This is a genomic window from Microbacterium martis, from assembly GCF_047246685.1.
In the GTDB taxonomy this organism is placed as follows: domain Bacteria; phylum Actinomycetota; class Actinomycetes; order Actinomycetales; family Microbacteriaceae; genus Microbacterium.
Genome location: NZ_JBFOKT010000002.1, coordinates 123,168 through 348,130 on the forward strand (window position 1 = coordinate 123,168; position 224,963 = coordinate 348,130).

The following is a 224,963-nucleotide window of genomic DNA, read 5'->3' on the forward strand; positions in this document are numbered from 1 at the left end:
GGGATCGAAGGCCGTGCCCAGCCAGTGCAGCACGACCGGTGCGCTCGCCGATTCGAGCACCGCGCGGTACACGTGCCGGTAGTCGTCGGCGCCGTCCGCGGCGCGCGCCAGGTGGCGCGACGCCATCAGCACCGGCGCAGCGCCCTGCTCCTCGGCGAAGTGCAGCTGCTCCCGGTAGGCGTCGATCACCTTCCCGAGCCCGACCCGCGGCTCGTCGAGGTGATCGGTGTTCACCCCCACCACGAGCGCACCGCCGGCCTCTCGGGCGACCTCGGCGCTGCGGGCGATGAGCTCGCGCGTGGCCGCGGCGTCGAGCCCCATGTTCCGCTGCGCGGTGTCCATGGCATCGGCGACGCCGAGACCCCACGAGTAGACGTTGCGACGGAACGCGAGGGTCGCGTCCCAGTCGATGTCGGCCGGCCGGCCCGGAGTGTTGTCGGCGTGCGTCTTCGGAACGACATGCGCAGCGGCGTACGCGACACGACTGCGCAGAGCGGATGCCGGACGCGCGAACGATCCGCCCGCGTGCAGCGCAGCATCCGTCACGGTCCCGTCGGCGGCGAGGAGTCGGAGAGTGCTCATGGGTCAGTCCAGGCTCAGCGTGGCGAGGGCGACCTTGCGGCCCTCGGCGCTGGAGGTGAGGCCGGCCTCGGCGAACTGCACGCCGCGCGCACCGGCGAGCAGGTCGAACGGGTAGTCGGTGCCGAGCACGTACGAGGTGAGGTACTCCTCCCACTGCTGGCGGAAGCCATTGCGGAACACGTCGTTGGTCGGCACGTCCTGCCAGTCGGCGTCGTAGTCGTGGGTGTCTTCGAGATCGGGGTTCCACACGGGCTTCGGCGTCGCGTTGCGCGACTGGATCTTGGCTCCGAACAGCCCGACGACCGCCGATCCGTGCGTGCCGTCGACCTGGAACTCCACGAGCTCGTCGCGGTTCACACGCACGGTCCAGCTCGAGTTGATCTCGGCGATGACGCCCCCCTCGATCTCGAAGATGCCGTAGGCCGCGTCCTCCGCGGTGGCGGCGTACTTCTCGCCGTTCTCGTCCCAGCGTTCGGGGATATGGGTCGCGGCCTGCGCGTAGACGCTCCGCACCTCGCCGAAGAGGTTCTCGAGCACGTAGTTCCAGTGCGGGAACATGTCGCTGATGATGCCGCCGCCGTCTTCGGCTCGGTAGTTCCAGCTCGGGCGCTGCGCGCGCTGCCAGTCGCCCTCGAACACCCAATAGCCGAATTCGCCGCGCACCGACAGGATGCGGCCGAAGAAGCCGGAGTCGATGAGGCGCTTGAGCTTCTGCAGACCCGGCAGGTAGAGCTTGTCGTGCACGACGCCGGTCTTGACGCCGGCGCTCCGCGCCAGACGCGCGAGTTCGAGCGCCTCGTCGAGCGATTCGGCGGTGGGCTTCTCGGTGTAGACGGCCTTGCCGGCGGCGATCGCCTTGCGGATCGCGGCGGCGCGCGCGCGGGTCACGAGGAAGTCGGCGTAGATCTCCCACTGCGGGTCGGCGAGGGCGGCGTCGAGGTCGGTCGTCCAGTCGTCGATGCCGTGGGCCGCGGCCAGCTCGGCGAGCTTGGCCTCGCTGCGGCCGACGAGGAGCGGCTTGACGGTGACGCGCGAGCCGTCGGGCAGCTCGACGCCGCCCTCGTCGCGGATGGCGAGGATTGACCGCACGAGGTGCTGCCGGTAGCCCATGCGCCCGGAGACGCCGTTCATGATGATCCCGATCTCCCGGGTGGGGGTCTGCGTCATGGCAGGTCCGTTCTCTCGAAGTGCCGCTCGATTGGAAAGCGCTTTCCGAGATGATGGCACGCGTCGGTGGATGCCGCAAGTCGGCCGATCTCAGCCGCGCCCGAGAGCGGCTACAGGCGGGAACTCGCCAGGGCCGCGCCGGCGGCGAGGGTCTCGAGCTTCGCGTAGACGATGTCGGGATCGACCGCTCCGAAGCCCGCGAAGGTCGAGAACCCGCAGTCGGTGCCCGCGATCACGCGGTCGGCGCCGACGAGCGCGGTGAAGGGCTCGATCCGCTGCGCGACCACCTCGGGGTGCTCGATGAAGTTCGTCGTCGAGTCGACGACGCCCGGGATCAGCACGAGGTCGTCGGGCAGCAGCCGCGCGAGGTCGCGAAAGGCCTGCCAGTCGTGCTGATGGCGCGGGTTCGACGTCTCGAAGAGCAGTCCGCGCGGCTTCGCCTTGACCAGGACGGGCAGGATCGTGCGCATCTCGACGTCGCGGTGATGCGGGCCCTCGTAGTTGCCCCAGCACACGTGCATGCGCACCCGATCGGCGGGGATGTTGCGCAGCGCATGGTTCAGCACCTCGACGTGTCGCTCGATGAGCACGAGGTACTCCTCGTCGGTGCGGTCCTTGAACATCATGTGCCGCCCGAGCCCCAGGTCGGGACTGTCGAGCTGCAGGATGAGCCCCGCCGCCACGATCGCCTCGTACTCCGGTCGCATCGCCTCGGCCAGCGCCTCGAGATAGGCATCGGGGTCGCCGTAGTGGCGGTCGGGCTGGAACAGCGCGATCACGCCCGGCGACGCGGCGTTCATGAACGCCCCCGTCGGGTCGTGCCGTTCCACGGCGGACTGCAGGTGCCGCAGGTCGGACTCGAGCGGAGCGAGCGTCTTCGGCGCGATCGGCCCGACGCAGCACGGACGCCGGTACGTCGGTGTTCCGCCGCTGCTCGCCTGACGCCGGAGGAACCCCGGATACTCCTCGAGGTCGGACGGGGGCGTGCGGGGGCTGTCGCCGTCGAAACCCGTGATGCGGTCTTTCACGTAGGTCGCGTACGAGATCTTCGACATCTCGCCGTCGGAGACGAGGTCGATGCCGGCGGCGACCTGCCGTGCCACGCAGGCGTCGACGGCGTCGCCGATGACGGCGTCGAATCGCTCGGCGTCGACGACGTCGCCGCGCTCCTGCGCGAACACCAGGTCGGTGACGGCGGTGCTGCGCGGCAGCGAGCCCACGTGGGTGGTGAGGATGCGTTCGGCCATCATCGCAGTCTGACATACGCATGCACGTGCGACCAGACGTGCCTGAGCGGCCGCAGCGGGTCGGTCAGTGCGATTCGGCCCGATCGGCCGAGAACAGCTCGGTGATCATGTCGTACCCCGCGCCCCGGGCGAACACGTCGCTGTCGGCGGTGACGATCACGAACGAGGGCGTGGCGCCGTCGCCGTAGGCGTATTCGCGGTCGAGGGTGCGCCGGCAGCTCTCCTCGAACCCCGCCTGGCGCACCTCGGGCGACAGCACCAGCACGACGACCTCGGGACCGAACATCTTGACGGCGTTGGCGATCGCGATGCCGAGCTGCCCGCCGCCCTCCTCCAGCACCTCGCGCGCCGCGGGATCGCGGAGGTCGGGGGCGAGCCCGCGACGCTCGAGCTCGCGCCCCATCCCCCACGCGCTGCTCCACGTCTCCAGGCATCCGGCCCCGCCGCAGTGGCACGGGCGGCCGTCGGTGCGGTCGCCGAGCGCCGAGTGCGCGAATCCGCCGGCCGCGCCGCGGAACCCCCGGTGGATGCGCCCGCGCACCAGGATGGATGCCCCGAGACTCGCGCCGACGCTGACCACGATCACGTCGCGCTCGGCGAGGCCCTCGTCGAGGAGCACGAGCCCTGCGGTGAACCCGTTCACGAGGCTGTCGACCACGACGCGCCCGCCGCTGCGATCGACGACCATCCGCGCGAACGGCACGTCCTGCCAGCCGAGGGCGCCGCTGTGACGGACGACCCCGCGCCCGCGGTCGACGATGCCCGACAGCGCGATGCTGATCCCCCGGAGAGAGGAATCCGGATGCTGCGCCTGCACGGCGGCGACCGCCGCGATCACCGCGTCGGCGGCCGACTCCGGGTCGGTCGCCGACAGGAGGGTGCGCTGCGTTGCCACCACGTCACCGCGCAGATCGACGAGTGCCACCTCGACCGCGTCGACCGAGAGTCGCACCCCCGCGGCGACGACGGCATCCCTCCCCAGCTCGATGAGGCGAGCGGGTCGCCCTCCGGTCCCGCGCAGCATCTCGCTCTCGATGAGCAGGCCGTCGCGCACCAGCCGGCTGGAGATGCCAGTGACCGTCGCAGGACTCAGTCCGGTGACGCCGGTGATCTCGGCGCGCGATGTGGTGCCGCGTCGACGCACGACGTCGAGCACGAGCGCCTCGTTGATCTCGCGGATCAGCGCCTTGCTGCCCACGCGTGCGGTCGGGCGAGCCTGGGCCATCTCGTGCGTCATCGCGATTCCCCTCCGAGTCAGTGCGTCCATTCTATTATTTTTGTCATTGACAAAACGAAGAGCGGCTGATTGACTCCTGGCATGTCGAACGACGTCGTCCACACCGCGACTCCCGAGGAGCGCTCCGCCGCGAGGCTGCTGCTGAGCATCTCGACCGACGAGCGCGCCGCGTTCTTCCCCGACGACGCCCTCGCCGCCCTCTCGTCGCTCGTGGACGTCGTCGACATCGTCGATCCCGGCGATGCGAGCGCCTCCCCCGCTCTCGGCGATGCGGAGATCGCCGTGGTCGCGTGGGGCTTCCCCCGGCTCGACGAGCGGATGGTCGAGCGGATGCCGCGGCTGCGGCTCGTCGTCAACGCGGCCTCGTCCGTGCGCTCCCTCGTGAGCGGTGCGTTCTGGGAATCCGGCATCCCCCTCTCCCAGGCAGGGGCGGCCATGTCGCCCGCGGTCGCCGAGATGTCGCTGACGCTGACGCTGTCGCTGCTGCGGCGCGTGCACCGGATGGATCACGCGCTCCGCACCGGCGGCGAGTGGCACGACGCGCGCGCCATCGACCGGGCCGGGGAGATCGCCGGATGCCGCATCGGCGTGATCGGCGCCTCGCGCACCGGCCGCGAGTACATCCGCCTCTGCGCGGCGCTCGGAGCCGACGTGCGCGTCTACGACCCGTATCTCGCCGAGGGCGACCCGCTGCACGCCCGCCGCGCCGACCTCGACGAGATCATGGCGACGAGCGGGATCGTCGCGGTCCACGCGCCGGCCACCGCGGAGACGCGCGGGATGATCGGCCGACGGCAGCTCGCCGCCCTGCCCGACGGCGCCGGCCTGGTCAACACGGCGCGCGCGTCGCTCGTCGACATGGACGCGCTGTACGACGAGGTCTCCGCCGGCCGGCTCGACGCCGCGCTCGACGTCTTCGAGAACGAGCCCCTGCCGACAGGCGACCGGTGGCGGGCGCTGCCGAACGTTCTTCTCACCGCCCACGTCTCAGGAGCCACGCGCGAGTCGCGCGCCCGCGCCGGCCGGATCGTGATCGACGAGGTCGAGCGCTTCCTCGCCGGACGCGAGCTGCAGCACGAGGTCACGCGGGCCTCCGTCGAGAGGATGGGCTGACATGGCGCGCAACATCCTGCTGCTGCACTGCCACGACCTCGGCCGGTTCCTCGGCGCCTACGGGGTGACGACGGTGCGCACGCCCCACCTCGACGCCCTCGCTGCCGAATCCACCGTCTTCGACGCCGCCTTCGCCACCTCGCCGCACTGCAGCCCCGCGCGCGCCTCGCTGTTCACCGGCTCTTACCCGCAGCGGAACGGGGTGCTGGGGCTGACCCACGAGCCGTTCGGATGGGACCTCGTCGATCCGACCTCGCACCTCGCCCACCGGCTCCGGCGGGCCGGCTACCGCACTGAGCTGATCGGCGTGCACCACGAGTCGCGCGCGCTTCCCGATGCGGAGCTGGCGGCGCGGCTCGGCTTCGACCTCGTGCGCACCGGCGGCGACCGCGATATCGTGGTCGACCGTGCATCGGAGGCGCTCGCGCGCGCCGCGGCATCCGATCGTCCCTTCTACCTGCAGGTCGGATTCCACGAGCCGCACCGCAGCCCGTCCGACCGGGATCGCGCCGGGATCATGGGGTTCCTCGGCGACGACGTGCAGCCCGACGCCGCGCACGGAATCTCGGTGCCGCCGTATCTCGCCGACACCGACGGCGCTCACGAGGAGATCGCCGAGCTGCAGGGCGCCGTCCGCCACATGGACGCGGGGGTCGGGGCGATCCTCGCCGAGCTCGCGCGACGCGGACTCGCCGACGACACGGTGGTCGTGTTCACGACCGACCACGGCCTCGCCCTCCCCCGAGCGAAGTGCACCCTCTACGACGCGGGCATCGGCGTCGCCCTGTTCCTGCGGGTGCCGGGGAGGCCGGTGTGGCGGGGTCGTCGCGTCGACCGCCTCGTCAGCCATGTCGACGTCGTGCCCACGCTGCTCGAGCTCACCGGCTCGGGAGAGCCCGACGAGGCGGCGGGCACGAGCCTGGTCGCCCTCGTCGAACGCGACGAGCCCGCGCGGGCCTTCGCCTTCGGGCAGCTGACCTACCACACCTACTTCGACCCGAAGCGCTCCGTCCGATCCGAAGACGCGAAGCTGATCCTCAACCTGTCGAACGCCCCGCGCGCCATGGATCCCACGCAGTCGTGGATGCATCGCAGCATCCCGGTCGATCTCACGGGGCCGACCATCGGCACGAGCCCCGTGATCGAGTTCTACGACCTCCGATCCGATCCCGACGAGCTCGTGAACCGCGTCGATCACCCCGACGAGCACGCGCGCGTCGCCGAGCTCGCCGCGGCCCTGCGCGAGTGGATGCAGGAGACCGACGATCCGCTGCTGTCGCATCCGTCGTCGCCACGCCACGCCCTCGCCCTGAACACCCTCGAGCAGATCGCCGGCCGGCATGCGCCGACGCCCGTCGACCTGCCCGTCTGACCCGCACCACCCGAGAGAGAGACCACTGCAATGAAGCTCCGCTCCCTGAGCCCGTTGGCTCTGACCGCCGTCGCCGCGCTCGCCCTCGCCTCCTGCTCCTCCCCCTCCGCCGAGCCCGCGACGCCGGACGACGGCGCCGTCACCGGCGAGGTGACGCTCTGGATGTACCCGGTGATCCGCGATGAAGCGGCCAGCAAGGACTTCTGGGAGGCGGCCGAGGCCGGCTTCGAGAAGGAGTTCCCCGACGTCGACCTCACCGTCGAGCTGCAGACCTTCGACAAGCGCGACGAGCAGATCTCGGCCGCGCTGGCCGCGAACTCCGGTCCCGACCTCGTGCTGATCACGCCCGACCAGGCCGCCACCTATCTGAACGTGGGCGGTCTGCTTCCGGTCGACGACGCGATCGCCGGCGACCGTGACGTCTTCTATCCCGCCACGCTCGAGTCGGCGACCTTCGAGGACGAGCTCTACGGGGTTCCGCTGTTCCAGAACGTCTTCACCGCCGCATACAACAAGACCCTCTTCGATGAGGCGGGACTCGACCTGCCCACCACGTGGGACGAGATCCGCGAGGCGGCCCCCGTGCTCGCCGACGACGGCATCGCCGTGATGGACTACCTCGGCACCCCCGAGCAGACGCTGAACCTCAGCTTCTACCCGTTCCTCTGGCAGGCGGGCGGGACCGTCTTCGCCGACGACGGCACGACGGTCGCCTTCGACTCGAAGGCCGGCGTCGAGGCGCTGGAGTTCCTCGTCGACCTGCAGGAGGCGGGTGGCCTCCCGGCGGATGCCGCGACGCAGTCGGTCGGCATCGAGGGGTCGCCCCTGGCGGCGGGCACCGTCGGGATCCGCCCCACCACGTCGCCCGCCGAGCTCGCCCAGATGCGCGCCGCTCTCGGAGAGGATGCCGTCGTGGTCGGTCCCCCGCTCGAAGGAGCGGAGCAGACGACCTACGGCAATCCGGGCCTGCTGGCGCTCACCTCCATCAACAAGAAGGAGAACCGCGCGGCCGCGCATGCGGTGCTGGCCTTCCTCACCTCGCAGGACTTCCAGACCGAGCTGAACGCCGCCGCGGGCAACTTCCCCACCCGCACCGACGTCGAGATCGCCGGCGACGAAGCCGACCGCGAGGCGTACGCCGCAGCACTGGAGGTGGCGAACCCCGGCGAGCCGAACCCCGCCGCACGCCAGGTGATGGCGGTGCTGGCTCCCTACATCCAGTCGGCCCTGCGCGGCGACCTGTCCCCGAAGGAGGCCCTCGCCAAGGCCGCCGACGAGGCGCAGGCCGTTCTCGACCGCTCCTGATCATGTCCGCCTCCACCCCCGCACGTCGCCGCGAGGCGCTGGCCGGCATCCTGTTCATCCTCCCCACGCTGGCGATCTTCGCGCTGTTCAAGTTCCTGCCGATCGCCGGCGCGGGAGCGATGAGCCTCACCCGGTACCGCCTGAACGGCGATGTCGAGTTCCTCGGCGCCGACAACTACACGCGTCTGTTCGCCGATCCGCACTTCTGGCAGAGCCTCGGGGTGACGCTGCTGTACGTCGTGCTGTTCGTGCCGCTGATCATCGTCGTGTCTCTCGCCGGGGCCGTGCTGCTCAACCGTCTGCTCCGATTCAGCGGCCTGTTCCGCGCCCTGCTGTTCGTGCCCTATCTGAGCTCGTTCGTGCTCGCCGGCATCGTCTGGAAGTGGATCTTCGCCTCCGACGGCCCGCTCAACGCCGTGATCACCTCGACCGGGCTGGAGCCGGTGCCCTTCCTCACCGGAGATCAGTGGCTCGTGCTCGCCAGCATCGCCGTGGTCGCGGTGTGGAAGGGCTTCGGATACTCGATGCTGATCTTCCTCGCCGGGCTCAAGGCGCAGCCCGCCGAGGTGCACGAGGCGGCGACCATCGACGGCGCCGGGCCGTGGAAGTCGTTCTGGCACATCACGCTGCCTCTGCTCAAGCCGGTGCTGTTCTTCGTGCTCGTGATCGAGACGATCGTCGGATTCCAGGTCTTCGACACCATCTACGTGATGACCGGCGGGGGTCCGGCCCGGGCGAGCTACAGCCTCATCTACTTCCTCTACGACCAGGGCTTCAAGTTCTTCGACTTCGGCTACGCGGCGGCCGTCGGCATCGTCCTGTTCGTCATCGTGCTCGTGCTCTCGCTCATCCAGCGGGGCGTCTTCGAACGGAAGGAGCGGTCATGACCTCGACCACCCTGCCTCCCGCGGCTCTGGCCGACAGCATCCGCCCCTCCCGACCCCGGAGCGAGAACCGGCGCCCGCGACGTCGGCCGCGGGGGCAGACCGGCACCCTCATCGCGCTCGTCGCGATCTCGCTGTTCACCGTCGCCCCGCTCATCGCCGTGGTGATCCTCGCGCTGTCGCCCGCCGACATGCCCACCATCCCGCACGCCCTCCCCGAGTCGCTCACGTTCGACAACCTCATCCGCATCTTCCGCGTCGGCGAGTTCCCGACCTGGGTGTGGAACTCGGTCGTCTACTCGGTCGTCTCGGTCGTGGTCGTGCTGTTCACCGCGTCGATGGCCGCCTACGCGCTCGCCCGCAAGCGCTTCCCGGGGCGCAACGCCGTGCTGTGGTCGATCGTCGCGACGCTCATGGTGCCGATGCAGGCGACGCTGATCCCGACGTTCATCCTGATCGCCGGCGCGGGCGGCGTGAACACGCTCTGGGGGCTCATCCTGCCGACGCTCGCGAACGCTCAGGCGGTGTTCCTGATCCGTCAGTTCGTGATCGACATGCCCGACGAGCTCTTCGACGCCGCCCGGATCGACGGCGCGGGCGAATGGCGCACCTTCGTGTCGATCGTGCTGCCGCTGATCAAGCCGGTGCTCGCGACGCTCGCGATCTTCGTCTTCCTCTGGCACTGGAACGATCTGCTGTGGCCGCTCGTCGTCGGGCAGTCCGACGACGCGCGCACCCTCACCGTCGGGCTCGCGACGTTGAACACCGAGACCGTGTCGACGTCGAACATCATGGCCGCGGCGCTGATCAGCTTCGTGCCCTGCTTTGTGATCTTCATCTTCCTGCAGCGACACATCGTCGAGAGCATCACGGCGAGCGGGATCAAGGGATGAGCACCCCGCCTCCGCCGGTCGAGACGGCGCCGGTCGAGACGGCGCCGATCCGCTTCGGGCTGATCGGGGTGGACTCGTCGCACGCCCTGCAGTTCACCCGTCTGCTCGGCGACGGGCGGTCGGGACGGGTGACGGGCGGCACCGTGACGTCGGCCTGGAAGGGGCCGACGTCGACCGACTTCCCGCCGAGCCGGGACCGCAACGACGAGAACGCCCGCGCCCTGGTCGAGAGGGGCGTCGCCCTGCGCGATTCGCCCGAGGCGGTGGCCGCCGACGTCGACGCCCTGCTGCTGGTCTCCTCCGACGTGCGGACGCGCCGGGAGCAGTTCGCGCGACTCGCCGATCTCGGCAAGCCTGTCTACGTCGACACCCGCTTCGCGGCGAGCACCGCGGATGCGGCCGAGATGCTCCGGCGCGCCGAGAGCGGCGGCACCCTCGTGCTCAGCGGATCGCCGAAGCGCTTCACGCCCGCGTTCCGCGCGATGATGACGGATGCCGGCGCCATCCGGTCGGTCGACCTGATCGGCCCGCTCGTGGTGCAGCCGGGGCATCCGGGCCTCACCTGGTACGGCGTGCACCTGGTCGATCTCGCCGTCGCGGCGTTCGGTCCGGACTGCGCGCGCGTCGAGCCCTACGGCGGCGGCGTGCGGCTCGTCTGGCGCGACGGCCGGACGGCGACGCTCTCGGGCCCGGCGGAATGGGGGGCGTGGACGCGCGGGTGGGTGCAGACGGCATCCGGCCCGGAGGAGTTCGCCATCGAAGCGAACGAGGACATGCTGGTCGGGCTCCTCGAATCGGTGGTGCGTGCCTGCCGCAGCGGCCGCCCCAACATCCCTCCCGCCGAGATCCTCGCGATCACGGGGATCGTCGTCGCGGGAACGCGGGTCCTCGAGCGCGGCATCCCCCTCGACCTCTGAACCCCTTCCACGACGACGACGTCAGACAGGAGCAACACCATGTCTCAGCAGCAGCATCCCCTCTTCAGCCGCCGGCAGGTCCTCGCCGCCGGACTGGTCGCCGGAGCCACCCTTCCGCTCCTCGGCGGCTCGGGCGCCCTCGCCGCACCCGCGCCGCGGGTCGGTGTGACAGACCTCGGTCCCGGCGTGCAGACCTTCACGATGATGTCGAGCGCGATGGCCGACGGCACGATCTACATGTCGACCCGCAACGTCGAGCCGATGAAGGTCGTGGGCTACCACGTGGCGACGCGCTCGATCACGAGCGTCACCGACGTGTTCGGCGAGAGCACCCAGGCGATGGCCGTCGAGCCGACCGGGCGGTATCTCTACGGCTGCGTGCGGATCAACTTCGGCGACAACGTCACGCCGGTCTCGCGCCTCTTCCGCATCGATCTGACCGCGTCGGGACGCCCCATGGAGCCGCTCGTCGAGATCGACGGCCTCATCCCGTTCGCGATGAGCATCGCGCCCGACGGCACGGTCTACTTCGCCGGCCGGCAGAAGGCGCCTCGCCTGTACGCCTACACGCCATCGACGGGGGCGCTGAGCGAGGTGGTGACGCCCGATCCCGACGCGCAGTACGGACGATCCCTGCTCGCCACGGACGATGCCGTGTACTTCGGCCTGCGCGGCACGAACCCGTCGACCGGGGCGGCCGCCGCACGCCTGTACCGGGTCGAGCGGGCGACGGGAGCGGCGACCTCGATCCTGCCGGCCGAGCTGGCCCGGACGTCGGAGATCCGCGACATGCTCCTGCACGAGGGGACGCTCGTGCTCGTGAACGGATCGGTGGGCGCACTCGTCGACGAGGCGGACCCGTCGACGTACACCGTGCTGCGCTCGCCGCTGAACCTCGGCAAGCTGCCCGTGCCCCTGAACGGCCGGTACTACTTCGCCGGAAGCAGGGGCGTCGCGGAGTACGACCCGGTCGCCCGCACCTACCGTTCGATCTCGGCGCCCGACGCCGACTACGGCGGCATCTGGGGCCTGTTCCCCTCGGACGGACGCCTGCTGGTCGTCTCGGCGTACGGGCTCGTCTTCGAGCTCGACCCGGCCACGCTCGCCAGCGAGGCGGTCGACCTCGTCGCCCTCGGCGCCCCCGTGGGCACGCAGCTGGCGATGTCGGTCGCCACCGCCGCGGGCAGCGTGTACGTCGGCGGGACGAACGCGATCGGCCGGCACGATCTCGCGACGGGCGCCGTGCGGAACATCAACGCCTCCGGCGAGGCGAAGGACATCGTGGCGCTCCCTGACCGCGTGTACACGGGCCAGTACAGCGGGTGGGGCGTCATGGGCTACTCGCCGGGCGGGCCCGACGCCCTCACGCTGCTGGCCGCGCTGCCCGCGGCGCAGAACCGTCCGCACGATCTGCTGTGGGACGCCGAACGCGGGCGGCTCTACGTGGGCAGCGGGTCGGATGCGAACGTCTTCGGCGCGCTCAGCGTCTTCGACCCCGCGACGGGCACGATCGAGTACGCCCTCGAAGACCCCTTCGGCGACGGCAGGCAGCAGGTGCGCTGCCTCGCCCGACGCGACGGGGTGCTCTTCCTCGGCGGGGAGTCGACTGCGGGCGCCCAGGTCATGGCGTGGGACATCGGCACGCGCAGCGAGCTCTGGCGCGTCTCGCTCGACCCTGCTCCGAACGCGGTCTGCGGCCTGGCGATCCACGGGCACACGCTGTACGCGCTCGGCCACAGCGGCTCGCTGACGGTCATCGACCTGCGCGGTGCGTCCGGTCGAGTCGTGCGCACGACCCTGCACCCGGCACTGGTGCCCGACTGGGGATCGCTCACGGTGCGCGGCGGCAAGGTGTACGGCGTCTCGAAGGCCGCGTTCTTCCGCATCGACCATCGCACGCACGAGCCGCTCGTGCTCGTCGACGGGCTGGGCGCGGAGTGGTACGGCGTGCCGCGGGTGGCCGTCGCCGAGGACGACAGCTTCTACGGCATCCGTCAGCGCAACCTGGTGCGCATCACCGTGCAGGGGTGATCTTCAAACACCAAAAACGCAATATATGCGCGTATATTGCGTTTTTGGTGTTTGCGTGACACGCTGAGATCATGCGACAAGCCTTCCACGCACTGACGACCGCGATGGACGGCGACGAGTTGCTGACTACGGGTGAGGCGGCCGCTCTGCTCGGGGTGTCGCGGCAGCACGTCGTCGACCTGATCGATCGAGGCGATCTGCCGGCTGCACGCGTCGGCACCCATCGACGCGTACGGCGCGGAGACCTGCTCGAGGTGCGGCGAGGCTCTTCTCGCCTCACGCGCGACCAGGAGCGCAGTCTGTGGCTCGGGATCGCGGTCGCGGGTAAGTTCGTTCGCGACCCCGCGCGCGTTCGTGACGCCGCCCGCAAGACGCTCGCCGGAATGCGCGGTAATCGATGGACACGGGAGTGGGCCGACCTTCTCGAAGGACCCGCCGTGGACATCCTGCGCGCACTGTCCTCCGACAGCGTGCACGCTCGTGAGCTCCGTCAGAATTCGCCGTTCGCGGGAGTTCTCTCCGATACGGAGCGCCAGCGCGTCCTCGCAGAGTTCAGAGACGAAGGCCGACGATGAAGCGTGCGGAGCTCGCGCACATTCTTCGCGCCGCCGCACGCATCGCGGACCCCGACATGCTCGTCATCGGCAGCCAGTCGATTCACGGCGCCGTCTCCGAAGCCGAGCTCCCCGAACTGGCGATGGTGTCGCGCGAGGCGGACATCGCGTTCTGGAACGACGCGGACGATGTTCTCGCGCTCGTGGAGGTCGGGTTGCTGGATCTCGCGGTGCTCGAAGCCCGTGCATCCTCGCTCCCCATCGCACAGATCCGAATCTCCCAGATCCAACGTTTCCTGGCGTCGTGCACGCCCCGAACGTGACCGTCAGCGCGGCGCGGCGCTGCGGCGTTCGACCAGCCGGGTGGGGATGACCGACGTGCCCGAGCCCGCGGCATCCTCACCCTCGATCTCGGCGACGAGAGCACCCACGGCCTGCTGCGCGAGGGCGGCGAAGTCCTGGCGGATCGTCGTCAACGGCGGGCGGTAGTTCGCGGCATCCGGCACGTCGTCGAAACCGATCACGCTGACGTCGTCGGGAACGCGGCGACCCTCATCGGCCAGGGCGCGCAGCAGACCGAGGGCCATCTGGTCGTTGGCGCAGAAGACGGCGGATGCCGCGGCGAGGGCGCCACCGGCGGCGAATCCGGCGTCGGCGGTCCAATCGCCGCGCACGACGTCGGGCGCCTCGACGCCGGCGGCGGCGAGAGTCTCGCGCCACCCGCGCTCGCGTTCGGCCGCGGCGAACGAGTCGATCGGACCGGCGAGGTGGTGGACGGTGGAGTGGCCGAGCTCGAGGAGCCGGGCGGTGGCCGCGGCCGCCCCGCCGCGGTGATCGCTGTGCACCGTGGTGAGGCCCTCATCTCTCGGCGCATCGACCACGACGAGGCGGAGGCCGGTCGGCCGCCGGTCGGGAGAGACCTGCGCCGACGCCTCGTTGAGGACGATCGCTCCGTCGACCTCCTGCTCGGCCAGACGCTCGAAGGCCGACGCGACGCCGTCGGCCGCGGTCACGACGGTGAGGGCGTATCCGCGCTCGGCGGCCGCCTCCGCCGTGGCCTGCAGCATCCGCGAGTTGCCGACCGTCGCGAGCGTGGTCACGACGAGGCCGATGGTCTGCGATCGGCCGGTGCGCAGAGCGCGGGCGGCGCGGTGGGGGCGGTAGCCGAGCTCGGCCATCGCCTGCTCGACCCGCGCTCGGGTCGCGGGGTCGACGCGCGGGCTGTCGTTGGCCACGCGCGACACGGTCTGCCCCGAGACTCCGGCGCGTGCCGCGACCATCGCCATCGAGACTCGTCCGTTGTCGGCCACCTGTGATCCTTCCCGTCGTCGATGTTGACGTTACCACGGCATACGACGTACCATGTTGACGTGAACACGGAGAATCACGGGGGCCTGCCCGCCGAAGACTTGAGCGCCGGCGTCGTCAAGCGCACGACGACCCTCGCCGACGGCCGCGACCTCATCTACTACGACGATCCCGACACCACCCTCGGCGCGGACCGCGCCGTCGACGCACGCACCCTCGACCCGCGCGCAGCGACCGCCTCGATGCGTCTCGACGTGCTCACCGGCGACTGGATCACCGTCGCGTCGAACCGTCAGAACCGCGTCATGATGCCGAGCGCCGCCGCCGACCCCCTCGCCCCGCAGACGCCCGACAACCCCTCGGAGGTGCCCTCGCGCTACGACGTGGCCGTCTTCGAGAACCGCTCCCCCGCGTTCGGCCCTGCGCTGGCCGAGGCGGTCGGCTCCGCCCCGGCGGCGAGCGACCCTCCGCGCGGGCTCGACGACCTCGCCGCCCTCGGACTCGGCCGCTCGCGCACGTCGGTCGGCCGGTGCGAGGTGGTGTGCTTCAGCCCCGAGCACACCGGCTCGTTCGGCACGCAGACCGTCACGCGAGCCCGCACGGTCATCGAGGCCTGGGCCGACCGCACGGCGGCGCTGTCGGCACTCCCCGGCGTCGAGCAGATCTTCCCGTTCGAGAACCGCGGCGAGGCGATCGGTGTGACCCTGCCCCACCCGCACGGCCAGATCTACGCCTACCCCTACGTGACACCCCGCACGACCCGACTGCTCGACTCGATCGACCGGACAGCACCCGATCTCTTCTCGCGGATCCTGGAGTTCGAGCAGGCGTCGGAGCGCGTGGTGTTCCGCGGTGAGCACTGGACGGCCTTCGTGCCGTTCGCCGCGCGCTGGCCCTTCGAAGTGCACCTGATGCCGCACCGGCACGTGCCCGACTTCGCCGCGACGACCGAGGCCGAGCGCGACGAGCTCGCCCCGCTCTACCTGCGCCTGCTGCGCGGCGTCGACGCCCTCTACGACTCGCCGACCCCCTACATCGCCGCCTGGCATCAGGCCCCCGTGCACATCGGCCGCGACACGGTGCGCCTGCACCTGCAGCTCACGAGCCCGCGCCGCGCCGCCGACAAGCTGAAGTTCCTCGCCGGATCCGAAGCGGCGATGTGGGCGTGGGCTGCCGAGGTCACGCCCGAGCAGGGCGCCACCCGCATCCGCGAAGCCATCGAGCGGGCCGAGGCGACAGGCACCGCGCCAGGCCGCGAGCCCCTTCCCGCCGACGACCCGACACCCGATCTGGAGCCCACCGCATGACTCTTCCCCCCGCTCCGGAGCCGCGTCCGACCGATGCGGCGCGCGCCCTCTTCAGCGAACTCACCGGACGAGCGCCCGACGGCCTGTGGTCGGCGCCCGGGCGGGTGAACCTCATCGGCGAGCACACCGACTACAACGACGGGTTCGTCCTGCCGTTCGCCATCCCGCACCGCACGGTCGCGGCCGTCGGACTGCGCGACGACGACCGCATCCGCGTGACCTCGACCTTCGCCGACGGTCCGGTCGAGGTGGCGCTGCACGAGCTCGATGCGCTCTTCCCGACGCGTCGAGACGAGCAGGGGACGGGCTCGGATCACGCACCGGCGGTTCCGGAATGGGCCGCGTACCCCCTCGGCGTCGCCTGGGCGCTGCGCCAGGCCCCTTCGACAGGCTCAGGGACCCAGGAGGCGACAGGCTCAGGGACCCAGGAGGCGACAGGCTCAGGGACCCAGGGGGTCGACATCGCGATCGCGTCCGACGTGCCGGTCGGTGCCGGACTCTCGTCATCGGCCGCGATCGAGGGCGCGACGGCATCCGCTCTGAACGATCTGTGGGGCACCGGGCTCGACCGCACTGCTCTCGCCCGCATCGGGCGTCGGGCCGAGAACGAAGCGGTCGGCGCCCCCACCGGCATCATGGACCAGATGGCCTCGATGCGCGGCGAGACCGACGCGGCGATCTTCCTCGACTGCCGCTCGCTCGACGCGCACCTCGTGCCGCTCGGCGTGGCCGAGGCGGGGTTGGCGATCCTCGTCATCGACACCCGGGTGAAGCACGCGCACTCCACCGGCGGCTACCGCGAGCGGCGCGCGTCGTGCGAGCTCGGCGCTGCGACTCTGGGTGTGCCGTCGCTGCGCGACGTCGCGGTCGACGACCTGCCACGCGCCCGGGAGCTGATGGACGACGTGACGTTCCGCCGCGTGCGCCATGTCGTCACCGAGAATCAGCGCGTGCTCGACACGGTGCGCACGCTGCGCGAGCAGGGCGCGCGCGGGATCGGCGACCTGCTCGTCGCCTCGCACCTCTCGATGCGCGACGACTTCGAGATCTCGGTCCCCGAACTCGACACCGCTGTCGAAGCCGCACTGGCCGCTGGGGCACTCGGCGCGCGGATGACGGGCGGCGGTTTCGGCGGCGCGGCTATCGCGCTGATCGAGCAGGATGCCGTCGACACCGTGTCGAACGCCGTCGGCGCGGCGTTCGCGGCATCCGGTTTCGCCGCCCCCGCGCTGTTCACGGTCGTGCCGTCGGCCGGAGCGCACCGCGACGCTTGACAGAATGAGGGAGCGGGTCGCGGCGACGCTGCGACCGGAGAGGAAGCAATGTCCTGGATCGTGACCGGTGGAGCCGGCTACATCGGAGCCCACGTGGTCCGCGCCCTCGCGGATGCCGGACTCGCCCCGGTCGTGCTCGACGACCTGTCGAGCGGCGTCGCGTCGTTCGTGCCGGAGGGCGTGCCGTTCGTGCGGGGCAGCATCCTCGACCGCCCCCTCGTCGAGAAGACGCTCCGCGATCATGCAGCAGAGGGCGTGATCCACGTCGCCGGGTTCAAGTACGCCGGAGTCTCGGTGCAGCGCCCGCTGCACACCTACGCGCAGAACGTCGAAGGCACTCGCATCGTCCTCGAGGCGATGGAGGCGGCGGGCGTGGCCAACATCGTCTTCTCGTCGTCGGCGGCCGTGTTCGGCACCCCCGACGTCGACCTCGTCGAGGAGGACACGGCGAAGAGACCGGCCAGCCCGTACGGCGAGTCCAAGCTCATCGGGGAATGGCTGCTGCGCGATCAGGGCACCGCCACGGCCGACTCGGAGCGGCCCCTGCGGCACACCTCTCTGCGATACTTCAATGTCGTCGGGTCGGCCGACCCGACCGTCTACGACGTCAGCCCCCACAACCTGTTCCCGATCGTGTTCGAGGCGCTGATCGCCGGCGAGACCCCGAAGATCTTCGGCGACGACTACGCCACCGACGACGGCACGAACGTGCGCGACTACGTGCACGTCGGCGACATCGCCGCGGCGCACGTCGCGGCGGCCGAGCGCCTCGCGGCCGGTCGGCCCATCGAGGCCGCCTACAACCTCGGCTCGGGCGACGGGCTCAGCGTGAAGCAGATCATGGATGCCGTCGCGCGCGTCACCGGCATCGACTTCACCCCCGAGATCGGACCCCGACGCGCCGGCGACCCCGACCGGATCGTGGCCACCGGCGAGCTCGCGGCCCGCGACCTCGACTGGAGGATGCGCTACTCGGTCGACGAGATGGTGCGCACGGGCTGGGAGGCCCGCACCTCCGCCGCTCGGTGAGCGAGCGAAGCGAGACGAAACGCCCCGCCCCCGCTCGTCAGAGGTCGCGCGTGCGGATGGGGTACAGCCAGAAGCACACGAAGGCGAGTGCGGTGAACCCGACCGGGATCACCGCGAGCATGAGACGGATGCCGCCGTCGACGCCGTCGGCCTGCGCGTCGCCGAGCGCGGCGTCGAAGCCCGAGGCCGTCAGCACCCACGCGGCGACCACGGCCTGCAGCACCACCGACCCGCGCACCACGAACCCGTTCACGCCGAAGTAGGCGCCCTCGCGGCGATGACCGGTGCGCGCGGCATCCGCATCGATGATCTGGGCGAGCACGACTTCGAGCAGCTGCAGCAGCCCGCCCACGCCGACGCCGACCGCGACACCGACCAGCGCCGCACCGAGAACGGTCGACGGCCCGAGGTAGCCGAGCACGGCGACACCGAACACCGCGACGCTCACCAGCAGGGCCGTGCGCGGGCTGGTGCGTCGGACGACGGCGCTCCACAGCAGGATCGACGGGATCGCCGTGACGAAGATGGCGCCGAGCAGGATGCTGCCCTCTCCCTCCGGCGCCTTGAGCGAGTACCGCACGTAGAACGGGACCGCGGCGAGGATGACGGCGATCGCGGTCTGCACGAACAACGACCCGAGCACGTAGGGGACGAACGCGCGGTTGCGGAACGTGTACACCAGCTGATCCCGCCACGGCATGCCGCTCGCGACGGCGTCGGAGGCCGCAGCCGGCACGCGCCGCTCGATCATGCCCCCCAGGAACGACCACACCAGCAGCGCGAGGCAGACGGCTCCGAGCACCAGGGCCATGCCGGGCCAGCCGATCGCGCCGTAGAGCGCGGGCGCGCCGGCGGTTCCGAGGACCATGCCGAGGATCGCGAAGATCTGTCGCGGCACGTTGCCGCGCGCCCTCTCGTCGGTCGTGCGGAAGATCTCGGGGAACAGCGCCGAGATGTTGAGGACGACGACCACGAATGCGATGTCGTACACCGCCACCACCACGAGGAACCAGGCGATGAGTCCGGCGACGGGGAGCTCGGGCGGCATCCAGACGAGGGCGAAGGCGACGACGAGCGGGACGATGCCCAGCCCGATCCACGGGATGCGTCGACCCCACGGCGTGCGCAGACGGTCGGAGAGCGCCCCGATCACGGGGTTCAGAACGGCGTTGAGGATGCCGTGGGCGATCATCGCGGCCGCCACCCATCCGGCCGGCACGGCCAGCTGCGAGACGTAGAAGTAGACGACGAACGCCGAGAAGGTCTGGGTCATCAGCTGCGTCGGGAATCCCGACGCCCCGAAGGCGATCGACTGGGCTCGGCTGGGCGCCGCGTCGAGCCGCCGGTCGCGCAGTCGTTCGCGCAGCGTGGTCATCGTCGCTCCTTCCGCTGCAGGTCGCGCAGGTCGCGCCAGCCGACGCGCACCAGGCCCTCCTCGGTCATGGTCTGCGCGACGACCGGATCGGCCAGCAGTCGACGCTCGTAGCCGCGCTTGGCCGCCGAGAAGTCGACGACCGCGCGGAGCTCGTGGTCGTCGACCATCGGGTGCAGGTAGATCTCCGTCACCCCGGGCTGTACCGCGCGGAGCAGAGCGACGAATCCGTCTCGCACCTGCTCGTAACCCTCCTCGGTCGCGGCCCCCTCGTCGACCAGGGCGAACGGGTGCGTCCAGAGCCGGTCGACGATCTCCACTCCGAGCGCATCGGCCGCCGCAGACGCCTCGTCGAGCGTGGCCTGCAGCGCGGCATCCGCTTCCGGGCCGTCGAGGCGCCGGGGAAGGCGGAACGGGAGTCGGTGGCGGGCGGCGAGCTCGAACACCGGGCGCAGGAAGTCGCGCCCGGTGGCGAGCCCGTAGACCGATCCCATGTGATTGTCGAGGTGCGTGACGTCGACGCCGGCGTCGAAGGCCGCCTGCAGCTGAGCGGCGAGCTCGGCGGCGACGTCGTCGTCGTCGGCGGACCGTTCGACGCGGGCGACGTCGGCAGGGAAGAAGCCGTCGTCGTCGACGAGCGTCGACGCGGTGCCGGTCAGCGGGCGCCAGCGGTAGCGCGTCCACTCGCTGGTGAGCACCAGGTGCACGCCGACGTCGAGATCGGTGCGGGATGCCGCGAAGGACAATGCCTCGGGAGCCCACGCGCACGGCACCATGACGGTCGTGGAGTCGATCCGCCCCGCGGTGAGCAGCTCGATGATGGCGGTGTTGGCGGCGTGGCACATGCCGAAGTCGTCGGCGTTGATGATGATGCCGCGTGCGGTCGCGCCGAGTCCGAGGCGTTGGGCGAGGTCGGACGGGGCCGCGGTCTCGGGCGTCATGGCGCGCTCTGCCTGCTGGTCATCGGACGCTTCGTGCTCTCCGGGGTGAGGATGCGGGTGAACAGCGTGGCGCGCAGACCCGACGCGGCCTCACCGACGGCTCCGACCAGCGGAGCCTCGGGGCCGAACGACGACACGAGGAAGCGGAGGGGGAGCTGGGGCGCGTACTCGGCGGCGACGCGCTGGATCGCGTCGACGAGCACCGGATGCGTGGCGTCGCCGCCGAGGATGAACGCCTCGGGGTCGACGACGAGCCCGACCGTGCCGGCCACGAGGACGATGCGTCTGCCGATCTCGGCGACCAGCTCGGCAGCCGTCGCCTCTCCCCGACCGGCCGCCTCGAGGTGTTCGAGCAGCGAGGCTTCGGTGTCGCGGCCGAGGCCGAGGGCGAGGTCGCCGACGACGGCGTCGTTGATGACCGGCGCGCCGATGGGCAGCGGGGTCTGAGGCAGGTACATGACCTCGCCCGCGACGCCCGAGAATCCCCGGTGCAGCGCGCCGTCGAGCACGATGCCGGCTCCGAGTCCGTCGTCGAGGAGAAGCAGGGCGAAGCTCGCCAACTCGCCGCCCGAACCGGAGGTCAGTTCGGCGAGGGCGGCGAGGTTGACGTCGTTCTCGACGCGGACGGGGCATCCGAGCGTGTCGGCGAGGGCGGAGCGGAAGGCGCCTCCGTCGGGCCCGAGGTCGTCGCGGATGCCGCCGTCGGCGGTGACGATGCCCGGCACGCCGACGACGGCGAGGTGCACCGGTGCTTTCCCGGCTCCGCGGCACGAGTCGACGAGGGCGGCGATGTGCGCGACACGGTCGCCGCCCAGGGGGAAGGCGGCGTGCTGTTCGGCGCGCACCGCACCGGAGGCGTCGACCAGGACCACGTGGGCGGCCTGATGATCGACGTGCACGGCGGCGGCGAACCCCAGGCGCGGGTGCAGACCCACGCGCCCGGCGGCGGGGCCGCGCGTGTCACGGTCGAGGCCGGCGGCCGCGACGGCGCCGGCGTTGTCGAGCATGCGAAGAACCTGCGTCACGGCGGTGCGGGAGAGCCCCGTGGCGGCCATGAGTTCCGCGCGCGTCTGCGGCCCGCTGCGTGCGAGAGCTTCGAGGATCGCCCGGCCGTTGAGTGTGCGAAGCAGGCTCTGCGGTCCCGCGAGTGGTCTCGACATGTCATCCCTGGGTCGGCGTCCCGCCCAGCATGCCACATCGGGTCGCACCCGTCGACGTCCTGACTAGGGTGGACGGATGACAGCGCCTCTCGACGTCCGCACGGCTCGCGCCGACGACGCCGACGAGATCGCCTCCATCCACGTGCGCTCCTGGCGCGCGGCCTACCGCGGCCTCATCGACCAGGAGGTCCTCGACTCGCTGTCCGTCGCCGACCGCGCCGCCGGTTGGCGTCGCTTCATCGCCGATCCCCTGCCCACCACGCTGGGGCAGCTCGTCGCGGTCCGCGACGGAGTCGTCGTCGGCTGGACCACCTTCGGTTCCGGTCGCGATCCCGACGCCCTCACCGACGGCGAGGTGTACGGCATCTACGCCGACCCCGACGCCTGGTCGACCGGCGTCGGCCACGCGCTGCTCGCCGGCGCAGAAGAGCGGATGACGGATGCCGGCCGCACGCGCGCCTACCTCTGGGTGCTCGACGGCAACGACCGCGCCGACGCGTTCTATGCCCGACACGGATGGGAGCTCGACGGCGCGACGAAGCTCGACGAGCGCGCCGGATTCGTCCTCCAGGAGCACCGCAGGGTCAAGGCGCTGTCGAGCTGATCGGTGCGTGCCTGACTCACGAAACTCGCAGATCGACACGAACTTCGCAGGGATTCTGCTGAGACCTGCGAGATTCGTGTCGTTCTGCGAAGTTCTGCCCGCCCCGACGCAGCCCGACCCTCAGTCGAGCGCCGTCATCACGTGCTTGAGGCGCGTGTAGTCGTCGAAGCCGTACTGAGAGAGGTCCTTGCCGTACCCCGAATGCTTGAACCCGCCGTGAGGCATGTCCGACACGAACGGGATGTGCGTGTTGATCCACACGCATCCGAAGTCGAGGTCGCGCGAGAACCGCATCGCGCGCCCGTGGTCGGTCGTCCACACCGACGACGCGAGCGCGTAGGGAACGTCGTTCGCGAGGCGCAGAGCCGCGGCGTCGTCGGTGAACGGCTGCACCGTCAGCACCGGGCCGAACACCTCTCCCTGCACGATCTCGTCGTCCTGACGCACGCCCGACACGATCGTCGCCTCGAAGAAGAAGCCGCGGTCGCCCTGCCGACGTCCGCCGAGCTCGACGGTGGCATGCGACGGCAGCCGCTCGACGAATCCGGTCACCTGTTCGAGCTGTGCGGCACTGCTGAGCGGGCCGTAGAGCACCCCCTCGTCGCGCGGACCCCCGGTGCGAGCATCCGTCCGGGCGCGTGCCACCAGCGCGGCGACGAACTCGTCGTGGATCGATGCGTGCACGAGCACGCGGGTCGCGGCGGTGCAGTCCTGGCCCGCGTTGAAGAACGCGGCGTTCACGATCCCCTTCGCGGCGGTGTCGAGCGAGGCGTCGGGGAACACGATCGCCGGGGCCTTGCCGCCGAGTTCGAGGTGCACGCGTTTGACGTCGTTCGCCGCCGACCGTGCGACCGCCATGCCCGCCCTGACCGATCCGGTGATCGCGACCATCTGCGGAACCGGATGCTCGACCAGCAGCACTCCGGTCTCGCGCGCGCCGAGCACGACGTTGAAGACGCCCGCCGGGGTGTGCCGGGCCACGATCTCGGCGAGCAGCAGGGTGGTGAGCGGTGTGGACTCCGCCGGCTTCAGCACGACCGTGTTGCCGGCGGCGATCGCCGGGGCGATCTTCCACACGGCCATGTTCAGCGGATAGTTCCACGGTGTGACCTGCCCGATCACCCCGATCGGCTCGCGCCGCACGAACGACGTGTGGCCGGCGAGGTACTCCGCGGCGGCGCGACCTTCGAGGCTGCGGGCCGCTCCGGCGAAGAAGCGCAGCTGGTCGATCGACTGCATGATCTCGTCGGCGACGAGGCTCGCCCGCGGCTTCCCCGTGTCGAGCGACTCCCGATCGGCGAACTCCTCGGCCCGCGCCTCCATCTCGTCGGCGATGCGGAAGAGGGCCAGCTGCCGTTCGGAGGGGGTCGTGTCGCGCCAGAGCGGGAGGGCGGCGGATGCGGCGGCGTACGCGGCATCGACGTCGGCGGAACCCGACAGCGGGATCTCGCCGTAGGTCTCCTCGGTGGCCGGGTCGAGGAGCGCGAGGCGCCCGTCGGCGCGCGCGGGCACGAACCGTCCGCCGATGAAGTTCTGCAGGGGCGCCGCGTCGCGCGGGAGATCGCTGACCATGGCGCCATCGTAGCCACCTGGCGACGAAATCGGAAGAGACAGTGGGATGATTCGACGGAATCGGTTGCGTGTCGCGATCGAGCCTGTCAATATCGACGCATGAGCACCAAGTCGAAGCAGCCAGCCCTCGACGACATCTCCAAGCGCATCGTCGAGCTCCTGCAGGAAGACGGCCGCCGGCCCTATGCCGAGATCGGCCGCGAGGTCGGCCTCAGCGAAGCGGCGGCCCGGCAGCGCGTGCAGCGCATGACCGAGGCGGGCATCATCCAGATCGTCGCGGTGACCGACCCCATGCAGCTCGGATTCCACCGGATGTCGATGATCGGCATCCGCGTCACCGGCGACCCGCGGGAGATCGCCCAGGAGCTCGCGAAGATCACCGAACTGGCCTACGTGGTCGTCACACTGGGAACCTTCGACATCCTCGTCGAGGCCGTCTGCGAAGACGACGAGCATCTGATCGACCTCATCGCGACCCGCATCCGCACCATCCCGGGGGTCGCGCACACCGAGAGCCTGCTCTACGCGGGGCTCTACAAAGACCTCTACAACTGGGGCACGCGCTGACGCGCCCCACCAGGAGCATCATGGGAACCACCGTCTTCGAACGCTGTCGACCGGCCGCCTCCGTCATCGACGCCTCCCTCACAGACACGACGCTCGGGGTGTTCTGGCTCGACGACGTGCCCCGGGCGCAGCATCCGACCCTCGCCGGGCACGTCACGACCGACCTCGTCATCGTCGGCGGCGGCTACACCGGCCTGTGGACCGCCGTGCGCGCGAAGGAGCGCGACCCCGGGCGGCGCGTCGTGCTGCTCGAGGCCTCGCGCATCGCCTGGGCGGCATCCGGTCGCAACGGCGGGTTCTGCGAGGCGAGCCTCACCCACGGGCACGAGAACGGCCTGACCCGGTGGCCCGACGAGATTGACCGCCTGGAGGAACTCGGCCTCGAGAACCTCGACGGCATCGAGGCGACGGTCGCGCGCTACGCCATGGACGCGGACTTCGAACGCACCGGGCAGCTGGCGGTGGCGGTCGAACCGCATCAGGTCGAGTGGTTGCGCGACGAGCCGGGCTTCCTCGACCGCGAGGCGGTGCAGGCCGAGGTGCACTCCGACACCTTCCTCGCCGGTGCGTGGGAGCGCGACAGCTGCGCGATGGTGCACCCCGCCAAGCTCGGTCTCGAGCTGGCTCGCGTCGCGATCGATTTGGGCGTGGAGATCTACGAGCACAGCCTCGTCCGGCGCATCGAGAGCGACGGGCCCGGGCCGGTCACTCTCGTGACGGCCGGCGGCCGGGTCACCGCGGATGCCGTCGCGCTGGGCACCAACGTGTTCCCCTCGCTCCTGCGACGCAACCGGCTGATGACGGTGCCCGTGTACGACTACGTGCTCATGACCGAGCCGCTGTCGCCCGAGCAGCGGGCATCGATCGGCTGGGCGAACCGCCAGGGACTCGCCGACAGCGCGAACCAGTTCCACTACTACCGGCTCACGTCCGACGATCGCATCCTCTTCGGCGGGTACGACGCCGTCTACCACTACGGCGGCCGCGTGCGCCCGGAGTACGAGGACCGCATGGAGAGCCACCGCCGGCTCGCCTCGCATTTCTTCACCACCTTCCCGCAGCTGGAGGGCCTGCGCTTCACGCACCGGTGGGCCGGGGCGATCGACTCGTCGAGCCGGTTCTGCGCGTTCTTCGGAACGGCCCGCGGCGGGCGCGTGGCCTACGCGAGCGGATTCACCGGCCTGGGCGTCGGAGCCGCGCGGTTCGCGGCCGACGTCATGCTCGACAAGCTGTCGGGCGAGACCACCGAGCGCACCGAGCTCGCGATGGTGCGCGAGAAGCCGATCCCGTTCCCGCCCGAGCCGGCGGCGTCGATCGGCGTCAATCTCGTCCGGGCGGCGATGGACCGTGCCGATCACAACGAGGGCCGGCGCAACCTCTTCCTCAAGACGCTCGATGCGATCGGCATGGGGTTCGACTCGTGAGCGTGCTTCCGGCGGGGTCAGGAGCGGATGCCGCGGCGCTGCCGCTCGTCCACAGCGCGCTTCCGGCATCCGACGTGGTGTCCGGCGCTCCGACGGCCGCCGCCGAGACGCTCGCGGAGATCGCGGACGTCGAGGTCGGCGTCTGGGAGATGACGCCGGGCACGGCGACCGACACCGAGGCCGACGAGGTGTTCGTCGTGCTGTCGGGCCGGGCCCGGATCGCGTTCCTCGACCCGGCTCTGCCGGCGATCGAGGTCGGCCCCGGATCGGTCGTGCGCCTCGCCGAGGGCATGCGCACGGAGTGGACCGTCACCGAGACCCTGCGGAAGATCTACGTCGCCTGAAGCCCGCTTCGTTCCGTGAATCCGCAGGTCGGATCCACATCTGCAGGTCGAAACAGCCGATTCCGACCTGCAGTTGTGATTTCGACCGACGGATGCCGGTCGGCGGACGCCGGCGGGGCGGATGCCGGTCGGCGGATGCCGGCGGGGCGGATGCCGGTCGGCGGATGCCGGCAGAACGGTCACTCGGTGCGGCGCGCGACCTCGGCGTGCGGCATCCGCTCGCTCATGATCCGGATCGCCTCGGGGTTGTCGTCGACGAGCACGGCGTCGCGGCCGAGCGCCGAGGCGACCGCCCCGGTCGTGCCGCTGCCGGCGAAGAGGTCGAGCACGCGGTCGCCGGGACGGCTCGACGCGGCGATGATGCGGCGCAGCACGCCCTCGGGCTTCTGGGTCGGGTACCCGGTCTTCTCGCGGCCGGTCGTCGGCACGATCGTGTGCCACCAGACGTCGGTCGGAAGCTTGCCCCGCGCCGCCTTCTCGGCCGTCACCAGGCCCGGGGCCATGTACGGCTCGCGGTCGACGGCGTCGGAGTCGAACACGTACGCCCGCGGGTTCTTCACGTAGACGAGGATCGTGTCGTGCTTGGTCGGCCACCGGCGCCGCGACTTGGAGCCGTAGTCGTACGCCCAGATGAGCTCGTTGAGAAAGCAGTCGCGTCCGAAGACGGCGTCGAGCATCACCTTGGCGTAGTGCGCCTCGCGGTAGTCGAGGTGCAGATAGAGGGTGCCGTCGTCGGCGAGCAGCCGCCAGGCCTCCTCCAGCCGCGGCATGAGGAACGCTCCGTAGTCGTCGAAGCGGTCGTCGTAGGTGCGCAGCATCCCCCGCACGCGCTCATACCGGTGGCCGTGGAATCCGTGGCGCACCTCGGCCGGCGCCGCCTGCCCGGCATCCTCGTCGTGCTCGCTCGCGAGCGCCGCCCGCCGCGCGGTGACGACCTGTCGCTCCTGCGCGCGGCCGGTGTTGAACGGCGGGTCGAGGTAGACGATGGTGAAGGATGCCGAGGGCAGAGTCGCGGCGACGGCGAGGTTGTCGCCCTCGATGATCGAGACGGTCCCCCCGTTCCCCGCGACGGGCGAGGCGTCGGTCACGGCACCCGGTGCAGCCACGCGTCCGTGGCGAACTTCGACTCCACGAGCGCTTCGGCGGCTGCATACTCGTCCGGCGTGATCGCGCCGATTTCGGCGTCGGTCAGCGACCGGAAGGTGTCGATGAACCGCTGGATGATCTCGGCCCGCTCCAGACCGGTCTGACTGCGCAGCGGGTCGACGCGCTTCGCCGCCGAGGTCGTGCCCTTGTCGCTCAGCTTCTCGCGGCCGATGCGCAGCACCTCGGTCATCGTCTGCCCGTCGATGTCGTACGACAGGGTGGCGTGGTGCAGCACGCCACCGTTGGCGAGGCGCTTCTGCGCCGCGCCGCCGATCTTGCCGGTCGGGCTGGCGATGTCGTTGAGCGGCTGGTAGACCGCATCGATGCCGAGCGAGCGAAGGGCCTGCAGCACCCAGTCGTCGAGGAACGCGTACGAGTCGGCGAACGTCATCCCCTGCACCAGCGACGCCGGCACGTACAGCGAATAGGTGATGATCTGCCCCGCGGCCATGAGCATGGCCCCGCCGCCCGAGATGCGGCGCACGACGTCGAAGCCGTGCCGGGAGGCGCCCTCCGGATCGACCTCGTTCCGGTACGACTGGAACGAACCGATGACGACGGCCGACTCGTCCCACTCCCAGATGCGCAGCGTGGGTCGCCGCCGACCCTCGCCGACGCGTGAGGTGAGCACCTCGTCGAGTGCGAGGTTCATGCGTGGCGAGACGGCCGCGTCGTGCACGATCTCCCAGTCGAAGTCGCGCCAGCCCGGTGCGGTCACGAGCGCGCGGCGGACGGCGGTGCCGACGGCCTCGGGCGTGAATCCGAGCAGCTGCGCACCCTCGGGGAGCGCCCGGCGCACGGCGGCGGCGATGACCGTCGCATCCGATTCGGCGGGCAGCCCGTCGACGGCGGCGTTGATGTCGTCGAGTGCCGAGTCGGGCTCGAGGAAGAAGTCTCCGGCGAGGCGGAAGCCGGCGATCCGGTCGCTCTCGACCTCGAGGTCGACGACGACGAGCTTTCCCCCTGGAACCTTGTATTCACCGTGCACGGCTCCAGCTTAAGGCGCGGCCGGCCGACTGTCCCGGTGGTCAGCGGCCGAAGCGCGGCCGGCCGACTGTCCGGGTCGTCAGCGGCCGAAGACGACGACGCGCTCACCCGCGCGGATGGGCAGCGACCATCGGTTGCCCTCCGGCGGTTGCGGGCAGCCGTACTGGTCCGAGAACGCGCACGGCGGAAGGGAGGCGCGGTTGAAGTCGATCACGGCCGTGCCGTCGGCATCCGGCTCGTCGATGGGGAGGAAGCGGAATTGATACGTCTCCACCCCGTTCGTTCCGTCGCCGAAGACGGCGGTCAGGCCGCCCTGAGGCGCCCTCGTCGCGGCCAGGGTGAGCGGGATGCCGTCGAGCTCGAAGCGCAACCGTCCGGCGAGCTCCTGCTCGTGCCGCCCGCCGTCGACCGCGACCACCGTCGCGGTCTCGCCCGGCGTCTCCTCGAACCGCGCGCGCACCCGCCACCCCACCCGCGGCGGGTAGGCGTCGATGCCGCTGAAGCGCTCGCGCTCGGGTCGCCGCGGGTTGAACACGCGCAGAGCCACGGCGCCCTGCCGATCGAACACGCGCACTTCGCGGCGCCCGATGCGCAGCGTCTCGGATCCGTGCAGCACCACGACCGACCCGGCCACGCCGAGATCGCTGCCGCGGATGCCCCCGTCACCCGTCAGCGCCCACAGGCCGGGCACTCCGTCGACAGCGGCCGGCTCGGTGATGAGCCAGTTGGTCGACTCCAACGCGGCCGGACCGTACTCCGCGCCGGCATAGCGCTCGCGCGACTCCCGCCAGTCGCGCCACTCCTCCTCGAAGCCCACTGCGCCCCTCCTCGCCTCCTTCGCGCCTCTCGTTCCAGAATCTAGAGGTCGCGACGGATGCCGGGCGCCTCGCCCGTCATCCGGATTCACCCGCTGTCACACGGGGTCACGCGGGGTCACGGGAGGACATGCCGCGCGCGCGGTGGGCGCGCGGCCGCCCGCGTTCGCCCGGCCCTCCCGAAGGCCGGCGGGCGCTTCGACAGGAGATGTGCACCAACCAAGGACGTTTTCGCGCCAACTCTCCTGCGGAAGCGCACATCTCCTTCGGAACCGTACGGGGCCCGAGCACGCAGGAAGCACGGATGCCGATACGCAGGATGCCGGGGCCAACGCGGTAGCGCCGCTCGCCGCGAAGGTCGGCGGGCGCTTCGACAGGAGATGTGCACTATCCAAGGACGTTCTCGCCCCAACTCTCCTGCGGAAGCGCACATCTCCTTCGGAACCGTACGGGGCCTGAGCACGCAGGGAGCACCGGCTGCCGCAAGTATCGGATGCCGGTACGCAGGATGCCGCAAGTACCGGATGCCGGTACGCCGGATGCCGGCACACAGGACGCCGGAAGCACCCGGACCCCGGGCTCAGCGCGGGATGCGCCGGTCGAGCCAGGCGAGCACGTCGGCGCGCACCTCGTCCTGCTGCAGCTCGTTGAAGATCTCGTGGCGCGCGTCGGGGTAGACGAGGGTGGTCACGTCGGTGAGCCCCGATCGGCGCCGGTACTCCTCGGCGAGCCGGTGCACGCTGCGCGGACCGCCCACCGGATCGTCGCGGCCGACGAGCAGCAGCAGCGGGATGTCGCGTCCGAGGTTCCGCGCGGGCCGTCCCAGCAGGCGGAGGGTGTCGAGCGGTCCGAAGAGCGTGGGCAGCGGCACCCCGGTGGTGAGCGGGTCGTCGTCGAACGCCGCCCACACCTGGGGATCACGGCTCAGCCACTCGAATCCGGTCGCACCCTCGCTCGTGGCCCAGCGGGCGTTGAGCGGTGCGGCGTTGAGCGATCCTGGCAGCAGCAGTGCCGAACCCGAGAGGATGACGGCATCCCACGCCTCGGGGTGACGGTTCACGAGCTTCTGCGCGACGAACGACCCCCACGAGTGCCCGAGCACCACGAGCGGCAGGTCGGGGTTCTCGTCGCGGATCATTCGGGTGAGCTGCCAGACGGCGTCTTCCGCCGCGCGCAGTCCTCCCACCCCGAGTCGCCCCAGCCGCGCCGGGCCGCCGTGCTGTCGGATGCCGGTGCGACCGTGACCGCGATGATCGTCGGCGTAGACGTGGAATCCCGCCTCGGCGAGGGCCGCGGCGAGAGCGCTGTAGCGGCCGGCATGCTCGCCGACGCCGTGCAGCAGCTGCACGACGCCGCGCGGAGCGCTCGTCGCGGGGTGCACGTCGTAGACGATCGCGACGCCGCGGGCGTCGGTGAATTCGCGGGTCTCCATCCTGCCGAGCCTACTGAGCCGCCGCGGCGCCGGGTCGCCGACCGAGCGCCGCACAGATGGCCAGCGCGATGTCGCGGTCGGTCACCTCGTAGCCGCCGACGCCATCGGCGGCCGATCCCATCCGCACGCCGCCTGCTCCGTCGACCGCGCGCTTCGCCGAGAAGTGGATCGCGTCGACCCCCGCGTTCGCGAGCACGGGTGCGGCGGCGGCGTCGACCCCGCTGCCTGCCATGACCTCGATGGCGCCCTCGGCGGCGGCGACCATGGCGCGCAGCATCTCGACGCCGTCGATCGCGGCCGAGGCGCCGCCCGAGGTGAGCACGCGGCGGATGCCGAGCTCGCGCGCCGCTCGGAGCGTCGCGACCGGATCGGCCGTCACGTCGACGGCTCGATGCAGGGTGACGGATGCCGCGCCCGCGGCATCGCGCAGACGCGCCATCGCGTCGAGGTCGAGTCGGCCGGCGTCGTCGAGGGCGCCGATGACCACGCCCGCGGCGCCCGCGGCGACGGCCCATCGCACGTCGCGCTCCGACACCGCGACCTCGTCGGCGGTGTAGTGGAAGCCGCCGGCGCGCGGGCGGATCAGCACGTGCACCTCGGGGCCGACCGTGCCCGCGGTCTCCAGCGCGAGCTCCACCGTCGCCGGCGACGGCGTCAGACCTCCGAGGGCGAGGGCGGAGGCGAGCTCGACCCGGGCGGCCGCGACCTCGGCGGCGATGCGGACTCCGGCAGCATCCTGCACGGCGATCTCGAGAGCGGGAATCACCCGTTCATTCTGCCGCCTCTCGGATCCGGGATGCTGCCGCCTCTCGGATCCGGGATGCTGCACAGCCAGGCCCCACCCGTGAGAAGTCCGACCCCGCGAAACCCTTCTCCCGCGCCGGAAGGTTAGATAGACTAACTAAGTAATGCCTGCCTCCGACGATTCCCTGCACCACACCGCGACCGACCTGCGGCTGGCCACGTTCCGGCTCGCCCGCCGCCTGCGCTGCGCCCGCGCGACCGACTCGATGAGCGACACCCAGCTGGCGGTGCTCGCCGACCTGCGCATGAACGGTCGCCGCACGATCTCGACCCTCGCCGAGCGGGAGCGCGTGACGGCCCCCTCGATGACCAATATCGTGAACCTCCTCGAAGAGCAGGGATTCGTCGTGCGCACTCCCGACGACGACGATCGGCGACGGGTGCAGGTCGACATCACCGAGGCGGGCGTGGCCATCGTCGCCGAGACGATCCGGCGACGTGACGAACTGCTGGCCGACATGCTGCGCGAGGTCGACTACACCGAGGCCGAGCTCGCCACGCTCCGTGAGGCGAGCGCCCTGATGCGACGGGTGGTCGAGCGATGAGCGCCATGTTCCGCTCGTTCGCGAACATCAACTACCGGATCTGGTTCGCCGGAGCGCTGGTGTCGAACATCGGCGGGTGGATGCAGGCCACCGCCCAGGACTGGGTGGTGCTGACCGAGCTCACCGACAACGACGCCGCCGCCATGGGCGTGACGATGGCGCTCCAGTTCGGACCGCCCCTCATCCTCGTGAGCCTGACCGGGTGGGTCGCCGACCGGTTCGAGCGCCGTCGCATCCTGCTCGTGACGCAGACAGCGCTGCTCGCCCTGGCCATCGCCGTCGGCGTCCTGCTGCTCGCGGGCGTGATGACGCTGCCGATGATGCTCGGCTTCGCCCTCGGCTTCGGCGTCGTCAACGCGTTCGACGCACCGGCGCGTCAGGCGTTCGTCTCCGACATGGTGTCGGCGGGCGACACGTCGAACGCGGTCGCCCTGAACTCGGCATCCTTCAATCTCGCTCGCATGATCGGTCCCGCCGTCGGCGGCCTCCTGATCGTGGCGATCGGGTCGGGGTGGGTCTTCATCGTCAACGCGGCGACGTTCCTGGCCATGATCGTCGCGCTGCTCATGCTGCGCCGCGGCCTGCTGGCCGCGCGTCCGAAGTCCCGCAGTCGCGGCGGTCTCGCCGCCGGATTCCGCTACGTCTGGGCGCGCAGCGACCTGCGCGTGGTGTTCGTGACGGTGTTCCTCATCGGCGCGTTCGGCATGAACTTCCCCATCTTCGCCTCGACGATGGCGATCGAGTTCGGCGCCGGAGCCGACGGTTACGGCGTGCTCAGCTCGATCCTCGCGATCGGCTCGCTCACCGGCGCGCTCCTCGCCGCACGGCGCGACCGCGCCCGCGTGCGCGTGGTGATCATCGCGGCCGGCGGGTTCGGCGTCGCCGCGTTCGTCTCGTCGGTCATGCCCAGCTACGCCGCATACGCGGTGACCCTGATGTTCACCGGGTTCGCGATCGTGACCCTGCTCACCACCGCCAACGGATACGTCCAGATGACCACCGACCCGTCGCTGCGCGGCCGTGTGCTGGCCCTGTACATGGCGGTCATCATGGGCTCCACCCCGGTGGGCGCACCGATCGCGGGATGGGTGGCCGACGCGTTCGGTCCGCGCACCGCGATCATGCTCGGCGGCACCGCCGGGCTCGTGGCGTGCGCGATCGGCGTGATCTGGATGCTCTCATCCGGGCGACTGCACCGCGACGAGAACCGCCGCTTCCTGCTCACGCTCGACGAGACGCGCCCCGTGCGCGTCGTCGACCCCATCGAGTTCAGCGACGAGGCGGCGGCGACGACGCCGATCCGCACGGCGACATCGGGCGACTGACCGGGCCGAACCTCGCGACCGCCCGTCGGGCGACCGACCCAGCCGCGAACCCCGCGACCGCCCGTTGTCAACACCCTTTGCGGACGCGGGCGACGTGCGTAGCTTCTCTCGCATGAACGAGAACATGGACAGCACCCCGCACCCCGACGACCCCGCCGAGGGCGCCACCGGCGTCGACGGCTCGACCGAAGACGAGGGTCACGCGGGCGGCGACGACGGCGCCATCCAGGGCGACGCGGATCGCGGCGAGTCGACCGGAGGAGCCATCCAGGGCAGCTCCGGCGCCGAGCACGACGGCGTCCAGGGTGGCCAGGGCGGCGCGATCCAGGGCGACAGCTCGCGCGGCGACTCGACCGGAGGCGCCATCCAGGGCGACGCCGGCCCGGGGCACGAGGCCCCGCTCGGCGGCGACGACACCACCGAGGATCAGTTGCAGGCCGACAACGCTGCCGAGGAGGACACCCTCAAGACGCTCGACCCCGACTCCCCGCCGGCCTGATCCGCGGCGCGTTCGCGGACGCGCCGGTCCACAGGCGCACCGTGACCGCAACGACGATCAGCTCGCGAGAACGATCGGCCCGCGACCTCGATCAGCCCGCGAGCACGACCTTGAGCTGCTCGACGGCCCAGTCGAGTTCGGTGGCGCGGATCACGATCGGCGGCGCGATGCGGATGGTCTGCCCGTGCGTGTCCTTCACGAGCACACCGCGGGCCAGCAGCTTCTCGGCGATCTCGCGTCCGGTGCCGCGGGAAGGGTCGATGTCGACGCCCGCCCAGAGGCCGGCGATGCGGATCGCCGTGATGCCGTGACCGACGAGGGGCTGCAGCGCCTGGGCGAGGTGTTCGCCCAGGGCCCGCGCGCGCTCCTGGAACTCGCCGTTCTCGAGCATCTCGACGACGCGGAGTCCGACCGCCGCGGCGAGCGGGTTTCCGCCGAACGTCGAGCCGTGCTCGCCCGGACGGATGACGCCGAGCACGTCGGCATCGCCGACGACCGCCGACACGGGCAGGAGACCGCCGCCGAGCGCCTTGCCCAGCAGATAGAGATCGGGGACCACGCCTTCGCGATCGCAGGCGAACGTCTCTCCGACGCGCCCGAGCCCCGACTGGATCTCGTCGGCGATGAAGAGCACGTTCCGCTCGTCGCAGATCTCCCGCAGGCGGCGCAGATAGCCCTCCGGCGGCACCACCACTCCCGCCTCGCCCTGCACCGGCTCGACGAGCACGGCCGCCGTGTCATCGGTGATGGCGGCGGCGACGGCATCCGCATCGCCGTAGGGCACGGCGTCGAAGCCGGGCGCGTACGGACCGAAGTCGTCACGCGCCGACGGGTCGTCGCTGAAGCCGACGATGGTCGTGGTGCGGCCGTGGAAGTTGCCCGCGGCCACGATGATGCGCGCGCGACCCTCGGGGATCCCCTTGACCCGGTAGCCCCAGGCTCGCGCCACCTTGATGCCCGTCTCGACGGCCTCGGCGCCGGTGTTCATCGGCAGCACGAGGTCTTTGCCGGCGAGTCGTGCGAGGGCCGCGGCGAACGGCTCGAGCCCGTCGCTCTCGAAAGCGCGGCTGATCAGTGCGACGCGTCCGAGCTGCTCGGTGAGCGCGGCGACGAGGGCCGGATGCCGGTGGCCGAAGTTCACGGCCGAGTAGGCGGCCAGCAGGTCGAGATACCGCTTGCCCTCGACGTCGGTGACCCATGCCCCTTGGCCCCGGGCGATGGTCACGGGCAGCGGGTGATAGTTGTGGGCCAGGTGTCCCTCGGCGGTCGGCGACATCGTCACTGCGCACCGCGCAGTTCGAGGGTGCAGCACTTGATGCCGCCGCCGCCGAGCAGCAGCTCGGAGAGGTCGACCGTGATCGGGTTGTAGCCGCGCTCGCGCAGCTGCTTCTCGAAGCCCTTCGCGCGCGGCGAGATGATCACGTTGTAGCCGTCGCTCGACGAATTGAGGCCGAACACCGACCCGTCCTCGTCCGACACGAGGATCGCGTCGGGGAAGCGCTCCTCGAGGATCGCGCGACTCGCGTCGTCGAAGGCGCCGGGCAGGTAGGCGATGGTGGCGCGCTCGGGGCCGCCGTTCTCCGGTCCCTGCACCGGGTCGAGCACGGCGATCGCGGTGTCGAGGTGATAGAACCGCGGGTCGACGAGGGTGAGCGACAGCACCTCCCGGCCGAAGACCTCGCCCACCTCGCGGTGACTGTCGCCCGTCGAGCGGAAACCGGTGCCGGCGAGGATCACGTCGCCCACCAGCAGGAAGTCGCCCTCCCCCTCGTTGACCTCCTCCGGGATGACGGTGTCGTAACCGGCGGCGCGGAACCAGTCGGCGAACGCCGGGGCCTCGCCCTGACGCTCGGCGAAGCGGAACTTCGGCACGTACGCCCGGCCGTCGATGACGAAGCCGCCGTTGGCGGTGTAGACCATGTCGGGGAAGCCCTCGAGGGGTTCGATCAGGTCGACGTCATGGCCGAGCTCCCGGTACAGGTCGTACAGCTTCTGCCACTGCTCGACCGCCCGCGCGGTGTCGGTCGGCTTCGCCGGCTCCATCCACGGGTTGATGGAGTAGTTGACGGTGAAGTGCTCCGGCTTGCACATGAGGTAGTGGCGGTGATGCGCGGTGCGAGACAAGGTGCTCCTCGGAAAGGGATGCGGCGGACGCTGTCCAGGGGCCCGGCGGTCCTTCGACCCGCTCCTCTCGGAGGCGATGCGGGGAAGATGCGACTCGAGCACGCCGCGACCATTCTGTCACGTCCCCCGCACCACCACCTTGCCGACGGTGTGGCCGGCCTCGACGTGCGCGAGGGCTGAGGGCGCCTCCGCGAACGGATACTCCTTCTCGATGACCGGGGCGATGCGGCCCTCGTCGACGAGCTCGAGCAGCTTCGTGAGCACTTCGGGGCGCGGCGTGGCCGCGAGCGGTCGCACGCGCGGGCCGGTGATCGACCGGAAGGCGGCGGCGATCATGCGCGGCACGGGCCCGAGCACGTGACCCCCGTTCCCCGTCACCAGCACGACGCTACCGCCGGAGGCGACGAGGCGCTGCAGGGTCGTCAGCGGCAACCCTCCGGCGATGTCTATCACCGCATCGAACGTCCTCGCAGCGAGCGCGTCGAGCGGCTCCTCGCGATGGTCGAGCGTGTGCGCGGCGCCCAGATGCCGGGCGAGCGGGGCGTTCCGCGCGCCGCACGCGGCCCACACCTCCGCCCCGCGGAGCGCGGCGAGCTGCACGGCGAAGGTGCCGACGCCACCGGATGCGCCGATGATCAGCACCCGCTCGGGCTGCCGGCCGCGCAGCCCGACCTTCGCCGCGTCGAGCGCCTGCCAGGCCGTGCCTCCGGCGATCGGCAGTGTCGCCGCGGCCGTGTCGGCGACGCCCGGCGGCACCGGGACCAGGCGGGAGGAGGGCACCCGCACGTATTCGGCGAGACCGCCGCCGCCGACGAGCTCTCCGGCCACGCGCTCACCGACCTCGGCGCCGACCACCGCGGATCCGACCGCCACCACCGTGCCCGCGACCTCCATGCCCCGGACGGGATGCTTCGGCCGCGTCAGCCCGAACACCGGCCGGACGAGCAGCGGGTCGCCGAGCAGGAGGCGCACGTCTCCGGCGTTCAGGCTCGTCGCGTGGACGCGCAGGAGGACCTCTCCGCGCTCGGGGTGCGGAAGCGCGACCTGCTCGCGCCGGGTTCCGGCGGCGGGACCATAGGTCTCCCGCCGCCACGCGGACATCGTGTCGGCCATGTCATCGCTCCGGGTACTGGAAGAGGTCGTCGAGACCGACGCCGAACGCGCGCGCGATCTGGAACGCGAGTTCGAGCGTCGGGGAGTACTTCTCCTGCTCGATCGCGATGAGGGTCTGACGGGTGACGCCGATCGCGCGCGCCAGGTCGGCCTGGGTCATGCCCGAGGCCTCCCGGTGGGCGCGGATGCTGTTGGAGACGAGTGTCGGCCTGACCATCAGACGAGACCCCGGCGGTAGGCGATGACCCGGGCGACCCCGCCGACGAGCGCGGCGACAGCGAACCCCGCGTACATCGTGTTCGCGATCCAGAACACATCGGCACCGACGGCGCAGAGCGCGATCACGCCGAGACCGGCGATCACGATGAACGCCTGCTCGACGCGGCCGCCCAGCCGGCTGATGTCGCGGTCGCGGATGTCGGAGCGGCCCATGCCGTCGGGGTCGGCGGCACCGGCGATCATTCCCCAGACGATGCCGAGGACGATGACCGCGACGATGCTGCCGCCGATCACCCACAGCATCAGCGGAAACCAGTCGACGCCGGTGAGCGGTCCTCCCGCCGCCTGCTGGAGCACGAGCAGGACGTACACGACCATCGAGATCGGGCTGACGATGAGCCCCGCCCAGGCGTTGCGCTCCTCATAGGCCATGATGCCTCCCGTGTCAAAGATTCTTGACATGAGCGTAGGCGGCAGCATCCGGCTATGTCAAGAATTTTTTACACGTTGTGTCCCTTTGCAGGTCGAGAACACACCTGCAGGTTCGGATGCCGCGATCCGACCTGCATTTGTGATCTCGGCCTGCATTTCGCAGGCCGAAGCGCGACGGATGCCGCACCGGATGCCGCAGGGGATGCTGGGACGGATGCCGCACCGGATGCCGGGCGGGGTCAGATGACCTCGGCGAACCGCCCGTCGAGGTTGCCGTACCGATGGGCGGTGATGGTGATGGACTGCTCGTGGACGAACGGCAGCAGCTCGATGCGGGCGGCGGCCGTCACCTCGCCGTCGTACACCGCGAGGTCGGGGTCTCCGCCCGTCGCGGCGGCGAGCGCCGCATGCGCCGCAGCGACCGCCGCTCGTCCGCCAACCAGGCGCACCCGGTTCCGCTCGACGGCCGTCGCAGCCTCGGCCGGACCGGTCTCGTCGCGGCGCAGCATCCGCAGAGTCCACTCCCCCTCGGTCTCGAGGAAGACGACGGCGTCGAGGTCGCCCAGCACGCGTCGTACCTCGGCGGGCAGTCCCGTCGGCGTGGAGAGCACGACCGGGGCGCCCGCGCGCACGGCCGCGATGACGACCCGGAGCAGGTCCTGCAGGGCGGCATCGTCGGTCGCACGGATCTCGACGGGCACCGGTCGGTAGCGGAACAGGTTGCGCTCGACGCCCAGCCGCGACACGTCGCGCACCCGCCCGAACTCGCGGTCCCACGCGAGCGCATCCGACAGCGCAGACCGGCGCAGCCACTCGAACGCCTCGTAGTCGAGCGCCGGCTGCGCCGCCTCGATGAGCGCGGTGATGCGCGAGTCGAGTCCGCGCAGGTGCAGCGTGCTCGACGCCGGACCCGCGGGCCGGGAACGCCACGACCCGAGGCCGATCAGGTAGTTGGGGCCGCCCGCTTTCGCCCCCGGTCCGACCGACGAGCGCTTCCAGCCGCCGAAGGGCTGGCGCTGCACGATCGCTCCGGTGATTCCGCGGTTGACGTAGAGGTTGCCCGCCTGGACCCGGTCCAGCCAGAGGGCGAGGTCGTCGGGGTCCTGGGTGTGGAGTCCGGCCGTGAGCCCGAAGGGCACCGCGTTCTGCAGCTCGATCGCCCGCTCGAGCGTCGGCGCGTGCATCACCCCGAGCACCGGGCCGAAGAACTCCTCGCGATGGAAGCGCGATCCCGGCTGCACTCCGACCCGGATGCCGGGGCGCCACAGCCGCCCGCTGCCGTCGTCGGCCGCGGCGAGCTCCGGCTCGATCAACCACCGCTCGTCGCCCTCGAGCTCGGTCAGCGCCCACGCGAGCTTGCCCTGCGGCTTCTCGATCACCGGCCCCACCTCGGCGAGCGCGTCGGTGGGCCAGCCCACGTGCAGCGAGCGCACGGCGTCGGCCAGCTGACGCGCGAAGCGCTGCGAACGCCCGACCGGCCCGACGAGGATCACGAGCGACGCGGCCGAGCACTTCTGTCCCGCATGACCGAAGGCGCTCTTGACGACGTCACCCACGGCCAGGTCGAGGTCGGCCGACGGGGTGACGATGATGGCGTTCTTGCCGCTGGTCTCGGCGAGAAGGGGCAGGTCGTGCCGCCAGGAGCGGAAGAGGGCCGCGGTGTCCCACGCCCCGGTGAGGATCACCCGATCGATGGACGGATGGGTGATCAGCGCGCGTCCGAGATCGCCCTCCTCGATGTCGACGAGCGCGAGCACCGCGCGCGGCACCCCGGCCTGCCACAGCGCCTCGGCCACGACCGCCGCGCATCGGCGCGCCTGCGGTGCGGGCTTGAACACGACGCCCGACCCGGCGGCGAGCGCGGCGAGCACCCCGCCCGCCGGGATCGCGAGGGGGAAGTTCCACGGAGGAGTCACCACGGTCACCTCGGCGGGCACGAACGCGGCGCCCGCGACGGCGTCGAGCTCGCGGGCCTTCGCCGCGTAGTAGCGGGCGAAGTCGACCGCCTCGCTGACCTCGACGTCTGCCTCGGCGAACACCTTGCCGGTCTCGGATGCGGCGACCTCGATCAGCTCGCCGCGACGCGCCTCGAGCGCGGCGGCCGCGCGCAGCAGCACGTCGGCGCGCTCGGCCGCGGGGCGTCCGCCCCATTCGGCGGCCGCTTCTCGGACGCCCGTCACCGTCTGCTCGAGCGTCGCCTCGTCGTCGATCAGAGCGGCGTCGAGTGTGGCGGCGCCGACCGTCGACTCGAGGATGCGCGCACGCACGACGCGCGCCCATTCGCGGTTGGCGGGCAGGGCAGGGTCGCTGTCCTCGGCGTTGAAGAACCCGGGGGCGCCGCTGCTGCCTTCGCCGGCTTCGCGGGCGGCGCCGGCCTCGCGGGCGGAGTAGACCGCGGTCTCGAGGAACGGCTCGCCGTCGCCCTCGCCCGAGCCCCGGGAGATGCCGAGCACGGCGCGGGTGAGATCGGCCTCGGGCATCGGCGCGACCGGCGCGGGGCGCAGCGATTCGTGCACCGGTGCCAGCCGGTCCTGCGTGCGGCGGGGGCCGACGTGCAGGGTCGGATCGGCCGAGCGCTCCAGCGCGCGCAGGAAGCGGTCGCGCTCGCGCGCGAACAGCGACTCGTCGTCGTCGAGTCGGAAGGCCGCGGAGAGGAAGTTCTCGCTCGAGGCGTTCTCCTCCAGCCGGCGCACGAGGTAGCTGATCGCCACGTCGAACTCGGCGGGCGCGACCACCGGCACGTACAGCAGCACGGCGCCGACCTCGCGCGAGACCGCCTGCACCTGTCCCTGCGCCATGCCGAGCAGCATCTCGAACTCGATCTGCGGTTGCCCCCCACCCTGGGTCCCTGAGCTCCCACCCTGGGTCCCTGAGCTCCCACCCTGGGTCCCTGAGCTCCCGCCCTGGGTCCCTGAGCTCCCACCCTGGGTCCCTGAGCTCGTCGAAGGGCGCACGCCGCGTTCGCCGGCCAGCAGCCAGGCGTAGGCGATGCCGAACAGGTTGTGCCCGGCGACACCGACCTTCACGGCGGCGGTGTGCTCGGGGCGCAGTGCCCAGTCGAGGCAGCGGAGGTAGTTGGCGTCGGTGTCGAGCTTGGTGTCGTACGGCGCCGGCGTCCATCCGTGCAGCGTCGCCTCGACGTGCTCCATGGCGAGGTTGGCCCCCTTGACCAGGCGGACTTTGATGGGCGCGCCCCCGTGAGCCACGCGGTCCTGCGCCCACGCCGTCAGTTCCTGCAGTGCCGGCAGGGCGTCGGGCAGGTACGCCTGCAGCACGATTCCCGCCTCGAGGCCGCTCAGGCGGGGATCCTCCAGGATGCGCGTGAACACCGCGATGGTGAGGTCGAGATCGCGGTACTCCTCCATGTCGAGATTGATGAACGTCGAGGCTCCTGAGCCTGTCACCCCCTGGGTCCCTGAGCCTGTCGTCCCCTGGGTCCCTGAGCTTGTCGAAGGGCCCGCCGCGGTGAGGTAGAGCGGCATCAGTCGCTCGACCACGCGTTCGACCACCTCGTCGAACGCCCACATCGAGATGTGGCTGATGACGGCCGAGACCTTCACCGAGACGTAGTCGACGTCGGGCCGCCGGATCAGGTCGTGGATGCCGTCGAGCCGGCGCTTCGCCTCGGCTTCGCCGAGCACGGCCTCGCCGAGCAGGTTGAGGTTGACCCTGGCCGGTGCCGCCCCTTCCGCCGCGGGTCGGCGGATCCGCTCCAGCGCGGGACCGAGCTTTGCGGGCCGCGCGTCGACGACGAGGTGGCCGACCATCTCGCGCAGGACGCGCCGCGCGATCGGCACGACCGGAGCCGGAGCGACCTGGGCGACACCGCCTCCGACGCGCACGGCCGAGCGCAGGTACCAGGGCAGGAACTCCGGCACGATCGGAGCGATGCGGTGCAGCTGCGATGCCGCCGCCGTCAGGCTCTCGGGGCGCATCACCCCGTCGACGAACCCGAGTGTGAAGGGCAGCCCGTCGGGATCCTGCAGCACGCCGGCGAGCCGTTCGGCGGCGGGGTCGACCTCGGCCGCCGCGGCCTCGATCACCCAGCGACGGGCGAGCTCGACCGCGCGATCGGCGAGCGGAGCGGATGCCGCGGCATCCGGCGACGATGACGACTCTGCCATGGTCTCCACCCTAAGTCGCGATGCCCACCGAGCAGCGGATGCCGCCCCGGTCAGCCCCCTCGCCCCCGGCCTCGCCCCCTGCCCACGCCCCCGGCCTCGCCCCCGGCCTCGCCCCCTGCCCACGCCCCCTGCCCACGCCCCTGCCCACGCCCCTGCCCACGCCCCCCAACCCGCCCCCCGCCCCCGCCCCGGCTGTACGCCGGAAAGGAGAAATGCGCTTGGGAAGGAGGGATCTGCGAGATCTCTCCTTCCCAAGCGCATTTCTCCTTCGGGGGCGCACAGCCTCACAGCGCCGCGATGATGTCCTCCACCCTCTGCTTCGCGTCGCCGAACAGCATCGACGCGTTGTCGCGGAAGAACAGCGGGTTCTGCACCCCCGCGTAGCCGGATGCCATGGAGCGCTTGAACACGATCACGCTCTCGGCCTCCCACACCCGCAGCACCGGCATCCCGGCGATGGGGCTGCCCGGGTCTTCGGCAGCCGCGGGGTTGACGGTGTCGTTCGCGCCGATGACGAGCACGACCGAGGTCGACGCCAGGTCGTCGTTGATCTCGTCCATGCTGAGCACGATGTCGTACGGCACCTTCGCCTCGGCCAGCAGCACGTTCATGTGCCCGGGCAGGCGCCCCGCGACGGGATGGATGCCGAAGCGCACATCGACCCCGCGATCGACGAGCCTGCGCACGAGGTCGGCCACCGGATACTGCGCCTGCGCGACGGCCATCCCGTAGCCCGGCGTGATGACGACGGTCTCGGCCGACGTCAGCAGCTCCGCCGCACCCTCGGCCGTGATCTCGCGGTGCTCGCCGACCGCGGCATCCGACGACGTGGGTGCGGCGATGCCGAACCCGCCCGCGATCACCGACAGGAACGAACGGTTCATCGCCTTGCACATGACGTAGGAGAGATAGGCACCCGACGATCCGACGAGCGCGCCCGTGACGATGAGCAGGTCGTTGTTCAGCAGGAAACCCGCGGCGGCCGCCGCCCATCCCGAGTAGCTGTTGAGCATCGAGACCACGACGGGCATGTCGCCGCCGCCGATCGAGGCGACCAGGTGCCAGCCGAGTGCGAATGCCAGCAGGGTCACCGCGATGAGGAGCCAGAGCTGCTGGTCGTTCACGAACCAGACGGTCAGCGCCACGAAGGCGACCAGCGCACCGATGTTCAGCGCGTTCTTGCCCGGGAGCATGAGCGGTTTCGACGGCATCCGCGCCGACAGCTTCAGGAACGCGACGATCGACCCCGTGAAGGTGACGCCACCGATGAAGACGCCGATGAACACCTCGGCGTTGTGGATGCCGGCGAGCGCGGGCGAGATCTCGGGGTGCGCGAGGTAGCCGTTCCAGCCGACCAGCACGGCGGCGAGGCCGACGAAGCTGTGGAGCAGCGCGATGAGCTCCGGCATCCCGGTCATCTCCACCACCCGGGCCCGCCACAGTCCGACGGCCGCACCGACGACGAGAGCGGCGACGAGGAGTCCGAGGCCGACGAACGCGCCGGTGGTCCAGGCGTCCGCCACCGTGAGCGCCGCGGTGGCGAGCAAGGCGATCGTCATGCCCGAGATGCCGTAGACCACCCCGGCGCGGGCCGACTCGTGCCGGCTGAGACCCGCGAGGCTCAGGATGAACAGCAGAGCGGCGACGATGTACGCCGCGCCGGCGAGGGCGTCGACGGTCACTTGCGGCCGCCCTTCGCCGAGGTGCCGAGCGTGAACATGGCGAGCATGCGGCGGGTCACCGCGAACCCTCCGAAGATGTTGATGGATGCCAGCAGCACGGCGATCGCTGCCAGGATCTGCACGACGGGCATGGGCGAGGTCACCTGCAGCATCGCGCCGACCACGATGACACCCGAGATCGCGTTCGTCACCGACATCAGCGGCGTGTGCAGGGCGTGGTGCACCTTGCCGATCACGTAGAAGCCGATCACGACCGACAGCACGAGCACGGTGAAGTGCTGCGGCAGGGGCGCCGGTGCGAAGGCGTTGACGGCGAAGAGTGCGGCGATGCCGAGCACGATCAGGGTGATGCGGCGCGCGGTCGACATGCCCTTCGCCGTCGACGGCTCGACGGGAGACGCCGTCGGCGCGGCTGCGGCTACGGGGGCGGCGGCGACCTGCACGGCCGGCGGGGGCCAGGTGACCTCGCCGTCGCGGACGACGGTGACCGATCGCTGCACGACGTCGTCGAAGTCGATGACCAGCTCGCCGTCCTTCGCGGGGGTCAGCAGCGCGATCAGGTTCGCGAGGTTCGTGCCGTAGAGCTGCGACGCCTGCGTCGACAGACGCGAGGCCAGGTCGGTGTAGCCGAGGATGATCACGCCGTTGTCGGTGACGACGCGCTCGCCCGCGACCGACCCCTCGACGTTGCCGCCCTGCCCGGCTGCCATGTCGACGACGACGCTCCCGGGCTTCATGAGGGCGAGGTCTGTGGCGGTGATCAGGCGCGGTGCGGCGCGCCCCGGGATCAGCGCGGTGGTGATGATGATGTCGACGTCGGCCGCCTGCTCGGTGTAGATCTCGGCCGCGCGGCGGTTGTAGTCGTCGCTCGTCGCCTTGGCATAGCCGTCGGTGGATGCCGCGACGGCGACGTCGACGGCGAGATAGGTGCCGCCGATCGACGACACCTGATCGGCGACCTCGGGTCGCGGGTCGGTCGCGCGGACGATCGCACCGAGGCTCGACGCCGCGCCGATCGCGGCGAGGCCGGCGACACCGGCTCCTGCCACGAGCACCTTCGCCGGCGGCACCTTGCCCGCAGCGGTCACCTGACCGGTGAAGAACCGTCCGAACTCGTGCGCCGCCTCGACGACGGCGCGGTAGCCGGCGATGTTCGCCATCGAGCTGAGCACGTCCATCGACTGCGCACGCGAGATGCGCGGAACGGCGTCGAGTGCCAGGGCGGTGATCCCGCGCTGTGCGAGCGCCTCGACGAGGTCGGGGCGCAGCGCGGGCGACAGCAGCGCGATCAGCGTGGCCCCGTCGGAGAGCAGAGCGATCTCGGCGGCACCGGGGGCGGTGATCGCGAGCACGACCTCACTTCCCCACGCATCCGCTCGCTCGACGAGCGCGGCGCCGGCCGCCTCGTACTCGACGTCGGGATACGAGGCGGATGCCCCCGCTCCGCGCTCCACGATGATGCTGTGCCCCAGCTTCCGCAGCGACGCGACCGTCGCCGGGGTGGCCGAGACGCGTGCTTCGCCCGCAGGCTCGCGCACGATGCCGATGACTGCCACGTCCGATCCTCCTCCGCCCGTCTGCGATGACGGGCTCCGCTCGGGCCGATGCGCCGAGGTTTCGATCAGAGTACTGATCCGGATGCCGCACGAGGCTGGTGTTTCCGGCCCGGGTCGACGAAAGTTCGGCCGTTCTTACCGAATACGTATGCAACCCGCTGCGCCCTTGCCTCCGCACCGCGGTCTATAGGCTGTTGCCGTGACGACCACTCCGCCGCAACAGGGCTCGACGGACGATCGCGCTGTCGCCGCCGCGAACGCCGGGGCGCGAGCGAAGATCCTCGCGTGGTCTCGACGCACGATCGACCTGGTCCCGACCTCCTGGCTGATCACCGGCGCGGGTGCCGTGCTCCTCGCCGCCACGGCGATCTTCGGCGGGCTCGAGGCGGCAGCCGTCGATCCGATCCCGACGATCGCCGTCGGGGAGGTGCACCGTGGGTCCGACATGGAGATGACGGTCACCGACGTCGAGCTGCAGGATGAGCCTGGCAACGCTCAGGTGTTCCCCGACGGGGAGAAGGGCGAGCGCGTGCTCGTGGTCACGGTCGACGTGATCAACACCTTCGACCGACCGCGCGGCTCGACCAGTGGAAGCCCGCTCTCACCCGTGGTCGACGGCATTCGCATCGACGGCCTCGAGGAGAAGGGCACGGTCTCGCGCGCCGACGACGGTCTGGGGTCGCCGATGCTGCAACCCGATGTGCCCACCCGCCTGCTGCTGGCATGGATCGTCGGTCCCGAGGACTTCCGCGCCGGCCAGGAGGTCTCCCTGACACTTCCCGACTCCGACCACTACGTCGGTCAGAGCGTGGTCCGCGGAGACTACTGGGAGAACGTGCGCGTCGGAGCCACCCTCACCGCCACGGTCGAGGACACGGCGCCATGAGGAAGCACATCATCGTCTGGCTCGCGACGGCCGCGCTGCTCGCCTGCGCGTGGGGAGTCTCGAAGGTCACTCTGCCCGACGACGCGGCGGTCGCGCCGTTCCCCACCACCGCGACGATCGGCGAGCGGGCCTCGACGCGCAACCTGTCGGTGACCGTGACGGATCTGCACCGGGCGACGCGGGTGACCGACGCCGAGGGGTGGTCGGCCGAGGGGAACTGGCTCGTCGTCGACCTCGAGGCGGCGAGCGAGGCGACCCAGAACGGCAGCATCCTGTCCCTCGCCGAACTGACCATCGGCGAGCGCACCTTCACGGCCACGGACCGCGGCACCACGTTCCTCCGACAGCGACTGGTGACCGGCGTGCCGCGGTCGGGGAGTCTCGCGTTCGAGCTGCCCGACGATGCGACGGGCGGCCGCGCGACGCTCCGTCTCGGCGTCCCGACCGGGGGCGGCGAGGTGCTGCTCGACGGAGTGATCGACCTGCTGCTCGACCTGTCCGCCGTTCCCCACGAGGTCGAGGTGCCCCTCGACGAGAACGGATGGGCCGACCGGTGACGATCACTCCCCCGCCCGTCCCCACCCCGCCGCGCGCACCGGATCCCGTCGCCGCGGCGCCGTCCTGGTGGCGCCGCAATCTCGTGGCGCTCATCGCGCTCGCGTTGCTGATCCCCGCGACGGCGCTCGCGATCGGATGGCAGGAGTGGCGTCAGTACTTCGACTTCGACGCACGGCCGGTCACGCCCGTCGCCGTCGATGACGGCGAGACGGCCGAGCTCGCCGGGGCGAGCTGGGGCCCGGTGCGAGGTGGGGAGATCGCCGATCTGGCGGGTCTCGACGTTCCCGCCGACACACGGCTCATCGCGGTCGGCGTTCCGGTCGACGTGGGGGCCGACGGTCTGAGCTGCGACACCCCGCGGCTCGTCGAGCAGCGGACCGGACGGGAATGGCTCCCCGTGCGCTCCGAGATCGGCCTGCTCTCCGACTCCGCCGAACCGGAGCGCTGCACCACCGATCAGACGGGATCGTACGAGCTCATCGTGCCGTTCGTCATTCCCGACGACGTCGAGGGTCCGTTCTGGGTCGACGTCTGGCCTCAGAGCGCCGGCGGCTCCTTCCTGAGATTCTCGTTCGAGCCCTGACCGCCGACCGTGTCGCGCTCCGGAGGCGTGACCATCGCCGCGGCGACCGCGTCGACCGACGAGGGCAGCAGGCCCGCGGCATCCGCGACGGCCCTCATCTCCGCCTCGGCCGGCGAGACGACCGACGGATCGGATCTCTCCTGCTGCTTCCGCCGGAGTCGGCCGAGCGTCGCATCGTAGGCTCCGCTGATCACCGCGATGCGCAGCGGCTCGATGATCAGCAGCGGAACGAGTGACACGAGCGGTGTCGCGATGGCCCAGAAGACGTATTCGTGAGGACCGACGAGCCGCGTGATGCCGAACGCCAGAGACGATTCGAGCGCCTTCACCACGACGAACAGCAGGGCGTACGACGCGACGAGAATCGGTCCCGCTCGCCACATCAGCAGCAGCGCGCGCCCGATCGGCCGGAATCGCGCACCGAGCTCCTCGCCCAGATCCTTCAGCCGGCGCACGACGGGATTCGGAATCGCCGCGGCGTGCTGCCGGAATCGCGAGATCAGCTGACTCTCGACCCGCAGCTTCTCCGCGACGATGGCCTGCCCGAAGATGACTCCGGCGATCGTGAGCCACGCCAGCGGCGTGAGGATCACCGGGCCGGCCTCGGTGAGCACCCAGCCGATCACCTGCCAGAGCCAGCGCAACGGCGCCACGGCGTCGAGCACCTGCTCACGCACCGTCTCGAGGAACGCCATCGCGGCTCGCCCGTCGACCCAGGCCTTGATCCGGTCGAACACGTCGCCGAGCACCATCACCGAGAAGAAGACCCAGACGACCTCGAGGTACACGGCGATGGGCGACACCCCTTTCGGCAGCCTCGCCGACCACTTCGACCATGCCCATCGTCCCGCGAACGCGAGCACGATGATCGCCACGGTCCAGACGCTGAGCGGCAGGTTCAGCACCGTGTCCGCGGAATCCGGCGACGGCCCGCCGTTCACCCTCGTGGTCCAGATGATGCCGGTGCGCACCTCGAGGGCGCGGGCGGAATAGGCGTTCACGTCGTCGCGCAGCAGCCCCTGCGCCCAGTAGACGGCGAAGAACGGCAGGATGCCGGCGAGCAGGGCCGAGAGGAAGGTGCGGCGCCGCTCGGCGGGCGACTCCGGGAGCGGTGCGACCTCCTGCAGGTTGCGCAATCCGTCGCGCAGGACGAGGAACATCGCCACCAGGCTGATGAGCCGGGCCAGGATGCCGATGGGCAGCACGAGGAACCCGACGGTCGCGGAGTACGCCCCGATGAAGCCGGCGAGCTCGGTGACGATGTAGTGCACGAGGACGCCGGCGAGGTACCACGCCATCATCGCCGGCCAGTGCCGCCACAGCACTCGACCGGCTGTCGTCACTATCGTCAGCACGGCCCTAAACTACCCGGCGCGCGGCCCGGGCGCTGCGCCGATCAGCTCCAGACGCTCGGCGCGGTCGCACGGACGGGCGGAAGAGCGGATGCCGCGGCCCAGTCGTGCACCCAGGCGTCGATCTCCGGCACGCCGTCGGGCTTGCCCACCGCGGCGAACAGCTCCTCGTTGCTGACCGTGCCGCCCGTGCGGCGCAGCATCCGCGCCCGCACGATCGCGCGGGCGTAGACCTCTCCGTCGACCACGGCGCGGTGCTCCATGAAGAGGGCCTTGTCGTCGTGCCCGATGAACCGCGACTGCACCTCGAAGCGCTGCCAGAGCTCGAGCGACCTGCGGAACGTGATGGTCTCGCTCGAGACGACCGCGTACCAGCCGCGCTCCTTCATCGCGCCGAACAGTCCGGTGCGGATCAGCAGATCCCAGCGGCCGAGGTCGAAGAGCGACAGGTAGCGGCCGTTGTTCATGTGCCGGAGGATGTCGATGTCGGTCGGCAGTGTCGTCAGGCGGATGCTGCCCACCGCGGTCGGGTCGAGCGACCCGTCGCGCCGCGCGCGGCGACGGGCTCGGAGGATCACCAGAAGGGTGCGCCAGATCACATTCACGAGGATCGATCGTAGCCATCGGCGCACGATTCGCGCACATCGTTGTGCGAATCCTCCATCGGCGATCCGAGCGTGCCGCGCGGCATCCGTTCGATTTCCCTGATCCCGGATGCCGCGCGTAGAGTCGCCAGCATGAGCGCCGAAGCCCAGCCCGAGATCATCGTCCGTCCGGTCCGTGATGTGGATGCGGAAGCCCTCGGTCGCGTGCACGCCCAGTGCTGGCATGAGACCTACGACCACCTGATCAGCAAGGCGGCGCTCGAGAAGGTGTCGCCTCGTCGCATGGCCGAGCTGTGGACGCACTGGGCCGCGCAGGGGCCCGAGTTCAAGATGAGCGCGGCGCTGGTCGACCGCGAGATCGTGGGCTTCGTCGGCTCGGGGCCTGCCCGCGACAAAGACGCTCCGGCCTTCCGCGAGCTGTACTTCATCTACCTGCTCGACGCGTTCCACGGCACCGGCATCGGGCAGAGGCTGTTCGACGCGGCGGTCGAGACCGACGAGCCGCTGTACCTCTGGGTCGCCGAGGACAACCCGCGCGCACACCGGTTCTACACCCGCAACGGCTTCCGGCTCGACGGCGCGACCCACACCGAGCCGTTCCTCGGCGAGACGCTCACAGAGGTCCGCTTCGTCCGTCCCTGAGCCCGGCCGTCGGGGCGTCAGAGACGCTCGAGGATCGTGACGTTGGCGACTCCGCCGCCCTCGCACATCGTCTGCAGTCCGTAGCGCCCACCCGTGCGCTCCAGCTCGCCCAGCAGGTCGGTCATGAGTCGCGTTCCCGTGGCCCCGATGGGATGCCCGAGCGCGATGGCTCCGCCGTTGACGTTGATCTTCTCGTGCGGCGCCCCGATCTCACGCATCCAGGCGAGCACCACCGAGGCGAACGCCTCGTTGATCTCGAACAGGTCGATGTCGTCGACCGTGAGTCGCGTGCGCTCGAGCGCGTGACGGGTCGCCGGGATCGGGGCCGAGAGCATGAGCTCGGGGTCGTCGCCGCGGACGGACAGATGGTGGATGCGTGCCCGCGGCGTCAGCGCGTGGTCGTGCACGGCCTGCTCGCCGGCGACCAGCACCGCGCTCGACGCGTCGCTGATCTGCGACGACACCGCGGCGGTGATGCGCCCTCCCTCGCGCAGCGGGGCGAGTACGGCCATGCGCTCGACGGTCGTGTCACGGCGCACCCCCTCGTCATGGTCGAGCCCGGCGAGCGGGGCGATGCCGCCGGAGAAGAGCCCGTGGTCCTGGGCGGCCGCCGCGCGGCGGTGGCTCTCCAGGGCGAACGCCTCCATCTCCTCCCGGGTGATGTCCCACCTCTCGGCGATCAGCTCGGCTCCGGCGAACTGCGAGATCTCCCGGTCTCCGTAGCGGGCGCGCCAGCCCGGTGACTCGGCGAGCGGCGTGGTGAACCCGAACGCCTCGCCGACCGCGGCCGACGACGACAGCGGGATGCGCGACATGCTCTGCACGCCGCCGGCGATCACCAGGTCGGCCGTGCCGCTCATCACCGCCTGCGCCGCGAAGTGCACCGCCTGCTGACTCGACCCGCACTGGCGGTCGATCGTCACACCCGGCACGTGCTCGGGAAAGCCCGCGACGAGCACGGCCGTGCGGGCCACGTTCCCGGCCTGACCGCCGATGGCGTCGATGGTGCCGAGGATGACGTCGTCGACGGCGGACGGGTCGATCCCGGCCCGGTCGACGAGCGACCGCAGACTGTGGGCGGCGAGATCGGCCGGGTGGATGCTCGACAGCGAACCCCCGCGGCGCCCGACCGGCGAGCGGACCGCGTCGACGATGTAGGCCTCGGCCATGCTGCTCCCTCTCCCTTCGGGCGGCTGACGCCGGTCAGCGGCCGGACACCGTGCCGAAAAGCTTCGCGATCGGCGCGAGCACGAGCGGGCGGGCGGCCGCCCATCCGATCGCGAGGACGACGAGCGACGCGATGAACACCCAGAAGCCGGTCCAGGTGGCGGCATCCTGTGCGGCGTACATGTGATTGAGGTTGCGGAGGAAGCCGGTCAGCATGACGAGCGCGACGTGGGCGATGATGAACGCGACGAAGTACAGCATGATCGGGAAGTGCAGGGCGCGCGCCCACTCGACCGGGTAGGCCTTCGACAGCCTCTCGGCCCTCTTGGGCCACAGCCCCGACATGCGGAACCCGGTGATCGCGGCCAGCGGCGCCGCGACGAAGACGGTGACGAAGTAGGCGAGCTGCTGCAGGCTGTTGTAGTTGTTCCAGCCGTTCTCGTGCGGCCAGTCGAACGACACGTACTGCAGCGCCGCCGAGAGCGCGTTGGGGAACACCTCCCAGCTGGTGGGGACGATGCGCACCCAGTGCCCGGTGACGAAGAGCAGCACCACGAAGATCACTCCGTTGACGAGCCACAGGATATCGAGCGCCTGATGGAACCACAGCGTCAGACTGATCTTGCCCTTGGGCTTGTTCCGTGGGGTCCAGAAGACCGTCGGGCGCTTCTCGGTGCGCACACGCAGGCCCGAGCGGATGATGAGCACGATCAGGAACATGTTGAAGAAGTGCGCCCAGTTGACCCACGGGGCGAAGCCGGGCTCCACGGGGATCGGCGGCTCGTATTCGCCCGGGAACGCGGCGAGGAAGTCCTGCATGACGGGGAGGCTGAGCAGCGCCCGCACGAAGGCGATCGCCGCGCCGGCGAGCACACCGAGGGCGGCCGCTCCGAAGAGCCCGGCGATGGCCTGCGGCCAGGTCGGCAGACGACGGGCGGATGCCGCGGTCGCGGGCAGATGCCGCGGGGCGCGGCCGTTCCACACGGTCCGCGTCCACGGCAGCGGAGTCGAGACGTCGGGCCGAACGGCGACCGCCGAGCCCGGCTGCGGGTTGCGGATGTCGGGCGACACGACGGATGTCGGGTCGGACGCGGCGTATGCCCCGGCATCCGGAACATCATCCTGCATCTGTGACGGCGAAGCCTCGGCTCCCGCGCCGACGGCCTCCGGAGTCGAAGCCGCGGACGCGAGTCCGACCGGAGGCACCGTTCCCGCCGGCGGCCACGGCTCACCGCCGGGAACGCGCGGCAGCCCGCGGCGGACGCTTCGTGCGGTCGACTCCGCGATACGGATGTCGGGCGAAGCGACGGATGTCGGACCGGATGCCGCGAATGCTCCGACATCCGGAACACGGCCCTGCATCTGTGAAGGCCCGACGGCGGCATCCGCCACGGCCGACCCGGCGTCCGGCACCGACCCGGCGGCAAGCACCGACCCGTCGTCCGGCGCCGACTCCGCCGGCGGCCACGGCTCACCGCCGGGAACGCGCGGCAGCCCGCGGCGGACGCTTCGCGCGGTCGCCTCCGCGTTACGGATGTCGGGCGAAGCGACGGATGTCGGACCGGATGCCGCGAATGCTCCGACATCCGGGACAGGGTCCTGCATCTGTGACCGCCCAGCCGGAGCACCCGGCCCAGCCGGAGCACCCGGCCCAGCCGGAGCACCCGGCCCGACCGCAGCACCCGGCCCGACCCCAGCACCCGGCCCGGCCGCAGCACCCGGCCCGACCCCAGCACCCACCCCGGCCGCAGCATCCGGCCCGGCCCCGCCGGGCGCGGCCTCCGCCGGTGGCCAGGGCTCGCCTCCCGGCACACGCGGCAGCCCGCGCCGCAGCATCCGCGTGGCCATGGCTACTTCTTCCGCGCCTCGAGGGCGGCGATGACCTGCGGTACCACGGTGAAGAGGTCGCCCACGATGCCGAAGTCGGCCACGTCGAAGATGGGGGCGTCGGCATCCTTGTTGATGGCGACGATGTTCTTCGCGGTCTGCATGCCGGCGCGGTGCTGGATCGCGCCGGATATGCCGAGAGCGACATACAGCTGCGGCGACACCGAGACGCCGGTCTGCCCGACCTGGTGCGATTGGGGGATGTATCCGGCATCCACAGCCGCCCGTGATGCCCCCACCGCGGCGCCGAGCGCGTCGGCGAGCTCCTCCACGAGCACGAACTTCTCCTTCGAAGCGAGGCCGCGTCCGCCCGAGACGACCCGGGTCGCGCCGCGCAGTTCCGGACGCGAGGAGGCCACCTCGATGGTCTCGACCGGCCCGGCCGTCGCCGCCGCTGCACCGGATGCCGTCACCGACAGCGCCTCGACCGTCGGCGAGGCGACGGCTTCGGCCCGGGCGTCGACGGCACCCTGCCGGAGGGTGATCACGGGAGCGCCGTACGTGGATGCCGCATCGACGAGGTACGAGCCGCCGTAGACCGAGTGGTGGGCGACGATCCCCTCGTCGTCGCGCGAGACGCCCACTGCGTCGACGCACAGTGCGCTCTTGGTGCGCACCGCGAATCGTCCGGCGACGTCGCGACCGGCGATCGAGTTCGAGATCAGCACGGCATCCGGCTGCACCTTCTCGAACGCCGCCTGGAGGGCGTCGACGATCGGCACGGTGAGCACGGTGTCGTCGCCGGCGGCGGTCAGAACGACGGCGGCACCGGCCGCGGTCACGGCGGCCGCGGCATCCGCAGCGCCTCCGACGATCAGGGCGACGGGCGAGCCGACGGTCGACGCGGCGCCGAGGAGTCCGGCGGTGCTGGCAGCCGGGGCGCCCGACGGGTCGACGTCGACCAGTACGAGCACGGCGTTGTCGGGATAGGTCATCTCACACCAGCCTGTTCTGAACGAGGTACTCGACGAGCTTCTCGGCGGCATCGCCCTCGTCGACGATCTTCACTCCCGCCGCCCGCGGAGGCTTCTCCGAGATCGCCGTCATGATCGTGCGCGGCGCCGCCGCCGGGTCGGCCGACACATCGAGGTCGGCGAGCGAGAGCACCTCGAGCGGCTTCTTCTTCGCCGCCATGATGCCCTTGAAGTTGGGGAACCGCGCATCGGGCAGCGCCTCGGTGATCGAGATCACCGCGGGCAGCGCCGCCGACACCTGCTGGGCACCGGCATCCGCCGCCCGGGTTCCGGAGACCGTGTCGTCGGTGATCTCGACCGCCGAGAGGGCCGTCGCCTGTGCCCAGCCGAGATGCTCGGCGAGCATCGCCGGCATCACGCCTGCCGACCCGTCCGTGGAGAGGTTGCCGGTGATGACCAGATCGGCGCCGCCGCGACGGATCGCGGCCGCCAGCACCTCGGCGGTCAGCCCGAGGTCGGCTCCGGACAGCTGCTCGTCGGCGATGTGCACCGCCGACGTGGCGCCGATCGCGAGCGCACGCCGCACCGAGGCGGTCGACCCCTCCGGTGCCATCGAGACGGCGACCACTTCGGTGCCGTCGTTGTCGTCGGCGTGGCGGAGGGCGACCTCGAGAGCGCGCTCGGTGATCTCGTCGAGCACGACGTCGCCGGCCGACCGCTCGGCGAGGCCGGTCTCGAGATTCAGCCGACGGTCGCCGTAGGTGTCCGGCACCTCTTTGACCAGGACGAAGATCTTCATCGAATGCTCCTCACGACTGCCTCGATTCTAGCGGGGTGGAACTGAGTCCCATCCGGAAAGCGACCGAGACCCAGCGGTCCACCGATCAGCCGATGCCCTACCGTAGAGACGTGGTCCGATCCCGCCCCCTGCCCGTCGATCCGCTCGCCGAAGCGAAGCGGCAGTGGCTCGCCCATGGATGGACGGATGCCGCAGACGGCATGACCGTGGTGACCTCGGTCATGCGGGCTCAGCAGCTGCTGCTCGCGCGGGTCGACGCCACCCTGAAGCCGTTCGCGCTCACCTTCGCCCGCTACGAGATGCTGCGCCTGCTGGCGTTCAGCCGAGCGGGCCGCCTGCCCCTGTCGAGCGTCGTCGCCCGTCTGCAGGTGCACGCCACGACCGTGACCAGCACCGCCGAGCGTCTGGTGCGCGACGGGCTCATCGTGCGAGAACCGCACCCCCACGACGGACGCGCCGCGCTCCTCGCGCTCACGCCGACCGGTCGCGATCTCGTCGAGAAGGCGACCGCCGCGCTCAACGACGAGGTCTTCACCGATCCGGGAATGAGCCGAGACGACGCCACCGAGCTCGTCGCGATCGTCGCCCGCATGCGCAAGGCCGCCGGCGACTTCGCCGACCCGCGCCCTCAACCCGACGCGCTCTGACATGGCCCGCTTCGTGCTCGAACGGGTGATCGCCGCTCCCCCTTCGGAGATCGAGTACCTCGGGAGTACCCTGTCGGCATGAGCGAACTGCGCCTGCACACCACTCTCATCGGCCGCGGTCCGGCCGCCGCGATCGTGCTCACCGACGAGCAGGTCGCCGCCTTCGGCGCGGGCAAGACCTTCCCCGTGGCCGTCACGATCGGCGATCGCACCGCGCGACTGCGGCTCGCGCGCATGGGCGGCGAGAACCTCATCGGATTCAACAAGGCCGTGCGGGCCGACCTCGGCGTCGAGATCGACCAAGAGGTCGACGCCGTCATCCGTGTGGATGCCGCGGAGCGCACGGTCGACGTGCCGCCGCCGCTCGCAGCCGCACTGGACGCCGATCCTGCGCTGCGCGCCGCCTTCGACGCGCTGTCGTACTCGGTGCGCAAGGAGCACGCCCGCCAGGTGGCCGACGCGAAGCAGGACGCCACGCGCGACCGGCGGATCGCCAAGATCGTCGATTCGCTGCGCTCCTGAGCCGCCGGCGTTCGAGCTCACGACTCAGCGGTTCCGGAAGTCGGGCGAACGCTTCTCCCGGAAGGCCGCCATGCCCTCCTTCTGGTCCGCCGTGTCGAACAGGGCCGCGAACGCCCGCTTCTCGTGGGCGAGGCCGTCGGCAAGGGATGTCTCCATCGCGGCATCCAGCGCGGCCTTCGCCGCGTAGAGCGACGGAAGCGACTTCGAGGCGATGGTCTCGGCGAGCGCCGATGCCTCGTCGAGGAGATCGGATGCCGGAACCACGCGCGACACGAGCCCCGCCCGCTCCGCCTCCTCGGCGCCCATGAATCGGCCGGAGAGCACGAGCTCGGCGGCCTTGTAGTAGCCCACCGCACGGATGAGCCGCTGCGTGCCGCCCATCCCGGGGATGACGCCGAGGTTGATCTCGGGCTGCCCGAATTTCGCGGTGTCGGCGGCGAGGATGATGTCGCACATCATGGCGAGCTCGCATCCGCCGCCGAGCGCGAAGCCCGACACCGCCGCGATCACCGGCGTCTTCACCGCGGCGAACTCGTGCCAGATGCCGAAGTGGTCGGTGTCGAGCATCTCGTCACCCGACATGCCCTCCATCTCCTTGATGTCGGCTCCGGCGGCGAACGCCTTCTCGGAGCCGGTGACAACGATCGCGCCCACGCCGTCGTCGAGATCGAACGTCTGAGCGGCGGCCGTGATGTCCTCCGCGAGCTGGGAGTTCAGGGCGTTCAGCGCCTGCGGCCGGTCCAGGGTGATCCACCCGACCCGTCCGCGCTGCTCGACCAGGATCGTCTCGTACTCGGTCATGCTGCTCTCCCGTGGTTGTTCTTTCAGTATCTCGCCGAGCTGGTCTCGCCCCTTGCCCCGTCATGGCAGTTCTGCAGGTCGAGATCACGGTTGCAGGGTCGGATGCCGGAACTCGACCTGCAGATGTCATTCTGACCTGCAGACGGACGACTCGAGTCAGGTCCCGTCGCGGATGTCGGTGATGATGCCCGAGAAGTCGCGCGCGGCGCCGTCGCCGGCGGCGAAAGCCGAGTACAGCTGCTGCGCCAGGCGGCCCATGCGGGCATCGGTCGACGTCTGCTCGATCGCCTGCAGCGCGAGTCCGAGGTCCTTCGCCATCAGCGCGCCCGCGAACCCCGGCCGGTAGTCGCGGTTCGCGGGACTCGTGGGCACCGGTCCCGGCACGGGGCAGTTCGTCGTGAGGGCCCAGCACTGCCCCGACGCCTGCGACACCACGTCGAACAGCGCCTGATGCTCGAGCCCGAGCCGCTCGCCGAGCACGAACGCCTCGGCCACGGCGATCTGCGACACGGCCAGCACCATGTTGTTGCAGACCTTCGCGGCCTGCCCGAGCCCCGGCCCTCCGCAGTGCACGATGCGCTTCCCCATGACCTCGAGCAGCGGCAGCGCGGCGGCGTAGTCCTCGTCGGACCCCCCGACCATGAACGCGAGAGTGCCGTTCTCGGCGCCGACGACGCCGCCCGAGACGGGGGCATCGATGTTCCGGTGTCCCGCGGCGAGCGCGAGCGCGTGCGCGGCTCGCGCCTCGTCGACCGCGATCGTCGACGACTCGATGAACAGGGTGCCGGGCCGCGCGGCATCCAGCAGCTCGTTCCGATACGCGTCGATCACGTGCCGTCCGGCGGGGAACATCGTGATGACGACGTCGGCGTCGGCGACGGCACCCGCTCCGCTCTCCGCGATGGGGATGCCGTCGCCGCGCGCCGTCTCGATCGCCGCCGGCACGACGTCGAAACCGCGCACCTCGTGCCCCGCGCGCACGAGGTTCCGCGCCATCGGCAGCCCCATGTGCCCGAGGCCGAGGAACGCCACACGGGTCATGACGCGCTCCGCATCTGCGTCGACCCGGCCGGCCGCAGCATCTCGCGTCCGACGATCAGGCGCATGATCTCGTTCGTGCCCTCGAGGATCTGGTGCGCGCGGAGGTCGCGGACGACCCGCTCGATGCCGTAGTCCTGCAGGTATCCGTAGCCGCCGTGCAGCTGCAGTGCGCGGTTCGCCACATCGAAGCCGGCATCCGTCGCGAAGCGTTTGGCCATCGCGCACCGCATCGTGGCATCCGGCGCGTGCTCGTCGACGGCCTGAGCGCCGTCGCGCACCATGAGCCGCGCGGCCTGCAGATCGGTGCGCATGTCGGCGATCGCGAACAGGATCGACTGCTTCTCGGCCAGCGGCTCGCCGAACGCGGCTCGTTCGTGCACGTACTGCACCGCTCGATCGAGCGCCCACTGCGCGCCGCCCAGCGAGCACGCGGCGATGTTGAGCCGGCCGCCGTTGAGGGCCGACATCGCGATCGCGAAGCCGCGCCCCTCCTCACCCAGAAGAGCGGATGCCGGAACGCGGACGCCGTCGAGCACCACCTGGCGCGTCGGCTGCGCATGCCAGCCCATCTTCTTCTCGGGGGCGCCGAAGCTCAGCCCCTCGGCGTCGCCCGGCACGAGGAACGCGCTGATCTCCTGGTGTCGGGGTCCCTGTGCTTCGACAGGCTCAGCAACCCATCCGGGGGTCCGCGCCATGACGACGTACACCGCGGCCTCTCCTGCGCCCGAGATGAACTGCTTGACGCCGGTGAGCACGTAGTCGTCGCCGTCGCGCACCGCGCTCGTGGCGATGTTCGCGGCATCCGACCCCGCCCCGGGTTCGGTGAGGCAGTAACCGCCGAAGGCCTGCATGGCGGTGAGGGATGGCAGCCAGTGCGCCCGCTGGGCGTCGTCGCCGTAGGTGTCGATCATCCACGCGACCATGTTGTGGATCGAGATGTACGCGGCGACCGCGGGGTCGGCCTTCGCGAGCTCTTCGAAGATCGCCACGGTGTCGGTGCGGCTGAGGCCGGTGCCGCCGAACTCGTCGCGCACGTAGATGCCGCCGAGTCCCAGTTCGCCCGCTCTGTTCAACGACTCCCGCGGGAACAGGTGCTTCTCGTCGCGCTCGGCGGCGAACGGCGCCAGCTCGGTGTCGGCGAAGTCGCGAACGGCTTCGAGAATCGCCTCGCGCTCTTCGGCGGTGGTGGTGACGGCGGTGGTGGTGACGGTGGTGATGGTCATTTCTCTGGATCCCTGAGCTTGTCGAAGGGCGGATCAGTGCATGGTGGGGATGACGAAGCTCGCGCCGTCCTTGATCCCGGAGGGCCACCGACTCGTCACCGTCTTGGTCTTCGTGTAGAAGCGGAAGGCGTCGGCGCCGTGCTGGTTGAGGTCTCCGAACCCGCTGCGCTTCCATCCGCCGAACGTGTAGTACGCGATGGGCACGGGGATCGGCACATTGACCCCGACCATGCCGACCTCGACGCGCGCGGCGAAGTCGCGGGCGGCATCCCCGTCGCGGGTGAAGATGGCGACGCCGTTGCCGTACTCGTGCTCGGACGCCATCCGCAGGGCCTCTTCGTAGTCGGCCGCCCGCGCGATGACGAGGACGGGACCGAAGATCTCCTCCCGGTAGATCGCCATGTCGGTCGTCACGTGGTCGAAGAGGGTGGGCCCGAGGTAGAACCCGTCCTCGTGCCCGGCGACCGTGAATCCGCGGCCGTCGGCGAGCAGCGTCGCCCCCTCGTCGACCCCCTGGCGGATGTAGCCCTCGACGCGCTCGACCGCCGCGCGCGTGACCAGCGGCCCGTAGTCGACGTCTTCGGCGAGCGACGGACCCACGCGCAGCTGCGCGACGCGCTCGGTGAGCTTCGCGGCCAGGGCATCCGCCGTCTCCTCCCCCACCGGCACCGCCACCGAGATCGCCATGCACCGCTCGCCCGCCGAGCCGTAGCCGGCGCCGATCAGCGCATCGACCGCCTGGTCGAGGTCGGCGTCGGGCATCACGATCATGTGATTCTTGGCCCCGCCGAAGCACTGGGCCCGCTTGCCGTGCGCCGCGGCCGTCGCGTAGATGTACTCGGCGATGGGCGTCGACCCGACGAATCCCACCGCACGCACGCGATCGTCGGTGAGCAGAGCGTCGACGGCCTCCTTGTCGCCGTGCACCACGTTGAGCACGCCGGCGGGGAGTCCGGCCTCGAGGAACAGCTCGGCGAGACGCACCGGCACCGACGGGTCGCGCTCGCTCGGCTTGAGCACCACCGCGTTGCCGGCCGCCAGCGCGGGCCCGGCTTTCCAGAGCGGGATCATCGCGGGGAAGTTGAACGGGGTGATCGCGGCGACGACCCCGAGGGGCTGGCGCATCGAGTAGACGTCGATGCCGGCCCCGGCGCCGGTCGAGTACTCGCCCTTGAGCAGGTGCGGAGCCCCGGCTGCGAACTCGATGACCTCGAGTCCGCGTTGGATGTCGCCCTTCGCGTCGTCGACGGTCTTGCCGTGCTCGCTCGCGAGGAGCTCGGCGAGCGTCTGCATCTCGCGGTGCACGAGATCGAGGAACCTCAGCAGCACCCGTGCCCGCTTCTGCGGATTCGTGGCCGCCCATGCGGTCTGCGCTGCGGCGGCGTTCTCGACGACGGCCCGCACCTCGTCGGCCGAAGCGAGCGGCACGCGAGCCTGCACGGTGCCAGAACTCGGATCGAACACGTCGCCGAAGCGACCGGCATCCGGGGTGAGCAGCGATCCGCCCATGAAATGCGGGATGATACGAGTCATTGTGCGATGTCCCTCCGTGCCTTCATTGGCACTTTGACAGTTTACTGCGGTATCCGACGATTTACTAGGGCGTCCATGTAATCGACGCGCAGGGGTGGCGTCGACGGAGTTCCGGCTTCGTTCACCCCCCGGTCACCTGCGTCGACTACAACTGCAGGTGCGTGGAACAGGCTCAGACCGGATCGGGCAGTCGCATGACCGCGCACTCGGTGAGCGCTCTTGCTCCCGACGCGGTTCCCACGCCGCGAGACCCCCGCCGAATCGGGTCGGCGGGGGTCCTCTCTTTTCGAGGCGTCTCGCGATTGCGCTGCCGCTGAGAATCGACGATGCGCCCCGACCCCGGGCGCGATCACTGCCGCGCCCCGCGATCCGGGACGCCCGTCCCCGAGGACGTCTCCGTGTCCGAGCCCATCACCGTGTCCATCCGCCGCGAGGTCGACCCCGACCGCATCACCGAGGCGACCGTCTGGGTGCAGACGGGCGTCAATCTCGCGAATCGCTATCCCGGATTCCGCGGCTCCGGCTGGGTCCGCGCCGGCGAGAACTCCCAGATCTGGCACATGCTCTACCGTTTCGCGAGTGAGGAGTCGCTCGTCGCCTGGGAGCAGTCGGGCGAGCGCGAGTGGTGGCTCTCGATCGGCGAGGGGTTCGTCCGCAGCGAGCGATCGAAGCGCCGCACCGGCATCGAGGGCTGGTTCGACGATCCGACCACCGTGTGCTCGCCACGACCCTCGTGCTCACGCCGATCATGACCTACGGGGTGCTGCCGTTCGTGACCCGGATGCTGCGACCCTGGCTCGCCCGCTGACGGGACCGAGCACGCCCGGCGCGCTACCGCTCGGTGACCGCCTCCCGGAGCGCACGCTCGACGCGGGCGACCGGCGCCGTGAGGGGACCCGGCCGCCGCACCAGGAAGAGCGTGTTGATCGGCGGGTCGTCGGTCGGATGCAGCACCTGCAGGCGCCCGTCGGCCAGCTCGTGGGCGATCAGGTACCCGGGCAGCACGGTCGCGCCGGCACCCGCGACCGCGGCAGCGGCCACCGCCCGGAGGTCGGGGATCGTCAGCGCGGGTCGGCGCTCCAGCCGCGCGCCGAAGGCATGCCGCCAGTACCGCCGCAGGATCGGCACGTCCTGCGCGTAGGCGATCAGCGGGACGGCGTCGAGCGCGGAGGGGCTGAGGTCGGCCGCAGTCCGGATGCCGAGAGACGGCGAGGCCACCAGCAGGAACTCCTCGTCGACGAGAGCGACCGCCGGAAGGGCGCGCCCCCGCGGACGCACCGCCGAGATCACGACATCGAGGCTGCCCAGCCGAAGAGCCGCGAGGAGGTCGTCGGCGAGTCCGGGGGTGAACTCGACCTGCATTCCGGCGGCCACCTCGGCAGCCAGGGCGGGCACGGCCACGCGCTCGAGGAACTCGCCCGCGCCGCCGACACGCAACGCCGGCGCCCCGGTCGTCGACGGCGCACCCAGCGCGAGCGCCAGCGCGTCGAGGGGCCCGGCAAGGCGCGCCGCGAGCTCGTCCGCTCTGGGGGTCGGGCGGATGCCGCGTGCGTGGCGCTCGAACAGGGGCTCGCCCTCGTTCCGCTCCAGGGCCTGCAGCTGTGCGGTGACCGAGGACTGGGCGAGTCCGAGCATCCGGGCCGCCGCCGAGACCGAGCCCGACCGATGCGCCGCGAGGAAGGTGCGCCAGAGTGCGACATCGCGCAGCCCATCGGGATTTCGATCGCTCATATCGCGAATCTATCGGAAGCGGGTGCGCAGCCTGCAGGTTGTCACCGTCATAGCCCGTCTGCGGCAACCGCCGCCCCGATCTGAGGAGCCTCATGGCCACCGTTCTCTTCGTCGTCTCCGCCGCCCGCACCTGGACGCTCTCCGACGGCACCGCGCACCCCACCGGCTACTGGGCCGAGGAGCTGCTGACCCCGTATCGGATGCTGACCGACGCCGGCCACGAGGTCGTCTTCGCCACCCCCGGCGGCGTCTCCCCCGTGGCGGATGCCGCCAGCCTCGGTGACGGCGGCGCCGACGCGGTCGCCGCGATCCCTGCGCTGGCCGCGCCTCTCGTGCTCGCCGATGTCGATGCCTCCGCCTACGACGCCGTCTACTACCCCGGCGGGCACGGTCCCATGCAGGACCTCGCCACCGACGCCGATTCGGCCGCCCTCATCGCCGCCACGGTCGAGGCCGGACGCCCGCTCGCGGCGGTCTGCCACGGGCTCGCCGCTCTGCTCCCGGCGCGCACCTCCGCCGGAGAGCCGCTCGTCGCGGGTCGCCGTCTCACCGGGTTCACCGACGAGGAGGAGCGCCTCGGCGGGCTCGCCGACCGCGCGCCGTTCCTGCTCGAGACGTCGCTGCGCGACCTCGGCGCGACGGTCGAGGTCGCCCAGCCGTGGAACGACCACACGATCGTCGACGGCGCACTCATCACGGGGCAGAACCCGCAGTCCTCGGCATCCGCCGCGGCCGCCCTGCTCGCCGCCCTGGCCTGACGGGCGGGCCTGAGGGCCGGGCCTCCGGTCGCACTTCCGCACCGCCTTTGAGCCCGAAACGGTGCGAAAGTGCGACCGGAACGGCCTAGATCACCCCGACGCTCGTGAACGCCAACTCGGCCGCACCGAGCAGCAGCCGGTCGGCGGCGAGGGATGCCGGGAGGATGCGCAGGTCCTCGGCGTTCTCGGTCATCGCGGCATCCGTCACCTCCTGAGCGAAGCCGTCCCGGTCGAGCTCCTCGAGCTGTGCGAGGAAGCCTCCGAGCACGACGACCGAGGGGTTGAGGATGTTGACGGCGTCCGCGATGGCCTGCGCGAGAAGGGCGCGTTGGCGCTCCGTTTCCCGGCGCACCGCCTCTTCATCGGATGCCGCCGCGAGAGCCTCCGCCAGCGTCGCGTCGTCGGCCGAGGCGAGGCCGAGCACGTCGAGCAGGCGCGCGCGGCTGACCTCGTCCTCCAGCACGGCGCTCCCGGCGCCGACCCGATTCTGCCCGAACTCGCCCGCATAGCCGCCGACGCCGCCGACGGGAGCGCCGTGCACGATGATGCCGCCGCCGATGCCGGAGGGTCCGCCGTTGAGGTAGACCACGTCGTCGGCACCGTCCGCCGCGCCGAAGAGGTGCTCGGCCAGTGCGCCGAGGCTCGCGTCGTTCCCCACGGCGACGGGCAGCCCTGAGGCGTCGGTGAGGAGCGCGCCCACGGGAGCATCCGTCCAGCCGAGATGAGGCGCGTTGCGCACGAGCCCGTCGGCGGCGCGCACGAGTCCCGGCACCGCGACGCCTATCGCGACGACGCGCGCATCGGCGAGCGCCCCGGTCCTCCACCGGGCGAGCACGTCGGCGGCGAGCGCGGCGACGGCGGCGGCGTCGAGCACGGAGGGCGTCTCGATGCGCTCGCGCACGGCGATCGTGCGGGCCAGGTCGACGGCGGCGATCTCGACGGCGTCGACCTCGGGGTTGACGGCGATGACGACCGTGCCGGGCGAGGCCTCGACCACCGGCGACGGACGCCCGACGCGACCGGCGGGGTCGGGGCCGCGCTCGACGACCCATCCCTCCGTCACCAGCTCGGCGACGAGGTCGGCGATGGTCGAGCGGTTCAACCCCGTCGCCGCCGTGAGCTGCGACCGCGACTGCGGGCCGCCGAGGTGCACGAGCCGGAGCACGCGGGCGAGGTTGCGCGCGCGCACCCCGTCGCCGTTCTCCTTCGATCCGGCGGTCGTGCCGACGGCGGCAGCGTCCGTCATGTGATCCTTCCCGTCGGGCTCGGCACCTCAGTCTAGAAGCCTGGACTTCCCCCCTTCGAGGTTATATGTTGTGAGGCACAACATATGTGCGGCACCCCGCGCCCGCACGCTGCGAAGGAGCATCATGAGCCTCACCCCGACCCGCGACGACAGGTTCTCGTTCGGTCTGTGGACGGTCGGCTACAACGGCACCGACCCCTTCGGCGGACCGACCCGGCCGCCCCTCGACGTGGTCCACGCCGTCGAGAAGCTCGCCGAGCTGGGCGCCTACGGACTCACCTTCCACGACGACGACCTGTTCGCGTTCGGATCGACGGATGCCGAGCGGCAGAGGCAGATCGACCGCCTGAAGGGCGCCCTCGCCGACACCGGCCTGATCGTGCCGATGGTCACCACGAACCTCTTCAGCGCCCCCGTCTTCAAGGACGGCGGCTTCACGTCGAACGACCGCCAGGTGCGCCGCTTCGCGCTGCGCAAGGTCTTCCGTCAGCTCGACCTCGGCGCCGAGCTGGGAGCGAAGACCTTCGTCATGTGGGGCGGCCGCGAGGGGGCGGAGTACGACTCCGCGAAGGACATCCGTGCGGCTCTCGAGCGCTACCGCGAGGCCGTGAATCTGCTCGGCGACTACGTCACCGACAAGGGCTACGACATCCGCTTCGCGATCGAGCCGAAGCCGAACGAGCCCCGCGGCGACATCCTGCTCCCGACGCTCGGGCACGCGATCGCGTTCATCGACTCGCTCGAGCGCCCCGAGCTCGTCGGCCTCAACCCCGAGGTCGGGCACGAGCAGATGGCGGGCCTGAACTTCGCGGCCGGCATCGCCCAGGCGCTGTACCACGGCAAGCTCTTCCACATCGACCTCAACGGCCAGCGCGGCATCAAGTACGACCAGGACCTCGTGTTCGGCCACGGAGACCTGCACAACGCCTTCGCGCTCGTCGACCTGCTCGAGAACGGCGGCCCTTCGACAGGCTCAGGGACCCAGGCGGGCTCAGGGACCCAGGCGGGCTCAGGGACCCAGGCGGGCTCAGGGACCCAGGCGGGCTCAGGGACCCAGACGGTACCGGCGTACGACGGTCCGCGTCACTTCGACTACAAGCCGAGCCGCACCGAAGACGAGAACGGCGTGTGGGAGTCGGCCGCGGCGAACATGCGCACGTACCTGCTGCTGAAGGAGCGCGCCGCGGCCTTCCGCGCCGACCCCGAGGTGCAGGAGGCGCTGGCCGCCGCCAAGGTCGACGAGCTCGCCACCCCGACGCTGAACGAGGGCGAGTCGTACGACGACTTCCTCGCCGACCGCAGCGCCTACGAGGAGTTCGACGCCGACGCCTACCTCGGTGGCCACGGCTTCGGCTTCGTCCGTCTGCAGCAGCTCGCGACCGAGCACCTGCTCGGCGCCCGCTGAGCCGTTCGATGGCCCGGGTTCTCGGCGTCGACTCGTCGACGCAGTCGTGCAAGGTCCTCGTCGTCGAGGCGTCGACCGGCGAGGTGGTCCGCGCCGGTCGTGCCCCGCATCCCGACGGCACATCGGTCGACCCCGAGGCGTGGTGGAGCGCACTGCAGGCGGCGATCGCGGATGCTTCGACGTCGCTCAGCACAGGTGCCGGCGGGCGCGGCACGGGCGCGGGGCTCCCGGACGACATCGAGGCCTGGGCCATCGGCGGCCAACAGCACGGCATGGTCGCGCTCGACGCCGACGGCCGGGTGATCCGCGACGCGCTGCTCTGGAACGACACCCGGTCGGCGGATGCCGCGGCGTCCCTCGTCGCCGAGTTCGGGGCGCAGCGGCTCGCCGATCGCACGGGCGTCGTGCCCGTGGCATCCTTCACGATCTCGAAGGTGCGCTGGCTGCGCGACCACGAGCCCGAGAACGCGGCCCGCGTGGCCGCGATCGCGCTTCCGCACGACTGGCTGACCTGGCGCCTGCGCGGGTACGGGCCGGAAGGCGCCTCGCCGCTCGGCCCCGATCTCGCCGAGCTCGTCACCGACCGCTCCGACGCCTCGGGCACTGGCTACTGGAACCCGGCGACCGGAGAGTACGACCGCGATCTACTGGTCGCCGCCCTCGGGCACGACGCGATCCTCCCGCGGGTGCTCGGCGCGGACGAATGGGTGACGGATGCCGCGGGCCGCCGCGTCGCCCCGGGTGCCGGCGACAACGCGGGAGCCGCTCTCGGACTCGGGGCCGGTCCCGGCGACGTGGTCGTGTCCATCGGCACGAGCGGCACGGTCTTCGCGGTCGCGGAGACGCCGTCGTCCGACGCCTCGGGTACCATCGCGGGCTTCGCCTCGGCCGACGGCCACTACCTGCCGCTGGTGTGCACGCTCAATGCGGCGCGGGTGCTCGACGTGACGGCATCCCTGCTGGGGGTGGATCACGTTGAGCTCAGCCGCCTCGCTCTGGCCGCGCCCGCGGGTTCTTCCGGACTCACCCTCATGCCGTATTTCGAGGGCGAGCGCACCCCGAACCTTCCGGATGCCACGGCGACGCTGACCGGTATGACGCTGGCCTCGACGACACGCGAGAACCTCGCGCGAGCCGCGGTCGAGGGGATGCTGCGGGGACTCGGTGTTGGAGTCGACGCGCTCCGAGCCGAGGGAGTCCCGTTGCGACGAGCGCTGCTGATCGGCGGCGGCGCGCAGTCGGATGCCGTGCGCGCGATCGCACCGCAGATTCTCGGCATCCCCGTCGAGGTGCCCGAGCCCGCGGAGTACGTCGCGCTCGGGGCGGCACGGCAGGCAGCAGGCGCGCTCTCCAGAACGTGAGCCTCGACCCCGGGGCCTCTGCGACGTGACACTGTAGAGACATGCGCATCGCTCTCACCGGATCATCGGGCAAGCTCGGCCGCGTCGTCGCGCGCGAACTCCGCGGCGACGGCTACGAGGTGATCGGCATGGACGTCGCCGGGGAACGCGGCCCCGACTTCGTGCAGGTCGATCTCACCGACTACGGGCAGGTCGTCGACGCGTTCACCGCGGTGGGCGACCGGCACGACGGCATCGACGCGGTGGTGCACCTGGGGGCGGTGCCGGCGCCGGGCGTCCGGACCGATGTCGCCACCTTCCACAACAACATGCCCGCGACGTTCAACGTGTTCTGGGCGGCTGCGCGCCTCGGCATCCGCCGGGTCGTGTACGCGTCGAGCGAGACCGTGCAGGGTCTGCCGTTCGAGGTGCCGCCGCCGTATCTGCCGGTCGACGAGGAGTATCCCGCCCGTCCGGAGTCGGTCTACGCCCTGGTGAAGACCCTGGAAGAGCAGATGGCCGCGGAGATCGCGCGGTGGAACCCCGAGATGTCGATCACGGCGCTGCGCTTCTCGAACGTGATGAACCCGGAGGACTACGCGCAGTTCCCCGCGTTCGACGACGACGTGCGGCGCCGCAAAGCCAACCTGTGGGGCTACATCGATGCACGTGACGGCGCCCAGGCCGTCCGCCGGGCGTTGGAGGTGGCGGCGCCCGGCTTCGACCGATTCCTGATCGCCGCCGCCGACACGGTTATGTCACGGCCCGACGCCGAGCTGCTGGCCGAGGTGCACCCCGACGTGCCCGTGCGCCGCGAGCTCGCCCCGAACGAGACCCTGCTGTCGATCGACAAGGCTCGGCGGGTGCTGGGTTTCGACCCGCAGCACTCCTGGCGCGATCACGTCTGACCCCGGTCCCTGAGCCTGCACGCTGGTCCCTGAGCCTGTCGAAGGGCCCTGGGTCCCTGAGCCTGTCGAAGGCCCGCTACAGGCCGAGCCGCGAGAGGAACGGGTTCACCAGTCGGCGTTCGGGGTCGAACCGGGCGGCGAGCGCCGCGAAGTCGTCGAAGCGCGGGTAGCGCGAGCGCAGCTCGGTCGCGTCGAGGGTGAACACCTTGCCCCAGTGCGGGCGCGCCGTCGGCGGCAGCGCCGCCTCGATGTCGGGCAGCAGGGCACGCACCGCCGTCTCGTCGGGTTTCCAGGTGAAGTGGATGCCGACGGCATCCGCTCCGAACGACGGACTCAGCCAGAGGTCGTCGGCGGCGACGGTGCGGATCTCACTGACCAGCAGCAGCGGCGCGATGCGTCCGGCGAGGGTGCGCACCGCCTGGATGGCCGCCGTGGCATCGGCCCTCGGCACGAGATACTCGCTCTGGATCTCGGCGCCCGCCGACGGGGTGAACTCGAGCCGGAAGTGCGACAGGCGCTCGTGCCAGGGGCCGGGCACCCCGAGCTGCTCGGTGCACGCGACCGGATCGGCGCCGAGGATCGGATGCCGTTCGCTCGTGGCGGCCGCAGCCCCGAGGCGCTCGAACAGCGACGTCCTCGCCGCTTCATGGGCTTCGGGAAGACGCTGCTTGACCCAGATCTGATCGGCGACGTCGGTGCGCTCCCATGTCGAGAAGATGCTCACGCTCGTGCCCGCACTCGTGACCTCGTCGAAGTCGGCGAGGATCGCGTCCCAGTCGGGGTGCTCGAACACGTGCTGAGCGACGTCGTAGGTCGGCTCGACGTCGAGCGTGACGTCGACGATCGCGCCGAGCGCTCCGAGATTCACGACCGCTCCGTCGAAGTCTTCGTCGCCACGCTGCAGCCGGCGCACCTCCCCTGCAGGAGTGACGATCGTCACAGCCCGGACGGCACTGGCGAGGGAGCCGACCGCGTCACCCGATCCGTGCGTACCGGTCGCGACCGCACCGGCGACCGAGATGTGCGGCAGCGACGCGAGGTTCGCCAGCGCCAGGCCCTCGGCGTGCAGTGCCGGCGCCACGTCGCCGTATCGCAGTCCGCCCGACACGCGGACCGCCTCGCGCGACGGCGCGACGTCGATCTCGCTCGGCATCCGGTCGAGGACGATCAGCGTTCCGTCGGTGTCGGCGATGTCGTTGAAGCAGTGCCGCGAGCCGAGCATGCGGATCGCGCCTTCTTCGGCCAGCGTCGACGACAGCTCGTCGAGCGATCCGGGGTGCGCGATACGCGCTGCCCGATACGCGAGGTTTCCCGCCCAGTTGCGCTCGATGCCCATCCGGCCATACAACCACGCGCGACCGGCACGCCTCGACCCCCTTGGGCCCCTGAGCCTGTCGAAGGGCTGAGCCTGTCGAAGGGCTGAGCCTGTCGAAGGGCTGAGCCTGTCGAAGCGCCGAGCTCAGCGCGACGTCAACGCGGCCCGGGTTCCTGTTCGTCCGTGTCGACCAGCGACAGCGGGTCGGCGATGTCTTCCAGCGACTTGCCGGCCGCGCTGATGCCGAAGACTCCGCAGACGACGCCCCCGAAGATCATGATCGCCGACCCGAGCACGTAGCCCCAGAAGAGCGGGCCGCGGTCGCCGGTCTCGGCGCTCTGGCCGATCAGCGAACCGTACAGCACCGGCGCGATGGCTCCGACGAGCTGCCCGATCGAGAACACGTACGAGATGACCTGGCTGCGCAGCTCCAGCGGGAAGATCTCGCTGACCGTGAGGTATGCGGCCGATGCTCCGGCCGAGGCGAAGAAGAACGAGGCGCACCAGAACGCGGTGTGGGTGCCGGCGTTGAGCACCCCCGCGTGGAACAGGAACGCGCTGACGAGAAGGATGCCGCCGGCGAGGGTGTAGGTGAGGAACAGCATCCGCCGCCGACCCCACGTGTCGAAGAAGTGGCCGAGCACGAGCGCCCCGGCGAGGTTGCCGACGGCGAAGATGATGAAGTACTGAGAGGCGGATGCCGGCGGCGTGTCGTAGAAGTTCTCGAGCACGAGCGCGTAGGTGAAGAAGATCGCGTTGTAGAGGAACGACTGCGTCACCATCATGGTGATGCCGACGAGAGTCCTCCGCGGGTACCTCTTGAACAGCACCTTCGCGATGACGAGGAACGGCACCTGACCGTACTCCTTGACCGTGATCGCCTTCGACTCATCGACCGGGGCGATCTCCTTGCCCTCCTTGCGGATGCGCTCCTCGATGCCGTCGACGTTGCGCTCGGCCTCCTCCTCACGGCCGTGCGTCATCTGCCAGCGCGGGCTCTCGGGAATGTGCCGGCGCAGCCAGATGATCAGCAGACCGAGCACCGGCCCGAGGAAGAAGCTGAGCCGCCAGCCGACGTCGGCGGGAAGGATGTCGGTGTTGAGGAAGAACATGTTGGCCACGGCCCCGAGCGCCGCGCCGCCCCAATAGGTGCCGTTGATGGCGATGTCGACGCGCCCGCGGTATTTGGCGGGGATGATCTCGTCGATCGCCGAGTTGATGGCGGCGTATTCGCCGCCGATGCCGGCACCGGCGACGAAGCGCCAGATGTAGAAGAACCAGGGGGCGAACGCCAGTCCGGCGACCCCCGATCCGATGAGGTAGACGGCCAGCGAGATGATGAACAGGTTCTTCCGACCGAGCCGGTCGGTCAACCGCCCGAACACCAGGGCGCCGAACACCTGCCCGAGCAGATAGCAGGTACCGGCGAGTCCGACCTCCGCCGGCCCCATCCCGAGGGTCTCGGCGTAGCCGTTCGCCGCCACGATCTGCACCTCGAGGCCGTCGAGGATCCAGGAGAAGCCGAGCCCGACGACGATCATCCAGTGGAATCGCGACCAGGGGAGCCGGTCCATCCGCGCCGGGACGAGCGACCGGACCTTCTTGACGGTGACGTCGGATGCCGACATGGAGCCTCCTTGTTGCGGGGACGCCGTCGCCCCGGCATCCGTCTTACTCCTCTGCAGACGTCGGCGCACAGGCTTGACCCGGAGCCGGTCGGGGCGCTAGAGCGACCCAGGCCCTGTGGGTCCCTGAGCCTGTCGAAGGGCCGGCTCAGCCGGCGGCCTCCTCCGGACGCTCGAGCACGTCGATCGCCGCCGTGTCGGGCTCGTATTCGTCGATGTGTCGCTCCTCCGCGCCGTTGTACGCGGAGAGCGGGCGGATCAGCGCGTTGGCGGCCTGCTGCTCGATGATGTGCGCAGTCCACCCGGTGATGCGGGCGGCGACGAACAACGGCGTGAAGGTCAGCGTGTCGAAACCGATCAGGTTGTACGCGGGACCGGACGGGTAGTCGAGGTTGGGATAGATGCCCTTGCGGCTCACGAACTCGCTCTCGAGCTTCTCGTACAGCTCGCCCACCTCGGGCCGGTCGTAGTGGGCGACGAGGGTGTCGAGTGCGGCCTTCATGGTGGGCACGCGGGAATCGCCGCGCTTGTACACGCGGTGCCCGAAGCCCATGACCTTGCGCTTCTCGGCGAGCGCCTTGTCGAGCCAGGCGTCGACCTCGGCTGCGGTGCCGATCTCGTCGAAGATGTGCATCACGGCCTCGTTGGCGCCGCCGTGCAGCGGTCCTTTCAGGGCGCCGATCGCGCCGACGACGGCCGAGTACAGGTCGCTCAGCGTCGAGGTGATCACCCGGGCGGTGAACGTGGACGCGTTGAAGGAGTGCTCGGCGTAGAGGATCATCGAGCGGTTGAACGCGTCGACGACCTCCGCGTCGGGCTCCTCGCCGAACGTCGCCCAGAGGAAGTTCGCGGCGTAGTCGAGGTCGTCGCGGGGCTCGACCGCATCGAGCCCGCGGCGGCGGCGCTGTCCGTATGCCACGATCGCCGGGAGCGCGGCGAACAGGTGAAGGCTGCGCTCGAGGTTCTGGTCGGGCGTGCCGACGGCATCCAGCACATTGGCGATGCCCGCGGTCTCGATCGCACCGATGACGCTGACGGCCGTGCGCACCTCGTCCATCGGGTGCGAGTCGAGAGGAAGGCGGTCGATGGCGTCCTTCACCTCCGGCGACAGGGCGCGGTTCTTCCGCTCGGCGACCCGGAACGCCGCCAGTTCCTCGGAGGTGGGCAACTCACCGTGCCAGAGCAGGTACGCCACGGCCTCGAACGGCTGCGTCGCCGCGAGCTCCTGCACCGGGTAGCCGCGATAGAGCAGGCTGTTGGTCTCGGGGTTGACCTTCGAGATCGCGGTCGTGTCGACGACGACGCCCGCGAGGCCCTTCTTGATGTCCGCCTCGGTCATGGTCACTCCTTCGTGTACTTCGACTCGTCGCTTCGCTCCTCGCTCAGCAACCGAGTCGGATGTCCGCTTCGCTGCGCTCAGCGATTGGTGTCGAGTGTGAAGTTGAAGACCCCGGAGTCGAAGTGGTTGTACGACTCGTAGTCGATCAGGTCGTAGAGATCGGCGCGGTGCTGCATCTCGCCGAGCTTCGAGGTGAGGTGCCCCTCGTCGTTCAGCGTATCGAGTGCTCGGCCCGCCGCGCCCATCGCGATGCGCAGCAGCGAGACCGGCCAGATGACCATTCGCACGCCCGCGTCCCGGAGCTGATCGACGGAGTAGAGGTCGCTCTTGCCGAACTCGGTCATGTTGGCGAGGATCGGCACGCCGAGAGCATCCGCCGTCGCCTCGAATTCCGACAGGTCGCGCATCGCCTCGGGGAAGATCGCGTCGGCACCGGCATCCACCAGCGCCTTGGCACGATCGATCGCGGCATCCAGCCCTTCGACGGCACGGATGTCGGTGCGCGCCATGATCAGGAAGTTCTCGTCGCGCCGGGCGTCGGCGGCGGCCCGGATGCGCTTGATCGCCGTGTTCTCGTCGACGACGCTCTTGCCGTCGAGGTGTCCGCAGCGCTTCGGGTTGACCTGGTCCTCGATGTGGGTGCCGGCGAGTCCGGCGTCCTCGAGCTCCTGGATCGTGCGGGCGACGTTCATCGGCTCGCCGAAGCCGGTGTCGGCGTCGACGATCGCGGGGATGTCGGTCATGCGGGCGATCTGCTTCGCGCGCCCGGCGACCTCGGTCAGCGTCGTGAGTCCGATGTCGGGCAGCCCGAGATCGGCGGAGAGCACGGCCCCCGAGATGTAGACCCCGTCGAAGCCCTTCTGCTCGATGAGCTTCGCGCTCAGCGGGTTGAAGGCTCCGGGAAAGCGCAGCAGCTCGCCCGAGGCGAGGCGCTCGCGGAAAAGTCGCCGCTTCTCGGCGGGCGTCGTCGTGGAGTACAGCATCAGAACCTCGGTTTACGTGCGCGGACGGGGTGCTTCGACAGGCTCAGCAACCCATCCTGGCCGGGGTGCTTCGACCCATCCTGGGTCCCTGAGCTTGTCGAAGGGCCGGTGAGTGCCATCAGAACAATCCCTTGTGAGCCTCGACCGTGTCGAGCAGCCCCGGCTTCGCGACGATCGACAGCTCGGCGACCTCTGCGGCCGTCAGCTCGGGCAGACGCTGCACGAGGTCGAGGAAGCGCTCGATCTCGGCCGGCTCCAGCACGGGCCCGGCGAGCAGCCGGAACTTCGCGATGTAGTTCTCGCGTGCGAACGGTCGGGCGCCGAGCGGGTGCGCGTCGGCGACGGCGATCTCGTCGACGACGGTGGTGCCGTCGGTGAGGCGGAACTCCACGCGGCCGCCGAAGGCCTTCACATCCGGATCCTCGGAGTGGTAGCGGCGCGTCCACTCGGCATCCTCAGCGGTGGTGATCTTGTGCCACAGCTCGACGGTGTCGGGGCGCCCCGCGCGTTCGGGCGTGTACGAGTCGACGTGGTGCCAGCCGCCGTCCTGCAGCGCGACCGCGAAGATGTAGGGGATCGAGTGGTCCAGCGTCTCGCGGGATGCCGTCGGGTCGTACTTCTGCGGGTCGTTCGCGCCCGACCCGATCACGTAGTGCGTGTGGTGGCTCGTGTGCAGCACGATGCTCTCGATGTACGGCTCCCCATCCGGTCCCTGAGCCTGTCGAAGGTCGGGGTTCTCGGTGCCGAGCCTGCGGGCGAGGTCGATCCACGCCTGCGCCTGGTACTCGGCGGAGTGCTCCTTCGTGTACGAGTCGAGGATCGCGCGCTTCGCCTCGCCGGATGCCGGGAGCGGCACCTCGTACGCGGCATCCTTCCCGTCGAGCATCCAGGCGATCACGCCGTCCTCCCCCTCGTAGATCGGGGCGGGGCTGGTCTGGCCGCGCATCGCCCGGTCGACCGCCTCGACCGCCATCTTGCCGGCGAAGGCGGGGGCGTGCGCCTTCCAGGTCGAGATCTCGCCCTTGCGGCTCTGCCGGGTCGCGGTGGTCGTGTGCAGCGCCTGGCCGACCGCCTGATAGATGGTCTCGACGTCGAGGCCGAGCAGGGTGCCGATGCCGGCGGCCGCCGACGGTCCGAGGTGCGCGACGTGGTCGATCTTGTGCTTGTGCAGGCAGATCGCACGCACGAGGTCCATCTGGATCTCGTAGCCGGTCGCGATGCCGCGCACCAGCGCCCGGCCGTCCGCCCCGACGTGCTGCGCGACCGCGAGGATGGGCGGGATGTTGTCGCCGGGGTGCGAGTACTCCGCCGCGAGGAACGTGTCGTGGTAGTCGAGCTCTCGCACCGCGACGCCGTTCGCCCACGCCGCCCATTCGGGGCTGGTGCGGCGGTCGAGTGCCGCGCCGAAGAGGTTCGCCCCGGCGCCGCCGGTCGAGACCGGGTGACTGAACGCCTGAGCGCGGGCGGCGACGATCGGCGCACGGGTGAGGGATGCCGCGGCCACCGACGCGTTGTCGATGATGCGGTTGATGATCATGTCGACGACGGGCTGCTCGACCTCGACCGGGTCGGCGGCGACCTCGGCGATCTTCCAGGCGAGCTGGTCGGAACGCTCGAGGTTCTCGGAGCTCGCGTGGACGCGGACGTGGTGGGCGACGGTCATTTCTGTCCTTCGTTCAGGGATTCGAGGATGCCGGTGAGCGCGTTGTGCAGGTGCACGTGCGTGGCATGAGCGGCGAGGTCGCCGTCGCGCGCGGCGAGCGCTTCGGCGATCGTGCGATGTTCCGCGGCGGATGCGGCGAGTCGAAGCGGCTTGTCGCGAGCCATGCGCCGCACGCGCACCAGATGGGTGCGCACGGTGCGCAGCGCCGCGGTGATGTAGTCGTTGGCGATGGCTTCGTCGATAGCGGCGTCGAAGCGGGCGATGAGGGAGTAGTAGGCGTCGCGCCCTTCGGGGCGCCCGAGGTCGACCCGGGCGAACTCCGCGGCGAGAGCGGCGAACAGCTCGGCGTCGCCGCGGTCGGCCGCGAGGCGCGCCGATGTCTCTTCGAGCGCGCGGCGGATCTCGAAGAGCTCGCGGATGTCGGCGGCATCGAGACCGGCGACCACGGTCACCCGCGGCGACTGCTGCACCACGAGTCCGTCGGCGATGAGGCGGCGCAGCGCTTCGCGCATCGGAGTGCGGCTCACGCCGAGACGCACGGACTGCTCGACCTCGCCCAGCACGGTGCCGGCGGGCAGGTCGCCGGCCTGGATCTCGTCGAGCAGCACCGCGTAGGCGCGATCGCCCGCGGTCACACGCTCAGCGGAGAGGGTCATGGACACAGTGTATACACAAGCGGCCCTGGCGTGGGCCTTCCGGTGAATGAGTCAGCACGCCGTATACATTGCGGCGCCTCCGGGTCGCATCCCTGGGTCGCTGAGCCTGTCGAAGCGTCCCAGGGATGGGGGCCCTCCCTGGGTCGCTGAGCCTGTCGAAGCGTCCCAGGGATGCGGGCCACCCCTGGGTCGCTGAGCCTGTCGAAGCGTCCCAGGGATAGGGACCCAGGTCACAACCTCAGGGACCCAGGTCACAAGCTCAGGGACCCAGGTCGCGCGCCGGCGCGGGCTCGCCGAGCTTCACGACCACGACGCCGGCGAGAACGAGCGCGCCGCCCAGCCCCTGCAGCAGGTCGGGCAGCTGGCCGAGCAGCAACCAGCCGAACAGCAGCGCGGCCACGACCTCGGCGAGCGCGACGAACGAGGCGAGTCGCGAGCCCAGCATCCGCGTCGAGGCGATGCCCAGCAGGTACGCCACCGCAGTCGCCAGCACGCCCATCGCCAGCACCGGCACGAACCACGGCACGGAGCCGAACCGATAGGCGACGTCGTCGGTCGTCCACGCGATGGGGAGGATGCCGACCGCACCGGCGACCGTGAGACCGAGGGCGCCGAGCAGCAGCCCGGTCCCGGCGAGCGCGAGCGGCGGCAGCCCGGTGTCGGCCTTGGCCGAGAGCACAAAGTACGACGCCGCCCCGATCATCGCGCCGAGCGCCCACAGCACCCCCGCGACGTTGACGTCGGCCCCGGTGACGATGTCGAGCATGAGCACGAGTCCCACGAAGGCGATGGCCGCACCGAGAATGCTGCGCCGACTCGGCCGCTCGCCGCGACGCAACCACAGCCACAGGATCACGGCGACCGGCGCCGTGTACTCGATCAGCAGGGCGAGACCGACGTCCATCACGGCGACGGCCTGGAAGTAGAACAGCTGCGTCGCCGTGACCGCGAGCAGGCCGTATGCGGCGATCATGCCCAGGTTGCGGCGCAGGAGCCGCCACCGTCCGCGCAGCGAGATGATCGTGGGAACGAGCAGCACCAGCGCGGCCACCCAGATGCGGGCGGTGACCGCGGCACCCGGCGTCCATCCGGCGTCGATGAGACCCCTCGCCCACGCGCCAGACATGCCGAACGCGAACGCGGCGGCGAGGGCGAGCGGCAACCCGAGGCGCACGCCGGTCCGCGTGCGGGTGTCATTGGTCACGGTGCTCATGGGATGTGACGCTACCCGCGGCAGATGTAAGATGTCAACATGCTCTTCACGGATGACACGACCGAGGCGCTGCGCGCCGCCGTCTGGCTTGTCAACTCCGCCGAGGAGCCCGAGACCCTCGGCGACCTCACCGATCACGAGAGGTTCCTCACGGAGTTCCCCTACACCGGCCGGCTCGATCGCGACGAGGCCGAGCTGGCCTCGCTCCACGCCCTGCGTCCCCTCTTGCGCGAGATGCTCCTCGCCCCGCGCGACGACATGGCTCAGCTCGTGAACGAGGCGTTCTCGAGATCGCGCCTCGCACCGCGCCTCGTCCGCCACGACGGTGCGGACTGGCACCTTCACGCCGTCGCCGACGACCGCCCCCTGGCCGAACGCATCCTCATCGAGACCGCGATGGCGTTGATCGACGTCATCCGCGCCGACGAGGGCTCCCGCATCACCGTCTGCGACGACGACTCGTGCGCGGCGATCGCACTCGACCTCTCCCGCAACCGCTCGAAGCGCTACTGCTCCGCGACCTGCGCCAACCGTAACGCCGTCGCTGCCTACCGGGCCCGCCGCGCCGAGCGCTGACGCGAGCCTGGACACAACCTGTCATTACAGGTACACTCGACCTGTCATTACAGGTTGCGCAGCGTCGCAGCATCCGTCCTGAGGAGCACCGATGCCCGAGTTCCAGACCCCGCCCATCTCGCCCCTGGCGATCGCCTTCGACGCCGAGAAGCTCACCCTCTCGCCCGAGGGTCCGACCCTCACCCGACGGATGTCCGACCTCGAGGGACTCTTCCTCGACGCCGACGCCTGGGCCGCGGCATCCGCCGGCGACAACCCCGTCGTCTACACCGTCGTCAGCTCGCCCGTGCCCGAGATCGATCGGGAGCTTCCCCAGTCGATCACCACGATCATGCCCGGCGACACCTCCGGCGAGCTCTGGATGACCAAGGGCCACCAGCACCCCAACCACCAGGGCGAGATCTACCTCGCGCTGACGGGACGCGGCGGACTCCTCACGTTCGACGGCGAGCGCACCGAGTGGATCGACATGCTCCCCGGCACCATCGGCTACATCCCGCCCGGCTGGGCGCACCGCTCGGTCAACACCGGTGACGAGCCCTACGCCTTCCTCGCGGTCTACCCCGGCGGGGCCGGACACGACTACGGCTGGGTTCTCGAGCACGGCATGGGTTCGCGCGCGTACCGCGGCGCCGACGGGGCTGTCGACCTGCGCCCGTACGCGGCATAGTTCACTCATGATCATCGCCCACGACCTCGGCACCACCGGCAACAAGGCCTCCCTGCATCACGACGACGGACGCCTCGTCTCGGCGGTCACCGTTCCCTACCCGGCGCACTTCGCCGCCGGCGGCGTCGCCGAGCAGGACCCGGCCGACTGGTGGGATGCCGTCGTCGAGGCGACCCGCTCCCTGATCGCGAAGACGGGCACGGCGCCGGTCGATGTCGCCGGCCTCGTCGTCAGCGGCCAGATGATGGGCGCCGTGCTCCTCGACGCCGAGGGCGAGCCCGTTCGACCCGCGATCATCTGGGCCGACACCCGATCGGGGGCGCAGCAGCGCGAGCTCGAGGCGGCCCTCGGCGCCGAGCACGCCTACGGCATCCTCGGCCACCGTCTGAACCCGACGTATTCGCTCGAGAAGGTCATGTGGGTGCGCGACAACGAGCCCGACGCGTGGTCGCGCGTGCGCCGCGTCTGCGTCGCGAAGGACTTCATCGTGCTGCGCCTCACCGGGCGGCTCGCGACCGACCGGTCCGACGCGTCGGGCACCAACGCCTACGACCAGCGCACCGGCGCCTGGTCCGGCGAGGTGCTGCAGGCCGCCCGGCTCGATCCGACGCTGTTCCCCGAGATCCTCGAATCGACGGCGGTCGCGGGCACCCTGACCGATGCCGCCGCCGAGGCCCTCGGCCTGCCCGCGACCGTGCGGGTCGTGATGGGCGGCGGCGACGGCCCGCTCGCCGCGGTCGGCTCGGGCGTGGTCGCCCCCGAAGACGGAGCCTACGTCTGCCTCGGCACCTCGTCGTGGATCTCGTTCGCCGCAGACGCCCCCCTGCACGATCCGGCGATGCGCACGTTCACGTTCGACAACGTCGTGCCCCGCTCCTTCGTCCCCACCGCCACGATGCAGGCCGGCGGCGCCTCGGTGCAGTGGATCGCCGAGGCCCTCTCCCCCGACCCGCGGCATCCCGAGACTGGCAGGCTCACCGCCGAGGCCTCGGCCGACGTCGACACCGACGACCTCTACTTCCTCCCCTACCTGCTCGGCGAGCGCTCGCCCCTGTGGGACCCCGACGCGCGCGGCGCGTTCGTCGGCCTCGCCCGGCACCACACCCGCGCCCATCTCGTGCGTGCGGTGCTCGAGGGAACGGCGTTCAACCTGCTGACCTGCATCCAGGCGTTCCGCGAATCGGGAGCCGTCATCGACCGCATCGACGCGGTGGGCGGCGGCGCGCAGAGCGACGTGTACCTGTCGGTGCTCGCCGACGTGTGGGGTGTGCCGGTGCGACGGCGGACGATCGTCGAAGAGGCCAACAGCCTCGGCGCCGCCGTGACCGGCGCCGTCGGTCTCGGCCTGACCGATTTCTCGGCGGCGCGCGCGCTCAGCGAGGTCACCGCCGAGTTCACCCCGGATGCCGCGCGGCACGCGGTCTACGCCCGGCGGCACGCCCGGTTCGTCGACGCCTACAGCGCGCTCGCACCTTGGTTCGCGGGGACGGCCGGCTGATGGGTGTGATCCTCGTCACCAGCCGCTCCTTCTCCGACGGCGATCTCGATCTGAACGCGCGCGCCGCGCAGGCGGGCCATCGCATCCTCCGCGGTCCGGCCCACCACGACCTCGACGAGCTGCGTCCGCTGCTGCACGGCGCCGACGCGTGGATCGCCGGCACCGGACCGGTCACCGACGCGCACCTCGCCGCCGCACCGCGCCTGAAGGTCGTCGCGCGCTACGGCGTGGGCACGGAGGCCGTCGATCTCGCGGCGGCCCGTGACCGCGGCATCCCGGTCACGAACACACCCGGCGCCAACGCCGATGCCGTCGCCGACCACGCCGTGGGCCTGATGCTCGCCGCGCTCCGGTTCATCCCCGATGGCGACCGTCGCGTGCGCGCGGGCGACTGGGCGGTGCGCCGAGGGCGCGAGCTCGGCGCCGCCACCGTGGGGATCGTCGGCTTCGGCCGCATCGGTCAGGGCGTGGCACGGCGTGTGAGCGGCTTCGGGTCGCGCATCGTCGCGGCCGACCCGTTCCTGCCGCCCGAGCTGATCAGCGCGAACGGCGCCGAGCCGCTCGACCTCGACGAGCTGTTCCGCGTCGCCGACGTCATCTCGCTGCATGCGCCCGGCGGCCAGCTGCTCGTCGACGCCGGCCGACTCGCGCACATGCGCCGCGGCAGCGTCCTGATCAACACCGCCCGCGGCGACCTCCTCGACGAGACGGCCGTGGCCGAGGCGCTGCGCGACGGCGACCTGGCGGCCTTCGCCGCCGACACGCTCGACGGCGACACCGCCGCGCACAGCAGCCCCCTGCTCGCTCCCGACCTCGCCGACCGCGTGATCGTCACGCCGCATCTCGGCGCGCAGACCACCCAGGCCGTCGACAACATGGGGTCGCTCTCGCTCGACGACGTGATCGCCGTCCTCGGCGGCGCCGAACCCGCCCACCCCGTCACCGCCCGCTAGGAGACATCGATGACCTCGCCCCTGACCTCCGACCCCGTCGACCCCGCTGCCGACGCGACCGCGACGACCTCGAACTACATGGGGTTCGTCGGCGTGACCACCGGGTCGTCGTCGATCATGAAGGTGTTCCCGCTCTGGGCCGACATCCTCGGCCTGCCGACGCGCACCCTGATCGGCCACGACCTGCCGATGGATGCCGACCCGGCGCAGTACCGCGCACTGGTCGAGCAGATCCGCGACGACCCGCACCACCGGGGCGCCCTCGTCACCACGCACAAGATGAACGTGTACGCCGCGGCATCCGATCTGTTCGATGAACTCGACCCGTTCGCGGTCTCGTGCGCCGAGATCTCGAGCATCTCCAAGCGCGGTGCGCTCCTCTCGGGGCGGGCGAAAGACCCGATCACCGTCGACCTGGCCCTGAACGACTTCCTTCCCGCCGACCACTTCGCCCGCACCGGGGCCGCGGTGGTCATCCTCGGCGCCGGAGGGTCGGGCACAGCGCTGAGCTGGGCCCTGGCCGAGCGCGACGACGCGCCGTCGCGCGTCATCGTGACGGCGCGCAGCCAGCAGAAGCTCGACCACCTCCGCGAGGTGCACCGGCAGCACGGCACCCGCGCCGATCTGATCGAGTACGTCGTCACGCGCACGCCGGAGGAGGCCGACGCGGTCGTCGCCGCGGCGCCGGCCGGATCGGTGATCGCCAACGCCACGGGTCTCGGGAAGGACCGCCCCGGATCTCCTGTGACCGACGCGGTCGTCTTCCCCGAGGACTCGTACGTGTGGGAGTTCAACTACCGCGGATCGCTCGAGTTCCTGCACCAGGCGCGCGCCCAGGAGCAGGCGCGCCGGCTGCACGTCGTCGACGGCTGGCGGTACTTCATCCACGGCTGGTCGCAGGTCGTCGCCGACGTGTTCGAGCTCGACCTCACCCCCGAGGTCGTCGAGCAGCTGGCGGAGGCCGCGGAGTCGGTGCGCTGATGAGCGTCGTCCGCACGGTGCTCGGCGACATCCCGTCGGCCGAGCTCGGGCGGGTGGACTACCACGAGCACCTGTTCCAGGTGTCGCCGCTGCTGGCCGGAGACGAGCTCGACGACGAGACGGCGTCGTCGGAGGAGGCCCGGTTGCTGCACGCGAGCGGGTTCGACGCGATGGTCGACGCCACACCCTTCGGACTCGGTCGCGACCCGTCAGCGGTGGCGCGGATCAGTGCCGCTACCGGGCTCGGCGTCGTCGCCAGCACGGGCCGGCATCGTGAGGCGCACTACGGACCGGACCATCCGATGCGGGTGTGGACGGCGGAGCGCCTCGCCGACCTCTTCATCGCCGACATCGCCCGGGGCATGCCCGCCCACGACGGCGATGTGTTCGCCTCTCCCGACGTGCCCCGGGCCACGGCGCCCGGTGGTGCGGCAGTGCGCGCGGGCCTGCTGAAGGGCGGCATCGACTACTGGCGCATCAGCCCGTTCGAGCGCACGACCCTCGTCGCGATCGCCGCGGCCCATCGGCAGACCGGAGCGCCGGTGATGGTGCATCTGGAGTTCTGCACCGCCGCGCACGAGGTGCTCGATGTGCTCGCCGGCGAGGGCGTGGCATCCGATCGGGTGGTGCTGGCGCACGCGGATCGCGATCCGGATGCCGGACTGCACGCCTCTCTCGCCGAACGCGGCGCCTATCTGGGGTACGACGGCTTCGCGCGGCAGCGCACGCGCAGCGACGCCGAGCTGCTGAGTCTGACGGCCGACGTGGTGGCGCGCGGGGCGGGCGATCGCGTGATGCTGGGTGGCGACGTCGCCCGCCGCACCCGCTACATCGCCTACGGCGGGATGCCGGGCCTCGCCTATCTGGGCGAGCGCTACCTGCCGCGGCTGCGCGAGCTCATCGGCGCCGACGCCGTGGACCGGATGCTGATCGCGAACCCCGCGCGATTCCTTCCGCTCAGCCCCGGTCGTTGAGCGAGCGCAGCGAGACGAAAGCCCCTACCACCGCACCCCGCCCCGCTTCGTCTCGTCGCTGCGCTCCTCGCTCGACGACCGGAAGTCGGCGACCGGACGCCCCTGCGCACGACGAAGCCCCCCGCCCGAGGGCGAGGGGCTTCGTGGAGAATCCGCAGGTCACTCGTAGAGGACGGCGGCGATCTTCTCGTCCTCGAGGTTGTTCTTGTCGTACCAGTACGAGCCGGTGTCGTAGAACTCCTCGACGGAGTCGCCGTTGGCCGCGTCGTAGGCCGCCTGCACGACCTGCTCGCCGATGCCGATCGGGTCCTGCGTGATGGCGCCGGCCATCGTGCCGTCCTTGATGGCGTTGATCTGCGCCGCGCCCGAGTCGAAGCCGACGATGGTGACCTTGCCCTTCTCGAGGCCGAGCTCGTTCACCGCGTTGACCACGCCGATGGCGGAGCCCTCGTTGGTGCCGTAGATGCCCTTGAGGTCGGGGTGCGCCGCGATCAGCGTCTTGGCGATGTCGGCCGACTTCAGGTGGTCGCCGTCGCCGTACTGGATGTCGACGATCTCGATGTCGGGGTAGTCGGCCTCGATCTTCTCGACGAACCCGTCACGTCGCTCGACGCCGGTCGAGTTGATCTGCGAGTGGCCGACGATCGCGACCTCGCCCGATCCGCCGATCAGCTCGGCCATGTGCTCGGCGGCGAGAGCTCCCGCGACCTTGCTGTCGGTGGCGGCGAGGCTCAGTCCGACGTCGCCGTTGCAGGGGGCGTCGAAGTAGACGACCGGGATGTCCTTCGACTTCGCCTGCTCGAGCGGGGCGACGCACGCCTCGGGGTCGAGGGCGGCGTAGGCGATGGCGTTCGGGTTCTTGTCGATGGCGCTGGTCAGCATCTCGAGCTGCTGGGCGATCTCGGTCTCGGCCGCGGGGCCCTCGAACGTAATGCGCACGCCGAGCTCTTCGGCCTTCTGCTCTGCACCCTTCTTCACGGCCTGCCAGAACTGGTGCTGGAAGCCCTTCGAGACGAGCGCGATGTACATCTCGCCGTCGCCGCTGCCTCCGTCGCCACCGCTGCCCTCTTCGATGACGTCGCCGCCGCCGGCACAGCCGGCGAACACGAGCGCGGATGCGGCCACGAGTGCCGCGAAGGCGGTCTTCTTGCCGAATTTCATGGAAACTCCATTGTTCTCTGTGGGTGTCGGCCTCGGCCGACGGTGTGTGGACATTCCTGGTGCGGTATTCAGTTGGGTCGGGTGGGTGGTCGGGTCAGGTCCGCTGCCGGTTGCGCAGCGAGTCGAGGAACACGGCGAGCAGCACGACGATGCCGACGACGATGTTCTGCCACTCGGTCTGGATCGACATGATGCGCAGTCCGTTGACGAGCACGCTCATGATGAGCGCGCCGATGACGGTGCCGAGGATCGATCCGCGACCGCCGAGCAGCGACGTGCCGCCGATGATGACGGCCGCGATGGCCTGCAGCTCGTATCCCATGCCGATCTGCGGCTGGGCGGAGTCGAGGCGCGACGCGATCACGATGCCGGCGACGCCGGTGAAGGCGCCCGCGAACATGTAGATGAAGATCGTCCAGCGACGGGTGTTGACGCCCGAGAGGCGGGTGGCTTCCTCGTTGGAGCCGATCGCGAACGTGTAGCGGCCCAGCAGCGTCTTCGACAGCACCAGCCAGGCGACGACGGCCAGGGCCGCCGTGATGAGGACGGCGTTCGGGATGCCGGGGATGATCACGCCGAGCGCGATCTTCTTGAAGTCGGGCGCCGAGGTCGAGAAGTAGATCGGCGCGACGTTCGAGATGACGAGGGCGAGTCCGCCGGCGATCATCATCATCGCGAGGGTGGCGATGAACGGGGGCAGGCGGAGGAACGTGATGTTGAGGCCGTTGACGAGGCCCATCAGCACACCGGTGAGCACACCGCCGATCACGCCGACCCAGACCGGGAGGCCGAGGTTGGTGATGATCACACCCGTCATCACGGCGCAGAGCGCCATGCCGGTTCCGATCGACAGGTCGATGCCGCCGGTGATGATGACGAAGGTGGTGCCGAGGGCGAGGATGCCGATGACCGCGGTCGACAGCAGCACGGTGGCGATGTTGCTGAAGGTGAAGAAGTTCGGACTCGCGATCGAGAAGAAGATCACCAGCACGATGAGCGTGCCGAAGGCGAGCGACTGCTGGAGCTGGCGCTTGAGGAACGCCCCGACGTCGCGCTTGTCGGTGTCTTCGGCGACTGCTGTCTGGACGACCGTCGTCGTCGACGATCCGGGCTGCTGAGAAGTGCTCATCAGTCTTCCTCCCCGTGGGCTGCGAGTTGCATGATCTTCTCCTGGCTGGCTTCCTCGTTGCGGAGCGTGCCGGTGATCCGTCCGTTCGCGAACACGGCGATGCGGTTCGCGACGCGGAGGATCTCCGGGAGCTCCGACGAGATGACGATGATGGACTTGCCCGCGTCGGCGAGCTGCTGCATGACGCGGTAGATCTCCTCTTTCGCGCCGACGTCGATCCCTCGGGTCGGCTCGTCGAAGATGAGGATGTCGCAGTCGCGCATCAGCCACCGGGCGATGACGACCTTCTGCTGGTTCCCTCCGGAGAGGAGCTTGACGACCTGGTTCACCGAGGGCGTCTTGACGCGCAGCTGCTGCACGTACTCCTTGGTGCGGTTCTTCGCCTTGCTGTCGCCCATCCAGCCGATGCCGTTGGCGTACGAGCCGAGCGACGCCAGCACGGTGTTGAACGTGACGTCCTGCTCGAGCATGAGCCCGAGCAGCTTGCGGTCCTCCGAGAGGTAGCCGACACCGTGCTTCACGGCATCCGCGGGCTGACCGATCCGCACCGGGCGGCCGCTGATCGAGATGGTCCCCCCGTCGCGGTGGTCGGCTCCGATGACGGCCCGCGCGGTCTCGGTGCGTCCGGCTCCCATCAGTCCGGCGAACCCGAGGATCTCGCCCTTGTGCAGCTGGAACGACACGTCTTTCAGCAGCGTCCGCGTCGTCAGGCCTTGCACGTCGAGCACGATGGGGTCGTTCTCGTGCTCGCGCGCCTGCGGACGCGTTCCCTCGTCGATGACGCGGCCCACCATCATCTCGATGATCGTCGGGATGGTGATGTCGGCTCGGTCGAGTGATCCGATGTATGTGCCGTCTCGGAGAACCGTGACCCGGTCGGCGAGGCGGCGCAGCTCGTCCATGCGGTGCGAGATGTAGACGATGCCGGTGCCGCTCCTGCGGAGCTGTTCGATGAGCACGAAGAGCGTCTCGACCTCGGTGTCGGTGAGCGCCGAGGTCGGCTCGTCCATGATGAGCACCTTGGCGTTGAACGAGAGGGCCTTCGCGATCTCGACCATCTGCTGCTCGGCGACCGTGAGGTCTCCGACCCGCTGCCGGGGGTCGAGGTGGATGTCGAGCCGCTTCAGCAGCTCGGCGGTCTGCGCGTTGAGCTTGCGCTCCGACAGGAAGGGACCCGTGGTGGGCTCCCGGCCGACGAAGATGTTCTGCGCGACGGTCAGGTCGGGCATCAGGTTGAGTTCCTGATGGATGATCGTGATGCCGAGCTCCTGCGCCTGCAGAGGACTGGTGAGCTCGACCTCGCGACCCTCGAAGGTGATGGTGCCCTCGTCCTTCGTGTAGATCCCCGAGAGGATCTTCATGAGCGTCGACTTGCCGGCGCCGTTCTCGCCCACGAGGACGAGCACCTCGCCCGAGCGCACCTCCAGGTGCACGTCCTTCAGCGCCTGCACACCGGGGAACCCCTTGCTGATCCCCTCCACCCTGAGAATGGGCTCACTCATGTGCTCACCTGCTTCCTTGAAGGTCATCTTGCTGTGTGGCCGGTTACCGGCCGGTTGTAAACATCGGATCAATTCTGCGCTTTCCGTGTGACGGGCGCAAGTTGTATCTGGATGTATTCTCTGCCTCTGTGCGAGACTCTAATTGAAACCGATTTCAATCGCAATCAGTGCAGTCGGATCGACTCGACGGCCACGAGCTTGTCGCGGATGTACGCGTTCGCGTGCGCGCCCAGCTCGTCGTTGTCGGTCCAGAGGTTGCGCCAGATGCCCAGCATCCGGCTCAGATCCGGAGCCACGACGGCCGAGGAGAACGACTCGAAGACGATCGGGCCGTCGTAGCCGACACGGCCGAGGGCCTTGAAGAACGTGTCGAAGTCGACGGTGCCGGTGCCGAGGTACCCGCGATGGCTCTCGCCGATGTGCACGTAGCGCAGGGCCGGCGCCGCGTCGAGCACCGGGGCGAACATGTCGGACTCCTCGATGTTCATGTGGTACGTGTCGAGGTGGATGCCGAGGTTCGGCCGGTCGACCTCCGCGAGGTACGCGAGCGCCTGGCGCGCCGTGTTCAGCACGTTCGTCTCGTAGCGGTTGACGACCTCGAGCGACACCGAGATCCCCCGCTCGGCCGCATGGTCGGCCACGCGGGCGATCGTGCGGCGGCTGCTCGCGATCCCCTCGGGCGTCGCCGGTTCCATGTACTTCTGCATGGCGCTGTAGATCACTCCGCAGAAGTGCGTGCCGCCGAGCTCGGCGAGGACGTCGACCGCGCGGAGCAGCAGCGCCTCCCCCGCCGCCACGACATCGGGGTCGGAACTGGTCACGTCGGTCGCACCCGACAGCCCGAGCGACGCGCTCGCCGCGAGGTCGTGCTCGGCCAGTGCCGACCTCGCCGCCGCGACGTCGAACGAGAACGGGTCCATGAGGGGGAACTCGATCAGATCGAAACCCGCCTGCTTCGTCTTCTCGACCGAGAGACGGATGCCGTCGGCATCGAAGTCGCCGGTCCAGACGAGCCCGTGGCAGCCGATGTTCATGTGGTCTCCCCGGGCGGGTGGCCGGCACCGTCGCCCTCCGATTGGCACGTGCCAATTCGGTGTTCGAGTCACGCTACGCCGGTCGCCGGATCACTGTCAAGACACTTCTTGGCACGTGCCAACCCACCCCGGTATGGTGAAGGGCGCCGCGGTCGGATCGACCGAGACGGATCCCAGGAGGATGCATGCCCCCGAGCGTCAAAGACGTCGCCGCGCTGGCCGGCGTCTCCTCCTCGACGGTCTCGAACTACCTCAACCACCCGCACGTGCTCGGTGCCGCGAGCCGCGAACGCGTGCGCGACGCGATCGAACAGCTCGGATTCGTGCCGAACGAGTCGGCCCGGCAGCTGCGCGCCGGCTCGAGCACGGCGCTCGCGCTCGTGCTCCTCGACGCCTGGCTGCCCTACTTCAACGACCTCTCGCGGGGAGTCGAAGACGTCGCGCGCGAGGGCGGCTGGTCGCTCTTCTTCAGCAACAGCAATCGCGACGCCGAGCTTGAGCGGCGCAACATCGACATGTTCGAGGCCCACCGGGTGCAGGGCATCATCATCTACCCGCTGGGCGACGTCGTGCCGCGCCTCGAGCGGCTGGCCGGCAGCGGCATCCGCTCGGTCGTGATCGGGCCCATCGCCTCCTCGCCGACGGTGGCCTCGGTGCTCTTCGACGACCGGGGCGGCGGCCGCCTCGCAGGCGAGCACCTGCTGTCACTCGGCCGCCGGCGCATCCTCTTCCTCGGCAATCCCGCCGTCAGCCAGTCGAACGACCGGCTCGCCGGCTTGCGCGACGCCGTCGCCGGCAGCGGCGCGACGGTCACCGTGCAGGAGGTATCGCACCTCGCCACCGAAGACGGGCTGAGCGCCGCGGAGCGCATCGTGACGCTCGCCGCCGACGAGCGCCCCGACGCGGTGTTCGCCGCCAACGACATGGTGGCGCTCGGCGTGCTCACGCAGCTGCTGCGCAACGGCATCCGCGTTCCCGACGACATCGCGCTCGTCGGGTTCGACGACGTCGACCAGGCGCATCAGGGCGTGGTGCCCCTCACGACCGTGCGCCAGCCCGGCTATGCGATCGGACGCGCCGCGGGGGCCGCCCTGCTGCAGATGCTCTCCGACCCGTCGGCACCGCCGCCCGCCACCACGCCCTTCCCGGCCGAGCTGATCGTGCGGGAGTCGACCGTCGGGCGCCGCGAGTCGTGATCACGCCCCTGGGCACCGCGGTGGCGTGAGACAGTTCTGCTCGGGCGACGCCCGGGCAGCGCTCCCCGTCGCCCCGGCGGTTGGGAGCCGATAGGTTGATCTGCGCGGGCGGACGATCGCCCGGAGCAAGCGGGTCTGAGAAGCGCGAGGTCGGGGGACGCCGAGGCCGCTCAGGCCGAGGCGTGCCCCACGACGCCCTTCCGCAGCAGCGCGTTGCCGTACTTCCGGGTCTCTCCGGTGCGCACCATGAGATAGGCGCCCTTCGCGACCTCGTAGTATGCGAACCGTTCGACGAAACGGGTCGTCTCCACGGTCGTCCCGGCTGCGCGCATGAGCTCGTGCTGCACGTCGAGCACGTCGCCGTCGGCCGAGGTCATCAGGTCGATGCCGGGCGCATCGTCGAGCGGCAGCACCGTGCGGATCGCGGCGACCACTTCCGGCGTCGTCGTCCCCGGAAGGTCGACCACGCGTGCGCCGAGTCCCCAGGCGGGGAAGTGCGCATCGGCGACCACGACCGCGTCGGAGTGGCCCATCCGGTCGAGATGCAGCAGCAGCTCACCGGTGAGCAGCGGGTGGATTCCTTCGAGCACGGGGCTCCTCTCGGTCAGGCGGCGGGGATGAGGCCTTCGGCGGCCAGCTGCTCCCACAGCGCCGGCGGGATGTCGCGTGCCGCGTACTCCGCGTTCTGCCGGAGCTGCTCGGGTCGGCTTCCGCCGACCACGACCGAACGGACCACATCGGCCCGCAGCGGGAACCGGATGGCGGCCGCCGGAAGCGGCACGTCGTGCTCGGCGCAGACGGCGGCGATGCGCACGAGCCGATCCCAGAGCTCATCGGGGAGCTGTCCGTACTCGTAGCGTCCGTCACGGCGAGGCTCGCTCGCCGCGAGCAGGCCGGAATTGAAGACGGATGCCGCGACGATGCCGGTTCCCCGCTCGCGGCACGCCGGCAGCACCTCGGCGGCTGCGGGCTGCTCGAGCAGGGTGTAGCGCCCGGCGACCATCACGAGATCGAGATCCGCGCCCCGGACGACCGCGGCGAGAGCATCCGACACCATCGAGCCGACGCCGATCGCACGCGTCTCGCCGTCGGCGCGCAGCTGCTCCAGGGCGGGAAGCGCCTCGGCGAGAGCGAGGTCGAGGTCGTGCCGCTCGGGGTCGTGCAGGTAGAGCAGGTCGACGCGTTCGATGCCGAGTCGCTCGCGCGACTCGTCGAGGCTGCGGCGGATGCCGTCGGCCGAGAAGTCCCAGATGCGCTGCAGGTCGTCGGGCACGTGGAAGTCGTGGTCGGTGTCGAGGCCGCCGGCGACATGCTCGGGGTTCGGCCGCAGGAGTCGTCCGACCTTCGTCGACAGCACGAACTCGTCGCGCGGCTTGGTCTGCAGGAACGCGCCCAGGCGCCGCTCCGACAGACCGAGGCCGTAGTGCGGCGCGGTGTCGAAGAAGCGGATGCCGCTCTCCCAGGCCGCGTCGAGCACGGCCCAGGCCTCGTCGTCGGTCAGCGGCCGGAAGAGGTTGCCGACGTTCGCGGCACCGTAGCCGAGGGCGGGGACGTCGAGCCGGTCAGGCGCCGACATGCGCGCCCTCCCAGGTGTAGGCGGCGATGCTGGCCGCCTTCATCTCCATGCCTGCGCCCGGGGCGGTGGGCGCCATGTACGAGCCGCCGCGGATGTCGGTCGGCACGACGAAGTGCTCGTGCAGGTGGTCGACGAACTCGATCATGCGCCCTTCGCGCGTACCGGTGACGGCGACGAAGTCGAACATCGACAGGTGCTGCACCGCCTCGCACAGCCCGACACCGCCGGCGTGCGGGCACACGGGAACGCCGAACTTGGCGGCGAGCAGCAGGTTGGCGATGTTCTCGTTGACCCCGGCGACACGGACGGCGTCGATCTGCATGACCGAGATCGCGTCGGCCTGCAGCAGCTGCTTGAAGATCACGCGGTTCTGGGCGTGCTCGCCGGTCGCGACGCGAATGGGGGCGACGCCGCGCGCGATCTCGGCGTGGCCGAGCACGTCGTCGGGGCTGGTGGGCTCCTCGATCCAGGCGGGGTGGAACTCGGCGAGCGCGTTCACCCACTCGATCGCCTCCGACACCTCCCAGCGCTGGTTCGCGTCGATCGCGATGGGGAAGTCGGGCCCGCACACCTCGCGGGCCTTGCGGAACCGGCGGATGTCGTCGTCGAGGTCGGCGCCGACCTTGAGCTTGATCTGGGTGAACCCGTCGGCCATCGCCTCGCGCGCCAGGCGCTCGAGCTTCTCGTCGGAGTAGCCGAGCCACCCGGGGCTCGTCGTGTATCCGGGGTAGCCGGTGGCGAGGAGCTCCCGCTCCCGCTCGGCGCGGCCGGGCTCGGCGGCGCGGAGGATCTCCAGCGCCTCCTTGGGGGTGAGCGCGTTGGTGAGGTAGCGGAAGTCGACGAGGTCGACGAGCTCCTCCGGCGTCATGCGGGCCAGCAACTGCCAGAGGGGCAGCCCCGCCCGTTTGGCCTTGATGTCCCACAGCGCGTTGGTCACCGCCCCGATCGCCATGTGCATGACCCCCTTCTCGGGGCCGAGCCAGCGCAGCTGCGAGTCGCCGATGATGTCGCGGAACGTCGAGCCCATGTCGTCGAGCAGGGGCTCGATCTCGCGTCCGACCAGGTGCCCGGCGAGCGCGTCGATCGCGGCGACCTGCACGTCGTTGCCGCGCCCGATCGTGAACACGAAGGCGTGACCGTCGATCCCGTCGGCGGCGTCGGTGCGGATCACGACGTAGGCCGCCGAGTAGTCGGGGTCGGGATTCATCGCGTCCGAGCCGTCGAGGCTGAGCGACGTCGGAAAGCGGATGTCGGTGGTGTCGAGGGCGACGATGCGGCTCACGGAGTTCCTCTCCCAGCGTGGACGATTTTCATCACGCGGATCCCTTGGAGTGTAAACATCGGATGTCTATACTGTCAACGAAGCAGGCCGCAGAGAGGCGGCATCCCGACCACACAGGAGAATCATGAAGTTCGCGCGGCTCGGCACCCCTGGGACCGAGGTCCCCGTCCTCCTGGAGGGCGACCGCTACCTCGACCTCCGCCCCGTGACATCCGATGTCGACGGCGACTTCCTCGCCGGCGACTTCCGGGCGCGCGTCGCCGCCGCGCGTGATGCCGGAGAGCTCCCCGAACTGCCGGATGCCGCGACCCGGCGCATCGGCGCTCCGATCGCCCGGCCGGGAGCGGTGATCTGCGTCGGCATGAACTACGCCGCCCACGCCGCCGAGTCCGGTGCGCAGCCGCCCGAGATCCCGATCATCTTCCTGAAGACGCCGAACACCGTGGTCGGTCCGAACGACGCCGTCACGATCCCGCGCGGCAGCGAGAAGACCGACTGGGAGGTCGAGCTCGGCATCGTCATCGGCGCGCGTGCGGCCTACCTCGACTCCCCCGACGAGTCGATGGCGCACGTCGCCGGTTTCGTCGCGGCGAACGACGTCTCGGAGCGCGACTTCCAGATGGCCGTGTCGGGCGGGCAGTGGTCGAAGGGCAAGATCGCGTTCGGCTTCAACCCTACGGGCCCGTGGCTGGTCACCCCCGACGAGGTCGACCATCGCGCGCTCGGGTTGCGCAGCTTCGTCAACGGCGAGCCGCGGCAGGACTCGAACACGAGCGACATGATCTTCACTGTGGAGCACATCGTGCATCACCTGTCGCAGTATGTGACGCTCGAACCGGGCGACCTCATCCTCACGGGCACACCGCAGGGCGTCGCCCTCTCGGGCAACTTCCCCTACCTGTCCGCCGGCGACGTGGTCGAGATCGAGATCGACGGCCTCGGTCGTCAGCGACAGGAGTTCGTGGCATGGGAGGCGAAGAAGTGACCGACGCTCAGCGACCCGCCGCGCTCGACGGGCTGGTCGCGATCGTCACTGGCGGAGCATCCGGCATCGGGGCGGCGATCGCCGCCCGCCTGCACGCCGACGGAGCGCAGGTCGCCATCCTCGACCGCGACATCTCAGCGGCGGATGCCGCGTTCGCGGCCTTCACAGCCGACGTGTCCGACCGCGCGAGCGTCGACGCGGCGGTCGCCGCGGTCGCCGAGCGGTTCGGACGCATCGACATCGTGGTGAACAACGCCGGGGTCGGCGCCCAGGGCGACATCGCCGCGAACGACGACGACGAGTGGGCACGCGTGCTCTCCATCAACGTCACCGGCATCGCGCGCATGACCGCGGCGGCGCTGCCCTGGCTGCGGCGGTCGCCGGCGGCGGCGGTCTGCAACACGGCATCCATCGCCTCGACGACCGGACTCCCCCAGCGCGCCCTCTACAGCGCGTCGAAGGGCGCGGTCTCGGCACTCACACGGGCCATGGCCGCCGACCATCTGCGCGAGGGCATCCGCGTGAACGCCGTCAATCCCGGCACGGCCGACACGCCGTGGGTCGGACGCCTGCTCGACTCGGCGGCGGATCCCGCTGCCGAGCGTGCGGCGCTCGAGGCGCGCCAGCCGCACGGCCGCCTCGTGAGCCCCGACGAGGTCGCCGCCGCGGTCGCCTACCTCGTCGGCCCGTCGGCGGGATCCACCACCGGAACCTCCATCGAAGTCGACGGGGGCATGGCGCAGCTGCGCCTGCGTCCGGAGTAGGCGGCTGCGTCCGCGCGCTACTCGCCGCGCAGCCAGCCCCGCAGGCCGCGGCGAGTCCGCGGCTGCTCCTCCACCGTGGCGTCGGTCCGCGGCCCGTCGAGCCCGTAGAACCGCTCGGCGTTCGCCCACAGGAGCGCGTCGACGTCGTGCCCGCGAGCCTCTGCCCACGCGACCACCGTCTCCCACCAGCGAGTGCGCGCGTTCGGCTGGTACGTGACCGACCCGTCGGTCGGTGCATGCGGATCACCGACCTCGGCCGGTCCGATGACCGAGACCGGCCAGTCGCTCCCCCACATCAGGCGGTCCTCGCCGAAGGCGTCGGCCGCCACGTCGAGGAACGGCTCCAGCTGCTCGCGGCTCCAGTCGCCGCCGGCCTCGGCGGGGAGCCCGGAGAGCTTGCAGAAGACCTCCGGATGCCGCGCCAGCTCGTCCAGGTCGCGCACCCATTCCACCGAGGGGAGACGCGGAGCCCCTGCCGTGCCGACCGCGGGCTTGCCGAGGTGGTCGAGCACCATCCGCAGCTCGGGGATCGCGCCGGCGAGACGCGCCACCTCGGGCAGCTGCGAGGCGCGGATGCACGCGTCGAAGGTCCATCCGCGCGCCGCGACCTCGCGCGCTCCCGTCACGAAGGCGGTCGACACGGCCAGGCCGTCGCTCTCGCCCTGCAGGTTGTGCCGCACCCCGACGACCAGAGGATGCGCCGACAGCTCGTCGAGATGCGTGATCGTGTCGACTCCGCGGTCGAGTCGCATGCCCGCGACGATGCCGACCACGCCGATCCGGTCGGCCATCTCCGACACCCATCGCACCTCGCCGAGGAAGTGCTCCTCGTCGGTCTCCGCCTGCACGAAGACGGCCTTCTCAGCCGTCGCTCCGGGCAGTCGGGCGTGGTCCAGCTCGGTCTCGGCGAACCGGAAATCCAGCGGTCCGGACAGCCAGGAGTACTCGAGGACACCGCTGTCCCAGAGGTGCAGATGGGAATCGATGACGCGCATGCGACCATCCTGCCTCAGACATCCGATCAATAGCTAGGATGACGCCATGGCTGTGACCGATGAGGCGATCGAGAAGATCAAGGCGATGATCGTGTCGGGCGAACTCTCGCCCGGCGATCGTCTGCCGCCCGAGAAGGAGCTCTCCGAGCGCCTCGGCCTCTCGCGCAACTCGATGCGCGAGGCCGTCAAGGCGCTCGAGGTCATCCGGGTGCTCGACGTGCGCCGCGGCGACGGCACGTACGTCACGAGCCTGGAGCCGCATCTTCTGCTCGAGGCCATCGCCTTCGTCGTCGACATGCACGACGACGACTCGATGCTCGAGATCTTCGCCGTCAGACGGATGCTGGAGTCGCAGGCGACCGGCCTCGCGGCCACACTCGGCACCGACGACGGCATCGCGCAGCTGCGGGCCGAGGTCGACGGCGTCGACGGGGCCGTCACGATCGAGGAGCTCGTCGAGCACGACATCCGCTTCCACCGCGAGATCGTTCGGATGGCGGACAACGCCTATCTCGCGAGCCTCATCGAGCACCTCAGCAGCCAGACCGTTCGCGCGCGCGTGTGGCGTGGACTCACCGAAGGCGGCGCCGTGGAGCGCACCCTGTCGGAGCACCGGGCGATCGCCGACGCCATCGCGCACCGCGACGCGGCTCTCGCCACAGCCCTGACGACCGCGCACATCGCCGGCGTGGAGCGATGGCTGCGGCAGGCGGCATCCGCCTGACAGACGATCGGCGACGCCGGTCAGGCGTCGGATGCCGCGGGCAGCGCCATCTCGACCACGAGGCCCCCGCCCTCGCGGGCCGACAGCTCGAGCTCCCCGCGATGCGCCTCGACGACGCTCGTGACGATGGCGAGCCCGAGCCCGTGCCCGCGCACCGACTCGGCGGACGAGACCGTGCGCCCCGCTCCGCGGCGGAACGGCTCGGTGAGTTCGGTCACCTGGTCGGCGTCGAGCAGCGGTCCGGTGTTCTCGATGCGCAGGTGAACCCGCTCCCCGTCGGTGCGCGTCTCGATGTCGATCTCGCCGCCCTCGACGTTGTGGCGGACGGCGTTGCGCACGAGGTTCGACACTGCCTGCCGCAGCAGGACCTCGTCGCCGAGCGCGACGGCCGACACGTCGGCCTCGTCCCGCACGCGGATGTCTCGGGCCTCGATCTCGCCCGACGCCTCTGCGAGGGCCCGGTGCGCGAGCCGCCCGACGTCGACCGGGTCGGCGGCCAGCGTGCGGCGCTCGATGTCGGCGAGGTCGAGCAGAGCATCGACGGTCTCGATGTTGCGGCGGTTCGTCTCGAGCACGCGGCGCGACACGGCACGCAGCTCGTCGACGGTGAGGTCGGGATCGGCGAGAGCGACCTCGAGCATGGTCTGGGTCGTCGCGAGCGGCGTGCGGAGCTCGTGCGAGGCGTTCGACGCGAAGCGCCGATGGGACTGGAACGACCGGTCGAGCTTGCCGAGCATGTCGTCGAAGGTGTCCGACAGGTCGCGCACCTCGTCGCGAGGACCATCGAGGCCCACCCGGTGATCGAACGATCCGGTGCCGGCGACCTGCGCGGCGCGGTTGATGGCCTGCAGCGGCCGCAGCATCCGCCCGGCCAGGACCCAGGCGAGAAGCGCGCCGGCGAGAAGGACCGCGACGAGCACGACGGCCGAGACGATGAGCGTGGTGTTCAGGATGTCGATGGGCGAGCGCAGCGCGATGGTCGAGGTCGCCTTCGCGGCGTCGAACGTCCGAGTGATGGCGGCATCGGTGGGAAGACCGGCGCTGGGAGGGTCGGTGGTCGCGGGCACCGTCATCCCGTCGACCTCCGCGACGACATATGTGGGCACCGTGCGCATGAACACGTTGACGATGAGCACCATGAGCAGACCGGCGACCGCGAGGAGAGAGGTGAAGGCGACGGTCAGCCGCGCGCGTATGGTCAGCCGGCGGCGTGCGGCGGTCACGACGGCGCTCCGAACCGGTATCCGACGCCCGGCACGGTGCGCACCAGCCACGGGTCGCCGAGGCGCTTGCGGAGATTCGAGATCGTCACCCGTACGGTGTTGGTGAACGGATCGGCGTTCTCGTCCCAGCCCTTCTCCAGCAGGGTCTCGGCGCTGACGATGCCGCCGCCGGCGCGCATGAGCAGTTCGAGAACGACGAACTCCTTGTTCGACAGCCGGACCAGACGGGTGTTGCGGTAGACCTCTCGGCGGAACGGATCGAGACGCACGCCGTGCGCCTCGAGGGATGGCGGATGCGAGACGCCCGCTCGTCGCTCGAGCGCACGCAGCCTCGCGACCAGCTCGGGGAAGTCGAAGGGCTTGGCGAGGTAGTCGTCGGCGCCGAGCTCGAACCCTTCGACCTTCTCGTCGAGAGTCCGGGCGGCGGTCAGCATGAGCACGCGGCACTCCGGGCGGTTCGCCGCCACCCAGGAGCACACGTCGTCGCCGTGGATGCCCGGCAGGTCGCGGTCGAGCACGATGACGTCGTAGGCGTTCACCGAGAGGTTCTCGATCGCCGTGTCGCCGTCGTAGACCACGTCAGCCGCGATGGACTCACGGCGGAGGCCGGTGCGGATGGCGTCGGCAAGGTAGGTCTCGTCCTCGACGATCAGTGCGCGCATGCGGCCAGTCAAGCATCGGAGCCATAAAGCAGACCTAAAGACTTTCTTGAACGCCCCGTTAACCCCCGCCCCGGTGGACTGGTCCCGTCGACGCCACGGAGGAGTCGACCGCGACGAGAGGAAGACGACATGACCATCACCACCACCCGAGGCGGCCGCCGCACGGCTCTGGCCGCGCTGCTCGCCGTGCCGGCGGTCCTGTTCGCCTTGACGGCATGCTCTCCGAGCACGGCGGGCGGAGGCGACGACGCTGCGAGCGGGGGCTCGGGCGCGAGCGGCGGATCCGAGAAGTCGGAGTTCGTGCAGTACCAGTTCGACTACGCCGCCTGCATGCGCGACCAGGGCATCGACATGCCCGACCCCAAGGATTCGGAGCAGGGCACGTCGATGACGATCCCGATGGACGGCGACATGGACGCTTACCAGTCCGCCGCCGACGCCTGCACCGAGAAGCTGGGCACCCCGCCGGCGATGTCGGCCGAGGAGAGGGCCGCCGCCGACGAGAAGTTCCTCGAATGGGCGACCAAGGCCGCCGAGTGCTACCGCGAGAACGGCTACGACATGCCCGACCCGAAGGCCGGCGAGGCTCCGGAGTTCCCGCAGGATGCTCCGCAGGAGCTGCTGGAGGAGTGCGGCGGCGGCGGCGTGGCCAAGAAGGTCGACGGATGAGCGGGTCCGGCACGACCGATGTCGGCAGCGCAGCACCGCGGCGGCGTCGCGCGCGCTGGTGGATCGCCGGGGCGGCGGCCTGCGCCGTCGCCCTCACGGGCACCGGCATCGCAGCCGCGAACGTCTACGGCTCGGTGCCGGCGGCATCCGAGGAGAAGAAGCGCTTCTCGACGGCATCCGTCGAGGAGGGGACGCTTTCCGGGTCTCAGACCGTGAGCGGCACGCTCGACTACACCGCGTCGCGGAACCTGAGCTCGGGCATCGGGGGCGTGCTGACCGCCGTCTCGCCCGCGGGAAGTCAGGTCGGTCTCGGCCAGCCGCTGTTCAGCGTCGACAACGTCAGTGTGTTCCTGTTCCACGGCGACCTTCCCGCCTGGCGTGCGTTCGAGCGCGGCATGTCCGCCGGCCCCGACGTCCGTCAGCTCGAGGCCGACCTCCAGGCACTGGGTTACTTCTCGCGGGAGCCCGACGAGAAGTTCGACGGGAACACCGAGGCGGCCATCCGAGCCTGGCAGGAGGCCACCGGGCAGGAGAAGACCGGTCGGATCGACCTCGGACGAATCATCTTCGCCCCCACCGATCTGCGCATCGCCGAGGTGCTCGCCGCGATCGGCGACCAGGTGGGCCCGGGCGCGCCCGTGGTCAAGGTGTCGGGACTGGTCAAAGAGGTGACGGCCAATCTGAAGCTCGCCGATCAGAAACTCGGGGTCGTCGGAACCCAGGTGAACCTGCAGCTCCCCGGGGGGATCACGACCACCGGCACCATCACCGCTGTGGGCCAGCCGACGGAGCAGGAGAACAACGGCCAGAAGTCGATCGTCGTGCCGATCACCATCGCCCTCGACGATCCGGCGGCGGCTGACGGCATCCAGCGGGCGAGCGTCGCGATCGACGTGCCGTCCGAGACGCGCGACAACGTGCTCTCCGTGCCCGTCGAAGCACTCATCGCGCTACCCGGCGGCCGCTTCGGCGTGCAGGTGGTCGACGACGACGGCACGATCGACGACGTTCCCGTCGAGACCGGGCTCTTCGCCGGCGGCCGTGTCGAGATCTCGGGCGAAGGAGTGAAGGCGGGTCTCGACGTGGTGGTGCCGGAGCGATGAGCGCGGTCATCGAACTCCACGGGGTGGAGAGATCCTACGGTCAGCCGCCGGTGCTCGCCTGCGCCGGGGTGAGCCTCGAGGTGCGACGGGGTGAGCTCGTCGCGATCGTCGGGCCGAGCGGTTCGGGCAAGTCGACGCTGCTCAACCTGATCGGCACGCTCGACCGCCCGACCGCCGGCACCGCACGCATCGACGGCGTCGACGTGCAGTCGCTGTCGGATCAGGAGCTGTCGGCCCTGCGCGCGCACCGCATCGGGTTCGTCTTCCAGCAGTTCCATCTCAGCGAGGGCATCAGTGCGCTCGACAACGTCGCCGACGGCCTGCTCTACCTGGGCGTGCCACGCGCCGAGCGGCGGGAGCGCGCACGAGCCGCTCTCGAGCGGGTCGGTCTCGGCCACCGGGTGACCCACAAGCCGAACCAGCTCTCGGGCGGCGAGCGGCAGAGGGTCGCGATCGCCCGCGCCGTCGTCGCCGACCCACCGCTGCTGCTCGCCGACGAGCCGACAGGGAACCTCGACTCCGCGTCGGGCGCCGCGATCGTCGAACTGCTGCACACTCTGAACGCGCAGGGCACCACGGTCGTGGTGATCACGCACGACGTCGAGCTGGCCGCCCGGCTGGGGCGACGGATCACGATCAGAGACGGACGGGTGGTCGGCGACTCGGCCGCCGCCGAAAAGGCCGATTCGGCCGCCGAGGAGGTGGCCGCATGAGCACGCTGATGGAACCGGAGGTCCGTGAGCGGGCCGACGCCGACGGGCGGGCACAGGCGCCGCCCCGATCGCGCCTGCGCTTCTCCGACGTGCTGATGCTGGGCGCCACGGGCCTGCGGGCCCGACCCATGCGGGCCGTTCTGTCGGCACTCGGCATCGCGATCGGGATCGCGGCGATGATCGCGGTGGTGGGCATCTCGACGTCGAGTCAGGCCAAGCTCAACGAGCAGCTCGCCGCGCTCGGCACGAACCTGCTGACGGTGGAGCCGAACAGCGGCCTGCTCGGCGAAGACACGAAGCTGCCGGAGGACACGGTGCCGAAGGTGCGGCTGATGGACGGCGTGGAATCGGCGAGCGGCACGGGCGACATCCCGGTCGACGTCTATCGCACGCCGCTGATCAACGAGTCCGCCACGGGGGGCATCAGCGTGATGGCCGCCGACCTCGATCTGCTCGAGGTCACCGGTACCGATCTCGCATCCGGCGCGTGGCTCAACGCCGCGACGAGCGAGTACCCCTCGGTCGTCCTGGGCGCAGACGCCGCCAGGCGACTCGGCATCGTCACGGTCGGCAGCCAGGTGTGGCTCGGCGGGCAGTACTTCACGGTCGTCGGCATCCTCGAACCGTCGATGCTGGCGCCCGAGCTCGACGCGGCCGCGCTCATCGGCATCCCGATAGCGACGACCGCCTTCGGGTACGACGGCAGCCCCTCGGTCGTCTACGAGCGCGCTGTCGAGAAGATGATCGACCAGGTGCGCGACCTCCTGCCGGGAACGGTCAACCCGCAGGCGCCCGAGGAGGTCGGCGTCTCCCGCCCCTCCGACGCGCTCGCGGCCAAGTACGCCGCCGACCAGGCCTTCACCGGGCTGCTGGTCGGACTCGGCTCGGTGGCGCTGCTCGTCGGCGGCATCGGCGTGGCCAACACCATGATCATCTCGGTGTTGGAGCGGCGCCGCGAGATCGGTCTGCGTCGGGCGCTGGGCGCCACCAGGGCGCACATCCGCCGGCAGTTCCTGGTCGAGGCGCTGCTGCTGTCCGCACTGGGCGGGATCTTCGGCTCCCTGCTCGGCGCCGGCGTGACGGCGGTGTTCGCGGCCCTCAACGGCTGGACGTTCTCGGTGCCGGGGGCGCTCTTCGCCATGGCCGTGGGCAGCACGCTGGTGATCGGAGCGATCGCCGGCCTCTACCCGGCGGTGCGCGCCGCGCGCACACCGCCGACCGCGGCGCTGAGCTCCTGACCCGGGCCTCTGACGCCCCTTCGGGTGAGAGGTCACGACGCGCCGCGCGCGCCCGGCGCGTTGCGGCGTGTCGTGACCTCTCACCTCGGGGGGCACGCACCTCTCGCCACCGCGCAGCGCGCGTCAGGCCCCGAGGCGCCCCATGGCCGCGTCGAACTCGGCCGCCGAGCTGTCGCTCACCTCGTCGAACAGCATCCGCTCGATCACATCCGGAGCAGCCGTGAAGTACGGGATGCCCGCGCGGCGCAGCCCGATGACGTCCTCCGGCGAGCGCAGCGAGGCCGCGAGCACGTTGGTCGTGCTCCCCGCGCACATCTCCTGCATGCGCGCGATGACGTCTTCCGCATCCGCACCCGATCCGGCCGCCGCGATCGCATCGCGCATCCGCCCGAGGTACGGCGCGATGTACTGCACACCGACGGCCGCGCACGCGAGCGCCTGCGCGACCGAGTACACCGCCGTCACGAGCACGCTCGCCCCGTCGCGCACGAGGACGGATGCCGCGGCGAACCCCGCGGCCGTCGCCGGCACCTTCACGACCACGCGGTCGCCGAGCGCCCGGATGCCGTCTGCGTTGCGGAGCAGGGCCGACGTGTCGCCGCCCCAGGTCTGGAAGAAGATCTCGCGCGCTCCCTCCGACTCCCATCGGGAGTACAGCTGCGGGATCTCGGCCGCCGTGCGTCCGCCGCGCTCGAGGATCGTGGGGTTCGTCGTCACGCCGTGCACGACGCCGGCGGTGAGCAGCGACGAGACGCGGTCGACATCGGCGCTGTCGACGTACAGACGGGGGGCGATCGCGGTCATCGGATCTCCAGGCCGGTGAACCTGTCGTTACAGGTTCGGGTTCGGCTAATGTAATGACAGCCGCGGACGAATGTCAAAGACGCGCCCGGCTTCGCGAGCCGTCGAAGAGGATCAGGAGCGACATGGCCCCCGCACACCCCGGAGATCGCTCCGGCGTCGTCATCGTCGGCAGCGTCACCGCAGACGTGACGACCTTCTCCCAGCGACTGCCGGCGCGCGGTGAGACCATCCTCGGCGATCAGTTCACGCTGATGCTGGGCGGCAAGGGCGCCAATCAGGCCGTCGCCGCCGGACGTTCGGGGGCCCGGACCAGCTTCGTCGGCTGCGTCGGCGACGACCTCTTCCACGACCTCGTCGTCGACGGTCTGGCCGAGGCCGGCGTCGACCTCACTCACCTGCGCACCGTGCCGGGGCCGACGGGCATCGCGCACATCCGGGTCGACGCGTCGGCGCAGAACGACATCGTGATGGTGCCGCTCGCGAACGCCGCACTGAGCACCGAGCAGATCGACGCCGCGCTGGCCGCGCTGGCGCCGAGCACCTCCGTGCTGCTGACGCAGCTCGAGACGCCGTCCGCCCTCACCGCCCACATCACCGCTCGCGCGGGCGAGCACGGCATGACCGTGATCCTCGATCCCGCCCCGGCGGCCGAGCTCGCGCCCGAGATCTGGCGGAGCATCGACATCGTCACCCCGAACGAGACCGAGGCCACGCTCATCAGCGGCATCGAGGTGACGGATGCCGCGTCGGCCGAGCTCGCCGGGCGCTGGTTCCTGGCCCAGGGCGTCGGCGCCGCGGTGATCACGCTCGCCGGCCAGGGGTCGTGCGTCGTGACCGCCGAGGGAGCGGTGGTGGTGCCCCCGTTCCCCGTCGAGGCGATCGACACGACGGCCGCCGGCGACGCCTACGCGGGCTACCTGGGCGCCGCCCTCGCCGACGGGCGCACGCTCACCGAGGCCGTGCGCCTGGCGACGGCCGCCGGGGCGCTCACGGTGACGAAGCAGGGCGCCTCGCCGAGCCTGCCGCACCGCGCCGAGGTCGAGGCCTTCCTGGCCGAGCGCGAGCCCGCCCCCGCCGCGAACTGAGGAGACATCATGCGCAAGTCCGCCACGACGATCAATCCCGCCCTCTCCCGGGTCATCAGCGAGACAGGGCACACCGACCTCCTCGTCGTGACCGACGCCGGGCTCCCGATCCCTCCCGGCTCGGAGCGCATCGATCTCGCGTACCGACCGGGCGCCCCGGCGTTCCTCGATGTCCTCGACACGGTGCTGGGCGAGCTCGTGGTCGAGGGGGCGACCGTCTCGGCCGAGGTCGCCGAGCACAGCCCCGAGGTGCTCGCCGCCCTGCGGGAGCGACTCGCCGGCATGGGCTTCGAGATCGAGCTCGTCCCGCACGTCGAGTTCAAGAAGCGCACGCACGGCGCGCGGGCGTTCGTGCGCTCGGGGGAGTTCACCCCCTACGCGAACGTGATCCTGCACGCGGGAGTCGCATACTGACATGGCCGACACCGTCGCCGACACCATCGACCGGCACTCCGCCGCTCCGATGTACGATCAGCTGCGCCAGCTGATCGTCGAGGGGATCGCGCGCGACGGCCTGCAGCCGGGCGACCCGCTGCCCGGCGAGCACCGGCTGTGCGAGCGCTACGGCATCTCCCGCACGGTGGTGCGGCAGGCGCTGGCCCAGCTCGAGCACGAAGGACTCGTCGAGCGGGTCAAGGGCAAGGGCACCTTCGTCTCGCGCCCCCGCACCAGCGAGAGTCTCGTGCACACGCTCGTCGGTCTCTACGACGACGTCGAGCGGCGCGGCGGGCATGTGCACAGCGACGTGCTGCGGCACGAGCGGACGACCGCCGACGACGAGGTCGCCTCCGCCCTCGAGGTCGAGGTCGGCGCGCCGGTGGTGGTTCTCGACCGGCTGCGCCACGTCGACGGCGAACCCTGGTCGCTGTCGACGACATGGATGCCGGATGCCGTCGGCGCCGCCACCCTCGACGCCGATCTCACCGAAGCCTCGCTCTATCGGCTTCTCGCCGCGAACGGCGTCGTCGCGACCCACGGCGTCCGCTCGGCCGAGGCCACGGTGGCGACGCACGAGCAGGCTCAGCTGCTCGGGGTGAGCGCGGGGTCGGCCCTGCTGCGGCTGCGCAGCGTGAGCCGCGGCGCCGACGGCTCGCCGATGGAGTACTTCATCGCCTATCACCGAGGCGACCGCTCGCGCTTCGAGTTCCAGCTGCAGCAGGAGCAGTCGCAGGCATCCCTCCTGCACATCGATGGTCATGGCAGCACTTCTCCCGCAGGTACGGTCGGCTGACCCGTGAGCGTTACGCTCGATCGGTGAACTCCTGGACCAGCACCGCGATCGCCCTGCTGGAGGCCGACGCGAATCGCAGTGCCGACACGCACCTGCACCTGTTCCCTCTGCCGGCCGAGTGGGGCATCGACCTCTATCTGAAAGACGAGTCGGTGCACCCGACCGGCTCGCTCAAGCATCGGCTCGCCCGATCGCTGCTGCTCTACGGGCTGGTGAACGGCCGCATCCACGAAGACACCACGCTCGTGGAGTCGTCGAGCGGGTCGACCGCCGTCTCCGAGGCCTACTTCGCCCGGATGCTGGGCCTGCCGTTCATCACGGTCGTGCCGCGGTCGACCAGCCAGGAGAAGATCGACCTCATCGAGTTCTACGGCGGTCGATGCCACTTCGTCGACCGGGCGGAAGACATGTCGCCCGAGGCGCGGCGCCTCGCCGCCGACTGCCATGGGCACTACCTCGACCAGTTCACCTTCGCGGAGCGGGCGACCGACTGGCGCGGCAACAACAACATCGCCGAGAGCGTGTTCAGCCAGCTGTCGCAGGAACGGCATCCGATCCCCCGATGGATCGTCGTCGGAGCGGGCACCGGCGGCACGAGCGCGACGTTCGGCCGATACGTGAAGTACCGCCGCCACGACACGCGGATCGCGGTGGTCGATCCGGAGGGCTCGGCGTTCTACGACGGATGGGCCGGCACGGTCGACCCGCCTGCCGGACGCCCGAGCCGCATCGAGGGCATCGGCCGCCCGCAGGTCGAGCCGTCGTTCGTGCCGACGGTGATCGACGAGATGATCCGCGTGCCCGATGCCGGCTCGATCGCCGCGATCCGGATGCTGCGCGAGCGCACCCTCCACCTCGCGGGCGGGTCGACCGGCACGAACCTCTACGGCGCGTTCCAGCTCATCGCGCGGATGCGGGAAGCCGGCGAGACGGGCAGCGTCGTGACGCTGATCTGCGACAGCGGCATCCGCTACGCCGGCACCTACTACTCCGATGCCTGGGTCGCCGCGCAGGGCTGGGATCTCGCCCCGCACCGCGCACGCCTCGACTCCTTCCTCGACACCGGCACCTGGCACCCCCTGGGTCGCTGAGCCTGTCCCCCTGGGTCCCTGAGCCCCCCTGGGTCCCTGAGCCTGTCCCCCTGGGTCCCTGAGCCTGTCCCCCTGGGTCCCTGAGCCTGTCGAAGGGCCCACCCCCGCACGACCCTGGGTCCCTGAGCCTGTCGAAGGGCCCACCCCCGCAGCAGTCGTTACTCTGGCGGCATGACCACTCTCATCCTCACGGTCGCCGGCGCCGACCGTCCCGGGCTCGTCGCCGCCGTCGCCGATGTCGTCGACGCCCACGCGGGCAACTGGGAGAACAGCTCCCTGGCCGAGCTCGCCGGCACCTTCGCCGGCGTGATCGAGGTGTCGGTCGCCGACGACCGCGCCGCCGAGCTGCAGACCGCCCTGCGGTCGCTGCAGGGACAGGGGCTGCTGACCCTCGCGGTGCTCACCGGCACCAGCACCGCGCCGGCCGACGATCAGCTGATCACCCTGCAGGTCCTCGGCAACGACCGACCCGGGATCGTCCGTGAGGTCTCGAGCGTGCTGAACGCGCACGAGCTCAGCATCGACGAGATGGCGACCGAGACCCGCGACGCCGCGATGGCCGGCGGCCGCCTGTTCGAGGCCTCGGTGACCGCGAGGGTTCCGGCATCCGCCGACCTCGACGCCCTCCGCGCCGACCTGGAGCGCATCGCGACCGAGATCCAGGTCGACATCACCCTGGCCTGACTCCCCGCCCCGTCCCGATCCGCTCACCCTGTCCCGATCCGCTCACCGCTTCCGCGGATCCGTGAGCAGATCGGGACGGGATGAGCAGATCGGGACGCGACGAGTCCGGCCCCGCCCCTCACACCTCGGTGTACCGCCGCACCCAGTACTCCGTGTACGCCACGTGGGCGGATGCCGCCGCCGACGCGGCCACGGGATCGGCCGCCGCCAGCCCGCGCAGGATCGCCCTGTGCCCCTCGTCGGAGTGCAGCTTGAGCTCGGCCGCGTCCTCCGCGTCGGGGATGCGATAGGCGCGCGACCGGGAGCGCAGCACGTCGATGAGGCTGGTGAGGGCGTCGTTGCCCGCGATCTCGGAGATCGTCATGTGGAACTGGTGGTCGAGCCGGGAGTGCAGCTCGAAGTCGTCGCTCGCCTCGATCTCGTCGAGCACCGCACCCAGGGCCGCCACGGTCTCGTCGTCGATCCGCGCGGCGGCGAGCGCGGCGGCGTGCGGTTCGAGCACCCGACGCAGCTCGGTCAGCTCCAGCACCCCCGCCATGGGCAGCAACCCGACCGTGAGCGAGAGGCTGCCGATGAGGTCGGCGGCGCGCAGCTCGCTGACGTAGCTGCCCGAACCGTGCCGCGTCTCGAGCACGCCGAGCGCGGCCAGCATCCGGATCGCCTCGCGCAGCGACCCGCGCGAGACGCCGAGCCGCTCGCAGAGCTCGCCTTCGCTGGGCAGCCGATCGCCGGGCCGGAGGGCGCCGTCGGCGATGAGCTCGCGGAGTCCGTGCAGCGCCGTATCCAACGCGCTCATCGTGTTCCTCTCTGACACCCGGATCTCCTGCGAGTCTGTCGGACATGGCACACTGCGCCAACTCGTATGACGACTTTATTAAATCATTCGAGATTTCTGGCATATCAGGATGCCGTGTGGCAAAGTTGTGCAACAACTCCCCCGACTCGTTGATGAGGACCCATGCTGGCCACCGGCTTCCCCGCTCCGCCCCGACTGACCTCGTTCGATCGCGCGCGGGATGCCTGGCCGCTCGATCCGGCCGTCGTCCACCTGAACCACGGATCGTTCGGGGCCGTGCCGACGGCCGTCGTAGCCGAGCAGGACGCGCTGCGCCGACAGGCCGACCTCAGTCCGGTGGAGTGGTTCCCGCGCATCGCCGAACGCGTGCGAGCGGCCCGCGAGCGCACCGCCCCGTTCGTCGGCGCGCGGCCGGAGGACAGCGTCTTCGTGCCGAACGCCTCGGCGGCCGCGACCGTGGTGTACAACGCGCTCCGCCTGGAGTGGGACGACGAGATCCTCGTCACCGATCAGGGCTACGGCGCGATCACGATGGGGGCGCAGCGCCTCGCCCGCCGCTTCGGCGCGACGGTCCGCGTCGTGGAGCTGCCCCTCCTGGCCGACGACGACGAGATCGTGCAGAGGTTCGCCGATGCGCTCACGCCGCGCACCAAGCTCATCGTGGTCGACCAGATCACCTCGCCCACCGCACGCCTGCTGCCCACGCGGCGCATCGCCGACCTGGCGGCCGAGAGCGGTGTGCGAACCCTCGTCGACGGCGCCCACGCACCGGGGCTGATCGCCGATGCGGCCGCCGTGGCCGGGGGCGACTGGTGGTTCGGCAACCTGCACAAGTGGCCGTGCGCGCCGCGCGGCTCGGCCCTGCTGGTGACCGAGACCCATGACCGTCAGGAGCTGTGGCCGCTGATCGACTCGTGGGCCGCGCATGAGCCCTTCCCCTCGCGCTTCGACACGCAGGGCACGATCGACGCGACCACCTACCTGGCGACGCCGGCCGCGATCGACTTCATCGAGACCGAGTTCGGCTGGACGCAGACCCGCGCGGCGATGGCGGCGATGGCGGATGCCGGCGCCGGGCTCATCGCCGACGCCCTGCGGCCGTTCGGCGACGAAGACCCCCTCACCCCCCTCCCCTCGCCCGTGCCGTCGATGCGGCTCGTGCGACTGCCGCTCGGGCTCGGCGCCTCGCGGGAGGAAGCCGATGCCCTGCGCATGGAGCTGCTCGACGAGACCGCGGTCGAGACGGCGTTCACCAGCTTCCGCGGCATCGGCTACTTCCGCCTGTCGGCTCACCTCTACACCGAGGCCTCCGACATCGAGGCCTTCATCGAGCGCTGCATCCCGCAGATCCTTCAGCGCGCCGGCATCCGTCCCGCGGCATCCGTCGTGATCCCCTGACCCGCACCCCACCCCACCCCACCCGAGAACACCCGAGAACACCAACTGAGAGGCACATCGTGAAGAACAAGATCTTGACGACAGCGGCGGGAGCAGGCACCGTCGCCGTCCTCGCGCTCACCGGATGCTCCGCCGGAGGCGGCGGCTCGTCGGCCGACGGCACCGTCACGCTGCAGATGGTCGAGAGCCTGACGAACCCGGCGCGCACCGAGCTGATCCGCGGCCTGCTCGACGAGTTCGAGAAGGAGAACCCGAAGATCACCGTCAACCTCGTCTCGCCGCCGACCGAGCAGGCCGACCAGAAGATCCAGCAGATGCTGCAGTCCGGCAAGGGCGTCGACCTCCTCGAGGTCCGTGACATCACCGTCGGCCCCTTCGCGAACAACGGCTGGCTCTACGACCTCACGGGCGACCTCGAGGAGTGGGACGGCTGGGACGCGCTGACCGAGAACGCCCAGTCGGCCACGGTCGCGGAAGACGGCAAGAGCTACTTCGTGCCGTATGGCTTCTACGGGCTCTCGCTGTTCTACCGCACCGATCTCGTCGCCGACGCCGGCTTCGACGGACCGCCGCACAGCTGGGAAGACCTGCTGGAGCAGGCGTCCGCCATCCAGGATCCGTCGAACAACGTCTACGGCTACGCGTTCCGCGGCGGCCAGAACGCGAACAGCAACGTCGTCGCGGCGATCGAGGCGTACACGATCGACGAGCTCGACACCGACGACGCGTTCCGGCTGAAGGACGGCTCGACCATCTTCGCCGCCCCCGAGGCGCAGGATGCCGTCGACGACTACTTCGACCTCTTCACCGAGGCGTCGCCGCCGTCGGCCGTCTCGTGGGGCTACCCCGAGATGGTCGCCGGATTCACGAACGGCACGACCGCGTTCCTGCTGCAGGACCCCGAGGTCATCGCCACGGTGCAGGACTCGAACCTGACCGAGGACCAGTGGGACACCGCTCCGCTCCTCGTCGGGCCGTCGGGCAAGGCGGCGCAGCCGCTCGCCGTCGCCGGCTGGGGCGTGGCCGAGAAGAGCGAGCACAAGGAGGAGGCGGTGAAGCTCGTCGAGTTCCTCTCGTCCACCGAGCCCGCCACCGAGTTCGCGCAGGCCAACAGCCTGGTGCCGATCATCGCCGAGGCGGCCGACGACGAGTTCTACTCCTCGGGCCCGTGGACCAGCTACGTCACCATGACCGAGGACCCCGAGACCTACGTCAACGTGCGCCAGCCTCGCGGCGTCAGCTGGTGGACGGAGTGGATCCAGAAATCCGACCAGGACGTGCAGAGCGTGCTGCTGGGCAACATGACGACGAGCGAGCTGCTGGAGTCGTGGGATGCGTACTGGACCGAGAAGTACGCCTCGGAGGAGGACTGACCCGTGTCCCGCACCACCGCACGTGAAGGAGGCTCCGTCGGCGCTGCCGGCGGGGCCTCCCGGGCATCCCGCCGGCGTCCGTTCCGCGGCCGTCACGCGCTGACCCTGCTGGCCTTCCTGGCTCCGGCGATCGTCTTCGTGTGCTGGTTCACCTACTGGCCGATGCTGCAGGGCGCCCGCATGGCGTTCCACGACTGGAATCTCTGGGACCTCACCTCGACCCCGTTCGTCGGCATCGACAACTTCATCGCCGTGTTCCAGGACCCCGCGTTCCCGGTCGTCGCGGGCAACTCGATCCTGTGGGTCGTCGGCTCGCTCGTCCCGCAGCTCGTCATCGGCTTCCTCATCGCCCTCGCCCTGCGCAAGCGCTTCCGCTTCCGCGGCCTCTACCAGGCGCTCGTGTTCTTCCCCTGGGCGGTGTCGGGATTCCTCATCGGGATGCTGTTCCGCTGGATGTTCAACGCCGAGTTCGGCGTCGTCAACGACCTGCTGATGAAGGCGGGCCTCATCGACGCGCCGCTCCCGTGGCTGGCCGATCCGAAGCTGGCGATGTTCGCCGTCATCGTCGCGAACGTCTGGTACGGCGTGACGTTCTTCGCGATCATGATCCTCGCCGCGCTCCAGTCGGTGCCCGATGAGATGCTCGAGGCCGCGAGTCTCGACGGCGCCGGGAAGTTCCGGCAGCTGTTCTCGATCATCATCCCGTACATCTCGATGACGCTTCTGCTGACGATCCTGCTGCGGGTGATCTGGATCTTCAACTTCCCCGACATCATCTATGCGATGACCAACGGCGGGCCGGCCAACCAGACGCACATCGTCACGACCTGGATGATCAACTACACGCAGCAGGGCAACTACGGCATCGCCAGTGCGATCGGCCTCATCGTCGTCGCCTTCCTGTTCGTGTTCTGCGCGTTCTACCTGATGGCGATGCGGAGGGCCCAGCGATGACCATCACCACCCCCACCGGCACCACGATGACCGAGACGCGGCGCATCACCGTGCCCGACGACGCCCGGGCGCCGCGGCCGAAGCGGTCGGTCACGGTCGGCGGCGTCGTCCGCGTCGTCGGCCTCGCCCTCTGGCTCGTCATCACGCTCTTCCCGCTCTACTGGATCGCGCTGACGTCGTTCAAGTCGCCGGGCACGATCAACTCCTTCCCCATCGAGTACTGGCCGAGCGAGCCCTCGCTCGACAACTACACGAGCCTGTTCGAGAAGAGCTCGTTCGGGGTCTTCCTCGGGAACTCGGCGCTCGTCGCGGTCGTCGGCGGCGCCGTCGCGACCCTGATCGCGCTGCTGAGCGCCTACGTGCTGGCACGGTTCGAGTTCCGCGGCAAGGGCGCGATCCTCATCGCCTTCCTCCTCACCCAGATGATCCCGGCGTTCATCGCCCTGGGGCCGCTGTATTCGATGATGACCGACCTCGGCCTCGTCGACACGAAGCCCGGCCTCATCCTCGTGTACATCGCGATCTGCATCCCGTTCTCCGCGGTCATGCTGCGGGGCTTCTTCGAGAACGTGCCCGACGCCCTCGAAGAGGCGGCCATGATCGACGGATGCTCACGCCTGGGCGCGCTGTTCCGCGTGCTGGTGCCGGTCATGACGCCCGGCATCATCGCGGCGTTCATCTTCAACTTCGTGAACTGCTGGAACGAGCTGTTCCTGTCGGTGGTACTGATGAACACCGACGCGAACCGCACGGTTCCCTCGGCGCTGAACGGCTTCATCTCGACGTTCAACATCGACTGGGGTTCGATGAGCGCCGCCGCCGTGTTGACGATCCTGCCGACCATGGTGATGTTCGCCCTGGCGAGCCGCTGGATCGTGCAGGGCCTGACAGCCGGCGCGGTGAAGGAGTAGCCCCCCCACTTCCGCCTCCACTTCCGCCGAGACCCCGCTTTCGCGCCGAGACCCCGCCCTGCGGACGTCAGCAGGGCGGGGTCTCGGCGATAGGGCGGGGTCTCGGCGAAGGAGAGCGCGGAACTCAGACCAGGCGCGACTTCGGCGACGTCTCGTACGTGCGCTCGGCGTCGCGGTTCACCGTGTCGCCGAGCGCCTCGTCGATCGCAGACAGCGTGTCGTCGTCGAGCTTCACGCCCGAGGCCTTGACGGTGTCGGCGAGCTGCTCGGGGCGTGAGGCTCCGACCAGCGCGGCGGCCACGTTCGGGTTCTGCAGCACCCAGGCGATCGCGAGCTGCGGCATCGTCAGCCCCGCCTGCTCGGCGATCGGCTTCAGCTTCTGCACCGCCTCGAGGATGTCGTCCCTGAGGAAGCTCTTGATGAAGTCGGCACCGCTGTGTGGGTCGGTCGCGCGCGAGCCCTCGGGCAGCGGCTGCCCGGGCAGGTACTTGCCGCTGAGCACGCCCTGCGCCATCGGCGACCACACGATCTGCGAGATGCCGAGCTCCTCCGACGTCGGCACGACCTTGCCCTCGATGACCCGCCACAGCATCGAGTACTGGGGCTGGTTCGAGATGAGCTGGATGCCGAGCTGTTTCGCGAGCGCGTGCCCCTCGCGCAGCTGCTCGGCCGTCCACTCCGAGACGCCGATGTAGAGCGCCTTGCCCTGGCGCACGATGTCGGCGAACGCCTGGAACGTCTCCTCGAGCGGGGTCTCGTAGTCGAAACGGTGCGCCTGGTACAAGTCGACGTAGTCGGTGCCGAGGCGCATCAGCGAGCCGTTGATCGACTCCATGATGTGCTTGCGGCTGAGGCCGGTGTCGTTCGGGCCCTTCTCTCCGGTCGGGAAGTACACCTTCGTGAAGATCTCGAGCCCCTCGCGGCGCTGCCCTTCGAGAGCCTTGCCGAGAATCACCTCCGCCGCGGTGTTGGCGTAGGTGTCCGCGGTGTCGAACGTGGTGATGCCGGCATCCAGTGCGGCGTGCACCGTCTTGACGGCGGCATCGTCTTCGACCTGCGAGGCGTGAGTGACCCAGTTGCCGTAGGTGATCTCCGAGACCTTGAGACCACTGTTGCCGAGATAGCGATAGTTGACCATGCGTCCACGCTAGCCGTCGTCGGCGATGCCGAGGCCGGAATCGGTCATCGGACTCACCCGCCCGAGAGTCTCCCGATACTCGCGCCACGCCTCGCCCAGCCGGCGGATGCCCTCGGCGAGCACGTCGTCGGGTGCGGTGAACGGGATGCGGATGTGATCGTCGGTCGAGACGGATGCCGCGAACGCGGCGCTCCCCGCGATCGAGACCCCGTGCGTGGCGGCGGTCCTGGCCAGTGCGTCGGCCGACCCCGCGGGCAGCGCGACCCAGAGGGACAGGCCACCCCGTGGCGGATCGAGCCGCCAGTCGGGCAGGTGCTCGGCCATCAGAGTCTGGAGGAGCCGGAGGCGTTCCTGGTGGATGCGGCTGTTCTCGCGCCGCAGCTCCTCGGCATGCGAGATGAGGTCGAACGCGATCAACTGCCCCGGCACACTCGTCGACTGGTCGGCCAGCTGCCGCGCGCCGCGCAGCCGCCGGACGAGCACGGGGTCGGCACGCAGCCAGCCGATCCGAAGACCAGCCCACGCCCATTTCGACACCGACTCGACGACGATGATCGGGGCGTCGGCTCGTTCGGCGGCGAGTGTGGGAGGCACGACGCCGTCGAACGATATGCCCGCGACGACGCGGTCCTCGATGACCGGAACGCCGTACAGCGCGGCGAGCTCCGCCACGCGGTGGCGCGCAGCGGCGGGCAGCCGGGTGCCGGTCGGATTCTGGTGGTGCGGGTTGAGCGCGACGAGCGCGGGCCGCAGTCGCGCGAGCGCCTGCTCGAGCGCGTCGACGTCGAGGCCGTCCGGCCCCATCGGCACGCCGTGCACGGTTCCGCCGCGCAGGCCGACCGAATCCGTGACGCCCGGCCACGTGATCTCCTCGGCCAGCACGACATCGCCGGGGCCGACGAGCGCGTTCACGACGAGGCTGATCGCCTGCTGCGCGCCGTGCGTGACGAGGATCTGCTCGGGTGTGGTCGGCGTGCCCTCCGCCCGGTACATGTCGGCGATCCGCTCTCGCAGCACGGGCAGCCCGGCCGGGTCGGTCTCCGGCAGCAGCGCGAGATCGAGACGCGGCTGATGGTCGCGGATGAGCTGCACGGCGAGCTCCGGGATCTGCGGCACCGTGCGCAGCAGATCGATCGCGTTGGGCAGTGCGGAGAAGAGAGCCTCTCCCCGCCCCGGGCGTTGGAGAGGCGCGACGGATGCCGCGGTGCCGGAGATCCGCGTACCGCTCCCCTGCCGTCGCTCGACGAATCCGCCGTCGGCGAGGTCGGCGTAGGCCGCGACGACGGTGCCGCGCGACACGGATCCGGCCGCGGCGAGCGCGCGCTCCGGCGGGAGGCGGTCACCCGGTCGCAGTTCGCCGGTCGCGATGAGCGCCTCGATGCCACGGGCGAGCCGACGCGCCAGCGTGCCGTCTCCGTGCGTCCAGCGGCCGAGTCGGGCGGCGAGCGCCTCCGACGACACCGCCCCGGAATGGACCAATGTCGGCGCAGTGACCGATCTCTGGTCCAGTGGCACTCCATTGGACCTGGTCATCGTGTTCATAGCATCCGATTCTGGACCAATGAGCACGCAATTCCGCACGATTGACGATCTTCTTGCACCAATCATCCCCGATTGGACCATTCGCGACCTCCTCGAATGGCTCAGCGACGACGACCGGGCGCACGACGAGTCGCTGCGTCGACCGCTCGGCATCATCGAGGCCGCCCTGACGGGCTCGCCCTGGACCGGCGAGCCCTCCACGACCGCACTGACCCGGTCGATCGTGTCGACGGTCGGGTCGCTTCCGCGTGTGAGGAACCTCCGCCTCGACGACCTGCTGCCGGGCGGAGGCTGGATCAGAAATGCGCCTCCCGTCGACGATTCAGCGGCATTTTCGATCCACGCTGCCCCGCCTGATCGGGAACGGCAGGTTCAGGTCGTGTGAACGGGAGGACGAGACGGGGATGACGGGGATGCCGGAGACGGGGATGCCGGGGATGCCGGGGGCGTCGTCACGATCTCGGCCCGGTCGCGGAAGCCCTCCGCGGTGACCCGGTCGAGAGCGACCTGCTTGCGGATCGCGACAGCCTTCTCATACAGGGTCGGGTCGCCGAACGACGTGAGCACCTTCACGAGCACCGGCAGCAGCTCGATCATGAAGAACAGTGCCGCGATCAGGATGTGCGCCCACAGGATCGTCGGCTCCTTCTCGCTCAGCCGGTTGAGTCCGCTGATCTGGCTGAGCAGGCCCGTCGCGCCGGCATTGCCCTGAGCGACGGCATCCGCCCGCGCGTTGTAGGCGGCGAGCGCCTGCTCGTACGTGTCGCGCGCGGCGGGCAGCTGATCCTGCGCCTGCTCGCGGTTCTGCTCCTCCGAAGCCGAGGTGTTCTCCTTCGCGGCCGTCCCGGCGGCGGCGAGCTCCTCGTTGGCGGTGCGCAGCTGCGCCGCCAGGGCGTCGTAGGTCTGCTGCGCCTCGGCGAGCTGAGCTTCGGCGGCATCCGAGCTGGCTCCTTCGCCGTTCACGCCCGTGCACCCGGGAACGGTGCCGGCTCCCTCGCCGGTGAGCTCGCACTGGTAGAGCGCTCGCGCCTGGTCGATCACGGTCTGCTGCTCGGCCATCTTCGCCGTCAGGTCGTCGACGGTCGCCTGCGCGGCCGACTCCGTCGCCGACGACGACTCGGTGCCCGCGACGATGCCCGTCGCGGCCTGGTTCTCGAGCTCGGCGACACGATCGGATGCCGCGTCGAGTGCGATCTTCTCGGGCCCCGACTCGAGCGCCTCCTGGTCGGACTGCGACTGGATGATGTTGGTCGAGGCGACCTCGCGGGCGATGTCGTTGTGGAAGATCTGCAGCACGAGCGGCTCGGCGACGACGAAGCCGATGATGGCCGCCATGATGACGCGCGGAATGGCCAGGCCGATCAGCTTCCACACGTTGCGCGTCGACGTCATGGTCGAGGTGAGGAACCGGTCGAGGTTGAAGATGATCAGCGCCCAGACGAGTGCGAGCGGGATCGCGAGCCACATCGCGGCCTGCACGCCGGTGGTCAGGGCGAACAGCATCGAGATGGCCGAGACGAGGGCGGTACCGGCGAGCACGAAGAACATCTGCACGAAGCGGGGGGTCTCGCCCGGAACCCGGTCGAGGATCTCTCCTTCCGCGCCGCCGAGGATCGCCAGTCGCCGCATGCGCGACCCGGGGGTGCGGGTGCGACGGGGACGCGGCTCTCGACGGGGTCGCGACTCTCGGGGCGCGGCGGTGTCTGCCGGCGCGGATTCCTCGTCGGGAGCATTCGTCGTGTCGTCTCGAGGCGCCGGGCGGGGCTGCACGGGCGCACCGACGAACGGCTCGTCGTCGGCGCCGGTGGGCTCGAATTCACGCAGGAAGTCGAGGTCGTCCGTCGCGGCGTTCGGGTCGCCGTCGAGGATGATCCGACCCTGCGAGTCGAATCGACCCGGTCGGTGGGCGGAATAGGGCATTCCGACACTCTACGAAGCTCGCCTGTGGATCCCCCGACCGGGGGCGGGATCAGGCGGAGGCCAGCAGGCGATCGAGCGACGAGGCGAGTGCGGCGAGCGCCGCGTCGAGGTCGAAATGCCCGGCGGCGGCCAGTGTGCCCAGGCCGTGCATGAGCGCCCACAGGGCGACGACGTCGTCGGGCCGATCGAGTCCCGCGTCGGCGGCGGCATCCGCCAGCGCCGTCTCGAGCCCGTCGATGAGCGGCGCCATCGCGGCGGTCGGCGAGCCCGGCACGCAGACGGTCGGGTCGTACACGGCGTCGAAGGCGTGCGGATGCTCGACGGCGAAGCGGACGTAGGCGGTGCCTCCCGCGAGCAGCTTCTCGCGCGCGTCGGATGCCGCTGCGATCCCGGCCCGCACGTCGGCGAGCAGGTCGGCCATGCTGCGCTCGGCGAGGGCCTTGAGGAGCCCCAGGCGATCGGCGAAGTGGTGGTACGGGGCGTTGTGGCTCACGTTCGCCACGCGGGCGACCTCGCGCAGGCTGATCTCGGCGGCGGGCATCCGTCCGAGCAGCTGCATCGCCGCATCCTCGAGCGCCCGGGCGAGGTCGCCGTGGTGGTACGCCGTCCGGGATGTTGACATGAGCAACATTCTCTCCTATCTTGACACTGTCCACCACATTGACACTGTCCAGATTGGATTCCGCCATGACTGCTCTCGTGATCGACGGCCACCCCGATGGGCGGTCCCTGACCGCCGCGCTGGTGCAGAGGTACGCCGATGCCCACGGCGACGCTCGGGTGCTCGCGCTGCGCGACCTTGACTTCGATCCGCACCTCCGGTTCGGCTACCGCGAACGCATGCCCCTCGAGGGCGACCTCATCGACGCCCGGCGAGCGCTCCACGATGCGGACAGCATCGTCATCGCCGCGCCCCTGTGGTGGGGATCCGTTCCCGCACTGCTCAAGGGCTTCTTCGACCGTGCGCTGCTGCCCCAGCACGAGTACCGCTACACGAAGCTCGGTCTGCCGGTGGGACTGCTGCCCGCCCGTCGCGGCCGGCTGCTGCTGCTCGCCGACACCCCCTGGTTCGCCGTCCCCTTCACCGGGCTCCCCGCGCAGACCCAGGTCGTGCGCAACACGATGCGCCTCTGCGGCATCCGCTCCATCCGCACGCATCGGATGCTGGGCGTCAAGGGCGCGAACCAGGCCACGGTCGCCCGCTGGCTCGCGCGCGCCGAGGCTCTCGGCGTCCGCGACGCCCGCCGGTCACGTCGCTGACGGCACCGGCTCAGCCGATGTGCGCAGCCAGCTCGGTGCCGAAGATCTCCGGTTCGTCGAGGTGCGGGGCATGACCGGCATCCGGCAGGATCACCTCGCGATAGCTGCCGCCGGTCGCGGCGTAGCTCTCGAGCACGGCCCGCATCTGCGAGACCATCGGCTGCGGCGGCGCGACGTCGGCGCCCGGCCACCCGGGAACGACGCCGAGCAGCCCGAGCTGGTTCAGGTCGAAGAACGAGGCGTCCGAGACGATCGCGTCCTTCTCTCCGCGGATCCAGAGCACGGGCGGCTTGGGGTCGAGGTCGACGATCCCCGACAGGTCGAGATGCTGCGGAGCCATCGTGTTCAGCACGCCGCGGGTGCCGGGCGCGAATCCCGGCCAGGTGTCCGACGCGACCAGGTCGCCCGGATAGTTGTCCTCGCCGGTGCGGGTCGTCAGCATCGAGGCCACCCAGGCGTCTTCCCATGCGCCCTGCGTCTCGGGCTTCGCCACATAGGCGGTGCGGTAGACGGTGCGCGGCGACGTCGGAGCATCGGCGGTGGTGTCGCCCGCTGCCAGACGCGCGACGAAGTCGGGATTCGCCGCTCCCCCGCCGGTGCCCGCGCCGTCGGCGTCGTTGCGGATGCCGTCCGTGCCGTGCGTGCCGCCGAAGCCGTAGGGCGAGACCGGGGATTCGAGGGTCAGCGAGAGCACGCGCTCCGGAGCGTCGAGGGCGACCTGCATCACGACGCCGCCCCCCATGCTCCAGCCGACCAGGTGCACGGCGTCGAGCTCGAGCGCGTCGAGCACCGCGCGCACGTCGTCGGCGAAGTCGCGCAGGCCGCGTGTGGCGTCGACCGGCTTCGTCTCGCTGTCGCCGAAGCCGCGGAGGTCGACGGCGAGCGCGCGTACGCCCTCGGGAAGCGCCCGCATGGTCGGCTGGTAGAAGTGCGACGACGAGACGTTGCCGTGCACGAACACCACGGTCGTCGTGGGCGCCGCCGGATCGGCGGCAGGGCGCTCGAGCACGTTGGCGGCGTAGCGGGCGGTCTCCACGCGGTGCGCGCGGATGCCATCGAACAGGTCAGCGGTCATGTCGACTCCTTCGTCGGGGGGACAGGGGCGGATGCCGCGGCGGCGACGCGTGCCGCGCCGCGCTCGGCGAACAGGATCGTGTAGTGGTTCACGTCGTCGACGTGCACGATGTCGAGCTGTGGGACGAGGGAGCGGAAGCCCTCCAGCGCCCCCGTCGCGTACAGCGGGTCGTCGTCGAGCAGCCCTCGGGGCGCCCGCAGCACGGTGACCGGCATCCGCAGCCCGCGCAGCGCGTCGAGGTACCAGTCGGGTCCGTAGAGCTCCGCGCCGTCCTCGATCATCGCGGCGGCGACGGCGGAGGCACGCAGGGCGGGCGCCTCGCCGACGAGGTCGTACCGGGCGTACTGCTCCACCGCCGGCGACCAGTCGCGGGCGAACGCCGGGTGCACGCGCCAGAAATCGAGCGCCGCATCCTCGTCGGCGAACACCATCTCCAGTCGCGCGGCGGCCGGTCCGAGCAGGGCGTCGAGGTCGATGTCCTCCACGGACGCGGCGCCGGGGGGAAGCGCCAGCGGGAACCCGCCGTCGACGAGGACCAGGCGGTCGACGAGGTCGGGGCGGGCCGCGGCGAGCGCGACGGCGGCGAAGGCGCCCATCGAGTGACCGAGGACGGTGCGCGCGCCGGCGCCGTCGGCGTCCAGCAGCGCGGCGAGGTCGGCGGCGTGGGTGCGGAGCCCGTACGGACCGGGCAGGTCATTGCTGCGCCCGCGGCCGCGCAGGTCCGGGGCGAGGATGCGACGCTCCGGGATGTGCGCGACGACCGCGTCCCACGACCGGCCGTTCGCGGTGATCCCGTGCACCGCCAGCAGCGCGCCGGCATCCGATGACGGACCGTGCACGGTCGTCGCGAGTTCGCCCAGTCGGATCGTCATCGCGCGCTCCATCCACCGTCCATCGCGTACGACGCCCCCGAGACCGACGCCGCCGTGCTGCCGCAGAGCCAGAGCGCGAGGTCGGCGACCTCCTCGGGCTCGAGCAGGCGCTTCACGGCCGACTCCACGAGCATGACCTTCTCGATCACCTCGGATTCGGGGATGCCGTGCACACGCGCCTGGTCGGCGATCTGCTTCTCGACCAGCGGCGTGCGCACGTAGCCGGGGTTGATGCAATTGCTGGTCACTCCGTGCGCGGCCCCCTCGAGCGCCGCGACCTTCGAGAAGCCCTCGATCGCATGCTTCGCGGTCACGTAGGCCGACTTGTAGGGGCTGGCGCGGATGCCGTGGACCGAGCTGACGTTGACGATGCGCCCCCAGCCCCGCCGGTACATCCCCGGCAGCACCGCACGGGTGAGCAGGAAGGGCGCGGTCACCATGATGTCGAGCATCCGGCGGAAGTCCCGTGGGTCGAAGTCGACGATGGGGGCGACGGTCTGGATGCCGGCGTTGTTCACGAGGATGTCGGCGTCGAACGACCGGTCGGCGAGCGCATCGAGGTCGCTCAGGTCGATGATCACGCTGTCACCGCCGACCGCCGCGGCGACCCGCTCCGCCCCTTCGGCGTCGCGATCGGCGACGACGACGTGCGCCCCCGCATCCGCCAGGGCCGCCGCGCAAGCGGCGCCGATCCCGCTGGCCGCCCCCGTGACGAGAGCGGTCCTCCCCCTCAGATCGGCGCCGCTCGCGTTCCCCAGATGCGACGTCATCCCGGCAGACTAGTTCACGCACAAGCACACTCTCCAGACGGAGCAGTATGCGAAACTGCACACATGATGGCGCATTTCCCCGCACCGCCATTGAGCGCGGACGACCTCTTGGTGCTGCTCGCGGTCGCACGCACGGGCCGTTACACGTCGGCGGGCCAGCAGCTCGGACTCAACCACACCACGATCGCGCGACGCATCACGGCCCTCGAGGCGCAGCTCGGCGGCAGAGTCGTCTCCCGCGCCGACGGCGGCTGGGAGCTCACGGCGCTCGGCACGAAGGCCATCGCCGCGGCCGAGCAGGTCGAGCGCGCCCTGGGCGACCTCGACGCGCACGGCGGCGCGCGCATCGAAGGACTCATCCGCCTCTCGGCGACCGACGGCTTCAGCGGCTTCGTCGCCGCCCCGGCCATGGCCGAGCTTCAGCGCACGCACCCTGACGTGCGGCTCGAGATCGTGACCGGCACCAGGCAGGCCTCGCAGCAGCGCGCGGGTGCCGATCTCGAGGTCGTGGTGGGGCGCCCCCAGGTGCGCAAGGCGCGTGCGGTGCACCTCGCCGACTACGCGCTGGGGCTCTACGCGAGCCGCGACTATCTGCGACGGCATCCGACTCCTGCGCGGGTGGACGACCTCGCCGGAGCGCCGCTGGTCTATTTCATCGAGTCGATGCTGCACGTCGACTCGCTGGACGACGTGCGCCGTGTCGTGCCGGGGATGACGGATGCCGTCGCGAGCACCAATGTCTACGTGCACGTGGATGCGACGCGCGGCGGCGCCGGCTTCGGGTTGCTGCCGGCATTCCTCGCCGACCCGCACGACGATCTCGTGCGGGTGCTGCCCGACGCCGTCGACGCCCGGCTGCCGTATTGGCTCGTCGCGCGCCCCGACGCGCTGCGTCAGCCCGCCGTCATGGCGTTCCTGGATGCCCTTCAGCAGCGCCTCGCCGAGGTGCGCCCGCTGCTCCTCGGGCAGCGCTGATCGCGCGGTCGCGCGATCGAGGTCAGGCCATCGCGGCGGACGCCGCCTCGTCCTCCGTCGTCGCGACGAGCTGACCGCAGGCGCCGTCGATCTCCTTGCCGCGGGTGTCGCGGAGGGTGGTCGGGATGCCGGCGTCGTTGAGGCGCCGCACGAACTCGGCGGTCACGTCCTTCTCCGACGAGGTCCAGATCGAGCCGGGCGTCGGGTTCAGCGGGATGGGGTTCACGTGCACCCAGCCGCGTCCGCGGGCGTTGAGCTTCTCGGCGAGCAGGTCGGCGCGCCACGCGTGATCGTTCATGTCTTTGATGAGCGCGTACTCGATCGAGACCCGGCGGCCGGTCTTGGCGTAGTAGTCGTAGGCGGCGTCGAGCGCCTCGTCGACCTTCCAACGAGAGTTCACGGGGATGAGCTCGTCGCGCAGGTGGTCGTCGGGTGCGTGCAGCGACAGCGCGAACGTGACCGGGATGTTCTCGTCGGCGAGCTTCTTGATGGCGGGCACGAGTCCGACGGTCGACACCGTGATGCCGCGCGCGCTCATGCCCAGCCCGTCGGGCTGCGGGGCGACCATGGTGCGCACGGCATCCATCACCCGCTTGTAGTTCGCGAGCGGCTCGCCCATGCCCATGAAGACGATGTTCGAGACCCGCTCCATCGAGTGGTCGTCACGGCGCTTCCCGCCGAGCTCGCCGTTCGCGATGAGTCGGTTGGCCCGCACGATCTGCTCGACGATCTCGGCCGTCGACATGTTGCGGGTGAGACCCGCCTGGCCGGTGGCGCAGAACGGGCAGTTCATCCCGCATCCGGCCTGGCTCGACACGCACAGGGTGATGCGGCCCGGGTAGCGCATCAGCACCGACTCGACGAGGGCGCCGTCGTGCAGGCGCCAGAGGAACTTGATCGTGTCGCCGCGGTCGGTCTCGAGGCGGCGCACCTCGGTGAGCAGGGGCGGCAGCATGCCTCTCACGAGATCGTCGCGGATGCCGGCCGGCAGGTCGGTCATCTCGGCGGCGTCGGACGTGTAGTGGCGGAAGTAGTGGGTGGAGAGCTGCTTGACCCGGAAAGCCGGGAGCCCGAGCTCCTTGACCTTCTCAGCGCGCTCGGCCGGAGTAAGGTCGGCGAGGTGCACGGGCGGCTTGCCGCGCTTCGGGCTCGCGAACTGCAGCAGCGGGCGCCCCTCGGCATCCTTCTGCTGGGTCCAGCCCTCGGTCGCCGGGCGCACCTGCGCGGGCTTCGTGGAGCGGATCACGCCCTGGGCCGGTCGTCCCTGCGGGGCGGACGCGGATGCTGCGGGGCGCGTCTCGCGCGTGCGGGGAGTCTCGGTCATCCCTCCAGGGTACCGGCGGCCGGGTGGGAGGAGCCTGGGGTCGACCCGCTCGCCTCGAGTCGCGAAGCGAACTTCTGCCAGGGGAAGACGCGAACAAGTAATGGGCACAGGAGAGCAACCCACATCGAGCCAGTGGCCACGATGACCACGAAAGCGGCCGTCGCGACGGCCGGAGCGAACAGCCACTTCCTCCACGTAACCGGATTCTCCCAGGGCACGGAGCAAACAAAGAGGGCTGCGGCGTAGGCCCCGACAGCGAGGAAGGAAACGCTTGGGCCAGGGAGCCATTGCGATGCTGCGTCGGCCACAGAAGTCGTTCCTGGAGCAGCCCACGTCAGCAGCTGGAAAGGAAGATCCTTCGAGATGAGGAGGAGGGTCGCTGCCGCTGCAGAGAACACCGCGGCGCTGACGAGGACGCTCCTCTTCCTCCGCGCTAGAGCGCGGCGACTTGTCATTACAAGTCGTCGTCCGGAACAATGGGAGGGATCACCCTTCGAAGGAGCCCCGATGCCCGACCGTCTCGACCGCGCCCGCACCACCGGCATCCTCGCGGTGCTGCGCGCCCCCTCCCCCGAACTGGCCGTCGAGGCGTCGGAGGCGATCATCCGCGGCGGCGTCTCCGGCATCGAGGTGACCTTCTCGACCCCCGACGCCCCGGCCGTGATCCGCGAGCTCATCGCCCGCCACGGCGATGCGGCCTACGTCGGCGCCGGCACCGTCACCACCGCTGAGCAGGCGACGCAGGCCGTCGACGCGGGCGCGGAGTTCCTCGTGAGCCCGGGCACCCTGCCCCACCTCACCCGCGCGATGCTCGACACGGGCCGCGTGGTGATGACCGGGGCCATGACCCCGACCGAGGTCATGGGCGCGCTCGAGGTCGGCGTCGACGTCGTGAAGATCTTCCCGGCGTCGCTCGGCGGTCCGTCGTACCTCGGGGCGCTTCGCGGACCGTTCCCGGACGCCCCGCTCATGCCGACCGGCGGCGTGAACCCCGACAATCTCGCCGCCTGGTTCGCCGCAGGCGCGGTCGCGGTCGGCGCGGGCGGCGATCTCGCGAACGGCGCGTCGATCGCGGCATCCGACTGGGCCGACATCGAGCAGCGGGCGGCACGCTTCACCGCCGCCCTCGACGCCGTGCGAGGCTGATGCCCGAGCTGCTGCCGTGGGCGTGGGCGGCCCTCGGGATCGCCGCGATCACGATCGGCATCTCGAAGACCGCGCTGCCCGGTGGCAGCATCCTCGCCATCGCCCTGTTCGCCGCGGTGCTGCCGGCCCGCACCTCGACCGCGGCCATGCTGCTCCTGCTCATGGTCGGCGACGTCTTCGCTCTCATCGCCTACCGTCGGCACGCGCACTGGCCGACGCTGCTGAGGCTGGCTCCGGCCGTGGTCGCCGGGCTCCTCGCCGGTTTCGCGTTCCTCGCCCTGGCCGGCGACGGCATCGTACGGCGGGCGATCGGCGTGATCCTGCTGTTGATGATCGGCGTGACGCTGTGGCGGCGCCGACGGCAGGACCGAGCGGATGCCGCGCCGCCCGGCTCCGGCGGGCTTCTGCTGGCCGGCGCCTACGGCACTCTCGGCGGGTTCACCACGATGGTCGCGAACGCGGGCGGGCCCGTGATGTCGATGTACTTCCTCGCGACGCGCACTCCGGTGCAGATGTTCCTCGGCACGTCGGCCTGGTTCTTCGCGATCATCAACCTCGTGAAGGTGCCGTTCCTCGCCGGGCTCGGACTGTTCCCCCCACCCGTGCTGCTGATGGATGCGGTGCTCGCGCCCCTCGTCGTCGGCGGCGCGCTCGCCGGCATCCGGCTCGCCAAGCGCCTGGATCAGCGCCTCTTCGACCGCATCGTCATCGCGCTCACCGTGGCCGGCGCCGCGTACCTGCTTCTCTGACCGCTCCGGCGAGGAACGGACCGCTCAGTCGAGGAAGATGTCGGGGAACAGGCGGTCGTCGGGCGTGCCGGGGATCGCCGCGTACCGCGAGAAGTCGGTCACGCCGTCGGCCTCGAGCACGTCCTCGACGATGAGCGTCTGCCCGGTGTAGTCGGCTGCGGGCTTGGTCAGCACCGAGTACGCCGCGTCGGCGTAGATGTCGGCGGTGCGGCTCGCGGCCATGACCTTGTCTCCCCCGAGCAGGTTCTGCACCGCCGCCGTCGCGATCGTCGTGCGCGGCCACAGGGCGTTCGCCGCGATGCCGTCGCGCGCGAACTCCGCCGCGAGGCCGAGCGTGACCATCGTCATGCCGAACTTGGCGAGCGTGTAGCCGGTGTGCGCCCCGAGCCATTTGGGCGACGGGTTCAGCGGCGGCGAGAGCGAGAGGATGTGCGGGTTCGCGGCATCCTTCAGCATCGGGATCGCCGCGCGCGACAGCATGAACGTGCCGCGCACATTGACGTCCTGCATCAGGTCGTACTTCTTGGCGCCGAGGTCGAGCGAGCGCGAGAGGTCGATGACGCTGGCGTTGTTGATGACGATGTCGATACCGCCGAACTCCCCCTGCGTCTTCAGCACCGCCTCGGTGATGTCGTCGTCGTCGCGCACGTCGCCCACGATCGGCAGCGCCTGACCGCCCGCCGCGCGGATCTGCTCGGCCGCGGTGTGCACGGTCCCCTCGAGCTTCGGATGCGGGGTGTCGGTCTTCGCCAGCATCGCGATGTTGGCTCCGTCGCGTGCCGCCCGCAGGGCGATGGCGAGGCCGATACCGCGGCTGCCGCCCGACATCAGGATGGTCTTTCCGGCCAGTGACATGGGTTCTCCTCGGGTGTTCGCGGCGGGTTACTTCGGCGCCATGCGGATCGCGCCGTCGAGGCGGATCGTCTCGCCGTTGAGATACCCGTTCTCGACGATGTGCTGGGCGAGCGCGGCGTACTCCTCGGGGCGCCCGAGCCGGGCGGGGAACGGCACCTGCTGACCGAGCGAGTCCTGCGCGGCCTGCGGGAGCCCCATCAGCATCGGCGTCTCCATGATGCCCGGCGCGATCGTCACCACGCGGATGCCGTACCGCGCGAGCTCGCGGGCGATCGGGAGGGTCATGGCGTGCACGCCTCCTTTCGACGCGGAGTACGCCGGCTGACCGATCTGCCCGTCGAAGGCCGCCACGCTGGCGGTGTTCAGGATGACGCCGCGCTCCTCGTCGTGCGGCTCGTTCCGGGCGATGACGGCGGAGGCCTGCGAGATGACGTTGAAGGTGCCCACGAGGTTGATGCGCACGACGCGCTCGAAATCGGCCAGCATCCCCGGTCGTCCTTCGCGATCGAGCACCTTCGCCGGTGGGGCGATCCCGGCACAGTTCACGACGACCCGCAGCGGTGCGGCCGCCTGCGCCGCGGAGACCGCCGCCTGCACCTCGTCGACGCTCGTCACGTCGGCGGGGACGAAGAGTCCGCCGAGCTCTTCGGCGACCTCCGCGCCCTTCGACGAGGCGAGGTCGATGATCGTGACGTGCCCGCCCGCGGCGGCGAGTCGGCGCGCCGTGGCGAGGCCGAGCCCCGAGGCTCCGCCGGTGATGAGAGCACCCTGCCCGCTGATCTGCATCGGTTCTCCTTCGAACGTCGCGCGAACCACTGAGATGAAACGCAGTCTCAGCCTACGTGGTTCCGGGTGCTGCTTCGTTCGCGAGCGGGCTGAGCGGTCGTCAGTTCCTCGAGTTGCCGCGGAGACCGTAGACGATGATCCCGCTGATCGGGATGAGCAGGAAGAACAGCCAGCTGTAGCCCCACCCGATCGCGAATCCGAAGATGATGAAGAGCGCGAGCGAGACGAGCGGCACGATCGAGGCGATGGCCACGCCGGTGCGTCCTCCGAGGGGAGACTTCCGCGCCAGCGGGTTCGAGTAGTCGTCCTTGTTGTCGGTCATGAGGTGTCCTCCTGTGGTCGTGCGCGGAACCGGTATATCGGCATGCTAGTGGTGCGAGGGAGACGGCGGGGCTCGGCCTCGGTCGGCTCAGCTCCACACGAAGCGGAAGCTGCCGAGCACGACGGCGGCCGACAGCGCGACCCCCATGATGACCAGGCCGCCCAGCAGCGCGACCGCGTCGCGCGGATGCAGTCGCGAGGGCCGCGACCAGGTGCGAGGGATGCCGGAGCCGAAGCCCCGAGCCTCCATCGCGAGGGCGAGCCGTGAGCCTCGGCGCACCGCGAACACGAGCAGCACGAAGGCCATGGAGAAGAACCGGCGGAGGACCCCGCGGTCGCCCACCCCGCGTGCGCGGCGGGCGAGTCCCATCGTGCGCCAGTCGTCGAGGAACAGTCCGAGCATCCGCGTGCCGGCGAGGATGCCGAGGACGAAGCGGCTCGGAAGCCGGGCGACCTGCGACAGGGCGTCGGCGAGCTGCGTCGGGTCGGTCCCGCCGAAGAGCAGGATCGTCGGGAGCCCCAGCGCGATCACGCGCAGGCTCACCGCGACCGCCAGGGCGATCGAGTCGTCGCTGATGACGGCGAATCCGAACGACCAGTGGATGCGTCCGGCCGGCTCGGCATAGAGCAGCATGCTGAGTCCCGCGATGGGAGCGAAGATCACCACGGGGAGGAGGCGCCGGAGCACTGTCGTGAGACGCAGTCCGGTGAGCGGGAGGCACAGCAGCTGCAGACCGATCGCGACGAGTGCGCTGATCACGTCGATCGATGCGAACAGCGGCACCGACAGCAGCACGGCGAGGACCAGCTTGGTCACCGGGTTGACGCCGTCGAGCCACACCGTGCCCCGGGTCGCGGTCGTGCTCACGTCGTCGCCGCCAGGCGGATGCGGTGCCCACCGAGGTGCTGCACGACCGCATCGTCGTGCGTGACGGCGACGATCGAGCGGCCGCGCGAGATCTCGTCCTGCAGCAGCGCGACGAGCGAGATCCATCCGCGCCGGTCCTGCCCGAAGGTGGGCTCGTCGAGCACGATGACCTCCGGCGCGCCCGCGAGCACGGTCGCGACCGACAGGCGCCGCTTCTGGCCGCCCGACAGCGTGAAGGGGTTGGCCAGGGCGAGCGGTGCGAGATCCAGACGGTCGAGCAGCTCGTCGACGCCGGCATCCGTGCGCTCGCGCGTCCAGCCCAGTGCCCGGGGTCCGACGGCCAGTTCGTCGCGCAGGGTGCGGGTGAGGAACTGGTGCTCCGGCTCTTGGAACACCATGCCGATGCGGGTGAGGAGCTCGCGCGACGTCCACCGGATCGGACGATGCCCCCGGCGCCCGGCCAGCTCCGGCGCCGACCGCACCTCGCCGTCGTGCTCGGGGAGGAGGCCCGCAAGCGTCAGGGCAAGCGTCGACTTGCCCGCCCCGTTGGGCCCGGTGATCACCGTCGCGTTCGCTCGCGGAACGGCGATGTCGAGGCCCGACTGCACGACGACGGAGGGATCCCTCGCGATCGCCAGATCGGTCGAGCTGAGCGCATCGGATGCCGGAACAGGCTGCAGCACGGGCAGGTCGACGCCGCGGTCCGGCACCCACACGCCGGCGGCCGCGAGCGCGGCTCCGTGCTCGGTGAAGACGCGGGCGGGCGGGCCGTCGGCCAGGAGCCCGCCGTCGGCGGCGAGCACGATCACGCGGGTCATCAGGTCGACCCAGATCGGAGTGCGGTGCTCGACCACGACCAGCGTGGCATCCGTCGCCTCCACGGCCCGTCCGACGCTCGCCCGCACTTCGCGCACCCCCTCGGGGTCGAGGTTCGCGGTCGGCTCGTCGAGCAGGAGCAGTCCGGGTCGCATGGCCAGCACGCCGGCGAGGACGAGACGCTGCTTCTGCCCACCCGACAGCGCCTTGGTGGCGCGATCCAGTGGCACGTCGAGGCCGACGGCATCCATCGATTCGGCGACGCGCCGCGGTATCTCGGATGCCGCGACGCCGAGGTTCTCGCAGCCGAAGGCGACGTCGTCGCCGACCTTCGACAGCACGATCCCGGCCTCGGGGTCTTGCAGCACGAGGCCGACCCGTCCGCGCTGGGTTTCCGGCGCCGCACCGTCGACCAGCAGGGTTCCTCGGCGTTCGCCTTCGTCGGCGTCGCCGAGAACGCCGGCCAGCCCGGCCAGGAGCGTCGACTTGCCCGCTCCCGAGGCGCCGAGGAGGAGCACGCGCTCACCGGGTTCGATCGTGAAGGTCACGTCGGCGACGGCGGGCCGCTTGCGGCCCGAGTACCGCCAGCCCCAGCCCGCGGCCTGCACGCGGGCCGGGGAGGCGACGCTCACGCTCAGACCTCGCGCACGTGCTCTCGCCCGGCGGCGAATCGGCTGAGGGCGCCGGTCACGGCCAGCGCGCGCACCAGCAGCCATCCGACCACGCCGGCGAGGATCGCCCCCGAGACGGCGACGCAGACGAGGTAGATGCTGTTGAACTCGACCGACTTCAGGATGTTGGGCGAGCTGCCGTAGAAGAGCTCGAAGATCCAGGCGGCGACGGCCGCGCCGACGCCGGCGAGTGCCGCGACGACGACCCCGAAGCGCCGGTAGAGGAAGAGGGCGAAGACGAGCTCGGCGCCGAGGCCCTGCACGATTCCGGAGAGGATGGTCGAGACGCCCCACACGTTGCCGATGAGCATCGAGACGATCGCGGCGACGAGCTCGACGACCAGGGCCGCACCGGGCTTGCGGATGACGAGCCCGCCGACCACCCCGCCGAGCAGCCAGATGCCGACCGCGATACCGCCCAGGCCGGGGGTCACGGCATCGGCCGCTCCGAACCAGGCGTAGCCGATCGTGTTCCAGCCCCAGAAGACGAGACCGATCGCGACACCCAGAACGGCGGCGACGACGATGTCGACGACTCGCCAGCGCCATGCCGGGGCTCGACGGACATCTGCCGATGCGGCCGGCGTCTGCTCGGCGGAACGGTGCGTGGACGTGCTCATGTGAACTCCTCCCTGCGCTGGCATGACCCAGATCAGGTTCGACGGTCGAAGCGCGATTCGCTCCCTCTCAGCCCGGCTCGCCGGACTCCCGTGGTTGTGCTGATGATCCTATCGCTTCCCGACACCCCGGCGCTCGAAGCGGGAACCGCCGCGGTTCGACCCCGGGATTCGGTACCGTAAGCGAGTGACCCCTTCAGAACCCGCCGGATCGACGGGTACCGTCGACGACGGTGCCGATCGAGCGACCTCGGGCTCGTCGTCGGTCCTCACGTCCGACGAGGGTCGAGCCGACGACGGGATCGACATCCTGCAGCCGCCGGCCCAGTGGGCCGATGAGGAGGCCCCGGCCACAGCCCTGACCTGGGTCGACCCGGGCGACGTGGCGCAGCGCACCGCCGCCGCGACGCTCGACGGCGACGCGACGACCGAGAGGGCGGACGGCCTTCTGACCGGGGCACGGTTGCGGCCCGCGATCGCGCGACCCGGGATGCTGGTGCCCCTGGGGGTGCTGGCCGGCCTGCTGGGAGCGTACTCCGGCACGACGCTGCTCTGGCCGTTGCACGAGGTCGCGCCGACCGTGCAGGCGGAGCAGTTCGACATCGCTCCGGCACCGGCCGCCGCGGTCACCTGGCCGGTGCAGGGCAGCGCGGCCGTGGGCATCGCGGGGATCAGCACGACGTCGTCCACGGCGGACGCGGTGAGCATCGCGAGCATCACCAAGGTGGTCAGCAGCCTGATGGTGCTCGATCGGATGCCGCTCGCTCTCGGGGAGCAGGGACCGGAGTTCCGGTTCGACAGCGGTGACAGCGCCGAGTACTGGCAGTACCGTCGTGCCGACCAGTCGGCGCTCGACGTGCCGGTCGGCGGTGTGCTCACCGAGTATCAGCTGCTGCAGGGCACGCTGCTGGGTTCGGCGAACAACTACATCGATCGGCTGGCGTCGGAGATCTGGGGTTCCGACCGCGAATTCGCCGCCGCCGCGGAGGTGTGGCTGCGCGAGCGCGGCCTCAGCGGCATCACGGTCGTCACGCCGTCGGGTTTCGACGTGCGCAACGTGGCCACGCCCGAAGCGCTCGTGGCGCTCGGCGAGTGGGCGATGAAGAACCCGGTCTTCGCCGAGATCGTCGGCACTCCCTCGGTCGAGCTGCCGGGGGCGGGTCTGGTGGTCAACACCAACGGGATGCTGGCCGACCCCGGCGTCGTGGGGATCAAGACGGGAACCCTGGTCGGGTGGAACCTGCTCACCGCGAAGGACGTCGAGGTCGGCGACACGACCGTGCACCTCTTCGCGGCGGTTCTCGACCAGGCCGACGACGATCAGCGTCTCGCCGCGACCCGCTCGCTCTTCGCCGAGACCGAGGCCGCCCTGCAGGCGCAGGCGCCTGCCGTCGCGAAGGGCACGGTCGTCGGAGAGGTGACCACCGCCTGGGGCGAGAAGGTCGATGTCGTGACCGACGACGATGCCCAGGTCGTGCTCTGGAACAGCGCCCTCGCGTCGTCTTCCGTCGTGTTCGACCTCGGCGACGAGCGCGAACAGGGCGGCGCGGTGGGGACGTTGACCACCGCGGGGCCGCTCGACACGGCCACGACCCCGGTGATCCTTGCCGAAGACGTCGAGGGCCCGAGTCCGTGGTGGCGGCTGACCCATCCGCTCGAGCTTCTCGGCATCGAGGCAGACGCCACCTGAGCGCCTACCCGCGGTCGTCGGCTCCCTCCTCGAGAAGGCGCTGCGCGGCGCCGGCCTCGGCTGCGGGCACCTGGGCGCCCACCGCGGCTCCGGCGACCGCGGCATCCGCCGCTGCGCGCGCACCCTCGTCGGGGTCTCCGGCGTCACCGGTCATCACGACGGGCGTCGTTCCGGTGAGCGCCTCTTCGGCATCGATGTCGGCCGCGGCCTGCTCGAACTGCGACTGGTACAGGCGCCAGTACGCACCCTGCGCGGCGATGAGCTCGTCGTGCGTGCCCTTCTCGACGATGTCGCCGTGCTCCATCACGAGGATGAGGTCGGCGTCGCGGATGGTCGACAGGCGGTGCGCGATCACGAACGACGTCCGTCCCTGACGCAGCGCCGCCATGGCGTGCTGCAGCAGGAGCTCGGTGCGGGTGTCGACCGCCGACGTCGCCTCATCGAGGATGAGGATCGAGGGCTGCGCGACGAACGCGCGGGCGATGGTGATGAGCTGGCGCTCACCGGCCGACACGTTCGACGCGTCTTCGTCGAGCACCGTGTCGTAGCCCTCGGGAAGCGCGTGCACGAACCGGTCGACGTAGGTCGCCTTCGCCGCCTCGAGGACCTCGTCGTCGGTGGCCGACGAGCGACCGTACCGGATGTTCTCGCGGATGCTTCCGGCGAACAGCCACGGGTCCTGCAGCACCATGCCGGTGCGCGAGCGCAGCTCGTCTCGGGTGATCCGGGCGATGTCCTGACCGTCGAGCATGATCCGCCCGCCGCTGAGCTCGTAGAAGCGCATGATCAGGTTGACCAGCGTGGTCTTGCCCGCACCGGTCGGGCCCACGATCGCGACCGTCTGGCCCGGCTCCACGCGGAACGACAGGTCGCGGATGAGCGGGCGCTCCGGCGTGTACGAGAACTCGACGTTCTCGAACTCGATGACGCCCTTGCCGTCGGCGAGGGCCGGGGCATCGGCGTCGTCGGGCTCCTGCTCGTCGGCGTCGAGCAGCTCGAACACCCGCTCGGCCGATGCCGTTCCCGACTGCACGACCGCCGCCATGCCGCCCAGCTCGGAGAGCGGCTGGGTGAACTGCTGCGAGTACTGGATGAACGCCTGCACGTCGCCGAGCCGGAGTTGGCCGCTCGCGACCATCAGTCCGCCGAGCACCGCGATGCCGACGTAGCTGAGGCTGCCGACGAACATCATCGCCGGCATGATGATGCCCGAGAGGAACTGCGCCTTGAAGCTCGCCTGGAACAGCTCTTCGTTCTCGGCCTGGAACTTGGCGAGCGCGTCTTTCTCGCGGCCGAACACCTTCACCAGCGCGTGACCGGAGAACGCCTCCTCGACGCGGGCGTTGAGACGGCCGACCTTGCGCCACTGCGTGCCGAAGGCCTTCTGCGACCGCGGACCGATGATGCCGAAGATCACCGCCATCAGCGGGAGGGTGATGAGCGCGACCAGCGCGAGCTGCCACGAGATCGAGAACATCATCACCAGCACACCGATCACCGTGAGCACCGACGTGAGCGCCCCGGACAGGGACTGCTGCATGGTCTGGGTGATGTTGTCGATGTCGTTCGTGACGCGCGAGATGAGCTCGCCGCGCTGCACCCGGTCGAAGTACGACAGGGGCAGGCGGTTGATCTTCGCCTCGACCTGCTCGCGCAGACGCCACATGGTGCGGACCATGATGACGTTGATGACGTATCCCTGGATCCATGTGAGGAGGGCCGCCGCGACGTAGATCGCCAGCACCGCCGCGATGATCCACCGAAGCGCCTCGAAGTCGACGCCCTGGCCGACGGTGAAGTCGCCGAGCGCTCCGACCTGGTTCGCGAACTCGGTCTGTCCGGCGCTGTTCAGCGCCTCGACGACCGCGTCCTGCGAGGTGCCGGCGGGGAATCCGGGGAAGTCGCCGTTGGGCTGGCCGAGCTGGATGGAGATGAAGCCCTTGTAGACGAGGTTCGTCGCTTCGCCGAGGACCTTGGGCGCGGCGACGGTGAGGACGACGCCGATCGCGCCGAGCACCGAGACGAAGACGAACCAGATAGCCGAGGGCTTGAGCAGGCCGATCATGCGGGCGAAGCTCTTGCCGAAGTTGTCGGCCTTGCCCGGTGCCACGCTGTCCCAGTCGCCCGAGTTCTGGCGCGCCTGCTCGGCGAGCTCGGCCTCGTACTGCTCCTCCTCGGTGAGTTCGCGCTCGACGACGGGTGCTGCCGCCTTCCCGCGTCGCTTCCGGGACTGGGTCCCTGAGCCTGTCGAAGGGTTGTTCTCGCTCATGCGTCCACCCCCAGCTGCGACTCGACGATCTCGCGATAGGTGTCGTTCGTCGCCAGCAGCTCGTCGTGGGTGCCCACGCCGACCATGGTGCCTCCGTCGAGCACGACGATGCGGTCGGCGTCGGTGATCGACGAGACGCGCTGGGCGACGACGATCTTCGTGATCTGCGGGAGCTCCCTCCACAGCGCCTGCCGCAATCGGGCGTCGGTGGTCAGGTCGAGAGCCGAGAACGAGTCGTCGAAGACGAGGACCTGCGGCCGGTGCACGAGCGCCCGGGCGATGGCGAGACGCTGGCGCTGTCCGCCCGAGACGTTCGTGCCGCCCTGAGCGATGCGCGACTCGAGGCCCTCGGGCATCTCCTCGACGAAGTCGCGGCCCTGCGCGATCTCGAGGGCGTGCCAGAGCTCTTCGTCGGTCGCCTCTTCGCGCCCGTACCTCAGGTTCGACGCGACGGTGCCGGTGAAGAGGAACGGACGCTGAGGCACCAGGCCGATGCTGTCCCACAGCGCCTCGACGTCGGCATCGCGCACGTCGGTGCCGCCGACGCGCACCGCTCCGCCCGAGACGTCGAACAGGCGGGGGATCAGCGAGACGAGCGTGGTCTTGCCCGAACCGGTCGATCCGACGATGGCGACCGTCTCGCCCGGCTGCGCGGCGAAGCTGATGCCGGTGAGCACCGGCGCGTCGGCGCCCGGGTAGGTGAACTCGACATCGTCGAGCGCCACCGCGCCGGGGGTCGGGAAGTCGACGACGCCGTTCTCGGGCCGCACCATGGTCGACTCGGCGTGCAGCACCTCGGCGATGCGCTCGGCCGAGACCGCGGCGCGCGGGATCATCATCGCCATGAAGCTCGCCATGATGACGCCGCCCATGATCTGGCCGATGTACTGCATGAACGCGAACAGCGTGCCGACCTGCACCGTGCCGTTGTTGACCTCGATGCCGCCGAACCAGATGACCGAGACCACCGTGACGTTGAGGATCAGCATGAACAGCGGGAACAGCAGCACGAACAGCGATCCCACCTTGCGGCCGACGACCATGATGTCGGTGTTGGCGCCGCGGAACCGCTCTTCCTCGATGCGCTCGCGCACGAACGCCCGGACCACCCGCACGCCCGTCAGCTGCTCGCGCATGATGCGGTTCACGTTGTCGAGCCGGCCCTGGTAGGTGCGGAAGAGCGGCACCATGCGCCCGATCACAAGAGCGGCGAGGATGAGCAGGGCGGGCACGGCCACGGCGATGAGCCAGCTCAGGCCCACGTTGGTCTGGACCGCGAAGATGATGCCGCCGATGGCGAGCAGCGGAGCCGTCACCAGCATCGTCGCGCCCATCATCGCGAGCATCTGGACCTGCTGCACGTCGTTGGTGTTGCGGGTGATGAGCGAGCCGGCGCCGAACTGCGACACCTCGCGCTCGGAGAATCCGCTGACCTTGCCGAACACGTCGGAGCGGATGTCACGACCGGCACCCATGGCGGCGCGCGCGGCGAAGTAGGTCGCCGTGACCGAGGCGATGATCTGGCCGAGCGAGACGGCCAGCATGAACAGACCCGTGCTCCAGATGTAGCCGGTGTCGCCCTGGGCGACGCCCTTGTCGATGATGTCGGCGTTCAGGCGCGGGAGGTAGAGGGTGGCTGCCACGCTGGCGAGCTGGAAGACCAGCACGCCGAGCAGGAGCCATCTGTACCTGGACAGATATCGGAGGAGGATTTTTCCCAGCACAGGCGTACTTTCTCGGAAGGATCGAACGGCGGGTTTCCCGGCAGACGGATGCCGACCGACAACCGGCCACAAGAAAGAGTGCCACGAACCGTCGACATTCGTCCCCCTCTTTCCGGCGACCTTCGCTGACAGCGAACCGGACGTCGGGGGCCTGCCCGTTCCTGCACCGAGGCGAACAAACCCGCCCGGCCGGGGCGGGTTCAGAACAGCGGATGCCGCGGCGTGTACTCGCGCGCCGGAGCCCCGGCATCCGGTCCGAGCTCGGCGAGGGTCGCCGGGTCCCACTTCGGGTTCCGGTCCTTGTCGACCAGCTGCGCGCGGATGCCCTCCACGAGATCGGGATGCTCGTCGACGAACCACAGCACGCGGCGGTACTCCCCCTCCAGCGCCGCCCGCAGGCCGGAGAGCGCGCGGGCCTCCCGCACGGCGTCGAGGGTGACGACCAGCGCCGTCGGGGCGAGGCTCTCGAGCAGGTCGGCCGTCACCCCGGCATCCGGCTCGTCCCGCGCCCGAAGCCGCGCGACGATCTCGACGACGCTCGGCGCCGAGAACGCCTCGTCGACCCACTCCCGCATCGCCGGGAGCCGCGACGGCTCGGGGGTCTCGTCGAAGAGCAGCACGATCTCGCTCGGTCCGGTCGGGTCGGCCCGGTGGGCGAGCGCCTCGCGCAGGGCGTCGAGCCGATCGGAGGGCACGACGTGGTCGGCGAAGCCGAGGTGAACGGCATCCGCGGCGGTCATCGTCGCACCGGTCAGGGCGAAGTACTCGCCGAACCGGCCGGGCGCCCGCCCCAGCAGCCAGGTCCCGCCCACGTCGGGGGTGAAGCCGATGCGCGTCTCGGGCATCGCCAGCTTCGAGCGCTCCGTCACGATGCGGATGGCGGCGTGTCCTGCCAGGCCGATGCCGCCGCCCATCGTGATGCCGTCGGCGAGGGCCACGACCGGCTTCGGGTATTCGGCGATCATCGCGTTCAGTGCGTACTCCGCGCGGAAGAACGCCGCCGTCTCATCGGCGCGCCCGGCCACGATCTGGGCGTGGAGCGCACGCACGTCGCCTCCGGCGCACATCCCCCGCTCGCCTGCTCCGTCGATGACGACGATCTGCACGTCGCTGTCATCGACCCAGGCGGTGAGCGCCTGCGTGAGCGCCTCGATCATCCCCAGGTCGAGGGCGTTGATCGCCTCGGGACGATCGAGCGTGAGCCTTCCGAGGGCTCCTTCCTTGCGGATGACGACGCGGGACGCGGTGGTGGAGTCGGTCACGCGTGCCAGGCTACCCCGTCGCCGGCCTCCGGGAATCCGCATGAAATACGCGATCCGAGCGCTTTTCCGGCAGGATAGGGGGAACTGTTCCCCCCGAGGAGAGGTCGCGGATGCCCGAAGGACAGGTGCTCGAGTTCACGAACGTGACGAAGCACTTCAATGAGCTGACCGCCGTCTCCGATTTCTCCGCCCGCGTGGAGCCCGGCGCCGTCACCGCCTTCCTCGGTCCGAACGGAGCGGGCAAGACCACGACCCTGCGGATCCTGCTCGGCCAGGTGCGTCCCACCTCGGGCACCGCGACCATCGGCGGCACGGCCTACGCCGAGCTGCGGCAGCCCCTCCGCGTCATCGGCTCCGTTCTGGAGGAGACGGCCTATCGCACCCGTCGCACCGCCCACCGTCAGCTGACGATCGCCGCGAAGGCCAACGGCATCCCCGTCACTCGCGTCGACGAGGTGCTCGCTCTGGTCGGCCTCGACGCCGAGGCCGACTCCCGCATCGGCGGCTTCTCTCTCGGCATGCGTCAGCGCCTGAGCGTGGCGCACGCGCTGCTCGGCGATCCCGGCGCTCTGGTGCTCGACGAGCCGGCGAACGGCCTCGACCCCGAAGGCATCCGGTGGATGCGGCTGCTCATGCGCCGCCTCGCCGACGAGGGTCGCACCGTCCTGGTCTCCTCCCATGTCCTCAGCGAGGTCGAGCAGGTCGCCGACAACGTCCTGGTGCTGTCGAAGGGGCGACTGGTGCTCGACAGCGGCATCGAGAAGCTCGCCGACCCGAAGTCCGGCGCGGTGGTGGTGGATGCCGCCGATCGCGCCGCCCTCACCGCCGCACTGTCGGCGGCCGGATTCGACATCGAGGTGCTGCGCTCGGGGCTGACGGTGCGCGGCGGAGATGCGGGAACCGTCGGCGCGATCGCCGCCGAGGCGGGCATCGCCCTCAGCACGCTCGTGCAGCGCGGCCCCACGCTCGAAGACGTCTTCATGGAGCTCACGCGTGGCGGTAAGTTGTCCGGTCGCGCGGGGATCACGGCGGCGGCGGCCGTCGAGTCCGATCCCGAGACGGGTGCGGCGGCGGATGAGCCGAGTCTCGCGGCGGATGCGGCGGGCGAGCCGGTGGAGGCGGCCGGTGCGGCCGGCGAGCCGGTGGAGGATTCCGACTCGGAGGAGACCACGGCGGAGCCCGAGTCCGGAGACGAGACCGAGCTCGACGTCGACACCGCGGCCGATGACGCGGCCGATGACGCGGCCGAAGACACGGCCGAGATCTCCGATCACGCGGATCCGCAGGCCTCCGACGACCGGCCGGCGGAGCAGTCGGCGGAGCAGTCGGCGGACCGCTCGTTCGACGACATCCTGTTCGGATCCGGCGCACCGTCCGATGGCTCGGGCGACGCGGCCGACTCCGGCGAGGTCGCCGGTGACGCGGCATCCGATGGCGACCACGCGGGCGTCGAGTTCTTCTCGGAGGCCGATGAGACGGATGCTGCGCCCGGAGACGCATCCGATGCCGGGGCTTCTGACGCCGAGGCTTCCGAGGCCGATGCCGGTTCCGACGACGATCCGCGATCCGCCGCCGTGAGCTCGATGCTGGCGGCCGCCGCCCGCGCCTACTACGACGACGAGCCGCGCGACTACCCGCAGGCCGACACGCCGTCGGATGACGGCGCGCATTGGAGCGTCGCCTCGACCGGCGTGATCGACACCGTGCCGGGCGCCGCGGCGACCGAACCCGTCGAGCAGACCGACGAGCACCACGAGGGCGGCGGCGAGCACCAGCAGGGTGACGGCCACCACGAGGACCACGAGGGTGACGACGAGCACCACCACGACGGCGAGCACCACCACGACGGCGAGCACCACCACCACGGCTGACCGGCTGGCGCTCGCGGCGGGCGTCAGGCCGGTCGCGGACGGATCACCGGCCGGCGACTGCCCTTCGATACGGGGGTCGGCGATGTCGCCACGATCTCCTCGACGTCGGCGGGTTCGGTCGACACGTCGAGGCGCAGCGCCTGCGTGAGGGCGAGACCGTGGCGCGTGCTCAGGATCAGCCGCCGGTACTGCTCGTCGCCGTCGAGGTCGATCACGATTCCGGGACGACGCCGGCGGATGAGCACGAAGTCCAGACTGCCCGCGGCCTTCCAACTGCCCGCGGCGAGGACACCGGGGATGTGGGTTCCCGGGTTGGGCACTCCACGCAGCCAGGTCCAAGCGTCTTCAGTGAGCTGCACCTTGGTGATGGTCTCGCGCACGATCCGCACGTTGTCCCGGTGGAAGGTCGCGGCGCGCTCGAGCGGCGAGAGCACGATCTCCAGTTGCGTCTGGTCGAGCAGCAACGTCACCATGCCCCCAGTCTGCCAGCGCGACCCTCTGAGTTGTCTGCCGGTTGCTCACAGGAAGGCAACGATCCTCTTGTCATGTTCGAATCTTTCCACAGCATGCATCTCCGAATGTCGGAGGTATGTACTACCGTGGGCGGCATGGAGATCAGACAGCGCGACGACATCGACCGGCGGCAGCGGCTCCTCGACGCCTGGGTCGAGCGCCGTCGCCGGATCGCCATGCTCGAAGCGGAGTGCGCCGATCTGCTGGCCGAGCGCATGCGGGTGTGCGACGACGACGCGCGCGAGCAGCCGCACCATCGCGAGAGCATCCATCGATCCATGATCGCCGAGTACGCTGCGGCCGGTCGCCTCGCGAAGGGGAGCGTCGAGTTCGCGTTCGCCGATGCCTGTCTGCTCGATTCCGCTCATGCCGCGGTGCGCGGGGCGTTCGTCCGCGGCGACATCACCAGCGCCCATGTGCGAGAGATCGTCCGCGCCGGCATGATCGTGCGCGAGGCGGTGCGGAAGGGGCGGACGGATGCTGCGACGCTCGGCCTGTACGACACCGCCGCTCTGGTCGTGGCCGAGACGGACTCCCCTGCCCGCACTCGAGCGGTGGTGCGGCAGATCGCCGCGTCGCTGGCCGGTGAGACGCTCGTCGAGCGGCATCGGCGGGCGCACGGCGACCGCGCGATCACGATGCGCTCGCTCGATGACGGACTCGCGCTTCTCCAGGTCGTGCTGCCCGAGCATCTGGCCTGCGCCGTCATGGACCGCCTTACGCGGCTGGCCAGACAGGTCGTCGCCACGCGCGACACTCTCGACCCCGTGCTCTCAGCCGATCCGCTCGACGCCGGCGCCGACCCCATCTACGCCTCCGACCTCGCGCCCGACGATCCCCGCCGCGACGATCCACTCCTCAACGCGCACGTTATCTCCGGCGACGCACACGTCATCTTCGGCTACGGCGACACGTTCACGCTCGATCCGGTGCTCGAGCCGGCGCTCGAGCCGGCGCTCGAGCCGGTGCTCGATCCGGTGCTCGAGCCGGCGCTCGAGATCGAGCACATCCCCGCCGACGAGCGCACGATCGATCAGGTGCGCGCCGACCTGTTCGCCGATCTGCTCCTCACGGCCGACCCGTCGGCGTCGGGCGGTACCGGGCTCGAGGGCATCCAGGCGCGCATCCAGGTCACCGTGGCGGCGAACACGCTGGTGGGAAGCGACGACCGACCAGCCCAGCTCGACGGGTGCGGAGCGATCGACCCCGACATCGCTCGCGACCTCGCCGGACGCACCGGCGGGTGGTCGCGCCTCTTCCTCGACCACGCCGGCATGGTGACCGCAACCGACTCCTACTCCCCCACCGAGGCGATGCGACGGCACCTTCGAGCCCGAGATCAGCACTGCCGCTTTCCGGGGTGCCGCATGCCGGTGCACCGATGTCAGATCGACCACAACCACGATCACGCCAAGGGCGGCCCGACACACCTCGACAACCTGTGCCACCTCTGTCCCGGCCACCACGTGCTCAAGCATCCCGATGTGCTCGAGCGACATCGTTGGACGGCCCGCCAGCTCGCCGGCGGAGACATCGAGTGGACGAGTCCGCTCGGTCGCGTGTACCGCGATGCCGTGCCGCGTCGAGTCATGTTCGTCTGAGCCGGCGAGAACATCGTCTGAGCCGGCGAGAACTTCGTCCGAGCCGGTGAGAACGTCGTCCGAGCCGGCGAGAACATCGTCCGAGCCGGCGAGAACATCGTCCGAGCCGGTGAGAACGCGGCGCGCGGTCGTCTCCTCAGAAGGAGTCGCTCAGCGAGCGTCGAGCGTGGCGGCTGCGGCAGCTTCGGCGGCGGCGGGGAGAGCCGCCTCGATGAGTCCGAGCTCCTCGTCGCCGTGGGCTGCGGTGAGGAACCACGCCTCGAACACGCTCGGCGGCAGCGCCACCCCCTGCTCGCGCAGGGAGTGGAAGAACGGTCGGTACCGGAACGACTCCTGCGCCTGAGCCTCGACGTAGTCGCGCGGAGCGGTGGCGCGGAACGACGGGTTGAACAGGCTGCCCGCACGCGCCACGGCATGCGTGACGCCCGCAGCGCTCAGCGCGGCATCCAGCGCCGACGCCAGGCGGACGGATGCCGCGTCGATGTGCGCGTAGACATCGGGCGTCGCCAGGCGAAGGGTCGCCAGCCCCGCGGCGACCGAGAGCGGATTGCCCGACAGCGTCCCCGCTTGATACACCGGTCCGAGGGGCGCCAGCAGGTCCATGATCTCCGCCGGTCCACCCAGCGCGGCCAACGGCATACCGCCGCCCACGACCTTGCCGAACGCGATGATGTCGGGGATGTACTCCTCCCCGGCCTCCCTCTGCAGACCCCAGTAGCCCGCCGGATGCACGCGGAATCCCGTCAGCACCTCGTCGAGGATCATCAGGGCCCCATGGGCGTGCGCCGTATCGGCGATCAGACGGTTGAACCCGGGCAGCGGAGCAACCACGCCCATGTTCGCCGCCGCCGCTTCGACGATCACCGCCGCGATGCGCGGTCCGTGCTCGGCGAACACGGCGGCGAAAGCATCCGGATCGTTGTAGGGAATCACCAGCGTCTGCGCCGCGATGGGCGCCGGCACCCCGGCCGACCCGGGCAGGGCGAGCGTCGCGACACCCGAACCCGCCTCCGCCAGCAGTCCGTCGGAGTGGCCGTGATAGTGACCGGCGAACTTCACCAGCAGATCGCGACCGGTCGCGCCGCGCGCCAGGCGGATGGCCGTCATCGTCGCCTCCGTGCCGGTCGACACGAGGCGCACCCTCTCGATCGGACGAACGTCTCCCAGCCGCACCCGATCCGCGATCAGCGCCGCCAGCTCGACCTCGCCCTCGGTGGGAGCGCCGAACGACAGACCCCGCGCGGCAGCCTCCTGCACCGCGGCGACGACCTCCGGGTGGGCGTGGCCGACGAGCGCGGGACCCCACGAGGCCACCAGATCGACGTACTCGCGGCCCGCGGCATCCGTCACCCTCGGGCCGGAGGCCGACGTCAGGAACCGCGGCGTCCCACCGACCGATCCGAACGCGCGTACCGGCGAGTTCACCCCGCCGGGGATCACCGAGCGGGCAGCAGAGAACAGGTCGTCATTGGGGTCGGTCACAGCAGTCTCCTCCGTCGCGCCGTCGTCAGTCGCGCAGCCAGCGCGCCGCTTCGGTCGCCCAGTACGTCAGTACGGCATCGGCGCCGGCCCGGCGGATCGAGAGCAGCGACTCCTGCACGGCCGCCCGGCGATCGATCCATCCGTTGGCGGCAGCGGCCTCGATCATCGCGTACTCGCCCGACACCTGATACGCCCAGACCGGAACGCTCACCGTGTCGCGCACCTCGCGCAGCACATCGAGGAACGCCATCGCGGGCTTGACCATCACGATGTCGGCGCCCTCGGCCTCGTCGACGACGGCCTCGCGCACGCCCTCGCGACGATTGCCCGGGTCGAGCTGATACGAGCGGCGGTCGCCGGTCAGCTGGGAGTCCACGGCCTCGCGGAAGGGACCGTAGAAGGCGCTCGCATACTTCGCGGCGTATCCCAGCAGCAGCGTGTCGGTGAAGCCTCCGGCGTCGAGCGCCGCACGGACGACGGCGACCTGACCGTCCATCATCCCCGAGAGACCGAGCAGGTGCGAGCCCGCGCGCGCCTGGGCCAGAGCCATCGAGGCGTAGCGCTCGAGAGTCGCGTCGTTGTCGACCGTGGCCCGTCCTGAGCCTGTCGAAGGGCCGTTCTCGGCGAGCACGCCGCAGTGTCCGTGGTCGGTGAACTCGTCGAGGCACAGATCGGTCTGCACGACGAGCGCATCGCCGACCTCGGCGGCCAGCGCCTCGGTCGCCACGTTCAGGATGCCGCGGGGGTCGTCGGCTCCCGACCCGATCGCGTCGCGCACCGCGGGAACGCCGAAGAGCATGACCCCTCCGACACCCGCCTCCGCCGCCTCCACGGCGGCCGCGCGCAGCGAGTCGATGGAATGCTGGGCGACCCCCGGCATCGAGCCGATGGCCACCGGCTCGTCGATGCCCTCCCGCACGAACAGGGGCAGCACGAGCTGGCGCGGCTCCAGTGAGGTCTCGCGCACCAGGTCGCGCACGGCGCGCGATCGGCGCAGCCGTCGCAGACGGATCTCGGGGAAGCTCACGGCGCGAACTCGTCTGCGGCGTGCGGAAGGGTGAAATGAGACACGGCGTCGATCAGCGCGTCGACCGTCTGGCGGTCGGCGACCACAGAGACCGGCAGCCCGGCCTTGCGCGCATCCCGCGCGGTCCGCGGACCGATCGCGGCGAGCAGCGTCGCATCCGGGATCTCCGGGAACTGCTCGCGCACCTGCTCGGCGACCGACCCGCTCGTGATCAGGATCGCATTGATGCGACCGTTCTCGACGTCACGACGGATCCGCTCCGTGACCGGGACGCCGACCGTGCGATAGGCGACCACGCTCGCAACGTCGTGCCCGGCCTTCGACAGCAGCTTGCTGAGCACCGGCTTCGCGATCTCGCTGCGCAGGGCCAGGATGCGACGGGGCTCCGACTCGAGCGCGATGAGCTGCTGAGCCATCCCTTCGGCCGAGTTGTCCTGCTCCGGAACGAGTGCCACCTCGTATCCCACGGCCTGGAGGGCCGCGGCGGTCGTCTCGCCCACCGCGGCGATGCGCGTCGACCGCGGCACGACCGCGCGGTGCGCGAACAGCACATCGACGGTCGTGGCGCTCGTGACGGTCAGCCAGTCGAAGGCCCCGTCGGCGAGCTGAGCCAGCGCGACGTCGAGCGCCGCCTGGTCGGTGGTCGGCGCGAAGTTGATGAGCGGTGCCACGACGGGCACGGCTCCCTGTGCGCGCAGGCTCGCGGCGACGCCGTCGCCCCACGGCCCGCCGCGGGGCACGAGGATGCGCCAGCCGTCCAGCGGCCGGTCCTGCTTCGAATCGGATGTCATGAGGATTGCTCTCGAGAGACGAGTCCAGCCGCCCCTTGATCGAGCAGCCGACGGGCAACAGTGAACCCGAGCTCACGCGCTGCGTGCATCGGGTCTGCACCATCGGCAGCATCCGCTCCATTGCCACTGCCGTTCCGACGAATATACTCCCCGTTCAGGTCCTCCGTGACGTCGAGGCCGATCCGACGGCTCCCATCGGGGGCGTACACGACCGTCCTGACGCGGATCGCGGCCCCGTCGACGACGGCGTGCGCGGCCATCGGCGCCTGGCATCCTGCGTCCAGACCTTCGAGAACGGCGCGCTCGACCGTGATCGCCAGACGCGTCGCGCGATCGTCGAGCTCGGCGAGGGCGGCGAGGAGTTCCGGAGCGGCATCCGATCTCGTCTCCACGGCCAGCGAGCCCTGCCCGGGCGCGGTCGGCCATTCCGCCAGACCCAGTTCCTCGCGTCGCAGCGGAGAGTCCGGGTCGAGCCGCGACAGCCCCGCCGCCGCGAGGATGACGGCATCCAGCTCTCCGGATGCCACGCGAGCGAGCCGGGAGTCGACGTTGCCGCGGATGTCGACCACCTCGGCGTGCGGGGCGCGTCGACGCACCTGCGCGATCCGGCGAGGCGATCCCGTGCCGACGGTGCTCCCGGTGCGCAACTCGTGCAGCGGCGTGCCGCCCCGGGTGAGCACCACATCGCGGGCATCCTCCCGTCGGGGCGTCGCCGCGATCACGAGGCCCTCGGGGATCGCCGCCGGGAGATCCTTGAGCGAGTGCACGAGGAAGTCGCACTCCCCGGCGAGGAGCGCCTCGCGCAGGCGGGTGGCGAAGATCCCCTGACCGCCGATCTCCGACAGCGAGGCGCGATTGGTGTCGCCCTCGCTCGTGATCGGGACGAGCTCGACGGGGCGTCCGGCGACCTTCTCCAGAGCAGCGGCGACATGACCCGACTGCGCCTGCGCGAGCGCGCTGCGCCGGGTTCCCAGGCGGATCGGAGTGCTCATGGCGCTGCCTACTGCAGCACGTCCGCGATCTCGTCGAAGCGCAGGCGGCGCCCGGTGTAGAAGGGCACCTCCTCCTTCACGAAGAGACGCGCGTCGGTGTAGCGCAGGTCACGCATCATGTCGACCAGGTCGGTGAGCTCGTCGGCCTCCATCGGCAGGATCCACTCGTAGTCGCCCAACGCGAAAGCGGCCACCGTGTTCGCGACGACGCCCGTGAACGCGGCGCCCTTGCGTCCGTGGTCGGCCAGCATCGCGCGGCGCTCGCCCTCCGGCGCGAGGTACCACTCGGGCGTGCGCACGAACGGGTAGAGGCAGAGCCAGTCCTTCGGCCCGACCCCGCGCAGGAACCCCGGTACGTGCGCACGGTTGAACTCGGCGTCCCGGTGCACGCCCATCACGTTCCAGACCGGCAGCAGCGAGCGCAGCAGCTCCGTCCGGCGCAGTCGGCGCAGCGCCTTCTGCAGATCCTCGGCCGTGGGCCCGTGCAGCCAGACCATCAGGTCGGCGTCGGCCTTCAGCCCGGAGACGTCGTAGAAGCCGCGTACCGTGATGCCGGAATCCTCGATGTACGACACGATCGTCTCGAGCTCGGTCGAGTCGGACTCGGTCACCGCGGCATCGGGATTGCGTCGCCACACGGCCCAGAGGGTGAATCCGGACGGGTTCTCTTCGCGCTCTTCGGCCATGTCTCCAGTCTGCCAGCGTCAGCGGGCGATGGCGCGCGCGAGCACCCAGACGAGACCGCCGACGGATGCCGCGACACCGAGCACGGCCGCGGCCGCTCCGATCGGGTTGCGGTCGGCGAACACGCGAGCACGGGCGATCCCCCGCGTCGACGCCTTCTCGATCCGGCGCGGGATGTTGCCCTTGATCTCGATGGCCGCCAGCGCGGCCTTCAGCTCGGCGCGCGCCGACTCGCGCGGATCGACGATGCCCGCCGGCACGACGGTGCGCGGCGTGCTGTCGCTGCTGCGCACCACGGAATCAGAACTCGTCATCGCCCGCCTCCTTCACGATTCGGATGTCTTCGGCCACGGCCTGCGCCGGGTTCTCGCGACGGAGGACCTTGCGGAACTTCAGGATGCCGAGAAGCGCGAAGAAGAGCACCGCGAGGATCAGGATGCCGAAGACCGCGAGGGCGGAGAGCCACACGGGCCACCAGGAGGAGATCCCGGCGATCGCGAAGACGAGGATCACCGGTACGGCCCAGAACAGGAAGAACAGGGCCACCAGGAACCAGACCGAGCCGATCCCGGCGTCCTTCGCGGTCTTCGAGATCCACGTCTTCGCAGCGTCGATCTCGGCCTTGACGAGCTTCGTGACGAGCTCGGGCAGGTCGCCGAGCAGCGTCAGGAGACTGTCGTCTGCGCGGTCGCGGTATCCGCGAAGCATGTCAGGCGCCGGAGTTCTTCGGAGTCGGCTTCTTCGCGGCGCCGGAGGTGGTGGACGAGCCCGTTGCACTACCGGATCCCTCGACCCGGGCCTTCACCTCGTCGGCGGCGTCCTCCGCAGCATCGGAGACCTGCTCCGCCGCCTCCTTGCCCGAGGCGATCACGGCGTCGAGCTTCTGCCCGGGCGTACCGCTGCCCGTGACCGACTTGACGACCTTCACCGCGCCCGTCCACACGGCGCCGGGAACGGCCGCAGCCTTGTCACCGACGAAATCCTTGACCTTGCCGACCTGATCCTGCACGGGGTCGGTGTTCCAGACCTTCAGCCACTGCTTCTTGATCTGCTCGTAACGCTCCTGTCCGGCTCGAGTGCCGAGGACGTAGCCGACGCCGAGTCCTACGACGAGTCCGATCTTCCCTTTCATGGGGTCTCCTCACGTTGTTCGCGTACTGCGGGTCGGTACTCAGCGTAGCCCTGTATTCCCGATTCGGCATCGAGAGGGATCAGGGGTTGACACGGGGGCCGTCACCGGTCCAGAGCAGGGTTCCGCGGAGGCGATCGGCCTCGTCCTTCGCGTCGGGGATCACCTGCGCGAGGCCGGTGCCCGCCAGCCAGGCGCCGACGACGGCGAGACCGGGGACGGCTCGCACCGCGGCGCGGGCGGTGGCTCGTCGCTCGCCCGCACCGATGATCGACGCGGGCTGCGACTGCACGTACCGCGCGCGATGCGCGGCGAGGAGCGCATCGGCGCCGAGCGGAACGCCCAGGAGGGCGGAAGCCTCACCCAGCGCCAGGGCCGCCGCCTCGTCGTCGGACAGCCCGGCGGTGGCGGCCGGCTCGCCCTGCGCGCCGAACGAGACGCGCACCACGTGGCGTCCTGCGGCGGCGCGACGCAACCACCCCCACTTCGCCGTCGAATGGGTGAGGGCCTTCGCGATGTGGCTGCCCGGCACGGTGAGCACTCCGGTGCCGCGGGGCGCCGGCTCCAGCGCGGGGGCGTCGAGCAGCAGCGTGACGACCTCGATCTCGGGCGACGCCGACGGCTCGGTCTCGGCGAGCGCCGGCACCGCGGACGCGAGGAGGGTCCGCGCCGCGGACTCCCCGGTCGCCACGACGAGGGCGTCGGCGACGAGATCCGACGTGCCGTTCTCCTGCTCCTGCTCCTGCTCCTGCTCCTGCTCCTGCTCCTGCTCCTGAGCGATGCGGATCGTCCACCGCCTGCCCGAACGTTCGACGCCCTGCACGCCGGAGTCGGTGCGCACCTCGGCGCCCAACCGCCGCAGGTCGTTCACCAGCGCCTCGACCAGCACGCTCATCCCTCCGGTCAGCCCTTCGACCGCGGCGCCGGGCGCCTTCGGCGTCGAGCCGGTCCCCGCCTTCGCGGCACGGGCGGCGTTCTCCTCCCGGACGGCCTGCACGGCGCCCGACAGCGAACCGACGCGGGTGAGGGCCGCGTTGAGACCGGGAGCAGCCACGTCGACGTCGACATCGTCGGGCGAGGCCGAGTAGACGCCGGTCGTGACGGGCGCGACGAGCCGATCGCGCACCTTCGCGCCCATGCGCGACGACACGAGCCTGCCGAGACTGAGCTGATGTCCGATGGTCAGCGGCGGTCGCACCCGGTCCAGGTACGCGCGCCAGGCACCCGACCACCCGATGATGCGGCGCACGTCGTCCTGGAACGGGTTCGCCGGGATGCCGAGGATGCCGCCGACCGGCAGCGGCGCGGCCCCGACGCCCGGGATGCCGACGAGCCAGGCGCTGCCCGCCTCGGGCGCGACGATGCGATCGGTCAGCCCGAGTTCCGCGATGAGCGCCCTCACGTGTCCGCCGCGGGTCGCGAAACTCTCCGCTCCCGCGTCGACGGCGACGCCGTCGAGCTCGGCCCGACGGATCGCGCCGCCGACGGCATCCGCCTCTTCGAGGACGGTCACCCGCATCCCGACTTTCGCGCATTCCCGGGCCGCGATCAGACCACCGATGCCTCCGCCCACCACCACGACGTGCGTGTCGGCCGCCCGCGCGGCAAGGGCGGACGGTTCCGTGGCCTCAGTCATGGTCGTGCACCAGGTCGACGATGCGGGTGAGCTGGTCGGGGTCCGTCTCCGGCGGCACGCCGTGACCGAGGTTCACGATGTGCGCCCGGGCCGCGCGGCCCCGAGCGAGCACGTCGCGCACGTGAGCCTCGAGCACCGGCCACGGCGCGGCGAGCAGAGCGGGGTCGATGTTGCCCTGCACCGTGACCTGCGGACCGACGATCGCTGCGGCCTCGTCGAGAGGCTGGCGCCAGTCGACTCCGACGCCGTCTGCCACGCCGTCGAGGCGCATGTCGGCCAGGAACGGTCCCGTGCCGACGCCGAAGTGGATGGTCGGGATGCCGATGCCGTCGAGGGTCGCGCGCGAGTGCGGCGCGACGAAGGCGCGATAGTCGGCAGGGTTCAGGGAGCCGGCCCAGCTGTCGAACAGCTGCACGACCGAGGCCCCGGCGTCGCGCTGCGTCTCGAGGAAGCGCCGCGAGACACGGGCGAGCCACCCGGCGAGACGATTCCACGACTCGGGGTCGGCGTGCATCATCGCCCGCGCGCGCAGGTGCTCCTTCGAGGGGCCACCCTCGACGAGGTACGCGGCCAGCGTGAACGGTGCTCCGGCGAACCCGATGAGCGGGGTGTCGCCGAGCTCGGCCGCGACGAGGCGGACGGCCGCGGCGATCGCGTCGCCGTCGAGCGATTCGGGATCGATGGCCGTGATCCGGTCGACATCGGATGCCGTGCGCACCGGGTTCGCGAACACCGGCCCCCGTCCGGGCTCGATCTCGACGTCGACACCGGCGAGACGCAACGGGATCACGATGTCGCTGAAGAAGACCGCGGCGTCCACTCCATGGCGGCGCACCGGCTGGAGGGTGATCTCGGCGGCGAGCTCGGGGGTGAGGCATGCGTCCAGCATCCGGGTGCCGACGCGCAGCTCGCGGTACTCCGGCAGGGAGCGCCCGGCCTGACGCATGAACCAGACGGGGGTGCGGTCGGGGCGGACGCCGGCGAGGGCGCGCAGCAGCGGAGCGTCGGAGAGGGCCATGCCTCCATCCTCCCATCCGCCCACCGTGGGCCGTCGGAGACCCCGCTCATCGACCAGGGGTAGAATCGAAGCGTGCTGCTGTGTGTCACGGCGAGTCACAAGACCGCCCCCTTCGAACTGCTCGAACGCCTGAGCCGCACCCCCGACGACGTCGCCTCCACGCTCGTGGACATGACGCCGTGCGTGCAGGGTGCGGTCGTCCTGGCGACGTGCAACCGGTTCGAGGCGTACGTCGAGATGGACGAGCCGGTCACCGCGGCCGGAGCCATCGGCGTCGAAGCGGTGCTCGAAGCCGTCGAGCAGACCACGGGCGTCTCGGCGGCCGAGTTCGAGGGCGCCTATGCGGTGCACACCGGCCGCCGGGTTCCCGAGCACCTCTTCTCGGTGGCATCCGGTCTGGAGTCGGTGGTCTCCGGCGAGGGCGAGATCGCCGGTCAGGTGCGCCGCGCGCTCACCTCGGCGCGCAAGGGCGGCACCACCTCCCCCGAGCTCGAGCGCCTCTTCCAGCGCGCCAGCCAAGCGCAGCGCAAGGTCAAGAACGTCACCGCCCTCGGTCGCGCCGGCCGTTCGCTGGTGCGGCTCGCGCTCGAGCTCGCCGACAGCCGCATCGCCGACTGGTCGGCGGAGCGCGTGCTGCTCGTCGGCACCGGCGCCTACGCGGCCGTCACCCTCGCGACGCTCCGCGAGCGCGGCGCCGTCGACATCTCCGTCTACTCCCCGTCGGGTCGCGCCGCGATCTTCGCCGCGAAGCACGGCATCCGTCCCGTCGCCGAAGCCGACTACGAGCGCACCGCTGCGCACTCCAGTCTGCTGATCACCTGCACGAGCGCCACCGAGCCGGTGCTCGGACCGGCGCACCTGCAGCGCCCGGTCGGCCCGATCGCCGTCTCGACCGCCGCGTGTCCGGTCGCCCACGGCTCGCAGCTGGTGGTCGATCTGGGCATGCCCCGCAACGTCGACCCGGCCGTCGCCTCGCTCGAGGGCGTCGCGCTGCTCGATCTCGAGACGATCCGTCTGCACGCCCCGCTCGAAGAGCTGCAGGCGACCGATGCCGCGCGCAGCGTGGTGCGGGAGGCCGCCGACACGTTCCATGTCGTCGGGTCCCGGCAGAGCGTGACGCCGTCGGTGGTGGCGCTGCGATCGCACATCTTCGGGCTGCTCGAGAGCGAGATCGCCCGCGCCCGCACGCGCGGCGACGCCGACGGCCGCGTCGAGCAGGCCCTCCGCCACCTCGCCGGAGTGCTGCTGCACACGCCGACCACACGGGCTCACGAGCTCGCCGCCGCTGGGCGCGCCGACGAGTTCGCCGCCGCACTCGAAGCGCTCTACGGCGTCGTGCCGCCGGCGACCGCGGCCGACGCGTCGGAGTCATCGATCGCGTGACCGCGCACCGCGGTGCGACACTGGTGGCATGGCCCTTCACATCACCGGAGACACCGCCGCCGATGCCCTCCTGACCGAGAACCCGCTGGCCCTGCTCGTCGGGATGCTGCTCGACCAGCAGGTGCCGATGGAGACCGCTTTCGCGGGTCCGCTCAAGATCGAGCAGCGGACGGGAGCGACGGATGCCGCGGCGATCGCCGGCATGGCGCCCGACGTGTTCCTCGAGGCCTTCCGACAGACGCCCGCCGTGCACCGCTTCCCGGGGTCGATGGCGACGCGCGTGCAGACGCTCTGTCAGACGATCGTCGACGACTGGAACGGCGACCCGGCGGCGATCTGGACGCAGGGCGACCCCGACGGCCCCGAGGTGCTGAAGCGTCTGAAGGCGCTTCCCGGGTTCGGCGAGCAGAAGGCCAGGATCTTCCTCGCGCTGCTGGGCAAGCAGTACGGCTTCACCGGTGCGGGCTGGCGCGAGGCCGCCGGCGCCTACGGCGACGAGGGTTCGTTCCGCAGCGTCGCCGACATCGTCTCCCCCGAGTCGCTGACCAAGGTGCGCGAGCACAAGAAGGCGATGAAGGCTGCCGCGAAGCAGCCCTGACCCCCTCTCTTTCTCTCTCCCCCTTCCTTCCCCCTTCCCCCTCCCCCCGCCCCCCGCCCCCCGGCCGCGCCTGCCCGGTCTGGATCAGAAATGCCGCTGCGGAGGCGCTGCGGGAGGCATTATTGATCCATCCCGGTACGGGGGGTGGACGGGAGGCGACCAGGGGACGGAGAATTCTGACATGGAGCCGACCGGTACCGATGTCGCGGGTCTCATCGCCCGCTCGTCTCCCGCCGTCCGCCGACGCGATGCCGAGACGCTGACCGCGCTGATGCAGGAGGTCTCCGGCCGCGAGCCGGTGACCTGGGGCACGATCATCGGCTTCGGAGCCTGCCACTACCGCTACCCGACCGGCAACGAGGGCGACACGGCGCTCCTGGCGTTCTCGCCGCGCAAAGCCTCCACGACGATCTACCTGCTCGACGGCACCGACGCGCACGCCGAGGCCCTTGCCCGGCTCGGCCCGCACACCACGGCGGTCAGCTGCCTCTACATCAAAGACCTCGAGCAGATCGATCTCGATGTCCTCCGCGGCATCCTGCAGCGCTCCCTCGACTGGGCCGAGGCCGGGGGCGGCGCCGAGATGCAGCTCACCGTCACCGGCTGAGCACGACGAAGAGGAGAGGTGCCGGAGCACCCCTCCCCTTCGGACGCGGATTCGGACGCGGACGCGGCGTCGAGGTCAGCGCAGTCCGGCGAAGAACGCGCGGATGTCGGCGACGACGAGGTCGGGCCGTTCCAGGGCCGCGAAGTGGCCGCCCTCGTCGAAGCGGCTCCAGTGCACGATGTTCGAGTTGTCGCGCTCGGCGAACACCCGGATCGTCTGGAAGTCGTCCTTGAACACCGCGACCCCGGTCGGCGCGGAGTTGATCCGCGGTTCGGCATCCTCTCCGGCATCCGCTCGGGCGTTCTCCAGGTAGCTGCGGCTCATTCCGGATGCCGCGTTCGCGAACCAGTTCACGCTGACCTCCAGCAGGATCTGCTCGAGCGTGACGAGCGAGGTGCCGTTGCCGAACGAGTTGAAGAGCTCGCTGTAAGCCAGCAGCCCGATCGGGGAGTCGCTGATGCCGACCGACACGGTCTGCGGACGCGAGGAGTTCATCGTGTTGTAGCCGCCGACCGACTGGAACCACTGCATGTGCTCGAGACCGGCGTAGTCCGCGGGCTCCAGCCGCTCGAACTCGGACGGGTCGCCCGACGGGAACGAGAACAGCTGCAGCACGTGCAGGCCGAGGAACCCTTCCGGGTCGAGCAGGCCCAGTTCGCGAGCGACCATCGCACCGTTGTCGGAGTTGTGGATGCCGTAGCTGTCGTAGCCCAGCCCCCGCATGAGCCGGTCGTACGCCGCGGCGACCCTCGCCGTGGTCCATCCGGCGGAGGCGAGCGGCTGCGAGAAGCCGAATCCCGGGGCGTCGGGGATGACGACGTCGAAGGCGTCTTCGGCACGCCCGCCGTGCGCCTCCGGATCGACGAGGCGGTCGATCACGTCGAGGTAGTCGACGGCGGATCCGGGGTACGTGTGGGCGAGCAGCAGCGGCGTCGCGCCCTCGACCGCAGAGCGGACGTGGATGAAGTGGATGGTCTGGCCGTCGATCTCGGTCGTGAAGTGCGGGACGGCATTGATCCGGTCCTGCGCGGCGGCCCAGTCCAACGAGCGCCAGGCGTCGATCGCCTCACGGAGGTACGTGTTCGGGGTGCCGGCATCCCAATCGTCGGTGGGCGACGGCTGAGGAAGACGGGTGCGCGCGAGGCGATCCTGCAGGTCGGCGACCTCGGCGTCGGAGACCGAGACGGTGAAGGGGCGGATGCTGAGGGGAGCGGTCGTGTTGTTCATGTCTTCGACGTTAGGCGGGTAATAGGTAGGATATGTTCCTAATAAACGAAAGTTCTCAGAGGAGATCGATGGCCGACCCGACCGCACGTCTGCTCTCCCTTCTCGCACTCCTCCAGACCGGGCCCGAACGCTCGGGACGCGAGCTCGCCGAGCGTCTGAGCGTCTCTGCGCGCACCGTCCGGCACGACATCGATCGGCTGCGGGAACTGGGATATCCGGTCGACGCCACCCGCGGTGCCGTCGGCGGGTATCGACTCGGGGCCGGCGGCAAGCTCCCGCCCCTGCTGCTCGACGACGAGGAGGCCGTGGCGGTCACCGTCGGGCTGCGCGCCGCGGCCGGGATCGCGGGCGTCGAGGAGTCCGGTGCGCGCGCCCTGGCGAAGCTCGAACAGGTTCTGCCCTCCCACCTGCGCCCCGTGGTCGACGCGCTGAGGTCGACGATCGACCGCGCTCCCGAGAACAACGACACCGACATTCCCGACCCCGAGGTCGACGCGGGGATGCTGCGCGAGATCGCCGGAGCGATCCGCAACGAGGAGTGGCTGCGGTTCGACTACCACGACTCGTCGGTGCGGGCCGAGCCGTACCGGCTGCTCACCTGGCATCGCCGCTGGTACCTGGTCGCGCGCGACCCCGACACCGGCGACTGGCGCACCTACCGTGTGGATGAGATGCGCCTGCGGATGCCGACCCGACGCCGCTTCGACCCGCAGCCGCTGCCCGGCGGGGACTACACCGCGTTCATGATGCGCACGGTCGCCGAGAGCGGCTGGAAGGTGCACGCCCGACTGCGCATCGACGCGCCCACGCAGCAGGTGCTCGACCGCATCCATCCCGCGGTCGGCGTGGTCGAACCGATCGATGAGGAGCACTGCGTGCTGGTGACCGGCGCCGACAGCCTCGACACGGTCGCCGCCTACATCGGGATGCTGATGATGGACTTCACCGTCGAGTCTCCGCCCGAGCTCATTCCCCGCCTGCAGGTGCTCTCCGAGCGCTACGCTCGGGCGGTCGCGGGTTCGCCGGCACGAGCCCGGGCATGATCGTCAGGGTCGTACCATCGCCGATCCCTGCTCGACGCGAAGCTCCGTCGCCCCGCGGTGACGCGCTCGCATGATCCAGTGCCGGTCATGCGTGACAGCGACGACGGCCCCCGGGTGCGCCTGGATCGCGGACTCGAGCTGCTCCACGAGCTCGGGCGCGAGATGGTTCGTCGGCTCGTCGAGCATCAGCACATCGCCCGGCTCGGCGAGCACGACGGCGAGGTCGAGCCGGCGCCGCTGCCCCACCGACAACGTCCGCACGTCGCGATCCAGGTCATCAGCGGCCAACAGGCCGAATCGCGAGAGCACGTCCGCGGCGTCCCACGGGTGCACGCCCGCCCGGCGGGCGAACACCTCCGCCACCGTCCCCGCACCCGGCGGCGACACTTCCTGACGAAGCCAGGACACCCGCAGCCCTTCCCGCGACTGGACCGCCCCTCCGCGGGGCCGCCGCTCCTGCGCGAGGAGACGGAGCAGAGTCGTCTTACCCGCTCCGCTCGCACCCGTCACCAGCCACCGGTCGCCCGCAGACACTCGCAGTGCGTCGACCCGCAGCGAGGGGTCGGCCATGCGCGCCCTGTCGAGCAGGATCAGCGGCTCCTCCCGCACGGCGGGCGCGTCAGCGCGCAGATCCACGCGAAGGCGGAGGGGCTCGGGCGGCGGGGGACATGGAGCGGCGTGGAGTCGCGCCACGCGCTCCTTCGCCATCCGGATGCGGCCCATCGCACCGTGATCACGACTGCGGGCACGGAAGGCTCCGTGACCGAACCCGTCGAGTTCGAGCTTCCGCGGGATCGATTCGAGTCGAAAGGCGTTGGCCGCGACGAGAGCCTCGTTGCGGGCGACATCCGCCTTCCATGCTTCGTGACGCTCCGCCATCCGCTGACGTTCGGTGGCGCGCGCCGCGAGGTACCCCTGATAGCCGTCACCATAACGCTGCAGCCCGCCGTTCTCGACATGCACGATGTCGCGCGCGAACCGCGCGAGCAGGGCCCGGTCGTGGCTGACGACGACGAGCGCCCCTCGATGAGCGTCGATGCGACCCTCCAGCCAGGACAACGCCCGCGCGTCGAGGTCGTTCGTCGGCTCGTCGAGCAGGAGCAGCTCCGCGTGAGACGAGAGCGCCGCGGCCAGCGCGACGCGTGCCCGCTCGCCGCCGGACAGTGAGGAGAAGAGGCGCGCGCGGTCGAGACCGGCGAGGCCGAGCTGATCGAATGCCGCGTCGACGCGCCGATCGATGTCATACCCGTCGCGGGCTTCGAACACCTCGAGCAATCGAGCCAGGTGCTCGAGGACGCCGGGACGCTCGGCCTCGCCTGCCTCGGCCAGCTCCTCGTAGGTGCGCTGGATACTCGCTTCGAGCGCCCGAAGGTCGGCCAGGAACACGTCGAGGGCGTCGAGAACGGTGGCCTCGTCCGCGACACGCGGGGCCTGTGCGGCATGAGCGATCCCGCCCGGTATCGAGATCCGCGAATCTCCGGCGGCGGGAGTCAGCGCGCCGGCCAGCAGGTCGAGCAGCGTCGACTTCCCGGCGCCGTTGTCGCCGACGACGGCCAGGCGATCTCGCGGCCCGACGAGGAGATCGATCCGGTCGAGCACGACGCGGTCGGCGAAGCGTACGGATGCGCCTCGCAGCTCGCAGACGCGAAGGGTCGGAGAAGGGGCGGAGGGGTCTGGAAATACAGGGAACAAGAGGTCTCCTCTCCGCGACACGCACACGCGTCGCGGAACGGCGCGTCGCGTGCGATGCGCATCCGAAACGGACCTCGAGCGTGCCGCGCAGAACGACACGCTCGCTCAGGACCCACCGCGGAGAGGACTCGACGCGGCGTCCCGATCTATCGGATCAGAGTACCCACGGGCCGTGACGTTACCAGCCGGTCGTGCGCGCACGCAAGACTCAGCGCAGCACCTCGACCAGTGCCACCCACGACACGATGATGGCGGAGAAGATCGCCAGCACGCAGCCGGCCGCGGCCACGTAGAGTCCGGCGGGGTGGGCCACCCAGACCAGTGCGCCGGCAGCGAGGTACGCCGCGATGGGAAGGAACCCGATGAGGTACTTCAGCCCCCGTGCGCGATCGGCCGGGTTGGGGTCGGTCGCGATGAGCCGCGTCGCATGCACCTGGAACACCGACATCCCCAGGGTCACGACGATCGTCAGCGCACCGAACCACGTCGTGTCGATCTCGGGCACGAGCCCGAGAGCCGAGACGGTGAGTGCGAGCAGGAGCGCGGCGATACCGGCGAGCAACCGCGCCGTCAGCGTGCGCGACTTGATGATCTCGCCGATGTTCACACTGGAGGCGACGATCACGAGACCGACGAGGGCGGCCGTCGCACCGACCATCGCCAGGTTGAAGTCACCCCAGTGCTCGATCATCTCGTCAGCATAGCCGCGCCGAGAAACCGGAGGTCAGGCGCCGCGGAGGCGCTCCGCGAGGTAGGCGTGCAGGCCGTCGATCGAGACGCGCTCCTGCGCCATCGTGTCGCGATCGCGAACCGTGACCGCGTGGTCGTCGAGCGAGTCGAAGTCCACGGTCACGCAGAACGGCGTGCCGATCTCGTCCTGGCGACGGTAGCGACGGCCGATGGCCCCGGCGTCGTCGAAGTCGACCGCCCACGAGCTGCGCAGCGCATCCGCGACCTCACGGGCGAGCGGCGACAGACGTTCGTTGCGCGACAGCGGGAGCACCGCGGCCTTGACCGGGGCGAGGCGCGGGTCGAGCTTCAGCACCGTGCGCACGTCGGTACCGCCCTTGGCGTTCGGCACCTCCTCCTCGCGATACGCGTCGACGAGGAACGCCATCATGGCGCGGGTGAGGCCGAACGACGGTTCGATCACGTAGGGCGTGTAACGCTCGCCCGTCGCCTGGTCGAAGTAGGTCAGGCTCTGGCCGGATGCTTCGCTGTGGCTCGACAGGTCGTAGTCGGTGCGGTTGGCGACGCCCATGAGCTCGCCCCACTCCTTGCCCGCGAACCCGAACTTGTACTCGACGTCGATCGTGCCGGCGGAGTAGTGCGCGCGGTCCTCCTCGGGAACGTCGAACCGACGCATGTTGTCGGGGTCGATGCCGAGGTCGATGAACCAGTCCCAGCAGGCGTCGACCCAGTGGTCGAACCACGCCGGCGCATCGGCCGGCGGCGTGAAGAACTCGATCTCCATCTGCTCGAACTCCCGCGTGCGGAAGATGAAGTTGCCGGGCGTGATCTCGTTGCGGAACGCCTTGCCGACCTGGCCGATGCCGAACGGCGGCTTCTTGCGGCTCGCCGTGAGCACGTTCGAGAAGTTCACGAAGATGCCCTGCGCGGTCTCGGGACGCAGGTAGTACAGCCCGGTCTCGTCGTCGACGACGCCGAGGTAGGTCTTCACGAGACCGGAGAACGCCTTCGGTTCGGTGTACTGACCCTTGGTGCCGCAGTTCGGGCAGGGGATGTCGGCGAGCCCGTTCTCCGCCTTCCGGCCCTTTCGGGCCTCGAAGTCCTCGATGAGGTTGTCGGCGCGGAACCGCTTGTGGCACTGCAGGCATTCGACCAGCGGATCGGTGAAGGTCGCGACATGCCCCGACGCCTCCCACACGCGCTTGGGCAGGATGATGCTCGAGTCGAGGCCGACCATGTCGCCGCGCCCGCGCACGAAGGTCTGCCACCACTGGCGGCGGATGTTCTCCTTCAGCTCGGTGCCGAGGGGGCCGTAGTCCCAGGCCGACCGCGAACCGCCGTAGATCTCACCCGCTTGGAACACGAACCCGCGGTGGCGGGCGAGGGCGATGACCTTGTCGAGGCGGGACTGTTCGGCCATGGTGGCTCCAATGGTCGGATGCGGAGATGACCCGTGAACACGGGCACGACCATTCTATCGGCGGGGTCTGGGCCACCGAGCCTGCCGCAGAGTAGCGTCAAGGCATGACCGCAGCGCAGCCGACCACTCGCACCCGCGACGACGACACCCGCTTCTTCGGGCAGCCGTGGGCTCTGGTGCACATCTTCGGCGTGGAGATGTGGGAGCGCTTCAGCTTCTACGGCATGCAGGGGATCCTGCTCATCTACCTCTACTACTCCGCCACGCAGGGCGGGCTCGGCATCCCCGAGGCGGTGGCCGGCGGCATCGTCGGCGCGTACGGCGGCTCCGTGTATCTCGCCACGGTCCTCGGCGCGTGGCTCGCCGACCGCCTGTTCGGCTCGGAGCGCGTGCTGTTCGTCAGCGCCATGGTGATCGTCGCCGGGCACATCGCCCTCGCCCTGATCCCCGGGCTCCCGGGCGTCGGTATCGGCCTCGTGCTCGTGGCACTCGGGTCGGGCGGCCTCAAGGCCAATGCGACTTCGGTGGTCGGCACGCTGTACGCGCCCGACGACATCCGCCGCGACGCCGGCTTCTCGCTCTTCTACCTCGGCATCAACCTCGGCGCCTTCCTCGGCCCCATCCTCACCGGCATCCTGCAGTCGACCCTCGGTTTCCACTACGGCTTCGGCCTGGCCGCGATCGGCATGATCCTCGGGCTCGTGCAGTACTCGTTCGGTCGCCGCTCCCTGCCCGACGCGGCTCGCGTGGTGCCCAATCCGCTCCCCCGCTCCCGCTACCGGCTCGTCGCCCTCATCGCGGGCGGCGCCGTGGTGATCATCGCGGTGCTGGTGGTCGTGGGCGCGATCCGCGCCGACAACCTGGCGCTCATCGTGATCGCGCTGACCGTCATCGCCGCGATCGCGTACTTCGCGATCATCCTGACCAGCCGCCGCATCGACGCGGAAGAGCGCTCGCGCGTCTGGGGATTCCTGCCGCTGTTCATCACCAGCGTCGCGTTCTGGTCGCTGTACCAGCAGCAGTTCACGGTGCTCACGATCTACTCCGACAAGCGCCTCGACCGGATGCTGTTCGGCTGGGAGATGCCCGTCTCCTGGGTGCAGTCGATCAACCCGGTCTTCATCATCATCCTGTCCGGGGTCTTCGCCGCCGTCTGGACGCGTCTCGGGAGGCGTCAGCCCGCCACCCCGGTGAAGTTCGCATTCGGGGCGATCGTGATGGGGGCGGCGTTCCTGCTGTTCCTGCCGTTCTCGGGCAGCACCGGCAACACCACGCCCGTGCTCGCCATCGTCGGAATCCTGTTCGTGTTCACCGTCGCCGAGCTGCTCCTCTCGCCGGTGGGGCTGTCGGTGACCACGAAGCTCGCCCCCGCGGTCTTCCACACGCAGATGGTGGCGCTGTTCTTCCTGTCGGTGGCTCTGGGCACCGCGATCGCCGGCGAGCTCGTGCGGTTCTACGATCTCGAGAACGAGGTGCCGTACTTCTCGATCCTCGGGGTGATCGCCATCGCCGTCGGCGTCGGTCTGCTGCTCTCGGTGAAGCCCGTGCTGCGGCTCATGAGGGGCGTGCGCTGAGCGACAGACCTCAGGCCGTGAACAGGTAGCCGCGCGCGGGGTCGAAGCCGGCGACGCGCAGCCCGCGCGCCAGCAACTCCTCCATCTCGCCGCGGAGGCGCATGCGCCAGTCGTGAGCGGCATCCGGATCCGACACGCGGAGCGCCTCGATATCGGCCGGGATCTCGAGCGTCTCGACGACGGAATCGGATGCCGGGGGCCGCGCGATGTCGGCCAGCGCCCACTCGACATCGAGCCGGTCGCTCTCGTCGCCGGCGTCGCCGCCGCCGAAGATGCCGTAGCGGTTCACCGAGTAGCCGGTGACGCGTGCTCCGAGGATCGTGAGGAAGAAGTGCGCGTTGCGGGCGACCAACGGGTCGAACGTCCAGGTGATGCGGCCGACGTCGCGCGAGAAGGCCCACTGCCGCTGATGCTCTTTGAGCTCGCGCCCCCAGCCGCGGCCGCGGTATTCGGGGATCAGCGCGGTGATGTGCGAGTGCATCGCCCGGCGTCCCGGTTCGCCGAAGAAGGCGATGGAGGCGCCGACCATGCGCTCGTCGTCGCCCTCGCCGTCGAAGAGGCCGACGACGTAGTTGCCGGACTGCTGGAGCGCGCGCAGAGTGCCGGCGTCGATCACGCGCTGCGGGCCGCGGATGGAGTCGAGCAGGGCCTGCGCATCGAGGATGAGTTCAACGGTGTCGAGATCGCGGATGGTTCGCACGGTCCCAGTCTGCCCCTCTTCGCCCGGTTCGAGGAATCGCCCACGCGATCACGCCTCACGCAGGGCGCTCCGATCGAGCTGCGACACGGACGTCAGGCCGGCGAGGCCGAGTGTGATGTCGAGCTCGGCGAGCACGTTGCGCACCACCTCGCGCACGCCCGCCTCGCCCGCGATGCCGAGTCCGTAAGCGTAGGGACGTCCGAGCGCGACGAGGTCGGCGCCGAGCGCGAGGGCGATCGCGGCATCCGCTCCTCCTCGTATGCCGGAGTCGAAGACGACGGGCACGCGGCCCGCGATCCGCTCGGCGATATCGGGCAGCACGGCGAGCGTCGGCACCGAACGGTCGACCTGACGGCCGCCGTGGTTCGAGACCCAGACCCCGTCGATGCCCGCGTCGACCGCGCGCGCGGCATCGTCGGGATGGACGATCCCCTTAAGGATGAGGGGCAGGCTCGTCCACTCCCGCGCCTTCGACAGGTCGTCCCAGACGAGAGCCGGCGTGGAGAACACCTCGAGGAAGGTCTCCACCGCCGCGCGCGGCAGCGGCGAGCGCAGACCATCGCGGAGCGAGCCGCCTCCGGTCAGCGCCGATCCCTTCTTCGCGATGGTGAGCGCCGCCGCGACGGCCTTCGGGGTCACCTTGACGGCGGCGGCATCCGCCTTCGGAGCGGCCGCGCGCTCGCGCACGAGCCGCTGGAACACGGGGTCGCTGGTGTACTGCGCGATGCCCATCCCCCGCGTGAACGGCAGGTAGGCGAGATCGAGATCACGGGTGCGCCAGCCCAGCAGGTGCGTGTCGAGGGTGACGACGATGGCCTCGCACCCGGATTCCTCGGCGCGGGTGAGCAGCGAGCGGTTGAGGTCGTCGGAGGCCGACCAGTACAGCTGGAACAGACGGGCGCCGTGCGGCGCGGCATCCGCCACCTGCTCCATCGGGAACGAGGCCTGGTTCGAGAGCGCGTACGGCACGCCGACGGATGCCGCGGCGCGCGCGACCGCCAGGTCGGCGTCGCGGTGCGCGAGCTCCATCACGCCGAGGGGGGCGAGCAGCAGGGGGGTCGGGCGCCTCCGCCCGAGGAAGTCGACTCCGAGGTCGCGCTCCGACACGTCGCGCAGGGGGCGCGGCCACACCTGCCAGCGGTCGAACGCCGCGCGGTTCGCCGCCATCGTGCGCTCCGAACCCGCGCCGCCCGCGATGTAGGCGAAGGCCTCGGCGCTCAGCGACCGGCGCGCCGCCCTCTGCAACGCGGCCGGATCGACGGGAACCGCGGGTTTCGCACCGCTGATGCCCGCGCGGTAGATGTCGGACTGGGTGCGCCGGGAGATGCCGCGGTGGGCGGCGGGATCGTCCGGAGCGACGCTGCTCGTGACCATGACGACATGCTAGTCAGAGCCGGCCGGCCCTCGGGGGTCGTCAGCGCCGATAGCCTGGGTCGGTGGGTGCGGACGACGACAGGGCCAGGAAGCGGCTCTCCCGCACCCCGCCGAAGTGGGTGGTCGTCGCCGTCCTCGCCTTCGCCGGCCTCTGCTCGTCGTTCATGTTCACGCTCGTGGTGCCGCTGCAGGCCGAGCTGCCGCAGCTGCTGAACGCCTCGCGAGAAGACACGACGTGGGTGGTCACGATCACGCTACTGGTCGCCGCCGTCGCCACCCCGATCTCGGGCCGCCTCGGCGACATGTACGGCAAGCGGCGCGTGGTGATCGTGCTGCTCTGTCTGCTCGTCGTCGGCTCGCTGATCGCAGCGCTCTCGGGGTCGATCGTCGGCGTGATCATCGGCCGTGCGCTGCAGGGCGCGGTCACCGGCGTGGTGCCGCTCGGAATCGCGATCATGCGCGACGTGCTCCCTCCCGAGCGCCTGGGAACAGCGGTCGCCCTCATGAGCGCGACCATGGGCGTGGGCGGGGCGATCGGGATGCCGGTGGCCGCGCTGCTCGCCGAGAACGCCGACTGGCACATGCTGTTCTGGCTGGCCGCCGCCCTCGGCGTCGTCGGACTGCTGCTGGTGCTGGTCGTCATCCCCGAAGACGTGCTGCGCTTCCCCGGCCGGCTCGACGTGATCGGCGCGATCGGGCTCGCGATCGGTCTGACCGGCATCCTGCTGTTCGTCTCCCGCGGCGCCGAGTGGGGCTGGACCGCACCGCTCACGCTGACGTGCATCGTCGGGGGCATCGTCGTGCTGGTGGTGTGGGGCTGGTATCAGCTGCGCACCGATGATCCGCTGCTCGACCTGCGCGTCGCGGCGCGTCCCGCCGTGCTGTTCACCAACGTCGCCGCGATCGGCATGGGATTCGCGCTGTTCGCGTCGAACGTGACGTTCCCGCAGCTTCTCGAGATGCCCGTCGGCACCGGCTCGGGCTTCGGGCTCGACATGGTCGCCGCGGCCCTGGTGATCATGCCGGCGGGCCTGGTGATGATGGTGATCTCGCCGCTGTCGGGCTGGCTCGAGCGCACCGTCGGCCCGCGCCCGCTGTTCACGGTCGGCGCAACGGCGATCGTGCTCGCCTACGTGTTCGTGCTGCTGTGGTCGAGCGAGGTGTGGCACGTCTTCGTCGCGAACATCCTCATCGGCGTGGGCATCGGCTTCACGTTCGCCGCGATGCCGATGATCATCATGCGCTCCGTCCCGGCGAACGAGACCGGCGCCTCCAACGGGCTGAACGCGCTGTTCCGCTCGATCGGCACGTCCAGCGCCTCCGCGGTCATGGGCGGGATCCTCGCCGCGATGAGCGTCGACGTGGGCGGCGTCGCCGTGCCCACCCGCGCCGCCTTCGACGTGTGCTTCTGGCTGGCGATCGCCGCCGGCCTGGTCGCCGTGGTGCTGTCGCTGTTCATCCCGAAGCAGCGCGCAGCGGAGCAGCATCCGTCCCTTCCGGGCTGAGGCGACCGCCGGATCGACGGCACCGTGGGCTCACGCGCGCAGATTCTCCGCCGGCCGGAGACGCGCTGCGCGGATCGAGGCGAGCCCCCCTCCGCCCGCGCCGACGAGCAGTCCGACGGCGATCGCGACGGGGAGCAGGATGAGGTCGAAGACCGGCGCCCATCGCTGGGTCAGGGTGACCGCGAGGATCGCGGCCATGCCGAGGACGAGACCCACGGCGCCTCCGACGACTCCGATGTACGCCGATTCCAGGGTGATGAGCTCACCGATCTGTCGATCGCGCGCCCCGAGTGCCTTGCGCATGCCGATCTCACCCCGACGCGCGTTGACGGCGAGGAGGGTGGCGTTCATGAGAGCAGCGATGGCGACGATGAGTGCCAGCAGTGTGAATGCCGTCAGGGTCGCCTGCACACCCTGCTCGACCTGTCCGCGAAGCTCCGCGGAATCCGTCGGAGCGACGACCGTGATCTTCTCGGGCTCGAACGGGTTCAGGGCGGCGGGGAGTTGACGGGCGATCTGCTGTGCCGCACCGGATGACGTTACAGCCAACAGGGTCACATCGACCGGGCCCCGCGAGGTGAGATCGTCGCGGGGACCGACGACCACCTCGCCGCGGAGCAGTGGAAGGCGAGAGGATTCGGTGATGATGCCCGCCACCACATAGGTGACCCCGTCGACGAGAATGGTCGGCGCTCCGGCGAGGCTGCTGAGCTGCAGGTCGTTCGCCAGGAGGTCGCCGATGAACGCCTCGCCAGGCTTCAGCCGGCCGTGATGCCATGGCGCCTCATCGATCGAGAGACGTGCCGCACCCTGGATGTCTCCGATGGCGACGTGAGGGCGGATCTGCCGAGCCTCGGCGAAGGTCGAGACGGTGCTGACATTGAGGCTGACGACGATCGCTGCGGCGTCGACTCCGCTCAGCTGCTCGATCCGCTCGGGAACCGCGTCGGGCGCGACGGAGTTCTCGACGGCCGTCGACCATGTCGCGGAGACCTCGCGGTTGAGGTGCGCGTCGAAAGTGGCCGAGACCTGGGCGCGAGCCGAGGATGAAAGCCCCAGGGTGGTGATCGTCAGCGCGACGGCGATGGCGACGGCGAGCCCCTGACCGATCGAGGCATACCTCCTCGACAGCACCGACGCCCACCCGTCGCGCAGCATGTCGACGAAGCGGATGCGGCCGTTCTCCGGCATCCGCTCGCCGTTCGGGGGCGGGGGGCTCGCGACGGCATCCGGCTCTCGCTCATCGGAGACGAGCGCACCGTCGGCGATGCGGATCACGCGCCGGGCACGCGCCGCGACCTCGGACGAGTGCGTGACGACGATGACGGTCGCTCCCGCGCGATTGAGGCGTTCGAGCTCGTCCAGGACCCGCGACGCGCTGATCGAGTCGAGGTTCCCGGTCGGCTCATCGGCGAGGATCAGCTCGGCGCCGGCGGCGATCGCTCGGGCGATGGCGATGCGTTGGCGCTGGCCGCCGGAGAGGGTCGACGTGCTCTGCCAGGCCCGACCGCCGAGACCGACCGACTCGATCGCGCGCAGAGCCTTCTCCCGCCGCTCAGCGCGTGGAACTCCCCGATACAGCAGATTCAGCTCGACGCTGTCGACCGCGGGTCTGGCCTCGAGCAGATGGAAAGCCTGGAACACGAAGCCGATCGTCCGAGCGCGCACACCGGCGGCACGGCGTCCGTCGCGCGCGCGGGTCTCCTCGCCGTCGAGAGAGTACGTGCCTCCGGTCGCATCGTCGAGCAGGCCGAGGATGTTCATCAGGGTGGTCTTGCCGCCGCCCGACGGCCCGACGATGGCGACGAACTCGCCCCGCTCGATGTCGAGGTCGATACCGCGCAGGGCCTCGACATCCGGTCGGCCGGGCGACGAATAGGTCCGTCGTACTCCCCGCAGCTGGATCAGTGCCACGTCAGCCGACTCGCACGTGCTCGCCCGACTCCAGGGCGCCGTCGTCGACCGGCTCGACGGCGACCTCGCCCTGAAGCGTGCCGAGCACGGTGACGGGGACCTCGATGAACGTCCCGTCCGGCTGCTTCTTCGTCAGCACGTTCTTCTCGGGGCCTCGATCCGACACCGCGAGAACAGGAACGATCAAGGCGTCTTCTGCCACGATTTGCTTGACCACGGTCACCCGTGCCCGCCCGGTCGAGACCGCCAACGGTGTCTTCGGCAGGACGGTGAAGGTGACCTCCGGCGCCGCACTCGCTTCCTGTTCGCCGGAGCTCTCCGCTTCGGCGGATTCTGCTGCGGTGTTCGATGAACGGATGTCGCCCACCGCGCCTTCGATCTCGGCACCATCCACGGAGATCGTCGCCACATCTCCCGCCACCACCTCGCCGAGATCGCTCACCGGCACCGTGATCGTGACGACGAGATCCGCCGACCCGAGGATGAAGTCGGGTTGCCCCTCGACGGCCAGTCTCTGCCCGACCTTCAGGCCTTGGACGACCTGGACGGTGTTCGCGGGGAGTGCCTGGATCTCGGTGAGCGGAACGAAGCCTTCCGTGGTCGGCTGTGCCGCGCCGGATTCTTTCGCGCCGTCGCCCTCCTCGGCGTCGTCCGGCTTCGTGTCATCCGGCGCCGGGACCGTCGCACTGCGCGTGGGCGCCTCGTACCCGCTGTCCCGGTACCAGCGCGCGACAGCGGCGGCGGTCTCACTGCCGAAGCGCCCGTCTGCCGCAACCGGATAGGAGCGCGCCGCGAGGGCGGTCTGCAGCGCCGCGATGTCGGGACCGCGGTCACCGACACCCATATCGCGATAGAAGGCGAAGGGCGACTGCACGCCGAAGAGGGGGCGACCGTTGATCTCGGTGAGCACGTGCCCCGTTGACGCCGTCGCTCCCACCTCCAAGGGGCGTCCGGTGACGACGGCGAGGGAGGCATCGGAAGGAGCGATCACGGTCACCGGAGTCTGCGTCGACGGTCCGACCTCACCGGTGAACTCCACTTCTGCAGCGAGAGATCCCCGGGTGACCTCGGCCAACACCGGGCCGGGCGGGGGCGCCTTCGCATCGGCCTCTCGCTGCGCTGCCGACTGGAACTGCGTGGCGAACCAGAACCCGGCACCGATGACGCCGACGACCGAGATCGCAGCGATCGCGATGACCCATCGCGGCCGCCCGGACTTTCCCGCCGCGGTCACGGGGCTTCCGGCGCGTTCTCCGCCACGATCGTGAGCAGCATCTTCTTCCGTTCCACGGCCTCTGCGCGAATCCGCTCGAGCTTGTCGCGGTTCTCGGCCACGAGCTTCTGCTGCTCCTCCCAGTTCTTCTCGTAGGTGATAGCGGCCAGGTCGCTTGATTCTCGACATTTCGCGTCGGCGACGGCGGCAGCGATCTCTTCGACGGAGGGCTCCGGAGTCCCACCCGTGATCGCGCCCCACTCCTGAGCGACAGAGCTTGGGGGCATCTCAGTCCATGGATCACGCGGGAGCGTGAAGTCGACCTGGGGGGCCAGACACTCTCGCCATGCTTGAGTGGCATTCTGCACGGCTTCGTCCTGCTCGACGACTTTCTGCGCCTGCGTATACAACTCGGATATGTAGTTCTGTCCGTCGAAATTGACGAACGGATCTTCGTCGCGACTCCGCACTTCGTCCGAGCAACTTTGAAGCGCATCATCCAGCTCCTGGTTCGGGAAATATGCGTTCGTCGTGGACACGAATTCCGACCACAACAACGCACTTTCCTCATTCTCCAAGCGAGCGAAGTGATAGCCCCACTTCTTTGCGATCTGCAGGTTGAAAAGGCGCACGCCGAGTTTGTTGAAGTCTTCAGGGTGGGGATATTCAGTGTCTTGCCACGGGACAGGCCACTTGTGCCCCTGGGACGTGAGACAATTGGCGATCAACAATTGTTCGGCGTAATTGTCAAGCTCGACCGAGTACACGTGGAACTCACTCAACGGCATTTTCCAGGTAGCGCGATCCTTGGCACCGGCGTCCTCTTCGACTGCAGCGGCCGAACACCCGACGGCGATCGCAGCAAGGAGCAGACCAAGCCCGGCCAGCCCGAAGGACCCGCCGGGCTTGCGTCGCCGAATTACAGGCACAGAGCGGTTCCCTTGCTATTGAGCGTTCCGCTGAAGTACCCCGATTCAATGTCGTCGTTGTAGCCCCCCAGATTCGCACTTCCGGATCCTCTGGGAAGCGCCAGCGGCTTTCCTCCGGTCTGGATAGAGCCTCGGTACAAGTAGGAGGTCTGGTGTCGACCATTATTGAAAGCAGAAGACGCTACGTTCTTGTAGGTCCGCCATCCGATGGCCATGTTGTCGACACAATTTAGGAACCTGTGCGTGGAAGGTTGCTGCCACACATCATTTCCATAATTGTAGCCTGAATAGCTACACGTGTATCCAGCACCACAATCGCTCGGCGCTGCCGCCGCCGGTCCCGCGAACGCGAACACCCCCGCACCTGCGAGTGCGATCGCGACGAGAGAACCCGCCGCCTTTCTCTTCAACCCGTTCACGTGCACCACAATTACCCCCCGGTAAGTGACAGATATCATCGACCTTCGTGATCGACAACTCGAAGGTAACCAGCACCAACCGGCATAGCAATATATAGCGCCCACGCACCCGAGCAACCTCCGCCCGGACGTCGCCGGCGCGGTCACGGGGCTTCCGGCGCGTTCTCCGCCACGATCGTGAGCAGCATCTTCTTCCGTTCCACGGCCTCTGTGCGAATCCGCTCGAGCTTGTCGCGGTTCTCGGCCACGAGCTTCTGCTGCTCCTCCCAGTTCTTCTCGTAGGCCGCCGCGCTGAGACCGTGGCGACGGGCATCGGCACCGAAGAGCTCGCGGGCTGGCAGATCGTCTTCACGATCTTCTCGGCGGCCGCGTTCGCTCTCGACGCGCTCGCGATCGCCGCCCAGGCGCTCATCGGCAAAGAGCTGGGCGCCGGCGACGAGCAGCAGGTGCGGCGCGTGCTGGGGCGCACCGTGGCCTGGGGCGCCTGGTTCGGCGTCGTGGTCGGCGCTCTGATCGCCGCGCTCTCGGGCGTGCTCGGTCTCGCCTTCACGGGTGAGCCGGCGATCGCCGCCCTCGTGCAGCCGGCGCTGATCGTGCTCGCCGTCGCTCAGCCGATCGCCGGTGTGGTGTTCGTGCTCGACGGCGTGCTGATGGGAGCGAACGACGCGCGCTACCTCGCGATCGCCGGAGTGCTCAACCTGGTGCCGTTCCTTCCCGCGCTCGCGATCATCGCCTCGATCGGCGTCGACGGCGCGGCCGGTCTGGTGTGGCTCGGTGTCGCCTTCTTCGGTGTATACCTGCTGGCCCGCCTCGCCACGCTGGGCTGGCGCGTGCGGTCCGGACGCTGGCTCTCCGCCACCGCCTGATCGATCACTGCGCGTACCGGCGGCACCACTCGTACATGATCACGGCCGCCGCCGCGCTGGCGTTGATGGAGCGCGTCGAACCGTACTGCGTGATCTCGACGTGGGCGGATGCCGCGGCGAGCGCCTCGGCCGACAGGCCCGGCCCCTCCTGGCCGAAGAGCAGAACGCACGAGCGGGGCAGGTCTGCGCGATCGACCGGCACCGCGCCGTCGACGTTGTCTACGGCGATGACGGGGAGTCCCTCCCCCGCGGCCCAGGCGGCGAAGCCCTCGACGTCGTCGTGATGCACCACATGCTGGTAGCGGTCGGTGACCATGGCTCCGCGCTTGTTCCAGCGTCGACGGCCGATGATGTGCACGGTGTCGGCGAGGAAGGCGTTGGCGCTGCGCACGATCGATCCGATGTTCAGGTCGTGCTGCCAGTTCTCGATCGCCACGTGGAACGGGTGTCGCCGGGTGTCGAGATCGGCGACGATCGCCTCCATCCGCCAGTAGCGGTACCGGTCGATCACGTTCCGGGTGTCTCCGGCCGCCAGCAGCTCGCGGTCGTACTGCTCCCCTGCGGGCCAGGCGTCCGGCCCTCCGGGCCACGGGCCGACGCCGTACCCGGGTTGCGCGACCGACCCCGGGTGCGCCGCGGGCTCGGCATCCGGCGCAGCATCCGGCTCGGCATCCGGCGCAGCATCCGGCTCGGCATCGGGCGCAGCATCCGGCGCAGCATCCGGCTCTGGCGTCTGCTCATCCATCCCGCCAGGCTATCCGGCGGTGCAGATGTCGGGAGTCTGCCCGGATGTCGGGCGGAACGGGCGATTCCGCCCGACATCCGGGCGATCTCCCGACAAGTGACACCCGCCACTACTTTTAGGCAAGCCGAAAACGAGCTATGGTTTCGGTGTGCCGAAAACTTCGTCCGTCGAACTGATGCCCCCCGCGCACACAGCGCCGCCGCGCATCGTCTGGCTGCTCGGCCCCGCCCTCGTGGCCGGAGTGGCCTACCTCGACCCGGGCAACGTCGCGAGCAACATGACCGCAGGAGCCCAGTACGGCTACCTCCTCGTCTGGGTCGTGCTCGCGGGCAACGTGATGGCGTGGCTGATCCAGTACCTCTCGGCCAAACTGGGCGTCGTCACCGGCCGGAGCCTCCCCGAAATGCTCGGCACCCGTCTGCGGCGCCCCTGGGCTCGCCGTGCCTACTGGCTGCAGGCCGAGCTCGTGGCGATGGCCACCGACCTCGCCGAGATCATCGGGGGCGCCGTGGCGCTCAACCTGCTGTTCGACGTGCCGCTGCTGCTGGGCGGGCTGATCACGGGCGCGGTGTCGATGATCCTGCTCGCGGTGCAGAGCCGCCGCGGCGCCCGGCCGTTCGAGTTCGTGATCATCGGCCTCATGCTCATCATCACCGTCGGCTTCGTGGCGGGCGTCTTCGTCGCCCCTCCCGACCCGGCCGGAGTGGTCGGCGGCATCGTTCCGCGTTTCGAGGGGACCGGGTCGGTGCTGCTCGCCGCGTCCATCCTCGGAGCGACCATCATGCCGCACGCCATCTACGCCCACTCCTCGCTGGCACGCGACCGGTTCGGCGCCACGAGTGCGCGCGGCGACGTCGAGGCCGAGCGCACCGGCGCCGCCCGCATCCGGCGACTGCTTGCGGCGACGCGCTGGGACGTCTCGATCGCCATGGTCATCGCGGGTTCGGTCAACCTCGCCATCCTGCTGCTGGCCGCGGCCAACCTCGCGGGCGTCGAGGGCACCGACACCCTGGAGGGCGCGCACGCCGCCCTGGCCGACGGCCTCGGTCCGGTCGTGGCGACCTTCTTCGCCGTGGGACTGCTCGCCTCCGGTCTCGCGTCGACGTCGGTGGGCGCCTATGCGGGCGCCGAGATCATGCAGGGTCTGCTGCACGTGCGCATCCCGCTGCTCGCCCGGCGCCTGGTGACCCTGATCCCGGCGCTCGTCATCCTCGGCATCGGCGTCGACCCCACACTCGCCCTCGTGCTCAGCCAGGTCGTTCTCTCGTTCGGCATCCCGTTCGCGCTGATCCCCCTCGTCGCGCTCACCGCGCAGAAGCGCCTGCTCGGCCCCTGGGCAAACCGGGTCTGGACGACCACCGCCGGCGCCGTGGCATCCGTTCTCCTCATCGTGCTCAACGGGGCCCTGCTCTGGCTGGTGCTGACCGGCGCGTGACCCCGGATAGGCTCGGAGCATGTCTGCCGAAACCGCCCGACGCACGGTCCGCATCCTCACCTGGACGGGCTTCGCGACCGGCGTGATCGGCGGTGTCCTCATCGCGTTCCCGAAGGTGCTGCCCGTCGGCGGCCCGTGGGTTCAGCTCGCCCTCGGCATCGCCACGCTCGTGCTCGCCTTCCGCGCCCGCAGGATCGGCATCGCCGACGTGCCCGGTTTCGACGGACGCCTGTCTCTCGCCGCGGCCCTGCTCGGGTTCCTCGTGGTGTTCTTCGCGGGCCAGGTCGCCTTCGGCCTCCTCGTGGCCGTCGCCAACCCCTGATCTAGACTGGCCCGGTGGCATCCCCGGCAGCAGACGATTATCTGAAGACGGTCTACGCCCACACCGAGTGGCAGGACGCCCCCATCACCCCCTCGGTGCTCGCCGCGAAGCTCGGGATCGCTCCCTCTTCGGTCACCGAGATGGTCAAGAAGCTGGCGGCGGCGGGACTCGTCTCGCACGTGCCGTACGGCGCCGTGCGACTGACGGATGCCGGAACGCAGCGGGCGCTCATGATGGTGCGGCGTCACCGGCTGATCGAGACCTGGCTCGTGCAGGAGTTCGGCTACCGCTGGGACGAGGTGCACGACGAGGCGGAAGTGCTCGAGCACACGATCAGCGATCGACTGCTGGAGGGGATCGACGCGCGGCTCGGCCGCCCGCGGTTCGATCCGCACGGCGACGCGATCCCGGATGCTGCGGGCACGGTGGACCGCGAGCCGTTCGTGCTGCTCGCCGATGCGCCCACCGGGCACGCGGCCCGGGTGCTGCGCGTCGACGACCGCGATCCCGAGCTGCTGCGCGCGCTCGAGGCCGCCGGACTCACCGTCGGCGCGGAGCTGCGGGTGCTCGAGCGCGGCATCTCGATCGGAGGGCGGGAGATCGCCGTCGACGGAGCCGCCGACGCCGTGTGGATCACGGCCTGACCGCCTTCCCGTTCCGCACTCGGCGAGCCGAACGGAAACCTCGTCCGCCTAGGCTGTGCACATGGCACAACGAGACGACATCGAATGCTGGCTCACCGACATGGACGGCGTGCTCGTCCACGAGAACGACGCCATCCCCGGTGCGGCGGAACTGCTGGCCGGGTGGGAGAGCGCCGGCACGCCGTACCTGGTGCTGACCAACAACTCGATCTTCACCGCTCGTGACCTGTCGGCACGTCTGCGCACGAGTGGCCTGAACGTCCCGGAGGAACGCATCTGGACGTCGGCGCTCGCGACCGCGTCGTTCCTGCAGCAGCAGCTTCCGGGCGGCTCGGCGTTCGTCATCGGCGAGGCCGGGATCCTCACGGCTCTGCACGACGCCGGCTTCATCATGACCGAGACGAATCCCGACTTCGTGGTCGTCGGCGAGACACGCAACTACTCGTTCGAGGCGATCACGAAGGCGATCCGGCTGATCGGGGGCGGAGCGCGCTTCATCGTCACGAATCCCGACGCCACCGGGCCGAGCGTCGACGGCCCCCTGCCCGCGACGGGCGCGATCGCCGCGCTCATCACGAAGGCGACCGGCAAGCAGCCGTACGTCGTCGGCAAGCCGAACCCGATGATGTTCCGTTCCGCGCTCAACAAGATCGGCGCGCACTCGAAGCGCACGGGCATGATCGGCGACCGCATGGACACCGATGTCGTGGCGGGCATCGAGGCGGGCCTTCACACCGTGCTCGTGCTCACCGGCATCAGCGACCAGGTCGAGATCGAGAAGTACCCCTTCCGGCCCGACGAGATCGTGCAGTCGGTGGCCGATCTCCTCCCGCGCATCACCGACACCATCCCGACGGTCACGACGGGGCGATGACGGATGGGCGCGCTCGATGACGGGGAGCGGATCAGAGCGGCCGACGCAGAGACCTGGCGGGCCTGGCTCCACGACAACCACCGACGCATCGGCGGCGTCTGGCTGCTGAGCGTCCGGGGAGGCGGCGCAGAGGGGGTCGGCTACGAGGATGCCGTGCGTCAGGCCCTCTGCTTCGGATGGATCGACGGGCCCGTGCGCACGTTCGACGACGGGACCGTGGGGCAGTGGTTCTCGCCCCGGCGCCCGGGGAGCGGATGGGCGGCCACCAACAAGGCGCGCATCGTCGAGCTCGAGGGGCAGGGGCTGCTCGCGCCGGCCGGCATCCGCGTGATCGAGGTCGCGAAGGCCGACGGATCGTGGACCCTGCTCGACGGACCCGAGGCGGGTGTCGAGCCCGAGGAGCTCCGCTCGGCCCTCGACGCCCTCCCCGCCGCCCGGGCGAACTGGGACGCCTTCCCGAAGTCGGTGAAGAAGTTCGCACTCACGCACATCGCGATGGCGAAGCGACCGGAGACGAGATCGGCGCGCATCGCGAAGATCGTGACGGATGCCGCGGAGGGGAAGCGCCCATGAGCCAGACCGACGTGCTGTTCCTGGTGGTGTTCCTGATCCTCCTCAGCTCGCTGATCGTGTTCGTCGTGCAGTTCGTGCGCTCGCATCGCGGCGGGACCGACGAGGACCGCGGCGGCTGGTGGGAGGGCCCCTGGGACGACGATCCGAAGAGGTGACGTCGCGGATCAGCGCAGTTCGAGGCTCGTGATCGCGGCGACCGGCTCGGGCAGGCGGAGCGGGCCCGCGCCCGGGGTGATCGACCCGAGGATGCGCGGCTCGCGGGCGCCGGTCGCTCCGGGCAGTACTGCGGCGACGCCGTGCAGGGTGCACCAGCCGATCAACGCGAACAGGATGGCCTCCTTGCCGTCGACGGACGCGCCGAGTCCGTCGGAGGAAACGATCTCGACGCGCGGGAGTGCCGTGCGCAGCCCGTCCATGATCAGCGGGTTGTGACACCCGCCGCCCGACACCGCGAGGAAGTCCACTCCGCGGGCGTCGATGTCGCGCGCGACGGTCTGCACCGTGAGCTCGGTGAGCGTGCGCACCACGTCGGGGATCGAGACGTCGCGTCCGGCGAGGTGCCCGCGCACGTAGTCGAGGTGGAAGTGCTCCTTGCCCGTGCTGCGCGGCACCGGCAGGGCGTAGTACGGGTCGTCGAGGAGCGCCCGCAGCAGCTCGTGGTCGACGGCGCCCGAGCGCGCGACGGCCGCGTCGACGTCGTAGCCTGCGGGGTGGAGGCGCTCGGCGACGACGACCGCGTCGATCAGCGCGTTCGCCGGGCCGATGTCGTATGCCGTGACCGACTCACCGACCACGGTGAGGTTGGCGATGCCCCCGAGATTGAGCGCTCCGGAGATCCCCGGACGGCCGCGCAGCAGCAGCTCGTCGAGGAACGACACGAGCGGAGCGCCGTGGCCGCCGGCGGTGATGTCGCGGATGCGCACGTCCGACACCACGGGCACGCCGACGGCTTCGGCGATCCACGCGGGCTGCCCGATCTGGAGGGTGCCGCGGGCGCGGCCCCCGTCGATCCAGTGATAGACCGTCTGACCGTGCGTGCAGACCGCGTCGACGCCGCCGACCGTGGCCGCGGCAGTCGTCGCGACGGCGGCGAAGGCCTGACCGATCAGGGTGCCGAGCTCGCAGATCTCCGCGAGCGTGGTCGAGGCGGGAGGCAGAGCGTCGACGAGACGTGCGCGAAGCTCAGGAGCGTAGGGGGCGCCGGACTCGTGGAGCACCGTGCCGCGAACGGCGCCGTCCTGCTCGACGAAGTCGACCACGACCGCGTCGATTCCGTCGTGAGAGGTGCCGGAGAGCAGTCCGAGTACGCGCATGGAGGTCCTTCCGTCGATGATTCGAGCGTACGGGGCCTGACGTCGGCGGAAGGGACGGGGGCCCCGACCCTCTCTGCACAACCAGCTGCGCAGCGAGGTTCTGCACAATCTCCGGTCCGTGGAAGCCCTGATCAACCGTTATATCGGTCGATCAGCCTAGAGTTCTGGTGCATCCCCCACACGAGGCCGCAGGATAGGAGCATGTTCGTGTCCGCAGAGACCCTGGCGATCGTCGTGAGCGCGCTCGGCGTCGTGCTCACGCTCGGGACGACGCTCTTCGCCGGCTTCGCCTGGTTCCTGCGTCGACTCGACGAGGTCGAACACAGACTGGGCGCGCGCATCGACGAGATCGAACAGAGACTGGGCGCGCGCATCGACGAGGTCGAACAGAGACTGGGCGCGCTCGCCGGAGAGGTCGTCGAGGTCGAACACAGACTCGGCGCCAGACTCGGCGCCCGCATCGACGCGCTCGCCGGAGAGGTCGTCGAGGTCAAGATCGCCGTCGCGCGACTGGAGGGCCCTCCGCGCCACCTGGTCCTGGCCGCCCGCTGAGCGGCATCCCCTCCTCCCGCTATCGCAGCACGAGAGCGGCGGCGCCGATCAGCGGCCCTTCGTCTCCGAGCCCCGAGCGCACGACGCGGGCACGCCGCGAGTACTCGTGGGCGGCACTCGCGGTGAGCGCCTGCTGCACGAGGTCGATGTAGTCGCCGGAAACCCTCGAGAAGCCGCCGCCGATGGCGATCATGTCGAGATCGACGAGGGTCGCGGCATCCGCCAGCGCCTCGCCCACGGCCTTCGCCGAGCGCTCGATGGCCGCGCGGGCGACGGCGTCTCCGGCGGCCGCATCGCGGGCGAGGTCTTCGCCGGTCGATCCGCTCCACCCCTGCTGCTGCGCCCACTGCGCGCTCGCCGGGCCCGAAGCGATCTCCTCGAGCGTCAGCCCTCCCTCACGACGCACCTGCCCCAGGTGGCCGGCGTTGCCGGTGGCACCGGGGATGTATGCGCCGTTCACGACGAAGCCGCCGCCCACGCCGGTCGACACGACGATGGAGAGCGACGCGCCGGCGCCCTGCGTCGCACCTCGCCACGCTTCGGCGAGCGCCAGGGCGCCGCCGTCGTGGCCGAGCACCGTGCGCACGTCGACCCCGCGGATCGCGGACGCGGCGGAGTGCACGGATGCTGCGAGGCCGAAGCCCCGCGCGAGCGGCATGTTCACCGGCATGATCGCACCCGCCGCGCGGTCGATCGGACCGGCGCTCCCGACCCCGGCGCCCACGAACTCGCCGTCGTCGGGCAGCACCGCGAGTGCGTGCGCGACGACGGCCCGCACTGAAGAGGTCAACGAGTCGAACGTCGCCTCCCGCCCGGTCGCCTGCCGGCTGCGGCTGCCCGCGACCAGCGAGCCGTCTTCGGCGACGAGCGCGGCCTCCATCTTCGTGCCGCCGATGTCGACGGCCAGGGCGTAGCGGGTCACTGCGGGTCGAGCCCGAGATCGTCGAGGTCGAAGGCCGCGCGCCATTCGAGCCCCTCGGCTTCGACGGCCGCCTGCGCCCCGGTCTTCCGGTCGACGATGACGGCGACCGCGACCACCTCGGCGCCCTCCTTGCGGAGCGCCTCGACCGCCTTCAGCGCCGACTGCCCCGTGGTCGACGTGTCCTCCACGACGACCACGCGCTTGCCCGCGACGTCGGCGCCCTCGATCTGGCGTCCGCGGCCGTGGTCCTTCGGCTCTTTGCGCACCACGAACGCATCGAGGGGCCGTTCGGTCGCGACGGACGCGTGCAGCACCGAGTTCGCGATCGGGTCGGCGCCGAGCGTGAGCCCGCCGACCGCCGCGACGTCGAGGTCGGAGATGAGGTCGAGCATGATGCGACCGATGGCGGGGGCCGCCCGGTGGTCGAGGGTGAGCCTGCGCATGTCGACGTAGTACGTCGCCTTCTTGCCGCTGGAGAGGGTGAAGTCGCCGTGGAACACCGCCTCGTCGGTGATGAGGTCGAGGAGCGTCTGGCGGTCTGCGTCGAGTGCGGTCACGGCATCCAGTGTAGGAGGCACGCCCTAGGCTTGACGCATGCGCTTGGCCACCTGGAACGTCAACTCCATCCGCACTCGCGTCGCCCGCACCGTCGAGTTCGCCGTGCGGGAAGACATCGACGTTCTGGCGATGCAAGAGGTGAAGTGCAAGCCCGAGCAGTTCCCCTACGCGCCGTTCGAAGAGGCCGGGTACCACGTCGAGGTGCACGGACTGAATCAGTGGAACGGGGTCGCGATCGCCAGCCGCCTCCCGATCACCGACGTGCGCACGGCTTTCGACGGGATGCCGGGCTTCGCGAAAGGGCATGAGGGGCCGGATGCTCCGCAAGAGGCGCGTGCCCTCGGCGTGCTCGTCGACGGTGTGCGCGTGTGGAGCCTGTACGTGCCGAACGGCCGCTCGCTCGACGACCCGCACTACATCTACAAGCTGCACTGGCTCGACGCGCTGAAGAAGGCGACGGCCGCCGAACTGGCGGCGAGCCCCGACCTGCCGCTGGCGCTCGTCGGCGACTTCAACATCATCCCGTTCCCGCACGACAACGGCGACCCCGCGATCGTCGAGGGCGTGTCCACGCACGTCTCACCCTTGGAGCGCGCCGCGTTCTTCGCACTCGAAGAGGCCGGGGTGACCGACGTGGTGCGCCCGCTCCTGCCCGAGGGGTACACCTACTGGGACTACCAGCGGCTCAAGTTCCCGCGCAACGAGGGCATCCGCATCGACTTCGTCCTCGGGTCGCGCACGTTCGCCGACGCGGTCACGGGCGCGTCGATCCACCGGAACGAACGCAAGGGCGAGCAGCCCAGCGACCACGTCCCCGTGGTGGTCGACCTCGACGGTGCCCGTCTGGGAGCGGGCAGCGCCGACGACGACGACCTTCCGATGATCTTCTCCTGACCCTTCGACAGGCTCAGGGACCCACTTCGACAGGCTCAGAGACCCACTTCGACAGGCTCAGGGACCCACTTCGACAGGCTCAGGGACCCACTTCGACAGGCTCAGGGACCCACTTCGACAGGCTCAGGGACCCAGGATCCCTCCGGATGTGCGTCAGTCGTCGAAGGTCCCGACCTCCGGCTTCCGGTCGGTGCGCCCGTATCGCAGCAGCGTGACACCCTCGGCGTCACTCGCGGCGGGCTCGAGGAGTGTGAGCACCGAGGGCAGCGCACCGTCGTCGAACACCTTCTTGCCCGAGCCGAGCAGGATCGGGTAGACCCAGAGGTTCAGCTCGTCGAAGAGCCCCTCGGCGAGCAGCGTGTGCACGAGGTCGACGCTGCCGATCACGTGCACCTCGCGGTGACGCGCGCGCAGGTCGGCGATCTCCGCGCCCAGGTCGGCGCCCACCCGCGATGATCCTTCCCAGTCCAACGACATCCCGGCATCCCGCGTCGCGACGTACTTCGGGACCCGGTTGAACAGTCTCCCGATGTCGCCCGACTCCCCTTCGGTGTGATGCGGCCAGTACGCGGCGAAGATGTCGTAGGTGCGTCGGCCGAGCAGCAGCGCGTCGAGACCCTGCATCCCCTTCTCGACCTCGGGGCCGACCGCCGATGACGGGTGCCCCGCCTGCCAGCCGCTGAAGTGGAAGCCGCCCGACGTGTCTTCGTCGACGCCTCCCGGCCCCTGAGCGACACCGTCGAGCGTCATGAAGAGGTCGATGAGGATGCGGCCGGATGCGGGATCCGGCGATGGCGACGTGCTCACGACAGTGCTCCTTCTGCAGACATCCGCGGACGGGATGCTGGCATCCTGTAGAACGCTCGCGTGCGTGTCAAGAGCGACGATCCGCCGTGCGGGGGATGCCGCGGCATCCGCCCTTCTCCTACGGTGGGAGGATGCCCGCCGTCCCGTTCACCCGCACCCCGGACGAGCGCGAGCGCCGCAGCGATCTCGTCCTCGCGCTGGTGCTGTTCGTCGGCGCCATCCTGAGCGCCGGGCTCTCGTCGGTCGCCGAGATCTACGGCGACCAGCAGGCCGACCTCTGGACCGCCCTCGTCTACGCCGTGTTCGCGACCGGCCCGCTGGCATTCCGCCGTCGCTGGCCGGGCGTCGTCGCCGTCGTCGTCTCGCTGGCCTACTTCACCGCCGTCACGGTGAAGGTGCCCGAGATCTACGTGGGCAACATCTCGATGTTCATCGCCCTCTACTCCGTCGGCGCATGGATGAACGATCGCCGGCGCGCCGTGATCATCCGCGTGGCGATCATCGTCGGCATGTTCGCCTGGCTCCTCGTCACCATGTACTTCGAGGCGGTCACCCAGGCCGAGGAGGCCGATGTCGCAGCAGGGGCCTTCTCGCCGTACATCGCCTTCATGCTCATCCAGATCCTCCTGAACGCCCTCTACTTCGGCGGCGCCTACTACTTCGGCGAGCGCTCGTGGTCATCGGCGGCGCAGCGCTCGGTGCTCGAGCAGCGCACCGCCGACCTCGAGCGCGAGCGCGAGGTGACCGCCGCGCAGGCCGTGGCCCTCGACCGGGTGCGCATCGCCCGCGAACTGCACGACGTCGTCGCCCATCACGTGTCGGTGATGGGCGTGCAGGCGGGTGCCGCTCGGCTGGTGATCGACCGCGACCCGGCGCACTCGGCGCGCATCCTCGAAGGCATCGAGCACTCGGCGCGCGACGCGATCCACGAGCTGCACCAGCTGCTGGAGACGCTGCGCACGCCGGGCGGCGAGACGGCGGACGCCGCGTCGACCCTCACGCTCGACGACATCGCCGAACTCGTCGCGGCGTCGACCGAGGCCGGTCTCCCGACCGCCTACACCGTGGTCGGCGAGCCCGTCGCCGTGCCCTCCCTCGTGGCCGTCAATCTCTACCGCATCGCGCAGGAGTCGCTGACGAACGCCCGGCGCCATGCCGGGTCGGGTGCCACGGCCGACGTACGCGTGCGCTATGACGATGACGGCGTCGAGGTCGAGGTCGTGAACACCGGGCGTGCGGTCGCGCAGCTGCGGCCCGGACTCGGCCAACTCGGCATGCGGGAGCGCGCCACGGCATCCGGCGGCACCCTCGAGGTGACCGCGCGCCCGCTCGGCGGCCTGCGGGTCCGCGCTCGGGTGCCTCTGCCGGCTCCGGCCCGGAGCAGCCGATGAGCGGCTCGCCGATCCGCGTCCTGCTCGTCGACGACCACGCCATGCTGCGCGCGGGCTTCCGCACGATCCTCGACACCCAGCCCGACATCACCGTCGTCGGCGAGGCCGAGACGGGAGCGGATGCGGTGGCGAAGGCCTCCGCGCTCCGGCCCGACGTGATCACGATGGACGTGCAGATGCCCGACATGGACGGTATCGAGGCCACGCGACTCATCGTCGCCGACCCCGAGGTGGGCGCCGCCGTGGTGATCGTCACGACGTTCGATCAGGACGACTACCTCTATCAGGCGCTGGATGCCGGGGCGAGCGGCTTCCTGCTGAAGAACGGCGGCGCGGAGGACCTGATCGCCGCGGTGCGCGCACTGGCGATCGGCGACGGGATGCTGGCGCCCGAGGTGACACGCCGGGTGCTCGCCCGCTTCGCCGCCGGCTCGCCCACGGCGGCTCCCGCCGGACCGCCCGCGGCGACACCCGCGCCCTCGCCCGCGGCGGGCCGCCCACCGAGCCCCGAGCTGTCGGAGCCGCTCACCGAACGTGAGGCCGACGTGCTCGCCCTTCTGGCCGACGCGCGCAGCAACGCCGAGATCGCGACCGCGCTGTTCATCGGCGAGGCGACCGTGAAGACCCATGTCTCGCGCATCCTGCAGAAGCTCGGCGCCCGCGACCGGGTGCAGGCGGTCGTGCTGGCCTATCGTCTGGGACTCGCCTGACCACACGCCCGGGCGGCGCCGCGCGATAGCCTCTCACCTATGCCCGGCGCCGTACCCCTCTCCCGCCCGATCCTGGCGGGGATCGTGACCGCGCTGGTCGGCTTCACCAGCTCGTTCGCCGTCGTTCTCACGGGTCTCGACGCCGTCGGTGCGACGCCCGCGCAGGCGGCGAGCGGCCTGCTGGCCGCCAGCCTGATGATGGGGCTGGCCTGCGCGGTGCTCGCCTGGCGCTACCGGATGCCGATCACCGTCGCGTGGTCGACGCCCGGCGCGGCGCTGCTCGTCGCCACCGGCACCGTCGCCGGGGGATGGCCGGCTGCGGTGGGCGCCTTCCTCCTCACGGCCGCCATGATCCTGCTCACGGCGGTGTGGCCCGCGCTCGGTGCTCTGATCGCCCGCATCCCGCCGTCGATCGCGCAGGCCATGCTGGCGGGCGTGCTGCTGCCGCTGTGCCTCGCGCCCGTCACCGGCATCGTCGCGAACCCGTGGGGCGTCGTACCCGTGGTGTTGACCTGGTTGGTCTTCGCCCGCGTCGCCCCTCGCTGGGCCGTGCCGCTCGCGTTCGTCGCGGCTGCGGTCGTCGTCGCCGTCGCCCTCGTGCGCGAAGGCGCATCCCCCGACCCGGCCCTCCTGCTGCCGCGGATCGAGCTCACGGCGCCGGTGTTCACCGTGGGAGGCTTCGTCGGCCTCGCCCTGCCGCTGTTCATCGTGACGATGGCCTCGCAGAACGTGCCGGGAATCGCGATCATGCGCAGCTTCGGCTACGAGGTGCCGTGGCGCCCGGCCATGCTCGTGACCGGGCTGGGCACGGCACTCGGTGCACCGGCAGGTGGCCACGCGATCAATCTCGCCGCCATCAGCGCGGCACTCGCCGCATCGCCCGACGCCGACCCCGATCCGGGCCGTCGCTGGGTCGCGGGTGTCTCGACGGGCGCCTCGTACCTCGCCCTCGGCGGCCTCTCCGCCGCGGTCGCCGCCCTCGTGAGCCTCGCTCCCGACGCGGTCATCCCGGCCGTCGCCGGGGTCGCGCTGTTCGCCGCGTTCGGCTCGTCCGTGCAGCAGGCGATCGACGATCCGGGCGAGCGGATCCCCGCCGTGGTCACCTTCCTCGTCGCGGCATCCGGGATCTCCGTCGTCGGCGTCAGCGCCGCGTTCTGGGCCCTCGTCGGCGGCCTCGCCGTGCGCGCGGTGCTGCACGCCGGCAGGCGCTGAACCCGGGATCCGCCGTGGGACGGAGTGGCCAGGATCCCCCGTGCGGGGGATGCCGGGGCGGCGGCCCACTCCCTAGCGTGGGAACCATGGGAACAGGACGACTCGAACTCACCGGCATCACCAAGAGCTACGGCTCTCGGCTCGTGCTCGACGACATCTCCTTCCGGGTGTCCCCGGGACGGCTGACCGGCTTCGTCGGCGGCAACGGCGCGGGCAAGACAACGACCATGCGCATCATCCTCGGCCTGCTGTCGTCGGACGGCGGACGGGTCGATCTGAACGGCACGCCGCTCGACACCGCCGACCGGCGACGTTTCGGCTACATGCCGGAGGAGCGGGGCCTCTACCCGAAGATGAAGGTGCTCGAGCAGATCGTCTATCTCGCGCGACTGCACGGATTCGGCAAGGCGGATGCCACCGAACGCGCGACCGCGCTGCTCACCGAACTGGGGCTGGGCGAACGGCTGGACGACACCATCGAATCGCTCTCGCTCGGAAACCAGCAGCGCGCGCAGATCGCCGCCTCGCTCGTGCACGACCCCGAGGTGCTCATCCTCGACGAGCCGTTCTCCGGTCTCGACCCCCTGGCTGTCGACGTGGTCGCCGGGGTTCTGCAGGCGTCGGCCGCGAGGGGCGCCGCCATCCTCTTCTCCTCCCACCAGCTCGACGTCGTCGAACGACTCTGCGACGACCTCGTCATTCTCGCCGGCGGAACGATCCGCGCGGCCGGTTCGCGCGACGCGCTGCGCGCAGAGCACGCCGGAAGCCGATACGAGCTGGTGTCGGCGGGCGACGCCGGCTGGCTGCGCACCGAACCCGGCGTCACCGTGGTCGACTTCGAAGGCGGGTACGCCCTCTTCGACACCGACGGCCCCGAGACCGCCCAGCGCGTCCTGCGCGCGGCGGTCGGCCGCGGCGACGTCGCGAGCTTCTCCCCCCAGCATCCCTCTCTCGCGCAGATCTTCAAGGAGGTCATCCAGTGAGCACGCCCACCCGCGCGACCCGGTCGACGAACGCCGGCACCTCCGACTCCCGCGCCCCCCAGGCGCCGAACGGCATCTGGCTGGTCGCCGAGCGCGAGATCGGCTCGAAGCTGCGCAGCAAGACGTTCCTCATCTCCACCGGCATCCTTCTGCTCCTCGCGCTGGCGGGCATCATCATCGGCGGCTTCGCCAGCAAGAACGCGGCCAGCGAGACGATGCCCGTGGCCGTGACCTCCGAGACCGCCGCCGCGGTGTCGGCACTGCCGAACATGAAGGTGACCGAGGTGTCGAGCGCCGATGAGGCCGAGGACCTGGTCCGATCCGAGAAGGTCGACGCAGCGGTGCTTCCCGGCGATGGCCCGACCGGCGTGACCGTCGTCGCCCTGAAGGACGCGCCCGGCTCGCTCGTGACCGCGCTGTCGCAGGCGCCCGAGGTGCAGATCCTCGAACCGGCGACGACGAACCCGCTGCTGCGCTACTTCATCGCGATCGCGTTCGGCATCGTCTTCATGGGCGCTGCGGCGACCTTCGGCGGCACGATCGCGCAGAGCGTCGTCGAAGAGAAGCAGACCCGCGTGGTGGAGGTGCTGCTCTCGGCGATCCCTGCGCGCACGCTGCTCGCCGGCAAGGTGATCGGCAACACGGTTCTGGCGATGGGGCAGATCGTCGCTCTGGCTGCGATCGCCACGGTCGGTCTGATCGTGACGGGGCAGCGCGAGGTGCTCTCGACGCTCGGCGCGCCCATCCTGTGGTTCGCGGTGTTCTTCCTGTTCGGGTTCATCCTGCTCGCCGCCCTCTTCGCGGCGGCGGCGTCGATGGTCTCGCGGCAGGAGGACATCGGCTCGACGACCACCCCGATCACCATGCTGATCATGGCGCCGTACGTGCTCGTCATCCTCTTCAACGACAATCCGCTGGTGCTGACGATCATGTCGTACGTGCCGTTCTCCGCGCCCGTGGGCATGCCCATGCGGCTGTTCGTCGGAGAGGCGCAGTGGTGGGAGCCGCTGCTGAGCCTCGTGATCCTGCTCGCGAGCTGCGTGGCCGCGATCGCGATCGGCGCGAAGATCTACGAGAACTCGCTGCTGCGGATGGGGTCGCGCGTGAAGCTCGGAGAGGCGCTGCGCGCCTGACCATGCTCCGTTCCCCACTCCGCCTCCCGTCCGCACGCCACTTCGCCCTCACCTGGGGTCTGGCCGACCAGCCCGGTGGCATGACGGGCGCTCTGCTGCAGCGCTCGCGCAGCTTCCGTCGCCTGGGCGGGGTCGATGTCGACATCCTCACCCTCGACGATCGGCCCGACTACCCCGAGCTCTCGGCCCGGCTGCGCTCATCGGGGGAGCTGATCGACGGGGTTCGGATCCGCAACCTGTGGGACGAGCTGCGCGAGCGGGTGCCGGCGACGCGGGGGCCCGAGCCGACGCCCGTCGAGCTGCTGGAGCCGCAGGAGGGCGACAGGGTGGAGTCGGCGGCGGGGACGGTGCTGAGCCGCACCCGCTACGGCGACGACGGCCGAATCGTCGCCGTCGACCGGTTCCGTCGTGACGGTTCGCTGCTCGCCACCGAGCGCCCGGGCGCCGAGCGCAAGATCGTCGTCCACGCCGACGACGGTCGCGCGATCCGCTCGTTCCGGACGAGCTGGGGCCTGTACCGCTGGTGGTTCGATCGTCTGACGGCCGGCAAGCCGAGCTTCCTGCTCGTCGACTCGAAGACCGCGGCGCGATCGGTGGCCGGGTACCGCCGGGAGCATGTCACCTGCATCCACATCGTCCACGCCTCGCACCGCCGCGGCGGGCAGGCGGGAACCTTCCGCGCTTCCCGCGAGTCCGTGCTGCGACGGGCGGCCGACTTCGACGCGATCGTCGTGCTCACGCCGCGGCAGCGCGACGATCTCGTCGACGACCTGGCGGCGATCGGCGTGCGGGCTCGCGTGCGCACGATCCCGAACGAGGTCGAGATCGAGGCCGATGGGCCGTCGCGCCACGACGCCGCGCACGGCGTCGTGGTCGCGTCGCTGCACTCCCGCAAGCGTCTCACGCACGCGGTCGAAGCGATCGCGGCCGCGCACGCCGCCGATCCGCGCGTGCACCTCGACATCTTCGGCGAGGGGCCGCGCGAAGACGTGATCCGTCGGCGCATCCGCCGTCTCGATGCCGATGATCACGTCCGGCTGCGTGGGTACGATCCCGGCGCGCGCTCATCGTTCCGCAGCGCCGGGTTCAGCCTCCTCACCTCGACCTCCGAGGGTCTCCCCCTCGTCCTGGTCGAGAGCATGGCGGCGGGATGCATCCCCATCGCCTACGACATCCGCTACGGACCCGCCGACATGATCCGCGACGGCGTCGACGGATTCGTCGTCCCGGAGGGCGACATCGCGGCCCTGACCCGTCGCATCCTCGAGCTGCAGACGATGCCGCAGGCGAAGGTCGCAGCGATGCGCGCACGCGCGATGGCGCGGGCGGCGGAGTTCTCCGACCGCACTGTGGTGCGGCGCTGGTCCCGCGAGCTGCGGGCGGCCTACGACGCCAAGCTGCTCGAGGCTGCCCGCGACAAGCCCCTGCGGGTGCGGCTGAGACGCCGCGCCGGCGTGGTCCGGCGGCGCCTGCTCCGGTTGGCAGGCCGCTGAGGCGAGGTGCCCGCGAAGCCGGTCTTCAGCTCCGGCGAAGGCGCTTCTCTCCTGCCAGAGGGCCCCTCGCCCCCTTCTGCAGGATGAGGACCATCGAGACGGTGCCGAGAACGAGGCCGCCGATGAAGAGGATGTCGGGGAGCGCTGCGCCGTCGACCAGCACCGCGATCGGGCCGCCTCCGGTCGCATCGGCGATGTTCTCGAACGCGTTGTTGAAGGTGTGGATGATGATCGGGATCAGCAGGCCGCCCGTGACCCGGCGCAGCGCATAGGCGGCGAAGCCGAACAGGATGGCGTAGACGACCTGATAGAGCACTTCGGCCGTCGGCAGCTCGCCACCCAGGTTCATGAGGTGGACGAGGCCGAAGGTCAGGGCGGGCAGGACGGCGACCCACACTTCCGAGAGGCGGGCCCGCAGCGTCACGACCGCGACACCGCGGAAGGTCAGCTCTTCGCCGATGCCCGCGACGGCCGCGAGGATGAGCGCCGTGAGCGTGGTCTCGAGCGGGATGACGTCCCACTTCGCGGTGACGATGCAGTAGCCGATATAGAGCAACGGTCCGAAGGCCAGCAGCGTCGGCACGAGGGCGCGCACCCGCTCGCGCTCGAAGAAGACCGCGCGCAGCCAGCCCAGCGCCCAGAGGGCGGGGAGCGCGACGACGAGGATGACGCCGATGACGACGGCCGCGTACAGCGCGAGGTCGTCTCCGGGCACGACCACGTCGGCGATCGCGGGACCGACCAGGATGCTCAGGACGAGCGTCAGGACGACGGCGGGGAGCGCCATCCAGAGACGGGGCGTGACACGGGGCGACATGGGTTCTCCTGAGGTCGAAGAGCGGGTGCGGATGCCGCCGCGCCGTGACGGCGCGCCAGACGGCCACCCCATCCTCGGCGGCGCCGCCCGCGGCGCACATCCACCTCCGGTTCGAGCCTGTCGACCACGGCGTCCACCCGCGGTGGGACAGGAATATCGGCATTCCGCGCCGCCGCGACCCCCCGCGCGCTCAGCCGCTGGTCAGGACCAGCCCGGTGCCGTCGGCGCCGACGTCGACGCGCACGGTGTCGCCGTCGTGCACGCCTCCTGACAGCAGCGCGGTCGCCAGCTTGTTCTGCACCTCCGTCTGGATGAGGCGGCGCAGAGGGCGCGCACCGAACATCGGATCGTAGCCGCGCTCGGCCAGCCACGACCGGGCGTCCGGCGTGACCGCGAGGGTCAGGCGACGATCGTGCAGACGCGAGTGCAGCTGGTCGATCGACAACTCGACGATCTGCGCGAGATCGTCTTCCGTCAGCGCCGAGAACATCACGATGTCGTCGAGACGATTCAGGAACTCGGGCCGGAACGCCTGTCGCACCAGCGCCATCACCTGCTCGCGCTTCTCCTCCGGCGACAGGATCGGGTCGATCAGGATCGGCGAGCCGAGATTCGAGGTCAGGATCAGGATGACGTTCGAGAAGTCGACCGTGCGACCCTGGCCGTCGGTCAGCCGACCGTCGTCGAGCACCTGCAGCAGCACGTCGAACACCTCGGGGTGCGCCTTCTCGACCTCGTCGAGAAGGATCACGCTGTACGGCCGGCGGCGCACGGCCTCGGTGAGCTGGCCGCCCTGCTCGTATCCGACGTAGCCGGGAGGGGCGCCGACGAGCCGCGAGACGGAGTGCTTCTCGCCGTACTCCGACATGTCGATGCGCACCATGGCGTGCTCGTCGTCGAAGAGGAACGCGGCGAGCGCCTTCGCGAGCTCGGTCTTGCCCACGCCGGTCGGACCGAGGAACAGGAACGATCCGGTCGGACGACCGGGGTCGCTGATGCCCGCGCGCGAGCGCCGGACCGCGTCCGACACGGCGGCGACGGCATCCTTCTGGCCGATCAGACGGCGACCGAGCTCGTTCTCGAGGTGCAGGAGCTTCTCGCTCTCGCCCTGCAGCAGACGGCCGACGGGGATGCCGGTCCATGCCGCGATGACGCCCGCGATGTCTTCGTCGGAGACCTGCTCGTTGACCATCCGCCCCTCGGTCGACGTCGCCGCCTCCGCCTGCTCCGCCTCCGCGATGTCGCGCTCGAGGCGCTTGATCGTCTCGTACTCGAGCTTCGAGGCCTTCGTGTAATCGGCCTCGCGCATGGCGAGGTCGCGCTGCGTGACGGCGTCGTCGAGCTGCTTCTTCAGGTCGCCGACCCGGTTGAGGCCCTGGCGCTCGCGCGCCCAGCGGGCCTCCAGCTCGGCCAGTTCCCTCTCGAGGTCGGTGAGCTGCTCGCGCAGGGTGCTGAGGCGCTCCTTCGAGGCGGCGTCCTTCTCCTTCTTGAGGGCCAACTCCTCGAGCTTCATCCGGTCGACCTGGCGCTTGAGCTGGTCGATCTCGACCGGTGACGAGTCGATCTCCATCTTCAGACGCGACATCGCCTCGTCGATGAGGTCGATCGCCTTGTCGGGCAGCTGGCGCGACGGCAGATAGCGGTTCGACAGCGCGGCGGCGGCGACGAGCGCGCTGTCGGCGATGGTGACGCCGTGGTGCGCTTCGTAGCGCCCCTTGAGTCCGCGCAGGATCGCGATGGTGTCCTCCACCGACGGCTCGCCGACGTACACCTGCTGGAAGCGGCGCTCGAGCGCGGCATCCTTCTCGATGAACTCGCGGTACTCGTTGAGCGTGGTCGCCCCGATCAGACGCAGCTCGCCGCGCGCGAGCATCGGCTTGAGCATGTTGGATGCCGCCACCGAGCCCTCGCCGCCGCCCGCGCCCATCAGCACGTGCAGCTCGTCGATGAACGTGATGACCTGCCCGTCGGACTCGGTGATCTCCTTGAGGACCTGCTTGAGACGCTCTTCGAACTGCCCGCGGTACATCGCGCCGGCCACGAGCGCCGAGATGTCGAGCGTCACGAGCTCCTTGCCCTTGAGCGACTCGGCGACGTCACCCGCGACGATGCGCTGGGCGAGGCCTTCGACGACGGCGGTCTTGCCCACGCCGGGCTCGCCGATCAGAACCGGGTTGTTCTTGGTGCGGCGGGTGAGCACCTGGCTGACCCGCCGGATCTCGCTGTCTCGTCCGATGACGGGGTCGAGCTTGCCCTGTCGGGCGCGGTCAGTCAGATTGATGCCGAACTGCTCGAGGGCGGACTGCTGTTCCTGGTTCTGGGGGCCGTTCTGCGGGGTGGTCATGTGTTCCTCCTGAGGAGACTCCTTCGGGTCACCGTTCTCATCGTGCGATGAGTAAAGTTGAGTGGTCTGGACTCAAGTTTACCTCAAGCGACGGATCGCCGTCCAGATGGCGCCCGCCACGGCCGCCTTCGAGCCCGACGCGGTGGCCACGACGGCGCCCTCCGCTCCCACGACGTGCACGGCGTTCTGCGTGCTCTCGAACCCGCGATCCCAGCCGACCTCGTTCACGACGAGGAGGTCGACGCCTTTCCTCTCGCGCTTGCCGCGCGCACGCTCGAGCATCTCTGCCTGGTCTTCCGGGGTCTCGGCGGCGAAGGCCACGATGATCTGACCCGGACGACGGCCCCGCGCCAGCGCCGCGACGATGTCGGGGTTCTCGATCAGCTCGATCCCGGCGAGCCCGCCGACGTCCTTCGTCAGCTTGCGGTCCGAGGTCGTGACCGGCCGGTAGTCCGCCACCGCGGCGGCCATGACCACGATGTCGGTCGATGCCGCCGCATCCGTCATCGCCTGGCCGAGCTCCTGGGCGGTGCCGACCTTCACGATCCGGATCGACGGATGCCGCGCCGCGGCGAGCACGTCGCCCGACACGTTCGCGGCGACGAGCGTCACGGCGGCCCCTCGGGCGGCCGCCTCCGCGGCGAGCGCTGTGCCCTGTCGACCGCTGGAGCGGTTGCCCAGGAAGCGCACCGGATCGATGGGCTCGCGGGTGCCGCCGGCCGAGACCACGACCCGGAGGCCGGAGAGATCGCCCGGCGACAGCAGCGCCTGCGCGGCCTGCGCGATCTCCTCGGGCTCCGACATGCGCCCCGGACCGCTGTCGCCGCCGGCGAGCTCGCCGTCGGCCGGACCGACGACCTGCACGCCGCGGTCGCGCAGGGTCGCGATGTTCGCCTGCGTCGCCGGGTGCCGCCACATCTCGGCGTGCATGGCGGGTGCGACGAGCACGGGCGCCTCGGTCGCGAGGAGGGTCGTGCCGAGCAGGTCGTCGGCGAGGCCGGCGGCCATCTTCGCGATCGAGTTCGCCGTCGCGGGCGCCACGATGATGAGCTCGGCCGCCTGCCCGAGGGCGACGTGCCGCACCCGCGCGACGTCGTCGTGCACGCTCGTCGTGACCGGGTGGCGACTGACGGCCTCCCAGGTGGGAAGGCCGACGAAGCGCAGAGCGTCGTCGGTGGGCACGACGGTGACGTCGTGCCCGCCCTTCGTGAGCAGGCGCACCAGGTGCACCGTCTTGTACGCGGCGATGCCGCCCGTGACTCCGACGACGATGTTCACGTTCCGATTCTGCCGCACACCCGCTCGCCCGGGGCCGGCGTCCGTGCGGCGATCTAGACTGACCACCGTGTGCACCGTGGTGATCGACGTCGAGGATGCCGGATCCGCTCGCCTCCTCGCCGTGCGCGACGAGGATCCGCTGCGCGAGTGGGATGCGCTCGGACCGTGGTGGCCGGAGGAGTACGCGGGAGTGATCGGCATCCGCGATCGACGAGCCGGCGGCGCCTGGCTCGCGGCCGCTCCGGCCGAAGGTCGGCTCGCGGTGCTGCTCAACCGGGCCGATGTCGGTGACCTGCCGAGCGGTCGGGCGGTGTCGCGCGGGACACTCGCCCTGGAATCGGTGGCCGGACGCTCGCCCGAGGCCCCGCTGCCCATGCACGGCTTCAACCTGCTCGAGGTCGGCCCCGAGGGAGCGCGCGTGCTGTCGTGGGACGGCGCCGTTCTCCGCGAGACGCCGGTCGGGCCGGGTACCCACATGATCGCGCACGACGACCTCGACGATGCCGCGACGCCGCGGATCGCCGCGTGGCTGCCGGAGTTCCGGGCCCTGGGGCCGGCGGCGGCGAGCACCGACTGGGCGGCCGACTGGGTGGCGCTGCTGGGCGCCTCGACCCGGCTGTCTCCCGACGACGATCGGGCGATCATCCGCGACAACCGGCCGCACGGCTACCCCACGCAGTCGCTGCTGTACGCCGTGGCGACGGTGAGTGGTCGCACGGTCGAGGTGCGCGACGTCGCCCTTCCGGCGCCTGCGCGGTGGCCTGCCTGACCGGCGGAACCTGCCAGACGGCGGAGCCTGTCAGGCGGCGGAGTCCGCGGCGCAGGAGAACCGGGTGCGATAGGCGGTCGGTGTCAGCCCCAGAACACGCGAGAAGTTCTGGCGCAGCACGGCGGCCGACCCGAAGCCGCACTCGTCGGCGATCTGATCGAGGGGCAGATCGGTGCGCTCCAGCATCCGCTGCGCGTGGATGATGCGCTGACGCGCGAGCCAGGCGGCGGGAGTGGCACCGTACTCGGCCTTGAAACGACGGGCGAAGGTGCGCGGCGACATCAGCGCCCGTGCGGCGAGGCGCTCGACCGCGAGGTCGTCGCGCAGGTGCTCGACCGCCCAGTCGGCGACCGCCGCGAGCGAGTCGCTGGGCACGACCGGGATGGGTCGATCGATGAACTGCGCCTGCCCGCCGTCGCGCTGCGGGGGCACGACCATGCGCCGCGCGATGCGGTTGGTCAGGTCGGCGCCGAGTTCCTGACGCAGCAGGTGCAGACAGGCGTCGATGCCGGCGGCGGTGCCGGCGCTCGTGATGATGCGGCCGTCCTGCACGAACAGCACGTCGGGGTCGACCTCGATCTCGGGATACATGCGGGCGAGCTCGTCGGAGTACATCCAGTGCGTGGTCGCCCTGCGTCCGTCGAGCACTCCCGCAGCGGCGAGGATGAACGATCCGCTGCACACGCTCATGAGCCAGGCCCCGCGGTCGACGGCGTCGCGCGCCACGTCGAGCAGCAGGGGGTCGATCCGTGCCCAGTACTGCCGCGGCACCGGGCAGAACACCACCAGATCGGCCTCGTAGGCGAAAGAGAGGTCGTGATCGACGTTGATCGAGAATCCCAGCTTCGACGTCACGACGCCCGGCCGAGGGGCGACGATGCGGAAGTCGAAGTTGGGCACGCCGTCGCCTGAGCGGTCGAGACCGAAGGCCTCGCAGGCGACGCCGAACTCGAATGGTGCGAAACCGTCTTGCACGACGCAGGCGACCGTCTTCATCCGTGACTCTCCCTTGGCAGAAATCCTACGTGCGTCGTCAGATCTGCCACTCGTGGCGGATATGCATCGATCGTAGGTTTTCTGCCATGATACTCCTCATCGCACTCTCCGCCCTCATCGTCTGGGCCGTCGTGGCCACCGTGATCGAACTGCGTCGCGACGGATACCGCCGCACGCCGACGGATTGGAGCAGGCTGGCCGGCCGTGCCGGGTCTGCCGAAGCCGAGTCCCGGCACTTGTTCCGCTGATTCCGTCGGCGTGACCGGACCCTCCCGCGAGTCACCGGGCGGGACTACGCTCGTCCCATGAGCGAGCCGCAGCAGCCCTCCGTTCCGCCGACGACCTGGTCTGGACCCCCGGCTCCACCCGCGGCATCGGGCCTGCCGGCGACCCCGCAGTACCCGGCCACCCCGCAGTACGCCTCGACCCCGCAGTATCCGGCGAGCCCGCCTTACCCCACCGGAGCGCCGTACCCCACCGGAGCGCCGTATCCGGCGTCGTCCGGCGAGTCGGGCAACCCGCTGGCGCGCGCGGCCTTCATCATCGCCCTCATCGTCGCGGCCATCGGCGCGCTGCAGATCCTGATCCAACCCCTTCTGTTCCGCTCCTTCGGCTACGGCATGAGCGGTTACGAGGTGTTCAGCGCTCTCTTCGGGGTCGTGGTCCTCCTCGGCAGCGTCACCGCGCTCGTGCTCGGCCTGATCGCTCTGAAGCGGTCAGCCGGGCGGGGCCTCGCCGGTATCGCCGTCGGCGTCGGCGGGGTGCACCTGCTGGGAGTCGTGCTCGGCGGCATCACGTCGCTGTCCTACGGCTTCTTCTGAGCCGCCTCGCCCTGCGCGGTGACCCGCAAGGGCGCTCCGCGTCAGAGCACCCGCTCGTAGACGCCGATCATCGCCGCCGTCCTCGACGACTGACGGAAGGCTTCCGCGACCTCGGGGCGCGGTGTCGGAGCGGTGCCGGCGGCGATGTCGGATGCTGCGCGCCGGAGGGTCTCGGCGAGCGCGGCGACGCGCTCCGCCTCCCGCGCCCGGCCGGTGGCGGCCGCCGCAGCATCCGGCACCGCCCAGAGCCCTCCGCCCAGCTCGGCGGCGATGTCGGGGTCGCTGATGATCGACGGCGTGCCCAGCGTCGCCGCCTCGAAGGGCGTCATGCCCTGCGTCTCGAAGCCGATCGACGTCTGCACGAGGGCATCGGCGGCGGCGAGGCGACGGAGGGTCTCGGAGTAGGGAAGCCGCCCGACGAAGCCGACACCGTCGAGGCCGCGGACGATCCTCTCGGCCGCCGCGCGCTGGCCGCCGCCGCCGATGATCTCGAGCTCGGCGTCGACGCCGGAGGCGACGAAGGCCTCGAGGAAGGGAAGGAGGCGCTTCTCGGGGCTCATGCGCCCCAGCCACACGAACCGCGGACGACCCGCCGCCCGCTCGGCGGGCGCGGCCGCGAGGGTCGCTTCGCGCAGATCGTCGTCGATGCCGTTCCAGATCACATCGACGTCCGGGAACACGCCGTGCTTCTCGAGGCGCCGCGCGAAATGCGTCGACGGAGCGGTGACCGCGGCGGCACCCGCGGCGAGACCGCGCAGGAACGCCCAGCCGTCGGAGCCCGCGACGGGCTCTCCGACGGCGCGCAGCGCGCGGCGCCGCCAGACGTTGAGGGCTGCGAGCGCGGGCCGGTGGAGAGGCGTCACCGCGGCCAGACCCACGTCGACGCGATTGTGCATGGTGTGGACGACGGGGATGCCGTGGCGCTGAGCGTAGCGGTGACCGATGAACGCGCCCCAGAAGTCGGCCTGCACGTGCACCACGTCGACCGGAGGCCGGCGGGTCATCGCGCGATCGAGGAACCTGTCGGTCGCCCGGCCCGGCCAGCTCATCGAGTACTCGCGGTCGAGCGTGATCGGCATCGAAGGCAGGTCGACGAACCCCTGGGTCGCTGAGCCGAACCCCTGGGTCGCTGAGCTTGTCGAAGCGTGCATCCGCGGCGCGACGACCGTGACCGTGTGGCCGGCGCGTTCGAGGTACTCGCGCTGCAGTCGCATGGAGACCTGCGCACCGCCGAGCGAGTCGAGGTGCTGATCGCCGAAGAAGACGATGTGCATGTCGGCGCCGGCCTAGTCGGGCAGCGGCTCGTCGCGGTACAGCGCCTCGAAGGTGTCGAGGGTGCGGTTGATGTCGTGGATCGCGACGCCGTCGAGCGAGGCCCGCTGCATCCGCTCGTACTCCGCCGGCGACGCGGTCAGCACGTCGGTCAGACGGGCCGCGAGCTCGTCGACGTTCCCCGGCTCGAACAGGTGACCGTTCTCGCCGTCGTGCACGAGGTGCGGGAGGGCGACGGCATCCGCGGCGACGATCGGAAGCGCCGACGCCATCGCCTCCATGGTGGCGATCGACTGCAGCTCGGCGATCGAGGCGATCACGAACACGCTGGCCCGCGACAGCAGCGACCGCAGCTCTTCGTCGGTCGTGCGGCCGTGGAAGGTGACGCGGTCGCCGAGACCGAGCTGCGCCGCGAGGTTCTCGAGCTGTTTGCGCTGGTCGCCGCCGCCGACGATGTCGAACGTCGTCTCGAGCGCGGGGTCGAGCTTCGTCATCGCCTGGAGGATCACCTCGACCTGCTTCTCGGCGGTGAGGCGGCCGACGAACACCAGGCGGTTCTGCTCCCGCGGGGCGATGACCGGCGTGTACTGACTGCGGTCGATGCCGCAGCTCACCGGAATGACGTTCTTCACCGCGACCGTCTTCTCGAGGAAGTCCGCGGCCCGACGGGTGGGCGTGGTGATCGCCCGGGTGAGGTCGAACGTGCGCTTGGCGTCGGCCCACGCGAAGCGCAGCACGAGGTCGTCGATGAACTTCGGCATGGTGGTGTGGTCGAGGATGTTCTCGGCCATCACATGGTTGGTGGCGATCACCGGGATGCCGCGTTGGCGGGCGATGCGTGCGAGCCCACGGCCGATGACGATGTGCGACTGGATGTGCACCACGTCGGGCTGCACGCGGTCGAGCACGACGCGTGCGTAGTGCTTCGCGCGCCACGGCCAGACGAACCGGAGCCAGTCGTGCGGGGCCCAGCGCACGGACGGAAGACGATGCACCGTCATGGGCTCGCCCTCGATCACCTCGGTACGGGCGGGAACACGGCGGTAGGCCTGGTTCGGTGCGGCGACGTGCACGTCGTGTCCGCGCTGCACCAGCCCCGCGGCCAGTCGCTCCGCGAAGCGGGCGGCGCCGTTGATGTCGGGGGCGAACGTGTCGCACCCGAGGAGGATCTTCAGCGGACGGGGCGGGGTGTCCGCGGCGTTCGTCGGATCGGAGGAGGACATTGTGCCTTACGGTACGGCGGCCAGGGGAGCCCGTTCGGGCGCTGGCCACTCTACCCGAGCGGTCGGCGGGGGTCGTCGAGGCGTACCGGCATCGCTCAGCATGGCGGACTACTTTGAAGCCATGCGATTGACTGCTGACGCCGATCCCCGGTTGTGGATTCCCGTGACCGACTCGTTGGGCTGGCGGGGGCGTCGCCACCGCAAGGCGGCGATCCGGATGCTGCTGGGTCAGGTGAATGCGGCGGTGGGGGCGACCGAGCGCCCGGGGTCGCGACTGGGGGCGTGGGCGATGAGTCAGGCGGCGCCGGTGCTGATGAAGCGCGCCGACGGCCGCGTGCTCGCGTGGACCTGGAAGGCCGAGCCCGAACTCGTCGTGGCGATGGCGACCGCGCAGGAGCTGACGCCGCAGGTGCGCATCGCCCGGGCGTCGATGCCGATGGAGTACGACGACACGCAGACGTTCCGCACCGCGCTCGGCGCGGGAGAGAAGCTGGTGGTGCCGCTTCCGCCGTCGGCCGCGTCGCCGCCGTTCGCGACCTACACCTGGGACACGGGCACGCACCTCGTCACCCTGACCGCGGTATGCAGCGAGCGCGAGCGCTTCGGCACGGTGATCGGAGCGCTCGACGACCTCGCGCGCAGCATCCGCATCGCCGACGACCTGACCGGCGGCGAGTCTCCCCAGGTGCTGCGGCTCGACCCGGCGTGAATTAGTGAAGTGAGGTAACTATGTAGTAGCCTCACGGGTATGGAGCCGCTCTTCCTCGACCGCCTGCTGCAGATCGGCGACCTCTTCCAGCGCGACATGGCGCGGGCCTTCGACGGCACCGGCCTCACGACCGCCCGCGTCCATCTGCTCTGGGTGCTGCAGCATGCCGGCCCCTCGACCCAGCGCGACCTCGCGCGACTCTGCGACGTCACTCCGCGCAACATCACCGGCCTCGTCGACGGCCTCGAAGAGTCCGGCCACGTGCGCCGCACCCCGCACCCCGCCGATCGACGCTCGGTGATCGTCGAGCTCACCGACTCGGCGACGAAGACCATGGCACGGATGCAGCGCGAGCACGCCGAGCTCAACGACACCCTGCTGGCCGCCGTCGCCCCGGAAGACCGCGCGTCGCTGGAGAACGGCATCACCGCGATCGCCGCGCGACTCGAGGGCCTGGTCTCCGAGGCCGCGATCGGCGCCGGAACGGACGGGTCCGCGCCATGACCCGTGAGGCGGGCATCGAACGGTCGCCGACCCGCGCCGCGCGCATCCGCGACTTCCTTCGCCGCGCCCTGATCGCCGAGCTGCGCGTCTACTCGAGCATCGGCCGGGCGGTCGTGCGGCGACCCGCCGTGCCGAAGGGCGGGACAGGGGTCGCCTATCACCGGCCGGTGATGACGATCCTCATCATCTTCATCGTGCTGTCGGCGGTCGAGATCCCGATCCTCGACCTCATCGTGCACCCCTGGCCTGCCGTGCGCATCCCGATCCTGATCCTCGGCATCTGGGGTCTCACGTGGATGATCGGGCTGCTCTGCGCGATGCTCATGCGTCCGCACGCACTCGGGCCCGACGGCATCCGCATCCGCAGCGGGCTCGAGGTCGACGTGCCGATCTCGTGGGACGACATCGCCTCGATCGCCGTCGCGAAGCGGGTCGACGAGCCGAAACGTCCGCGGATCACCCTGACCGACAGCGGTGCCGAGTACGCCGAGCGGATGCAGGACGAGACGAACATCGAGATCGAACTCGAGCGACCGGTCGCCATCCGCCTGCCCGGGCTGCACCCGAAGGGCGGTCGGCACGAGGTCACCCGCATCCGCCTCTGGGCCGATGATGCGCCCGCGTTCCTCGCCGCCGCCCGACCCTTCCTGCTCGCCGCCGCCTGACGCTTCGCCCGCCGTGCTGGATCAGACGGTGACGTCTCCGACGAGGTTGACCTTGATGCCCATGCCGGCGAACATCGCGGCCTTGGCGATGAGCGCCTTGTCGGCGGTCTCGGCGTCGGGCGCGTAGACGGTCTGCGCGTGGTTCGCCTTGTGGCGGGCCATGAACTGATCGCGGCTGATGCCGTGCAGCACGACATGCGCGATCGGCCATTCGGGGTTCGTGGCATCCTTGCGGCGCTGGGTCTCGTCGGCCGGCAGCTCGACGACGGAGCCGCGGAAGATGTCGGCCTGCAGGATGCCGTCGGCGATGAACACCCGCGACAGCACGACCTCGCCCGGCTTCGAGACGCCGTTGATGGTGGCGCCGCCGGCCGGGAAGAACACGTGCCCCTGCCGCCAGCCCTCGGCGTTCTGCCATCCGCCGAGGTGCGAGGCGGGCACCGAGCCCGAGATCTCGTAGACCCACACGAACTGCCCGTCGTACTCCTCGCCCCAGCGCACGTCGTGCAGCGTGTTGTCGGGGACGAGTCCCATGGCGCGCCACACCCGGTCGGTCACGAGCGCGTCGACCGCGACCCCCTCGTCGGCCTCGTTGAAGTGCGGGAACGCCCGCCCCTCGTGCAGCACGCGGGAGCCGTCACGAGACGTGACCGGCGGACGCTCGGTCGAATTCAGGATGCCCTCGGCGAGGTCGGATGCCGGCACGAGGTCTTTCAGCCCCTGCTGGTACTGGATCCCGACGGCGTCGAGCCCGAAGTCGTCCGCGATGCGGAGAGCGGCGATGTACATCTTGAGCTGCCACTGCACCTGCTCGCGGGTGAGCTCGGTGGCGGCATCCTCGCCGTACTTGAACGTCATGCCGTGGTCGATGAGCCAGTCGTAAGCGGCATCCGCTTCCGCCTCGGTGACCTTCAGCATCTCGGCGTAGAGCGCCGACTGCGACAGGCGCTCCTTGTAGATGCCGGTCTCGTTGAGCAGCTCGTCGTCGAAGATCGCGTTGTACATGCCCATGCAGCCCTCGTCGAAGACGCCGATGATGGCCTTCTCGGCCAGCAGCTCGGCGGCCAGCGCCTCACCGAGCTGCTTCTCGGGGCTGTCGGGCAGCTCGGGGAGCGCGCGCACGTGCGAGGCGTCGTGGGTGATGGTGCCTGTCTCGGTCCACTCGCGGAGACCGTCGCGGAACCAGTCGTCGGTGAAGTCGACCGACCAGATCGTCGAGTACGGCTTGTCCATCTTGGTCAGGCCCGCATTCAGACCGAGCAGACCGACGAGACCGGGCCAGTCGCCCGCGAAGTTCGCGACCGTGAGGATCGGCCCCTCGTGCGTGCGGAGTCCCGCGAGCACGTGGTGCGAGTACTGCCACACGGCCTCGGCGACGATGAGCGGCGCGTCGACGGGGATGTTCTTGAACACCTCGAGGCCCATGCGCTGGCTCGAGATGAAGCCGTGTCCGGTCTCGGGGTCGACCTCGTTGGCGCGGATCACGGTCCAGCCCAGGTCGTCCAGCACGCCGGTGACGCCGGCCTCGAGCTCGACCTGCGTCGGCCAGCCGGCGGTGTTCGCCGACTCGCGCAGATCGCCGGAGGCGATGAGATACGCGGTCTTCGGGGCGGATGCCGGGCGGGATGCCGGTGCCGGCAGGGTGTAGGGCGACGGGGTATAGGTGGTCATGATGCCTCCGGTGTCGGGGTCGTGGGGGTCGATGCGCGGCGCTGGTCGTCGGCGAGTTCGTGCACGACGTCTCTCGAGGCCTCGTACAGGCGCACGTACCGGTCGAACAGCGCGTCGTAGAGGGTGCGGAGCGTCGGGTCGGGCGTGACGGTCTGGGCCACCGGGTTCCACTCGGCGATGCGCGGCTCGCCGCCTGTGTGGGCGGTCGCCGTCGCGGCGAGGAAGGACGCGCCGTAGCTCGCACCGATCGTCGTCGCGGGCACCTCCTGCACCAGACCCGTCACGTCGGACACGACCTGCAGCCAGAGCTGCCCCTGGGTGCCGCCGCCGACGGCGACGATGCGTCGGATGTCGGCGCCGGCCGCGCGCATGGTCTCGACGTTGTGCCGGACCGCCAGAGCCGTGGCCTCGAGCGCCGCGCGGTAGAGGTCGCCCCGGGTGTGCGCGAGGGTCAGTCCGGCGATGACCCCGCGCGCGTCGGGATCCTGGATGGGCGTGCGCTCGCCGGCGAAGTACGGCAGCATCAGCAGTCCGCGCGCACCGGGGCCCGACGTCGCGGCATCCGCCAGCAGCTCCGGGTAATCGGCATCGGTGAGGTCTCGGAGCCAGGCCGTCAGCGCCCCGGAGGTCGAGAGGCCGCCGGCGAGGTTCCGGGTGCCGGCGAACGCCCCCGCCGTCGTCCACATCGACGGCGTGCGCAGCGCTCCGGCACTCGCGTCGGCGCTGTTCGTGTGGATCATGAACATCGTCGTGCCGTACATCAGCATGAGGTCACCGGCCTCATGGGCGCCGACGCTCACCGCCTCGGTCCACGCGTCGATCGTCCCGACGATGACGGGGGTTCCGGCGGGGATGCCGGTGGCGGATGCCGCGTCGGCGGTCACGCGCCCCGCGATGTCGCCGGCCCAGCCCAGAGCCGGCTGGGCGATGTCGCCGGCGTAGCGCTGCCACCACGGGTCGTGCCACTGCTCGCGCTCGATGTCGTAGAGCGGTGAGACCTGGCTCGCCGACTGGTGGTCGAGCACGTAGGCTCCCGTGAGCCTGCGGGCCAGCCACGACGCGGGCATGAACAGCCGTCGCGCTCGGTCCCACGCGCGCGGCTCCTCCTCGGCGACCCAGGCGATCTTCGGGCCGCCCGCCTGCGACGTGAGCGTCGAGCCGCCCACGCGGGTGATGTCGTCGACTCCGAGATCGGCGGTCATCCGCGCGATCTGCGCGGTCGCGCGCGTGTCGACGCCGTAGAGGATCGCCGGACGGACCGGTTCGTCGGCCTCGTCGGTGAGCAGGATGCAGGGGCCCATCCCGCTGACGCCGACGCCGACCACCTGCGCGGTCGGCTCGGCCGCGATGAGCTCGCGTGCGATCGAGACGAACTCCTCCCACCACACCCGGCCGTCCATCTCGACCCAGCCGCTGCGGGGACGATCGACCTCGTGCGCGCGCGTCGCCGAGGCGACGATGACGCCGTCGGCGTCGACGAGGACGCCTTTGCTGCTGGACGTGCCCATGTCGACCCCGAGGGTGCAGCGCATGGCGTCCTCCTCGAGACCGATCCGCGGTGTGCTGAAGCTGTCGCCACTGTACGCGAAATCGATTTCATGCCGCAAGACGGCGGCTCCTGCGACCCCTCAGTGCCGCGGACTGGCCGGCTGGATCTCGTTCTCCAGCACCACCGTGCGCGCCGGGCCGTCTTCGCCGGCGATGCGCTCGAGCAGCATCCGCGCCGCCGTCACCCCCATCTGCCGCGCCGGCAGCCGGACGACGGTCACGGCCGTGGGCGACAGCGTGGTGAACGGCAGCGAACCGATGACCGCGACGCCCACCCGCGGGGGCGTGAGACCGTGCTCGGTGAGCACCTGGATGGCGCCGACGCCGATGAGGTTGTTGCCGGCGACGACGGCATCCGGCGGGTGAGGAAGCGACAGCAGCTCCTCCATCGCCGCCCGGCCTCCGTCGACGCGGAAGGTCTGGAACCGCTGCAGCTCGTCGAGGTCGAGATCGGGGACGGCGGCGGCGAGCGCGCTGCGCCACCCGGCGGCGCGCTCGGCCGCCGTGTCGATGTGCTCGGGGCCGCCGATGTAGGCGATCCGGCGGTATCCGGCGCCGATGAGCTCCCGCGTGGCCGACATCCCCGCTTCCCGATTCGCCATGACCACGCCGTCGATCTCGTACGCGGTGCCGCGATCGACCGCCACGACCGGACGCCCGGTGGCCAGGATCGTGTCGAGCCGGCTGTGCTCGTCGGCGGTGGCGATGATGACGCCCGACATGTGCTCGGCGACGGCGATGCGCAGGTACGTGGCCTCCTTGTCGACCTGTGCGTCGGAGTTGCACAGCACGACCGAGTACCCTGCATCGGATGCCGCGTCCTCGACGCCGCGGGCCATCTCGGTGAAGTACGGGTTCTCGATGTCGGGGATGACGAGGGCGATGACCTCGGAGCTCTGCCGGCGCAGCGTGCGCGCGGCGCGGTTCGGGGTGAAGCTCAGTCTCGCCGCGGCATCGCGGACGGCGGCCACCTTCTCCTCCGACACGCTCGTGCCGTTGAAGACGCGGGAGACCGTCGCGGGAGACACCCCCGCGAGTTCTGCGACATCGTAGATCGTGGCCATGCATCCTCACTCGCGTGCCCGCGGAGCGGACGTGAGGCAACAGTAGCGCGGGTCGGCCCCCGCGCGACGCTGCGGTCGACGGTATGTGGCATCGATCCCACATCTGCGCCAGACTGGATCCCATGACCTCCTTCCCCGACGACTTCCTCTGGGGCGCCGCCACCAGCGCGTATCAGATCGAGGGTTCTCCGGACGCCGACGGCCGCGGTCGTTCGGTCTGGGATTCCTTCGTCGAACGGCCGGGGGCCGTCGAGGGCGGCGGCGATGCGCGGATCGCGTGCGACTCCTACCGGCGCTGGCAGGACGACATCGACATCCTCTCCGAGCTCGGCATGAAGGCCTACCGCTTCTCCCTCGCCTGGTCGAGGATCATGCCCGACGGCCGGGGGCGCGCGAATCCGCACGGCCTCGACCACTACGACCGCATGATCGACGAGCTGCGGCGCCGCGGCATCGAGCCGATCGTCACCCTGAACCACTGGGACATGCCCGAGGCCCTCCTGGCCGACGGCGGATGGATCGGACGCGGCAGCGTCGACGCCTTCGTGGAGTACGCCGTGGCGGCCTCCGACCGCCTGGGCGATCGCGTCGACTGGTGGATCACGCAGAACGAGCCGTGGATCATCCAGCTGCTCGGCTACCAGCTCGGACTGCACGCGCCCGGCATCCGCGATCTCCGCGGCGCGGTCACCGCCGGCCATCACGTGCTGCTCGCCCACGGCAAGGCGGTCGACGCGATGCGCTCGTCGACCTCGGGGAGGATCGGGGCCGCCCTCAACCTCCTGCCCTGCGTTCCGGCGACCGCGAGCGCCGAGGATGCCGCCGCGGCCTGGGGCTCGGACGGCTATGTCAACCGCTGGTTCCTCGATCCTCTGCTCCGCGACGGTTACCCCGACGACATGCGCGCGCACTGGGAGCGCGCCACGGGAGCGCCTCTCGACGACGTCATCGGCCCCGGCGACGAGGCCGCCATCGCCGGACGCAGCGACTTCCTCGGCATCAACTTCTACACGCATCGGGTGATGGCGGCCGCCGAGCCGGGACCCGACCGCCCCTTCCCCTGGCAGGTGGTGGGGTCGACGGGCGAGGTGGAGCGCACCGACGAGGGGACCGAGATCGTGCCGGACGCGCTGCGCGACCTGCTGATCCGGGTGCACCGCGACTACCCTGGCGTGCCGCTGATGATCACCGAGAACGGGGCGATCTCCGGCGATTCCCCCACGCATGACGGCCAGGTGCACGACGTGCGGCGCACCCGCTATCTGCGCGCGCACGTGGCGGCGATGGCCGAGGCCCTCGAGGCCGGCGTGCCGCTCGTGGGCTACACCCACTGGTCGCTGCTCGACAACTTCGAATGGGCGCTCGGCTACCGCCCCCGTTTCGGCCTGGTCTACGTCGACTTCCGCACCGGCGAGCGCATCATCAAGGACAGCGCCCGGGATTACGCTCGGATCGTGCGCGACGGCGGCCTCGCCGCGCCGGAGCGGGCGCGCGGTCCGCAGGTCGACAGCCTCGGCGCGTTCGGCTGAGCCTCAGGCTGCCGGGGCGGGGGCCGGAAGCAGCACGTCGGCGACGCCGTGGGCGGCCACCCCCACCTCGCGGACGACCGCCTCGCCCGCCTCGCCCGCCACGTGCACGCTCGCCGTCACGTCGTCGGTCGTGATGTTCCGAACCCGCACCCGCACTCCCGCCCCCGACGGGCGGAGTTCGACGAGGAGCGCATCGGCCGGGGTCACCGAGATCGGCGGATGCGGCAGCGACGCCGGCCGGACTGGAAGATGGCGCGCCTGCAGCGGCTCGAGCAGGTCTCTCCCGAACCGGCGCACCTCCAGGGGATCGACGGCGTCGACCGGTCGGAAGCGGTACCGGAAGCGGCGCGTCACCTCCTGGCGCGCCGGGAAGTTCGTGAAGTGCAGGTTGTTCATCAGCCAGCTGGCGATGTGTCCCGACGGCGCGTCGAGATGCCGGGCCCAGGCGCCCGTGCGGATGCCGCCGAGCTGCACGAGCGGTGCATCCATCGACCCCCAGAGCATCCCGCCCTCGGCGCCGGCGACCCCGATGGCGTGCTGGATCGAGTACCAGTCCTTGCTCGTGTCGGGCAGCTGCTCACTGTCGGCGGTGAACACCGCGCCGGCCGTCTCGAGCAGGAATCGCGGGTCGTCGATGGCGAACGGGAAGGCGACGAAGACGCTCTCGGGGCCGAAGCGCTCCGGCTTGCTCAGCCACACGTCCAGCCCGATCTCCGCCGACCCGTCGGTGACGATCAGGGTGGTGACGATCCTGGGGATGCCCGCCGCCGCGGACTCCCAGCTCACCTCGGTGATCGCGCCGGATCGGCGCACACGCACCGGTCCGTCGCCGGTCGCGACCTCGTGCCGGAACTCGGGCCCCGGATGCTCGGGATGGAACAGCTTCGGCGACACCGTGATCATCGGATGCGACGAACCCTCGACCACCCGCTCGTCGATCATCGCCGCGAACGGCGACGGGGCCTGCGCATCGACGAGCTCGCGGCCGTCGACCACGTCGACGAGCGACACGATCCCCCCGCGCCGCGGATCGACGGCGATGCGGTAGCGCCCGGCCTCGATCGGGCCGTGCCCGGGCTCGTGCGTCTCGTCGGTCGCCGGGGCGGGCGTCGGCAGCACCGCGACGCCGAACGGCTCCACGTCGGCGAACAGTCGGACGCGCCTCGTGCCGTCCACCTCGACGTCGACGGTCTCCTCCCGTCGCGCCTCGGTCGGGTTCACGACGACGACAGCGTCCGTCCCGTCCGCCGCATCCGCGGCATCCGTCGCATCCGCGGCATCCGTCGCATCCGTCGCAGAGGCACCGGCGCCGACGAAGCGGAACCAGCCCTCGATGGCCAGGTCGCGGGCGTGGTCGAACGCGTCGTACGCGAAGCCCGACTTCGCGTTGTGGTGGGAGTGGGTGAAGGTGGAGTGCGGCTTCGAGTACGTCTCCCAGCTGCCCCACGTGTGCTCGCCGTACAGCAGCAGCTGCTCGTCGACGTGGGCCAGTGTCTGCGACACCTCGTCGTGCGAGCGGTGCCGCACCGGTCCGCGGCGGTAGCCGAGCACGTCGAAGCCCGGCACACCCCGGTCGCCGGCCAGCCGGGCGAGGGCGTGAGTGCTCTGCGCCGCCCGGGCGAAGCTGCGCGCCTCGCGGTACACGGCGACCTCGCGCGCGGTGGACCCGTGACCGTGCGACCACCAGTCGGCCCACTCGCCGCGTACGGTCGGCAGGTCGGCAGCCCCGGCGCCGCCTCGCTCGCCCAGGAGCTCGTCGAGGGCGTGATCGATGGTGGCGGTGCGCATGGGCGCATCGGGATGCCGGGCGTTCCAGGCCCGCACCACCTCGAGGAAGCGCACCGTGGGCCAACGGTTGTCGTTGCCCGCGTGCACGACGGCGGTCTCCCACGGGTAGTCGTCGCGGCTCTCGAGCTCGTCGACGAACGCGGCGATGCGCTCCTCGGCGAGGGCGACGTCGCCGTCGACGATGCCCCACTCCTCGCCGAAGCCGTAGTGCGTCGACAGCCACACGAAGACGCTCCGACCGGAGGGCCCCTCCCAGCGGAAGCCGCTCGGCTGCCGGAAGGGCGGGCGGCCGTGATCGGGGTTGAGCGCCATCACCAGGCGCTCGATGCCGGCGTCGCGCATCTGATCGACCGCGCCCCACGACAGGCCGTTCACATCGCCGTGCTGCTGGGTGCGGATGTCGATCCCGTGGTCGCGGATCGACGACAGCTGCTCGTAGGCGGCGTCGAACTCGAAGGCGCTCGGCAGCTGGGTCATGTTGAGGTAGCCGCCGGTGACCGACACCGCCCCCGCACGTGCCAGATCGGCGAGCTGCGCGCGCTGGGCCGGCGACGCCGTGCGGAGGAAGTTCACGACGGGCCGGGCGACCTCGAAGGTCCAGCGGAAGCCGTCGGGCGCGTCGGCGGGGAACGCGGCGGCGAGCTCGAGCACGTGCGCGACGGTCTGAGCGTGCTGCGCATCGATGAGGCGGGGGCTGTTGGTGTAGCCCACGTCGTGGTGGGTGTGGCCGATGAGGAGGATCTGGCGGATCGTCATCCGGTGGTCTCGCTGTCTCCGTGCGGGGGTCGAGGGAGGTCGTGGCTCATGGGAAGGGGCGGGCCGACCGAAGTCGACCCGCCCCGGGTGCGGAACTCAGCCCGCGGTGGCGTTGTCGTAGGCGCGCATCGCCGCCTGCTGCGCGTCGCCGAGCGCCTCCTCCACCGACTTGTCGCCCAGCAGGGCCGCGGTGATGGCGTTGTTCAGCTCGTTCTGGATCTCCTGGCCCGCGGGCGAGGAGCCGAACGACTGCCCGTACTCGACGACGTCGTAGAAGGTCGAGATGACCTGGTCGAATCCGGCGTTGCCGGTCTCGACCACGAACTTGTCGCGGATCGCGGTGTCGGCCGCGGGCGAGCCGGTGAACAGGCCCGTGTTGAGGCCGCCGTCGTCGATGAGGGTCTGCGCACGGGCTTCGCCCGCCGCCATCCAGGCGTCGTCCGACGTGAGGTTGACCATCCACGCGCAGCCGGCGGCCGGGTTCTTCGCGCCCACCGGCACCACGAACGCGGTTCCGGAGGCGACGGAGAACGGCTCGCCGTCGGCGTCGAGGAACGGCACGGCCTCGATGTCGATCTGGTCGGCGTACGGTCCGAGGACGTTCGGGTACCACTGCGCGTTGACCTGCGCGCCCACCTGACCGGCGACGTACTGGTTGTTGTCGCCGAAGGTGTCGAACGAGTCGGTGAAGCTCTTCACGGCCGCGAAGCCGCCCTGCGCGTCGGTGATCTGCTTGAGCAGCTCGATGCCCGCGTAGTTGCTCTCGTCGTCGAGCGTCGGCGCGCCCTGGTCGTCGGTGAGCTGGCCGCCCATGCCGAGGATCCACAGCGGACCCTGGCCCGTCGCGACCGGGTCGAGCCCGAGCCGCGTCGGCACGCCGCCCGACTCCTGGTACATCTTGCCGATCGCCTCGAGGAGGACGTCGGGGTTCGAGGTGTCGATCTGGTCGGGCGTGACGCCCGCCTCGGCGAGCACGGTCTTGTTCACGATGATCGCCGGCGGCTGGTAGAACTGCGGCACCGCCCAGATCTCGTCCTCGTACGTCACGTCGTCGACGACCGACGGGTACCAGTGCTCGTCGGGCGTCACGTCCTGCGCGGCGAAGCACTCGTCGAGCGGCATGATCAGCCCCTGCGCGGCATAGGTGGTGACGTACCGGCGGTCCATCTGCACCACGTCGGGCACGTCGCCGCTGGCGATGCGGGTGGTGAACTTCTGCGCGTCGAACGCGGTGGCGTCGAGGTCGACCTCCACGTCGCTGAGCTGTTCGGCTGCGTAGTCGATGCGGGACTGGCCGACGTCGTCGGCGTTCTCGAAGCCCCAGGCGTTCAGCGTGCCCGTGGGCTCCGCGTCGAAGTCGGCGTCGCCGCCGTTCTCACCGGCTCCGCCGCCGCTGCAGCCGGCGAGCACGATGGCGGATGCCGCGGCCATCGCGGCGAATCCCAGAATGCGCTTGCGCATGTCGTTCCCTTTCGATCGTTGGTTCTCTTGGTGTGGGTATCGAGGTCTCAGCCCTTGCGGCCCTGTGTGGCGACGCCCTCGATGAAGTAGCGCTGGCCGAAGGCGAAGAGGATGAGCATGGGCAGGGTGACGAGCAGCGACGCGACCATGACGTACTGGTAGTCGCCCTGCCCGCCGGCGGTGGGGCTGTACTTCGTCATCGCGTAGGCGATGCCGAGGGGCGCGGTGAACTCGTCGACCGACCCCGCGTTGAGGTAGATGAGGGCGGCCTGCAGATTGTTCCAGCTGGCCTGGAACTCGAACAGGAAGACGATCACGAACGAGGGGATCGACAGCGGCATGGCGATGCGCCAGAACAGCCCCCAGTAGCTGGCCCCGTCGAGTCGCGCGGCTTCGAAGAGCTCCCGCGGGAGCCCGAGGAAGAACTGTCGTTGCAGGAAGATGTAGAACGCCGAGCCGAAGAGGTTCATGCCCCACAGGGGCACCCACGTGCCCAGCATCCCGGTCTCCTTCCAGATGAGGTAGATGGGGATCATGGTCACCGCCCCGGGCAGCATCATCGTGCCGAGGATGAGGCCGAACAGCAGACCCCGCCCGGGGAACTTGAAGTAGGCGAACCCGAAGGCGACGATCGAGCTCGAGATCGCCACGGCGCCGGCGGCGAGGAGGGCGATCGCGATGCTGTTCCACATCCAGCTCAGCAGCGGGAGCTGGTTCCAGACCTCGACGTAGTTCTCGGGTACGAAGGTCTTCGGGATGAGCGAGTTGTCGAAGACCTCGCCGCGCGGCTTGAAGCTCGCCGCCAGGAGCCACACGAACGGGTAGAGGAACAGCAGGCCGAACGCCACGAGGATGGCGGAGAGGATGACCCGGCCCGCGAAGGTCTTCGGCTGGGCGACGGCGCGCCGCCAGCGCGAGCGCTTCGGCACGGTGACGGAGACGGTCTCCGGCTCGCGCTCGGGCTGCGGGGGAAGCGGCACCTGCCGCAGTGCGGACGACATCAACGGTCTCCCTCGTAGTAGACGAATCGGTTGCCGAACTTCACCTGGATCACCGTGATGATCATGATGATGAGGAAGAGCAGCCAGGCCATGGCGGCCGCGAAGCCGAAGTTGAACTGCCGGAAGGCCTGTTGGAACAGGTAGATCGCGTAGAACAGCGATGCCTCGGGTGAGGAGTTGCTCTGATCCCGCCAGAACAGCAGATACGCCTGGTCGAAGACCTGGAAGGCGGCGATGGAGAGCACGATGACGTTGAAGAACATCGCTCCGGAGATCATCGGGAGGGTGATCGAGAAGAACTTGCGCACGGAGCCGGCGCCGTCGAGCGAGGCGACCTCGTAGAGCTCGGTCGGCACGTTCTTGAGCGCGGCGAGGAAGATGACCATCGTGCCGGCGACGGTCCACAGGGTCATGATCACGATGCTCGGCTTGACCCAGGCCGGGTCGACCAGCCATTGCGGTCCCTGGATGCCGAAGATGCGGAGGAACTGGTTGATGGCGCCCGAGTTGCCGTTGAGGAGAAGGAAGAAGACGGCGGCCGTGGCCACCGCGGGCGTCATCTTGGGCAGGTAGTAGAGCGTGCGGAAGACGCCCGCTCCGCGACCCACGCGGTTGAGCAGCATGGCGAGGACCAGGGCGAAGATGATCTCGAGCGGCACGGCCATGACGGCGTAGAACAGGGTGTTGGCGAGGGAGACGCCGACCCGGGGGTCTTCGAACAGCTGCGCGTAGTTGGTCACGCCGACCGGGCGCGCGGTGTTCGTGGCGAGGTTGTAGTTGCTGAACGAGATGTAGAGGCTGTAGATCATCGCGCCGGCCGTGAACACCAGGAAGCCGATGATCCACGGGGAGATGAAGAGGTAGCCCGCCAGCGCCTCGCGCTTGTTGTAGTGCTGTCTGACCTTCGGAGCGCGTTCCCTCGTCTTCGTGTCTGCCATCGCTTCTCCCGTCGACCTGTGGCATCGTTACCACATGGCTGTGACTATACGTGCCGAGTTCGCCCTGCCGCAACCACGGCAGGTCGATCCCTCCGCGATGCTAGATCGGGCGCCGTCCGCACCAACAGGCCTTGCGCGCGACGCCCGCCGTGTGCTTCAACGGGAGCGGCAGCCGTGATCGACGCCGACGTCGCCGTCTATGGAGCGACCGCGGCCGGCGTGTGCGCCGCGGTGTCGGCCGCCCGTCGCGGGGCGCGGGTCGTGCTCGTCGAGCCCGGGCAGCATGTCGGGGGCATGACGAGCGGCGGCCTGGGCTACACCGACGTCGGCGACGTGCGGGCGCTGGGCGGCATGGCGGCGGAGTTCCGATCGGCGATCGCCGCGCACTACGGCGTCGCGGTCGGACGCTACGCCGGCCCGGAGCCGCACGTCGCGGAGCAGATCTTCCGGCGTTGGCTCGACGAGGCGCACGTCGAGGTGCTCCTCGGCCACCCCCTCCGCTCGGTCGAGATGCGCGGGGCGCGCCTCGTCTCGGCGACGTTCTCGGGTTCGACGACGGTGACCGCCGACGTCTTCGTGGATGCCGGATACGAGGGCGATCTGCTCGCCGCGGCGGGCGTCTCGTACCGGGTCGGACGGGAGTCGCGCGCTCTGCACGGCGAGGAGTTCGCGGGGCGACGCGAGGTGATGCCCGGCCGACATGCGACGCCCGAGTGGATCTCGCCGTTCCGCGACGACCCGAGCGGGAGAGCCGCCGGCCCGCTGCTGCCCCAGATCAAGCCCGGTCCGCTCGCCGAGGTGGGGACGGGCGACGGCGGCATCATGTCGTACGGCTACCGCGTGTGCCTGTCTCCGGCCGCCGACCGGATCCCGTTCCCACGGCGCGACGGCTACGACGAGGCGCACTGGGAGCTCGGCCGTCGTCTGTTCGCCGACGCCGCCCGTCGCAATGAGGTGCTCGCCGCCGGTCGTCATCTCGGGCTCGAGCCGAACCTCCCCGGCGGGAAAGCCGACGGCAACTCGCTCGGGCCGTTCTCGCTGAGCGTGCTCGACGGTTCGGCGTGGGAGTATCCCGACGCCGACGCCGCCCGTCGCGAGGAGATCCGGCTGCATCACCTCCACCATGCGCAGGACTTCCTGTGGTTCCTCGCGAACGACCCGGCGGTCCCCGCCTCGGTGCGCACCGAGATGCAGCGCTGGGGGCTGCCCGCCGACGAGTTCGCCGACACCGATCACCTTCCGCATCAGCTGTACGTGCGCGAGGCCCGGCGCATGACCTCGGATCGCATCCTCACCGAGCACGACCTCCGCGCGGGGGCGCTGCCCGCCGACGTGATCGCCCTCGGCTCGTACCACCTCGACGTGCGCGAGGTGCAGCGCACCTGGCGCTGGGTGCACGAGCACCCCGACCCGATCGCGACGGTCGTGACCGAGGGCTACCTGTCGGTGCCGGTGCCCGTCTACGGGATCGGCTACGGCTCGCTCGTGCCTCGGCGCGAGGAGTGCGAGAACCTCGTGGTCGCCGTCTGCGTGTCGGCCTCGCACGTCGCGTTCTCGTCGCTGCGGATGGAACCGCAGTATCAGATGCTGGGCCAGGCCGCCGGGACGGCGGCGGCGAGCGCCGCCCTCGCCGGACGGCCCGTGCAGGATGTCGACGTGCCGCGCCTGCAGGACGACCTGCGCGACGCGGGTGCCGTGCTGGCTGTGTGACGGCCCGGGGGTCAGCCGGCGACCTTCACCTCGACGCCCGCCTGCTCGAGGAGGGCGAGCGCGTCGGCATCGGCGCGGCTGTCGGTGATGAGGGCGTCGATGAGGCCGAGCCCGGCGATGCGGACCGCAGCTCTGCCGACGAGCTTTCCCGCGTCGGCGAGCAGCACGACGCGGGCGGACTGCTGCGCCAGCACGCGCTTGATGGCGGCGTCGAGCGCGTTCGTGCCCCACAGGCCGTCGGGTCCGACGGCCGTGGCCGAGAGGAAGGCGACATCGCAGCGCACGCTCCACAGCGTCTCCTCGGTGAGCGGGCCTGCGAAGCTGCGGGTGTCGGGCTGATAGTGGCCACCGGCGGCGATGAGTCGCGGAGAGCCGCTGCGGCTCAGGGCCTCGATCACGGGGAGCGAGTGTGTCACGACGGTGCTGCCGCCGAGCAGCGGCACGAGGGCGGCCACGGTGGTTCCGGCGTCGAGCCCGACCATCTCGGCGGTCGCCGCCTCGGTCGCGGCGAGCTCGGCGATGGCCCGCTTCTGCGCGGTGCCGACGGCGTCGCGCCGCTCGAACGGCACGCCGACCGAGACCACGGTCGCCCCTCCCGCGACCCGACGCACCGCACCCTGCTCTTCGAGGAGGCGCAGGTCGCGGCGCACCGTCATCTCCGAGACGCCCAGCTCCTGGGCGGCGACCGCCGACGACAGGTAGCCGTCGGCGGTGATCCGCCGTTCGAGGTGCGCCCGGCGTTCGGGAGCGTTCGTGTAGCGCATGCGTGTTCCTCCGGATCGTCATGTCGATTATCGGACACATTTGCGTTTTCTGTTCAGAATGTCACACACTGTCAGCGTGACGCTCGTCCTCGGTCTCGACATCGGCAGCACCACGACGAAGGCCGCCCTCGTCGAGGTCGCCGATGCGGTGTCGGTCCTGCACGTCGCCCGTCGCCCCACGCCGGCCGACATCGACGAGCTGCTCTCCGCTGCGGCGGAGATGTCGCGCGCGTGCACCCGGCGGGCGGACGCACCGATCGCCGCGATCGGCATCGCCTCGATGGGAGAGAGCGGCGCGCCCCTCGGTCGTGACGGCACCGCGCTGACCCCGCTGCTGCGGTGGGACCGCCGCCTGGACCGCTCCCACCTCGACGCCCTGCTCGGCGCGCGCCCCGAGCTGCCGGCCACCACCGGTCTCCCTGCGACCACGAAGCCGGCCGCCGTCGCGCTGACGGCGCTGCGGGCCGAGCAGCCCGAGGTGCACGCCCGCATGCGTCACTGGGCCGGTGCCGCCGATCTGGTGGCCCACGCGCTCACCGGCGAGCGCGTGACCGACCACACTCTCGCCGCGCGCACCATGCTCGCCTCCGGCGGCGCCTGGGACGCCGCGCTCCTGGCCGACCTCGACCTCACGGAACGGATGCTGCCGGCCATCGTCGCGCCCGGCGAGATCGCCGCGCGCACCGGGCCGGGCGCGGAGGCGTTCGGTCTGCCGCGGGGCGTGCCCGTGACGGTCGCCGGCCACGACCACGCGGTCGGAGCCTGGGCCGTGGGAGCGCGCCGCCCCGGCGAGACCGCCGACTCGCTCGGGACCACCGAGGCGATCGTGCGGGTGACCGACGCGGTCGACGTCGCCGCGGCCGTCGCGGACGGGTTCTCGGTCGGCCGCACCGTCGACGGCGCCGCCCTGATCGTGCTCGCCGGCAGCCCGGCCTGCGGGGCGCTGCTCGCGCGGTGGGCGCGCGACCACCCGGGCGACGACGTTCTCGCGCGGCTGTCCGCCCTCCCTCCCGACGCCTGGACGGCCTCGCCCGTGCTCGTGCTGCCCTACCCCTCCGGGCGCCAGTGCCCCGACCCTCGGCCGGACGCGCACGTGCGCGTGATCGGTGAGGGCGACGCCGGCGACCGCGCCCGCGGCCTGCTCCAGTCGCTCGTGTCGCAGGCGCGCTGGATGCGGGAGACGCTCGATCGTCGCACCGGCGCGCCGACGCGCGAGCTGACCGTCCTCGGGTCGCTCGCGCAGCGCATCCCGGTCTGGGCGCCCTGGACCGCCCCCACCGACGCGGCCGTCTTCGTCACAACGGCCGCCGAACCGGTCGCCGCCGGCGCGGCCCTGCTGGCCGCGACCCGCGTGGGAGCGGCGTCCGCCGAGGTCGCCGTGCTGCCCCGCGACCGCGTCGTCGCCATCGACGACCGCGACCGCGACGTGACCTACCGCCGCTTCCTGGCCGCCGTCACCGACGCATCCACCCGCACCGCCGCATCCACCCGCACCGAAGGAGACCCATGACCACGCTCGACGCCATCGCTCGCCCCTCCGGGGGCTTCGCCATGGTCGCCATGGACCAGCGCGAGAGCCTGCGGCACATGTTCGACACCGCCGGACGGGGCCGCCCCGGCGACGACGTTCTCATCGACTTCAAGACCGCCGTCGCCGAGGAGCTCGCCCCGTTCGCGTCGGGCTTCCTCGCCGACCGCCGCTTCGGCTTCGACCGCGTGCGCGCGGCCGTGCCCGCCTCCTCGGGTCTGATCCTCGCGGTCGACGCCCTCGACCAGGCCGACGGCGGTCCGGTGGAGGACACCGACCTCGACGTCGCTGCGCTCGCGGATCTGCCCGACCAGGTCGCGGCCCTCAAGCTGCTGGTGATCTGGCGACGCGACGACCGCCGCGAGGCGCGCGTCGAGCTCGCGGAGCGCTTCATCGCCGCGGCGCGCGAGCGCGGCGTGCTGTCGGTGCTCGAACCCGTCGTGCGCGCAGCACCCGGCGAGACCGACTTCGAGCCGGATGCCGCGATCCGCGAGGCCGCGCGCGAGCTCTCGGCGCTGCATCCCGACCTCTACAAGGCGCAGGTGCCCCTCACGGGCGCGGGGTCGGAGGCTGAGCAGCGTGCCGCGAGCGCACAGCTCGACGCGTGCATGACGGGTCCGTGGGTGGTGCTCTCTCAGGGCGTCGAGCGCGATCGGTTCGCCGACGCGGTCCGCGCCGCCTGCCTCGAGGGGGCCAGCGGCTTCCTCGCCGGTCGCGCCCTGTGGAGCGACGTCGTCGGCGCCGAGGACGTGCGCGGCGAGCTGCGCGCCCGGTCGGTCGATCGCCTCCGGGCGCTGGTCGACATCGTCGACGCCCACGCGCGCCCCTGGCGGGACGCATGAGCGCCCGGGTCGGCGTGCTGCACACGGTCCCCGCCCTGGTGCCCATGTTCCACGAGCTGCTCCTGTCTCGCCGCGATGACCTCGAGATCGTGCACACCGCCGATCCGACCCTGCTGTCGCGCGCCGTCGCGGCGGGCATCACCGCCGACGTCGACGCCGACCTGCGGGTGCATCTCGCGGCGCTGCGGGATGCCGGCGCCGTCGCGGTGCTCGTGACCTGCTCGTCGATCGGAGAGGCGGCGGTCGCCGCGGCCGCGGCCGTCGATGTTCCGCTCGTGCGGGTCGACGCGGTGATGGCACGGACGGCCGTCGCCCGCGCAGCCGCCGGTGCCGGCCGCATCCTCGTGCTGGCGACCCTCGCCGCGACTCTCGGTCCGACCGGACGCCTGGTGAACGTCGAGGCGGAGCGGCACGGCGGTGTCGAGGTCACGTCGGTCGTGGTCGAGGGAGCCGCCGACGCGCGGACGGCCGGCGACACGGCCCGGCACGACCGCCTGATCGCCGAGGCGATCGAGGCGGCCGGCGAGGTCGACGTGATCGTGCTGGCGCAGGCGTCGATGGCGACGGGCGCCGGCGCCGACCCGCGGGTGCTGACCTCGCCGGAATCCGGTGTCGAGGGGTTCCTCTCGGCCGTCGGGCGCGACTGAACCGCGCCTCATCCCTCGGCTGCCGGTGCGGCACCCGCGTCGGGGGGCACGGCCCGGGCGAGCACCGCGCGGACGAAGGGCGGGACGACGTCGGTGGCCACCTTCGCGGCGTGGCCCTCGGCGCGCGCGAGGGACTCCTCCACCCGTGCGATCTCACCATGGACCTCCCCGCCGTCGAGCGGGTCGAGCGGGTCGAGCAAGTCGAGCAGGTCGAGCGCGAGCAGTCCGGCATCCGCCATGTCGGCGGCGGCGCTGAGCCACGGCCCGAGCGATCGTGCGGGCTCCGCGGCATCGTCGTCGACGGTCAGGGCCAGGGCGGCAAGGCGCGAGCGCAGCGCCTCCCGCGCCGTCGCCGACCCGCCGAGCGCCGCATCGGCGGCGGCGGCGAGGGCCGGGTCCATCGGCGCCGACGGCGGCCACGACGACAGCGTCTCCACGAGCGGGGCGAGAATGCGCGCCTGCTCGCCCGCGATCAGCGGCAGCGCGGCGGCGGCCGACCGCGCGGGCGCGTACTGCTCGGGGTTCCACGCCCAGTCGGCGAAGGCGGCGATGCCGAAGCCGCCCGGCGCGAACTCGACCATCGGGTTGGTCCAGGCTCCGTGCAGCGCCGAGCCGGCGACCTCCGAGGTGCGGCCGATCAGCGGACCGAGGAACGCCCGGCCCCGATCGAAGTCGTTGACGGGGAAGTTGTCCCAGAGCACCAGGCGGTCGCCGAACACCGCCGCCGCGGCGTCGATGTCGTCGCGGGTGATCTCTCCGACGACGATGTCGCGCCCCGTCCACCAGACCAGCACTCCGTCCGGCAGTCCGGCGGCGAAGGCGGTGCGGTAGTCGTTCGCCTGCACGCCGGCGTAGTCCATCGGCACCACCAGCAGCTCGCCGGCGAGCCTCGACCCGACCGCGTCGCGGAAGCGGGTGATCGCGAGAGCGTGCGCCGCGCCGAGCCCGGCGCCGTGGTCGCCGAAGGCGGCGCGGTCTGCGTCGTTCGCCGGGGTCGGGGGAACGTCGTCGAACAGCAGGGCGACGTCGGGGATGCCGGCCTCCCAGAGCCCGCTCGCCTTGGCCGCGAGCCGCTCGTGCTCGGCCTCGTCGGAGAACACCATCGACCCGGCGGGGTGCAGGGCGATGACGACGTCGACGCCGTGCCGCTCGCCCTCCCGGACCAGGTCGACCAGCCGGGCCAGCTCGGCCTCGGGGTACGGCTCGCGCCAGCGCTCCCGGTGATAGGGGTCGTCCTTCGGGGCGTAGACGTAGGAGTTCATCTTCAGGCGACCCGCGAGGCGCAGCGCCGCGAGACGCTCCTCGTGCGACCAGGGCTCGCCGTAGAAGCCTTCGATGATGCCGCGCCGGCGCAGCGTCGGCGCGTCGTCGATGCGCACCTCCGGCACCTCGCCCGCGGCATCCGTCAGCTGGGCGAGGGTCGTCCTGCCGTACCGGAGCCCGCGCCGACCCGACGCGGCGATCACGACGCCGTCGGCGTCGATCCGCAGCCGATACGCCTCGTCGGGCAGGTCGGCCGCCACCTGCTCGACGACGGGCAGCGCCGCGAGCGGATGCCGATCGTGACCGAAGACGGCACGGCGGGGCAGCGGGAGGAGACGGGCGAGGGCGTTCTCGGTGTCGTCAGCACGCACCTGGGAACGTTATCACATAGGATGGTCGCCATGATCTCCGCCCCCTCGATGACGAGCGACGCCGAACGGCGCACGATCCGCGGCAGCGACTACTCCCTCTCCTGGCGCACCGGACCTGACGGACTCGTGCGCTCCCCCTACCTCGAACTGGCCGACGCCGAGGGTCTGCGCTGGATGCGGCTGTGCGCGCTGTCGAGCGTGCACACGCGCGCGACGCGAGACGAGGCGATGCGCCTGGAGGAACCGGAGGTGCGCGACGACGGCGACGCCATCGTCGTGCGCATCCGCACCGAGTCGAGCGCGTGGACCGAACGCCTGCTCGAGATCCGCTGCACCGCATCGGGCATCGAGATCGCCCTCGAGGCCGAGGGCACAGGCGACCTGACCGACGTCACGCTGCTCGGCGGCGACGGCATCCTCCCCACCGGTGCCAGCGGCACCTTCCGTTCCGGGTTCGATGCGCAGTCCTTGTCGGTGCCCAGCCCGACCGAGCCGGTCGCCTTCGTGCGCCCGATCTGGTCGGCGGCATCGCTCGGCGTCGTCGGCGACGCCGACCCCGGGCGGCTCAACGGCATCTTCTCGCCGCCGCCTCTCGCCCTCGCCTTCGGCCGCAGCCCCGCGACCGACCCCCTCGTGCCCGGTGACGGACCGTGGCTCGCGGCGTGGCTGCGCGACCCCGTGCAGAATCTGGGCTTCACGATGCTGCGGTTCGATCCCGTCGACGACGGTGCCCTGGTGCGGCTGACCTACGACGGTCACACGTCCGTCGACGGGCGCTGGCGCTCGCCCGTGCTCGTGATCCGTGCCGTGCCGACGCCGGGCGACGCCCTGCTCGACTATCGCGATGATCTCATCGGCCACGGATTCGCCCCGTCGCGCCCGATGCAGCCCGAGCGCTGGTGGCTGGAGCCCATCTTCTGCGGCTGGGGGGCGCAGGTCGCGCGAGGCGGAGCACCCGCGCCCGACCTGTGCCGCCAGGAGATCTACGACGACTTCCTCCGCACGCTCGACGCCGCATCGCTCGATCCGGGCACGATCGTGATCGACGACCGCTGGCAGGCGCAGTACGGCACCGCCGAGCCCGATCCCGAGGCGTGGCCCGACATGCGCGGCTGGATCGACCGCCAGCACGCGGCCGGACGCCGGGTGCTGCTCTGGTGGAAGGCCTGGGACCCGACCGGCCTGCCCGCCGAGGAGTGCATCACCGATGCGGCCGGCCGGCCCGTGGCGGTCGACCCGGGCAGCCCGGCGTACCTCGCCCGGCTGGAGCGGATCGTGGAGCATCTGCTCTCGCCGGAGGGGATGGATGCCGACGGCTTCAAGGTGGATTTCACCCAACGCACCCCCAGCGGCTCGACACTGCGCTCGGCGCCCGACAGCGACGGCCCCTGGGGCATCGCCGCGCTGCATCGGCTCGCGGCGCGCATCCACGACACGGCGGTGCGCATCAAGCCCGACGCCCTGGTGATCACCCACACGGTGCATCCGTCGTTCGGCGATGTGGCCGGCATGATCCGCACCAACGACGTGCTCGAGCACGACGCGGCGGGCCGACCGGTCTCGGTCGCCGCGCAGCTGCGCGCACGCCACGAGATCGTCGCGGCCGTGCTGCCCGAGCATCCGGTCGACACCGATCAGTGGCCGATGCCCAGCCGCGACGAGTGGCTCGACTACGCGAGGACGCAGGGAGGCCTCGGGGTGCCGGCGCTCTACTACCTCGAGCGGGTCGGCGAGACCGACGAGCCGATCGACATCGAGCACCTCGCCGAGATCGCCCGCGTGTGGGACGCGTACCGGGAGACCCTGGCGTGACCGCGACGGAGATCGCGCGGGGGGTGTGGCGGATCGCCGACACCTGCCACGTGTATCTCCTGGTCGACCCCGAGGCGCCTGACGGCGAGCGCGACGCCGTCGCGATCGACTTCGGGTCGGGCTTGGCCCTCGACGAGCTGGCCGGGCTCGGCATCCGTCGTGTCACCGACGTGCTGATGACGCACCACCACCGGGATCAGGGGCAGGGGCTGCCCCGGGCCGTCGAGCACGGCGCGCGCATCCACGTGCCGCCGGTGGAGCGCGAGCTGTTCGACCGCGTCGAGGAGATGTGGCAGGGGCGCCCCCTCGACAACGACTACAACCTGCGCCAGGACCGCTTCTCGCTCCTCGCCTCGGTTCCCGTGCACGACGTCGTTCCGGAGTACCGCGACCTCGCGGTGGCGGGCGTGCGGATGCGCGTGATCCCGACGCCGGGGCACACCATCGGATCGGTCACCTATCTGCTGGAGCGCGACGGCGAGGTGATCGCGTTCTCCGGCGACCTCGTCTACGCGCCCGGCAAGGTGTGGTCGCTCGCGTCGACCCAGTGGTCGTACACGCAGAACGAGGGCCCGGCGATGACCGTGCTCAGCGCTCGGATGCTGGCGCGAGAAGGGGTGACGCGCCTGGCTCCCTCGCACGGCGAGGTGATGGAGGATGCCGTCACGGCGCTCGAGCTGCTCGCCGGCACGATGCAGGAGTACGTCGACTCCCGGCGCTCCTACCCGTGGGATCTGCTCGCCCGCCTCGACGATCCCTTCGTCGCGCTGTCCGAGCACCTGCTGCTCAACCGCACCTCGATGTCGTGCTCGTACGTCGTGCTGTCGGAGAGCGGGGAGGCGCTCATCGTCGATTACGGCTACGACATGACCACGGGCCTCGTGCCCAGCCAGGAGCGCGCCGCGCGGCGGCCGTGGCTCGCCTCACTTCCGGCCCTGCGGCGCGATCACGGCGTCACCCGGATCTCGGTGGCGCTCCCGACCCACTACCACGACGACCACATCGCGGGGATGCCGCTGCTGCGCGACGTGGAGGGCACGCAGCTGTGGATACCCGAGAACGTGGCGCCGACGATGGCCGACCCGTGGCGGGAGGATCTTCCGTGCCAGTGGTACGACCCGATCGTCGCCGACCGGGTGCTGCCCCTCGACGAGCCGTTCACGTGGAACGAGTACACCTTCACCGCGCACGCCCAGCCGGGGCACACCTTGTACGCCGTCGCCTACTCCCTCGACATCGACGGCACGACCGTGGTGTTCACCGGCGATCAGCAGGAGGGCCTCGGCGGGCGCGACGGCCGCCGCGACATCATGAACTACCAGTACCGGAACCTCTTCCGGCTGGGCGACTACGCGCAGAGCGCCGCCCTGTACCGCCGCATCGCCCCGGGCCTGATGGCGTCGGGCCATTGGGAGCCGCGACGCGTCGACGACGAGTACCTCGACCACCTCACGGAGTCGGCACGGCTGGTCGACGAGCTGCATGAGAGGCTGCTGCCCCTCGACGAGGTCGCCATCGGGCCCGACGGCCACGTCGCGCGCCTGCTGCCCTACCGTCACGCCGCCGTGGTGGGCCGGGCGGTGTCGTACACCGTGCACGTGCGCAACCCGCACCGCGAGAGCGCTCATGCCCGCGTATCGCCGGTGTTGCCAGTAGGCTGGCGCTCGTCCCCGCGCGAGATCGAGCTCGAGCTCGGACCCCAGGAGGAGGCATCCGTGCAGGTGAGCGTGACACCGACCTCCGCCGGGCGACGGCAGCGCATCGCCCTCGACGTCTCGGTGGGACGGCTGCGTCTCGGGCAGCACGTCGAGGCGCTCATCGATGTGACCGAGCCGCTCGACGCGGCGGAACAGCGGCCATGAGCCCCCGGCCGCGCGCTCCCATCGAGCGGCCGACCATCCGCGAGGTGGCTCTGGCCGCCGGGGTGTCGCGGTCGACGGCGTCGCGCGCCCTCTCGGGCAACGGCTATGCGGCCCCCGAGGTGCGCGAGCGCGTGCGCGCCGTGGCCAAGGAGATCGGCTACGTGGTCGACGTGACCGCGCGCAGTCTGAAGCAGCGCACGAGTCGTTCGGTGGGCCTGCTCGTCTCCGATCTGCGCAACGTCTTCTACGCCGAGCTGGCCTCCGGCATCGGCGAGGAGGCGCGCGCGCACGGCCGCACGGTCGTGCTGGTCGACCTCCGCGGTGACAGCTCCGACGAGCTCGAGGCGGCGGAGACCCTGGTGGGCTCACGGGTGTCGGGCGTGATCGCGACTCCCGTGTCGGCCGAGCTCAGCGGATACCTGAGCCGCATCGGCGTCCCCCTGATCGAGGTCGACCGCCGCTTCGACGCCGAGGGCACCGACGCCGTCGTCGTCGACAACCGGGCGGCGGCGCGCGACACGACGACGAGGCTGCTCGACGCCGGGCACCGCCGCATCGCCCTGCTCATCGACGAGACCGAGTGGACGACCGGCGACGAGCGTCAGCGCGGCTACCTCGACGCCCTCGCGGCCCGGAAGGTGCGGGCCGACGACACCCTGATCGTCCAGGCCGGGTGGGATGCGGAGGAGGCCAAGGCCACGGCGCTCCGACTCCTCTCCCGTGCCGACCGCCCGACGGCCGTCTTCGCCGCGAACAACGTGCTGACCGAGGGCACCTGGCGCGCGGCATCCGAATTGGGACTGCGGGTGCCCGACGACGTCAGCGTCGCGGGCTTCGACGATGCGCCGTGGATGAGCATGGTGCAGCCCGGCGTCTCGACCCGGCAGCAGGATGCGGGGGCTCTGGGCGCGACCGCCCTGCGCGCTCTCGTGGAGCGGATCGAGAGCCCGGATGCTCCGGTGCGCACGATCGTCATGCCGACGCAGTTCCTCGACCGGGGGTCGGTGGGGCCTCCGTCGCCGTGAGCGGTGCGACGGTGATCCGCCAGGGGGCCGTGGGGCACGTGCGCCTCGTCGAGCGCGACGGCCGCTCGCTGGTGGAGAAGCGGATGCCGGACGCCCGGCGGCACGACACCGAGGTGGCGGCGCTGCGGGCGCTGCAGGGGTCGGGTCTTCCGGTGCCGGAGCTCGTGGCGGACAGCTCCGGCTCGATCCTCATGACTCTCTTGCCGGGCGAGCGGCTCGACAGCGGCAGCGTCGACGAGCGGATCGAGCTGCTGGCGGCATCCGCTCCGCTGATGCGGCGACTGCATGAGCTTCCGGTGCCCGCCGGGCTCTCCCCGGCGCCCGACGACGAGGCGATCGTGTGGCGCTATCGCGAGGCGGGCGGACCTCCGCTGCCGCTGGTGATCCCCCACTCGCACGGCCGGGTGTTCTGCCACGGCGACTGGACCGACGGCAACGTGCTCGCCGTCGACGGCGGCATCACCGCGGTCGTCGACTGGGAGGCCGCGCATGTCGGCGATCCGATGCGCGAGCTGTCGCGGGCGGCGTGGGGCGCCTCGCTCAAGGATCCGCGATCGGTCGACGCGCTGGTCGACGGCTACGGCGCCGACCCCGAGATCGTGCGCGCCTGGTTCCCGATCCATGCCGCCGAGCTGTGGCTCTGGTTCTCCGAGGCCGGGCCCCCCGAGTACCTCGACGACCTGACGCTCCGCCTGCGCGACTGGCCGGCCTGATCACCGCTCACGGTCGGTCACCGGGTCAGAGGTCCAGGAAATCGCCGAGCCACTGTCGGACGGCTCTGAGGCACTCGTCGGAGACGCGGCCGGCGACGCCGGTGAGGCGGTCCCGTGACAGCGTTCGGGGCTGTTCCGTCATGATCCACGACGGCTTGTCGAGGCCGCTGACCCCGTCGACGCGCACATGGTTCGGCCACCCTCGGTCGGTGGTCGTGATCGGCAACGCGATGACCAGCGTCGGCACGGCGTCGAGGTAACCGGCGGATGCGATGACGAGCACGGGACGGTGACCTCCCTGTTCCCGCCCCCTCACCGGCTCCAGTGCGGCCCACGCGATATCGCCGGCAGCGAGCTCGACGTCCCTCATCCGGTCGAACGCGCGGGCTCGGCATCGGTGTCCTCCGCGCGCTCCCACTCCCTCGTCTCGGCGCGATGCGAATCGGCGTCGCCGGGAGCGGTCAGCCCTACGGCCGTCTTCAACGACTGCAGCCTCCACTGGCGGTCCTGTGCATCGGCCAGGCGATCGAGATGTGCGCCCAGAGTGAGGCCCTCCCGCGCCGCCTGCTCCTTGAGCCGGTCACGGAGCGCGTTGCTCACCTTGATGGTGGTGGTCATACCAGAAGTATACCCTCCGGACTTCGGCTCGCGGCTTTGAGGGCGCCATCCGCCTTGCTATGATGTGGGAACGATGTCACACTGTCCACACAGCGGTGGATCAGACCGCGGAGACGCGAGCCGGAGGAACGAATGGCAACGCAGCAGAGCGTGCTGGCGCTCGACATCGGCGGGACGAAGCTCGCCGTCGCCGTGATGACCCCCGACGGCCGCACGCACGGCTTCCTCTCCGAGCCGACCGAGAAGCACCGCGGACCGGATGCCGTGATCGCCCATCTGTTCGACATGGGGCACCGCAGCATCGCCGCGGCGGGGCTGGGCGCTCCGGCATCCGTCGGGATCAGCTGCGGCGGCCCCCTCGACGCCCCGGCCGGTGTGCTCACCCACCCGCTGCACCTGCCCGGCTGGATCGACATCCCGATCGTCTCGATGGCCGCCGCCGAGTTCGGTGTGCCGGCGGTGGTCGAGAACGACGCGACGGCCGCGGTGCTCGCCGAGCACCGCTACGGAGCCGCCCGCGACGCCGAGATCGCGCTGTACCTGACGCTCTCCACGGGCGTCGGCGGCGGCTCGATCATCGACGGACGCCTGCACCGCGGGGCGGCCGGCAACGGCGGCGAGTTCGGCCACCTCACCGTCCGCCCCGGCGGACGCGACTGCCTGTGCGGACGCCGGGGGTGCCTGGAGGCCTACGCGTCCGGCACCTCCATCGCCGCCCGGGCGCGCGACCTCCTCGCCGCCGACGACCGGCCGTCGACCCTGCGCGAGCTCGCGACCGTGCGCGCCGAAGACGTCGCGGCCGCCGCTCGCGCCGGCGACGCGGTCGCGGCCGAGCTCTGGGACGAGACCACCGCGCTGCTCGGTCAGGCCGTGACCGATCTGGTGAACGTCTTCGAACCGCACGTCGTCGTTCTCGGCGGCGGAGTCACCCGGTCGGGCGCCCAGCTGCTCGACCCCGTGCGCGACATCGTGCAGAGCACCGCCATGCCCCCCGCCGCGGCGCGCGCGACCGTCACCCTCGCCGGCCTCGGCGACGAGGTGTGCGTGGTCGGCGCCGGCGCCCTCGCCCTCGACCTCCTGGAGGCCCCCCTTGTCTGACTGGCTCGATGAACAGCTCGAGGCGCACATCCGCACGGCGACGGATGCCGCGGCGATGATGCCCGCGGTGAAGGCGGTGGGCGACGTGCTCGTCGCCGCGTTCGAACGCGGCGGCACGCTGTACACCTTCGGCAACGGGGGCAGCGCCGCCGACGCCCAGCACTTCACGGGCGAGGTGATCGGGCACTACCGCCGCGACCGCCGCCCTCTCCCCGCGGTCACGCTGTCGACCGACGCGACCGTGTCGACCTGCATCGCGAACGACTACGCCTTCGAAGACGTCTTCTCGCGTCAGGTGCAGGCGCTCGCCCGCCCGAACGACGTCGTGGCGGCCTTCACCACGTCGGGGCGCTCGCAGAACATCGTCGACGCGCTCGCCGCCGCACGCGCCAACGGGGCCACCACGCTGCTGTTCGGCGGCGGCGACGGCGGACCGTCGCTCGCGCTCGCCGATCACGCGCTGCTGTCCCCCTCCACCGACACCCCGCGAATCCAGGAGATGCACACCTTCTTCCTGCACGCCCTCTCCGAGATCCTGGATGCCTGGGCCGCAGGAGAGGAGCCGGTGTGAGGGCGCCGATGTCGAACGCGCCCTCGGGCGCGCAGCCGGAGGGGCGCCCGGCGACCGCGCGTCCTGCCGCGACCCCCGACCGCACGCTGCATATGATCGGCAACGCGCACCTCGACCCGGTGTGGCTGTGGCCCTGGCAGGAGGGGTACCAGGAGGCGCGGGCCACCTTCGCCAGCGCGCTCGACCGGATGGACGAGTATCCCGACTTCGTCTTCACGTGCGATCAGATCGTGCTGCTGTCGTGGGTCGAGGAGCAGGACCCCGAGATGTTCGCCCGCATCGCCGAGCGCGTCGCCGAGGGCCGCTGGGTCAACGTCGGCGGCTGGTGGGTCGAGCCCGACTGCAACATGCCGATGGGCGAGTCGTTCGCCCGGCAGGGCCTGTACGGTCAGCGCTTCCTGCAGTCGCGCTTCGGGAAGATCGCCACGGTCGGCATGAACGTCGACCCGTTCGGTCACAGCGTCGGCATCCCCCAGATCCTCCGCGGCCAGCGGATGGACTCGTACACGTTCCTCCGCCCCGGACCGCACGAGGGCGACCTCGACGAGACGCTCTTCCACTGGGAGTCGCCGGACGGCTCGCGGGTGCTGGCCTTCCGCATCCCGTTCGAGTACTGCAGCCCTCCCGGCGACGTGTCGGGCCAGACCGAGAAGTCGCTGGGCCAGCTCGACCGCTCGCTCGGGTCGATGATGGTGTTCTACGGGGTCGGCAATCACGGCGGCGGGCCCACCAAGGCCAACATCGACTCGATCCACCGCTACGACCGGATGGGCACCTTCGGGAGGATGACCATGTCGTCACCGCGCACCTACTTCGACGAGATGCTCGCCCGCGGAGAGGGCTTCCTCGACGGCCTCACGGTGCGCCGCGACGACCTGCAGCACCACGCGCCCGGCTGCTACTCGGCGCACTCCGGCATCAAGGCGTGGCAGCGCCGCGCGCAGCACGCCGTGCTGTCTGCCGAGCGCTGGGCCACGGCCGCGATGGCCCTCGGCGGCGACGACTACCCGCGCGACGACCTCGAGCGCGCCTGGAAGCAGATCCTGTTCAACCAGTTCCACGACATCCTCCCCGGGTCGGCGATCGAGCCGTCGTACGACGACGCACGCGACCAGCTCGGGGAGGCGGTCGCCATCGCCAAGCGCATCATCACCCGGGCGCACAACCGCATCGCGCGTCGCATCGACATCCCGGCGGATGCCGCCACGCAGCCCGTCGTGGTGTTCAACCCGCACCCGTGGGCGGTCTCGGTCGACGTCGACTTCCAGTACGGCGCCCAGCCGCACGGCGTGCGCGTGGTGGACCACGAGGGCGTCGAGGTGCTCTCGCAGGCGACGCAGTCGACGGCGACCACGGGCGACCGCAGTCGGGGCGCCGTGACCTTCCGGGCCGACGTGCCGGCGTTCGGCTACGTGCTGTACCGGCTGCTGCCGGGGCCGGCGATCGCACCGGCATCCGACCTGCGGGTCTCCGACGACGGCACCGTCATCGAGAACGCGCATCTGCGGGTCGAGCTCGATCCCGCCACCGGCGACGTGATCTCGCTGCGCGACAAGGCGACCGGCGTCGATCCGCTGGCCGACACGACGGGTCAGCCGCGCACCGCCGTGTGCGACGACCCGACCGACACCTGGGGCCACCGCGTCGTCTCGTACGCCTGGCCCGGCGCGGCGATGACGCTCGACCGCATCGTGGTGCGCGAGACCGGCCCGCTGCGCTCCCGGGTGCGCGTCGAGCGCTCGTGGGGTGCGAGCTCGCTCGTCGAGGAGTACCTGCTCGACCACGATGCCCGCGCCGTGCGCGTCGACGTCACCCTCGACTGGCGCGAGAAGGCGCATCTGCTCAAGCTGCGGTTCCCGGTCGGGCTCGTCGACCCGTCGGCGACGTACGAGATCCCGTACGGCACGATCGAGCGTCCGGTCGACGGGGCGGAGGAGCCCGCGCAGTCGTGGGTCGACCTGACCGGCACGATCGACGGTGCGCCCGCCGGGCTGACCGTCGTCGCGACGACGAAGCACGGGTGGGACGTCTCGCCCGCAGGTTCCGCCGGACTCGAGACCCCGAGCATCGGCATCACCGCCGTCCGCAGCCCCGTGTACTCGTGGCACGATCCCCGCCTGCTCGACCCCGACGGCATCTATTCGTTCCAGGACCAGGGCATCCAGCGCTTCAGCCTCGAGCTCATCCCGCACGCCGGCGACTGGCGCGCGGCACAGCCGACCCGCCGGGCCGCCGTGCTCGGCGCACCGGTCCGCGCACAGCAGGAGTCGTTCCACGCGGGCGACCTGCCGCCACGCACGAGCTTCGCCGACGACGGTGCAGGTGCCGTCATGATCACCGCGATCAAGGGCAGCGAAGACGTGCCGGATGCCGGTGCGGCCGACATCATCGTGCGCGCGGTCGAGACAACCGGGCGGTCGGCGAGCGCGCGGATGACGCTGCCGATCGTCGAGCGCGAGTTCGAGGCCGAGTTCCGACCGCACCAGGTGCGCACATTCCGGGTGCCGCTCGACCCCGTGGCCGACGTCGTCGAGGTCGATCTGCTCGAATGGCCGCTGGGCGAGCCGCCGGCGTGAACGCGGGCGTGAACGCGGGCGGGGGCAGGGTCGCGCCCCCGCCGGCGATCGCGGTCGAGATCCTCGACGCCGATCCCGCCGACTTCCGCATCGACGTCCGCAGCGAGGGCGAGGCGCGGCGCGTGACCGTGCGGTACACGGGCGCCGCTCCCGTCGACGCCGCGGTGCGGGTGTCGGTGACGGTGCGGGATGCCGACGATCCGTGGTGGCTCATTCCCGGCCTGTTCTACGGCACCAACCGTCCGGCCGATAACGACCGGCTCTACCCGCGCTTCGAGCCGTGCATCGACGGCCGGCCGGCGCGTGATGCGTTCACCAGCGCCGAGTGGCACTTCCGCTCCGACCGGGCCGCGACGCCGGCGGTGCTCGTCTGGCCGGGTCGCGACCGTTCGGGCCTCGCCCTCTCCGTCCCACCGACGACCGCCCTCGGGCTGACCGGTCTCGGGTTCGCCCTGCGCGACGGTGACGCGCAGCTCAGCGCCACCTTCCCGGCCCGCGAGTTCCCGGTGACCTACTACGGCGACGCCGAGCCGCGCGACCCCGAGGTGCTGAGGCACACGTTCGTGCCCGGTGACGAGATCGAGCTCGCCGTGCGGATCCACACCCTCTCCGCCGACCGGCACGACTACGCGCGGCTCCTCCGCGCGCTCCACAGCGCCAGTGCGGCATCCGCTCCGCTGCGTCCGTGGGTCGACATCCCGACGGCGGCCGCGCTGAGCGCCGAGGGTCTGCACCGGTGGCACTACGACCCCGACCCCGGTGTGCTGCTCGAGACCGTCGGATTCGACCGCGAGGTCACCGGTCGCGACGGAAGGCCGGTCGACCGGCAGGCCATGCACATCGGCTGGGTCTCCGGCATCCCGTGGGCGTATGCGATGCTGCGCCACGCCGACCGCACGGGCGACGCGCCCCTGCGCGAGGCGGCCGAGCGCATCATCGACTTCTGCACCGCCGAGCTCTCGCCGAGCGGCACGTTCTGGGGCGTCTGGTATCGCGACAGCGGCTGGAGCCAGAGC

212 protein-coding genes, 2 pseudogenes and 1 riboswitch (2 of these 215 cut by a window edge) are annotated in these 224,963 nt (G+C 70.7%); of the genes and pseudogenes, 101 read left to right on the forward strand and 113 right to left on the reverse strand.

Annotated features, from left to right (window positions below):
* The 4 genes from AB3M90_RS08535 to AB3M90_RS08550 all read right to left on the reverse strand — a co-directional run.
* Positions 1–582, reverse strand: partial view of a DUF993 family protein gene (locus tag AB3M90_RS08535; protein ID WP_412951439.1) — the 5' portion only. Its footprint begins 660 nt before the window's first position; 582 of the gene's 1,242 nt are visible here — the first part of the coding sequence; the start codon lies at positions 580–582; its stop codon lies beyond the left edge, outside the window.
* Between the two features lie 3 nt (positions 583–585).
* Positions 586–1,749, reverse strand: a complete 1,164-nt coding sequence (locus tag AB3M90_RS08540) for a Gfo/Idh/MocA family protein (RefSeq protein ID WP_412951441.1) — start codon at positions 1,747–1,749, stop codon at positions 586–588.
* A gap of 110 nt (positions 1,750–1,859) precedes the next feature.
* The gene (locus AB3M90_RS08545) at positions 1,860–2,996 is read right to left on the reverse strand and encodes a cobalamin-independent methionine synthase II family protein (protein ID WP_412951442.1); all 1,137 of its coding nucleotides are present in this window, start codon (positions 2,994–2,996) and stop codon (positions 1,860–1,862) included.
* 64 nt (positions 2,997–3,060) lie between these two features.
* Entirely contained in the window at positions 3,061–4,233 is a 1,173-nt protein-coding gene (locus AB3M90_RS08550; protein WP_412951444.1) for an ROK family protein, read from the reverse strand.
* 81 nt (positions 4,234–4,314) lie between these two features.
* Between AB3M90_RS08550 and AB3M90_RS08555 the strand changes: the two genes are divergently transcribed.
* The 9 genes from AB3M90_RS08555 to AB3M90_RS08595 all read left to right on the forward strand — a co-directional run bounded on the left by AB3M90_RS08555 (position 4,315) and on the right by AB3M90_RS08595 (position 13,625).
* The gene (locus tag AB3M90_RS08555; RefSeq protein ID WP_412951446.1) at positions 4,315–5,346 is read left to right on the forward strand and encodes a hydroxyacid dehydrogenase; all 1,032 of its coding nucleotides are present in this window, start codon (positions 4,315–4,317) and stop codon (positions 5,344–5,346) included.
* A 1-nt stretch (position 5,347) separates the two neighbouring features.
* A complete protein-coding gene (locus tag AB3M90_RS08560) occupies positions 5,348–6,718 on the forward strand; it encodes a sulfatase family protein (RefSeq protein ID WP_412951448.1) in 1,371 nt (456 codons plus the stop codon).
* A gap of 30 nt (positions 6,719–6,748) precedes the next feature.
* A complete protein-coding gene (locus AB3M90_RS08565) occupies positions 6,749–8,023 on the forward strand; it encodes an extracellular solute-binding protein (RefSeq protein WP_412951450.1) in 1,275 nt (424 codons plus the stop codon).
* Positions 8,024–8,025: 2 nt separating this feature from the next.
* The gene (locus AB3M90_RS08570; RefSeq protein ID WP_412951451.1) at positions 8,026–8,910 is read left to right on the forward strand and encodes a carbohydrate ABC transporter permease; all 885 of its coding nucleotides are present in this window, start codon (positions 8,026–8,028) and stop codon (positions 8,908–8,910) included.
* Complete coding sequence (locus tag AB3M90_RS08575; protein WP_412951453.1) at positions 8,907–9,800, forward strand: carbohydrate ABC transporter permease; 894 nt, start codon at positions 8,907–8,909, stop codon at positions 9,798–9,800. The genes AB3M90_RS08570 and AB3M90_RS08575 overlap by 4 nt, the downstream gene beginning before the upstream one ends.
* Positions 9,797–10,717 carry a Gfo/Idh/MocA family protein gene (locus tag AB3M90_RS08580; RefSeq protein WP_412951455.1) on the forward strand — a complete coding sequence of 307 codons (921 nt, stop codon included), beginning with the start codon at positions 9,797–9,799 and terminating at the stop codon, positions 10,715–10,717. Before AB3M90_RS08575 ends, AB3M90_RS08580 begins: the two co-directional genes overlap by 4 nt.
* A 39-nt stretch (positions 10,718–10,756) precedes the next feature.
* A complete protein-coding gene (locus tag AB3M90_RS08585; RefSeq protein ID WP_412951457.1) occupies positions 10,757–12,748 on the forward strand; it encodes a hypothetical protein in 1,992 nt (663 codons plus the stop codon).
* A 71-nt stretch (positions 12,749–12,819) separates the two neighbouring features.
* On the forward strand, positions 12,820–13,323 hold the full coding sequence (locus tag AB3M90_RS08590; RefSeq protein ID WP_412951459.1) for a helix-turn-helix domain-containing protein: 504 nt from the start codon (positions 12,820–12,822) through the stop codon (positions 13,321–13,323).
* Positions 13,320–13,625 (forward strand): hypothetical protein, encoded by a 306-nt coding sequence (locus tag AB3M90_RS08595; protein ID WP_412951460.1) that lies wholly within the window; start codon positions 13,320–13,322, stop codon positions 13,623–13,625. Before AB3M90_RS08590 ends, AB3M90_RS08595 begins: the two co-directional genes overlap by 4 nt.
* Positions 13,626–13,628: 3 nt before the next feature.
* Here the strand turns inward: AB3M90_RS08595 and AB3M90_RS08600 are convergent, their stop codons facing one another.
* The gene (locus AB3M90_RS08600; RefSeq protein ID WP_412952680.1) at positions 13,629–14,588 is read right to left on the reverse strand and encodes a LacI family DNA-binding transcriptional regulator; all 960 of its coding nucleotides are present in this window, start codon (positions 14,586–14,588) and stop codon (positions 13,629–13,631) included.
* 84 nt (positions 14,589–14,672) lie between these two features.
* Here AB3M90_RS08600 and galT point away from each other — a divergent pair, with 84 nt between their 5' ends.
* From galT to galE, 3 genes are read left to right on the forward strand one after another with little or no spacing between them, the layout of a single operon-like run.
* Positions 14,673–15,917, forward strand: a complete 1,245-nt coding sequence (gene galT, locus AB3M90_RS08605) for a galactose-1-phosphate uridylyltransferase (protein WP_412951461.1) — start codon at positions 14,673–14,675, stop codon at positions 15,915–15,917.
* Positions 15,914–17,191 carry a galactokinase gene (gene galK / locus AB3M90_RS08610; RefSeq protein ID WP_412951462.1) on the forward strand — a complete coding sequence of 426 codons (1,278 nt, stop codon included), beginning with the start codon at positions 15,914–15,916 and terminating at the stop codon, positions 17,189–17,191. Before galT ends, galK begins: the two co-directional genes overlap by 4 nt.
* Positions 17,192–17,239: 48 nt before the next feature.
* Entirely contained in the window at positions 17,240–18,220 is a 981-nt protein-coding gene (galE, locus tag AB3M90_RS08615; protein ID WP_412951464.1) for a UDP-glucose 4-epimerase GalE, read from the forward strand.
* Between the two features lie 37 nt (positions 18,221–18,257).
* Here galE and AB3M90_RS08620 read toward each other — a convergent pair whose 3' ends face one another.
* The 3 genes from AB3M90_RS08620 to AB3M90_RS08630 are packed head-to-tail and all read right to left on the reverse strand — an operon-like array spanning position 18,258 to position 21,693.
* A complete protein-coding gene (locus AB3M90_RS08620) occupies positions 18,258–19,595 on the reverse strand; it encodes an MFS transporter (RefSeq protein ID WP_412951465.1) in 1,338 nt (445 codons plus the stop codon).
* Positions 19,592–20,533 carry a polysaccharide deacetylase family protein gene (locus AB3M90_RS08625; RefSeq protein WP_412951466.1) on the reverse strand — a complete coding sequence of 314 codons (942 nt, stop codon included), beginning with the start codon at positions 20,531–20,533 and terminating at the stop codon, positions 19,592–19,594. Before AB3M90_RS08625 ends, AB3M90_RS08620 begins: the two co-directional genes overlap by 4 nt.
* On the reverse strand, positions 20,530–21,693 hold the full coding sequence (locus AB3M90_RS08630) for an ROK family transcriptional regulator (RefSeq protein WP_412951467.1): 1,164 nt from the start codon (positions 21,691–21,693) through the stop codon (positions 20,530–20,532). The genes AB3M90_RS08625 and AB3M90_RS08630 overlap by 4 nt, the downstream gene beginning before the upstream one ends.
* 76 nt (positions 21,694–21,769) lie before the next feature.
* Here AB3M90_RS08630 and AB3M90_RS08635 point away from each other — a divergent pair, with 76 nt between their 5' ends.
* On the forward strand, positions 21,770–22,297 hold the full coding sequence (locus AB3M90_RS08635; RefSeq protein ID WP_412951468.1) for a GNAT family N-acetyltransferase: 528 nt from the start codon (positions 21,770–21,772) through the stop codon (positions 22,295–22,297).
* A gap of 120 nt (positions 22,298–22,417) precedes the next feature.
* On the opposite strand, the gene AB3M90_RS08640 is transcribed toward AB3M90_RS08635, so the two are convergent.
* Positions 22,418–23,869 (reverse strand): gamma-aminobutyraldehyde dehydrogenase, encoded by a 1,452-nt coding sequence (locus AB3M90_RS08640; RefSeq protein WP_412951469.1) that lies wholly within the window; start codon positions 23,867–23,869, stop codon positions 22,418–22,420.
* Between the two features lie 99 nt (positions 23,870–23,968).
* Here AB3M90_RS08640 and AB3M90_RS08645 point away from each other — a divergent pair, with 99 nt between their 5' ends.
* From AB3M90_RS08645 to AB3M90_RS08655, 3 genes are read left to right on the forward strand one after another with little or no spacing between them, the layout of a single operon-like run.
* Positions 23,969–24,436 (forward strand): Lrp/AsnC family transcriptional regulator, encoded by a 468-nt coding sequence (locus AB3M90_RS08645; RefSeq protein WP_412951470.1) that lies wholly within the window; start codon positions 23,969–23,971, stop codon positions 24,434–24,436.
* Positions 24,437–24,456: 20 nt separating this feature from the next.
* Complete coding sequence (locus AB3M90_RS08650) at positions 24,457–25,860, forward strand: NAD(P)/FAD-dependent oxidoreductase (protein WP_412951471.1); 1,404 nt, start codon at positions 24,457–24,459, stop codon at positions 25,858–25,860.
* The gene (locus AB3M90_RS08655; protein WP_412951472.1) at positions 25,857–26,204 is read left to right on the forward strand and encodes a cupin domain-containing protein; all 348 of its coding nucleotides are present in this window, start codon (positions 25,857–25,859) and stop codon (positions 26,202–26,204) included. Before AB3M90_RS08650 ends, AB3M90_RS08655 begins: the two co-directional genes overlap by 4 nt.
* 179 nt (positions 26,205–26,383) lie before the next feature.
* Here the strand turns inward: AB3M90_RS08655 and AB3M90_RS08660 are convergent, their stop codons facing one another.
* The 5 genes from AB3M90_RS08660 to AB3M90_RS08680 all read right to left on the reverse strand — a co-directional run bounded on the left by AB3M90_RS08660 (position 26,384) and on the right by AB3M90_RS08680 (position 31,350).
* On the reverse strand, positions 26,384–27,310 hold the full coding sequence (locus tag AB3M90_RS08660; protein WP_412951473.1) for a DNA-methyltransferase: 927 nt from the start codon (positions 27,308–27,310) through the stop codon (positions 26,384–26,386).
* Positions 27,289–28,338 (reverse strand): lipoate-protein ligase LplAB, encoded by a 1,050-nt coding sequence (gene lplAB, locus AB3M90_RS08665; protein WP_412951475.1) that lies wholly within the window; start codon positions 28,336–28,338, stop codon positions 27,289–27,291. The genes AB3M90_RS08660 and lplAB overlap by 22 nt, the downstream gene beginning before the upstream one ends.
* 78 nt (positions 28,339–28,416) lie before the next feature.
* Positions 28,417–29,154: a DUF1684 domain-containing protein gene (locus tag AB3M90_RS08670; RefSeq protein WP_412951476.1), complete on the reverse strand. Its 738-nt coding sequence runs from the start codon at positions 29,152–29,154 to the stop codon at positions 28,417–28,419.
* A 578-nt stretch (positions 29,155–29,732) separates the two neighbouring features.
* A complete protein-coding gene (locus AB3M90_RS08675) occupies positions 29,733–30,584 on the reverse strand; it encodes an alpha/beta fold hydrolase (RefSeq protein WP_412951478.1) in 852 nt (283 codons plus the stop codon).
* Positions 30,585–30,594: 10 nt separating this feature from the next.
* The gene (locus AB3M90_RS08680) at positions 30,595–31,350 is read right to left on the reverse strand and encodes a copper homeostasis protein CutC (RefSeq protein WP_412951480.1); all 756 of its coding nucleotides are present in this window, start codon (positions 31,348–31,350) and stop codon (positions 30,595–30,597) included.
* A gap of 142 nt (positions 31,351–31,492) precedes the next feature.
* Between AB3M90_RS08680 and AB3M90_RS08685 the strand changes: the two genes are divergently transcribed.
* The 3 genes from AB3M90_RS08685 to AB3M90_RS08695 all read left to right on the forward strand — a co-directional run bounded on the left by AB3M90_RS08685 (position 31,493) and on the right by AB3M90_RS08695 (position 33,757).
* Entirely contained in the window at positions 31,493–31,933 is a 441-nt protein-coding gene (locus tag AB3M90_RS08685; RefSeq protein ID WP_412951481.1) for a MarR family winged helix-turn-helix transcriptional regulator, read from the forward strand.
* A gap of 5 nt (positions 31,934–31,938) precedes the next feature.
* Entirely contained in the window at positions 31,939–33,258 is a 1,320-nt protein-coding gene (locus tag AB3M90_RS08690; RefSeq protein WP_412952681.1) for an MFS transporter, read from the forward strand.
* 112 nt (positions 33,259–33,370) lie between these two features.
* Positions 33,371–33,757 carry a hypothetical protein gene (locus AB3M90_RS08695; RefSeq protein WP_412951483.1) on the forward strand — a complete coding sequence of 129 codons (387 nt, stop codon included), beginning with the start codon at positions 33,371–33,373 and terminating at the stop codon, positions 33,755–33,757.
* Positions 33,758–33,848: 91 nt separating this feature from the next.
* On the opposite strand, the gene rocD is transcribed toward AB3M90_RS08695, so the two are convergent.
* The 8 genes from rocD to AB3M90_RS08735 form a co-directional block, all read right to left on the reverse strand.
* Positions 33,849–35,033, reverse strand: a complete 1,185-nt coding sequence (gene rocD / locus AB3M90_RS08700; RefSeq protein WP_412951484.1) for an ornithine--oxo-acid transaminase — start codon at positions 35,031–35,033, stop codon at positions 33,849–33,851.
* 2 nt (positions 35,034–35,035) lie between these two features.
* Positions 35,036–35,881, reverse strand: coding sequence for a dimethylargininase (ddaH, locus tag AB3M90_RS08705; RefSeq protein WP_412951485.1), 846 nt, complete (start codon positions 35,879–35,881; stop codon positions 35,036–35,038).
* Positions 35,882–35,998: 117 nt separating this feature from the next.
* Positions 35,999–36,994: an NAD(P)-dependent alcohol dehydrogenase gene (locus tag AB3M90_RS08710; protein ID WP_412951486.1), complete on the reverse strand. Its 996-nt coding sequence runs from the start codon at positions 36,992–36,994 to the stop codon at positions 35,999–36,001.
* Position 36,995: 1 nt separating this feature from the next.
* Positions 36,996–37,211 carry a helix-turn-helix transcriptional regulator gene (locus AB3M90_RS08715; protein ID WP_412951487.1) on the reverse strand — a complete coding sequence of 72 codons (216 nt, stop codon included), beginning with the start codon at positions 37,209–37,211 and terminating at the stop codon, positions 36,996–36,998.
* Positions 37,211–37,675, reverse strand: coding sequence for a hypothetical protein (locus AB3M90_RS08720; RefSeq protein ID WP_412951489.1), 465 nt, complete (start codon positions 37,673–37,675; stop codon positions 37,211–37,213). Before AB3M90_RS08720 ends, AB3M90_RS08715 begins: the two co-directional genes overlap by 1 nt.
* A gap of 209 nt (positions 37,676–37,884) precedes the next feature.
* Entirely contained in the window at positions 37,885–41,769 is a 3,885-nt protein-coding gene (locus AB3M90_RS08725; RefSeq protein ID WP_412951491.1) for a proline dehydrogenase family protein, read from the reverse strand.
* A 284-nt stretch (positions 41,770–42,053) separates the two neighbouring features.
* The gene (gene pntB, locus AB3M90_RS08730; protein WP_412951492.1) at positions 42,054–43,451 is read right to left on the reverse strand and encodes a Re/Si-specific NAD(P)(+) transhydrogenase subunit beta; all 1,398 of its coding nucleotides are present in this window, start codon (positions 43,449–43,451) and stop codon (positions 42,054–42,056) included.
* Complete coding sequence (locus AB3M90_RS08735; RefSeq protein ID WP_412951493.1) at positions 43,448–45,007, reverse strand: Re/Si-specific NAD(P)(+) transhydrogenase subunit alpha; 1,560 nt, start codon at positions 45,005–45,007, stop codon at positions 43,448–43,450. Before AB3M90_RS08735 ends, pntB begins: the two co-directional genes overlap by 4 nt.
* Before the next feature lie 199 nt (positions 45,008–45,206).
* Between AB3M90_RS08735 and AB3M90_RS08740 the strand changes: the two genes are divergently transcribed.
* From AB3M90_RS08740 to AB3M90_RS08750, 3 genes are read left to right on the forward strand one after another with little or no spacing between them, the layout of a single operon-like run.
* Positions 45,207–45,893 carry a DUF4352 domain-containing protein gene (locus AB3M90_RS08740; RefSeq protein WP_412951495.1) on the forward strand — a complete coding sequence of 229 codons (687 nt, stop codon included), beginning with the start codon at positions 45,207–45,209 and terminating at the stop codon, positions 45,891–45,893.
* Positions 45,890–46,450 carry a DUF4352 domain-containing protein gene (locus tag AB3M90_RS08745; protein ID WP_412951497.1) on the forward strand — a complete coding sequence of 187 codons (561 nt, stop codon included), beginning with the start codon at positions 45,890–45,892 and terminating at the stop codon, positions 46,448–46,450. Before AB3M90_RS08740 ends, AB3M90_RS08745 begins: the two co-directional genes overlap by 4 nt.
* Entirely contained in the window at positions 46,447–47,034 is a 588-nt protein-coding gene (locus tag AB3M90_RS08750; protein ID WP_412951499.1) for a hypothetical protein, read from the forward strand. Before AB3M90_RS08745 ends, AB3M90_RS08750 begins: the two co-directional genes overlap by 4 nt.
* Here AB3M90_RS08750 and AB3M90_RS08755 read toward each other — a convergent pair.
* Entirely contained in the window at positions 46,989–48,389 is a 1,401-nt protein-coding gene (locus AB3M90_RS08755; RefSeq protein WP_412951500.1) for a hypothetical protein, read from the reverse strand. The two genes, AB3M90_RS08750 and AB3M90_RS08755, sit on opposite strands and share 46 nt — an antisense overlap.
* Positions 48,390–48,430: 41 nt before the next feature.
* Positions 48,431–48,991, reverse strand: a complete 561-nt coding sequence (locus AB3M90_RS08760; protein WP_412951501.1) for an acyl-CoA thioesterase — start codon at positions 48,989–48,991, stop codon at positions 48,431–48,433.
* A gap of 132 nt (positions 48,992–49,123) precedes the next feature.
* On the opposite strand from AB3M90_RS08760, the gene AB3M90_RS08765 reads away from it, so the two are divergent.
* Positions 49,124–49,633, forward strand: a complete 510-nt coding sequence (locus tag AB3M90_RS08765) for a GNAT family N-acetyltransferase (RefSeq protein ID WP_412951503.1) — start codon at positions 49,124–49,126, stop codon at positions 49,631–49,633.
* A 17-nt stretch (positions 49,634–49,650) separates the two neighbouring features.
* Here the strand turns inward: AB3M90_RS08765 and AB3M90_RS08770 are convergent, their stop codons facing one another.
* From AB3M90_RS08770 to AB3M90_RS08785, 4 genes are all read right to left on the reverse strand, one after another.
* Positions 49,651–50,802: an acetyl-CoA C-acetyltransferase gene (locus AB3M90_RS08770; RefSeq protein ID WP_412951504.1), complete on the reverse strand. Its 1,152-nt coding sequence runs from the start codon at positions 50,800–50,802 to the stop codon at positions 49,651–49,653.
* Between the two features lie 34 nt (positions 50,803–50,836).
* Positions 50,837–52,405 carry a cytochrome b/b6 domain-containing protein gene (locus AB3M90_RS08775; RefSeq protein WP_412951506.1) on the reverse strand — a complete coding sequence of 523 codons (1,569 nt, stop codon included), beginning with the start codon at positions 52,403–52,405 and terminating at the stop codon, positions 50,837–50,839.
* A 245-nt stretch (positions 52,406–52,650) separates the two neighbouring features.
* A complete protein-coding gene (locus tag AB3M90_RS08780; protein ID WP_412951508.1) occupies positions 52,651–53,622 on the reverse strand; it encodes an electron transfer flavoprotein subunit alpha/FixB family protein in 972 nt (323 codons plus the stop codon).
* Position 53,623: 1 nt separating this feature from the next.
* Positions 53,624–54,400 (reverse strand): electron transfer flavoprotein subunit beta/FixA family protein, encoded by a 777-nt coding sequence (locus tag AB3M90_RS08785; protein WP_412951510.1) that lies wholly within the window; start codon positions 54,398–54,400, stop codon positions 53,624–53,626.
* 110 nt (positions 54,401–54,510) lie between these two features.
* Between AB3M90_RS08785 and AB3M90_RS08790 the strand changes: the two genes are divergently transcribed.
* Complete coding sequence (locus AB3M90_RS08790) at positions 54,511–55,047, forward strand: MarR family winged helix-turn-helix transcriptional regulator (protein ID WP_412951512.1); 537 nt, start codon at positions 54,511–54,513, stop codon at positions 55,045–55,047.
* Positions 55,048–55,125: 78 nt separating this feature from the next.
* The gene (locus tag AB3M90_RS08795; protein WP_412951514.1) at positions 55,126–55,569 is read left to right on the forward strand and encodes a YdeI/OmpD-associated family protein; all 444 of its coding nucleotides are present in this window, start codon (positions 55,126–55,128) and stop codon (positions 55,567–55,569) included.
* Between the two features lie 24 nt (positions 55,570–55,593).
* Here the strand turns inward: AB3M90_RS08795 and AB3M90_RS08800 are convergent, their stop codons facing one another.
* The 4 genes from AB3M90_RS08800 to AB3M90_RS08815 all read right to left on the reverse strand — a co-directional run bounded on the left by AB3M90_RS08800 (position 55,594) and on the right by AB3M90_RS08815 (position 60,167).
* Positions 55,594–56,370: an enoyl-CoA hydratase-related protein gene (locus AB3M90_RS08800; protein ID WP_412951515.1), complete on the reverse strand. Its 777-nt coding sequence runs from the start codon at positions 56,368–56,370 to the stop codon at positions 55,594–55,596.
* Positions 56,371–56,526: 156 nt separating this feature from the next.
* Positions 56,527–57,411, reverse strand: coding sequence for a 3-hydroxyisobutyrate dehydrogenase (gene mmsB, locus AB3M90_RS08805; protein ID WP_412951516.1), 885 nt, complete (start codon positions 57,409–57,411; stop codon positions 56,527–56,529).
* The gene (locus tag AB3M90_RS08810) at positions 57,408–58,634 is read right to left on the reverse strand and encodes an acyl-CoA dehydrogenase family protein (protein WP_412951518.1); all 1,227 of its coding nucleotides are present in this window, start codon (positions 58,632–58,634) and stop codon (positions 57,408–57,410) included. The genes mmsB and AB3M90_RS08810 overlap by 4 nt, the downstream gene beginning before the upstream one ends.
* Positions 58,635–58,667: 33 nt before the next feature.
* On the reverse strand, positions 58,668–60,167 hold the full coding sequence (locus tag AB3M90_RS08815) for a CoA-acylating methylmalonate-semialdehyde dehydrogenase (protein ID WP_412951520.1): 1,500 nt from the start codon (positions 60,165–60,167) through the stop codon (positions 58,668–58,670).
* A gap of 398 nt (positions 60,168–60,565) precedes the next feature.
* On the opposite strand from AB3M90_RS08815, the pseudogene AB3M90_RS08820 reads away from it, so the two are divergent.
* Positions 60,566–60,975: pseudogene (locus tag AB3M90_RS08820) on the forward strand (antibiotic biosynthesis monooxygenase).
* 23 nt (positions 60,976–60,998) lie between these two features.
* Here AB3M90_RS08820 and AB3M90_RS08825 read toward each other — a convergent pair.
* On the reverse strand, positions 60,999–61,898 hold the full coding sequence (locus AB3M90_RS08825) for a LysR family transcriptional regulator (RefSeq protein ID WP_412951522.1): 900 nt from the start codon (positions 61,896–61,898) through the stop codon (positions 60,999–61,001).
* 92 nt (positions 61,899–61,990) lie between these two features.
* Between AB3M90_RS08825 and AB3M90_RS08830 the strand changes: the two genes are divergently transcribed.
* The gene (locus AB3M90_RS08830) at positions 61,991–62,656 is read left to right on the forward strand and encodes a type 1 glutamine amidotransferase domain-containing protein (RefSeq protein WP_412951524.1); all 666 of its coding nucleotides are present in this window, start codon (positions 61,991–61,993) and stop codon (positions 62,654–62,656) included.
* Positions 62,657–62,741: 85 nt separating this feature from the next.
* Here the strand turns inward: AB3M90_RS08830 and AB3M90_RS08835 are convergent, their stop codons facing one another.
* Entirely contained in the window at positions 62,742–63,902 is a 1,161-nt protein-coding gene (locus AB3M90_RS08835; RefSeq protein ID WP_412951525.1) for an ROK family transcriptional regulator, read from the reverse strand.
* Between the two features lie 124 nt (positions 63,903–64,026).
* On the opposite strand from AB3M90_RS08835, the gene xylA reads away from it, so the two are divergent.
* Genes xylA through AB3M90_RS08850 form a run of 3 tightly spaced genes read left to right on the forward strand, consistent with a single transcriptional unit; the run spans position 64,027 to position 67,555 of the window.
* On the forward strand, positions 64,027–65,307 hold the full coding sequence (gene xylA / locus AB3M90_RS08840; protein ID WP_412951527.1) for a xylose isomerase: 1,281 nt from the start codon (positions 64,027–64,029) through the stop codon (positions 65,305–65,307).
* Between the two features lie 8 nt (positions 65,308–65,315).
* Positions 65,316–66,668: a xylulokinase gene (xylB, locus tag AB3M90_RS08845; protein ID WP_412951529.1), complete on the forward strand. Its 1,353-nt coding sequence runs from the start codon at positions 65,316–65,318 to the stop codon at positions 66,666–66,668.
* Between the two features lie 41 nt (positions 66,669–66,709).
* Complete coding sequence (locus tag AB3M90_RS08850; protein WP_412951531.1) at positions 66,710–67,555, forward strand: NAD-dependent epimerase/dehydratase family protein; 846 nt, start codon at positions 66,710–66,712, stop codon at positions 67,553–67,555.
* A gap of 76 nt (positions 67,556–67,631) precedes the next feature.
* On the opposite strand, the gene AB3M90_RS08855 is transcribed toward AB3M90_RS08850, so the two are convergent.
* The 7 genes from AB3M90_RS08855 to AB3M90_RS08885 form a co-directional block, all read right to left on the reverse strand.
* Positions 67,632–68,891, reverse strand: coding sequence for a D-arabinono-1,4-lactone oxidase (locus AB3M90_RS08855; RefSeq protein WP_412951533.1), 1,260 nt, complete (start codon positions 68,889–68,891; stop codon positions 67,632–67,634).
* Positions 68,892–69,025: 134 nt separating this feature from the next.
* Entirely contained in the window at positions 69,026–70,498 is a 1,473-nt protein-coding gene (locus AB3M90_RS08860) for an MFS transporter (RefSeq protein ID WP_412951534.1), read from the reverse strand.
* A gap of 145 nt (positions 70,499–70,643) precedes the next feature.
* Positions 70,644–71,834: a bifunctional 2-methylcitrate synthase/citrate synthase gene (locus AB3M90_RS08865; protein WP_412951536.1), complete on the reverse strand. Its 1,191-nt coding sequence runs from the start codon at positions 71,832–71,834 to the stop codon at positions 70,644–70,646.
* Positions 71,835–71,911: 77 nt separating this feature from the next.
* Positions 71,912–72,817, reverse strand: a complete 906-nt coding sequence (prpB, locus tag AB3M90_RS08870) for a methylisocitrate lyase (RefSeq protein WP_412951538.1) — start codon at positions 72,815–72,817, stop codon at positions 71,912–71,914.
* 118 nt (positions 72,818–72,935) lie between these two features.
* A complete protein-coding gene (locus AB3M90_RS08875; protein WP_412951539.1) occupies positions 72,936–74,480 on the reverse strand; it encodes an MmgE/PrpD family protein in 1,545 nt (514 codons plus the stop codon).
* Positions 74,477–75,136, reverse strand: a complete 660-nt coding sequence (locus AB3M90_RS08880; RefSeq protein ID WP_412951541.1) for a GntR family transcriptional regulator — start codon at positions 75,134–75,136, stop codon at positions 74,477–74,479. Before AB3M90_RS08880 ends, AB3M90_RS08875 begins: the two co-directional genes overlap by 4 nt.
* A gap of 259 nt (positions 75,137–75,395) precedes the next feature.
* Positions 75,396–76,349 (reverse strand): EamA family transporter, encoded by a 954-nt coding sequence (locus tag AB3M90_RS08885; RefSeq protein ID WP_412951543.1) that lies wholly within the window; start codon positions 76,347–76,349, stop codon positions 75,396–75,398.
* Between the two features lie 39 nt (positions 76,350–76,388).
* On the opposite strand from AB3M90_RS08885, the gene AB3M90_RS08890 reads away from it, so the two are divergent.
* From AB3M90_RS08890 to AB3M90_RS08915, 6 genes are all read left to right on the forward strand, one after another.
* On the forward strand, positions 76,389–76,925 hold the full coding sequence (locus AB3M90_RS08890) for a CGNR zinc finger domain-containing protein (RefSeq protein WP_412951544.1): 537 nt from the start codon (positions 76,389–76,391) through the stop codon (positions 76,923–76,925).
* A 91-nt stretch (positions 76,926–77,016) separates the two neighbouring features.
* A complete protein-coding gene (locus tag AB3M90_RS08895; protein ID WP_412951546.1) occupies positions 77,017–77,595 on the forward strand; it encodes a glucose-6-phosphate isomerase family protein in 579 nt (192 codons plus the stop codon).
* 7 nt (positions 77,596–77,602) lie between these two features.
* Positions 77,603–79,093, forward strand: a complete 1,491-nt coding sequence (xylB, locus tag AB3M90_RS08900; protein ID WP_412951547.1) for a xylulokinase — start codon at positions 77,603–77,605, stop codon at positions 79,091–79,093.
* Positions 79,093–80,046, forward strand: a complete 954-nt coding sequence (locus AB3M90_RS08905; RefSeq protein WP_412951548.1) for a phosphoglycerate dehydrogenase — start codon at positions 79,093–79,095, stop codon at positions 80,044–80,046. Before xylB (AB3M90_RS08900) ends, AB3M90_RS08905 begins: the two co-directional genes overlap by 1 nt.
* Before the next feature lie 9 nt (positions 80,047–80,055).
* Entirely contained in the window at positions 80,056–81,027 is a 972-nt protein-coding gene (locus AB3M90_RS08910; protein WP_412951549.1) for a shikimate dehydrogenase family protein, read from the forward strand.
* Complete coding sequence (locus AB3M90_RS08915) at positions 81,027–82,001, forward strand: phosphotriesterase family protein (RefSeq protein ID WP_412951551.1); 975 nt, start codon at positions 81,027–81,029, stop codon at positions 81,999–82,001. The genes AB3M90_RS08910 and AB3M90_RS08915 overlap by 1 nt, the downstream gene beginning before the upstream one ends.
* A 159-nt stretch (positions 82,002–82,160) precedes the next feature.
* Here the strand turns inward: AB3M90_RS08915 and AB3M90_RS08920 are convergent, their stop codons facing one another.
* From AB3M90_RS08920 to AB3M90_RS08935, 4 genes are all read right to left on the reverse strand, one after another.
* Positions 82,161–83,162 carry an ABC transporter substrate-binding protein gene (locus AB3M90_RS08920; RefSeq protein ID WP_412951553.1) on the reverse strand — a complete coding sequence of 334 codons (1,002 nt, stop codon included), beginning with the start codon at positions 83,160–83,162 and terminating at the stop codon, positions 82,161–82,163.
* Between the two features lie 94 nt (positions 83,163–83,256).
* Positions 83,257–84,291 carry an ABC transporter permease gene (locus tag AB3M90_RS08925; RefSeq protein WP_412951555.1) on the reverse strand — a complete coding sequence of 345 codons (1,035 nt, stop codon included), beginning with the start codon at positions 84,289–84,291 and terminating at the stop codon, positions 83,257–83,259.
* Positions 84,291–85,793: a sugar ABC transporter ATP-binding protein gene (locus AB3M90_RS08930; protein ID WP_412951557.1), complete on the reverse strand. Its 1,503-nt coding sequence runs from the start codon at positions 85,791–85,793 to the stop codon at positions 84,291–84,293. Before AB3M90_RS08930 ends, AB3M90_RS08925 begins: the two co-directional genes overlap by 1 nt.
* A gap of 164 nt (positions 85,794–85,957) precedes the next feature.
* Positions 85,958–86,827, reverse strand: coding sequence for a sugar phosphate isomerase/epimerase family protein (locus AB3M90_RS08935; RefSeq protein ID WP_412951559.1), 870 nt, complete (start codon positions 86,825–86,827; stop codon positions 85,958–85,960).
* A gap of 185 nt (positions 86,828–87,012) precedes the next feature.
* Here AB3M90_RS08935 and AB3M90_RS08940 point away from each other — a divergent pair, with 185 nt between their 5' ends.
* Positions 87,013–88,023: a LacI family DNA-binding transcriptional regulator gene (locus tag AB3M90_RS08940; protein ID WP_412951561.1), complete on the forward strand. Its 1,011-nt coding sequence runs from the start codon at positions 87,013–87,015 to the stop codon at positions 88,021–88,023.
* 170 nt (positions 88,024–88,193) lie between these two features.
* Here AB3M90_RS08940 and AB3M90_RS08945 read toward each other — a convergent pair whose 3' ends face one another.
* From AB3M90_RS08945 to AB3M90_RS08955, 3 genes are read right to left on the reverse strand one after another with little or no spacing between them, the layout of a single operon-like run.
* A complete protein-coding gene (locus AB3M90_RS08945; RefSeq protein ID WP_412951563.1) occupies positions 88,194–88,613 on the reverse strand; it encodes an RbsD/FucU family protein in 420 nt (139 codons plus the stop codon).
* A 14-nt stretch (positions 88,614–88,627) separates the two neighbouring features.
* The gene (locus tag AB3M90_RS08950; protein ID WP_412951565.1) at positions 88,628–89,599 is read right to left on the reverse strand and encodes an aldo/keto reductase; all 972 of its coding nucleotides are present in this window, start codon (positions 89,597–89,599) and stop codon (positions 88,628–88,630) included.
* The gene (locus AB3M90_RS08955) at positions 89,586–90,881 is read right to left on the reverse strand and encodes an L-fuconate dehydratase (RefSeq protein ID WP_412951566.1); all 1,296 of its coding nucleotides are present in this window, start codon (positions 90,879–90,881) and stop codon (positions 89,586–89,588) included. Before AB3M90_RS08955 ends, AB3M90_RS08950 begins: the two co-directional genes overlap by 14 nt.
* A gap of 124 nt (positions 90,882–91,005) precedes the next feature.
* Between AB3M90_RS08955 and AB3M90_RS08960 the strand changes: the two genes are divergently transcribed.
* Complete coding sequence (locus AB3M90_RS08960; RefSeq protein ID WP_412951567.1) at positions 91,006–91,866, forward strand: fumarylacetoacetate hydrolase family protein; 861 nt, start codon at positions 91,006–91,008, stop codon at positions 91,864–91,866.
* Entirely contained in the window at positions 91,863–92,630 is a 768-nt protein-coding gene (locus AB3M90_RS08965) for an SDR family NAD(P)-dependent oxidoreductase (RefSeq protein WP_412951569.1), read from the forward strand. The genes AB3M90_RS08960 and AB3M90_RS08965 overlap by 4 nt, the downstream gene beginning before the upstream one ends.
* A gap of 17 nt (positions 92,631–92,647) precedes the next feature.
* Here the strand turns inward: AB3M90_RS08965 and AB3M90_RS08970 are convergent, their stop codons facing one another.
* The gene (locus tag AB3M90_RS08970; RefSeq protein WP_412951571.1) at positions 92,648–93,625 is read right to left on the reverse strand and encodes an amidohydrolase family protein; all 978 of its coding nucleotides are present in this window, start codon (positions 93,623–93,625) and stop codon (positions 92,648–92,650) included.
* A 46-nt stretch (positions 93,626–93,671) separates the two neighbouring features.
* On the opposite strand from AB3M90_RS08970, the gene AB3M90_RS08975 reads away from it, so the two are divergent.
* Complete coding sequence (locus AB3M90_RS08975) at positions 93,672–94,349, forward strand: FadR/GntR family transcriptional regulator (protein WP_412951573.1); 678 nt, start codon at positions 93,672–93,674, stop codon at positions 94,347–94,349.
* A 20-nt stretch (positions 94,350–94,369) separates the two neighbouring features.
* Here the strand turns inward: AB3M90_RS08975 and AB3M90_RS08980 are convergent, their stop codons facing one another.
* Positions 94,370–95,572: a sensor histidine kinase gene (locus AB3M90_RS08980; protein ID WP_412951575.1), complete on the reverse strand. Its 1,203-nt coding sequence runs from the start codon at positions 95,570–95,572 to the stop codon at positions 94,370–94,372.
* Entirely contained in the window at positions 95,569–96,234 is a 666-nt protein-coding gene (locus tag AB3M90_RS08985; protein WP_412951577.1) for a response regulator transcription factor, read from the reverse strand. The genes AB3M90_RS08980 and AB3M90_RS08985 overlap by 4 nt, the downstream gene beginning before the upstream one ends.
* A 129-nt stretch (positions 96,235–96,363) precedes the next feature.
* Between AB3M90_RS08985 and AB3M90_RS08990 the strand changes: the two genes are divergently transcribed.
* From AB3M90_RS08990 to AB3M90_RS09005, 4 genes are read left to right on the forward strand one after another with little or no spacing between them, the layout of a single operon-like run.
* Positions 96,364–96,903 carry a hypothetical protein gene (locus AB3M90_RS08990; protein ID WP_412951579.1) on the forward strand — a complete coding sequence of 180 codons (540 nt, stop codon included), beginning with the start codon at positions 96,364–96,366 and terminating at the stop codon, positions 96,901–96,903.
* Entirely contained in the window at positions 96,900–98,006 is a 1,107-nt protein-coding gene (locus AB3M90_RS08995) for an efflux RND transporter periplasmic adaptor subunit (protein WP_412951581.1), read from the forward strand. The genes AB3M90_RS08990 and AB3M90_RS08995 overlap by 4 nt, the downstream gene beginning before the upstream one ends.
* A complete protein-coding gene (locus AB3M90_RS09000) occupies positions 98,003–98,719 on the forward strand; it encodes an ABC transporter ATP-binding protein (protein ID WP_412951583.1) in 717 nt (238 codons plus the stop codon). The genes AB3M90_RS08995 and AB3M90_RS09000 overlap by 4 nt, the downstream gene beginning before the upstream one ends.
* Positions 98,716–99,957 carry an ABC transporter permease gene (locus AB3M90_RS09005; protein ID WP_412951585.1) on the forward strand — a complete coding sequence of 414 codons (1,242 nt, stop codon included), beginning with the start codon at positions 98,716–98,718 and terminating at the stop codon, positions 99,955–99,957. The genes AB3M90_RS09000 and AB3M90_RS09005 overlap by 4 nt, the downstream gene beginning before the upstream one ends.
* Before the next feature lie 123 nt (positions 99,958–100,080).
* Here the strand turns inward: AB3M90_RS09005 and AB3M90_RS09010 are convergent, their stop codons facing one another.
* Positions 100,081–100,761, reverse strand: coding sequence for a transaldolase family protein (locus AB3M90_RS09010; RefSeq protein ID WP_412951587.1), 681 nt, complete (start codon positions 100,759–100,761; stop codon positions 100,081–100,083).
* A 122-nt stretch (positions 100,762–100,883) separates the two neighbouring features.
* Here AB3M90_RS09010 and AB3M90_RS09015 point away from each other — a divergent pair, with 122 nt between their 5' ends.
* The 5 genes from AB3M90_RS09015 (at position 100,884) to AB3M90_RS09035 (ending at position 104,852) form a co-directional block, all read left to right on the forward strand.
* Positions 100,884–101,846: a ribokinase gene (locus AB3M90_RS09015; RefSeq protein ID WP_412951589.1), complete on the forward strand. Its 963-nt coding sequence runs from the start codon at positions 100,884–100,886 to the stop codon at positions 101,844–101,846.
* 9 nt (positions 101,847–101,855) lie between these two features.
* Complete coding sequence (rbsD, locus tag AB3M90_RS09020; protein WP_412951591.1) at positions 101,856–102,260, forward strand: D-ribose pyranase; 405 nt, start codon at positions 101,856–101,858, stop codon at positions 102,258–102,260.
* A gap of 1 nt (position 102,261) precedes the next feature.
* On the forward strand, positions 102,262–103,077 hold the full coding sequence (locus AB3M90_RS09025; protein ID WP_412951593.1) for a GntR family transcriptional regulator: 816 nt from the start codon (positions 102,262–102,264) through the stop codon (positions 103,075–103,077).
* 23 nt (positions 103,078–103,100) lie between these two features.
* On the forward strand, positions 103,101–104,168 hold the full coding sequence (locus AB3M90_RS09030) for a PLP-dependent cysteine synthase family protein (RefSeq protein WP_412951595.1): 1,068 nt from the start codon (positions 103,101–103,103) through the stop codon (positions 104,166–104,168).
* A 171-nt stretch (positions 104,169–104,339) separates the two neighbouring features.
* A complete protein-coding gene (locus AB3M90_RS09035) occupies positions 104,340–104,852 on the forward strand; it encodes a glycine cleavage system transcriptional repressor (protein WP_412951597.1) in 513 nt (170 codons plus the stop codon).
* A 118-nt stretch (positions 104,853–104,970) separates the two neighbouring features.
* On the opposite strand, the gene AB3M90_RS09040 is transcribed toward AB3M90_RS09035, so the two are convergent.
* Positions 104,971–105,648 (reverse strand): FadR/GntR family transcriptional regulator, encoded by a 678-nt coding sequence (locus AB3M90_RS09040; protein ID WP_412951599.1) that lies wholly within the window; start codon positions 105,646–105,648, stop codon positions 104,971–104,973.
* 162 nt (positions 105,649–105,810) lie between these two features.
* Between AB3M90_RS09040 and AB3M90_RS09045 the strand changes: the two genes are divergently transcribed.
* The 4 genes from AB3M90_RS09045 to AB3M90_RS09060 are packed head-to-tail and all read left to right on the forward strand — an operon-like array spanning position 105,811 to position 110,284.
* On the forward strand, positions 105,811–107,046 hold the full coding sequence (locus tag AB3M90_RS09045) for an aminotransferase class V-fold PLP-dependent enzyme (RefSeq protein WP_412951601.1): 1,236 nt from the start codon (positions 105,811–105,813) through the stop codon (positions 107,044–107,046).
* A 59-nt stretch (positions 107,047–107,105) separates the two neighbouring features.
* Positions 107,106–108,419 (forward strand): ABC transporter substrate-binding protein, encoded by a 1,314-nt coding sequence (locus AB3M90_RS09050; RefSeq protein ID WP_412951602.1) that lies wholly within the window; start codon positions 107,106–107,108, stop codon positions 108,417–108,419.
* 3 nt (positions 108,420–108,422) lie between these two features.
* Positions 108,423–109,373: a carbohydrate ABC transporter permease gene (locus AB3M90_RS09055; protein ID WP_412951604.1), complete on the forward strand. Its 951-nt coding sequence runs from the start codon at positions 108,423–108,425 to the stop codon at positions 109,371–109,373.
* Complete coding sequence (locus tag AB3M90_RS09060; protein WP_412951606.1) at positions 109,370–110,284, forward strand: carbohydrate ABC transporter permease; 915 nt, start codon at positions 109,370–109,372, stop codon at positions 110,282–110,284. The genes AB3M90_RS09055 and AB3M90_RS09060 overlap by 4 nt, the downstream gene beginning before the upstream one ends.
* 124 nt (positions 110,285–110,408) lie before the next feature.
* Here AB3M90_RS09060 and AB3M90_RS09065 read toward each other — a convergent pair whose 3' ends face one another.
* Together AB3M90_RS09065 and AB3M90_RS09070 are read right to left on the reverse strand one after the other, a co-directional pair.
* Positions 110,409–111,422: an aldo/keto reductase family protein gene (locus tag AB3M90_RS09065; protein WP_412951607.1), complete on the reverse strand. Its 1,014-nt coding sequence runs from the start codon at positions 111,420–111,422 to the stop codon at positions 110,409–110,411.
* Between the two features lie 9 nt (positions 111,423–111,431).
* On the reverse strand, positions 111,432–112,955 hold the full coding sequence (locus tag AB3M90_RS09070; RefSeq protein ID WP_412951609.1) for an aminotransferase-like domain-containing protein: 1,524 nt from the start codon (positions 112,953–112,955) through the stop codon (positions 111,432–111,434).
* A gap of 28 nt (positions 112,956–112,983) precedes the next feature.
* On the opposite strand from AB3M90_RS09070, the gene AB3M90_RS09075 reads away from it, so the two are divergent.
* Positions 112,984–113,349, forward strand: a complete 366-nt coding sequence (locus tag AB3M90_RS09075) for a hypothetical protein (RefSeq protein WP_412951611.1) — start codon at positions 112,984–112,986, stop codon at positions 113,347–113,349.
* Here the strand turns inward: AB3M90_RS09075 and AB3M90_RS09080 are convergent.
* Positions 113,337–114,884, reverse strand: a complete 1,548-nt coding sequence (locus AB3M90_RS09080; protein ID WP_412951613.1) for a DUF4407 domain-containing protein — start codon at positions 114,882–114,884, stop codon at positions 113,337–113,339. The two genes, AB3M90_RS09075 and AB3M90_RS09080, sit on opposite strands and share 13 nt — an antisense overlap.
* Before the next feature lie 49 nt (positions 114,885–114,933).
* Positions 114,934–115,506 (reverse strand): TetR/AcrR family transcriptional regulator, encoded by a 573-nt coding sequence (locus AB3M90_RS09085; protein ID WP_412951614.1) that lies wholly within the window; start codon positions 115,504–115,506, stop codon positions 114,934–114,936.
* A 65-nt stretch (positions 115,507–115,571) separates the two neighbouring features.
* On the opposite strand from AB3M90_RS09085, the gene AB3M90_RS09090 reads away from it, so the two are divergent.
* Positions 115,572–116,144, forward strand: coding sequence for an NAD(P)H-dependent oxidoreductase (locus tag AB3M90_RS09090; RefSeq protein ID WP_412951616.1), 573 nt, complete (start codon positions 115,572–115,574; stop codon positions 116,142–116,144).
* A 10-nt stretch (positions 116,145–116,154) separates the two neighbouring features.
* Here the strand turns inward: AB3M90_RS09090 and AB3M90_RS09095 are convergent, their stop codons facing one another.
* From AB3M90_RS09095 to AB3M90_RS09105, 3 genes are read right to left on the reverse strand one after another with little or no spacing between them, the layout of a single operon-like run.
* A complete protein-coding gene (locus tag AB3M90_RS09095; protein ID WP_412951617.1) occupies positions 116,155–117,219 on the reverse strand; it encodes an alpha/beta fold hydrolase in 1,065 nt (354 codons plus the stop codon).
* The gene (locus AB3M90_RS09100) at positions 117,216–118,091 is read right to left on the reverse strand and encodes an alpha/beta fold hydrolase (protein WP_412951618.1); all 876 of its coding nucleotides are present in this window, start codon (positions 118,089–118,091) and stop codon (positions 117,216–117,218) included. Before AB3M90_RS09100 ends, AB3M90_RS09095 begins: the two co-directional genes overlap by 4 nt.
* Entirely contained in the window at positions 118,088–118,861 is a 774-nt protein-coding gene (locus tag AB3M90_RS09105; protein ID WP_412951619.1) for a 3-hydroxybutyrate dehydrogenase, read from the reverse strand. Before AB3M90_RS09105 ends, AB3M90_RS09100 begins: the two co-directional genes overlap by 4 nt.
* Positions 118,862–118,924: 63 nt before the next feature.
* On the opposite strand from AB3M90_RS09105, the gene AB3M90_RS09110 reads away from it, so the two are divergent.
* Entirely contained in the window at positions 118,925–119,836 is a 912-nt protein-coding gene (locus AB3M90_RS09110) for a LysR family transcriptional regulator (RefSeq protein WP_412951620.1), read from the forward strand.
* A gap of 22 nt (positions 119,837–119,858) precedes the next feature.
* Here the strand turns inward: AB3M90_RS09110 and rlmN are convergent, their stop codons facing one another.
* The gene (rlmN, locus tag AB3M90_RS09115) at positions 119,859–121,160 is read right to left on the reverse strand and encodes a dual-specificity RNA methyltransferase RlmN (protein ID WP_412951621.1); all 1,302 of its coding nucleotides are present in this window, start codon (positions 121,158–121,160) and stop codon (positions 119,859–119,861) included.
* A gap of 507 nt (positions 121,161–121,667) precedes the next feature.
* Between rlmN and AB3M90_RS09120 the strand changes: the two genes are divergently transcribed.
* Positions 121,668–122,306, forward strand: coding sequence for a bifunctional 4-hydroxy-2-oxoglutarate aldolase/2-dehydro-3-deoxy-phosphogluconate aldolase (locus tag AB3M90_RS09120; protein ID WP_412951622.1), 639 nt, complete (start codon positions 121,668–121,670; stop codon positions 122,304–122,306).
* Positions 122,306–123,055, forward strand: coding sequence for a sulfite exporter TauE/SafE family protein (locus AB3M90_RS09125; RefSeq protein ID WP_412951623.1), 750 nt, complete (start codon positions 122,306–122,308; stop codon positions 123,053–123,055). Before AB3M90_RS09120 ends, AB3M90_RS09125 begins: the two co-directional genes overlap by 1 nt.
* Positions 123,056–123,079: 24 nt before the next feature.
* Here the strand turns inward: AB3M90_RS09125 and AB3M90_RS09130 are convergent, their stop codons facing one another.
* The 6 genes from AB3M90_RS09130 to AB3M90_RS09155 all read right to left on the reverse strand — a co-directional run bounded on the left by AB3M90_RS09130 (position 123,080) and on the right by AB3M90_RS09155 (position 127,992).
* Positions 123,080–123,910 (reverse strand): SDR family oxidoreductase, encoded by an 831-nt coding sequence (locus tag AB3M90_RS09130; RefSeq protein WP_412951624.1) that lies wholly within the window; start codon positions 123,908–123,910, stop codon positions 123,080–123,082.
* Positions 123,911–123,937: 27 nt separating this feature from the next.
* Positions 123,938–124,696: an SDR family NAD(P)-dependent oxidoreductase gene (locus AB3M90_RS09135; RefSeq protein ID WP_412951625.1), complete on the reverse strand. Its 759-nt coding sequence runs from the start codon at positions 124,694–124,696 to the stop codon at positions 123,938–123,940.
* 100 nt (positions 124,697–124,796) lie between these two features.
* Positions 124,797–125,018: a hypothetical protein gene (locus tag AB3M90_RS09140; protein WP_412951626.1), complete on the reverse strand. Its 222-nt coding sequence runs from the start codon at positions 125,016–125,018 to the stop codon at positions 124,797–124,799.
* Positions 125,019–125,105: 87 nt separating this feature from the next.
* On the reverse strand, positions 125,106–125,885 hold the full coding sequence (locus AB3M90_RS09145; RefSeq protein WP_412951627.1) for an energy-coupling factor transporter transmembrane component T family protein: 780 nt from the start codon (positions 125,883–125,885) through the stop codon (positions 125,106–125,108).
* Complete coding sequence (locus AB3M90_RS09150; protein WP_412952682.1) at positions 125,882–127,339, reverse strand: ABC transporter ATP-binding protein; 1,458 nt, start codon at positions 127,337–127,339, stop codon at positions 125,882–125,884. The genes AB3M90_RS09145 and AB3M90_RS09150 overlap by 4 nt, the downstream gene beginning before the upstream one ends.
* The gene (locus AB3M90_RS09155; RefSeq protein WP_412951628.1) at positions 127,336–127,992 is read right to left on the reverse strand and encodes an ECF transporter S component; all 657 of its coding nucleotides are present in this window, start codon (positions 127,990–127,992) and stop codon (positions 127,336–127,338) included. Before AB3M90_RS09155 ends, AB3M90_RS09150 begins: the two co-directional genes overlap by 4 nt.
* A riboswitch (TPP riboswitch) is annotated at positions 127,985–128,094 on the reverse strand. It overlaps the preceding gene by 8 nt.
* Positions 128,095–128,176: 82 nt before the next feature.
* Between AB3M90_RS09155 and AB3M90_RS09160 the strand changes: the two genes are divergently transcribed.
* The gene (locus tag AB3M90_RS09160) at positions 128,177–129,679 is read left to right on the forward strand and encodes a D-alanyl-D-alanine carboxypeptidase family protein (protein WP_412951629.1); all 1,503 of its coding nucleotides are present in this window, start codon (positions 128,177–128,179) and stop codon (positions 129,677–129,679) included.
* 4 nt (positions 129,680–129,683) lie between these two features.
* Here AB3M90_RS09160 and AB3M90_RS09165 read toward each other — a convergent pair whose 3' ends face one another.
* The 3 genes from AB3M90_RS09165 to AB3M90_RS09175 all read right to left on the reverse strand — a co-directional run bounded on the left by AB3M90_RS09165 (position 129,684) and on the right by AB3M90_RS09175 (position 134,934).
* Positions 129,684–131,948 (reverse strand): ABC transporter ATP-binding protein, encoded by a 2,265-nt coding sequence (locus tag AB3M90_RS09165; protein WP_412951630.1) that lies wholly within the window; start codon positions 131,946–131,948, stop codon positions 129,684–129,686.
* Complete coding sequence (locus AB3M90_RS09170; protein ID WP_412951631.1) at positions 131,945–133,672, reverse strand: ABC transporter ATP-binding protein; 1,728 nt, start codon at positions 133,670–133,672, stop codon at positions 131,945–131,947. The genes AB3M90_RS09165 and AB3M90_RS09170 overlap by 4 nt, the downstream gene beginning before the upstream one ends.
* 200 nt (positions 133,673–133,872) lie before the next feature.
* A complete protein-coding gene (locus AB3M90_RS09175) occupies positions 133,873–134,934 on the reverse strand; it encodes an enoyl-CoA hydratase/isomerase family protein (RefSeq protein WP_412951632.1) in 1,062 nt (353 codons plus the stop codon).
* Positions 134,935–135,044: 110 nt separating this feature from the next.
* On the opposite strand from AB3M90_RS09175, the gene AB3M90_RS09180 reads away from it, so the two are divergent.
* A complete protein-coding gene (locus AB3M90_RS09180) occupies positions 135,045–136,805 on the forward strand; it encodes an ATP-binding cassette domain-containing protein (RefSeq protein ID WP_412951634.1) in 1,761 nt (586 codons plus the stop codon).
* A 23-nt stretch (positions 136,806–136,828) separates the two neighbouring features.
* Here the strand turns inward: AB3M90_RS09180 and AB3M90_RS09185 are convergent, their stop codons facing one another.
* Positions 136,829–137,278, reverse strand: coding sequence for a hypothetical protein (locus AB3M90_RS09185; protein ID WP_412951636.1), 450 nt, complete (start codon positions 137,276–137,278; stop codon positions 136,829–136,831).
* A 135-nt stretch (positions 137,279–137,413) separates the two neighbouring features.
* On the opposite strand from AB3M90_RS09185, the gene AB3M90_RS09190 reads away from it, so the two are divergent.
* Positions 137,414–138,919 carry an HNH endonuclease signature motif containing protein gene (locus tag AB3M90_RS09190; protein WP_412951637.1) on the forward strand — a complete coding sequence of 502 codons (1,506 nt, stop codon included), beginning with the start codon at positions 137,414–137,416 and terminating at the stop codon, positions 138,917–138,919.
* 150 nt (positions 138,920–139,069) lie between these two features.
* Here AB3M90_RS09190 and AB3M90_RS09195 read toward each other — a convergent pair whose 3' ends face one another.
* From AB3M90_RS09195 to hemE, 10 genes are all read right to left on the reverse strand, one after another.
* On the reverse strand, positions 139,070–140,401 hold the full coding sequence (locus tag AB3M90_RS09195; protein WP_412951638.1) for a glutamate-1-semialdehyde 2,1-aminomutase: 1,332 nt from the start codon (positions 140,399–140,401) through the stop codon (positions 139,070–139,072).
* 25 nt (positions 140,402–140,426) lie between these two features.
* Positions 140,427–141,428 (reverse strand): porphobilinogen synthase, encoded by a 1,002-nt coding sequence (hemB, locus tag AB3M90_RS09200; RefSeq protein WP_412951639.1) that lies wholly within the window; start codon positions 141,426–141,428, stop codon positions 140,427–140,429.
* Positions 141,425–142,219, reverse strand: coding sequence for a uroporphyrinogen-III synthase (locus tag AB3M90_RS09205; protein ID WP_412951640.1), 795 nt, complete (start codon positions 142,217–142,219; stop codon positions 141,425–141,427). Before AB3M90_RS09205 ends, hemB begins: the two co-directional genes overlap by 4 nt.
* Complete coding sequence (hemC, locus tag AB3M90_RS09210) at positions 142,216–143,211, reverse strand: hydroxymethylbilane synthase (RefSeq protein WP_412951641.1); 996 nt, start codon at positions 143,209–143,211, stop codon at positions 142,216–142,218. The genes AB3M90_RS09205 and hemC overlap by 4 nt, the downstream gene beginning before the upstream one ends.
* Positions 143,212–143,219: 8 nt before the next feature.
* Entirely contained in the window at positions 143,220–143,897 is a 678-nt protein-coding gene (gene hemQ, locus AB3M90_RS09215) for a hydrogen peroxide-dependent heme synthase (protein WP_412951642.1), read from the reverse strand.
* A gap of 18 nt (positions 143,898–143,915) precedes the next feature.
* Entirely contained in the window at positions 143,916–144,209 is a 294-nt protein-coding gene (locus AB3M90_RS09220) for a hypothetical protein (protein WP_412951644.1), read from the reverse strand.
* The gene (locus tag AB3M90_RS09225) at positions 144,196–144,603 is read right to left on the reverse strand and encodes a phage holin family protein (protein ID WP_412951645.1); all 408 of its coding nucleotides are present in this window, start codon (positions 144,601–144,603) and stop codon (positions 144,196–144,198) included. Before AB3M90_RS09225 ends, AB3M90_RS09220 begins: the two co-directional genes overlap by 14 nt.
* Position 144,604: 1 nt before the next feature.
* Positions 144,605–145,027 (reverse strand): hypothetical protein, encoded by a 423-nt coding sequence (locus AB3M90_RS09230; RefSeq protein WP_412951646.1) that lies wholly within the window; start codon positions 145,025–145,027, stop codon positions 144,605–144,607.
* Between the two features lie 79 nt (positions 145,028–145,106).
* On the reverse strand, positions 145,107–146,660 hold the full coding sequence (gene hemG / locus AB3M90_RS09235; RefSeq protein WP_412951647.1) for a protoporphyrinogen oxidase: 1,554 nt from the start codon (positions 146,658–146,660) through the stop codon (positions 145,107–145,109).
* Complete coding sequence (hemE, locus tag AB3M90_RS09240) at positions 146,653–147,678, reverse strand: uroporphyrinogen decarboxylase (RefSeq protein ID WP_412951648.1); 1,026 nt, start codon at positions 147,676–147,678, stop codon at positions 146,653–146,655. Before hemE ends, hemG begins: the two co-directional genes overlap by 8 nt.
* Positions 147,679–147,750: 72 nt before the next feature.
* On the opposite strand from hemE, the gene AB3M90_RS09245 reads away from it, so the two are divergent.
* From AB3M90_RS09245 to AB3M90_RS09255, 3 genes are all read left to right on the forward strand, one after another.
* Positions 147,751–149,061 (forward strand): glutamyl-tRNA reductase, encoded by a 1,311-nt coding sequence (locus tag AB3M90_RS09245; RefSeq protein WP_412951649.1) that lies wholly within the window; start codon positions 147,751–147,753, stop codon positions 149,059–149,061.
* Positions 149,062–149,089: 28 nt separating this feature from the next.
* Positions 149,090–149,659, forward strand: a complete 570-nt coding sequence (locus AB3M90_RS09250) for an HhH-GPD-type base excision DNA repair protein (RefSeq protein ID WP_412951651.1) — start codon at positions 149,090–149,092, stop codon at positions 149,657–149,659.
* A 181-nt stretch (positions 149,660–149,840) separates the two neighbouring features.
* A complete protein-coding gene (locus AB3M90_RS09255; protein ID WP_412951653.1) occupies positions 149,841–150,266 on the forward strand; it encodes a DUF1801 domain-containing protein in 426 nt (141 codons plus the stop codon).
* 75 nt (positions 150,267–150,341) lie between these two features.
* Here the strand turns inward: AB3M90_RS09255 and AB3M90_RS09260 are convergent, their stop codons facing one another.
* On the reverse strand, positions 150,342–151,493 hold the full coding sequence (locus AB3M90_RS09260; RefSeq protein ID WP_412951654.1) for an epoxide hydrolase family protein: 1,152 nt from the start codon (positions 151,491–151,493) through the stop codon (positions 150,342–150,344).
* Between the two features lie 68 nt (positions 151,494–151,561).
* Between AB3M90_RS09260 and AB3M90_RS09265 the strand changes: the two genes are divergently transcribed.
* Positions 151,562–152,536: a helix-turn-helix transcriptional regulator gene (locus AB3M90_RS09265; RefSeq protein ID WP_412951655.1), complete on the forward strand. Its 975-nt coding sequence runs from the start codon at positions 151,562–151,564 to the stop codon at positions 152,534–152,536.
* 3 nt (positions 152,537–152,539) lie between these two features.
* On the opposite strand, the gene AB3M90_RS09270 is transcribed toward AB3M90_RS09265, so the two are convergent.
* From AB3M90_RS09270 to AB3M90_RS09280, 3 genes are all read right to left on the reverse strand, one after another.
* Positions 152,540–154,135, reverse strand: a complete 1,596-nt coding sequence (locus tag AB3M90_RS09270) for an ATP-binding cassette domain-containing protein (protein WP_412951657.1) — start codon at positions 154,133–154,135, stop codon at positions 152,540–152,542.
* Positions 154,136–154,436: 301 nt separating this feature from the next.
* Positions 154,437–154,919: a hypothetical protein gene (locus AB3M90_RS09275; RefSeq protein WP_412951658.1), complete on the reverse strand. Its 483-nt coding sequence runs from the start codon at positions 154,917–154,919 to the stop codon at positions 154,437–154,439.
* Positions 154,920–154,952: 33 nt separating this feature from the next.
* Positions 154,953–156,338 carry a glycine--tRNA ligase gene (locus tag AB3M90_RS09280; RefSeq protein ID WP_412951659.1) on the reverse strand — a complete coding sequence of 462 codons (1,386 nt, stop codon included), beginning with the start codon at positions 156,336–156,338 and terminating at the stop codon, positions 154,953–154,955.
* 104 nt (positions 156,339–156,442) lie between these two features.
* On the opposite strand from AB3M90_RS09280, the gene AB3M90_RS09285 reads away from it, so the two are divergent.
* Complete coding sequence (locus AB3M90_RS09285; protein ID WP_412951660.1) at positions 156,443–157,912, forward strand: peptide MFS transporter; 1,470 nt, start codon at positions 156,443–156,445, stop codon at positions 157,910–157,912.
* A 10-nt stretch (positions 157,913–157,922) separates the two neighbouring features.
* Here the strand turns inward: AB3M90_RS09285 and AB3M90_RS09290 are convergent, their stop codons facing one another.
* Both AB3M90_RS09290 and AB3M90_RS09295 read right to left on the reverse strand, forming a co-directional pair.
* Positions 157,923–158,612 (reverse strand): GNAT family N-acetyltransferase, encoded by a 690-nt coding sequence (locus tag AB3M90_RS09290; protein ID WP_412951661.1) that lies wholly within the window; start codon positions 158,610–158,612, stop codon positions 157,923–157,925.
* A 48-nt stretch (positions 158,613–158,660) separates the two neighbouring features.
* Positions 158,661–159,986, reverse strand: coding sequence for an alpha-hydroxy-acid oxidizing protein (locus AB3M90_RS09295; protein WP_412951663.1), 1,326 nt, complete (start codon positions 159,984–159,986; stop codon positions 158,661–158,663).
* 62 nt (positions 159,987–160,048) lie between these two features.
* Here AB3M90_RS09295 and AB3M90_RS09300 point away from each other — a divergent pair, with 62 nt between their 5' ends.
* A complete protein-coding gene (locus AB3M90_RS09300; RefSeq protein ID WP_412951664.1) occupies positions 160,049–161,491 on the forward strand; it encodes an MFS transporter in 1,443 nt (480 codons plus the stop codon).
* A gap of 30 nt (positions 161,492–161,521) precedes the next feature.
* On the opposite strand, the gene AB3M90_RS09305 is transcribed toward AB3M90_RS09300, so the two are convergent.
* The 4 genes from AB3M90_RS09305 to AB3M90_RS09320 are packed head-to-tail and all read right to left on the reverse strand — an operon-like array spanning position 161,522 to position 166,005.
* On the reverse strand, positions 161,522–163,405 hold the full coding sequence (locus AB3M90_RS09305; RefSeq protein ID WP_412951665.1) for an ABC transporter ATP-binding protein/permease: 1,884 nt from the start codon (positions 163,403–163,405) through the stop codon (positions 161,522–161,524).
* 1 nt (position 163,406) lies between these two features.
* Positions 163,407–164,639 carry a peptidoglycan-binding protein gene (locus AB3M90_RS09310; protein ID WP_412951667.1) on the reverse strand — a complete coding sequence of 411 codons (1,233 nt, stop codon included), beginning with the start codon at positions 164,637–164,639 and terminating at the stop codon, positions 163,407–163,409.
* Positions 164,636–165,547, reverse strand: a complete 912-nt coding sequence (locus AB3M90_RS09315; RefSeq protein WP_412951668.1) for a hypothetical protein — start codon at positions 165,545–165,547, stop codon at positions 164,636–164,638. Before AB3M90_RS09315 ends, AB3M90_RS09310 begins: the two co-directional genes overlap by 4 nt.
* Positions 165,538–166,005: a peptidase inhibitor family I36 protein gene (locus AB3M90_RS09320; RefSeq protein ID WP_412951669.1), complete on the reverse strand. Its 468-nt coding sequence runs from the start codon at positions 166,003–166,005 to the stop codon at positions 165,538–165,540. Before AB3M90_RS09320 ends, AB3M90_RS09315 begins: the two co-directional genes overlap by 10 nt.
* Positions 166,006–166,265: 260 nt before the next feature.
* Between AB3M90_RS09320 and AB3M90_RS09325 the strand changes: the two are divergent.
* Positions 166,266–166,832, forward strand: a pseudogene (locus AB3M90_RS09325) (MATE family efflux transporter); the annotation flags it as partial.
* A gap of 4 nt (positions 166,833–166,836) precedes the next feature.
* On the opposite strand, the gene AB3M90_RS09330 reads toward AB3M90_RS09325, so the two are convergent.
* The gene (locus tag AB3M90_RS09330; RefSeq protein ID WP_412951670.1) at positions 166,837–167,577 is read right to left on the reverse strand and encodes a TrmH family RNA methyltransferase; all 741 of its coding nucleotides are present in this window, start codon (positions 167,575–167,577) and stop codon (positions 166,837–166,839) included.
* 175 nt (positions 167,578–167,752) lie between these two features.
* Here AB3M90_RS09330 and AB3M90_RS09335 point away from each other — a divergent pair, with 175 nt between their 5' ends.
* The 6 genes from AB3M90_RS09335 to AB3M90_RS09360 all read left to right on the forward strand — a co-directional run bounded on the left by AB3M90_RS09335 (position 167,753) and on the right by AB3M90_RS09360 (position 171,580).
* The gene (locus tag AB3M90_RS09335) at positions 167,753–169,012 is read left to right on the forward strand and encodes an Nramp family divalent metal transporter (RefSeq protein WP_412951671.1); all 1,260 of its coding nucleotides are present in this window, start codon (positions 167,753–167,755) and stop codon (positions 169,010–169,012) included.
* A gap of 19 nt (positions 169,013–169,031) precedes the next feature.
* The gene (locus AB3M90_RS09340; RefSeq protein ID WP_412951672.1) at positions 169,032–169,334 is read left to right on the forward strand and encodes a hypothetical protein; all 303 of its coding nucleotides are present in this window, start codon (positions 169,032–169,034) and stop codon (positions 169,332–169,334) included.
* A 14-nt stretch (positions 169,335–169,348) separates the two neighbouring features.
* The gene (locus tag AB3M90_RS09345; protein ID WP_412951674.1) at positions 169,349–169,978 is read left to right on the forward strand and encodes a metal-dependent transcriptional regulator; all 630 of its coding nucleotides are present in this window, start codon (positions 169,349–169,351) and stop codon (positions 169,976–169,978) included.
* Positions 169,979–170,039: 61 nt separating this feature from the next.
* A complete protein-coding gene (locus tag AB3M90_RS09350; protein ID WP_412951675.1) occupies positions 170,040–170,852 on the forward strand; it encodes an HAD-IIA family hydrolase in 813 nt (270 codons plus the stop codon).
* A gap of 3 nt (positions 170,853–170,855) precedes the next feature.
* On the forward strand, positions 170,856–171,425 hold the full coding sequence (locus tag AB3M90_RS09355; protein ID WP_412951677.1) for a YdeI/OmpD-associated family protein: 570 nt from the start codon (positions 170,856–170,858) through the stop codon (positions 171,423–171,425).
* Entirely contained in the window at positions 171,422–171,580 is a 159-nt protein-coding gene (locus AB3M90_RS09360; RefSeq protein WP_412951679.1) for a hypothetical protein, read from the forward strand. Before AB3M90_RS09355 ends, AB3M90_RS09360 begins: the two co-directional genes overlap by 4 nt.
* 9 nt (positions 171,581–171,589) lie before the next feature.
* On the opposite strand, the gene AB3M90_RS09365 is transcribed toward AB3M90_RS09360, so the two are convergent.
* Positions 171,590–172,738 (reverse strand): anhydro-N-acetylmuramic acid kinase, encoded by a 1,149-nt coding sequence (locus AB3M90_RS09365; protein WP_412951680.1) that lies wholly within the window; start codon positions 172,736–172,738, stop codon positions 171,590–171,592.
* 201 nt (positions 172,739–172,939) lie between these two features.
* Between AB3M90_RS09365 and AB3M90_RS09370 the strand changes: the two genes are divergently transcribed.
* On the forward strand, positions 172,940–173,290 hold the full coding sequence (locus AB3M90_RS09370; protein ID WP_412951681.1) for a hypothetical protein: 351 nt from the start codon (positions 172,940–172,942) through the stop codon (positions 173,288–173,290).
* Between the two features lie 19 nt (positions 173,291–173,309).
* On the opposite strand, the gene AB3M90_RS09375 is transcribed toward AB3M90_RS09370, so the two are convergent.
* Positions 173,310–174,212 (reverse strand): ROK family protein, encoded by a 903-nt coding sequence (locus AB3M90_RS09375; RefSeq protein ID WP_412951682.1) that lies wholly within the window; start codon positions 174,210–174,212, stop codon positions 173,310–173,312.
* A complete protein-coding gene (pyrE, locus tag AB3M90_RS09380; protein WP_412951683.1) occupies positions 174,209–174,769 on the reverse strand; it encodes an orotate phosphoribosyltransferase in 561 nt (186 codons plus the stop codon). The genes AB3M90_RS09375 and pyrE overlap by 4 nt, the downstream gene beginning before the upstream one ends.
* 37 nt (positions 174,770–174,806) lie before the next feature.
* On the opposite strand from pyrE, the gene AB3M90_RS09385 reads away from it, so the two are divergent.
* A complete protein-coding gene (locus AB3M90_RS09385; RefSeq protein ID WP_412951685.1) occupies positions 174,807–175,664 on the forward strand; it encodes an exodeoxyribonuclease III in 858 nt (285 codons plus the stop codon).
* A 153-nt stretch (positions 175,665–175,817) separates the two neighbouring features.
* Here AB3M90_RS09385 and AB3M90_RS09390 read toward each other — a convergent pair whose 3' ends face one another.
* Positions 175,818–176,471 (reverse strand): dihydrofolate reductase family protein, encoded by a 654-nt coding sequence (locus tag AB3M90_RS09390; protein ID WP_412951687.1) that lies wholly within the window; start codon positions 176,469–176,471, stop codon positions 175,818–175,820.
* Between the two features lie 131 nt (positions 176,472–176,602).
* On the opposite strand from AB3M90_RS09390, the gene AB3M90_RS09395 reads away from it, so the two are divergent.
* The 6 genes from AB3M90_RS09395 (at position 176,603) to AB3M90_RS09420 (ending at position 183,393) form a co-directional block, all read left to right on the forward strand.
* The gene (locus tag AB3M90_RS09395; RefSeq protein ID WP_412951689.1) at positions 176,603–177,862 is read left to right on the forward strand and encodes a sensor histidine kinase; all 1,260 of its coding nucleotides are present in this window, start codon (positions 176,603–176,605) and stop codon (positions 177,860–177,862) included.
* Positions 177,859–178,572, forward strand: a complete 714-nt coding sequence (locus AB3M90_RS09400; protein WP_412951690.1) for a response regulator — start codon at positions 177,859–177,861, stop codon at positions 178,570–178,572. The genes AB3M90_RS09395 and AB3M90_RS09400 overlap by 4 nt, the downstream gene beginning before the upstream one ends.
* A 39-nt stretch (positions 178,573–178,611) precedes the next feature.
* Positions 178,612–179,784, forward strand: coding sequence for a benzoate/H(+) symporter BenE family transporter (locus tag AB3M90_RS09405; protein ID WP_412951691.1), 1,173 nt, complete (start codon positions 178,612–178,614; stop codon positions 179,782–179,784).
* 86 nt (positions 179,785–179,870) lie between these two features.
* Positions 179,871–180,767 (forward strand): ABC transporter ATP-binding protein, encoded by an 897-nt coding sequence (locus AB3M90_RS09410; protein WP_412951692.1) that lies wholly within the window; start codon positions 179,871–179,873, stop codon positions 180,765–180,767.
* Positions 180,764–181,900 carry an ABC transporter permease gene (locus AB3M90_RS09415; protein ID WP_412951693.1) on the forward strand — a complete coding sequence of 379 codons (1,137 nt, stop codon included), beginning with the start codon at positions 180,764–180,766 and terminating at the stop codon, positions 181,898–181,900. Before AB3M90_RS09410 ends, AB3M90_RS09415 begins: the two co-directional genes overlap by 4 nt.
* A 2-nt stretch (positions 181,901–181,902) precedes the next feature.
* Positions 181,903–183,393, forward strand: a complete 1,491-nt coding sequence (locus tag AB3M90_RS09420; RefSeq protein ID WP_412951694.1) for a glycosyltransferase — start codon at positions 181,903–181,905, stop codon at positions 183,391–183,393.
* 25 nt (positions 183,394–183,418) lie between these two features.
* Here AB3M90_RS09420 and AB3M90_RS09425 read toward each other — a convergent pair whose 3' ends face one another.
* The 3 genes from AB3M90_RS09425 to coaBC all read right to left on the reverse strand — a co-directional run bounded on the left by AB3M90_RS09425 (position 183,419) and on the right by coaBC (position 187,832).
* On the reverse strand, positions 183,419–184,210 hold the full coding sequence (locus AB3M90_RS09425) for a CPBP family intramembrane glutamic endopeptidase (RefSeq protein WP_412951695.1): 792 nt from the start codon (positions 184,208–184,210) through the stop codon (positions 183,419–183,421).
* A gap of 190 nt (positions 184,211–184,400) precedes the next feature.
* On the reverse strand, positions 184,401–186,554 hold the full coding sequence (locus AB3M90_RS09430; RefSeq protein ID WP_412951696.1) for an ATP-dependent Clp protease ATP-binding subunit: 2,154 nt from the start codon (positions 186,552–186,554) through the stop codon (positions 184,401–184,403).
* A gap of 78 nt (positions 186,555–186,632) precedes the next feature.
* Positions 186,633–187,832: a bifunctional phosphopantothenoylcysteine decarboxylase/phosphopantothenate--cysteine ligase CoaBC gene (gene coaBC, locus AB3M90_RS09435; RefSeq protein ID WP_412951697.1), complete on the reverse strand. Its 1,200-nt coding sequence runs from the start codon at positions 187,830–187,832 to the stop codon at positions 186,633–186,635.
* Positions 187,833–187,899: 67 nt separating this feature from the next.
* Here coaBC and AB3M90_RS09440 point away from each other — a divergent pair, with 67 nt between their 5' ends.
* A complete protein-coding gene (locus AB3M90_RS09440) occupies positions 187,900–188,601 on the forward strand; it encodes an NRDE family protein (RefSeq protein ID WP_412951698.1) in 702 nt (233 codons plus the stop codon).
* A gap of 30 nt (positions 188,602–188,631) precedes the next feature.
* Here the strand turns inward: AB3M90_RS09440 and AB3M90_RS09445 are convergent, their stop codons facing one another.
* Entirely contained in the window at positions 188,632–189,597 is a 966-nt protein-coding gene (locus AB3M90_RS09445) for a GlxA family transcriptional regulator (RefSeq protein WP_412951699.1), read from the reverse strand.
* An 86-nt stretch (positions 189,598–189,683) separates the two neighbouring features.
* Here AB3M90_RS09445 and AB3M90_RS09450 point away from each other — a divergent pair, with 86 nt between their 5' ends.
* Together AB3M90_RS09450 and AB3M90_RS09455 are read left to right on the forward strand one after the other, a co-directional pair.
* A complete protein-coding gene (locus tag AB3M90_RS09450; protein ID WP_412951700.1) occupies positions 189,684–189,845 on the forward strand; it encodes a hypothetical protein in 162 nt (53 codons plus the stop codon).
* Positions 189,846–189,902: 57 nt separating this feature from the next.
* Complete coding sequence (locus AB3M90_RS09455; protein WP_412951701.1) at positions 189,903–190,418, forward strand: hypothetical protein; 516 nt, start codon at positions 189,903–189,905, stop codon at positions 190,416–190,418.
* 41 nt (positions 190,419–190,459) lie between these two features.
* On the opposite strand, the gene AB3M90_RS09460 is transcribed toward AB3M90_RS09455, so the two are convergent.
* Both AB3M90_RS09460 and AB3M90_RS09465 read right to left on the reverse strand, forming a co-directional pair.
* Positions 190,460–191,692: a glycosyltransferase family 4 protein gene (locus AB3M90_RS09460; protein WP_412951702.1), complete on the reverse strand. Its 1,233-nt coding sequence runs from the start codon at positions 191,690–191,692 to the stop codon at positions 190,460–190,462.
* Between the two features lie 12 nt (positions 191,693–191,704).
* Positions 191,705–192,913 (reverse strand): glycosyltransferase, encoded by a 1,209-nt coding sequence (locus AB3M90_RS09465; RefSeq protein WP_412951703.1) that lies wholly within the window; start codon positions 192,911–192,913, stop codon positions 191,705–191,707.
* A gap of 121 nt (positions 192,914–193,034) precedes the next feature.
* Here AB3M90_RS09465 and AB3M90_RS09470 point away from each other — a divergent pair, with 121 nt between their 5' ends.
* The 3 genes from AB3M90_RS09470 to AB3M90_RS09480 are packed head-to-tail and all read left to right on the forward strand — an operon-like array spanning position 193,035 to position 194,791.
* Complete coding sequence (locus AB3M90_RS09470; protein WP_412951704.1) at positions 193,035–193,622, forward strand: hypothetical protein; 588 nt, start codon at positions 193,035–193,037, stop codon at positions 193,620–193,622.
* A gap of 39 nt (positions 193,623–193,661) precedes the next feature.
* Positions 193,662–194,126, forward strand: a complete 465-nt coding sequence (locus AB3M90_RS09475) for a MarR family winged helix-turn-helix transcriptional regulator (protein ID WP_412951705.1) — start codon at positions 193,662–193,664, stop codon at positions 194,124–194,126.
* A complete protein-coding gene (locus AB3M90_RS09480) occupies positions 194,123–194,791 on the forward strand; it encodes a hypothetical protein (protein ID WP_412951706.1) in 669 nt (222 codons plus the stop codon). The genes AB3M90_RS09475 and AB3M90_RS09480 overlap by 4 nt, the downstream gene beginning before the upstream one ends.
* Positions 194,792–194,812: 21 nt before the next feature.
* Here AB3M90_RS09480 and AB3M90_RS09485 read toward each other — a convergent pair whose 3' ends face one another.
* From AB3M90_RS09485 to AB3M90_RS09495, 3 genes are all read right to left on the reverse strand, one after another.
* Entirely contained in the window at positions 194,813–196,462 is a 1,650-nt protein-coding gene (locus tag AB3M90_RS09485; RefSeq protein ID WP_412951707.1) for a fucose isomerase, read from the reverse strand.
* Positions 196,459–197,994 carry an FGGY-family carbohydrate kinase gene (locus tag AB3M90_RS09490; RefSeq protein WP_412951708.1) on the reverse strand — a complete coding sequence of 512 codons (1,536 nt, stop codon included), beginning with the start codon at positions 197,992–197,994 and terminating at the stop codon, positions 196,459–196,461. The genes AB3M90_RS09485 and AB3M90_RS09490 overlap by 4 nt, the downstream gene beginning before the upstream one ends.
* Positions 197,995–198,090: 96 nt before the next feature.
* A complete protein-coding gene (locus AB3M90_RS09495) occupies positions 198,091–199,074 on the reverse strand; it encodes a LacI family DNA-binding transcriptional regulator (protein ID WP_412951709.1) in 984 nt (327 codons plus the stop codon).
* A 122-nt stretch (positions 199,075–199,196) separates the two neighbouring features.
* Between AB3M90_RS09495 and AB3M90_RS09500 the strand changes: the two genes are divergently transcribed.
* The gene (locus tag AB3M90_RS09500; RefSeq protein WP_412951710.1) at positions 199,197–200,603 is read left to right on the forward strand and encodes a GH1 family beta-glucosidase; all 1,407 of its coding nucleotides are present in this window, start codon (positions 199,197–199,199) and stop codon (positions 200,601–200,603) included.
* A gap of 3 nt (positions 200,604–200,606) precedes the next feature.
* Here the strand turns inward: AB3M90_RS09500 and AB3M90_RS09505 are convergent, their stop codons facing one another.
* The 4 genes from AB3M90_RS09505 to AB3M90_RS09520 all read right to left on the reverse strand — a co-directional run bounded on the left by AB3M90_RS09505 (position 200,607) and on the right by AB3M90_RS09520 (position 206,547).
* Positions 200,607–203,147, reverse strand: a complete 2,541-nt coding sequence (locus AB3M90_RS09505; protein ID WP_412951711.1) for a glycoside hydrolase family 38 N-terminal domain-containing protein — start codon at positions 203,145–203,147, stop codon at positions 200,607–200,609.
* A 96-nt stretch (positions 203,148–203,243) separates the two neighbouring features.
* A complete protein-coding gene (locus AB3M90_RS09510; RefSeq protein WP_412951712.1) occupies positions 203,244–204,608 on the reverse strand; it encodes an extracellular solute-binding protein in 1,365 nt (454 codons plus the stop codon).
* Between the two features lie 47 nt (positions 204,609–204,655).
* Positions 204,656–205,609 carry an ABC transporter permease subunit gene (locus AB3M90_RS09515; protein ID WP_412951713.1) on the reverse strand — a complete coding sequence of 318 codons (954 nt, stop codon included), beginning with the start codon at positions 205,607–205,609 and terminating at the stop codon, positions 204,656–204,658.
* Positions 205,609–206,547 carry a carbohydrate ABC transporter permease gene (locus AB3M90_RS09520; RefSeq protein ID WP_412951714.1) on the reverse strand — a complete coding sequence of 313 codons (939 nt, stop codon included), beginning with the start codon at positions 206,545–206,547 and terminating at the stop codon, positions 205,609–205,611. The genes AB3M90_RS09515 and AB3M90_RS09520 overlap by 1 nt, the downstream gene beginning before the upstream one ends.
* 174 nt (positions 206,548–206,721) lie before the next feature.
* Here AB3M90_RS09520 and AB3M90_RS09525 point away from each other — a divergent pair, with 174 nt between their 5' ends.
* A complete protein-coding gene (locus AB3M90_RS09525; RefSeq protein ID WP_412951715.1) occupies positions 206,722–208,257 on the forward strand; it encodes an FAD-dependent oxidoreductase in 1,536 nt (511 codons plus the stop codon).
* An 11-nt stretch (positions 208,258–208,268) separates the two neighbouring features.
* Here AB3M90_RS09525 and AB3M90_RS09530 read toward each other — a convergent pair whose 3' ends face one another.
* Positions 208,269–209,021: a DeoR/GlpR family DNA-binding transcription regulator gene (locus AB3M90_RS09530; protein ID WP_412951716.1), complete on the reverse strand. Its 753-nt coding sequence runs from the start codon at positions 209,019–209,021 to the stop codon at positions 208,269–208,271.
* Between the two features lie 76 nt (positions 209,022–209,097).
* On the opposite strand from AB3M90_RS09530, the gene AB3M90_RS09535 reads away from it, so the two are divergent.
* From AB3M90_RS09535 to AB3M90_RS09545, 3 genes are read left to right on the forward strand one after another with little or no spacing between them, the layout of a single operon-like run.
* Complete coding sequence (locus tag AB3M90_RS09535) at positions 209,098–210,531, forward strand: FGGY-family carbohydrate kinase (RefSeq protein ID WP_412951717.1); 1,434 nt, start codon at positions 209,098–209,100, stop codon at positions 210,529–210,531.
* Positions 210,528–211,391, forward strand: coding sequence for a hypothetical protein (locus tag AB3M90_RS09540; RefSeq protein ID WP_412951718.1), 864 nt, complete (start codon positions 210,528–210,530; stop codon positions 211,389–211,391). Before AB3M90_RS09535 ends, AB3M90_RS09540 begins: the two co-directional genes overlap by 4 nt.
* A complete protein-coding gene (locus AB3M90_RS09545) occupies positions 211,388–212,038 on the forward strand; it encodes a hypothetical protein (protein WP_412951719.1) in 651 nt (216 codons plus the stop codon). Before AB3M90_RS09540 ends, AB3M90_RS09545 begins: the two co-directional genes overlap by 4 nt.
* Positions 212,039–212,046: 8 nt before the next feature.
* On the opposite strand, the gene AB3M90_RS09550 is transcribed toward AB3M90_RS09545, so the two are convergent.
* Complete coding sequence (locus AB3M90_RS09550; protein ID WP_412951720.1) at positions 212,047–213,672, reverse strand: beta-N-acetylglucosaminidase domain-containing protein; 1,626 nt, start codon at positions 213,670–213,672, stop codon at positions 212,047–212,049.
* A gap of 30 nt (positions 213,673–213,702) precedes the next feature.
* Here AB3M90_RS09550 and AB3M90_RS09555 point away from each other — a divergent pair, with 30 nt between their 5' ends.
* The 4 genes from AB3M90_RS09555 to AB3M90_RS09570 are packed head-to-tail and all read left to right on the forward strand — an operon-like array spanning position 213,703 to position 219,084.
* On the forward strand, positions 213,703–215,484 hold the full coding sequence (locus tag AB3M90_RS09555; protein WP_412951721.1) for an alpha-galactosidase: 1,782 nt from the start codon (positions 213,703–213,705) through the stop codon (positions 215,482–215,484).
* A complete protein-coding gene (locus AB3M90_RS09560; RefSeq protein WP_412951722.1) occupies positions 215,481–217,346 on the forward strand; it encodes an MBL fold metallo-hydrolase in 1,866 nt (621 codons plus the stop codon). The genes AB3M90_RS09555 and AB3M90_RS09560 overlap by 4 nt, the downstream gene beginning before the upstream one ends.
* Positions 217,343–218,371, forward strand: a complete 1,029-nt coding sequence (locus tag AB3M90_RS09565; protein ID WP_412951723.1) for a LacI family DNA-binding transcriptional regulator — start codon at positions 217,343–217,345, stop codon at positions 218,369–218,371. The genes AB3M90_RS09560 and AB3M90_RS09565 overlap by 4 nt, the downstream gene beginning before the upstream one ends.
* On the forward strand, positions 218,368–219,084 hold the full coding sequence (locus tag AB3M90_RS09570; RefSeq protein ID WP_412951724.1) for a phosphotransferase family protein: 717 nt from the start codon (positions 218,368–218,370) through the stop codon (positions 219,082–219,084). Before AB3M90_RS09565 ends, AB3M90_RS09570 begins: the two co-directional genes overlap by 4 nt.
* Before the next feature lie 25 nt (positions 219,085–219,109).
* Here the strand turns inward: AB3M90_RS09570 and AB3M90_RS09575 are convergent, their stop codons facing one another.
* Both AB3M90_RS09575 and AB3M90_RS09580 read right to left on the reverse strand, forming a co-directional pair.
* The gene (locus AB3M90_RS09575) at positions 219,110–219,454 is read right to left on the reverse strand and encodes a type II toxin-antitoxin system PemK/MazF family toxin (protein WP_412951725.1); all 345 of its coding nucleotides are present in this window, start codon (positions 219,452–219,454) and stop codon (positions 219,110–219,112) included.
* Positions 219,451–219,702, reverse strand: a complete 252-nt coding sequence (locus AB3M90_RS09580) for a hypothetical protein (RefSeq protein ID WP_412951726.1) — start codon at positions 219,700–219,702, stop codon at positions 219,451–219,453. Before AB3M90_RS09580 ends, AB3M90_RS09575 begins: the two co-directional genes overlap by 4 nt.
* A gap of 132 nt (positions 219,703–219,834) precedes the next feature.
* On the opposite strand from AB3M90_RS09580, the gene AB3M90_RS09585 reads away from it, so the two are divergent.
* The 4 genes in view from AB3M90_RS09585 to AB3M90_RS09600 are tightly spaced (at most 8 nt apart) and all read left to right on the forward strand, a layout consistent with a single transcriptional unit that may run on beyond the window.
* A complete protein-coding gene (locus AB3M90_RS09585) occupies positions 219,835–220,800 on the forward strand; it encodes an ROK family protein (protein WP_412951727.1) in 966 nt (321 codons plus the stop codon).
* A complete protein-coding gene (locus AB3M90_RS09590; RefSeq protein ID WP_412951728.1) occupies positions 220,793–221,371 on the forward strand; it encodes a D-sedoheptulose-7-phosphate isomerase in 579 nt (192 codons plus the stop codon). Before AB3M90_RS09585 ends, AB3M90_RS09590 begins: the two co-directional genes overlap by 8 nt.
* Before the next feature lie 8 nt (positions 221,372–221,379).
* On the forward strand, positions 221,380–223,947 hold the full coding sequence (locus AB3M90_RS09595) for an alpha-mannosidase (RefSeq protein WP_412951729.1): 2,568 nt from the start codon (positions 221,380–221,382) through the stop codon (positions 223,945–223,947).
* Positions 223,920–224,963 carry the 5' portion of a beta-L-arabinofuranosidase domain-containing protein gene (locus tag AB3M90_RS09600; RefSeq protein WP_412951730.1) on the forward strand. It continues 864 nt past the right edge of the window, so only the first 1,044 of its 1,908 coding nucleotides appear in the window; it begins with the start codon at positions 223,920–223,922; its stop codon lies off the right edge, out of view. The genes AB3M90_RS09595 and AB3M90_RS09600 overlap by 28 nt, the downstream gene beginning before the upstream one ends.

Excerpts from the sequence above, each read along its gene's own strand:
- AB3M90_RS08540 (WP_412951441.1), bottom strand. The coding sequence starts at position 1,749 with ATGACGCAGACCCCCACCCGGGAGATCGGGATCATCATGAACGGCGTC.
- AB3M90_RS08545 (WP_412951442.1), bottom strand. The coding sequence starts at position 2,996 with ATGGCCGAACGCATCCTCACCACCCACGTGGGCTCGCTGCCGCGCAGC.
- AB3M90_RS08550 (WP_412951444.1), bottom strand. The coding sequence starts at position 4,233 with ATGACGCACGAGATGGCCCAGGCTCGCCCGACCGCACGCGTGGGCAGC.
- AB3M90_RS08555 (WP_412951446.1), top strand. The coding sequence starts at position 4,315 with ATGTCGAACGACGTCGTCCACACCGCGACTCCCGAGGAGCGCTCCGCC.
- AB3M90_RS08560 (WP_412951448.1), top strand. The coding sequence starts at position 5,348 with ATGGCGCGCAACATCCTGCTGCTGCACTGCCACGACCTCGGCCGGTTC.
- AB3M90_RS08565 (WP_412951450.1), top strand. The coding sequence starts at position 6,749 with ATGAAGCTCCGCTCCCTGAGCCCGTTGGCTCTGACCGCCGTCGCCGCG.
- AB3M90_RS08570 (WP_412951451.1), top strand. The coding sequence starts at position 8,026 with ATGTCCGCCTCCACCCCCGCACGTCGCCGCGAGGCGCTGGCCGGCATC.
- AB3M90_RS08575 (WP_412951453.1), top strand. The coding sequence starts at position 8,907 with ATGACCTCGACCACCCTGCCTCCCGCGGCTCTGGCCGACAGCATCCGC.
- AB3M90_RS08580 (WP_412951455.1), top strand. The coding sequence starts at position 9,797 with ATGAGCACCCCGCCTCCGCCGGTCGAGACGGCGCCGGTCGAGACGGCG.
- AB3M90_RS08585 (WP_412951457.1), top strand. The coding sequence starts at position 10,757 with ATGTCTCAGCAGCAGCATCCCCTCTTCAGCCGCCGGCAGGTCCTCGCC.
- AB3M90_RS08590 (WP_412951459.1), top strand. The coding sequence starts at position 12,820 with ATGCGACAAGCCTTCCACGCACTGACGACCGCGATGGACGGCGACGAG.
- AB3M90_RS08595 (WP_412951460.1), top strand. The coding sequence starts at position 13,320 with ATGAAGCGTGCGGAGCTCGCGCACATTCTTCGCGCCGCCGCACGCATC.
- AB3M90_RS08600 (WP_412952680.1), bottom strand. The coding sequence starts at position 14,588 with ATGGCGATGGTCGCGGCACGCGCCGGAGTCTCGGGGCAGACCGTGTCG.
- galK (WP_412951462.1), top strand. The coding sequence starts at position 15,914 with ATGACTCTTCCCCCCGCTCCGGAGCCGCGTCCGACCGATGCGGCGCGC.
- galE (WP_412951464.1), top strand. The coding sequence starts at position 17,240 with ATGTCCTGGATCGTGACCGGTGGAGCCGGCTACATCGGAGCCCACGTG.
- AB3M90_RS08620 (WP_412951465.1), bottom strand. The coding sequence starts at position 19,595 with ATGACCACGCTGCGCGAACGACTGCGCGACCGGCGGCTCGACGCGGCG.
- AB3M90_RS08625 (WP_412951466.1), bottom strand. The coding sequence starts at position 20,533 with ATGACGCCCGAGACCGCGGCCCCGTCCGACCTCGCCCAACGCCTCGGA.
- AB3M90_RS08630 (WP_412951467.1), bottom strand. The coding sequence starts at position 21,693 with ATGTCGAGACCACTCGCGGGACCGCAGAGCCTGCTTCGCACACTCAAC.
- AB3M90_RS08635 (WP_412951468.1), top strand. The coding sequence starts at position 21,770 with ATGACAGCGCCTCTCGACGTCCGCACGGCTCGCGCCGACGACGCCGAC.
- AB3M90_RS08640 (WP_412951469.1), bottom strand. The coding sequence starts at position 23,869 with ATGGTCAGCGATCTCCCGCGCGACGCGGCGCCCCTGCAGAACTTCATC.
- AB3M90_RS08645 (WP_412951470.1), top strand. The coding sequence starts at position 23,969 with ATGAGCACCAAGTCGAAGCAGCCAGCCCTCGACGACATCTCCAAGCGC.
- AB3M90_RS08650 (WP_412951471.1), top strand. The coding sequence starts at position 24,457 with ATGGGAACCACCGTCTTCGAACGCTGTCGACCGGCCGCCTCCGTCATC.
- AB3M90_RS08675 (WP_412951478.1), bottom strand. The coding sequence starts at position 30,584 with ATGGAGACCCGCGAATTCACCGACGCCCGCGGCGTCGCGATCGTCTAC.
- AB3M90_RS08685 (WP_412951481.1), top strand. The coding sequence starts at position 31,493 with ATGCCTGCCTCCGACGATTCCCTGCACCACACCGCGACCGACCTGCGG.
- AB3M90_RS08690 (WP_412952681.1), top strand. The coding sequence starts at position 31,939 with ATGTTCCGCTCGTTCGCGAACATCAACTACCGGATCTGGTTCGCCGGA.
- AB3M90_RS08695 (WP_412951483.1), top strand. The coding sequence starts at position 33,371 with ATGAACGAGAACATGGACAGCACCCCGCACCCCGACGACCCCGCCGAG.
- rocD (WP_412951484.1), bottom strand. The coding sequence starts at position 35,033 with ATGTCGCCGACCGCCGAGGGACACCTGGCCCACAACTATCACCCGCTG.
- AB3M90_RS08710 (WP_412951486.1), bottom strand. The coding sequence starts at position 36,994 with ATGGCCGACACGATGTCCGCGTGGCGGCGGGAGACCTATGGTCCCGCC.
- AB3M90_RS08715 (WP_412951487.1), bottom strand. The coding sequence starts at position 37,211 with ATGGTCAGGCCGACACTCGTCTCCAACAGCATCCGCGCCCACCGGGAG.
- AB3M90_RS08720 (WP_412951489.1), bottom strand. The coding sequence starts at position 37,675 with ATGTCAAGAATCTTTGACACGGGAGGCATCATGGCCTATGAGGAGCGC.
- AB3M90_RS08725 (WP_412951491.1), bottom strand. The coding sequence starts at position 41,769 with ATGGCAGAGTCGTCATCGTCGCCGGATGCCGCGGCATCCGCTCCGCTC.
- AB3M90_RS08745 (WP_412951497.1), top strand. The coding sequence starts at position 45,890 with ATGAGGAAGCACATCATCGTCTGGCTCGCGACGGCCGCGCTGCTCGCC.
- AB3M90_RS08765 (WP_412951503.1), top strand. The coding sequence starts at position 49,124 with ATGAGCGCCGAAGCCCAGCCCGAGATCATCGTCCGTCCGGTCCGTGAT.
- AB3M90_RS08770 (WP_412951504.1), bottom strand. The coding sequence starts at position 50,802 with ATGGCCGAGGCCTACATCGTCGACGCGGTCCGCTCGCCGGTCGGGCGC.
- AB3M90_RS08775 (WP_412951506.1), bottom strand. The coding sequence starts at position 52,405 with ATGCAGGACCCTGTCCCGGATGTCGGAGCATTCGCGGCATCCGGTCCG.
- AB3M90_RS08780 (WP_412951508.1), bottom strand. The coding sequence starts at position 53,622 with ATGACCTATCCCGACAACGCCGTGCTCGTACTGGTCGACGTCGACCCG.
- AB3M90_RS08785 (WP_412951510.1), bottom strand. The coding sequence starts at position 54,400 with ATGAAGATCTTCGTCCTGGTCAAAGAGGTGCCGGACACCTACGGCGAC.
- AB3M90_RS08795 (WP_412951514.1), top strand. The coding sequence starts at position 55,126 with ATGAGCGAACTGCGCCTGCACACCACTCTCATCGGCCGCGGTCCGGCC.
- AB3M90_RS08800 (WP_412951515.1), bottom strand. The coding sequence starts at position 56,370 with ATGACCGAGTACGAGACGATCCTGGTCGAGCAGCGCGGACGGGTCGGG.
- mmsB (WP_412951516.1), bottom strand. The coding sequence starts at position 57,411 with ATGACCCGTGTGGCGTTCCTCGGCCTCGGGCACATGGGGCTGCCGATG.
- AB3M90_RS08810 (WP_412951518.1), bottom strand. The coding sequence starts at position 58,634 with ATGACCATCACCACCGTCACCACCACCGCCGTCACCACCACCGCCGAA.
- AB3M90_RS08815 (WP_412951520.1), bottom strand. The coding sequence starts at position 60,167 with ATGACTCGTATCATCCCGCATTTCATGGGCGGATCGCTGCTCACCCCG.
- AB3M90_RS08825 (WP_412951522.1), bottom strand. The coding sequence starts at position 61,898 with ATGAGCGATCGAAATCCCGATGGGCTGCGCGATGTCGCACTCTGGCGC.
- AB3M90_RS08830 (WP_412951524.1), top strand. The coding sequence starts at position 61,991 with ATGGCCACCGTTCTCTTCGTCGTCTCCGCCGCCCGCACCTGGACGCTC.
- AB3M90_RS08835 (WP_412951525.1), bottom strand. The coding sequence starts at position 63,902 with ATGACGGACGCTGCCGCCGTCGGCACGACCGCCGGATCGAAGGAGAAC.
- xylA (WP_412951527.1), top strand. The coding sequence starts at position 64,027 with ATGAGCCTCACCCCGACCCGCGACGACAGGTTCTCGTTCGGTCTGTGG.
- xylB (WP_412951529.1), top strand. The coding sequence starts at position 65,316 with ATGGCCCGGGTTCTCGGCGTCGACTCGTCGACGCAGTCGTGCAAGGTC.
- AB3M90_RS08850 (WP_412951531.1), top strand. The coding sequence starts at position 66,710 with ATGCGCATCGCTCTCACCGGATCATCGGGCAAGCTCGGCCGCGTCGTC.
- AB3M90_RS08855 (WP_412951533.1), bottom strand. The coding sequence starts at position 68,891 with ATGGGCATCGAGCGCAACTGGGCGGGAAACCTCGCGTATCGGGCAGCG.
- AB3M90_RS08860 (WP_412951534.1), bottom strand. The coding sequence starts at position 70,498 with ATGTCGGCATCCGACGTCACCGTCAAGAAGGTCCGGTCGCTCGTCCCG.
- AB3M90_RS08865 (WP_412951536.1), bottom strand. The coding sequence starts at position 71,834 with ATGACCGAGGCGGACATCAAGAAGGGCCTCGCGGGCGTCGTCGTCGAC.
- prpB (WP_412951538.1), bottom strand. The coding sequence starts at position 72,817 with ATGCTGTACTCCACGACGACGCCCGCCGAGAAGCGGCGACTTTTCCGC.
- AB3M90_RS08875 (WP_412951539.1), bottom strand. The coding sequence starts at position 74,480 with ATGACCGTCGCCCACCACGTCCGCGTCCACGCGAGCTCCGAGAACCTC.
- AB3M90_RS08880 (WP_412951541.1), bottom strand. The coding sequence starts at position 75,136 with ATGACCCTCTCCGCTGAGCGTGTGACCGCGGGCGATCGCGCCTACGCG.
- AB3M90_RS08885 (WP_412951543.1), bottom strand. The coding sequence starts at position 76,349 with ATGAGCACCGTGACCAATGACACCCGCACGCGGACCGGCGTGCGCCTC.
- AB3M90_RS08890 (WP_412951544.1), top strand. The coding sequence starts at position 76,389 with ATGCTCTTCACGGATGACACGACCGAGGCGCTGCGCGCCGCCGTCTGG.
- AB3M90_RS08895 (WP_412951546.1), top strand. The coding sequence starts at position 77,017 with ATGCCCGAGTTCCAGACCCCGCCCATCTCGCCCCTGGCGATCGCCTTC.
- xylB (WP_412951547.1), top strand. The coding sequence starts at position 77,603 with ATGATCATCGCCCACGACCTCGGCACCACCGGCAACAAGGCCTCCCTG.
- AB3M90_RS08905 (WP_412951548.1), top strand. The coding sequence starts at position 79,093 with ATGGGTGTGATCCTCGTCACCAGCCGCTCCTTCTCCGACGGCGATCTC.
- AB3M90_RS08910 (WP_412951549.1), top strand. The coding sequence starts at position 80,056 with ATGACCTCGCCCCTGACCTCCGACCCCGTCGACCCCGCTGCCGACGCG.
- AB3M90_RS08915 (WP_412951551.1), top strand. The coding sequence starts at position 81,027 with ATGAGCGTCGTCCGCACGGTGCTCGGCGACATCCCGTCGGCCGAGCTC.
- AB3M90_RS08920 (WP_412951553.1), bottom strand. The coding sequence starts at position 83,162 with ATGAAATTCGGCAAGAAGACCGCCTTCGCGGCACTCGTGGCCGCATCC.
- AB3M90_RS08925 (WP_412951555.1), bottom strand. The coding sequence starts at position 84,291 with ATGAGCACTTCTCAGCAGCCCGGATCGTCGACGACGACGGTCGTCCAG.
- AB3M90_RS08930 (WP_412951557.1), bottom strand. The coding sequence starts at position 85,793 with ATGAGTGAGCCCATTCTCAGGGTGGAGGGGATCAGCAAGGGGTTCCCC.
- AB3M90_RS08935 (WP_412951559.1), bottom strand. The coding sequence starts at position 86,827 with ATGAACATCGGCTGCCACGGGCTCGTCTGGACCGGCGACTTCGATGCC.
- AB3M90_RS08940 (WP_412951561.1), top strand. The coding sequence starts at position 87,013 with ATGCCCCCGAGCGTCAAAGACGTCGCCGCGCTGGCCGGCGTCTCCTCC.
- AB3M90_RS08950 (WP_412951565.1), bottom strand. The coding sequence starts at position 89,599 with ATGTCGGCGCCTGACCGGCTCGACGTCCCCGCCCTCGGCTACGGTGCC.
- AB3M90_RS08960 (WP_412951567.1), top strand. The coding sequence starts at position 91,006 with ATGAAGTTCGCGCGGCTCGGCACCCCTGGGACCGAGGTCCCCGTCCTC.
- AB3M90_RS08970 (WP_412951571.1), bottom strand. The coding sequence starts at position 93,625 with ATGCGCGTCATCGATTCCCATCTGCACCTCTGGGACAGCGGTGTCCTC.
- AB3M90_RS08975 (WP_412951573.1), top strand. The coding sequence starts at position 93,672 with ATGGCTGTGACCGATGAGGCGATCGAGAAGATCAAGGCGATGATCGTG.
- AB3M90_RS08985 (WP_412951577.1), bottom strand. The coding sequence starts at position 96,234 with ATGCGCGCACTGATCGTCGAGGACGAGACCTACCTTGCCGACGCCATC.
- AB3M90_RS08990 (WP_412951579.1), top strand. The coding sequence starts at position 96,364 with ATGACCATCACCACCACCCGAGGCGGCCGCCGCACGGCTCTGGCCGCG.
- AB3M90_RS08995 (WP_412951581.1), top strand. The coding sequence starts at position 96,900 with ATGAGCGGGTCCGGCACGACCGATGTCGGCAGCGCAGCACCGCGGCGG.
- AB3M90_RS09000 (WP_412951583.1), top strand. The coding sequence starts at position 98,003 with ATGAGCGCGGTCATCGAACTCCACGGGGTGGAGAGATCCTACGGTCAG.
- AB3M90_RS09005 (WP_412951585.1), top strand. The coding sequence starts at position 98,716 with ATGAGCACGCTGATGGAACCGGAGGTCCGTGAGCGGGCCGACGCCGAC.
- AB3M90_RS09010 (WP_412951587.1), bottom strand. The coding sequence starts at position 100,761 with ATGACCGCGATCGCCCCCCGTCTGTACGTCGACAGCGCCGATGTCGAC.
- AB3M90_RS09015 (WP_412951589.1), top strand. The coding sequence starts at position 100,884 with ATGGCCCCCGCACACCCCGGAGATCGCTCCGGCGTCGTCATCGTCGGC.
- rbsD (WP_412951591.1), top strand. The coding sequence starts at position 101,856 with ATGCGCAAGTCCGCCACGACGATCAATCCCGCCCTCTCCCGGGTCATC.
- AB3M90_RS09025 (WP_412951593.1), top strand. The coding sequence starts at position 102,262 with ATGGCCGACACCGTCGCCGACACCATCGACCGGCACTCCGCCGCTCCG.
- AB3M90_RS09035 (WP_412951597.1), top strand. The coding sequence starts at position 104,340 with ATGACCACTCTCATCCTCACGGTCGCCGGCGCCGACCGTCCCGGGCTC.
- AB3M90_RS09040 (WP_412951599.1), bottom strand. The coding sequence starts at position 105,648 with ATGAGCGCGTTGGATACGGCGCTGCACGGACTCCGCGAGCTCATCGCC.
- AB3M90_RS09045 (WP_412951601.1), top strand. The coding sequence starts at position 105,811 with ATGCTGGCCACCGGCTTCCCCGCTCCGCCCCGACTGACCTCGTTCGAT.
- AB3M90_RS09060 (WP_412951606.1), top strand. The coding sequence starts at position 109,370 with ATGACCATCACCACCCCCACCGGCACCACGATGACCGAGACGCGGCGC.
- AB3M90_RS09065 (WP_412951607.1), bottom strand. The coding sequence starts at position 111,422 with ATGGTCAACTATCGCTATCTCGGCAACAGTGGTCTCAAGGTCTCGGAG.
- AB3M90_RS09070 (WP_412951609.1), bottom strand. The coding sequence starts at position 112,955 with ATGACCAGGTCCAATGGAGTGCCACTGGACCAGAGATCGGTCACTGCG.
- AB3M90_RS09075 (WP_412951611.1), top strand. The coding sequence starts at position 112,984 with ATGAGCACGCAATTCCGCACGATTGACGATCTTCTTGCACCAATCATC.
- AB3M90_RS09080 (WP_412951613.1), bottom strand. The coding sequence starts at position 114,884 with ATGCCCTATTCCGCCCACCGACCGGGTCGATTCGACTCGCAGGGTCGG.
- AB3M90_RS09085 (WP_412951614.1), bottom strand. The coding sequence starts at position 115,506 with ATGTCAACATCCCGGACGGCGTACCACCACGGCGACCTCGCCCGGGCG.
- AB3M90_RS09090 (WP_412951616.1), top strand. The coding sequence starts at position 115,572 with ATGACTGCTCTCGTGATCGACGGCCACCCCGATGGGCGGTCCCTGACC.
- AB3M90_RS09095 (WP_412951617.1), bottom strand. The coding sequence starts at position 117,219 with ATGACCGCTGACCTGTTCGATGGCATCCGCGCGCACCGCGTGGAGACC.
- AB3M90_RS09100 (WP_412951618.1), bottom strand. The coding sequence starts at position 118,091 with ATGACGATCCGACTGGGCGAACTCGCGACGACCGTGCACGGTCCGTCA.
- AB3M90_RS09105 (WP_412951619.1), bottom strand. The coding sequence starts at position 118,861 with ATGACGTCGCATCTGGGGAACGCGAGCGGCGCCGATCTGAGGGGGAGG.
- AB3M90_RS09110 (WP_412951620.1), top strand. The coding sequence starts at position 118,925 with ATGATGGCGCATTTCCCCGCACCGCCATTGAGCGCGGACGACCTCTTG.
- rlmN (WP_412951621.1), bottom strand. The coding sequence starts at position 121,160 with ATGACCGAGACTCCCCGCACGCGCGAGACGCGCCCCGCAGCATCCGCG.
- AB3M90_RS09120 (WP_412951622.1), top strand. The coding sequence starts at position 121,668 with ATGCCCGACCGTCTCGACCGCGCCCGCACCACCGGCATCCTCGCGGTG.
- AB3M90_RS09125 (WP_412951623.1), top strand. The coding sequence starts at position 122,306 with ATGCCCGAGCTGCTGCCGTGGGCGTGGGCGGCCCTCGGGATCGCCGCG.
- AB3M90_RS09130 (WP_412951624.1), bottom strand. The coding sequence starts at position 123,910 with ATGTCACTGGCCGGAAAGACCATCCTGATGTCGGGCGGCAGCCGCGGT.
- AB3M90_RS09135 (WP_412951625.1), bottom strand. The coding sequence starts at position 124,696 with ATGCAGATCAGCGGGCAGGGTGCTCTCATCACCGGCGGAGCCTCGGGG.
- AB3M90_RS09140 (WP_412951626.1), bottom strand. The coding sequence starts at position 125,018 with ATGACCGACAACAAGGACGACTACTCGAACCCGCTGGCGCGGAAGTCT.
- AB3M90_RS09155 (WP_412951628.1), bottom strand. The coding sequence starts at position 127,992 with ATGAGCACGTCCACGCACCGTTCCGCCGAGCAGACGCCGGCCGCATCG.
- AB3M90_RS09165 (WP_412951630.1), bottom strand. The coding sequence starts at position 131,948 with ATGAGCGAGAACAACCCTTCGACAGGCTCAGGGACCCAGTCCCGGAAG.
- AB3M90_RS09180 (WP_412951634.1), top strand. The coding sequence starts at position 135,045 with ATGCCCGAAGGACAGGTGCTCGAGTTCACGAACGTGACGAAGCACTTC.
- AB3M90_RS09185 (WP_412951636.1), bottom strand. The coding sequence starts at position 137,278 with ATGGTGACGTTGCTGCTCGACCAGACGCAACTGGAGATCGTGCTCTCG.
- AB3M90_RS09190 (WP_412951637.1), top strand. The coding sequence starts at position 137,414 with ATGGAGATCAGACAGCGCGACGACATCGACCGGCGGCAGCGGCTCCTC.
- AB3M90_RS09205 (WP_412951640.1), bottom strand. The coding sequence starts at position 142,219 with ATGACATCCGATTCGAAGCAGGACCGGCCGCTGGACGGCTGGCGCATC.
- hemC (WP_412951641.1), bottom strand. The coding sequence starts at position 143,211 with ATGAGCACTCCGATCCGCCTGGGAACCCGGCGCAGCGCGCTCGCGCAG.
- hemQ (WP_412951642.1), bottom strand. The coding sequence starts at position 143,897 with ATGGCCGAAGAGCGCGAAGAGAACCCGTCCGGATTCACCCTCTGGGCC.
- AB3M90_RS09220 (WP_412951644.1), bottom strand. The coding sequence starts at position 144,209 with ATGACGAGTTCTGATTCCGTGGTGCGCAGCAGCGACAGCACGCCGCGC.
- AB3M90_RS09225 (WP_412951645.1), bottom strand. The coding sequence starts at position 144,603 with ATGCTTCGCGGATACCGCGACCGCGCAGACGACAGTCTCCTGACGCTG.
- AB3M90_RS09230 (WP_412951646.1), bottom strand. The coding sequence starts at position 145,027 with ATGAAAGGGAAGATCGGACTCGTCGTAGGACTCGGCGTCGGCTACGTC.
- hemG (WP_412951647.1), bottom strand. The coding sequence starts at position 146,660 with ATGACTGAGGCCACGGAACCGTCCGCCCTTGCCGCGCGGGCGGCCGAC.
- hemE (WP_412951648.1), bottom strand. The coding sequence starts at position 147,678 with ATGGCCCTCTCCGACGCTCCGCTGCTGCGCGCCCTCGCCGGCGTCCGC.
- AB3M90_RS09250 (WP_412951651.1), top strand. The coding sequence starts at position 149,090 with ATGGCCCTTCACATCACCGGAGACACCGCCGCCGATGCCCTCCTGACC.
- AB3M90_RS09255 (WP_412951653.1), top strand. The coding sequence starts at position 149,841 with ATGGAGCCGACCGGTACCGATGTCGCGGGTCTCATCGCCCGCTCGTCT.
- AB3M90_RS09260 (WP_412951654.1), bottom strand. The coding sequence starts at position 151,493 with ATGAACAACACGACCGCTCCCCTCAGCATCCGCCCCTTCACCGTCTCG.
- AB3M90_RS09265 (WP_412951655.1), top strand. The coding sequence starts at position 151,562 with ATGGCCGACCCGACCGCACGTCTGCTCTCCCTTCTCGCACTCCTCCAG.
- AB3M90_RS09275 (WP_412951658.1), bottom strand. The coding sequence starts at position 154,919 with ATGATCGAGCACTGGGGTGACTTCAACCTGGCGATGGTCGGTGCGACG.
- AB3M90_RS09280 (WP_412951659.1), bottom strand. The coding sequence starts at position 156,338 with ATGGCCGAACAGTCCCGCCTCGACAAGGTCATCGCCCTCGCCCGCCAC.
- AB3M90_RS09285 (WP_412951660.1), top strand. The coding sequence starts at position 156,443 with ATGACCGCAGCGCAGCCGACCACTCGCACCCGCGACGACGACACCCGC.
- AB3M90_RS09295 (WP_412951663.1), bottom strand. The coding sequence starts at position 159,986 with ATGGTCACGAGCAGCGTCGCTCCGGACGATCCCGCCGCCCACCGCGGC.
- AB3M90_RS09320 (WP_412951669.1), bottom strand. The coding sequence starts at position 166,005 with ATGATATCTGTCACTTACCGGGGGGTAATTGTGGTGCACGTGAACGGG.
- AB3M90_RS09330 (WP_412951670.1), bottom strand. The coding sequence starts at position 167,577 with ATGGATGAGCAGACGCCAGAGCCGGATGCTGCGCCGGATGCTGCGCCC.
- AB3M90_RS09335 (WP_412951671.1), top strand. The coding sequence starts at position 167,753 with ATGCCCCCCGCGCACACAGCGCCGCCGCGCATCGTCTGGCTGCTCGGC.
- AB3M90_RS09340 (WP_412951672.1), top strand. The coding sequence starts at position 169,032 with ATGTCTGCCGAAACCGCCCGACGCACGGTCCGCATCCTCACCTGGACG.
- AB3M90_RS09350 (WP_412951675.1), top strand. The coding sequence starts at position 170,040 with ATGGCACAACGAGACGACATCGAATGCTGGCTCACCGACATGGACGGC.
- AB3M90_RS09355 (WP_412951677.1), top strand. The coding sequence starts at position 170,856 with ATGGGCGCGCTCGATGACGGGGAGCGGATCAGAGCGGCCGACGCAGAG.
- AB3M90_RS09360 (WP_412951679.1), top strand. The coding sequence starts at position 171,422 with ATGAGCCAGACCGACGTGCTGTTCCTGGTGGTGTTCCTGATCCTCCTC.
- AB3M90_RS09365 (WP_412951680.1), bottom strand. The coding sequence starts at position 172,738 with ATGCGCGTACTCGGACTGCTCTCCGGCACCTCTCACGACGGAATCGAC.
- AB3M90_RS09370 (WP_412951681.1), top strand. The coding sequence starts at position 172,940 with ATGTTCGTGTCCGCAGAGACCCTGGCGATCGTCGTGAGCGCGCTCGGC.
- AB3M90_RS09385 (WP_412951685.1), top strand. The coding sequence starts at position 174,807 with ATGCGCTTGGCCACCTGGAACGTCAACTCCATCCGCACTCGCGTCGCC.
- AB3M90_RS09395 (WP_412951689.1), top strand. The coding sequence starts at position 176,603 with ATGCCCGCCGTCCCGTTCACCCGCACCCCGGACGAGCGCGAGCGCCGC.
- AB3M90_RS09400 (WP_412951690.1), top strand. The coding sequence starts at position 177,859 with ATGAGCGGCTCGCCGATCCGCGTCCTGCTCGTCGACGACCACGCCATG.
- AB3M90_RS09405 (WP_412951691.1), top strand. The coding sequence starts at position 178,612 with ATGCCCGGCGCCGTACCCCTCTCCCGCCCGATCCTGGCGGGGATCGTG.
- AB3M90_RS09410 (WP_412951692.1), top strand. The coding sequence starts at position 179,871 with ATGGGAACAGGACGACTCGAACTCACCGGCATCACCAAGAGCTACGGC.
- AB3M90_RS09420 (WP_412951694.1), top strand. The coding sequence starts at position 181,903 with ATGCTCCGTTCCCCACTCCGCCTCCCGTCCGCACGCCACTTCGCCCTC.
- AB3M90_RS09425 (WP_412951695.1), bottom strand. The coding sequence starts at position 184,210 with ATGTCGCCCCGTGTCACGCCCCGTCTCTGGATGGCGCTCCCCGCCGTC.
- AB3M90_RS09430 (WP_412951696.1), bottom strand. The coding sequence starts at position 186,554 with ATGACCACCCCGCAGAACGGCCCCCAGAACCAGGAACAGCAGTCCGCC.
- AB3M90_RS09445 (WP_412951699.1), bottom strand. The coding sequence starts at position 189,597 with ATGAAGACGGTCGCCTGCGTCGTGCAAGACGGTTTCGCACCATTCGAG.
- AB3M90_RS09450 (WP_412951700.1), top strand. The coding sequence starts at position 189,684 with ATGATACTCCTCATCGCACTCTCCGCCCTCATCGTCTGGGCCGTCGTG.
- AB3M90_RS09455 (WP_412951701.1), top strand. The coding sequence starts at position 189,903 with ATGAGCGAGCCGCAGCAGCCCTCCGTTCCGCCGACGACCTGGTCTGGA.
- AB3M90_RS09460 (WP_412951702.1), bottom strand. The coding sequence starts at position 191,692 with ATGCACATCGTCTTCTTCGGCGATCAGCACCTCGACTCGCTCGGCGGT.
- AB3M90_RS09465 (WP_412951703.1), bottom strand. The coding sequence starts at position 192,913 with ATGTCCTCCTCCGATCCGACGAACGCCGCGGACACCCCGCCCCGTCCG.
- AB3M90_RS09470 (WP_412951704.1), top strand. The coding sequence starts at position 193,035 with ATGCGATTGACTGCTGACGCCGATCCCCGGTTGTGGATTCCCGTGACC.
- AB3M90_RS09475 (WP_412951705.1), top strand. The coding sequence starts at position 193,662 with ATGGAGCCGCTCTTCCTCGACCGCCTGCTGCAGATCGGCGACCTCTTC.
- AB3M90_RS09480 (WP_412951706.1), top strand. The coding sequence starts at position 194,123 with ATGACCCGTGAGGCGGGCATCGAACGGTCGCCGACCCGCGCCGCGCGC.
- AB3M90_RS09485 (WP_412951707.1), bottom strand. The coding sequence starts at position 196,462 with ATGACCACCTATACCCCGTCGCCCTACACCCTGCCGGCACCGGCATCC.
- AB3M90_RS09490 (WP_412951708.1), bottom strand. The coding sequence starts at position 197,994 with ATGCGCTGCACCCTCGGGGTCGACATGGGCACGTCCAGCAGCAAAGGC.
- AB3M90_RS09495 (WP_412951709.1), bottom strand. The coding sequence starts at position 199,074 with ATGGCCACGATCTACGATGTCGCAGAACTCGCGGGGGTGTCTCCCGCG.
- AB3M90_RS09500 (WP_412951710.1), top strand. The coding sequence starts at position 199,197 with ATGACCTCCTTCCCCGACGACTTCCTCTGGGGCGCCGCCACCAGCGCG.
- AB3M90_RS09505 (WP_412951711.1), bottom strand. The coding sequence starts at position 203,147 with ATGACGATCCGCCAGATCCTCCTCATCGGCCACACCCACCACGACGTG.
- AB3M90_RS09510 (WP_412951712.1), bottom strand. The coding sequence starts at position 204,608 with ATGCGCAAGCGCATTCTGGGATTCGCCGCGATGGCCGCGGCATCCGCC.
- AB3M90_RS09515 (WP_412951713.1), bottom strand. The coding sequence starts at position 205,609 with ATGTCGTCCGCACTGCGGCAGGTGCCGCTTCCCCCGCAGCCCGAGCGC.
- AB3M90_RS09520 (WP_412951714.1), bottom strand. The coding sequence starts at position 206,547 with ATGGCAGACACGAAGACGAGGGAACGCGCTCCGAAGGTCAGACAGCAC.
- AB3M90_RS09530 (WP_412951716.1), bottom strand. The coding sequence starts at position 209,021 with ATGCGCTACACGAACGCTCCCGAACGCCGGGCGCACCTCGAACGGCGG.
- AB3M90_RS09540 (WP_412951718.1), top strand. The coding sequence starts at position 210,528 with ATGACCACGCTCGACGCCATCGCTCGCCCCTCCGGGGGCTTCGCCATG.
- AB3M90_RS09545 (WP_412951719.1), top strand. The coding sequence starts at position 211,388 with ATGAGCGCCCGGGTCGGCGTGCTGCACACGGTCCCCGCCCTGGTGCCC.
- AB3M90_RS09555 (WP_412951721.1), top strand. The coding sequence starts at position 213,703 with ATGATCTCCGCCCCCTCGATGACGAGCGACGCCGAACGGCGCACGATC.
- AB3M90_RS09565 (WP_412951723.1), top strand. The coding sequence starts at position 217,343 with ATGAGCCCCCGGCCGCGCGCTCCCATCGAGCGGCCGACCATCCGCGAG.
- AB3M90_RS09575 (WP_412951725.1), bottom strand. The coding sequence starts at position 219,454 with ATGAGGGACGTCGAGCTCGCTGCCGGCGATATCGCGTGGGCCGCACTG.
- AB3M90_RS09580 (WP_412951726.1), bottom strand. The coding sequence starts at position 219,702 with ATGACCACCACCATCAAGGTGAGCAACGCGCTCCGTGACCGGCTCAAG.
- AB3M90_RS09585 (WP_412951727.1), top strand. The coding sequence starts at position 219,835 with ATGGCAACGCAGCAGAGCGTGCTGGCGCTCGACATCGGCGGGACGAAG.
- AB3M90_RS09595 (WP_412951729.1), top strand. The coding sequence starts at position 221,380 with ATGTCGAACGCGCCCTCGGGCGCGCAGCCGGAGGGGCGCCCGGCGACC.